General features: G+C 53.0%; 219 protein-coding genes, 8 tRNA genes, 1 rRNA gene, 9 pseudogenes and 2 riboswitches (2 of these 239 cut by a window edge). Of the genes and pseudogenes, 73 read left to right on the top strand and 164 right to left on the bottom strand.

Translation table 11 applies throughout. The annotated features are described in order from the left end of the window. The 13 genes from CWI35_RS01830 to CWI35_RS01765 form a co-directional block, all read left to right on the top strand. On the top strand, nt 1–351 hold the 3' end of the coding sequence (locus tag CWI35_RS01830; protein ID WP_013523725.1) for an acyl-CoA dehydrogenase family protein. 828 nt of this gene lie to the left of the window's left edge; the window shows 351 of its 1,179 coding nt (coding positions 829–1,179); its start codon lies off the left edge, out of view; the stop codon is at nt 349–351. A gap of 36 nt (nt 352–387) precedes the next feature. Further along, nucleotides 388–1,152: a beta-ketoacyl-ACP reductase gene (locus CWI35_RS01825; protein WP_013523726.1), complete on the top strand. Its 765-nt coding sequence runs from the start codon at nt 388–390 to the stop codon at nt 1,150–1,152. 18 nt (nt 1,153–1,170) lie between these two features. Then, nucleotides 1,171–1,620: a MaoC family dehydratase N-terminal domain-containing protein gene (locus CWI35_RS01820; RefSeq protein ID WP_021321365.1), complete on the top strand. Its 450-nt coding sequence runs from the start codon at nt 1,171–1,173 to the stop codon at nt 1,618–1,620. Beyond that, on the top strand, nt 1,617–2,021 hold the full coding sequence (locus tag CWI35_RS01815; protein ID WP_079936478.1) for a MaoC family dehydratase: 405 nt from the start codon (nt 1,617–1,619) through the stop codon (nt 2,019–2,021). The genes CWI35_RS01820 and CWI35_RS01815 overlap by 4 nt, the downstream gene beginning before the upstream one ends. 80 nt (nt 2,022–2,101) lie before the next feature. Then, complete coding sequence (locus CWI35_RS01810) at nt 2,102–3,271, top strand: thiolase family protein (protein ID WP_119877432.1); 1,170 nt, start codon at nt 2,102–2,104, stop codon at nt 3,269–3,271. A 20-nt stretch (nt 3,272–3,291) separates the two neighbouring features. After that, nucleotides 3,292–3,918, top strand: a complete 627-nt coding sequence (locus tag CWI35_RS01805; RefSeq protein WP_119877431.1) for a TetR/AcrR family transcriptional regulator — start codon at nt 3,292–3,294, stop codon at nt 3,916–3,918. A 60-nt stretch (nt 3,919–3,978) separates the two neighbouring features. After that, a complete protein-coding gene (locus CWI35_RS01800; RefSeq protein ID WP_020279658.1) occupies nt 3,979–4,842 on the top strand; it encodes a branched-chain amino acid ABC transporter permease in 864 nt (287 codons plus the stop codon). After that, nucleotides 4,842–5,861, top strand: a complete 1,020-nt coding sequence (locus tag CWI35_RS01795) for a branched-chain amino acid ABC transporter permease (protein WP_014195767.1) — start codon at nt 4,842–4,844, stop codon at nt 5,859–5,861. Before CWI35_RS01800 ends, CWI35_RS01795 begins: the two co-directional genes overlap by 1 nt. A 15-nt stretch (nt 5,862–5,876) precedes the next feature. Further along, on the top strand, nt 5,877–6,641 hold the full coding sequence (locus tag CWI35_RS01790) for an ABC transporter ATP-binding protein (protein ID WP_011231157.1): 765 nt from the start codon (nt 5,877–5,879) through the stop codon (nt 6,639–6,641). Continuing rightward, entirely contained in the window at nt 6,634–7,341 is a 708-nt protein-coding gene (locus tag CWI35_RS01785; RefSeq protein ID WP_014195768.1) for an ABC transporter ATP-binding protein, read from the top strand. The genes CWI35_RS01790 and CWI35_RS01785 overlap by 8 nt, the downstream gene beginning before the upstream one ends. Nucleotides 7,342–7,472: 131 nt before the next feature. Next, nucleotides 7,473–8,672, top strand: a complete 1,200-nt coding sequence (locus tag CWI35_RS01780) for an ABC transporter substrate-binding protein (protein ID WP_014195769.1) — start codon at nt 7,473–7,475, stop codon at nt 8,670–8,672. Nucleotides 8,673–9,144: 472 nt separating this feature from the next. After that, complete coding sequence (locus CWI35_RS01770) at nt 9,145–10,146, top strand: DMT family transporter (RefSeq protein WP_014195771.1); 1,002 nt, start codon at nt 9,145–9,147, stop codon at nt 10,144–10,146. Beyond that, complete coding sequence (locus CWI35_RS01765; protein ID WP_014195772.1) at nt 10,143–10,400, top strand: hypothetical protein; 258 nt, start codon at nt 10,143–10,145, stop codon at nt 10,398–10,400. Before CWI35_RS01770 ends, CWI35_RS01765 begins: the two co-directional genes overlap by 4 nt. Before the next feature lie 112 nt (nt 10,401–10,512). On the opposite strand, the gene CWI35_RS01760 is transcribed toward CWI35_RS01765, so the two are convergent. Further along, nucleotides 10,513–11,016 (bottom strand): QueT transporter family protein, encoded by a 504-nt coding sequence (locus CWI35_RS01760; protein ID WP_014195773.1) that lies wholly within the window; start codon nt 11,014–11,016, stop codon nt 10,513–10,515. 72 nt (nt 11,017–11,088) lie between these two features. Between CWI35_RS01760 and chrA the strand changes: the two genes are divergently transcribed. The 5 genes from chrA (at nt 11,089) to CWI35_RS01730 (ending at nt 15,806) form a co-directional block, all read left to right on the top strand. Beyond that, nucleotides 11,089–12,297 (top strand): chromate efflux transporter, encoded by a 1,209-nt coding sequence (gene chrA, locus CWI35_RS01755; RefSeq protein ID WP_014195774.1) that lies wholly within the window; start codon nt 11,089–11,091, stop codon nt 12,295–12,297. A 442-nt stretch (nt 12,298–12,739) separates the two neighbouring features. Next, nucleotides 12,740–13,174 (top strand): DMT family transporter, encoded by a 435-nt coding sequence (locus tag CWI35_RS01745; RefSeq protein ID WP_014195776.1) that lies wholly within the window; start codon nt 12,740–12,742, stop codon nt 13,172–13,174. Nucleotides 13,175–13,310: 136 nt separating this feature from the next. Beyond that, nucleotides 13,311–13,589 (top strand): hypothetical protein, encoded by a 279-nt coding sequence (locus CWI35_RS01740; RefSeq protein WP_014195778.1) that lies wholly within the window; start codon nt 13,311–13,313, stop codon nt 13,587–13,589. A 358-nt stretch (nt 13,590–13,947) separates the two neighbouring features. Beyond that, entirely contained in the window at nt 13,948–15,027 is a 1,080-nt protein-coding gene (locus tag CWI35_RS01735) for a nitric oxide synthase oxygenase (RefSeq protein WP_276121548.1), read from the top strand. After that, a complete protein-coding gene (locus CWI35_RS01730; RefSeq protein WP_011231172.1) occupies nt 15,024–15,806 on the top strand; it encodes an ABC transporter ATP-binding protein in 783 nt (260 codons plus the stop codon). The genes CWI35_RS01735 and CWI35_RS01730 overlap by 4 nt, the downstream gene beginning before the upstream one ends. A 35-nt stretch (nt 15,807–15,841) precedes the next feature. Here CWI35_RS01730 and CWI35_RS01725 read toward each other — a convergent pair. Next, a pseudogene (locus tag CWI35_RS01725) lies at nt 15,842–17,106 on the bottom strand (trehalase family glycosidase). Between the two features lie 139 nt (nt 17,107–17,245). Then, nucleotides 17,246–17,452: a hypothetical protein gene (locus CWI35_RS01720; RefSeq protein ID WP_011231175.1), complete on the bottom strand. Its 207-nt coding sequence runs from the start codon at nt 17,450–17,452 to the stop codon at nt 17,246–17,248. Between the two features lie 153 nt (nt 17,453–17,605). Between CWI35_RS01720 and CWI35_RS01715 the strand changes: the two genes are divergently transcribed. From CWI35_RS01715 to CWI35_RS01695, 5 genes are all read left to right on the top strand, one after another. Next, the gene (locus CWI35_RS01715) at nt 17,606–17,872 is read left to right on the top strand and encodes a hypothetical protein (protein WP_011231176.1); all 267 of its coding nucleotides are present in this window, start codon (nt 17,606–17,608) and stop codon (nt 17,870–17,872) included. A gap of 30 nt (nt 17,873–17,902) precedes the next feature. Beyond that, a complete protein-coding gene (locus CWI35_RS01710) occupies nt 17,903–18,166 on the top strand; it encodes a hypothetical protein (RefSeq protein WP_011231177.1) in 264 nt (87 codons plus the stop codon). A 307-nt stretch (nt 18,167–18,473) separates the two neighbouring features. Continuing rightward, nucleotides 18,474–19,226, top strand: coding sequence for an SDR family NAD(P)-dependent oxidoreductase (locus CWI35_RS01705; protein ID WP_119877428.1), 753 nt, complete (start codon nt 18,474–18,476; stop codon nt 19,224–19,226). 69 nt (nt 19,227–19,295) lie between these two features. After that, on the top strand, nt 19,296–20,066 hold the full coding sequence (locus tag CWI35_RS01700; RefSeq protein ID WP_014195784.1) for an SDR family NAD(P)-dependent oxidoreductase: 771 nt from the start codon (nt 19,296–19,298) through the stop codon (nt 20,064–20,066). 39 nt (nt 20,067–20,105) lie between these two features. Next, entirely contained in the window at nt 20,106–20,885 is a 780-nt protein-coding gene (locus tag CWI35_RS01695) for an enoyl-CoA hydratase/isomerase family protein (RefSeq protein ID WP_011231180.1), read from the top strand. Between the two features lie 149 nt (nt 20,886–21,034). Here CWI35_RS01695 and CWI35_RS01690 read toward each other — a convergent pair whose 3' ends face one another. The 3 genes from CWI35_RS01690 to CWI35_RS01680 form a co-directional block, all read right to left on the bottom strand. Next, the gene (locus CWI35_RS01690) at nt 21,035–21,862 is read right to left on the bottom strand and encodes a serine/threonine protein kinase (protein ID WP_014195786.1); all 828 of its coding nucleotides are present in this window, start codon (nt 21,860–21,862) and stop codon (nt 21,035–21,037) included. Then, a complete protein-coding gene (locus tag CWI35_RS01685) occupies nt 21,862–22,059 on the bottom strand; it encodes a hypothetical protein (protein WP_014195787.1) in 198 nt (65 codons plus the stop codon). The genes CWI35_RS01690 and CWI35_RS01685 overlap by 1 nt, the downstream gene beginning before the upstream one ends. A gap of 121 nt (nt 22,060–22,180) precedes the next feature. Then, the gene (locus CWI35_RS01680; protein WP_119877427.1) at nt 22,181–24,274 is read right to left on the bottom strand and encodes a DNA topoisomerase III; all 2,094 of its coding nucleotides are present in this window, start codon (nt 24,272–24,274) and stop codon (nt 22,181–22,183) included. 216 nt (nt 24,275–24,490) lie between these two features. Here CWI35_RS01680 and CWI35_RS01675 point away from each other — a divergent pair, with 216 nt between their 5' ends. From CWI35_RS01675 to CWI35_RS01655, 5 genes are all read left to right on the top strand, one after another. Continuing rightward, complete coding sequence (locus tag CWI35_RS01675; RefSeq protein ID WP_063211951.1) at nt 24,491–25,864, top strand: sensor histidine kinase; 1,374 nt, start codon at nt 24,491–24,493, stop codon at nt 25,862–25,864. A gap of 2 nt (nt 25,865–25,866) precedes the next feature. Further along, the gene (locus CWI35_RS01670; RefSeq protein WP_095860215.1) at nt 25,867–26,547 is read left to right on the top strand and encodes a response regulator transcription factor; all 681 of its coding nucleotides are present in this window, start codon (nt 25,867–25,869) and stop codon (nt 26,545–26,547) included. Between the two features lie 31 nt (nt 26,548–26,578). Continuing rightward, a complete protein-coding gene (locus CWI35_RS01665; RefSeq protein ID WP_015374808.1) occupies nt 26,579–27,136 on the top strand; it encodes a TVP38/TMEM64 family protein in 558 nt (185 codons plus the stop codon). Between the two features lie 126 nt (nt 27,137–27,262). Further along, a complete protein-coding gene (locus tag CWI35_RS01660; RefSeq protein ID WP_011231187.1) occupies nt 27,263–27,829 on the top strand; it encodes a YdhK family protein in 567 nt (188 codons plus the stop codon). A gap of 240 nt (nt 27,830–28,069) precedes the next feature. Then, on the top strand, nt 28,070–28,246 hold the full coding sequence (locus tag CWI35_RS01655) for a hypothetical protein (RefSeq protein WP_014195791.1): 177 nt from the start codon (nt 28,070–28,072) through the stop codon (nt 28,244–28,246). A 51-nt stretch (nt 28,247–28,297) separates the two neighbouring features. Here CWI35_RS01655 and CWI35_RS01650 read toward each other — a convergent pair whose 3' ends face one another. Next, entirely contained in the window at nt 28,298–29,662 is a 1,365-nt protein-coding gene (locus tag CWI35_RS01650; protein ID WP_042381153.1) for an amino acid permease, read from the bottom strand. 205 nt (nt 29,663–29,867) lie between these two features. Between CWI35_RS01650 and CWI35_RS01645 the strand changes: the two genes are divergently transcribed. The 7 genes from CWI35_RS01645 to CWI35_RS01615 all read left to right on the top strand — a co-directional run bounded on the left by CWI35_RS01645 (nt 29,868) and on the right by CWI35_RS01615 (nt 34,733). Next, nucleotides 29,868–30,350 carry a PH domain-containing protein gene (locus CWI35_RS01645; RefSeq protein WP_069304236.1) on the top strand — a complete coding sequence of 161 codons (483 nt, stop codon included), beginning with the start codon at nt 29,868–29,870 and terminating at the stop codon, nt 30,348–30,350. After that, nucleotides 30,340–31,788 (top strand): PH domain-containing protein, encoded by a 1,449-nt coding sequence (locus CWI35_RS01640; protein ID WP_069304237.1) that lies wholly within the window; start codon nt 30,340–30,342, stop codon nt 31,786–31,788. Before CWI35_RS01645 ends, CWI35_RS01640 begins: the two co-directional genes overlap by 11 nt. After that, the gene (locus CWI35_RS01635) at nt 31,785–32,147 is read left to right on the top strand and encodes a LysE/ArgO family amino acid transporter (RefSeq protein ID WP_014195795.1); all 363 of its coding nucleotides are present in this window, start codon (nt 31,785–31,787) and stop codon (nt 32,145–32,147) included. The genes CWI35_RS01640 and CWI35_RS01635 overlap by 4 nt, the downstream gene beginning before the upstream one ends. Nucleotides 32,148–32,212: 65 nt before the next feature. Then, the gene (locus CWI35_RS01630) at nt 32,213–33,442 is read left to right on the top strand and encodes a DNA polymerase IV (RefSeq protein ID WP_119877426.1); all 1,230 of its coding nucleotides are present in this window, start codon (nt 32,213–32,215) and stop codon (nt 33,440–33,442) included. Further along, nucleotides 33,439–33,627: a hypothetical protein gene (locus CWI35_RS01625; protein WP_023634321.1), complete on the top strand. Its 189-nt coding sequence runs from the start codon at nt 33,439–33,441 to the stop codon at nt 33,625–33,627. The genes CWI35_RS01630 and CWI35_RS01625 overlap by 4 nt, the downstream gene beginning before the upstream one ends. 311 nt (nt 33,628–33,938) lie before the next feature. Further along, nucleotides 33,939–34,439 carry a hypothetical protein gene (locus CWI35_RS01620; RefSeq protein ID WP_021321394.1) on the top strand — a complete coding sequence of 167 codons (501 nt, stop codon included), beginning with the start codon at nt 33,939–33,941 and terminating at the stop codon, nt 34,437–34,439. A gap of 24 nt (nt 34,440–34,463) precedes the next feature. Further along, nucleotides 34,464–34,733: a hypothetical protein gene (locus CWI35_RS01615; protein ID WP_014195798.1), complete on the top strand. Its 270-nt coding sequence runs from the start codon at nt 34,464–34,466 to the stop codon at nt 34,731–34,733. Nucleotides 34,734–34,936: 203 nt separating this feature from the next. Here CWI35_RS01615 and CWI35_RS01610 read toward each other — a convergent pair whose 3' ends face one another. Further along, on the bottom strand, nt 34,937–35,068 hold the full coding sequence (locus CWI35_RS01610; protein ID WP_023634322.1) for an iron-containing alcohol dehydrogenase: 132 nt from the start codon (nt 35,066–35,068) through the stop codon (nt 34,937–34,939). A gap of 315 nt (nt 35,069–35,383) precedes the next feature. Here CWI35_RS01610 and katG point away from each other — a divergent pair, with 315 nt between their 5' ends. Then, nucleotides 35,384–37,594, top strand: a complete 2,211-nt coding sequence (gene katG, locus CWI35_RS01605; protein ID WP_119877425.1) for a catalase/peroxidase HPI — start codon at nt 35,384–35,386, stop codon at nt 37,592–37,594. Between the two features lie 535 nt (nt 37,595–38,129). On the opposite strand, the gene CWI35_RS01595 is transcribed toward katG, so the two are convergent. The 7 genes from CWI35_RS01595 to hmpA form a co-directional block, all read right to left on the bottom strand. Beyond that, entirely contained in the window at nt 38,130–38,324 is a 195-nt protein-coding gene (locus CWI35_RS01595; protein WP_021321620.1) for a hypothetical protein, read from the bottom strand. Nucleotides 38,325–38,582: 258 nt separating this feature from the next. Next, complete coding sequence (locus CWI35_RS01590) at nt 38,583–39,824, bottom strand: DHH family phosphoesterase (RefSeq protein ID WP_020279471.1); 1,242 nt, start codon at nt 39,822–39,824, stop codon at nt 38,583–38,585. Between the two features lie 17 nt (nt 39,825–39,841). Next, nucleotides 39,842–41,746, bottom strand: coding sequence for a nitric oxide reductase activation protein NorD (locus tag CWI35_RS01585; protein WP_119877424.1), 1,905 nt, complete (start codon nt 41,744–41,746; stop codon nt 39,842–39,844). Between the two features lie 10 nt (nt 41,747–41,756). Then, nucleotides 41,757–42,599 (bottom strand): ATP-binding protein, encoded by an 843-nt coding sequence (locus tag CWI35_RS01580; protein WP_371878434.1) that lies wholly within the window; start codon nt 42,597–42,599, stop codon nt 41,757–41,759. Nucleotides 42,600–42,758: 159 nt separating this feature from the next. Then, nucleotides 42,759–43,133 carry a replication termination protein gene (locus CWI35_RS01575; RefSeq protein ID WP_011231227.1) on the bottom strand — a complete coding sequence of 125 codons (375 nt, stop codon included), beginning with the start codon at nt 43,131–43,133 and terminating at the stop codon, nt 42,759–42,761. A gap of 109 nt (nt 43,134–43,242) precedes the next feature. Continuing rightward, a complete protein-coding gene (gene purU, locus CWI35_RS01570) occupies nt 43,243–44,145 on the bottom strand; it encodes a formyltetrahydrofolate deformylase (protein ID WP_023634514.1) in 903 nt (300 codons plus the stop codon). Nucleotides 44,146–44,368: 223 nt separating this feature from the next. Then, nucleotides 44,369–45,604: an NO-inducible flavohemoprotein gene (gene hmpA, locus CWI35_RS01565; protein ID WP_011231229.1), complete on the bottom strand. Its 1,236-nt coding sequence runs from the start codon at nt 45,602–45,604 to the stop codon at nt 44,369–44,371. Between the two features lie 171 nt (nt 45,605–45,775). Between hmpA and nsrR the strand changes: the two genes are divergently transcribed. Both nsrR and speE read left to right on the top strand, forming a co-directional pair. After that, the gene (nsrR, locus tag CWI35_RS01560) at nt 45,776–46,219 is read left to right on the top strand and encodes a nitric oxide-sensing transcriptional repressor NsrR (RefSeq protein WP_011231230.1); all 444 of its coding nucleotides are present in this window, start codon (nt 45,776–45,778) and stop codon (nt 46,217–46,219) included. 296 nt (nt 46,220–46,515) lie between these two features. Beyond that, nucleotides 46,516–47,391: a polyamine aminopropyltransferase gene (gene speE, locus CWI35_RS01555; RefSeq protein WP_011231232.1), complete on the top strand. Its 876-nt coding sequence runs from the start codon at nt 46,516–46,518 to the stop codon at nt 47,389–47,391. A gap of 97 nt (nt 47,392–47,488) precedes the next feature. On the opposite strand, the gene CWI35_RS01550 is transcribed toward speE, so the two are convergent. The 7 genes from CWI35_RS01550 to treP form a co-directional block, all read right to left on the bottom strand. Then, nucleotides 47,489–48,667 (bottom strand): acyl-CoA dehydrogenase family protein, encoded by a 1,179-nt coding sequence (locus CWI35_RS01550; RefSeq protein ID WP_011231233.1) that lies wholly within the window; start codon nt 48,665–48,667, stop codon nt 47,489–47,491. Between the two features lie 104 nt (nt 48,668–48,771). After that, nucleotides 48,772–50,271: an aminotransferase class V-fold PLP-dependent enzyme gene (locus tag CWI35_RS01545; RefSeq protein WP_014195845.1), complete on the bottom strand. Its 1,500-nt coding sequence runs from the start codon at nt 50,269–50,271 to the stop codon at nt 48,772–48,774. A gap of 130 nt (nt 50,272–50,401) precedes the next feature. After that, a complete protein-coding gene (locus CWI35_RS01540; protein ID WP_011231235.1) occupies nt 50,402–50,851 on the bottom strand; it encodes an acyl-CoA thioesterase in 450 nt (149 codons plus the stop codon). Nucleotides 50,852–51,259: 408 nt separating this feature from the next. Beyond that, the gene (locus CWI35_RS01535; RefSeq protein ID WP_069304243.1) at nt 51,260–52,672 is read right to left on the bottom strand and encodes a Na+/H+ antiporter NhaC family protein; all 1,413 of its coding nucleotides are present in this window, start codon (nt 52,670–52,672) and stop codon (nt 51,260–51,262) included. Between the two features lie 215 nt (nt 52,673–52,887). Beyond that, nucleotides 52,888–53,601 carry a trehalose operon repressor gene (gene treR / locus CWI35_RS01530; protein ID WP_119877423.1) on the bottom strand — a complete coding sequence of 238 codons (714 nt, stop codon included), beginning with the start codon at nt 53,599–53,601 and terminating at the stop codon, nt 52,888–52,890. A gap of 22 nt (nt 53,602–53,623) precedes the next feature. After that, a complete protein-coding gene (gene treC / locus CWI35_RS01525; protein ID WP_011231238.1) occupies nt 53,624–55,315 on the bottom strand; it encodes an alpha,alpha-phosphotrehalase in 1,692 nt (563 codons plus the stop codon). 114 nt (nt 55,316–55,429) lie between these two features. After that, the gene (treP, locus tag CWI35_RS01520) at nt 55,430–56,848 is read right to left on the bottom strand and encodes a PTS system trehalose-specific EIIBC component (RefSeq protein WP_011231239.1); all 1,419 of its coding nucleotides are present in this window, start codon (nt 56,846–56,848) and stop codon (nt 55,430–55,432) included. A 296-nt stretch (nt 56,849–57,144) separates the two neighbouring features. Between treP and CWI35_RS01515 the strand changes: the two genes are divergently transcribed. Beyond that, nucleotides 57,145–57,876 carry a MerR family transcriptional regulator gene (locus CWI35_RS01515; RefSeq protein ID WP_011231240.1) on the top strand — a complete coding sequence of 244 codons (732 nt, stop codon included), beginning with the start codon at nt 57,145–57,147 and terminating at the stop codon, nt 57,874–57,876. A gap of 259 nt (nt 57,877–58,135) precedes the next feature. On the opposite strand, the gene CWI35_RS18655 is transcribed toward CWI35_RS01515, so the two are convergent. The 7 genes from CWI35_RS18655 to CWI35_RS01480 all read right to left on the bottom strand — a co-directional run bounded on the left by CWI35_RS18655 (nt 58,136) and on the right by CWI35_RS01480 (nt 67,060). Further along, nucleotides 58,136–58,324: a PilZ domain-containing protein gene (locus CWI35_RS18655; RefSeq protein ID WP_276121537.1), complete on the bottom strand. Its 189-nt coding sequence runs from the start codon at nt 58,322–58,324 to the stop codon at nt 58,136–58,138. Beyond that, a complete protein-coding gene (gene parC, locus CWI35_RS01505; protein WP_023634528.1) occupies nt 58,321–60,765 on the bottom strand; it encodes a DNA topoisomerase IV subunit A in 2,445 nt (814 codons plus the stop codon). Before parC ends, CWI35_RS18655 begins: the two co-directional genes overlap by 4 nt. 59 nt (nt 60,766–60,824) lie before the next feature. Then, entirely contained in the window at nt 60,825–62,762 is a 1,938-nt protein-coding gene (gene parE, locus CWI35_RS01500) for a DNA topoisomerase IV subunit B (protein WP_011231243.1), read from the bottom strand. Nucleotides 62,763–62,922: 160 nt separating this feature from the next. After that, entirely contained in the window at nt 62,923–63,342 is a 420-nt protein-coding gene (locus tag CWI35_RS01495; protein WP_011231244.1) for a CoA-binding protein, read from the bottom strand. A 756-nt stretch (nt 63,343–64,098) separates the two neighbouring features. Then, on the bottom strand, nt 64,099–64,689 hold the full coding sequence (locus CWI35_RS01490; protein WP_033012734.1) for a CBO0543 family protein: 591 nt from the start codon (nt 64,687–64,689) through the stop codon (nt 64,099–64,101). 343 nt (nt 64,690–65,032) lie between these two features. Next, nucleotides 65,033–66,709, bottom strand: coding sequence for an ABC1 kinase family protein (locus CWI35_RS01485; RefSeq protein ID WP_119877422.1), 1,677 nt, complete (start codon nt 66,707–66,709; stop codon nt 65,033–65,035). Between the two features lie 51 nt (nt 66,710–66,760). Then, complete coding sequence (locus CWI35_RS01480) at nt 66,761–67,060, bottom strand: phasin family protein (RefSeq protein WP_011231247.1); 300 nt, start codon at nt 67,058–67,060, stop codon at nt 66,761–66,763. Nucleotides 67,061–67,206: 146 nt separating this feature from the next. Here CWI35_RS01480 and CWI35_RS01475 point away from each other — a divergent pair, with 146 nt between their 5' ends. After that, on the top strand, nt 67,207–68,055 hold the full coding sequence (locus tag CWI35_RS01475) for an MBL fold metallo-hydrolase (protein ID WP_042381124.1): 849 nt from the start codon (nt 67,207–67,209) through the stop codon (nt 68,053–68,055). Nucleotides 68,056–68,284: 229 nt separating this feature from the next. Here the strand turns inward: CWI35_RS01475 and CWI35_RS01470 are convergent. The 9 genes from CWI35_RS01470 to CWI35_RS18470 form a co-directional block, all read right to left on the bottom strand. Further along, nucleotides 68,285–68,358 (bottom strand) — tRNA-Ile (locus CWI35_RS01470). 18 nt (nt 68,359–68,376) lie between these two features. After that, nucleotides 68,377–68,458 (bottom strand) — tRNA-Tyr (locus CWI35_RS01465). A 10-nt stretch (nt 68,459–68,468) separates the two neighbouring features. After that, nucleotides 68,469–68,541, bottom strand: a tRNA-Thr gene (locus CWI35_RS01460). Nucleotides 68,542–68,839: 298 nt separating this feature from the next. Then, nucleotides 68,840–68,932, bottom strand: a tRNA-Ser gene (locus CWI35_RS01455). A gap of 17 nt (nt 68,933–68,949) precedes the next feature. Next, a tRNA-Leu gene (locus CWI35_RS01450) sits at nt 68,950–69,032 on the bottom strand. 6 nt (nt 69,033–69,038) lie between these two features. Further along, a tRNA-Ala gene (locus CWI35_RS01445) sits at nt 69,039–69,110 on the bottom strand. Nucleotides 69,111–69,114: 4 nt separating this feature from the next. Further along, nucleotides 69,115–69,189: transfer RNA gene (locus CWI35_RS01440), tRNA-Val, on the bottom strand. A 9-nt stretch (nt 69,190–69,198) separates the two neighbouring features. Next, nucleotides 69,199–69,315: ribosomal RNA gene (gene rrf / locus CWI35_RS01435) — 5S ribosomal RNA — on the bottom strand. Nucleotides 69,316–69,657: 342 nt separating this feature from the next. Then, a complete protein-coding gene (locus CWI35_RS18470; protein ID WP_021322622.1) occupies nt 69,658–69,747 on the bottom strand; it encodes a putative holin-like toxin in 90 nt (29 codons plus the stop codon). A 310-nt stretch (nt 69,748–70,057) separates the two neighbouring features. Here CWI35_RS18470 and CWI35_RS01430 point away from each other — a divergent pair, with 310 nt between their 5' ends. Then, on the top strand, nt 70,058–70,690 hold the full coding sequence (locus CWI35_RS01430; RefSeq protein WP_042381123.1) for a DUF2238 domain-containing protein: 633 nt from the start codon (nt 70,058–70,060) through the stop codon (nt 70,688–70,690). A 44-nt stretch (nt 70,691–70,734) separates the two neighbouring features. Here the strand turns inward: CWI35_RS01430 and CWI35_RS01425 are convergent, their stop codons facing one another. After that, a complete protein-coding gene (locus CWI35_RS01425; RefSeq protein ID WP_119877997.1) occupies nt 70,735–72,405 on the bottom strand; it encodes a DUF6044 family protein in 1,671 nt (556 codons plus the stop codon). Between the two features lie 315 nt (nt 72,406–72,720). Here CWI35_RS01425 and CWI35_RS01420 point away from each other — a divergent pair, with 315 nt between their 5' ends. Both CWI35_RS01420 and CWI35_RS01410 read left to right on the top strand, forming a co-directional pair. Beyond that, a complete protein-coding gene (locus tag CWI35_RS01420) occupies nt 72,721–74,085 on the top strand; it encodes an ISLre2 family transposase (RefSeq protein ID WP_119877350.1) in 1,365 nt (454 codons plus the stop codon). Nucleotides 74,086–74,319: 234 nt separating this feature from the next. After that, a complete protein-coding gene (locus tag CWI35_RS01410) occupies nt 74,320–74,934 on the top strand; it encodes a sulfite oxidase-like oxidoreductase (protein ID WP_119877420.1) in 615 nt (204 codons plus the stop codon). A 42-nt stretch (nt 74,935–74,976) separates the two neighbouring features. On the opposite strand, the gene CWI35_RS01405 is transcribed toward CWI35_RS01410, so the two are convergent. Together CWI35_RS01405 and CWI35_RS01400 are read right to left on the bottom strand one after the other, a co-directional pair. Next, entirely contained in the window at nt 74,977–75,561 is a 585-nt protein-coding gene (locus CWI35_RS01405; protein WP_011231252.1) for an ECF transporter S component, read from the bottom strand. A gap of 156 nt (nt 75,562–75,717) precedes the next feature. Beyond that, nucleotides 75,718–75,850: riboswitch (FMN riboswitch) on the bottom strand. A 109-nt stretch (nt 75,851–75,959) separates the two neighbouring features. Beyond that, entirely contained in the window at nt 75,960–77,177 is a 1,218-nt protein-coding gene (locus tag CWI35_RS01400; protein ID WP_119877418.1) for a threonine synthase, read from the bottom strand. 304 nt (nt 77,178–77,481) lie between these two features. Between CWI35_RS01400 and pepT the strand changes: the two genes are divergently transcribed. Then, the gene (gene pepT / locus CWI35_RS01390; protein WP_119877416.1) at nt 77,482–78,717 is read left to right on the top strand and encodes a peptidase T; all 1,236 of its coding nucleotides are present in this window, start codon (nt 77,482–77,484) and stop codon (nt 78,715–78,717) included. 169 nt (nt 78,718–78,886) lie between these two features. Here pepT and CWI35_RS01385 read toward each other — a convergent pair whose 3' ends face one another. After that, a complete protein-coding gene (locus CWI35_RS01385; protein ID WP_011231255.1) occupies nt 78,887–80,509 on the bottom strand; it encodes a bifunctional metallophosphatase/5'-nucleotidase in 1,623 nt (540 codons plus the stop codon). A gap of 275 nt (nt 80,510–80,784) precedes the next feature. Next, nucleotides 80,785–81,093 (bottom strand): ammonium transporter, encoded by a 309-nt coding sequence (locus CWI35_RS01380; RefSeq protein WP_020279617.1) that lies wholly within the window; start codon nt 81,091–81,093, stop codon nt 80,785–80,787. A gap of 306 nt (nt 81,094–81,399) precedes the next feature. On the opposite strand from CWI35_RS01380, the gene CWI35_RS01370 reads away from it, so the two are divergent. After that, entirely contained in the window at nt 81,400–83,058 is a 1,659-nt protein-coding gene (locus CWI35_RS01370) for an IS1634 family transposase (RefSeq protein ID WP_011229657.1), read from the top strand. Between the two features lie 238 nt (nt 83,059–83,296). Here the strand turns inward: CWI35_RS01370 and CWI35_RS01360 are convergent, their stop codons facing one another. Then, nucleotides 83,297–83,722 (bottom strand): OsmC family protein, encoded by a 426-nt coding sequence (locus CWI35_RS01360; RefSeq protein WP_011231257.1) that lies wholly within the window; start codon nt 83,720–83,722, stop codon nt 83,297–83,299. A 175-nt stretch (nt 83,723–83,897) separates the two neighbouring features. Here CWI35_RS01360 and plsY point away from each other — a divergent pair, with 175 nt between their 5' ends. Further along, a complete protein-coding gene (plsY, locus tag CWI35_RS01355; RefSeq protein ID WP_011231258.1) occupies nt 83,898–84,491 on the top strand; it encodes a glycerol-3-phosphate 1-O-acyltransferase PlsY in 594 nt (197 codons plus the stop codon). 28 nt (nt 84,492–84,519) lie between these two features. Beyond that, nucleotides 84,520–85,884 (top strand): RsmF rRNA methyltransferase first C-terminal domain-containing protein, encoded by a 1,365-nt coding sequence (locus CWI35_RS01350; protein ID WP_119877414.1) that lies wholly within the window; start codon nt 84,520–84,522, stop codon nt 85,882–85,884. 88 nt (nt 85,885–85,972) lie between these two features. On the opposite strand, the gene CWI35_RS01345 is transcribed toward CWI35_RS01350, so the two are convergent. The 14 genes from CWI35_RS01345 to CWI35_RS01280 all read right to left on the bottom strand — a co-directional run bounded on the left by CWI35_RS01345 (nt 85,973) and on the right by CWI35_RS01280 (nt 96,408). After that, nucleotides 85,973–86,548: a YpmS family protein gene (locus CWI35_RS01345; protein ID WP_011231260.1), complete on the bottom strand. Its 576-nt coding sequence runs from the start codon at nt 86,546–86,548 to the stop codon at nt 85,973–85,975. Then, nucleotides 86,545–87,327, bottom strand: coding sequence for an SGNH/GDSL hydrolase family protein (locus CWI35_RS01340; protein ID WP_119877413.1), 783 nt, complete (start codon nt 87,325–87,327; stop codon nt 86,545–86,547). The genes CWI35_RS01345 and CWI35_RS01340 overlap by 4 nt, the downstream gene beginning before the upstream one ends. A 74-nt stretch (nt 87,328–87,401) precedes the next feature. Beyond that, complete coding sequence (locus CWI35_RS01335) at nt 87,402–87,974, bottom strand: SCO family protein (RefSeq protein WP_011231262.1); 573 nt, start codon at nt 87,972–87,974, stop codon at nt 87,402–87,404. Nucleotides 87,975–88,027: 53 nt separating this feature from the next. After that, nucleotides 88,028–88,888: a DegV family protein gene (locus CWI35_RS01330; protein ID WP_094238712.1), complete on the bottom strand. Its 861-nt coding sequence runs from the start codon at nt 88,886–88,888 to the stop codon at nt 88,028–88,030. A gap of 106 nt (nt 88,889–88,994) precedes the next feature. Continuing rightward, nucleotides 88,995–89,246, bottom strand: coding sequence for a YpmP family protein (locus tag CWI35_RS01325; protein WP_015374891.1), 252 nt, complete (start codon nt 89,244–89,246; stop codon nt 88,995–88,997). Nucleotides 89,247–89,342: 96 nt separating this feature from the next. Continuing rightward, nucleotides 89,343–90,614: a threonine ammonia-lyase IlvA gene (ilvA, locus tag CWI35_RS01320; protein WP_068896152.1), complete on the bottom strand. Its 1,272-nt coding sequence runs from the start codon at nt 90,612–90,614 to the stop codon at nt 89,343–89,345. Nucleotides 90,615–90,929: 315 nt separating this feature from the next. Further along, a complete protein-coding gene (locus tag CWI35_RS01315) occupies nt 90,930–91,373 on the bottom strand; it encodes a YndM family protein (protein ID WP_011231266.1) in 444 nt (147 codons plus the stop codon). A gap of 179 nt (nt 91,374–91,552) precedes the next feature. Beyond that, nucleotides 91,553–92,047 (bottom strand): dihydrofolate reductase, encoded by a 495-nt coding sequence (locus CWI35_RS01310; protein ID WP_062898623.1) that lies wholly within the window; start codon nt 92,045–92,047, stop codon nt 91,553–91,555. Nucleotides 92,048–92,060: 13 nt separating this feature from the next. Continuing rightward, the gene (thyA, locus tag CWI35_RS01305; RefSeq protein WP_062898624.1) at nt 92,061–92,855 is read right to left on the bottom strand and encodes a thymidylate synthase; all 795 of its coding nucleotides are present in this window, start codon (nt 92,853–92,855) and stop codon (nt 92,061–92,063) included. A 74-nt stretch (nt 92,856–92,929) separates the two neighbouring features. Further along, nucleotides 92,930–93,634, bottom strand: a complete 705-nt coding sequence (locus CWI35_RS01300; protein ID WP_062898625.1) for an anthrax toxin lethal factor-related metalloendopeptidase — start codon at nt 93,632–93,634, stop codon at nt 92,930–92,932. 91 nt (nt 93,635–93,725) lie between these two features. Further along, a complete protein-coding gene (locus CWI35_RS01295; RefSeq protein WP_171698259.1) occupies nt 93,726–94,310 on the bottom strand; it encodes a YpjP family protein in 585 nt (194 codons plus the stop codon). 21 nt (nt 94,311–94,331) lie between these two features. After that, nucleotides 94,332–95,516: an LL-diaminopimelate aminotransferase gene (locus tag CWI35_RS01290; protein WP_047818420.1), complete on the bottom strand. Its 1,185-nt coding sequence runs from the start codon at nt 95,514–95,516 to the stop codon at nt 94,332–94,334. A 251-nt stretch (nt 95,517–95,767) separates the two neighbouring features. Further along, nucleotides 95,768–95,899: a YuzL family protein gene (locus CWI35_RS01285; protein ID WP_080729592.1), complete on the bottom strand. Its 132-nt coding sequence runs from the start codon at nt 95,897–95,899 to the stop codon at nt 95,768–95,770. Between the two features lie 71 nt (nt 95,900–95,970). Further along, the gene (locus CWI35_RS01280) at nt 95,971–96,408 is read right to left on the bottom strand and encodes a BrxA/BrxB family bacilliredoxin (protein ID WP_062898627.1); all 438 of its coding nucleotides are present in this window, start codon (nt 96,406–96,408) and stop codon (nt 95,971–95,973) included. Nucleotides 96,409–96,658: 250 nt separating this feature from the next. Here CWI35_RS01280 and CWI35_RS01275 point away from each other — a divergent pair, with 250 nt between their 5' ends. Next, the gene (locus CWI35_RS01275; protein ID WP_011231274.1) at nt 96,659–97,105 is read left to right on the top strand and encodes an NUDIX hydrolase; all 447 of its coding nucleotides are present in this window, start codon (nt 96,659–96,661) and stop codon (nt 97,103–97,105) included. A 93-nt stretch (nt 97,106–97,198) separates the two neighbouring features. Here the strand turns inward: CWI35_RS01275 and CWI35_RS01270 are convergent, their stop codons facing one another. After that, nucleotides 97,199–97,438, bottom strand: coding sequence for a DUF4183 domain-containing protein (locus CWI35_RS01270; protein ID WP_240432129.1), 240 nt, complete (start codon nt 97,436–97,438; stop codon nt 97,199–97,201). Nucleotides 97,439–97,601: 163 nt separating this feature from the next. Between CWI35_RS01270 and CWI35_RS01265 the strand changes: the two genes are divergently transcribed. Both CWI35_RS01265 and CWI35_RS01255 read left to right on the top strand, forming a co-directional pair. Then, a complete protein-coding gene (locus CWI35_RS01265; RefSeq protein WP_015374689.1) occupies nt 97,602–98,969 on the top strand; it encodes an ISLre2-like element ISGsp3 family transposase in 1,368 nt (455 codons plus the stop codon). Nucleotides 98,970–99,742: 773 nt separating this feature from the next. Further along, complete coding sequence (locus CWI35_RS01255) at nt 99,743–100,126, top strand: DUF4183 domain-containing protein (RefSeq protein ID WP_011231275.1); 384 nt, start codon at nt 99,743–99,745, stop codon at nt 100,124–100,126. Between the two features lie 53 nt (nt 100,127–100,179). Here the strand turns inward: CWI35_RS01255 and CWI35_RS01250 are convergent, their stop codons facing one another. From CWI35_RS01250 to CWI35_RS01240, 3 genes are read right to left on the bottom strand one after another with little or no spacing between them, the layout of a single operon-like run. Then, nucleotides 100,180–101,325, bottom strand: a complete 1,146-nt coding sequence (locus CWI35_RS01250) for a conserved virulence factor C family protein (protein ID WP_015374895.1) — start codon at nt 101,323–101,325, stop codon at nt 100,180–100,182. Nucleotides 101,326–101,343: 18 nt separating this feature from the next. Next, a complete protein-coding gene (locus CWI35_RS01245) occupies nt 101,344–101,820 on the bottom strand; it encodes a glutathione peroxidase (protein ID WP_014195888.1) in 477 nt (158 codons plus the stop codon). A 60-nt stretch (nt 101,821–101,880) separates the two neighbouring features. Then, nucleotides 101,881–102,396: a hypothetical protein gene (locus CWI35_RS01240; protein WP_014195889.1), complete on the bottom strand. Its 516-nt coding sequence runs from the start codon at nt 102,394–102,396 to the stop codon at nt 101,881–101,883. 119 nt (nt 102,397–102,515) lie between these two features. Between CWI35_RS01240 and metA the strand changes: the two genes are divergently transcribed. From metA to CWI35_RS18175, 3 genes are all read left to right on the top strand, one after another. Next, nucleotides 102,516–103,424 carry a homoserine O-acetyltransferase MetA gene (gene metA / locus CWI35_RS01235; RefSeq protein ID WP_014195890.1) on the top strand — a complete coding sequence of 303 codons (909 nt, stop codon included), beginning with the start codon at nt 102,516–102,518 and terminating at the stop codon, nt 103,422–103,424. A 172-nt stretch (nt 103,425–103,596) separates the two neighbouring features. After that, complete coding sequence (locus CWI35_RS01230; RefSeq protein ID WP_011231280.1) at nt 103,597–103,695, top strand: YjcZ family sporulation protein; 99 nt, start codon at nt 103,597–103,599, stop codon at nt 103,693–103,695. A 185-nt stretch (nt 103,696–103,880) separates the two neighbouring features. After that, the gene (locus tag CWI35_RS18175; RefSeq protein ID WP_011231282.1) at nt 103,881–104,030 is read left to right on the top strand and encodes a hypothetical protein; all 150 of its coding nucleotides are present in this window, start codon (nt 103,881–103,883) and stop codon (nt 104,028–104,030) included. Nucleotides 104,031–104,070: 40 nt separating this feature from the next. Here the strand turns inward: CWI35_RS18175 and cobO are convergent, their stop codons facing one another. The 21 genes and pseudogenes from cobO to CWI35_RS01125 all read right to left on the bottom strand — a co-directional run bounded on the left by cobO (nt 104,071) and on the right by CWI35_RS01125 (nt 122,062). Next, on the bottom strand, nt 104,071–104,616 hold the full coding sequence (gene cobO / locus CWI35_RS01225) for a cob(I)yrinic acid a,c-diamide adenosyltransferase (protein ID WP_044731379.1): 546 nt from the start codon (nt 104,614–104,616) through the stop codon (nt 104,071–104,073). Then, nucleotides 104,597–105,367: a uroporphyrinogen-III C-methyltransferase gene (gene cobA / locus CWI35_RS01220; protein WP_013523805.1), complete on the bottom strand. Its 771-nt coding sequence runs from the start codon at nt 105,365–105,367 to the stop codon at nt 104,597–104,599. The genes cobO and cobA overlap by 20 nt, the downstream gene beginning before the upstream one ends. Further along, nucleotides 105,364–106,422 (bottom strand): nicotinate-nucleotide--dimethylbenzimidazole phosphoribosyltransferase, encoded by a 1,059-nt coding sequence (cobT, locus tag CWI35_RS01215; protein ID WP_081823184.1) that lies wholly within the window; start codon nt 106,420–106,422, stop codon nt 105,364–105,366. The genes cobA and cobT overlap by 4 nt, the downstream gene beginning before the upstream one ends. A gap of 367 nt (nt 106,423–106,789) precedes the next feature. Beyond that, nucleotides 106,790–108,301 carry a cobyric acid synthase gene (locus CWI35_RS01210; RefSeq protein ID WP_020278836.1) on the bottom strand — a complete coding sequence of 504 codons (1,512 nt, stop codon included), beginning with the start codon at nt 108,299–108,301 and terminating at the stop codon, nt 106,790–106,792. Then, nucleotides 108,294–109,658 carry a cobyrinic acid a,c-diamide synthase CobB gene (locus CWI35_RS01205; protein ID WP_062898628.1) on the bottom strand — a complete coding sequence of 455 codons (1,365 nt, stop codon included), beginning with the start codon at nt 109,656–109,658 and terminating at the stop codon, nt 108,294–108,296. The genes CWI35_RS01210 and CWI35_RS01205 overlap by 8 nt, the downstream gene beginning before the upstream one ends. Beyond that, on the bottom strand, nt 109,604–110,803 hold the full coding sequence (locus CWI35_RS01200) for a cobalt-precorrin 5A hydrolase (RefSeq protein ID WP_008880161.1): 1,200 nt from the start codon (nt 110,801–110,803) through the stop codon (nt 109,604–109,606). Before CWI35_RS01200 ends, CWI35_RS01205 begins: the two co-directional genes overlap by 55 nt. Nucleotide 110,804: 1 nt before the next feature. After that, nucleotides 110,805–111,578 carry a precorrin-4 C(11)-methyltransferase gene (gene cobM, locus CWI35_RS01195; protein WP_011231288.1) on the bottom strand — a complete coding sequence of 258 codons (774 nt, stop codon included), beginning with the start codon at nt 111,576–111,578 and terminating at the stop codon, nt 110,805–110,807. Then, the gene (gene cobI, locus CWI35_RS01190; RefSeq protein ID WP_008880159.1) at nt 111,575–112,276 is read right to left on the bottom strand and encodes a precorrin-2 C(20)-methyltransferase; all 702 of its coding nucleotides are present in this window, start codon (nt 112,274–112,276) and stop codon (nt 111,575–111,577) included. Before cobI ends, cobM begins: the two co-directional genes overlap by 4 nt. Next, a complete protein-coding gene (locus tag CWI35_RS01185; RefSeq protein WP_031206571.1) occupies nt 112,273–113,478 on the bottom strand; it encodes a bifunctional cobalt-precorrin-7 (C(5))-methyltransferase/cobalt-precorrin-6B (C(15))-methyltransferase in 1,206 nt (401 codons plus the stop codon). Before CWI35_RS01185 ends, cobI begins: the two co-directional genes overlap by 4 nt. Beyond that, nucleotides 113,444–114,562 (bottom strand): cobalt-precorrin-5B (C(1))-methyltransferase, encoded by a 1,119-nt coding sequence (locus CWI35_RS01180; RefSeq protein WP_014195897.1) that lies wholly within the window; start codon nt 114,560–114,562, stop codon nt 113,444–113,446. Before CWI35_RS01180 ends, CWI35_RS01185 begins: the two co-directional genes overlap by 35 nt. 6 nt (nt 114,563–114,568) lie before the next feature. Next, nucleotides 114,569–115,216: a precorrin-8X methylmutase gene (locus tag CWI35_RS01175; RefSeq protein WP_014195898.1), complete on the bottom strand. Its 648-nt coding sequence runs from the start codon at nt 115,214–115,216 to the stop codon at nt 114,569–114,571. Between the two features lie 58 nt (nt 115,217–115,274). After that, entirely contained in the window at nt 115,275–116,051 is a 777-nt protein-coding gene (cobK, locus tag CWI35_RS01170; RefSeq protein WP_008880155.1) for a precorrin-6A reductase, read from the bottom strand. Nucleotides 116,052–116,066: 15 nt separating this feature from the next. After that, nucleotides 116,067–116,894 carry a sirohydrochlorin chelatase gene (locus tag CWI35_RS01165; RefSeq protein WP_008880154.1) on the bottom strand — a complete coding sequence of 276 codons (828 nt, stop codon included), beginning with the start codon at nt 116,892–116,894 and terminating at the stop codon, nt 116,067–116,069. 212 nt (nt 116,895–117,106) lie between these two features. After that, on the bottom strand, nt 117,107–118,894 hold the full coding sequence (gene cobJ / locus CWI35_RS01160) for a precorrin-3B C(17)-methyltransferase (protein WP_119877412.1): 1,788 nt from the start codon (nt 118,892–118,894) through the stop codon (nt 117,107–117,109). 1 nt (nt 118,895) lies between these two features. Continuing rightward, complete coding sequence (locus CWI35_RS01155; RefSeq protein WP_236612559.1) at nt 118,896–119,603, bottom strand: HoxN/HupN/NixA family nickel/cobalt transporter; 708 nt, start codon at nt 119,601–119,603, stop codon at nt 118,896–118,898. Nucleotides 119,604–119,605: 2 nt separating this feature from the next. Continuing rightward, nucleotides 119,606–119,980, bottom strand: a complete 375-nt coding sequence (locus CWI35_RS01150; RefSeq protein WP_025039121.1) for a (2Fe-2S) ferredoxin domain-containing protein — start codon at nt 119,978–119,980, stop codon at nt 119,606–119,608. A 181-nt stretch (nt 119,981–120,161) separates the two neighbouring features. Next, nucleotides 120,162–120,353: riboswitch (cobalamin riboswitch) on the bottom strand. A 60-nt stretch (nt 120,354–120,413) separates the two neighbouring features. Next, nucleotides 120,414–120,554 (bottom strand): annotated as a pseudogene (locus CWI35_RS18785) (S-adenosylmethionine--2-demethylmenaquinone methyltransferase); the annotation flags it as partial. Nucleotides 120,555–120,571: 17 nt separating this feature from the next. Then, nucleotides 120,572–120,952 (bottom strand): retropepsin-like aspartic protease, encoded by a 381-nt coding sequence (locus CWI35_RS01140; RefSeq protein WP_008880146.1) that lies wholly within the window; start codon nt 120,950–120,952, stop codon nt 120,572–120,574. After that, a complete protein-coding gene (locus CWI35_RS01135; RefSeq protein WP_008880145.1) occupies nt 120,942–121,196 on the bottom strand; it encodes a hypothetical protein in 255 nt (84 codons plus the stop codon). Before CWI35_RS01135 ends, CWI35_RS01140 begins: the two co-directional genes overlap by 11 nt. Before the next feature lie 51 nt (nt 121,197–121,247). Further along, entirely contained in the window at nt 121,248–121,733 is a 486-nt protein-coding gene (gene rraA, locus CWI35_RS01130; protein ID WP_008880144.1) for a ribonuclease E activity regulator RraA, read from the bottom strand. A gap of 257 nt (nt 121,734–121,990) precedes the next feature. Then, nucleotides 121,991–122,062: transfer RNA gene (locus CWI35_RS01125), tRNA-Gln, on the bottom strand. Nucleotides 122,063–122,239: 177 nt separating this feature from the next. Between CWI35_RS01125 and CWI35_RS01120 the strand changes: the two genes are divergently transcribed. Further along, on the top strand, nt 122,240–123,121 hold the full coding sequence (locus tag CWI35_RS01120; protein ID WP_162924019.1) for a glycerophosphodiester phosphodiesterase family protein: 882 nt from the start codon (nt 122,240–122,242) through the stop codon (nt 123,119–123,121). A gap of 122 nt (nt 123,122–123,243) precedes the next feature. After that, complete coding sequence (locus tag CWI35_RS01115; protein ID WP_014195907.1) at nt 123,244–123,687, top strand: GNAT family N-acetyltransferase; 444 nt, start codon at nt 123,244–123,246, stop codon at nt 123,685–123,687. Between the two features lie 76 nt (nt 123,688–123,763). On the opposite strand, the gene CWI35_RS01110 is transcribed toward CWI35_RS01115, so the two are convergent. Together CWI35_RS01110 and CWI35_RS01105 are read right to left on the bottom strand one after the other, a co-directional pair. Beyond that, complete coding sequence (locus CWI35_RS01110; RefSeq protein WP_119877411.1) at nt 123,764–125,920, bottom strand: DNA topoisomerase III; 2,157 nt, start codon at nt 125,918–125,920, stop codon at nt 123,764–123,766. A gap of 12 nt (nt 125,921–125,932) precedes the next feature. After that, the gene (locus CWI35_RS01105) at nt 125,933–126,823 is read right to left on the bottom strand and encodes an aldo/keto reductase (protein WP_023634583.1); all 891 of its coding nucleotides are present in this window, start codon (nt 126,821–126,823) and stop codon (nt 125,933–125,935) included. A gap of 93 nt (nt 126,824–126,916) precedes the next feature. On the opposite strand from CWI35_RS01105, the gene pepF reads away from it, so the two are divergent. Then, nucleotides 126,917–128,773, top strand: a complete 1,857-nt coding sequence (gene pepF, locus CWI35_RS01100) for an oligoendopeptidase F (protein ID WP_119877410.1) — start codon at nt 126,917–126,919, stop codon at nt 128,771–128,773. Nucleotides 128,774–128,916: 143 nt separating this feature from the next. On the opposite strand, the gene CWI35_RS01095 is transcribed toward pepF, so the two are convergent. Beyond that, the gene (locus CWI35_RS01095; RefSeq protein ID WP_014195911.1) at nt 128,917–130,386 is read right to left on the bottom strand and encodes a nicotinate phosphoribosyltransferase; all 1,470 of its coding nucleotides are present in this window, start codon (nt 130,384–130,386) and stop codon (nt 128,917–128,919) included. An 86-nt stretch (nt 130,387–130,472) separates the two neighbouring features. Further along, nucleotides 130,473–131,024: a cysteine hydrolase family protein gene (locus CWI35_RS01090; RefSeq protein ID WP_119877409.1), complete on the bottom strand. Its 552-nt coding sequence runs from the start codon at nt 131,022–131,024 to the stop codon at nt 130,473–130,475. A 226-nt stretch (nt 131,025–131,250) separates the two neighbouring features. Between CWI35_RS01090 and CWI35_RS18465 the strand changes: the two genes are divergently transcribed. Continuing rightward, complete coding sequence (locus tag CWI35_RS18465; protein ID WP_236620464.1) at nt 131,251–131,433, top strand: hypothetical protein; 183 nt, start codon at nt 131,251–131,253, stop codon at nt 131,431–131,433. A gap of 57 nt (nt 131,434–131,490) precedes the next feature. On the opposite strand, the gene yidC is transcribed toward CWI35_RS18465, so the two are convergent. From yidC to CWI35_RS01060, 5 genes are all read right to left on the bottom strand, one after another. Beyond that, nucleotides 131,491–132,240: a membrane protein insertase YidC gene (yidC, locus tag CWI35_RS01080; RefSeq protein WP_014195914.1), complete on the bottom strand. Its 750-nt coding sequence runs from the start codon at nt 132,238–132,240 to the stop codon at nt 131,491–131,493. Nucleotides 132,241–132,284: 44 nt separating this feature from the next. Continuing rightward, entirely contained in the window at nt 132,285–132,551 is a 267-nt protein-coding gene (locus CWI35_RS01075) for a hypothetical protein (RefSeq protein ID WP_011231313.1), read from the bottom strand. An 85-nt stretch (nt 132,552–132,636) separates the two neighbouring features. Beyond that, nucleotides 132,637–136,797 (bottom strand): bacteriocin-processing peptidase family protein, encoded by a 4,161-nt coding sequence (locus CWI35_RS01070; RefSeq protein ID WP_119877408.1) that lies wholly within the window; start codon nt 136,795–136,797, stop codon nt 132,637–132,639. Nucleotides 136,798–136,942: 145 nt separating this feature from the next. After that, nucleotides 136,943–137,695, bottom strand: a complete 753-nt coding sequence (locus tag CWI35_RS01065) for an alpha/beta hydrolase (protein WP_119877407.1) — start codon at nt 137,693–137,695, stop codon at nt 136,943–136,945. A gap of 86 nt (nt 137,696–137,781) precedes the next feature. After that, complete coding sequence (locus CWI35_RS01060; protein WP_011231316.1) at nt 137,782–138,285, bottom strand: metal-dependent hydrolase; 504 nt, start codon at nt 138,283–138,285, stop codon at nt 137,782–137,784. 171 nt (nt 138,286–138,456) lie between these two features. Between CWI35_RS01060 and CWI35_RS01055 the strand changes: the two are divergent. From CWI35_RS01055 to narI, 4 genes and pseudogenes are all read left to right on the top strand, one after another. After that, a pseudogene (locus CWI35_RS01055) lies at nt 138,457–142,140 on the top strand (nitrate reductase subunit alpha); the annotation flags it as partial. Next, nucleotides 142,133–143,602 (top strand): nitrate reductase subunit beta, encoded by a 1,470-nt coding sequence (gene narH / locus CWI35_RS01050; RefSeq protein ID WP_119877405.1) that lies wholly within the window; start codon nt 142,133–142,135, stop codon nt 143,600–143,602. The pseudogene CWI35_RS01055 and the gene narH, both read left to right, overlap by 8 nt. A gap of 54 nt (nt 143,603–143,656) precedes the next feature. After that, on the top strand, nt 143,657–144,232 hold the full coding sequence (gene narJ, locus CWI35_RS01045; protein WP_014195921.1) for a nitrate reductase molybdenum cofactor assembly chaperone: 576 nt from the start codon (nt 143,657–143,659) through the stop codon (nt 144,230–144,232). Continuing rightward, a complete protein-coding gene (gene narI / locus CWI35_RS01040; protein WP_119877404.1) occupies nt 144,208–144,912 on the top strand; it encodes a respiratory nitrate reductase subunit gamma in 705 nt (234 codons plus the stop codon). The genes narJ and narI overlap by 25 nt, the downstream gene beginning before the upstream one ends. A gap of 231 nt (nt 144,913–145,143) precedes the next feature. Here narI and CWI35_RS01035 read toward each other — a convergent pair whose 3' ends face one another. From CWI35_RS01035 to CWI35_RS01020, 4 genes are all read right to left on the bottom strand, one after another. Further along, nucleotides 145,144–146,391, bottom strand: coding sequence for an RNA-guided endonuclease InsQ/TnpB family protein (locus tag CWI35_RS01035; protein ID WP_119877403.1), 1,248 nt, complete (start codon nt 146,389–146,391; stop codon nt 145,144–145,146). 161 nt (nt 146,392–146,552) lie between these two features. Next, nucleotides 146,553–147,347 carry a uroporphyrinogen-III synthase gene (locus CWI35_RS01030; protein WP_033010902.1) on the bottom strand — a complete coding sequence of 265 codons (795 nt, stop codon included), beginning with the start codon at nt 147,345–147,347 and terminating at the stop codon, nt 146,553–146,555. 213 nt (nt 147,348–147,560) lie between these two features. Further along, on the bottom strand, nt 147,561–147,806 hold the full coding sequence (locus CWI35_RS01025) for a hypothetical protein (protein WP_119877402.1): 246 nt from the start codon (nt 147,804–147,806) through the stop codon (nt 147,561–147,563). 384 nt (nt 147,807–148,190) lie between these two features. After that, nucleotides 148,191–150,557 (bottom strand): immune inhibitor A domain-containing protein, encoded by a 2,367-nt coding sequence (locus tag CWI35_RS01020; RefSeq protein WP_162924018.1) that lies wholly within the window; start codon nt 150,555–150,557, stop codon nt 148,191–148,193. Between the two features lie 269 nt (nt 150,558–150,826). Here CWI35_RS01020 and CWI35_RS01015 point away from each other — a divergent pair, with 269 nt between their 5' ends. Next, on the top strand, nt 150,827–152,131 hold the full coding sequence (locus CWI35_RS01015; RefSeq protein ID WP_119877995.1) for an ATP-binding protein: 1,305 nt from the start codon (nt 150,827–150,829) through the stop codon (nt 152,129–152,131). Between the two features lie 254 nt (nt 152,132–152,385). After that, a complete protein-coding gene (map, locus tag CWI35_RS01010; RefSeq protein ID WP_119877401.1) occupies nt 152,386–153,135 on the top strand; it encodes a type I methionyl aminopeptidase in 750 nt (249 codons plus the stop codon). 180 nt (nt 153,136–153,315) lie between these two features. Here the strand turns inward: map and CWI35_RS01005 are convergent, their stop codons facing one another. Next, entirely contained in the window at nt 153,316–153,717 is a 402-nt protein-coding gene (locus CWI35_RS01005) for a secondary thiamine-phosphate synthase enzyme YjbQ (RefSeq protein WP_074044673.1), read from the bottom strand. A gap of 90 nt (nt 153,718–153,807) precedes the next feature. On the opposite strand from CWI35_RS01005, the gene CWI35_RS01000 reads away from it, so the two are divergent. Further along, complete coding sequence (locus tag CWI35_RS01000; RefSeq protein WP_240432128.1) at nt 153,808–154,791, top strand: MBL fold metallo-hydrolase; 984 nt, start codon at nt 153,808–153,810, stop codon at nt 154,789–154,791. Between the two features lie 66 nt (nt 154,792–154,857). On the opposite strand, the gene CWI35_RS00995 is transcribed toward CWI35_RS01000, so the two are convergent. The 8 genes from CWI35_RS00995 to CWI35_RS00960 all read right to left on the bottom strand — a co-directional run bounded on the left by CWI35_RS00995 (nt 154,858) and on the right by CWI35_RS00960 (nt 165,001). Further along, nucleotides 154,858–155,706, bottom strand: a complete 849-nt coding sequence (locus CWI35_RS00995; protein ID WP_119877400.1) for a TIGR03943 family putative permease subunit — start codon at nt 155,704–155,706, stop codon at nt 154,858–154,860. A gap of 15 nt (nt 155,707–155,721) precedes the next feature. Continuing rightward, nucleotides 155,722–156,588 (bottom strand): permease, encoded by an 867-nt coding sequence (locus CWI35_RS00990; protein WP_119877399.1) that lies wholly within the window; start codon nt 156,586–156,588, stop codon nt 155,722–155,724. Between the two features lie 108 nt (nt 156,589–156,696). Next, nucleotides 156,697–158,568: a PTS fructose transporter subunit IIABC gene (locus CWI35_RS00985; RefSeq protein ID WP_011231328.1), complete on the bottom strand. Its 1,872-nt coding sequence runs from the start codon at nt 158,566–158,568 to the stop codon at nt 156,697–156,699. A gap of 24 nt (nt 158,569–158,592) precedes the next feature. Further along, the gene (gene pfkB / locus CWI35_RS00980) at nt 158,593–159,504 is read right to left on the bottom strand and encodes a 1-phosphofructokinase (protein WP_011231329.1); all 912 of its coding nucleotides are present in this window, start codon (nt 159,502–159,504) and stop codon (nt 158,593–158,595) included. Next, nucleotides 159,501–160,253, bottom strand: a complete 753-nt coding sequence (locus CWI35_RS00975; RefSeq protein WP_011231330.1) for a DeoR/GlpR family DNA-binding transcription regulator — start codon at nt 160,251–160,253, stop codon at nt 159,501–159,503. The genes pfkB and CWI35_RS00975 overlap by 4 nt, the downstream gene beginning before the upstream one ends. Nucleotides 160,254–160,378: 125 nt before the next feature. After that, nucleotides 160,379–162,046 carry an IS1634 family transposase gene (locus tag CWI35_RS00970; RefSeq protein WP_042382804.1) on the bottom strand — a complete coding sequence of 556 codons (1,668 nt, stop codon included), beginning with the start codon at nt 162,044–162,046 and terminating at the stop codon, nt 160,379–160,381. Between the two features lie 318 nt (nt 162,047–162,364). Then, a complete protein-coding gene (locus tag CWI35_RS00965; protein WP_119877398.1) occupies nt 162,365–164,191 on the bottom strand; it encodes a diguanylate cyclase in 1,827 nt (608 codons plus the stop codon). Nucleotides 164,192–164,404: 213 nt separating this feature from the next. After that, nucleotides 164,405–165,001, bottom strand: a complete 597-nt coding sequence (locus tag CWI35_RS00960; protein WP_015374932.1) for a DUF5317 domain-containing protein — start codon at nt 164,999–165,001, stop codon at nt 164,405–164,407. Nucleotides 165,002–165,409: 408 nt separating this feature from the next. Between CWI35_RS00960 and CWI35_RS00950 the strand changes: the two genes are divergently transcribed. Beyond that, on the top strand, nt 165,410–165,691 hold the full coding sequence (locus CWI35_RS00950) for an AbrB/MazE/SpoVT family DNA-binding domain-containing protein (protein WP_014195946.1): 282 nt from the start codon (nt 165,410–165,412) through the stop codon (nt 165,689–165,691). Between the two features lie 20 nt (nt 165,692–165,711). After that, nucleotides 165,712–166,134, top strand: coding sequence for a type II toxin-antitoxin system death-on-curing family toxin (locus tag CWI35_RS00945; RefSeq protein WP_014195947.1), 423 nt, complete (start codon nt 165,712–165,714; stop codon nt 166,132–166,134). Nucleotides 166,135–166,623: 489 nt separating this feature from the next. Here CWI35_RS00945 and CWI35_RS00940 read toward each other — a convergent pair whose 3' ends face one another. The 3 genes and pseudogenes from CWI35_RS00940 to CWI35_RS00930 all read right to left on the bottom strand — a co-directional run bounded on the left by CWI35_RS00940 (nt 166,624) and on the right by CWI35_RS00930 (nt 169,002). Further along, a complete protein-coding gene (locus tag CWI35_RS00940) occupies nt 166,624–166,770 on the bottom strand; it encodes a FeoB-associated Cys-rich membrane protein (protein ID WP_075261408.1) in 147 nt (48 codons plus the stop codon). Between the two features lie 14 nt (nt 166,771–166,784). Further along, nucleotides 166,785–168,778: pseudogene (gene feoB, locus CWI35_RS00935) on the bottom strand (ferrous iron transport protein B). A 2-nt stretch (nt 168,779–168,780) separates the two neighbouring features. After that, the gene (locus CWI35_RS00930; RefSeq protein ID WP_020279326.1) at nt 168,781–169,002 is read right to left on the bottom strand and encodes a FeoA family protein; all 222 of its coding nucleotides are present in this window, start codon (nt 169,000–169,002) and stop codon (nt 168,781–168,783) included. Between the two features lie 226 nt (nt 169,003–169,228). Here CWI35_RS00930 and CWI35_RS00925 point away from each other — a divergent pair, with 226 nt between their 5' ends. Beyond that, nucleotides 169,229–170,185 (top strand): bile acid:sodium symporter family protein, encoded by a 957-nt coding sequence (locus tag CWI35_RS00925; protein WP_025038914.1) that lies wholly within the window; start codon nt 169,229–169,231, stop codon nt 170,183–170,185. 160 nt (nt 170,186–170,345) lie between these two features. Here CWI35_RS00925 and CWI35_RS00920 read toward each other — a convergent pair whose 3' ends face one another. The 10 genes from CWI35_RS00920 to CWI35_RS00870 all read right to left on the bottom strand — a co-directional run bounded on the left by CWI35_RS00920 (nt 170,346) and on the right by CWI35_RS00870 (nt 179,800). Beyond that, nucleotides 170,346–171,272, bottom strand: coding sequence for an endonuclease I family protein (locus CWI35_RS00920; RefSeq protein WP_015374940.1), 927 nt, complete (start codon nt 171,270–171,272; stop codon nt 170,346–170,348). Nucleotides 171,273–171,335: 63 nt separating this feature from the next. Beyond that, the gene (locus CWI35_RS00915; protein WP_119877396.1) at nt 171,336–172,841 is read right to left on the bottom strand and encodes a Na+/H+ antiporter NhaC family protein; all 1,506 of its coding nucleotides are present in this window, start codon (nt 172,839–172,841) and stop codon (nt 171,336–171,338) included. A gap of 132 nt (nt 172,842–172,973) precedes the next feature. After that, on the bottom strand, nt 172,974–173,822 hold the full coding sequence (locus CWI35_RS00910) for a metallophosphoesterase (protein ID WP_119877395.1): 849 nt from the start codon (nt 173,820–173,822) through the stop codon (nt 172,974–172,976). Between the two features lie 60 nt (nt 173,823–173,882). Next, nucleotides 173,883–174,458, bottom strand: coding sequence for a YkoP family protein (locus CWI35_RS00905; protein WP_020279320.1), 576 nt, complete (start codon nt 174,456–174,458; stop codon nt 173,883–173,885). 445 nt (nt 174,459–174,903) lie between these two features. Further along, nucleotides 174,904–175,617: a GntR family transcriptional regulator gene (locus tag CWI35_RS00895; protein ID WP_023634484.1), complete on the bottom strand. Its 714-nt coding sequence runs from the start codon at nt 175,615–175,617 to the stop codon at nt 174,904–174,906. 158 nt (nt 175,618–175,775) lie between these two features. Beyond that, nucleotides 175,776–177,188: a glycoside hydrolase family 1 protein gene (locus CWI35_RS00890; protein WP_020279319.1), complete on the bottom strand. Its 1,413-nt coding sequence runs from the start codon at nt 177,186–177,188 to the stop codon at nt 175,776–175,778. Between the two features lie 26 nt (nt 177,189–177,214). After that, the gene (celB, locus tag CWI35_RS00885) at nt 177,215–178,534 is read right to left on the bottom strand and encodes a PTS cellobiose transporter subunit IIC (RefSeq protein WP_021321473.1); all 1,320 of its coding nucleotides are present in this window, start codon (nt 178,532–178,534) and stop codon (nt 177,215–177,217) included. A 15-nt stretch (nt 178,535–178,549) separates the two neighbouring features. After that, complete coding sequence (locus tag CWI35_RS00880) at nt 178,550–178,882, bottom strand: PTS sugar transporter subunit IIA (RefSeq protein ID WP_020279317.1); 333 nt, start codon at nt 178,880–178,882, stop codon at nt 178,550–178,552. Nucleotide 178,883: 1 nt separating this feature from the next. Further along, nucleotides 178,884–179,195: a PTS sugar transporter subunit IIB gene (locus CWI35_RS00875; protein WP_011231349.1), complete on the bottom strand. Its 312-nt coding sequence runs from the start codon at nt 179,193–179,195 to the stop codon at nt 178,884–178,886. Nucleotides 179,196–179,494: 299 nt separating this feature from the next. Next, a complete protein-coding gene (locus CWI35_RS00870) occupies nt 179,495–179,800 on the bottom strand; it encodes a MerR family transcriptional regulator (protein WP_011231350.1) in 306 nt (101 codons plus the stop codon). 180 nt (nt 179,801–179,980) lie between these two features. On the opposite strand from CWI35_RS00870, the gene CWI35_RS00865 reads away from it, so the two are divergent. Both CWI35_RS00865 and CWI35_RS18170 read left to right on the top strand, forming a co-directional pair. Next, nucleotides 179,981–180,196, top strand: a complete 216-nt coding sequence (locus CWI35_RS00865; RefSeq protein WP_014195964.1) for a Fur-regulated basic protein FbpA — start codon at nt 179,981–179,983, stop codon at nt 180,194–180,196. After that, entirely contained in the window at nt 180,156–180,293 is a 138-nt protein-coding gene (locus CWI35_RS18170; protein WP_011231352.1) for a hypothetical protein, read from the top strand. Before CWI35_RS00865 ends, CWI35_RS18170 begins: the two co-directional genes overlap by 41 nt. 81 nt (nt 180,294–180,374) lie before the next feature. Here CWI35_RS18170 and CWI35_RS00860 read toward each other — a convergent pair whose 3' ends face one another. The 9 genes from CWI35_RS00860 to ahlS all read right to left on the bottom strand — a co-directional run bounded on the left by CWI35_RS00860 (nt 180,375) and on the right by ahlS (nt 191,163). Further along, nucleotides 180,375–180,881 carry a MarR family winged helix-turn-helix transcriptional regulator gene (locus CWI35_RS00860; protein ID WP_014195965.1) on the bottom strand — a complete coding sequence of 169 codons (507 nt, stop codon included), beginning with the start codon at nt 180,879–180,881 and terminating at the stop codon, nt 180,375–180,377. Nucleotides 180,882–181,157: 276 nt separating this feature from the next. Further along, nucleotides 181,158–182,360 carry a nitrate/nitrite transporter gene (locus CWI35_RS00855; protein WP_011231355.1) on the bottom strand — a complete coding sequence of 401 codons (1,203 nt, stop codon included), beginning with the start codon at nt 182,358–182,360 and terminating at the stop codon, nt 181,158–181,160. 235 nt (nt 182,361–182,595) lie between these two features. After that, complete coding sequence (gene nasC, locus CWI35_RS00850; protein ID WP_119877394.1) at nt 182,596–184,743, bottom strand: assimilatory nitrate reductase catalytic subunit NasC; 2,148 nt, start codon at nt 184,741–184,743, stop codon at nt 182,596–182,598. 11 nt (nt 184,744–184,754) lie between these two features. After that, nucleotides 184,755–185,057, bottom strand: a complete 303-nt coding sequence (nirD, locus tag CWI35_RS00845) for a nitrite reductase small subunit NirD (protein WP_033008815.1) — start codon at nt 185,055–185,057, stop codon at nt 184,755–184,757. 221 nt (nt 185,058–185,278) lie between these two features. Beyond that, nucleotides 185,279–187,705 carry a nitrite reductase large subunit NirB gene (gene nirB / locus CWI35_RS00840; RefSeq protein WP_119877393.1) on the bottom strand — a complete coding sequence of 809 codons (2,427 nt, stop codon included), beginning with the start codon at nt 187,703–187,705 and terminating at the stop codon, nt 185,279–185,281. 357 nt (nt 187,706–188,062) lie between these two features. Then, nucleotides 188,063–188,467 (bottom strand): DnaA N-terminal domain-containing protein, encoded by a 405-nt coding sequence (locus CWI35_RS00835; RefSeq protein ID WP_119877392.1) that lies wholly within the window; start codon nt 188,465–188,467, stop codon nt 188,063–188,065. An 18-nt stretch (nt 188,468–188,485) separates the two neighbouring features. Continuing rightward, the gene (locus CWI35_RS00830) at nt 188,486–188,887 is read right to left on the bottom strand and encodes an acyl-CoA thioesterase (RefSeq protein WP_047753060.1); all 402 of its coding nucleotides are present in this window, start codon (nt 188,885–188,887) and stop codon (nt 188,486–188,488) included. A 221-nt stretch (nt 188,888–189,108) separates the two neighbouring features. Beyond that, nucleotides 189,109–190,296 carry an iron-containing alcohol dehydrogenase gene (locus CWI35_RS00825; RefSeq protein ID WP_069304272.1) on the bottom strand — a complete coding sequence of 396 codons (1,188 nt, stop codon included), beginning with the start codon at nt 190,294–190,296 and terminating at the stop codon, nt 189,109–189,111. An 18-nt stretch (nt 190,297–190,314) separates the two neighbouring features. Then, nucleotides 190,315–191,163, bottom strand: coding sequence for an AhlS family quorum-quenching N-acyl homoserine lactonase (gene ahlS / locus CWI35_RS00820; RefSeq protein WP_033025506.1), 849 nt, complete (start codon nt 191,161–191,163; stop codon nt 190,315–190,317). A gap of 394 nt (nt 191,164–191,557) precedes the next feature. Here ahlS and CWI35_RS00815 point away from each other — a divergent pair, with 394 nt between their 5' ends. Continuing rightward, complete coding sequence (locus tag CWI35_RS00815) at nt 191,558–193,258, top strand: sigma-54 interaction domain-containing protein (protein WP_081823183.1); 1,701 nt, start codon at nt 191,558–191,560, stop codon at nt 193,256–193,258. Nucleotides 193,259–193,280: 22 nt separating this feature from the next. Here the strand turns inward: CWI35_RS00815 and CWI35_RS00810 are convergent, their stop codons facing one another. The 16 genes and pseudogenes from CWI35_RS00810 to CWI35_RS18165 all read right to left on the bottom strand — a co-directional run bounded on the left by CWI35_RS00810 (nt 193,281) and on the right by CWI35_RS18165 (nt 207,337). Next, entirely contained in the window at nt 193,281–194,315 is a 1,035-nt protein-coding gene (locus tag CWI35_RS00810; RefSeq protein ID WP_069304273.1) for an NAD(P)H-dependent flavin oxidoreductase, read from the bottom strand. 305 nt (nt 194,316–194,620) lie between these two features. Beyond that, a complete protein-coding gene (locus CWI35_RS00805) occupies nt 194,621–194,923 on the bottom strand; it encodes a hypothetical protein (protein ID WP_069304274.1) in 303 nt (100 codons plus the stop codon). A 115-nt stretch (nt 194,924–195,038) separates the two neighbouring features. Further along, nucleotides 195,039–196,538, bottom strand: a complete 1,500-nt coding sequence (xylB, locus tag CWI35_RS00800; RefSeq protein WP_119877391.1) for a xylulokinase — start codon at nt 196,536–196,538, stop codon at nt 195,039–195,041. 13 nt (nt 196,539–196,551) lie between these two features. Beyond that, a pseudogene (xylA, locus tag CWI35_RS00795) lies at nt 196,552–197,888 on the bottom strand (xylose isomerase). A gap of 260 nt (nt 197,889–198,148) precedes the next feature. Next, complete coding sequence (locus CWI35_RS00790; protein ID WP_119877390.1) at nt 198,149–199,195, bottom strand: aldose epimerase family protein; 1,047 nt, start codon at nt 199,193–199,195, stop codon at nt 198,149–198,151. Between the two features lie 16 nt (nt 199,196–199,211). Then, nucleotides 199,212–199,901 (bottom strand): annotated as a pseudogene (locus tag CWI35_RS00785) (Gfo/Idh/MocA family protein); the annotation flags it as partial. Between the two features lie 70 nt (nt 199,902–199,971). Further along, nucleotides 199,972–200,169: pseudogene (locus CWI35_RS18780) on the bottom strand (hypothetical protein); the annotation flags it as partial. A 65-nt stretch (nt 200,170–200,234) separates the two neighbouring features. Then, nucleotides 200,235–201,423 (bottom strand): annotated as a pseudogene (locus tag CWI35_RS00775) (IS701 family transposase). A gap of 113 nt (nt 201,424–201,536) precedes the next feature. Then, nucleotides 201,537–201,857 carry a hypothetical protein gene (locus tag CWI35_RS00770; RefSeq protein ID WP_119877389.1) on the bottom strand — a complete coding sequence of 107 codons (321 nt, stop codon included), beginning with the start codon at nt 201,855–201,857 and terminating at the stop codon, nt 201,537–201,539. Further along, nucleotides 201,854–202,174 (bottom strand): zinc-ribbon domain-containing protein, encoded by a 321-nt coding sequence (locus CWI35_RS00765; RefSeq protein ID WP_119877388.1) that lies wholly within the window; start codon nt 202,172–202,174, stop codon nt 201,854–201,856. Before CWI35_RS00765 ends, CWI35_RS00770 begins: the two co-directional genes overlap by 4 nt. A gap of 283 nt (nt 202,175–202,457) precedes the next feature. Then, a complete protein-coding gene (gene dhaM / locus CWI35_RS00760; protein ID WP_119877387.1) occupies nt 202,458–202,850 on the bottom strand; it encodes a dihydroxyacetone kinase phosphoryl donor subunit DhaM in 393 nt (130 codons plus the stop codon). Between the two features lie 15 nt (nt 202,851–202,865). Further along, nucleotides 202,866–203,480 (bottom strand): dihydroxyacetone kinase subunit DhaL, encoded by a 615-nt coding sequence (dhaL, locus tag CWI35_RS00755; protein WP_119877386.1) that lies wholly within the window; start codon nt 203,478–203,480, stop codon nt 202,866–202,868. A 19-nt stretch (nt 203,481–203,499) separates the two neighbouring features. Beyond that, nucleotides 203,500–204,495, bottom strand: coding sequence for a dihydroxyacetone kinase subunit DhaK (dhaK, locus tag CWI35_RS00750; RefSeq protein WP_119877385.1), 996 nt, complete (start codon nt 204,493–204,495; stop codon nt 203,500–203,502). Nucleotides 204,496–204,713: 218 nt separating this feature from the next. Next, entirely contained in the window at nt 204,714–205,478 is a 765-nt protein-coding gene (locus CWI35_RS00745; RefSeq protein WP_119877384.1) for an enoyl-CoA hydratase, read from the bottom strand. A gap of 132 nt (nt 205,479–205,610) precedes the next feature. Next, nucleotides 205,611–207,047 (bottom strand): aldehyde dehydrogenase family protein, encoded by a 1,437-nt coding sequence (locus CWI35_RS00740; protein ID WP_119877383.1) that lies wholly within the window; start codon nt 207,045–207,047, stop codon nt 205,611–205,613. Nucleotides 207,048–207,178: 131 nt separating this feature from the next. After that, complete coding sequence (locus CWI35_RS18165) at nt 207,179–207,337, bottom strand: hypothetical protein (RefSeq protein WP_160315817.1); 159 nt, start codon at nt 207,335–207,337, stop codon at nt 207,179–207,181. Nucleotides 207,338–207,692: 355 nt separating this feature from the next. Here CWI35_RS18165 and CWI35_RS00735 point away from each other — a divergent pair, with 355 nt between their 5' ends. Continuing rightward, nucleotides 207,693–208,343: a cyclase family protein gene (locus tag CWI35_RS00735; protein WP_119877994.1), complete on the top strand. Its 651-nt coding sequence runs from the start codon at nt 207,693–207,695 to the stop codon at nt 208,341–208,343. Between the two features lie 114 nt (nt 208,344–208,457). Here CWI35_RS00735 and CWI35_RS00730 read toward each other — a convergent pair. Together CWI35_RS00730 and CWI35_RS00725 are read right to left on the bottom strand one after the other, a co-directional pair. Beyond that, nucleotides 208,458–208,565: pseudogene (locus CWI35_RS00730) on the bottom strand (maltose acetyltransferase domain-containing protein); the annotation flags it as partial. A gap of 51 nt (nt 208,566–208,616) precedes the next feature. After that, nucleotides 208,617–209,996, bottom strand: coding sequence for a D-serine ammonia-lyase (locus tag CWI35_RS00725; protein ID WP_119877382.1), 1,380 nt, complete (start codon nt 209,994–209,996; stop codon nt 208,617–208,619). Between the two features lie 269 nt (nt 209,997–210,265). Between CWI35_RS00725 and CWI35_RS00720 the strand changes: the two genes are divergently transcribed. Together CWI35_RS00720 and CWI35_RS00710 are read left to right on the top strand one after the other, a co-directional pair. Beyond that, nucleotides 210,266–211,435, top strand: coding sequence for an MFS transporter (locus CWI35_RS00720; RefSeq protein WP_119877993.1), 1,170 nt, complete (start codon nt 210,266–210,268; stop codon nt 211,433–211,435). A gap of 329 nt (nt 211,436–211,764) precedes the next feature. Next, entirely contained in the window at nt 211,765–212,244 is a 480-nt protein-coding gene (locus CWI35_RS00710; RefSeq protein ID WP_011231410.1) for a GNAT family N-acetyltransferase, read from the top strand. Nucleotides 212,245–212,354: 110 nt separating this feature from the next. Here CWI35_RS00710 and CWI35_RS00705 read toward each other — a convergent pair whose 3' ends face one another. From CWI35_RS00705 to CWI35_RS00615, 19 genes are all read right to left on the bottom strand, one after another. After that, the gene (locus tag CWI35_RS00705; RefSeq protein ID WP_015375014.1) at nt 212,355–212,978 is read right to left on the bottom strand and encodes an urease accessory protein; all 624 of its coding nucleotides are present in this window, start codon (nt 212,976–212,978) and stop codon (nt 212,355–212,357) included. A 20-nt stretch (nt 212,979–212,998) separates the two neighbouring features. Beyond that, the gene (locus CWI35_RS00700; RefSeq protein WP_011231412.1) at nt 212,999–213,814 is read right to left on the bottom strand and encodes an urease accessory protein UreD; all 816 of its coding nucleotides are present in this window, start codon (nt 213,812–213,814) and stop codon (nt 212,999–213,001) included. Next, nucleotides 213,811–214,425 (bottom strand): urease accessory protein UreG, encoded by a 615-nt coding sequence (gene ureG / locus CWI35_RS00695; RefSeq protein WP_033011718.1) that lies wholly within the window; start codon nt 214,423–214,425, stop codon nt 213,811–213,813. The genes CWI35_RS00700 and ureG overlap by 4 nt, the downstream gene beginning before the upstream one ends. A gap of 49 nt (nt 214,426–214,474) precedes the next feature. Next, nucleotides 214,475–215,152 (bottom strand): urease accessory protein UreF, encoded by a 678-nt coding sequence (locus tag CWI35_RS00690; RefSeq protein ID WP_033025553.1) that lies wholly within the window; start codon nt 215,150–215,152, stop codon nt 214,475–214,477. Then, nucleotides 215,145–215,591 carry an urease accessory protein UreE gene (ureE, locus tag CWI35_RS00685; RefSeq protein ID WP_020960052.1) on the bottom strand — a complete coding sequence of 149 codons (447 nt, stop codon included), beginning with the start codon at nt 215,589–215,591 and terminating at the stop codon, nt 215,145–215,147. Before ureE ends, CWI35_RS00690 begins: the two co-directional genes overlap by 8 nt. 10 nt (nt 215,592–215,601) lie before the next feature. Then, on the bottom strand, nt 215,602–217,311 hold the full coding sequence (gene ureC / locus CWI35_RS00680; RefSeq protein ID WP_119877381.1) for an urease subunit alpha: 1,710 nt from the start codon (nt 217,309–217,311) through the stop codon (nt 215,602–215,604). Continuing rightward, complete coding sequence (locus CWI35_RS00675) at nt 217,308–217,643, bottom strand: urease subunit beta (RefSeq protein WP_096225138.1); 336 nt, start codon at nt 217,641–217,643, stop codon at nt 217,308–217,310. The genes ureC and CWI35_RS00675 overlap by 4 nt, the downstream gene beginning before the upstream one ends. 44 nt (nt 217,644–217,687) lie before the next feature. Next, nucleotides 217,688–217,993, bottom strand: coding sequence for an urease subunit gamma (gene ureA / locus CWI35_RS00670; RefSeq protein WP_020755308.1), 306 nt, complete (start codon nt 217,991–217,993; stop codon nt 217,688–217,690). Between the two features lie 80 nt (nt 217,994–218,073). After that, nucleotides 218,074–218,775 carry an urea ABC transporter ATP-binding subunit UrtE gene (gene urtE, locus CWI35_RS00665; RefSeq protein ID WP_011231419.1) on the bottom strand — a complete coding sequence of 234 codons (702 nt, stop codon included), beginning with the start codon at nt 218,773–218,775 and terminating at the stop codon, nt 218,074–218,076. Continuing rightward, nucleotides 218,754–219,518 carry an urea ABC transporter ATP-binding protein UrtD gene (urtD, locus tag CWI35_RS00660; protein WP_119877380.1) on the bottom strand — a complete coding sequence of 255 codons (765 nt, stop codon included), beginning with the start codon at nt 219,516–219,518 and terminating at the stop codon, nt 218,754–218,756. Before urtD ends, urtE begins: the two co-directional genes overlap by 22 nt. Continuing rightward, nucleotides 219,493–220,551, bottom strand: coding sequence for an urea ABC transporter permease subunit UrtC (urtC, locus tag CWI35_RS00655; protein ID WP_033011724.1), 1,059 nt, complete (start codon nt 220,549–220,551; stop codon nt 219,493–219,495). Before urtC ends, urtD begins: the two co-directional genes overlap by 26 nt. A gap of 11 nt (nt 220,552–220,562) precedes the next feature. Continuing rightward, nucleotides 220,563–221,456, bottom strand: a complete 894-nt coding sequence (urtB, locus tag CWI35_RS00650; protein WP_119877379.1) for an urea ABC transporter permease subunit UrtB — start codon at nt 221,454–221,456, stop codon at nt 220,563–220,565. A 61-nt stretch (nt 221,457–221,517) separates the two neighbouring features. Further along, nucleotides 221,518–222,774 carry an urea ABC transporter substrate-binding protein gene (gene urtA, locus CWI35_RS00645; RefSeq protein ID WP_119877378.1) on the bottom strand — a complete coding sequence of 419 codons (1,257 nt, stop codon included), beginning with the start codon at nt 222,772–222,774 and terminating at the stop codon, nt 221,518–221,520. 289 nt (nt 222,775–223,063) lie between these two features. Beyond that, complete coding sequence (locus tag CWI35_RS00640) at nt 223,064–224,461, bottom strand: methyl-accepting chemotaxis protein (protein ID WP_119877377.1); 1,398 nt, start codon at nt 224,459–224,461, stop codon at nt 223,064–223,066. A 117-nt stretch (nt 224,462–224,578) separates the two neighbouring features. Further along, entirely contained in the window at nt 224,579–225,928 is a 1,350-nt protein-coding gene (locus CWI35_RS00635; protein WP_020960061.1) for a GntP family permease, read from the bottom strand. A gap of 119 nt (nt 225,929–226,047) precedes the next feature. Next, nucleotides 226,048–227,607, bottom strand: a complete 1,560-nt coding sequence (gene gntK, locus CWI35_RS00630) for a gluconokinase (protein ID WP_119877376.1) — start codon at nt 227,605–227,607, stop codon at nt 226,048–226,050. Nucleotides 227,608–227,624: 17 nt separating this feature from the next. Further along, nucleotides 227,625–228,641, bottom strand: coding sequence for a LacI family DNA-binding transcriptional regulator (locus CWI35_RS00625; RefSeq protein WP_068895731.1), 1,017 nt, complete (start codon nt 228,639–228,641; stop codon nt 227,625–227,627). A 518-nt stretch (nt 228,642–229,159) separates the two neighbouring features. Further along, a complete protein-coding gene (locus CWI35_RS00620) occupies nt 229,160–230,095 on the bottom strand; it encodes an AEC family transporter (RefSeq protein ID WP_014196016.1) in 936 nt (311 codons plus the stop codon). Between the two features lie 61 nt (nt 230,096–230,156). After that, nucleotides 230,157–230,686, bottom strand: partial view of a response regulator gene (locus CWI35_RS00615; protein ID WP_014196017.1) — the 3' portion only. The gene runs 157 nt beyond the window's last position; the window shows 530 of its 687 coding nt (coding positions 158–687); its start codon lies off the right edge, out of view; it ends in the stop codon at nt 230,157–230,159.

The raw sequence follows: 230,686 nt of genomic DNA, 5'->3' as shown, positions 1-230,686 counted from the left end.
AAACCGATCGCCGAGCGGCAGGCGATCCAATGGATGATTGCCGATTCGGCGGTAGAAATCGAAGCGGCGAAATGGCTTGTGTTAAACGCGGCCTTTACGCTTGACCAAGGGGAGGACAACCGCCATTTAGCCTCGATGGCGAAGCTGTTTGGCGCGAACATGGGCAACCGCGTCGTCGACCGCGTCATGCAAATCCACGGCGGCATGGGCTACACGAAAGAAATGCCGATCGAGCGCTGGTATCGTGAAGCGAGATTGTGGCGCATTTACGACGGCACGGATGAAATTCAGCGCCTCATTATCGCCCGCAATTTGATCAAAGGGCACGTCAAGCTTGGACAGTTCATCTAAAAAAATGAAAGCGTTATCGAAAGGGAGGAGAACACGATGAGCCAACGGTTTGCAGGAAGAGTGGCGTTTGTGACCGGAGGAAGCCGCGGCATTGGCAAGGCGATTGTCACCCGCTTCGCGGAAGAAGGAGCGAAAGTGGCGTTCATTGATTTAAACGCAGAAGCCCTTGAAGCGACGGCTGCGGAGCTGCGGGAAAAAGGGTATGACGTTTACGCCAAGGTGGCGAGCGTCACCGACCGCGAACAAGTAGAAGCGACGATCCAAGAAGTGGTCGATCGGTTCGGTTCGCTCGATATTCTCGTCAACAACGCCGGCGTCATCCGCGACAATTTGCTGTTTAAAATGACCGATGACGACTGGCAAACGGTGATGGACGTCCATTTAAAAGGCGCGTTTTACTGCGCCCGCGCCGCGCAAAAATATATGGTCGAAAAAGGGTACGGGCGCATCATCAACATTTCGTCGACATCCGCGCTCGGCAACCGCGGCCAGGCGAACTATTCGGCGGCGAAAGCCGGCATCCAAGGATTTACGAAAACGCTGGCGATTGAGCTTGGCAAATTCGGCATCACGACGAATGCCGTCGCCCCTGGGTTTATTGAAACCGATATGACGAAAGCGACGGCCGAGCGGCTTGGCATTTCGTTTGAGCAGCTCATCCAAGCGAGCGTCGCCAACATCCCGGTCGGGCGCAGCGGCCGTCCGGAAGACATCGCTCATGCGGTCGCCTTTTTCGCCGATGAGCGGTCGTCGTTTGTCAACGGCCAAGTGCTGTATGTCGCCGGCGGTCCGAAATGCTGAAAACGAGGAGGACGGGGCATGTACCAACATGACATCGGGAAACGGTCAGCGAAAGTGAAAAATGTCGTTGAGCGCGGAGCGGTGAAAAAGTTTGCGGAGGCGATCGGCGATCCAAACCCGATTTATTGGGACGAAGAGACGGGGAAACGGTCGCGCTACGGGCGCAACATTGCCCCGCCGACGTTTCCGCGCGTGTTTGACTACGGCGTCATTGAAGGGCTGAAATTGCCGTCCAAAGGGCTCATCCATGGCGAACAGCACTTCCATTATGAGCGCCCGTTGTTTGTCGGTGAAGAGCTGTATTGCTATGCGGAAGTGAAAGATTATTACGAAAAACAAAGCAGCATGGGCCTGCTCGGTTTTTTGGTCATCGCCAACAACGGCGAGGACGCTGACGGAAATCTCATTTTCACTTCCACCTCGACGATCATGATCAACGAGGCGGTTAGAAAGGCGATGAGCGTATGACGAGCATCCGCAAATGGCAAGTCGGAGAGTCGCTTCCCGAAGTAACGCTCGCACCGGTGTCCCGGCTCGATTTAATCAAATACGCCGGCGCATCAGGCGACTACAACCCGATTCATACGATCGATGAAGAGGCGAAAAAAGCCGGCCTGCCGGGCATTATCGCCCACGGCATGTGGACGATGGGCAATCTCGCAAAGCTGTTTACGCCGTACTACGAAGAAGGATTTGTCCAAGACTATTTCGTCCGCTTCCAGTCGATGGTGTTTTTGAACGATGTCATCACCTTAAAAGCAACGGTGAAGGAAAAAGACGAGAAAGCGATCCGCTTTGCCGTCGCCGCCGTCAACCAGCATGGAAAAGAAGTCATTAAGGGCGAAGCCGTGTTTTCTCTGTATGAATGAAGCAAGGCAGCGAGCCCGGTAACATCGAGAACGCCCAGTTGCCGGGTTTCGTACTACAAAGGGGATGAGGAGGAGTCAGGATGAGACGAGATGCCGTCATTGTGTCGGCCGTACGAACAGCCATCGCCCGCCAAGGAGGCGCTTTGGCGACGATGCCGGCGCATATTTACGGCGCGGAAGTGATCAAAGAAGCGATGCGGCGGGCGAATATCGGCCCGGAGTATGTCGATGATGTCATTATGGGCAACGTCCTAAGCGGCGGCGGCAACATCGCCCGACTGACGGCGCTGCAAACCGGCTTATCTCTAGAGTTGACAGGTTTGACCGTTGACCGCCAATGCGGTTCGGGCATTAACGCTGTGGCGTTGGCGGCGCAGGCCATTTGGGCCGGCGACGGGGACGTCTATATCGCCGGCGGTGTGGAAAGCATGAGCCGCGCACCGTATTTGATGGACCGCCCGGAAAAACCGTACAGCTCAACACCGCCCAGCTTCCGCAAGTCGCAGCTGTCGCCAAAAGAGATTGGCGACCCGCCGATGGGCATTACGGCGGAGAATTTGGCGAAAAAGTACGGCATCAGCCGTGAAGAACAAGACGCGTTTGCCTTGCGCAGCCAGCAGCGCATGGCGCGCGCCATGCAGGAAGGGCGATTTGACGAGCAAATCGTGCCCATTGCCGTGCCGGTGAAAAAAGGGGAGCCGTTCATCTTCGATACGGACGAACATCCGCGGCCAAACACAACCATGGAAGCGCTCGCAAAACTGCCGCCGGCGTTTTTGGAAGGCGGCACGGTGACGGCCGGGAACAGTTCTGGATTGAACGACGGAGCGTCGGCGCTCGTCATCATGTCGCGGGAAAAAGCAGAGGAGCTTGGCTTAAAGCCGCTTGCCGTCATCCGCGCCCATGCGGTCGCCGGAGTGGATCCGAACATCATGGGCATCGGCCCGGTGCCGGCGACAAGAAAAGTGCTTGAAAAGGCGGGGCTGACGCTTGATGAGATGGACATCATTGAAATCAATGAAGCGTTTGCCGCGCAAGTGATCGCCTGCGACCGTGAGCTTGAGATGGATCCCGAAAAAGTGAACATAAACGGCGGCGCCATCGCCCATGGCCATCCGCTCGGCGCGACGGGAGCGATTTTGATCACAAAAGCGGTGTATGAACTGAAGCGCTGCGGGGGGAAATACGCGCTCATTACCGCGTGCATCGGAGGCGGCCAAGGCATCGCGACGATTATTGAGAGAGAATGACGCATTGGAGACCGTGGAGGATGAAAGAAAGATTAAGGGAAGTTGCCATAGAGTTGTTCGAACGCAAAGGATTCAAAGAAACGTCGGTGCAGGAAATCGTCGAAGCGATCGGGGCAACGAAGGGGGCCTTTTACTACTATTACAAAAGCAAAGAGGAGTTGCTATGTGATATTTGCGTTTCCTATCTAGATGATTTGCTTCGGCAGCAAGCCTGCATTGTCCAAGATTCCGAGAAAAGCTGCACGGAGAAATTGCGGGCCATCGTCCATATGGTCATCTGCAATATCCGCACACGGAAGAAAAGCGCCCGCATTTTCTTCCGTGAAATGCGGCATTTGGCGGATGACCATTTGACGGAAATCCGCGCCAAGCGGCGGTTGTTTCGCAAGCGGTATGAACAGCTGGTTCGAGAAGGGATCGCCCGCGGGGAATTCAAGCCGTCGCTTCATGCAGAAATGATTACGTTTGGCCTGCTTGGCATCACCAACTGGAGCTATTATTGGTTCCGGCCTGACGGAGGCATCTCTGAAGAAGAACTGACGGACATTTTCGTTGATTTCATTTTGCACGGCATAAAGGCGCCAAGAGCTGGAGAAAGCGGTCGAAATGAGGCGGAGCCAGGCAATTCGGGCGGCCAGACCGAATGAAAGATCGGCCGCGCTGCTTTGATGGTTTGGCCAAACGGCAAACAAAAAGGGGGGATCGGGATGGAGCTATTCATCCAGCAGCTGTTAAACGGGCTGACAGTTGGAAGCGTTTACAGCCTTGTCGCGTTAGGTTTGACGCTTGTTTATGGCATTTTGCACATTCCAAACTTTGCCCACGGCGCGTTATATATGATGGGCGGTTATGTCACGCTCACTGCGATGACGAAAGCCGGGCTGCCGTACGGGTTGGCCGTTGTCGTGTCGATGGCCGCGGTCGGGATGCTCGGTGTATTGATGGAACGGCTTGTGTTTTATCCGCTTCGCGACGCACCGCCGCTCCATGACAAAATTGCGGCGATTGGCATTTTGTTGTTTTTGGAGGCATTCGCCCAGTTCGTCTGGGGGGCGGACTACCAGACGATGCCAACCCCATACGGCGACGTTGTCAGCATTTTCGGCTTGACCTTGACGGTTCAACGCATCCTCATCATCGCATCCGCTGTCATCATCATGATCTTGCTTTACCTCTTCTTGAAAAAGACGTTCATCGGGGCTTCCATCATCGCGATGGCGCAAAACCGCGAAGGGGCGAATTTGGTCGGCATTAACACGAATAAAGTCGCCATGCTGACGTTTTTCCTTTCCGGCAGTTTGGCAGCGCTCGCCGCGTCGCTCGCTTCGCCGATCAACCTCGTGTTTCCCGGCATGGGCCATCTTGTCATCTTGAAAGCGTTTGTCATCATCATTCTCGGCGGCATGGGAAGCATTCCAGGCGCCATTGTCGGCGGCTATATTTTGGGATTCAGCGAAAGCTTGGGAGCGACGTATGTGTCGAACGACTACAAAGACATTATCGCTTTTGCCATCCTCGTCATCATTTTAACGGTCAAACCGAACGGACTGTTTGCCAAGGAGGGACATTGATGGCTGTATTCGCCAACCGGCGCTTATGGATCGCCGTTCTTGCGGCGCTGGCGCTTGCCTTTCCGTTGCTTGTCACCAACAGCTATTACTTGCACATGATGACGATCTCCTTCATTTGGATGATCGCTGTTTACGGGCTGAATTTATTTGCTGGCTATACTGGTTATTTGTCGCTTGCCCACGCCGGGTTTTTTGCGATTGGCGCGTATGCGCTTGGCATTTTGACGGTGAAAGCCGGCGTGCCGTTTTGGTTGGCTTTCGTGCTTGCTTGTTTGTTCACCACGTTGCTTGGGGCCGTCATCGGGCTTGTTGCGCTGCGGACGAAAGAGCACTTTTTCGCCATTTATACGCTTTGTGTCGGCTATATTATCTATTTGATCATTGACAAATGGGACAGTTTAACCGGCGGAGTGCGCGGGTTTATCGGCATCCCGGCGCCGGCTGACATCGGTCCGCTCTCGTTTCAAACGCCCGTCGCCCAATATTATTTGGTGTTATGCTTCTTGGTTGCGGTCATCTTCACCATGTACCGCCTTGTCTATTCGTTGACCGGACGGACGTACATCGCCATTCGCAACAGTGAGGAGCTCGCGTTGACGCTTGGCATCTCGACGATGAAAAACAAACTCGCCTCGTTTGTTCTCTCGGTCTTTTTTACATCGCTTGCCGGAGCGCTGTACGCATCGTTCATCCGCTTTCTTGGCCCGGACATTGCGTACGTCAGCGTCATGTTTGACTTTTTAACGTATTTGCTTGTCGGCGGGATCGGCACGCTCGCCGGACCGGTCGTCGGCACGCTCTTGGTTACATTTTTGTCCCAGCAGCTGCAGTTTTTGCAAGATTATCGGATGTTGATTTTCGGACCTGTCTTGACGCTGCTCATCATTTTTTACCCTCATGGCATTGCTGGGGGGATCATCCGTTTGAAAGCGAAGCGCGCCGTCTTCAGCTGGAAGCAACACAAGCGTCCGCGGAACTGGCCGCCGCCTCCCGCCAAGAGCGGAGCGAACGATATGTAAAGGAGGGATGAGAAGATGCTTTTACACGTCGAACGGTTGACGAAGCGGTTTGGCGGGCTTCTGGCGGTCAACGATGTCACCTTTTCCGTCGAGCAAGGGAAGATCAACGCCATCATCGGCCCAAACGGAGCCGGCAAATCGACGTTTTTCAATTTAATCAGCGGCTTGTACCGGCCGACGTCAGGGACGATTACGTTCAAAGGGCGCGATATTACCCGCCTGCCGGCAAACGAACGGGCGAAGCTCGGCATCGCCCGCACGTTTCAAACGACTCACTTGTTTGAACAGGCGACGGTGATCGACAACGTCATCATCGGCCATCGTCTCCGCACGTCATCCAACTTATTTGATGCCATTTTGCGCACGAAACGGCACCGCCGCGAGGAACAGGCATGCAAAGAAAAAGCGATGGAAGTGCTCGACTTTGTCGGTCTAACCCATGTGGCGGATCGGATGGTGGCCAACTTGTCGCAGGAGCAGAAAAAGCGGGCGGCGTTCGCGCTTGCCTTGGCGACCGATCCGGAGCTCGTGCTGCTTGATGAACCGGCAGCCGGCATCAACCCGGATGAAACGGAAGGGCTTGAGGAGTTGATCGTCAAAATGATAGAAGGCGGCCTGACTGTTTGCCTGATTGAGCACAAAATGTCGATGATCATGAAAATTGCCGACCGCATTATGGTGTTAAACTACGGAGAAAAAATCGCTGAAGGAACGCCCGAGGAAGTGCGAAACAACGAGGCGGTCATTCAAGCGTATTTAGGAGGGAGCGCCATTGCTTGAAGTTGCGAACGTATCCGTCCGCTACGGGAGTTTTACGGCCATTCGCGATGTGACGTTTTCCGTCAAGCGAGGGGAGATCGCCGTTTTGCTTGGCGCCAACGGGGCCGGGAAAAGCACATTGTTTCGCACGATCAGCGGGCTGCACAAACCAGTGCGGGGGGAAATCCGCCTCGATGGCGAGCGCATTGATTCGCTGCCTCCTGACCGCATCGTCGGGCGCGGCGTCGTGCAATGCGCGGAAGGGCGCAAACTGTTTCCGCGCATGAGTGTATACGAAAACTTGCTGATGGGCGCTTACGTCCATCGGAAGGACAAAGAAGGCATCCGCCGCTCGATTGAACATGTATACGAACTGTTTCCGATTTTGCGCGACAAGCAAAACGCGCCAGCCGGGTCGTTAAGCGGCGGCCAGCAGCAAATGCTCGCCATCGGACGCGCCTTAATGTCACGTCCTGCGGTGCTCTTGCTTGATGAGCCGTCAATCGGACTCGCCCCGTTGATTGTCGAGCAAATGTTTGCGACGATTAAGCAAATCAATGAGGGAGGAACAACGATTTTGTTGGCGGAACAAAACGCTCATGCGGCGTTGTCGATCGCCCATCGAGGCTATGTGTTTGAAAATGGAACGATCGTTGCCTCGGGAACGGCGGAGGAGCTGCTCGCCAACGACGATGTCCGCAAAGCGTACATTGGAACATGACAAGCGATTGCCGCGAATGGCGTATTTCGCGGGCGAAAGCAAGCGATGCGCCTGCATTGAAAGGAGGTGAACCACGGTCGCGGCACTTATTCATCCAAATATATTTTAGAATAAAAATAGGGGGGAGCGGAATGAAAAAAAGAAAATGGCCGATCGCGGCCATGATGACGGCCGTCATGGCGTTGATGCTTGCGGCATGCAACAGCCCGACAACAAACAATAATGCCAAAAGCGGTAATGGAGGTGGAGGCGACAACGTCGTCAATATCGGTTACAGCGGACCGCTAAGCGGTCCGGCCGCCTACTACGGGGAACGGACGTTAAACGGCGTGAAGATGGCGGCGGACGAAATCAATAAAAACGGCGGGTTTGAAGTCAATGGAAAGACCTATCAAATCAATGTTGTGTCGTTAGATGATAAATATTTGCCAAATGAAACAGCCGCCAATGCGAAACGGCTTGTCCAAGAACATCATACGCCGATCATTTTCACTCCGCACAGCGGTGGGGTCATGGCGTTGCAAGTGTTCAACCAAACGGACAATTTCCTTATCGCGGCCTATACGAGTGAGCCGAAAATCACGCAGGCGGGAAACAAGCTGACAATCCGCATCCCGCCGCGTTATGATGGCTACATTCCGACATTTACCGATTATGTGATGAAGCGGTTTGGCAAAAAGCTGGCTGCCTTGCCGACGGCGACGCAATACGGGAAAGACTGGACGGAAAAACTGTTGCCATATTGGGAAAAGCAAGGCGGAGAAGTTGTCTATAACACATCGATTGATTTCACTAAAGACACCGATTTCTTCACGATCATCACGAACGCGTTAAAAGAAAAGCCGGATGTCTTGTTTATCGGCGGACCGTCGGAGCCGACGGCGAAAGTGGCGAAACAGGCGCGCGAACTCGGCTTTAAAGGCGGCTTTATTGTCATGGACCAGGCGAAGTTGGATGAAATGAAGCGGGTCGTCGGCTCTTACGAGATGCTTGAGGGCGCGATCGGCGTCATGCCGCTCGTCGAGTCCAAAGAGCCGGGAGCCCCGCAGTTTGTGGAAAACTATCGGGCGAAGTACAATGCCGAAGCGAGCTCGGAGTCTGCCTATAACTACTTGGCTCTTTACGCCTTTGTCGAAGCGATGAAGGCAGCCGGAACGGTTGATGATCCGGCCGCCATTCGCGAACATATGAATGAAGGGTTGAAAAACATCCCGAAAGACAAGCAAGTGTATGTCGTTCCGAAGGTTGGTGAGGACGGCGGCTTTGAATCAAAAATTATCGTTGCAGCAGTGGAAAATGGCAAAGTTGTGCCGATCGAGCTAAAGAAATAAGTCGATCTATTTACTGGCATTTCCGTCAGGACGCCGCACGGACGAAGTGCGACTATCAGCTGGCGCTCCTTGTTTCGAAAATGACACGGTATGCGCTGGCCAAACCGCAAAAAAAAATCCGAGCGGCGGCAGCGATAAAGACTGGTTTGTCCTGCGCTTCAAACGGCCGGGATTTACGATCGGAGTTGCGCCGTATGTCGGTGAGCGTCCGGTGCCGCTCAAATACTTCCCGGCGATTTGGAGCTAAAATGACGGCGTCCCGCTGGTGTTTGCCAACAAACTATAATCAACGCGCGCCCACTTTCTTGCGTGGGCGCCTTTTTTATGGCTTGCTGCTGAGAAAAATGAGCAAAATAACCGTTATTCTATTAAATAAAACTATGTTCTAAATAATCAATAAAACAAATAGAAAAATTTCGAATAATAAGATACAATAGAACTGTTCTGTGACATTGGAAAGGGGATGGGAATTATGAGGGAAATGGCCCTCGGCCTTGCCGCCTCATTCTTCTTTGCTGTTACATTCATATTGAACCGCTCAATGGAGCTGGCGGGTGGAAGCTGGGCGTGGAGTTCGTCGCTTCGTTTTTTCTTTATGGTTCCGCTGTTGTTTGCCATTCTTTTGGCACGCCGCAACCTCGGTCCGGTTTGGCATGACATGAAATGCCATCCGTGGACATGGATCACCTGGGGGACGGTCGGGTTCGGCTTGTTTTACGCGCCGCTCACCTACGCGGCCGCCTACGGACCCGGATGGCTGGTGGCCGGGACATGGCAGTGCACGATTGTGGCCGGCGTTCTGCTTAGCCCGCTCTTTACAGAACGAAGAGAAACGAAAAACGGAACGGTATTGGTGCGCCGTCCGATTGAAAAGCGGGCGCTCTTGATTTCCATGTTGATTTTGTCCGGCGTCGTGCTTATCCAGTTCCAGCAAGCAAGCCACCTCACTTGGAAAGAAATCGGGTTGGGGATCTTTCCCGTGCTGATGGCCGCGTTTGCGTACCCGCTTGGCAACCGGAAAATGATCGAACATTGCGCCGGGCGCCTTGATGCGTTTCAACGCGTATGGGGAATGACGATGGCCAGCCTGCCGTTTTGGCTGATTGTCGCGTTGATTGGCTGGCTGACAGCAGGTGCGCCGTCCGCGGGGCAAATGATGCAGTCGTTCATCGTGGCCATTAGTTCCGGGGTCATCGCAACGACGTTGTTTTTTATCGCGACCGATCGGGCAAAAGGGAACGAACGGAAACTCGCCGCTGTGGAAGCGACGCAATCCGGGGAAGTGATTTTTGCCGTTATCGGCGAAGTGCTGTTCTTGTCCGCTCCGCTTCCGAACGGATGGGCATTCGTTGGCTTGGCCGTCATCATCATCGGGATTTGCTGGCATAGCTTCGAATCGACAAGAACAGTGAAACACTCATCGCTGCCCATTTCCACAGATCGGCGCCTCAAACGCATAGGGGGGGAACGATGAGAATCATCGTGTGCATCCTGCTTGCCTGCCAGACGTTCGTCATCTACTATTGGATCAGCGATTGGCGTCAGCTTGTCACCCCGGTGGGTCTTTGCATGTGGGTGGGCGGAATCGCAGTCGGCCTTGTTGTTCTTCGGACGGGGCGGTACCTATCGCCAAGATGGCGGAGGGCGCTGAAGATGACGACGGCGGGAGTCATCTTGCTTGCTGTGATGTCGCTGATCATTGAATGGGCGGTTTGTTCGATGCCGTAGTCAAAATAGATGTTGAAAGCCCGTACGATTGATCAAGAACTTCCCGTGTGGGCGTACGGGGAATGCGCCTTTAGAATGAAGCGAACCCCTTGCCTAAGGCGAAAGAGGGCTGCTAACGGCTTCGATGGGCGGAATCGAACATCTTCGGCGCCAAGCGGCGGCCAACCGCATACATGATCGGTGCGCCGATCGCCATGACAACAAACTCGCCAATGGCCGTCGTCAGCCATGTGAGCCAAAACGGAAAGCCGAGCGCGAGCTTTAGTTCAAAGGCGATGATGGCCATGGTCACGGTAAACGACAACGTATTGATCGCCATACGCGCCCAAATGTTCTCGACATAACGCATGGAAACAATCGTGATGAGAAGCGCCAGCACCGACTGGCCGACGCCGAATACAAGATCATACGCGACAATCGGCGAGAAAAACAAATTGGCCAAAAAGACGCCGAGCACGATGCCCACGGCGTATGTTCGGCGGAATACGACTAGGTGGTTTAACATTTCTGAGACGCGAAACTGAATGTTCGTAAAGCCAAACGGCTGGATGAACGCCGTCACGGCGATATACACGGCGGCGATCAAACCGTTTGTCGCCATCGTTCGAACGTTCATGGTATTCTCTCCTCTCGTGCATGATGATATGATTGTAGCATGACACTCTCGTGAACGAAAGGAGCGGGATCCATGGCTGCAAAGAAACAAGCAGCAGACCGATATGGTTCCGTCTGGGAGGTCGCAATTACGGCGCTTCGCCTCGGCTTGACGTCATTTGGCGGACCGGTGGCCCATCTTGGCTATTTTTACGAAGAATACGTCAAACGAAAGAAATGGATTGACGAGAAAACGTATGCCGATTTGGTCGCTTTATGCCAATTTCTCCCTGGTCCGGCAAGCAGCCAGGTCGGCATCGGCATCGGACTGATGCGCGCCGGCGTCTGGGGGGCGTTGGTAGCGTGGCTTGGGTTTACGTTGCCGTCGGCGGTCGCCCTCAGCCTGGTTGCTGTTTGGCTGCAACACCATTCTTGGGGTGACGCCGGCTGGATGCACGGCTTGCTGTTGGCGGCCGTGGCGGTCGTAGCCCAAGCCGTATGGGAGATGGCGCGCAAATCCGCTGTTGGCCGCCTTGAGGCGACAATTGCGATCATAGCAGCCGTCGCCGTGCTTCTTGTGCCGGGCGCGTGGAGCCAAGTCGCCGTCATCGCCGCAGCAGGGGGCATTGGCGCTTTTGGATTGCGAAGAAAAAACGTCGCCCTTTCCTCATCTGTGGCAGGCATTCCGCCTTTTATTCGCCGTTCCACTGGTGTAACGCTGCTTTTGCTGTTTGCTGTGCTGCTTGTTGCGCTGCCGCTTGTTCGCGCTTGGGTTTCTTCACCACTTTGGGCGCTGTTTGACAGCTTTTACCGCGCCGGGGCGCTCGTGTTTGGCGGCGGGCATGTCGTGCTGCCGCTTTTGGAAGCGGAAGTGGTGCCGCAAGGATGGATCACCGCCAGCCAGTTTTTAGCCGGCTACAGCGCCGCGCAAGCTGTTCCGGGGCCGCTGTTTACTTTTGCCGCGTACATCGGAATGGCTGCGTTCGGTTGGAAAGGGGTGCTCGTGGCTGCGGCAGCAATTTTTCTCCCGTCTTTTTTGCTTGTGCTCGGCTCGTTTCCGTTTTGGCACTGGCTTCGCCATCAGCCGCGCTTCCAAGCGGCGCTTGCCGGCATGAACGCCGCTGTCGTCGGGATTTTGCTCGCGGCTCTGTACGATCCGATTTGGACGCAAGCGGTGAAAGGACCGGTTGATCTAGCATTTGTCCTCGGCGCTTTTCTTCTCCTTGCCATTTGGAAGTGGCCGGCGTGGGCGGTTGTTCTTGTTTCGTTTGTCGGCGGAGGGCTGCGCGCTTGGCTCGGCTGATCGCGCCAAACACCATTCGTTACCGTCCAATGGACAACGGCGCTTTCTGCTTTGCCCCTGCAATGGACGGCAAATGCAAATAGACGTACAGTTCGATCAGCAGCAGCGCCAGCCAAGAAAAATGCTATGAGAAAATGGATGGTTACAATAGCAGGCGGGAGGTCAAACCAGAAAACAAGGGTGTCGAGTGCGATCTGCGCCGCAAGCCAGCCGCCGCCAACCGTCGTGGCGAGCACGATGGCGTCGATCGTCAACCTCGTTTCCTTACTGGCCGGTGTCAGTGTATTAGTGATGAGTTTGATCAAATGGTTTTCGTTTGCATGGACGCAATACCGAGGCGGCAGAAACAAAAGAGCGCCGGCAGGGCGTAGGGCTGTGCGCTGAAAGGAAAGCTCACCGCCTGATCCGCAGGTGTATATAGGCAAAAAGGAGGGGAAATCGGATGAAGTGGGTATGGATGCTGCTCGCTCTAACGGCCGGAATGGCTGTCTCCGTACAGGCAGGAGTGAACGGCGGCCTCGGCAAGCGGGTTGGTGTGTTGGAAGGGGCGTTCGTGTCATTTTTAATCGGAACGATCGTCTTATTTTTAGTGCAGTTGTTTTTCGGAAAAGGCGAGCTGCTGGCTATGTTTTCCGTGCCAAAATGGCAGCTGATCGGCGGCATTCTCGGCGCCTTTTATGTGTTTGTTATGGTGCTGATCGTTCCGAAAGTCGGCGTTGCCAATTCATTGGCGGCGGTGATCGCCGGCCAGCTCGTCATGAGCTCGATCATTGATCACTTCGGATTATTTGGGGGACAGCGCATTCCGTTTGACATGACGCGCCTCGCTGCTATAGCCTGTTTGTTTTTGGCGCTTTGGCTTTTTTTTCGCAAATGAACTACAGGACCGGCCAAGTTGGTTTAGTTTTCCGTGAACCGCTCATACTAACAACAGCATGATCGACTTGAAAGGAAGCGGATCAAAGTGAAACAGCTTTGCGACGATTGTCATCCCAGCCGATTTCTCAGCCAAATTGGCTACTGTAATCGAGGAACGTCCCAAAAGGGCAGTTATTTACTATTATGAAAACGATAAACGAAAATTAAACCCTTGGCTGCCGTTTACCTACGCCATTGACATCATGCGCGAGGTGGTCGGCGGGATCGTATGGGAACGTGTTGAGCATGACGTCAAGCGGCTTCTCTTGTTTGCCGTTGCCGCCCTTTTGGCCGGGCTTGTGTTGAAAGGCCCGTTAAGCCCGTGGATGCGCGTGCTGAAAGAGAAAGCCGCTCTAAGCGGGTTGTTTCATTGAAACATTTTCTCTATTTTCTTTTGGAAGCATCTGCTACAATAGGGACGAGAGCGTTGCTTCCTGTTCAATGACCCCGTAGGATGCATGCTTCTCGTTTTGCGAGATGAGAGAACCAATGGCGGGGAAAAGGGGAGAGAATTGTGTCGATCCGTCGACTGCTTGGTGTTGCGTTCCTTTTTTTGGCGATTTCGATGTTTATCGAGCAAATGTGGTGGGTCGGGGGAATTTGTTTCTTGATTGGAATTGGAATGACTGCGAAGAGTCCAATCGATCGAAAGTGGAGGAAAAAGAAGCATATATGGTAAACATCGAGAGTGATATGAATCAAACAAGGGTCAGACAGCATGATGTGCAGTTGATGAAAAAAGCAGAACAGTTTATCATGGCAAGCTATCGGGAGCTTGGAAAAAGTGAGCAAGAAATGAAGCGGCGGTTGAACGAAATCCGTTGGGAAGTAGAACAAACCGGAACATACCGCCATACGTACGAAGAGATCAGCTACGGGGCTAAGATGGCTTGGCGCCACAGCAACCGTTGCATCGGCCGCTTGTTTTGGCAATCGCTCTATGTCATTGATGCGAGAGAGGCGGTTACCGTAGACGAGGTTTTTTCTTATCTATTCCATCATATTGAGTTTGCGACCAATGGCGGGAAAATCCGGCCGACGATCACGATCTTCCGTCCAAATGGGGAAGTGCGCATTTGGAATCATCAACTGATTCGTTATGCCGGTTATGAAACCGAAGAAGGGATCATCGGCGACTCATCCTCCCTCACTTTCACCCGCGCCTGTGAACAGCTTGGGTGGAAGGGGGAAAAAACGCCTTTTGACGTGTTGCCCTTGGTGATCCAGGTAGGCAGCCAGAAGCCTGTTTGGACACCGATCCCTAAAGAATTGGTGCTTGAGGTGCCAATTGAACATCCGGAGTTTCCGTGGTTTCGCGATCTGCAGTTAAAATGGTACGCGGTCCCGATTATTTCAGATATGTGTCTAGAAATTGGCGGCATTCGCTATATGGCAGCACCGTTTAACGGGTGGTACATGGGTACGGAGATTGGAGCCCGCAATTTTGCCGATGATTATCGCTACAACATGCTTCCGAAAGTGGCCTCTTGCATGGGGCTTGACACCAACTCCAACGCATCATTATGGAAAGACAAGGCGTTGGTCGAATTGAATATCGCTGTTTTGTATTCCTACAAAAAGGCGGGCGTCAGCATCGTTGACCATCATACCGCCGCGCGCCAATTTCAGTTGTTTGAACAGCAAGAGAAAGCAGCCGGCCGCCATGTCACCGGCGATTGGACATGGCTGATTCCGCCTCTTTCTCCGGCGACAACGCACATTTTTCACCGAACGTATGACAACACGACCATGTTGCCCAACTTTTTCTATCAGGACCGTCCATACGAACAACAAAGGGGAGAGGAACAATGACCGTCATCATCCGCATGCGCGATGTGTCATGGGCAAGAGGAGGGCGCATGATTTTGCGTGATATCAACTGGGAGGTGAAAGAAGGCGAGCAATGGGCGATTCTTGGCCTAAACGGCTCCGGGAAAACATCGCTTCTCAATATCGTCACCGGCTATCAGTACCCGACGCGCGGGGATGTTGAAGTATTGGGCTATCGGTTTGGACAGGCGAGCTTGTGGGAATTGCGCCGGCATATCGGGTTTGTGAGCAGCTCGCTTGATCAGTTTTATGATACCTTGCAAGCCGAAACAGTCGAAGATATTGTCATCAGCGGCAAGTTTGCAACGATTGGCCTGTACGATGCCGTCACTGAGGACGATCGGTCCAAAGCGCAATCGTTAATCGAGTCTTTCCGCCTCGAAGCTGTCCAAGAAAAGCGGTACGCAACGTTGTCGCAAGGAGAAAAGCGAAAAACATTGATCGCCCGAGCGTTGATGGCGAATCCGAAGCTGCTCATTTTGGACGAGCCGACGGTCGGCCTTGATTTATTGGCCCGCGAAGAAATTTTAGCATTGATCGGACAGATCGTCACTCAGCCGTGCCATCTCTTATACGTCACCCATTATATCGAAGAAATCGTCGACTCCATTACCCATGTCTTGCTTTTGCAAGACGGGCGCATCCTTGCGGCTGGCCAAAAAGAGGAAGTGTTAACCGACGAGCGGCTTTCAGAAGCGTTTCGCCTTCCGATCCGCGTTCATTGGGAAGACGGCCGGCCGTGGGTGTCCGTCCATCGGTAGGGCGGCCGTTGGCAGCCGTTCCTAGGCCGACTGCCTCAACATACCGTGCACCCAAGAAGGTCAACCGCTATTTTTTGATAGACCGCATTGGTCCAGCCGAACCCTTTTTGCGAAGGGTAGCGGCCGATGGTGCGGATGCTCATGTCGACCACATTATATTTTTCGTACATGTTGCCAGTTTCCAAATACACTTTGGTGCAAAGCCGAATCCATCGCCGGGCGATCTCTTGCGCTTCAAGGTCATAGCCGTAGTTTTGCAACCCTTTGATGACAATCCAGTGAAGCGGGGCCCAGCCGTTCGGAAAATCCCATTGAAATCCGGTTTGGACATTGGAGGCAGCCAATCCGCCGGGTTGAAGGAACAAAGGTAAATGCCGGACGACTTTCGCTGCTTGCTGTTTAGAGGCCGCCCGAGCCCATAACGGATAAAAAGCAGCCAACGAATAATAGCAGTGCTGCCGCCCGTTGAGGAAATGAAAATCAAAATACATGCCAAACGACTCGTTCCATAAATATTGATTCATCAAGTCTTTTCGCCGCTTAGCCGCCTGCTCCCATTGTTCCGCTTCGCCGTTTAAAGCTAAAAGGCGGGCAAACGCCGCTAAATCGGTTTCGTACTATAAAGCAAAGCGTTGAGATCCACCGGAATGAAATAGCCGCATTGCCGGTGAAAACGGCCTGTATAGTCCCAACCGGACTCCGCCTCGACCCTTTCATGCCAAAACGCAGGTGGGATATACATTTCGTCAAAATGGAGATACGCCTCCCCCTTTACCCGCAGCATCGACTCAAGCCGATCGTAATATTTATTGAGGCCGATCTGGGGATGATAGTGAGTGGTTTCGTCCATCCAGACTTCTTTGTATTCGATTTTGGCCCATTCGTAAGCGGAGCGGAGCCACTCTTTGTCTCCGCGCCATACCTCCTCGATCATCGACGTCAATAACGGAGGCTGGGAACGGCTTAAGTGGGCCAGTTCGGAACTGTTTGGAATGATTCCAAACGTTTTCAACTCGTAAAAGAAGTTGTTGACGATGTTGCGGGCGAGTTCGTGCAGCCTTGAAATGTTCAGTCCCAATATAATGAAATAGCTGTCCCAGTAAAAGAGCTGCTGGTACACCCCGCCGGGAACGACGTATGGAAACGGAAGGGAAAACAGTTCTCCTTTGGAGTAAGGCGAGCTTGTTTTGACCAATTGTTCCCACCGTTGGTGAATGGAAGAAAACACATGCTCTACGGCTGGATCCGGGCAAATGACCGTGATGTCCGGAAGCTCAATCGGCAACGGCTGTCCCTCCATGGGAATGGTCTATATGGCTATGTATATGGCCAAAACGACCCGGTCATGCCGCCAATCGAGTGCACGGCGATGGCAGAGGAAGAAAACGGAAGCCGAGCAACAAGGGCCACCGAACAAGGACGCCCTTGTTGCCACTTTTTCAAAACGCGCGGTCAACCGGCGGAAAATCAATATCATCCGCCGTTTGGCGGCTGTCAGCTGGCGTGACTTCCATGACCGGCGGCCGACCGTTTTCAAAACCGCGGGCGATGTCGCGAATCGGGCTCATTTCATCGGGAACGCCAATTCCCGGGGTATAGCGCGGCAGGCTGGAAGTGGCGCCGCGTTCTTCCCAAGGCTCTCTCATGAATCAACACCTCCATATTCTCAGTATGGCCATTGATGGAGGCCGTATAAATGGAAATCAAATCCTTTCCCGCCAATTTCTTTTGTGGAGCCCTGTCATCTGTTGTAGGCATACTATGGATGACAATATGGGCAACAGGAGGGAAGGAACTCAATGCAGTTCGGGAAAGATGCGATCGAAGCGATTTGGCGCCGCCAGTGCGGAGCGTGGGAGCGGAGCGATGCGGCATGTGTCCAATCATTTTTGGTGGAATGTTTACAACATGACCTTGATCCGCAAGACGGGCTCAATTGGATCATTGAGCACCGCACCCAGCTTTCTGACGCCGATGCAGTGGTGGACGCGGCACTCCGTTGGGTGAATGAACATACGTCCACTGGCTCCCCGGTGTCAGGAATCGGAGCGGAACAACAAGAGTGAGGCGGCGAACAGGAAAGGGCGGAACGAAGGATGGTATGGGTCATCAAAACAAAACACGAAAATGACCAAGGGGAGACGGTGGGGCTGGAGCTTGAGAGCGAAGATGGCTGGCTTGACGCCAACGTCCGCTGGGACGGATGCATGGAAATTCACTTGTACTTGGTGACGGAGGAAGGCCGCGAACTGAGCGATACGCTCCATACGTGCGATTTGCAGGGGCTGATCGAGCGGTTGCAGTCATTGGATTCCGTGTGTCGATCGTTCTTTTTCCAAATTTCAGGACAGGGGAGCTGATGAAGGCCGAACCGCCGGCAGCGCCGCTGACCTCATCGATGAATGAACGAGGAGCCAAAACCGAGGCTCCTCTTTTTTCCTGAACGGCATGGTGTTCATTGAAGGAAGGAGACGCGTTAGGAGGGGAAGCAGGCTCGATTGCCGTTGGCTTCGTCTTTGTTTGGAAGTGCAGGCTTTTCCGATTAGGGGTATAAAAATGTTTAAAATATTCTAAATGTGATGTATAATAAAAGAAACAACATACTAACCGGTTGGTATATCGTCTGTTGAAAACGGATTCAGAAGCGGATCGAAAGGTGGGAAGATCATGAGGCTAAAAGGAAAAGCGGCGATTGTCACCGGCGGCGCGAGCGGCATCGGCCGGGCGACGGCGATTCGCTTTGCGGAAGAAGGCGCCAAAGTGGCGGTGAGCGACATCAATGAGGAAGGAGGGGAAGAAACGGTCCGCCTGATTCAGGAAAAAGGAGGGGAGGCGATTTTTGTCCAGACGGATGTCGCCGATTCCAAGCAAGTGAGCCGCCTTGTCCAAACGGCGGTTGATGCTTTTGGCGGCCTACATATTCTCTTTAACAATGCCGGCATCGGCCATTCGGAAGTGCGGAGCACCGACTTGTCTGAAGAAGAGTGGGACCGGGTCATCAACGTTAATTTGAAAGGAGTGTTCCTTGGCATCAAATACGCGGTGCCCGTGATGAAGCAATGCGGTGGCGGGGCCATTGTCAACACATCGAGCCTGCTTGGAATCAAAGGGAAAAAGTACGAATCGGCCTACAACGCCTCGAAGGCCGGGGTGATTTTGCTGACGAAAAATGCGGCATTGGAATATGGGAAGTTTAACATTCGCGTCAATGCCATTGCACCGGGGGTCATTGATACGAACATCATCACGCCGTGGAAACAAGATGAGCGCAAATGGCCGATCATTTCGAAAGCGAACGCCCTCGGCCGCATCGGGACGCCAGAGGAAGTGGCGAACGCGGTGTTGTTTTTGGCGTCCGATGAAGCGTCGTTTATCACCGGCGCGACATTGTCGGTCGACGGCGGCGGGCTGACGTTTTAGACGTCGGACGGCTGATACGGGGCAACGGATGAAAACAAAGGTCGCACAAACGAGAGGGGAGAGGAAACGATGCGTTTTGCCAATACCGTCGCTGTGATTACTGGAGGGGGAAGCGGCATTGGCCGGGCGACGGCCGTCCGCCTGGCTCAGGAAGGGGCGACTGTCGTGCTTGTCGGCCGCACAGCCGTCAAACTGGAAGAAACGGTGCAAGACATCACGCGTCTTGGGGTGCCAGGGGTGGCCGATCGGTTTGCGGCCGATGTCACGGACCGCGAACAAGTGCGCGCCTTGGCCGCATACGTCCAAAATCGGTACGGCGACTTGCATGTGCTCGTCAACAATGCCGGCATTTCGACCCATACGAAATGGCTCGAGCTCACCGAACAAGAGTGGGATGATGTGCAGCGCGTCAATATGAAAAGCGTCTTTCTTGTCTCGCAAACGCTCGCTCCGCTGATGATCGAAGGGGCAAAACGCGAGCGCGCCAATCGGGCGATTGTGAACGTAGCGTCATTGTCCGGCCATCAGGCCGGGGCGGAAATTCCGCACTACAGCGCGGCGAAAGCAGGGGTCATCAACTTGACCAAATCGCTCGCTTTGGAGCTGGCGCCGTATGGCATCCGCGTCAATTCCGTCTCGCCCGGTTTTGTCGAGACGCCGCTTACCGAGCGCGGACTGCAAAACGAGCGGTTTGTGAAAGCCATCGAGCGCAACACCGCCTTAGGCCGGGTGGGAGCGCCGGAAGAGATCGCCAACGTCATTGCGTTTCTTGCCTCTTCGGAAGCGTCGTACATGACCGGCTCTGATGTGTTGGTCGATGGCGGATGGCTCATCAAATGAAACTGAAAAGTCCAAAATGGAAAAGGAGAGGAAAGGAATATGGAAACCTCGCATTTGCTTGTGGAACAATCCGGTTCTGTATTATGGTTGACGCTGAATCGCCCGGAGCGGCTCAATGCCTTCAGCCCGGAGATGATTGCCGGACTGACGGATGAAATCGAACGCGCCGCGGCGGATGATGCCGTCCGCGTCATCGTCTTATCCGGCGCTGGGCGGGCGTTTTGCGCCGGCGGGGATGTGAAAACGATGGGTCAGTCGAGCGCCCCGCAGGCGTATGAGCATATCGGCCGACTCAACCGGCTCATTTTGGCGATGAAATCATGCGAGAAACCGATCATGGCCGCCGTGCACGGCGTGGCGGCCGGAGCTGGGTTCAATTTGGCGCTGGCTTGCGATGTGATCCTCGCGGCCGAAGACAGTCAATTCATTTTGAGCTTTGCGAAAGTTGGCCTTGTCTCGGACGGCGGCGGGTCGTATTGGCTGCCGCGGCTTGTCGGTCCGCATTTGGCGAAACAGTTTTTCTTCACCGCCGATCCGATTTCAGCCCGTCGCCTGTATGAATTGGGCGTCCTAAGCGAGGTCGTCCCAGCTGAGAAACTGCGCGAGGCGACAGAATCGCTCGCCTCGAAGCTGGCGGGTGGGCCCACGAAAGCCATCGGAAAACAAAAACGGCTGATTGAACACGCGCTGACCGCGACACTCGAGGAGATTCTCGAAGAAGAGCGTCTCGTTCAAGGGTTGATGGTGGAAACCGAAGACCATCGCGAAGGGGTGACGGCGTTTAAAGAGAAACGGAGCCCGGTGTTCCAAGGAAAATAAGCGAGTGGCAGTGCCGAAAGAGCGTTGCACCCTGTTTCTCCATCAGCGGGAGACAGGGCGTATTTTGTTTTCACTTCGCCTCAAATGAAACAGCCCCCTTTCCAAATGGGGAAAAGGGGTGGCTGGTCGGGGAACGGTGCGATCAAACGTCAAAGCGCCCCTGCTTGATTCCGGATGGGTTCTGCGAGCAACTGATCCACGTCGTCGATCAACTCGTCAACATGGTCATACGGCGCATCCAGCTGCAGCATTTTCCGCAAGATCCTGCGGGCGTTCGAGGATAAGTCAAGTTCTTCTTCCCAGCTTTTTTCCTCGTCACTTATCGGTTCATAGGCAGAATACAATAAAAACAAGGTGAAGTGTCCAAGGGCATAGAAATCGCTTCGTGGATGCGGTTTGCGCCGCAGCCGCTTTTCCAGCGGGTCGTCATCGCGGAAATCCACCGGTTCGCCGATGCGGCAGGCCAAGCCGAAATCGATGATCGCCACCGTTCCATCGCGCCAAATGATGTTCGGGATGCGCAAATCGCGATGGACGATGCCGAAAGCATGGACGTGCCGGACGACCTCAAGCACCTCCTTTAACAATCGAAACGCCTCTTGTTCCGTGTACTTGGCTTCCAGCTTGAAAATCCGGTCTTCCACCGTTTCTCCGTCGATATACTCCATCACGAGATGCGGCTGTCCGCGCTCCACAAACCGATCATACAGCCTCGGAATTTGCGGGTGGCGCAGGCGGGCGAGCACGTCAGCTTCGCGCCGAAGCAAGCGGCGGCCGTCTTCTCCTTTTGTCCGCCGCGCTTGTTTGATGACGACAAGACGGCCTGTCAGGTGATCGCACCCTTTGTAGGCGATGCCGTAGCTTCCCATCCCGAGCTCTTCGATGACTTCATAGCGGCCATGAAGTATAGTTCCGTTCCGATGCGGCCGGTCAAACCAGCGGGCGATGAGCGGATGGCGTTCGAACAAACGTTTCATCAGCTGCCGAAGAAGCTCGAGAAGAAACTGCCGCTGTGATGTTTCTTTTTGTAGTGATGGTGTCCGTACTGGGACGGGTGATGGTGCGAGTGATACGTCGGGTTGTAATAATGGTGGTCGCTGCTGCTGTAATGTTTATGGTAGTGCGACGGATGATGGGGATGGTCGAAAAGTGCTTTTAGCCATTTTTTCAACATCGCGATCGCTCCTTTGCGATAGATTTACCTATATATACGAGGCAATGAGAAGGAAGTTTCAGACTTCAAAGATGAAAAAGAAACCGCCAGGGGCATTAGCCCCTAGCGCGGTGTGGCAACCTCATTCCTTTTTTTCGTTCAACGCCTGCTTGAGCAGCTCCCCTAAACTCGTGCCAAACGATTCGTTGGCCGGGCTGTATTTTTTGAGAAGCGCCCGTTCGCTGCCTTTTGCGGCGATGCGTTTGGTCTCGTCCGCTTTTTCGACAATATTGCACGGGCGGCATTGGAAATACATCCCTGCTTTTCCTTCATGCATTTCCATGCGCCGGTGGCATTGCGGACAGCGGCGGTTCGACAGTTTCGGGTCGCGCCGGCGGCGGTAGCGGCACGCTAAGTTCGAGCAGACAAGCATCCGTCCGTCTTTCGTTTTCCGCTCTTTTAAAAGCGCGCCGCATTCTGGGCATGTGAGATTTGTGAGGTTTGGCGCTTTGTATACCTGCTCGCTCTGCTTGATTTCGGCGACAAGCGTTTCGGTTTGCCGGCGGATGTTGGCCAAAAATTGTTGTGGATTTCCTTTCCCGCGGGCGATCGCCTCCAGCTCCCGCTCCCAGCGGGCGGTCAATTCCGGCGATTTCAGCTCTTCATTGACGAGCTCAATCAGCTGTTTCCCTTTTTTCGTCGGATAAAACCGTCCGTCTTTTCGCTCGACTACTTCGGTTTCAACCAGCCGTTCGATGATGTCCGCTCTTGTCGCCGGCGTGCCGAGCCCGTATTTCTCCATTTGCGCGAGCAAATCAGCTTCCGAATAACGGGCGGGCGGTTCGGTGAACGATTGTTCCCTCTCAAGCTGCACCGATGGGAGCGTCTGACCTTCTGCGAGGTGTGACAACGTCGGTTTGGCATCCGTTTCTTCTTTGCCGAGAACCGCTTTAAATCCGAAGTTCACAACCGCCGTCTCCTTGGCGACAAACATTTCGCCGCCGATGTCAAAGACAGCTGTCGTCGTTTCGGATTCATACGGCGGGAAAAACAGCGCCAAAAAGCGACGGGCGATGAGATCATACAGCTTGCGCTCATCAGTCGACAGCCTGCTAAGGTTGAGCCGCTCATCCGTTGGAACGATGGCGTGATGATCGGTCACTTTGTCATCGTTAAATACCCGCTTGGCTGCTTTGGCTTTGCCTTTGGCAAGGAGCGGAGCGATGACGTCCTCATAACCGGATTTCATCGCCAACAACCGCTCGGTCATCGTCGCTTCCATATCGCTTGGCAAATAACGCGAATCGGTGCGCGGGTACGTGACGAGTTTGTGTTGTTCATACAGCCGCTGCAACACCGAGAGCGTCTTTTTCGCCGAAAAGCCAAACCGCTTGTTCGCATCCCGCTGCAGCTCGGTTAAATCATACGGCAGCGGGGCGGGCTCGCTTTTTCGTTTCCGCTTGACTGACACGACGCGCGCCGGCTGACCGTCAAGGCGGGCGATCAGCTGCTTCGCTTCGTCTTGGTCAAACAGACGATGTCCGCCATGCCGCTCCCATACGGCTGTGATGGACCCGATCTTGGCCCGAATTGTCCAATATGGCACGGGAACGAACGATTGGATCTCGCGTTCGCGCTCGATGATCATCGCAAGCGTCGGCGTCTGCACCCGCCCGGCTGAGAGCGGATCGTTGTATTTGGTCGTCAAGGCGCGTGAGACGTTTAACCCAATCAGCCAGTCGGCTTCCGCGCGGCAGACGGCCGATTGATACAGGCGTTCAAACTGCACCCCGGGCTTGAGTTGGCGGAAGCCGTCGCGGATGGCGCGGTCGGTTTGCGACGAAATCCATAGCCGCCAAATCGGCTTCGTCCAACCGATCATCTCTAAAATCCAGCGCGCCACCAGTTCCCCCTCGCGGCCCGCGTCGGTCGCGATGATGACATCTTTCACATCCGGTCGTTTCGCCAACCGTTCAATGGCGCGAAACTGGTGGCTTGTTTGCCGAATGACTTTCAAGCCCATTTTCTTTGGGATGATCGGCAAGTCCTCCAGCCGCCATGTTTCGTATTTTCGGTCGTAGTCTTCCGGCATCTTCAGCTCCACTAAATGGCCGAGCGCCCAGGTGACAATGTGCTGCTTTCCTTCAAAATAATGTTTATGCGCTTGCTTGCAGCCGAGCACGCGGGCGATGTCGCGGGCGACGCTCGGCTTTTCCGCTAACACGAGCGATTTCATCGATAAACCCCTTTCTGTCGTCTCTACATGAGCACAGTCTGCTTCTTAAGTATAAAGGAAGAAGGAAAAAGACGCATCCGTCAAGGTTTGTCTCCTTGGCGGGACAAGACGCCTTGGCGTGGCGCAAAGCTGCATCTCCACACTTTCTGCACATTTGCCAAATAAAATAGTAAAATTGAAATGACACTCGGGCTTGATGGATGAGGAGAGGAATCCGTGCGAAAACTGTCATGGAAACTCGGCATGCTGTTTTTTGCCTTTGTCTTGGCCATTGAAATGGTGCTGTTCGTTTCCCTCTACGCTACGCTCGTCCATGCGCGCATCGAGGAAGAATTCGCGCAGCTTTTGGCGCGCGGAAACAGCCACCGCAATGTATTGGAAAAAAATTACGATCGAACGACGTTGGCGCATGTCGTGATGATGGAATCAGAGGCGGAAACCGATGTCGCCATCACGGACGCCCGGCGCCGAATTGTATCGGCATCTAGCGGCATTGTTCCGTTTGCCAAGCGCATCATTCCTTTAACGAACGGCCGTCATATTCCCCGCCGGGGAATGATGGTCGAAACCGACTGGAAGCGGGCGTCGCATATCGCTGCCGTCAGCCCGATTCAAATCGGGGGGGAAACAAGGGGATATGTGTATATGTTTCAAGACACCCGCTCGATCCGGACGATGGTGTATAAACTGAAGCATCATTTTATTGTCGTTGGCGTGCTGTCGGTGGCGATCACCGTGTTGACCATCGCCTTTTTCTCCCGCGCCATTACGATGCCGCTCCTTCGCATGAAGCGAGCGACCGAAGCGCTCAGCCGGGGGGATTTTTCCGTCCGCCTCGAGATGAAAGGCAACGACGAGCTGGCGCAACTCGGGAGAGCGATTCAAACGCTGGCCAACGATTTGGCGTATTTGAAACAAGAGCGGAGCGAATTTTTAGCGAGCATCTCTCACGAATTGCGCACGCCGCTGACGTATGTGAAAGGATACGCCGACATTGCTAGGCGTCCGCATCTGTCTGAGGAACAACGGGCGAACTATATGGCGATCATTTACGAAGAAGCGGAAAAGATCGAAAAGATGGTCAAAGATTTGTTTGAATTAGCCAAACTGGAGCAACACTCGTTCCAGATTGAAAAGCAACCGACAAATCTTTGTTCGTTTTTGACAAAATTGTGTGAAAAACTGCGCCCCGCGTTTCAGGAAAAATCGTTGTCGCTTGTGTGCCAGTGCCCCGGTTCGGTCATGGCTGCGATTGATCGGCAGCGGTTCGAGCAAGTGATGATCAATGTGCTTGACAATGCACGAAAGTACGCGTTTTCTGGCACGACGGTGGCCGTCGCCGTTCACCTTCAAAAGCAAGGAATCGTCATTGCCGTATCCGATGAAGGAACCGGCATTCCGCCGGAAGATGTGCCCCGGATTTTCGAGCGGTTTTATCGGGTTGACAAATCGCGGTCGCGGACAAGCGGCGGGACCGGACTCGGTTTGGCGATTGCCAAAGAAATCGTCGAGGCGCACGGGGGAACGATCGCTGCTCGAAGCGAACAAGGAAAAGGAACGACCATCCTCATTACGCTGCCGGAGGGATAACGATGTATACCTTGCTGTTGGTTGATGATGAAGAGCGGATGCTCGATTTATTGGAATTGTATTTAGCGCCGAACGGCTACCGTTGCGTGAAACGGCGTTCAGGGGCGGAAGCCATTGACTATTTGCGGCGCCATCACGCCGATTTGGTGCTGCTTGATGTCATGATGCCAGAACTAGACGGATGGGAAACGTGCCGCCGCATTCGATCGTTTTCGAATGTGCCGATCATGATGGTCACCGCTCGCGATGAGACGGCGGATATTGTCCAAGGATTGAAAATCGGAGCGGACGATTATGTGACGAAACCGTTTGACGAGGCGGAACTGCTTGCTCGCATTGAAGCGGTGCTGCGCCGTACAGCTGGCGGTCGTTCCGCCATTCGCGCGGCCGGGCTTGTATGGGACGAAGAGGAACATACGGTCCGCTACGAAGATAAGCCGATTGCGTTGACGCCGAAAGAATTTGCCATTTTGGGGCTGCTGTTAAAGCACCCGAATCAGGTGTTCAGCCGCGGGCAAATCATCGCATCGCTATGGGGCTATCTCGCTGATACGGAAGAGAGGACCGTTGACTCCCACATGAAAAACATCCGCGAAAAATTGCGGAAAGCGGGGTTCCCAGTGGACGACTATTTGCAGACGGTCTGGGGCGTCGGCTACAAATGGGAAGGGCGCAAGTCATAACCATTTTCGGAAAGAGAGGCGTTTGGGTCAAATGGAAGAACGGATGATTGAGTTCCTTCAAGCATACGGCGGAGCGGCGTACTTCTTGAGTCTAGCCTGCAATGTGGTGATCAGCGTGCTCGGAGTCGTCCCAAGCGCCTTTTTAACTGCCGCCAATTTGACCGTTTTCGGATTTTGGCCCGGCTTTTGGGTGTCGTTTGCCGGCGAGGCGATCGGAGCGGTCGTCTCGTTTGTCTTGTATCGAAAAGGACTTCGCCGATGGAGCGAGACGACATGGCTTTCCCATCCCAAGGTGAAGCCGTTGCTTCATGCAAGTGGCAAGGAGGCGTTTGGGCTTATTTTCGCGCTTCGACTGTTGCCGTTTGTGCCATCCGGGGCGGTGACGTTCGTTGCTGCCATCGGCCGCACGTCTCTTTCTGTGTTTGCAACGGCTAGCTCGCTCGGCAAGCTCCCGGCTTTATGGATGGAAGCGTATGCCGTCCATCAATTCCTCGAGGCCGCCTGGGCGGGCAAACTGATGCTCGCTGTTGCATCGATCGTTCTTTTGTGGTTCGTCTGGCGAAAGATAGGGCAAAAAGCAGCGGGGTGAAACAGCCCCCGCCCAAAAGGACAGTCAGCCTAGGCGCCATACGGCCTTTAGCGGCAAATCCAAGGCCATCTCCACAAAATCTGCACAAATGTCCGGTATGCTAACAAGGCAAGGAGGGTGAAAACGATGAAAAACTGGAAAATGTTATTAGGAACAACTTCAGTTATGGCAGCGCTCTTGTTATCGGCCTGCACCGGTGCCAACGACAACAAAGCGCCAAAGGAACATACAGCTTCTCACACCGGGCATGAAGGAATGAATCACTCGGGCTCCAAAGAGGTGCCGGCCGGATTGAAGGAGGCGAAACAACCAAAGTATCCGGTTGGAAGCCAAGTCATCATCCATGCCGACCATATGCCGGGAATGGATGGAGCCAAGGCGACTGTCACCGGTGCCTTTGACACGATCGTCTATACGGTCACATACACCCCAACTACAGGCGGGGACCCAGTGAAAAACCATAAATGGGTCATTCACGAAGAAATCGAAAACGCCGGAGACAAACCGTTCCAGCCGGGCGATGAAGTCGTCTTGAATGCCGATCACATGGAAGGGATGAAAGGGGCCAAAGCAGTCATTGATTCGGCGAAACAAACGACGGTGTATATGGTCGATTACATCGATACGGAAACTGGTCAAAAAGTGACCAACCACAAATGGGTGACCGAAGACGAGCTGTCGCCGGCCAACTAACGAATCATCATCGGTGTTTCCGCAAAACGCGCAGCCATTTCCCTTGGAGCATAGGGGAATGGCTTGTTTTTTTCGGCTCATTTGTGAAAATTGTGGTATAATTATACGAAAATCCCCTATTTTTTCAAAAAATAGACAATATAGGCGGCTTCGCCTGAGTCTTACGGAGCGATCGGGAAAACGGGAGAAAGAAAGGGAGAAACGATGCGGAGATTTTGGTTGGGAGTTATGTGGTTTTCAGTGGTTTGGGTGCTTTACGGCATCGGAGCGGCAGGGCATCACTTATGGACGGAACACCGGATGGACGGACAGGCGCTGATTCTCGCGCTCGGCATGGCGACCATGGCCTGGCGGGCATGGGACGAATATCGTGGGAACGGTTGGACACGAAAAAAGGAAGACGGGCGCCGTCTATGATGAAAGGACGCCCGTCTCTAGCTGTCGCCCGAGCGAAAAGAGGCGGTTTGGTTACGCCGTTCGCCCGGGCGCTTTTGTTGCTTGATGCTGCTTTTCTTTGACAGTGGAATAGATGAATAAGAGAACCAAGACGGCCACGCAGAGAAGCGAACCGATTCGATGCTCTCTTTGAAGCAAAAAGCCAAGCCAAATCGCCCCGAGCGCCCCGACCGCCGCCATCGTTGTGTACGGAAACCCTTTCGTTCGGAAAAACGGCTTCGTTTTGTAGTGCGGCCGCAGCTTCAGCTGAGCGGCGCCGATCATCATCCAAACGATGAGCACGGTAAACCCAGGAATCGTCATCAATTCCCCGATGATCCGCCCGGGCGCCAAGTAGGCGCCGATCACGCCAGCGGCGATGCAGATGGCGACCATGCCCATCCCGTACAGCGGAACCCCGTGTTTCGTCGTCCGCTGCAAGCGGCGGCTTGCTTCTCCTTGTTCAGCCATGGTGTACAGCAACCGAGAAGTCGCATAGACGCCTGTATTGGCCGCCGATAAGACGGCAATGAGCAACACCGCGTTCATGACATGGGCCGCGCCGGGCAACCCGATCGCTTCCAACACTTGGACAAAGGGGCTGTTCGTTTCCGAAACGGTGTTCCATGGCATAATGCCGCAAATGATGGCCATTGGCAAAAGATAAAAGCCGACAACCCGCCAGATTGTGGTGCGAATGACGCGCGGCAGCACCTGCTCGGCGTCTTTCATCTCCGTCACCGCCACCCCGATCAGCTCCGCTCCGCCATAGGAAAACATCACGATAAGCAAGGCGCTGAGCGTTCCGGCAAACCCGTGCGGAAACCATCCGCCGTCGCCGGCAGACGGAAACGAGCCGCTTATGCCGCTTGGGATCACGCCAGCCCATACGCACGCCCCGAGCACGATAAACACCACTAGCGCCGCCACTTTCAGGCCAGCCAGCCAAAATTCCGCTTCCCCGTAATACTTCACAGGGAAAAGATTCAACCCCATGATCAGACACGCGCACAGGAGGGCAAGCAGCCATAACGGCGCAGACGGAACCCAATAGTTCAGAAAGCTGCCGGCAGCCAGCAGTTCGACAACAGTGACCAACGTCCAATTGATCCAATACAGCCAGCCGACGATCCATGACAGGCGAAAGCCAAACGCCCGGCGGATCAAATGTTGAACGTTCGAACCCGGATACGCGATCGCCATCTCGGCCAGTGCAGCCATAATCCAAAACAACAGCACGCCGCCGATCAAGTACGTGAGCACGACGCTTGGTCCGGCGATATGAATGGCCTCGGCGCTTCCTTTAAAAATGCCGGTGCCGATCATCCCTCCTAACGCGATCAGCTGAACGTGGCGGGGCAGCAGCCCTTTTTGCAATGAGGGGCGGGAATGTTCCATACAGCAACAACCTTTCTCACACGAAGTTCATTTCATGATGTGCTTTTTTGCTTTTATGCTTTTATGCAATTAAGCAAAAAAGATAGTTTTAGAATATAATCGTTTTGTTTTTCTGTCAATGTTTCGCAAAAAACATGTCGTTAATGTGGAAATGTTTTGTTATACTGGAAACAGATTTTGAACTCGCCAAAAGGAGATTGGTAGGATGCTTCGCAACAGCGGTAAACCGATTTCGGAAAAAGCCATCACCGTGTGGCGTTGGACCGGAGCGTTGGGGACATTGGTTTCTGGCGCCGTCATTGGCGGAATGGCGTGGGTGCTGGCGCGCTTTCATGTCCCGAAATGGTGTTTGGGGATGTTAGCCGGCATCTGGTTGATTGAAGTGGTTCTATGGGTGGGATGGGTGCCTGTGCTTCGCCAGCGCCGTTGGCGTTACGCTATTCGCGAAGAAGAAATCGACATTCAGCGCGGGGTCTGGTCCACGAAGCGAACGCTCATTCCGATGACCCGCGTTCAGTATGTCGATGTGCGGCAAGGCCCGCTCCTTAAGCGGTATGGATTGGCTTCCATCGCGGTGTTCACGGCGGCGGCCGCTCATGAAATTCCCGCTCTTCCGATGGAAGAAGCAGAACGGCTTTGCTGCTTGATTACGGAGTGGGCGAAGGTGGCGGATGACAATGACGCGTAAAGCAAGACGCCGCCTCCATCCGATTGCCATTATGGCCGGGCTAGGAAAAGAATTAAAAAATATGGTCGTTCCTCTTCTAGTCATCATGGCAGCCGGCAGTCGCCATGGGTTTTCATGGACCGATATTCTTGTGCCGTTGGCCGCCCTCATTTACACGCTGGTCATGGGCGTTCTTTCTTGGCTTCGTTTTACATATGAGTGGGATGACACTTGCTTGGTCGTTGAAGAAGGGGTGTTTGTTCGCAAAAAACGTTCCATTCCGTTGGAGCGCATTCATGGGATTTCGGTGACAGAGGGAATCTGGCAGCGGATGGCGGGGGTCGTCCAAGTGCATATTGAGACGGCGGGCGATGCCCTCGGTGAAGCAGAAGTGACGCTTCGGGCCATATCAAGGGAAGAAGCCCGCCGCCTGCAACGATGCGTGGAACAGGCGAAACACAAGGCGGAAAACGCTTCCCATCCGGAGCCACTCGCGAACCGCCCACATCCTGCTCTGTTTACCTTATCGATGAAAGAAGTATGGGCCGCTTCGTTGACAAGCGGTGGGGCGCTTGGCGTGGTCGCCGCTTTATGTGCGTTTTTGTCGCAATTTAGCGACTTCATTCCGTATGAGGCGCTTGTCCGTGATATTCAGTCGACATGGAACGGACATGGACGATGGTATATTGCTCTATTGATCTTGTCGATTCTCTTGGCCGCCTATGGAGTGGCCATCGTGCAAAATATGATCCGGTACGCTTCGTTTGTCGTGCGGAAACAAGAAGACACGATTGTGATTGCTCGCGGATGGTTGGAACGAAAAGCGGTGTCCGTCCCTGTTGACCGCGTCCAAGGCGTCGTTATTCATGAGAATTGGCTGCGCCGTTTTTTCGGATACGCCTCTGTATCCATTATTCATGCCGGCGGAGCGCTCGATGGCGGACCGTCAGGGGAAGTCGTTCTTTGCCCGCTGGTCAAAAAGCATCGCATCGTCCCCATTGTTCAGGCTTGTTTGCCCGAGTATCGCCTCGATGTGCCATTTTGTCCGCTTCCTCAGCGTGCAAAAAGTCGATATATGCTTCGCCCGCTTTATTGGTTGACGATTCCGGTTGGAGTTGCCGCGTATATGGAGCGTCCATGGGGAGCAGGGCTTTTGTTTGTGTTGCCGCTTGCTCTGTGGATCGGGGCGCGGCGCTATCAAGCGGCCGGCTGGGCGCTTTCCTCGAAGCAGCTGTCGCTCCGCAACGGCTGGTTTCGGCGAACGACCGCGCATTTGTTAAAGCGTCACGTCCAATCGTTGGAAATCGCAACGACATGGTGGCAAAGAAAAAAACAGTTGGTGACGATCTCGGCTTCCGTCATGCCGGTCGGCACCCGCTCCCGTGTCGTGGATGTGGATGAAGAAGATGCCGCTTCGATCTATCGCTGGCTGCAAGGGGAAAAGGGGGACCAAACATGATGAAGGCCTTTCTTCACGGGCTTATCCTTGCGTTTGGACTCATTTTGCCATTGGGGATGCAAAACGTGTTCATTTTGACCCAAGGAGCAGTCCAGCGGCGTTGGCGGCATGCCTTGCCGGCGGTGCTGACGGCGTCGTTGTGTGATACGTTGTTGATTTTCCTCGCCATTTTGGGCGTCTCGCTCGTTTGGCTTGGTTCCGCTTGGCTGAGAACAGCCGTGATGGGGGCTGGCATTCTTTTTTGGCTGTATATGGGCTGGAGTACATGGAAGAGCGAGCCTGCAACAGGCGAAAGCGAAGCGGCGGAACGGTTTCCGCCCCGCAAACAAATCGCTTTTGCCGCCTTGAAAGCGACCTGAGTTGTTCCCAACGAACAAATGATCTGCTAAAATAGGAAACAACGAAAGAAAAGAAGGGAAGAAAGATGCAAACGGAGCGCGAATCGCATGGGCGGATCATTTTTCATGTAGACGCCAATTCGTTTTTCGCTAGCTGTGAGATCGTCCGTGATCCATCGCTTCAGAAAAAACCGGTCGTTGTGGCAGGAGACCCGAAAGAGCGGAAAGGAATTGTGCTGGCGGCCAGCTATGTAGCGAAACAACAGTTTGGCATCTATACGACGATGCCGCTTTGGGAAGCGAAAAAACGCTGTCCATCGCTCGTCGTGCGGCCGCCGGATTTCGCGTTATACCGCGAAGTAAGCCGTCGCTTGTTTCAATGCTTACAGCGTTTCTCGCCCGTATTGGAGCGCGCCTCCATTGATGAAGGCTATTTGGACATGACCGGGCGGACGCCAACGGTTCACCCGCTCGCTTTGGCGCACCATATCCAACAAGAACTGCTTGAGCGGTTGTCGATTCCGGTGAGTATTGGCATCGCCCCGAATAAGTTTTTGACGAAAATGGCAAGCGACATGAAAAAGCCGCTTGGCATCACCGTGCTGCGCAAACGCGATGTCCCGCGCGTGCTATGGCCGCTTCCGGTCGAACACATGCATGGCGTTGGTGACAAAATGGCGAAAAAGCTGCATGCGCTTGGCCTCCATACGATCGGCGATCTTGCCAAAGCTGACCGCGAGCGTCTTCGTCAGACGTTTGGCATCTATGGTTTGCGCCTTCAAGAGAAAGCGAACGGCATCGACCCGCGTCCGGTTGATCCAGTGGCGGCGGAAAAGAGAAAATCGATCGGACACTCAACAACGTTGCCGTACGATATGGATGAGGAACAGAACTTGCTCGTTGTCTTGCGCCAGTTGGCTGAGTCTGTCAGTGCGAGGATGAACGAAAAGCGGGTTGTCTCGCGGACCGTTCAACTGACCATTCGCTACTACGATTTTCAAACCATCACTCGTAGCCAAACCGGAATGGATCCGTTATGGGATGCGGAAGACATCTTTTCCTATGCTGTACGGTTGTTCCAAAAGCATTGGGATGGTCGTCCAGTGCGGCTTCTTGGCGTCGCTGCGCTTCATGTGTTTGATGAGCGGGAAGAAGGAAAGCAGCTCGATTTGTTTCATTATGAAAAGGAGGTGAAAATGGAACCGCTTTGGAAAACGGTTGAACAGCTGCAGGCGAAGTTTGGCGCCCGTGCCTTGCAGATAGGTGTTGAGCCGCTTTCATCCGACAGGCAAACGAAAGAGGGGGAAGAACGTTGACGATCTCAATGATTGCCGCGGCTGTCGTGATGCTTGCAGGCCTCATCGGCACGCTCGCGCTGTCGGGGCGGGGGGACGAACAGTACACATCAGCAACCAAAGGCAATCTCACCCGCCTAGTGTTGATTTATGCCGGGTTGGCCCTTGTGCTAGCGGCGGGAATCGGGGTATATCTAGTGTTATAACAAGCGAAAGACGATGCCCGCCGTCGAGTTTAGATGCCGCGGCACCATTTAGAGACAAACGGTTATGGACAATCGAGCCCTGGTGACAAAGTAGCCATCGGTTCATCTCAGGCAGAGCGTCGCTCTCTTCGACATGGGATGAACCGATTGGCTTTGGTTGAGTGAAAAAGTCGGCCTACGGCTTTCCGTCAATGAGGGGAAGCACCTAGGTATTGGAAGTGCCCCTGCGTTTGTGGTGTGATGATCCTCACTCCGACGGGATGGTTTTTTGGGGTAAAATGGATGGTAAACGGAACAACCATGGAGGATGTATGGCCCACTATGTTTGGATGATCATTAATGCGCTGTTGGTGATCGGCACGGCGGTTTATATCTGGCTGTTTCGCCCGAACGACTCAGCTGCGGTGCTGGCAGGAAAATGGCTGGCACAAGTGGCGGTGCTGCTGTTTTTGGTCAATGTCAATATGTATTTTATCTTCCTTGTCATCCGCAAAACAAAAATCCGGAAGGTCAAAGTCACGTTAGCGCGGATAGCAAGAAGCATGATGAAAGCCCACATCCCGCTCGCGGTTGCCGGAACGAGCTTGATTGTCTTTCACGGAGTGGTGATGGCATGGAAACTCGGAGCGGTGATCGGTTTTGGCCATGGGAAACTGGTGACCGGTTATGCAAGCCTCGCGATGTTGGCCATCACCTTGTTTGCAGGTGTCCTTCGGCGGCAAAAAGCGTCAGGGTGGAGAAGAACGTTTCATCTTGTCTCTGCCTTGCTGTTTGCCGGTTTGTTTCTCCTTCATCTATTTTGGCCGATCTAATCACGTGTAAGGGAGAGAGAAAACGTGGGTGACTTGCTTTCTTTGCTGACGGAATACCGCCATCGCCAAGTTGTCGTCAACTTCTATGAAGAAGACGAGCTGGTGGCGCGTGACGGGTTTTTCTTTGATGGCATCGAACGATCAGACGGTCTGCTATCTTTCATCAAAGATGGGCGCATTCGCTGGTCCATTCGGTTGGATGACTACCCAAGCTATGAGATCGTACACGATTTCCCGAGGCGTTATCGGTTTTATGGCCAGCATCGGGCTGTAGAGCTCTATTTCCCTTCTTAACGGTGTCCGCTTTAGGAGAAACCGGTCAGAATCCCCCTCATTTTCATGAGGAGATGAATGACCGGTTTTTGACTATATATCATGTAAGTGGTTGAAATGTTTTTATACTTATTACGATTATACCAGGGCATCGTATATTCTTTCCGGCAGGCAGTGGTTGTCCGTTGAGCGGTACTTTCATAAGAAAATAGCGTATGATCAAGCTATTTCTGACGCAAGGCATCCACCCCCGTTGCTGCAGTCACTGGCTTCCGCATCGTAAACGTCAGCTCCGGATCAAGCACGGCTAACGCCGGGCGGAGAGCGGCATCTTTTAGCGTCAATTGAATCGTCAACGATGTTCTTAGTGCTGCGTTTGCCTTTTTCAGCTAGCGGCGTTTTTCATGAAACAAGCCATCGTCTTTTATATATTAAAAAATAACTGAATTCTAAATCAATTGAAACATAAATTAATAGTGGCATACCTTGGACTGGTATAGCAACACAAATAAAAATAATAAAAGGTATCTTTTATTATTTACTATCAAATATAAATTTAGTATAATTCTAATGTACAAATCATTATCATTTTTGACTGGCAACAAAACAGTTAGAAATGGTAATGATGGAATTTCTATTTTTTGTTAATTAAGGGAAAGGAGAACAGGAGAATGGAAAATCAAAATCGTCAGAATGCAGCCCAATGTCCGTTTCACGGAAGCGTAACGAATCAGTCTTCGAATCGAACGACGAACAAAGACTGGTGGCCGAACCAGCTGAACTTAAGCATTCTCCATCAACATGACCGAAAAACGAATCCTCATGATGAAGAGTTCAACTATGCTGAGGAGTTTCAAAAACTAGACTATTGGGCGCTCAAAGAAGATTTGCGCAAACTGATGACGGAAAGCCAAGACTGGTGGCCGGCCGACTATGGCCATTACGGGCCGTTGTTTATCCGCATGGCCTGGCATTCAGCTGGCACGTACCGCATCGGCGACGGCCGTGGCGGCGCTTCGACCGGCACGCAGCGCTTTGCCCCGTTAAACAGCTGGCCGGACAACGCCAACTTGGATAAAGCGCGGCGGTTGTTATGGCCGATCAAAAAGAAATACGGGAACAAAATCTCTTGGGCCGATTTGTTCATTTTGGCGGGCAATGTCGCTATTGAATCGATGGGTGGAAAAACGATTGGATTCGGCGGCGGCCGCGTTGACGTCTGGCATCCGGAAGAAGACGTTTATTGGGGATCGGAAAAAGAGTGGCTCGCCTCTGAACGCTATTCCGGTGATCGCGAGCTCGAAAACCCGCTCGCCGCGGTGCAAATGGGGTTAATCTACGTCAACCCAGAAGGGCCGGACGGCAAGCCGGATCCAAAAGCAGCGGCGCGCGATATTCGCGAGACGTTCCGCCGCATGGGGATGAACGATGAAGAAACGGTCGCCTTGATCGCCGGCGGTCATACGTTCGGAAAAGCGCACGGCGCCGGCCCTGCCACGCACGTCGGTCCCGAGCCGGAAGCCGCCCCGATTGAAGCGCAAGGGCTGGGATGGATCAGCTCTTACGGAAAAGGGAAAGGGAGCGATACGATCACAAGCGGCATTGAAGGCGCTTGGACGCCGACGCCAACCCAGTGGGATACGTCGTACTTTGACATGCTGTTTGGCTATGACTGGTGGCTGACGAAAAGCCCAGCCGGGGCATGGCAATGGATGGCGGTCGACCCGGATGAAAAAGACTTGGCTCCGGATGCCGAGGATCCGTCGAAAAAAGTTCCGACGATGATGATGACGACCGATTTGGCGCTTCGGTTTGACCCGGAATACGAAAAAATCGCCCGCCGATTCCATCAAAATCCAGAAGAATTTGCGGAGGCGTTTGCCCGGGCATGGTTCAAGCTTACCCATAGGGATATGGGACCGAAAACGAGATATCTCGGTCCGGAAGTTCCGAAAGAAGATTTCATCTGGCAAGATCCGATTCCAGAAGTCGGTTACGAATTGACAGAAGCGGAAATTGAAGAAATCAAAGCCAAAATTTTGAACTCCGGACTGACGGTCAGTGAACTTGTGAAAACAGCTTGGGCCTCGGCCAGCACGTTCCGCAACTCGGATAAGCGCGGCGGAGCCAACGGCGCCCGCATTCGTCTCGCGCCGCAAAAAGACTGGGAAGTGAACGAACCGGAGCGGCTCGCCAAAGTGCTGTCCGTCTACGAGGACATCCAGCGCGAACTGCCGAAAAAAGTAAGCATCGCCGACTTGATCGTCCTTGGCGGCAGCGCTGCGGTGGAAAAGGCAGCCCGCGACGCCGGCTTTGATGTCAAAGTGCCATTTTTCCCTGGCCGCGGCGATGCGACACAAGAGCAAACCGATGTCGAAAGCTTTGCCGTGTTGGAACCGTTCGCAGATGGCTTCCGCAACTATCAAAAGAAAGAGTACAGCGTCGGTCCGGAAGAGCTGCTCATCGACAAAGCGCAGCTTCTAGGGTTGACCGCACCTGAGATGACCGTGCTCATCGGCGGTCTGAGGGTATTGGGCGCGAACTATCGCGATCTGCCGCACGGCGTCTTCACCGACCGCATCGGGGTGCTGACGAACGACTTCTTTGTCAACTTAGTCGACATGAACTATGAATGGGTGCCGACAGACAGCGGCATTTATGAAATCCGCGACCGGAAAACGGGCGAAGTGCGGTGGACGGCCACCCGGGTTGACCTTATTTTCGGAGCCAACTCGATCCTTCGTTCGTACGCCGAATTTTACGCCCAAGACGACAACCGCGAAAAATTCGTCCGCGACTTTATCAACGCATGGGTGAAAGTGATGAACGCCGACCGCTTTGACATTCATTTGAAACAAGCCAAAGAGTCGGTCACGGTTTGATCAGTGAGGCAAAAAGAAGCAGCTTGCCGCTGAATTGGCAAGCTGCTTTTGTATGTCTAGAAATCTCTTTCATTAGCCGGGAAATTTATTATCAAATCATGATCCAATCCGATACCGCATTGTCTACCGAACAAATGACAAAGAACGAAAAAGACACACTGAAAGGACTCAAATGGTGGAGCAAAGACGAATTGCAAAAAATCAACGACTTTGCGCCGCGTGAAATATTGAATTACATATAATTCTATCTGTCGCGGCGAGTCGTAGGGGGAGTAGAGGGAATCGTGACGTTCCTTTCTCTCTTTTTCCCATCTTAAGTTAACATAATATAAATTATAAGAAGTTACGAAAGAGTCTGTTTCGATAACAAGTAGTCTCATAATAGTGAGACAAAACAAAAAAACGCCCGTCGACACGCCCACCTAAAATAAAATAAAAACGCGCAGCCTCTTGATTCTCATTCAAGAAGCTGCACGTTACCCACTGCGCGTCGGCAGCTGCAGGGACCGCATGATCTCATCCTTTCTCCTTTCGTTTAGGCAATATCCGTTTGACGATAGCGGACGCCTTTATACCGAACGCGAACTGGCACGCCTTTTTCTTGCTTATGTTTCACCAGAAGCCGTTGGGCTTTTGAAAAGGCTTCCATCATCCCAGATGCCGAAATGGCCTCTTCCCACACAATCGTTTTCCCTTGGACTGTGTAGAAGGAAAAGACATACTGTTTCACCGTCTTCACCTCCCTATTATTATTATAATCAAAGACTGTTTTTCCTAAACACAAAAACTGTTACAATTATGTTAACATTTTCTCTTCGGCGTTTCCGCAACAAATAAAGGTGTCCCAATCCTTCCTAAAAGAGATCGGAACACCTTTTTCTTTTTGCGCATATGTGGCTGTTGGACCTTGCGGGTTGTGATGACCTTGCCGGTTAGCGCCGCAATCCGATTTAGCACAGTTCAGTTTCTTAGAAAAAGAAAACCGGCATCATGATTCAATGCCGGTTTGTTGCTTGTATTGTTTGACGGCCGCTTTATAGTCGGCTTGAATGGCATCTTTGTCTCGTCCGAGCCGAACGCTTAAAAAGTCGAGCACGGCTGCATCATGGGCAAGGCCAGCGGCAAACTGCCGCTTCAGCCAGCGTTCGCCGGCGATTTCCTCTGGGAACGTATGGGTCTCTCCCCCATCGGCATACACGTTCCAACCTTGAGCGGTTTTACGACTCAGCCACCATTGGCCATGGTGATTTGTCCAAAACACTCCTTCGGCCTCGTCTTTTTTGTTCAATTGGTTTTGTTCCGCATCACCGTATACCGGCAGAAGCGGGAACGTCTCGACGACAAACAGCGGAAATGTTGTATCATCGATCAAACAGCCGGACGCCTTGGGATGGCCGCCGCCACCGAATTGCAGGGCAAACTCAGCGACGTTGACGTCATCATGAATGGTGCGAAAGCCAATATGTTTCGTCCCCATGTTGACTAAAGCGATCAAGTCAAGATGAGGATAACGCTTGGATAACGCATTGCCCAATTCCGACAAATGGCGCTCGGCAAAGACGACGCCGATGCAATAGTCACCAAGCCAGCGCTGAACAAGCTGTTTTTGCTTTTGCCGAATGTAACGCTGAATTTTCTTCTCTTCCATATCGAGAAGCAGCTCTTCCGTCTCGGTCAAGGAGAACGGTTCTCTGGAGGCGAGCCGCTCGCTCATCGTCTCCCAAAAGCCGTCAAGCCCGAAAATCGTCAACAAATCATTCAGCCGCTTCGCTTGCAAATTCCCATTCTCTTCCCATTCCCACGTGTCGTATTGGCGGACGAGCTCGACGAACCCATCTAGCGTTTCATTAGGTGCGAGTTTTCCCTCGCGGACGAGATAGTCGTAAAAGAGCGAGGTGGCGCACGTCTTTTTGCCATCATCCCTCACCGGCACCACCTGTCCCCACGGGTAGTCATTGAAATGAAGCGCCGTCACGTGGTGGTCGATCACTTGCACATGGCCGCCGCGCGCCGCCCGTTCGGCGAGTTGCTGTTCCACTTCCTTGCCGACGGCCAAGTCGGTGATAAACAACATGGCGCCGTTGGCCTCGTCGCTTTGCAAGAATTGGACGACCCGTTCATCCAAATTGCGATAGGAACAAAACGAAATGTTCACCTCGGCAAACGCCAGCTTCGCGAGCAATCCGCAACCGATGCCGTCTAGATCGCTGTCAGTGAATAATTTGATCATGGGGTCCCACCTTTTTGTCACAAACTTTTTTGCAACCACGTTTTCAAGAGCGGCAACAGCCGATCCGGCAACTCGCTCACATGCGGAACAAAGACGCGGAAGCGACCATAGATGTTTTCAATCGTCCGCCGCGTTGACTCATCGTCGGCCCCGTGGCCTAAAAAGAGATTGACGACCTCAATGCAGCGGCGGCGCGCTTCGGCGACTGCTTCGTGCGTATCGATGATGCCGTTTTGTTCATATCCGTACGCGGCGGGTTCGCCGTCAGAGAAGACGAGCAGCACTTTTTGTGCTTCCGGGCGCTTGAGGAGCTGTTCGGTCATCCAGCGAATCGCCAATCCATCGCGATTATCTTCATGCGGCTCGAGCTGCAGGATCGCCGGGCCGCTCGACGGCTCAAGCGAGCGATGGAATGAGACCGCCATCTGCAAATAGTTCGGCTGACGCGAAGCGGCTGCTTCGTTCGCATCTTCCCAAAATCCGACAATTTGGTGCGGCACGCGCAACGTTTTCAGCACCTCATGGCAAAGAACGAGCCCGGTTTTCGTCTCTTCCATTTTGTCATGCATCGAAGCCGAGCAATCGACAAGCAGGCCGAAGACTGCATCAAACCGCCGCGTCGGCTCGCCTTTTTTGTAAAACAAGCGCGGCCGCTCATCAGTGAAAAACGACACCAATTGTTTGCGCAGCCGACCGACGGGCAAGTTCGTGCGCCAAGCGGAGCGCTTGTGTTCAAGCCATTGTTCCATGATGCGCACAAGCCGTTTTCGGTACGGCGCCACCGCCGCCTGTTTGGCGCGGTATTGCTCAAGATGCGCGAGGTTTGGCGACGAAGGAAGAAGCACAAGATCGGCTTGGCGGTTGGCCTCGCCATACGGCGCACTGTTTCCAGCCGGCGGCTGTTCGCTGAAGGATGCTTGCGCTTCCAGGCCATACTCGTTTCGCGCCGTCGGCCGAGACGTTCCTTTCACGACGGCCAGCGCCTGATCACCGTCTTCACCCGGCCTCGCCTCATCGCTGATGATCTCGGTGCGGCTGCCTCGTTCGAGCTCAAAGCGGAGAAAGCTTCCACCCGCCCGGCTCGTTTCCCGATGCCACGTTGGCAGCAATTGCCGCTTGGCCTCTCCATCCGCCTCTTGAAGGGCATCGCGGTTTTCCAATGGGTTGGTCCGTTTGAGATCTTGAAGCGTCATCGTGTTCTCGTCCGCATCATCCTCAACGATTGGCAACGATGTATAGGCATTGACCATATCATGAGGCAGCACGTCCTTCATCAGTTCCACAACGGCGAACGCCCAGTCCGCCACCTCGGCTGTCGAGGAAGCATCAAAAAATTGCGGCCATAACGTTTCAAGGCGCGCCTGCACCGCTTCATCCGCCATCGGAGCCAGCGGCGCATCATCAAGCGGCGAATTGGCCGTGAGCCGCAAATACATCCCCGCCAAAAACTGATCAGCCCAAGCGCCGCGCGTCCTGTTTGCTTGCCATTGCTGAGTGAAGTAGCGGCGGTACAAGCGGCGGCGCGTGCGGAACCATCGCTTCATCCCGGGACGTTCCCGCTCGCAGACGGCTTCCAAGCGAAGATCTTCAGCGAACGTAAACAGCTGTTTGGAAAGCTTGGAGAGCGGTCGGGATTCCACCGCATGTCGGAAGGCGCGAACCGCCAATCGGTCGGTGTGCCGATACGTGCCGATGATGCGCAAGCCGACGTCGCTTTTCATTGCCGTTTCCCGCTCCAATGGTGGATACCCATCCCAAAAATGGCTGACGTAAACGACCGGCTTGACACAATGCACGCCGGAATGGGCGGCGAACTGGATGGCAACGTCGCGGCGGCGCATGAGCGTTTGGGCGAGGTCAGAAAGCTGCATGACCAAACTCGAGTCGACCGTTCGGTCATTGAACATCATAAACCGCTCCATGCCGAGCCTCCTATTCGTCAAACCACGTTTCAGCGATGTTGCGCACTGCGGCCCGTTCCCGTTCATCGTCGAGCTTATCGACGATGCTTCGTTCAATGGCCCGCAATGGCGGCATGTACGCCGCCAAATCGCACGCATCCAACAAAGCGCGCACCGAAGCCGCTTCCTCGGCGATTTGTCCGTTTCGCACCTGCACAAGCAGATCAGCCGACAGGGCGACGAAACGATCGATCAACGTTTCATCCGTTAATGTAGTTTGCGCCAACAATACCGATTTTAATGTTTCTCCTTGCACATACGGCACATTGATGACGACAAACCGGTTTTTGAGCGCCTCATTGAGCGGTACGGTGCCAATATAGCCTTCATTGATCGCGGCGATGACGCCAAATGTCGGTTTCGCCTGCACGAGATCGCCGGTGAGCGGATTCGTGAGCCGCCGCCGGTAGTCAAGGACGCTGTTTAAAATCGGCAGCGTCTCTGGTTTCGCCATATTAATTTCGTCAATATATAGCAAATGCCCTTTTGTCATCGCCTGGATGACGGGTCCGGGCACGTACTCGATCACCGCCTGGCTGTTTTTGTGCACGATCGTCTTAAAACCGAGCAATGCTTCGGCGTCTAAGTCCACGGAACAGTTGATGCTGTGCATCGGTTGACCAAACAAAGCGGACAACGTTTCAGCAAGCCGCGTTTTTCCCGATCCGGTCGGGCCTTTTAAGAGCACGTTTTTCCCAAGCGCGAGCGCAAGGGCGGCATCGTGCACGATCGCCTCATCTGCCGCCTTGTACCCGCCCGCTCCAATCAACGCGCGATCCGGATCGCGGCGGAACAGTTCTTTTCGCTTTTCCATTTCTTTCGTGACCGTCAACGGCCATGTTCCCATCTTCTGACTCCCTCTCTGTGGCGATCTTCCCCTCTCATTCTACTAGATCGCCCGGCGGGACGCAAAACAAAAGAACTAGACCATAAATATATTATGTAAATATAACAAAGAAAAAACGAGGCGCTCTCAACCGAAGTTGTCCTCAATCGCCTTGCGAATGAGCGCCGCGCACCGATCAAGCTCCGCTTTGAGCTGGCGTTTGTACAGCTTCGCCTTTTCCTGTCCGCCCTCGGCGAACCGATAGTAAACGACTTCTTGGTACTTCATTCCCTCTTTTTTCTGTTTCACTTGTTTTAAAATGCCGTCTTCGATCAAATCGTGCAGCGCCTTATACACTTCGGAGTGGTTCGGCCGGTAGCCGAACGGCTTGAACTCTTGGCGCAATACATCAAGCAGCTTCAGCCCGTAGAGCCGCTCCTGTTCGGTGAGCGTAATCAAATACAATTTTAAAAACGCACGTTGTTTTAACAGAAAACCGCTGGGCGTCCGTTTTTCTCCCATAGGCTTTTTCCCTCCTTCCCTACGGATGAAATTTCGCTCTTTGGGCGGCCAAATCCTGCTTGTCTTCATTATACCATGCGGGAAAGGAAAAATCCTCTCCCGCTTGGGTTCAATAAAACACGATCGTTTTGTTTCCGTGGATGATGACCCGGTCTTCCAAATGCCACCGAAGCGCCCGGGCGAGCACCGTTTTTTCGATCAGTCGGCCGATCCGCTTTAAGTCGTCCGGATGGTGGCGGTGGTCCACGCGGGCGACGTCCTGCTCAATGATCGGCCCTTCATCCAAATCGTCGGTGACGTAGTGCGATGTGGCGCCGATCAATTTGACGCCGCGCTCATACGCCCGCTCATACGGACGCGCGCCAATAAAGGCGGGCAAAAATGAGTGGTGGATGTTGATGATCCGTCCCGGGAATTCAGCGACAAACGCCGGCGACAAAATTTGCATGTAGCGGGCAAGCACGATGGTGTCGATCTGATAGTCGCGAAGCAGACGGATTTGTTCGGCTTCGGCGTCCGCTTTCGTTTCTTTCGTCACCGGAATATGCACATAAGGGATGCCAAATGACTCGACCGTCTCGCGCAAGTCGGGGTGGTTGCTGATGACAAGGGCGATGTCGGCGATCAGCTCTCCCGCCTGCCATTGCCAAAGAAGTTCAAGCAGACAATGCTCGGCTTTGGAGACAAAAATCGCGATTCGCCGAATGTCGTTGTGCAGCCGAAGCTGCCAACGCATCTCAAATTCAGCAGCGATCGGGGCAAACACCGCTTCGATCTCTTCTTTTCGCTCGGCGATGTTTGGACAGTCGAACTCCAAGCGGAGAAAAAACGTCCCTCCCTCAGGATCGGTCGAATATTGGCTCGATTCAACGATATTCGCCCCTTGTTCGTACAGAAACGACGTCACTGCCGCGACGATGCCCGGGCGATCTGGGCAGGAGATAAGGATTCGAGCGCGCTGCTCGTAACCTTGCAAAAATGATTGCCAGCGATGTTGGCGAAATGTCGTCATGCGTTGTCTCTCCCTTTTCTTGCTTTTCTTGCAATTCATCATACAAAAAATTCATGAACTTGCCAACAGGGAAGATAACAAAAGAGGGTGTCCCAAAAGGATCGGGACACCCTTTCTTATTACCGTATATAGGTTTGAAACAATCATTAAGAAACAATATGTTGTGTTTTGTTAAGAAAAATGACCCTTTTGGGTCATCCCCCTGGCAAGCGAAAAACCTCTCTCAGTCTTTCGTCAAATCGCCGGCCGGGCCGAAAAATTCGTAATGGATGTGCTCCTCTGGCACACTCCATTGTTTTAGGGCACGATAGACGGTTTTCATAAACGGCATCGGGCCGCAGAAATAAAAGTCTGCGTCTTTCGTCGGGATCACGGATTGCATCCATGCGAGGTCGATCCGCCCTTCTTTGCCAAAATGTGGATGGCGGCGATCCTCGTCGGATGGCGACTCGTAACAAATACGGTAAGAAAATGACGGGCGTTCCGCCAACATCCGAAGCTCCTTATCAAACGCGTGCACGCGGCCATTCAAAGCAGCATGCAAAAACGCCGCTGGGCGGGTCGGTTGGCGGATGGCCAACGTATGCGCCATGCTCAAAAGCGGAGTGATGCCGACGCCGCCGCTGATGAACACAACCGGCGTCGTTTTGGACAAATCAAGCGTAAAATCGCCGGCTGGAGCGCTAAGCTCGAGCACGTCGCCCTCTTGGACATGATCATGCAAATAGTTGGAAACAATGCCGGCCGGCTTGTCCGCTGTAGCTGCTTCCCGTTTGACGCTGATGCGGTAATACCCTTTTCCAGGTGCATCCGATAAGCTGTATTGGCGAATATGCGTATACGTCTCGCCCGGAATCGACAGTTTGACGCTCACGTATTGACCCGGCAAATAATCACTGATGGCCTTGCCGTCTTCCGGCTCCAAATAAAACGAAGTAATGACGCCGCTTTCTTTCACCTTTTTCACGACGACAAATCGGCGAAAGTCACGCCAGCCTCCGTGTTTGGCCGCTGCCTCATCGTAGAGCTCTTTTTCCACTTGAATGAAAACGGACGCAATGGCTTCATATGCTTCCGCCCAAGCCGTGATCACTTCGTCGGTGGCGGCGTCGCCGAGCACGTCTTTGATCGCCAGCAACAAATGCTTTCCGACGATCGGGTATTGTTCTGGTTTGATTCCTAAGCTGCGGTGTTTATGGCCGATTTGCCGCACAACCGGCAAAATAGCATCAAGCTGGTCGATATAGCGCGCTGCCGCATACACGGCTGCGGCCAAGGCGCGTTGCTGCCGCCCTTGCTTTTGGTTGGCGTGGTTGAAAATATGGAGCAGTTCCGGATGATTGGAAAACATGAGTTCATAAAACCGCTTCGTAATTTGTTCGCCATGTGTTTCCAAGACAGGCACCGTTGATTTCACAATTTCAATCGTTTTTGGATGCAATTTCGTTGTCGTTGTCATGATTTCATCCCCTTGTAAAACATGTATTTTTAATACATCTTTTATTCAACCATGATCACTGCGAAAAAACAATATTTCAAATACATCTTTAATAAATTGTTCACAATTCTCCGTTCGAATCAGGTGTGGTACAATGGGATCAAGAATGTCGCTTAAAGGTTGTGAATCACGATGCAGTTGACGAACTATACGGAATACGCCTTGCGCGTCCTCTTGTTTTTAGGCGCGCTTGATGAAGAAGAAAAAACAAACATCAAAGACATTGCCGCTGCCTTTTCCATTTCAGAGCATCATTTAAGCAAAATCGTCTATGAGCTTGGCAAACTCGGCTACATTGAAACGATCCGTGGGCGCAACGGTGGAATCCGCCTTGCGAAACGCCCCGCGGAGATTGTCATCGGCGCGGTTGTTCGCGAAACGGAGGAAAACTTGTCGCTTGTCGAGTGTTTTGCCGCCCACGGCAATGAGTGCGTCTTAACGCCGGTATGTCGGCTTCGCTTCGCACTTCACGAGGCGTTAGAGGCGTTTTTGCGTGTGCTGGATGCGTATACGCTCGCCGATTTGCTTGAAGACCGAGCGTCGCTTCGTTCTTTATTGAAAGAGCGGCGCGGTTGAGAAAACTTTCTGGCTATAAGCTGGAGAGTTTTTTGGCGTTTGGCAGGCACACGATCACTAAGCATCGCTCTACGGAAGGAAGACGCGGGATGATGCGAAACCGATGGCGGCCTTTGCGCGGGATGTGGCGGCAAGAACGATCATCAGTTGGAAAAACGAAACCAGTCGTCAAACATGGGCGGCGGGATGAATACGTCCGGCACCGGCCGATCACATCCCCTTTGTTTGCCACAAGACGAAGAATATATTAAGATTAGAAAGGTGTGAAAACATCTGCATGACTAAAGGAGGTCACAATGAAACACGAAGGAAGCGCTTTGCCACCTTACTTGCATATGGACAATGGAGAGCTTTGGCTCACCGAAGATGATCGCGACAACTTAAAAATCAGCTATCGAATCAAAGAGGTGATTTTTGCCGAGCCGTCCGAGTACCAGCATGTGATGATTTTGGATTCGTACGATTTTGGCCGCATGCTCGTACTCGATGGCGTCGTGCAAACGACCTCGATTGACGGCCATATTTATAACGAAATGATTTCGCACGTGCCGCTGCAGTTTCATCCGGAAGCGAAGCGGGTGCTCATCATCGGCGGCGGCGACTGCGGCGCAGCTCGTGAGACGGCGAAATACGCTCATCTTGAAGCCATCGATATGGTGGAAATCGACGAAAAAGTCGTCCGGGCGTGCAAAGAGCATTTGCCAGCCGTCTCCGGCAACTTATCGGATCCGCGCGTGCGGTTTGTTTATGATGATGGCGTCGTGTTTGTGCAAGAGAAAGAAAACGTCTACGACGTCATTATGATCGACTCGTCTGACCCAGTCGGCCCGGCGGAAGCCTTGTTTTCACCGGAGTTTTACGCCAACGTCCATCGCGCGTTGAAAGCAGACGGGCTGATGGTCTGCCAAAGCCAGTCGCCGATTTTCCACTTGGATATCTTGAAACGGACGTACCGCAATATTCGCGAACTGTTCCCGCATGTGCTTGTGTACACCGCGGTGGTGCCGACGTATCCAGGCGGACTGTGGAGCTTTACGATCGGCTCGAAACGGCCGCTCGATTTTCCGGCGCAGACAACCATTCCAAACGACACGAAATACGTCAATGATGCGGTCTTTCGTCAATGTTTCGCCTTGCCCGAGTTTTTGCGCTCGGCGCTTGAGGTGGAATAACGGCTTGGCATGGAAAAAGCTGTCCCTGCTTTGTGAGGGGACAGCTTTTTTTGTGTCATTTGAGTGATCTTTCTATTATTCCACCCGCTTTCTTGTTTCATTGCGCCGGTGGGTTGTGGGTCAGTGCCCGCTTAGCAAGCCATTGAAACGTCAAGTCATCCGCCGGCGGGTTGTGCAATCCAGCACGGACGTCACGGTAATGCCGCTGAAGCGGATTGTCAGCAAACAAGCTTTGTCCGCCGACAATGCGCATCGCCCAATCGACGACTTCAAGCGCGGTATTGGTGGCGACCAATTTGGCTGTTGCCAACTCCTCTTTCATCGCCATCCGTTTTTCCGGATAGCGATCCCATAAGTCGGCGACCGCGTACAGGAAATGGCGCGCATGGGTGAGGCGCCATTCCATTTCAGCGATTTTCCGCTGCACTTCGGGTGTTAGGGCGATTGGGTGAGGCAGGGTATTAGGCTGGTACGTCTTGGCAAAGCGAAGCGCCTCATTGCGCGCCGCAATGGCGATGCCTAAGTAACAAGCCGGCACGTGCAACAGCCATCCTTGCGCCGGAGCGGCTTCGTTCGCTTCTCCAAGCGTCTCTACGAGCGCCTCTTGGTCGACTTCGACTTCTTCAAGAACAAGATCATCGCTGCGCGTCGCCCGCATGCCAAGCGTGTTCCACGTCGGCTCGATGCGGATGCCTGAAGCAGACATCGGCACGAGAAATTCACCGACCCGACCGTCTTCCATCGTGGCGGAAATCAATACGTAATCGAGCGCAGGGGCTAACGATGCAAATGTCTTTCGCCCCCGAAGCACCCAGCGGCCATGGCGAAAGACGGCCGTCGTTTCCGGTTTACCGCCGCGCGCCGGGCTGCCAGTTGTCCGTTCAGAGTGGGCGCTGTTGATGAGCGCGTGGCGGCAAACGACTTCATTCGCCAAACGGGCGAGAACGGGCTCCGGCCAGCGGCGGAGCAAAAATAAACGCATGAGAATGCTGGCGTGCCAACCAAACGACAATGCCGTTGCCCCAGAGCCTTGGGCGATCGTTTCTTGCACGAGCACAAGCTCATAAAGCGATGCCCCTTGGCCGCCGTATTCAGTCGGGACGGTCAAGGAAAGGAATCCAGCCTCTTTTAAATCGGCAAAATCGGCAAATGGAAACGTTGCCTGTTCGTCATCATGCGCTGCCCGTTGGACAAATCGTTCCGCAAGGCGGCGCGCTTGGTTGTACAATTGTTGCTCCCGATCGGTCCGCACAAGCAAATGGTACAATTCGTTCATCGGTTCTCCCCTTCTTTTGGTCAAGATGCCTTTATTGTACCGAGTTCTGGCTAGGACTGAAAACAAAAACGCACGGGAAAATGACCGTCCTTGCTCTCGGAAGCTTAAAAGAGAAAGAAATGCCGAATGTACCGATCATCGTCACGGTGGACGAACTCATTTTTCCCAGCATCGTACTCGTATTCCTCCTGCCAGCGGCGGCCATAGCGGGCGATTTGACGGACGGCGCGGATGATCGCATACACTTCTTCGTTCGTCATCGTAGGATGGAGCGACAGACGCACCCATCCTGGTTTGGCAAGAGGATTGCCGTTTTTGACTTCTTGAAGCAGCGCAGCGGATTGTTCCTTGTCGATCCCAAGCAAATAGTGGCCGTATGGTCCGGCGCAGGAACAGCCGCCGCGCGCTTGAATGCCGAAGCGATCATTCAGCAGTTTGACAACAAGGTTGTAATGCAATCCATCTATGACAAATGAGATGATGCCAAGACGGTCGTCCCGATGTCCTTCAAGCACGCGGACGCCGGGAGTGCTTTTTAGCGCCGGCAAAAGAAGGGAAACAAGTTCCTTTTCGCGGGCGCGCATCTGTTTTACGTTCATTTGTTCTTTCAGCTGGATGGCCAACGCTGCCTTGATGGTTTGCCAAAACGGCGGTGTTCCGCCATCTTCGCGTTCCTCAATGGCTTGGATGTATTCATAGTTCCCCCACGGGTCAGTCCAGTACACCGTCCCGCCGCCGGGGTGATCCGGAGCGTGCTGATGATAAAGCCGGCTGTCAAAGATGAGCACGCCGGCGCTTCCCGGCCCCCCGAGAAACTTATGGGGAGAGAAATAAATGGCATCAAGCTGCTCCATTGGGTCGTCCGGATGCATATCGATGCGGACGTACGGAGCGGAAGCAGCAAAATCAACAAAGCAAAGGCCGCCATGCTCGTGCATGATTTTCGCCAGCTTATGATATGGGGTTTCCAACCCCGTGACGTTCGAGCAAGCAGTAAATGCACCGATTTTTTGCGGCCGATCTCGGTAGCGCTCCAGCAGCTCGCGCAAATGGTCAAGATCGACATCCCCGTTCTCTGTCGGCCGGACCGCCACGACTTCCGCGATGGTTTCCACCCATGGCAATAAATTTGAATGGTGCTCCATATGGGTGACAAAAACGACTGGCCGCTCCTCATCATGAAGGGACAAGCGGCGCTTCCACCGTTCCGGTACGCGCAAGCCAAGCAGACGCTGCAGCTTGTTGACGGCGCTTGTGGTCCCGGCGCCTTGCATGATCAAGACGTCGTTTTTCCCGGCATGAACGTGCTGTTTGATGATTTCTTTTGCATAGCGATAGGCAAGCGTCGTTTTCGTTCCGGTCACATTCGATTCCGTATGCGTGTTGCCGACAAATGGACCGAGCTCATGCGTCAGCTTCTCTTCAATCGGCCGGTACAGCCGCCCGCTTGCCGTCCAGTCGGCGTAAATAAGCCGCTGTTTGCCAAACGGCGTAGAAAACGGATGAAAGCGGCCGATCGTTCCATCGCGAAACGGCTGAAAATACGTCTCAAGCTCTCCGCGGCATGTATACACCGCATTGCCGATCACAGCGTGAATGGCCATGTTGATTCCCCCTTTCCGCCATTTCGTCTATTTACAAAGTATGTCGCCTTCGGTGGTTCGGTCCAAAAAACGTGGGAAAGTTGAAAATGAAAAATCCGCCGTACAGGCGGATGATATTCCACTCCCTTTTTTACTCCTTTTTTTTGCACGATAACGGCGAAATCGTTTCCCCCACGGACGGCGCAAGGTATTCGGCAAGCATGGTCCGCAAGTCATCGGGCAATGGTTCGCTCGTTTGGGTTTGGAAATTAAAATGGACGACCGCTGCCTCTCCGATGGCGATCAGTCTTCCTGTTTCCTCTTCCATGATGCGATGAATGCATTGAAAGCTTTTATTGCCGATCCGGGAGACATTGGTTTCCACGCGCAATCGTCGTCCGAAGAATCCTTGGTTGATAAAATCGCACTTGGTGGAAGCTAAAATAAAATGCCAGTCGTCCGTTCGCCCGCCGTAACGCAATTCATCAAACAGGCGGGTGCGCGCTTCTTCTAAATAAATAAAATAGCTAATGTTGCTTAAATGTCCGAGCGCATCAGTTTCACAAAAGCGTGGGTTGACGGTAATGATGTGCGTCTTCATTTCTCCCTCTTCCTTTCTTGCTTTTTTTTGCCCCTTTCGCCCACAATATTCGTTTGGGTGAGCATGGGGCGGGAGCAAGTTTGATTTGCAGCTACCAACTAGTCAGTATGTTGTTTTTATCATACTCCGATTGATTGGGATATGCAATTGTTTTTTTGGGTTATTGATTATTTAGAACATTGTTTGTGACATGAAATATTGTCGCGAATCCAGTACGTTGCACGAAAGGATGAAAATCTCTTTCAATTAAGTTGAATTTTTGGTTTACACTTCGCCGATTGCCTGACACATTAGATTGCATCCGCATGTATCGAAGTGCAAATGGTAACGAACAATTGGAACCTATATAGTTTTGACATTTTCAGGGTAGATAAAAAAGCCCGGCGAGGGCAGACGGGGCGTCTGCGGTCAACCGGCCCAAAGCGGCAAAAGAACGTATCCTGCAAGCGACACGCCGGCGCAAAGGAGAGAGATGCGCAATTTGTATTTCGCATAGCTCATCAAGTCCATATCCATAATGGCTGCCGTTGTAATCGTCGTATCGCCAAGCGGCGAAGCAAAGGCGCCAAACGTCCCGCTCGCAAACACGGCGCCGACTGTCACCTCGAGCGGCGCCCCGGTCGCATGGGAAAGCGTGACGCCAAGCGGCATCAAAATGCCCCACGTTCCCCATGAAGAACCGATAAAGTATGATAAAAACGATCCGACCAAAAACACGGCCGCTGGCACGAATGCCCCCGGCAGCCATGTGCCGAACGTCGACGACACGTACTCCGCAAATCCGAGTTCCCCCGCCACCGCCGAGACCGCCCATACGAGAACGAGCATGCCGATCGGCGCCATCAGCTCGTTTCCTCCGGCAAAAAAGTGGTACGTCAACTCTGAGAGCGATTGTCGGCGCCACAAATAAAACATCATCGACAAAAGGATGGTCACAAACAGCGCCAACAGCATCGCCCATGTCGCATCGGCCGCGGAAAACGCCTCCCACCAATTCTCTGCCCCGCGTTTCCTCCCGTCGTACACGAAAAAGGCAAACGTCAGCGCGATTAACAGCGCCAGCGGGACAAACAAGTGCAACGGCTCCCCGTTGATCAGCGCCAGCTCCTTGCGCAATCCGAGCCCGTGCAGTGTATTCGTTTCCCCTTCTCCTTTTTTCGCCCGCGGTTTGCCGATCCGGATGTTCAACATCGTCGTCAACACCCCGACGGCCAGAGCGACAATCGCAAACAAGTTGTACGGCAGGCTGCGCAAAAACACGTCATACGGCGATTCGTGAATGTCGTTTTGCTCAAGCGCCGCGGCGACAACAGAAGTCATAAAGCCGACGAACGCTGTCGCCGCTGGCAAAAGCACGATGATCGGCTCGGTCGAGACGTCGATCATGTACGCCATGCGGCGGCGGTCGATGCGAAACTGGCGAAGGACCGCTTTCATCACTGGTCCAAGGAGCATAATGCGAAACATCGGCATAAAAAACGTCACCGGCACCGTCAGCCAAACGAACAACAAAATCCCCCGCTTCGAGCGGATGCGGCCGGAGAGTCTCTCGACAAACCCTTTGATCCCGCCGGTAATTTGCATCATGCCGACAAGCGAACCGAACAAATACAAAAACGCGGCCACCTTCATATGCTCCGGATCGGTCAGGGCGTGAAGAACAGCGGAAACAGCGCGCTCAATCGCGCCGACAGCCGACCACTCAAGGCAAAACGCTCCGACGAGCAATCCGGCCACGAGGCCGGGCAAAATTTCTTTCAGCCATACCGCCAACGGAATGATGAGCAGAAAAGGCAACAGCGACCACCATGTTCCTTCCACGTCGGCGCCTCCTTTGCGATGATGTTGTTACCAAGAAGGATAGCCATAATGCAGTTTTTTTATGATTTTCATTGAAGATTTAGAACATAGTTTTATTTATAAAATTTATGTTGCCCACGCAAACAAAAAAAAGCCGCGCTGCAGTTTGCAGCGTGGCCCACACTTCCATCCGCCCCGGGCTGACTCCCAAACAACCTGGGGCACAGAAGGCGTTGTCATTTCCGGCGCGCAAAATCGATAAATCGGAACTTGTCGAGCCGGTGACGCGATTCCGTATATTGAAACAATGCAGCATTGCTTAAATACACATAGTTTTTGACGACAACGACGCGGTCATCGCCATGCAAATCCAAATAGCGCCGGTCTTCGTCCGTCGCTTCGTCGACCGATATTTCTTTTTTCGCAAAGCTGATCGGCAAATACAGCTTCGTTTCCAAATATTCATAAATCGAGTCTTCGCAAATCTCTTTGGTCAATAGCGGCACATGCTTTTTCAGAAAAAAGTCTTTATCCAAAATAATCCGCTCTCCGCCGATTTCCCGGACGCGCACGACTTTCCACACTTCGTCTTTGCTTGAGGCGCGCAGATGCTGCCTGAGCTCGCGATCCGGCTTGATGATCGCCAGTTCATGCACGATCGTCCGCACCGGCTGCTTCATCGTCTGCGCCAGTTCTTTAAAGCTGACCAATCCGGATACGGGAAAGTCATATTTGCCGACGTCAAGGACGATAGATCCTTTTCCTTTCATTTTTTGGATATAGCCGTGCTCGGACAACAAATGGAGCGCTTTGCGAATCGTCTCGCGCGATGTCTCATATCGGGCGGCCAGCTCGTGTTCCGATGGCAGCTTGTCGTACGCCTTCCATTCTCCGCGGCGGATGCGGGAAATGAGGTCATGGTAAATGGTTAAATATTTGTTTTCATGCATAAGAATCACCGCTTGTATTGTATCACGGCCGGCGCAAAAGATAAACAACCGATTCGTATGGGCGCAGCTGCATGCGGCGAAAATCGGCCGGCGCGTCCGAATAATTGGCAAGCAGCAGTTCTCCCGTATAGCCATCGGCTCCTGCTTCTTTCGGCAGCGTGAACGTCGTTTCGATTGGATAAAAATTGTTGACAACAAGCAGCTTTTCTCCATCGCCATGACGCATATAGGCGAAAATATGCGGATCGTCCGCAAGCAGCAGCTCATAGCGCCCGGTCGTAATGAGATCATACTGTTTGCGCAGCTCAATGAGCCGCTTATAGTGGTAGAAAATCGAGTCGCGGTCGGCGAGCGCCTGTTTCACGTTAATGCGTCGGTAGTTGTCGGCGACGCGAATCCACGGCGTCCCGGACGTGAAACCAGCATGCGGGCTGTCGTCCCATTGCATCGGCGTGCGTGAGTTGTCGCGCGATTTTCGCTGCAAAATTTCCATCACTTCTTGCTCGCTTTTGCCTTGTTCTCGCAAAATCCGGTACATGTTGAGCGACTCAACGTCGCGGTAGTCGCGAATATCGGTGAATTTCGGATCGGTCATGCCGATTTCTTCGCCTTGGTAAATATAGGGCGTCCCTTGCATCAAATGGATCGTCGTCGCCAGCATTTTCGCTGACTCTTTCCAATACGTCCCGTCATCGCCATAGCGCGACACGATGCGCGGCTGATCGTGGTTGCACCAAAAGAGCGCATTCCAGCCGCCGCCTTCATACATCCGGACTTGCCATTCGGACAAAATGCGTTTTAAGGCAAGGAAATCAAATGGGGCGACTGCCCATTTTTCTCCGTTCGGGTAATCGACCTTCAAGTGGTGAAAGTTAAACGTCATATTGAGCTCGTGGTTTTCCGGGTTCGTGTAGCGGATGCAATGATCGATCGTCGTCGACGACATTTCCCCGACCGTCATGACGTCATATTTCGAAAACACTTCGCGGTTCATCTCTTGCAAAAACTCATGAATGCGCGGTCCGTCCGTATAAAAGCGGCGCCCGTCCCCCGGCGGCACCGAACCGTCATCATCCGGGAAGCGCTGGTCTTTTGACAACAAGTTGATGACGTCAAGCCGAAAGCCGTCCACTCCTTTTTTAAGCCAAAAATGCATCATGTCATAAATGCGGCGGCGCAGCTCTTCGTTTTCCCAGTTCAAGTCCGCTTGTGTCACATCGAACAAATGCAAGTAATATTGGCCGGTTTGTTCGTCGTATTCCCACGCCGAGCCGCCGAATTTCGATTGCCAGTTGTTCGGCGCTCCGCCGTCCGGCTTCGGGTCGCGCCAAATGTAAAACGAGCGGTATGGGTTCGTTTTCGAGGAGCGCGCCTGCTGAAACCATTCATGGTCGGTTGAGGTATGGTTGACGACCATGTCCATCACCAGCTTCATGCCGCGCGCATGCACTTCGTGAAGCAGACGGTCAAAATCGTCCATCGTTCCGTATTCGTGATGGATGCGGAAATAATCGCTGATGTCATAACCGTTGTCGCGCTGCGGCGACGCGTAGATCGGCGTCAGCCAAATGACATCGACACCCAATTTTTGTAAATAATCAAGCTTCTCGATCACGCCCGGCAAATCGCCAATGCCGTCTCCATTCGTATCGTAGAAGCTTTTCGGATAAATTTGATAAACGACCGCTTTTTTCCACCAAGGGGTTGTTGACATCTCTCTTCACCTCGTTCGTCGGGATAAAAAACATACCATTGGCATCGGCGGCCAATGGTACGGGCGGGAAATAAATGATTTCGCACATCGTTCTCTTGCTTCCACACACGGCAATCATGAGCGGGCGGCTTTACGCACTTTCCCAAAGACAAACGTCAGCGCAAACGGCACCGCAATCGCGATCGCCATGCCGATAAAGAACGGCGTCCACTTTTGCGGCACGATCGACAAGAAACCCGGCAGGCCGCCGACGCCGATCGACGGGGCCATCACTTTATTGATCGTGATGAACATGCCAGCGATTGCCGCCCCTGTCATCGCTGCGATAAACGGGAAGCGAAAGCGCAAGTTGACCCCGAACATCGCCGGTTCCGTGATGCCTAAATACGCGGAAACAGCCGACGTAAACGACAAACCGCGCAGCTTTTCCTCCTTCGCGACAAACATCATCGCCAACGCTGCCGAACCTTGGGCGATGTTTGACATGACCAAAATCGGCCAAAGGAACGTGCCACCGGTATTGGCAATCAGCTGCAAGTCAACCGGCAAGAACGTATGGTGCATCCCGGTGACGACAAGCGGCGCATACAACGCTCCATACAACAATCCTCCAAGAGCCGGAACCGTGTCAAAAATCGTGACAAACAAGTGGGTAATGGCATTGCCGATCGCAAATGTGATCGGCCCAATGGCGATGAACGCCAAAAAGCCCGTAATGAGCAACGCAAGCGGCGCGACAAGCAACAGCTGAAACGCATCCGGAATGCGCTTGCGCAAAAACAGCTCCAGCTTCGCCAGCACGTAGGAAGCCACCAGCACCGGCAGCACTTGTCCTTGGTAGCCGACTTTTTGCACTTCAAAGCCGAACAAGTTCCAAACTGGAATCTCTCCTTTTTCTTTCGCCGCTCCCCAGCCCCAAGCGTTGAGCAAATCTGGGTGGACGAGCATCAAACCAAGGACAATCCCTAAGAGCGGGCTGCCGCCGAATTTCGTCACCGCCGACCAGCCGATCAAACCGGGCAGGAAGACGAACGCCGTATTGGCGATCAAGTTGATCATGTTCGCCAAATCGGCCCATTCTTTGTGCACCTCGACAAACGATTTCCCTTCGTAAAAAATGCCTGGGCCTGTCAAGACGTTGTTAATCCCCATTAACAAACCGGCCGTCACGATTGCCGGCAAGATGGGAATGAAAATATCAGCCAGCGTCTTAATCGCGCGTTGCAGCGGATTGAGCTTCGCTTCCGCAGCGTCTTTAATCTCCTGCTTTGTCGCCCGGCCGATGCCCGTCAGCTCGATGAGGTCGTCATACACTTTATCGACAAGCCCTTGGCCGATGACGACTTGAAACTGGCCGTTTGCCGAAAACGACCCTTTGACGACATCGATGCGCTCAAGCGCTTCCTTATTGACTTTTCCTTCCTCTTTGAGCGCAAACCGAAGCCGCGTCACACAATGCGTGGCGGCGACGATGTTTTCTTTGCCGCCGATGGCTTCAACGATTTGCGCGGCTGCTTGTTGGTATGCCCCCATGATGAACGCCTCCCTTTTCTTTCCTTAACAACGACCGCTATAGCGTTAAATCGCTTTCAGCAACCGGTTGCAAACAAACTTGTATATACAACCTGAATTCATTTTATCTTGTATATACAAGTTTGTCAACATCTTTCGATGACCTTCTTCATTTTTCGACAATAGTTGTTGTTTTTTTACTAACTTCCACTTCTTTTGTTATGTTTTGTCAAGCGGCAGGAAAATCAACGACCGAGTAGGAAAATAAAACATAACGCAAATCAATGCCAAAAGACGAGAAAGGATGAGGAAATGCGATGAAAACCTATACACTCCGCGAAGCAGCGAAAAAAATCGGGGTCACCGCCCGCGATTTGAAACAATGGGAAAAGCAGTTCGCCGGATCGATTGCCGTCCCACGCACAACCGAGGGGGCACGCATGTACACCGACGAGCTGATCGACCGGTTTCGCCATATCCGCACTTGGCTTGAGGACGGCCGCCATCCGCGCGAAGTGGCTGAAATGATCAGGCAAATGGACGGACAACCGGCAGAGCGAGCCAACGAGACAGCCGCTCAAGTGGAAACAGCCGTCATGGAAGGGGAAATCATCGATGTGCCCCGCCTGCTGCATCAAGGGATGCCATACATAGCCGAGCAGTTGGCGGCCCGCTTAAAAGACGATATCGTCGACGCCTTGAAACAGGAAACGACAGCCACGGTCCGGCAAGCGATGGATGAGGTGAAAGGCCGCCTTGACTACATCGAGGAGCAAACGACGGCAGCTGCCGAAACGGTGCGCCGTTCACTCCGCGATTACGAGGACGCATGGCAGCAAAAAACGGAACAGCTGCATGAACATTTGGAAACGGTCGTCGCGTTCTGTCAAGAGGAAAAAGTAAGACAGGAAGAGGAGCGAAAACAGCTCGAACTGCGCATTTTAGAACGGGAAAAAGCGTTTCGCGAGCTCGTGTTGTCGTTTCGGCAAACCGCTGCCAGCACCAGCGCTGCTCGAACACGGGCAAATAAATGGTGGAAGTTTTGGTGAAGACAATTTTGGCATCAATGTGACAAGGGCACCCGTTTTGGATGCGCCATACCTCCGTCAAAAATCAAAAAAGGGCCCCGCCAAAACGCGGGCCCCTTTTTGCGTCATATTCGGCGGCTCTCGGCCGCATGTCGTTTGATGGCTTCGATCAAGTGCGCTTCTTCTTGTTTGGTGACATGGAGGCGGACGCCATAATAGTAGGCGTGGACAAACGGTCTTTCCCAGACAAGCTGCCCCCGCAGCGTAAAGGGGGCAGCGTTTAGCCAAAACGAGATGTCAACCAGCGTTCCCCCTGTTGAAAAGGAAGGCGGCCTTCCGTTTCGATTTTCATCCCGTGCGGACTTAGATCGTGAATGTAGACGCTGCGCTCGCCATCGGCTGTGCGCAGTTCGGCCGGGAGCGGCCGGCCAAACTGATGCCGGAACGGTTCTTGACGCTTAAACCTCATCCTTCTTCCCCTTTTCCAAGCAGCTTCGCCGGCTCTTTCCAGACGTCCACCACCGGCCCGGCTTCGTCAGTGTCAACGACAAACGAACCCGTGCTGTAGCGGTCGGAGAGACGAAGGGAAGCGGCTTCGATCGTCTCGACCACCCCTTTTTCCGTCCGCAATCCGACCATTTCCTCATCGCTGCTGACAAAGACGGCGCCGACAACTCGGTGCGGGTTGGATTTCACTTCGCGCACAATCACAACGCCGCGCTTCGCCCGTGATGACGGCTCAAACTCGCTCATCGCCACTTTTTTCACCGCTCCGCGCTGCGTCACGACGACGAACGAGCCCCCCTCTTCTAGGCGAACGGGACACGCAGCGGCGACAAAGTCCCCTTCCTTCAATTGAATCCCTTTCACGCCAGCCGCGCGCACGCCAACAAGGCTGATCTCCTCCTCGGCAAACAAGAGCGCATGTCCATCATGCGTCGCAAGCCAAAGATGGCCGCATCCATCCGTCGCGTAGACGGCGATGACGTCATCATCCTCTTTCACATTAACGGCCACAAGCGGGCGGGTGTAGCGCTGCACTTGGTATTGAGCGAGCTCCGTTCGCTTTACGAGCCCTTGTTTCGTCACAAAGATGAGCTGCTCCCCGGTGTTAAAGGAAGAGACTGGAACAGCGGCGACGAGTTCATCGTCGCGTTCAAGCGGAATGAGATGGGAAATGTGGTGGCCGACCTCTTTCCAACGGATATCAGGGAGCGTATGCACCGGGCAGTATAAATAGTAGCCGCGGCGGGTGAAAAGCAAGAGCACATCGGTCGTATTCATCTCGAGCTGGGCGAGCAGCCGATCCGTTTCCTTCATGCCCATGTCTTGACCGTTTGAGGCGCTGTATGAACGATAGCTCGTCCGCTTCACATATCCTTCTTTTGTCACGGTGACGATCACGTCTTCCGCCGGAATGAGCGCCTCCACCTTCACTTTCAGCTCTTCAATCTCCTCTTCAATCACCGTCCGCCGCTCATCGGCATATTGCTTTTTCATCGTCTTCAGCTCTTTTTTGATGACGCCAAGCAGCTTCTTTTCATCTGCGAGAATCCCCGTAAGTTCCGCAATTGCTTGATCCAGTTCTTCCGCTTCTTGACGCAGCGCCGTGATGTCGGTGTTCGTCAACCGATACAGCTGGAGCGTCACGATCGCCTCGGCCTGCGCTTCGGTGAATCCGTAATGAGCCATCAGCCGTTCTTTGGCGTCGCGCTTGTCGCTTGAAGCCCGAATTGTCGCAATCACCTCATCCAAAATGGAAAGCGCCCGAATCAAGCCGTCGACGATGTGCTTCCGCTCATTCGCTTTTTTCAGCTCAAAATGCGAGCGGTTGGTGACGACCTCTTTCCGGTGGGCGATGTAGGCATCCAACAGCTCCGGCAAACTCATCAGCTTCGGCCGGCGCTCATGGATCGCCACCATGTTGAAGCTGTACGGCACTTGCAAATCCGTATTTTTGTACAAGTAGTTGAGAATCGCTTCCGCATCGGCGTCTTTTTTCAATTCGATGACGATCGACAGCCCGTTCCGGTCCGTTTCATCGCGCACATCGGCGATGCCGTCGAGCTTTTTGTCGAGGCGAAGCTCGTCAATTTTTTTCACTAAATTCGCTTTGTTCACTTCATACGGCAGTTCCGTGATGACAATGTGCTTTTTCCCGCCTTTTCCCTGCTCGATGGCGGCTTTGGCGCGGATGATGATTTTCCCGCGGCCGGTCTCATACGCCTTGCGGATGCCGTCTTTCCCTTGGATGATGCCGCCGGTCGGAAAATCGGGGCCAGGAAGAACCGTCATCAGCTCGTCAACAGTGCAATCCGGCCGGTCGATCCGCATCAAGACGGCGTCGATCACCTCGCCAAGCGCATGCGGCGGAATGTCGGTCGCATAGCCGGCCGAAATCCCGGTCGAGCCGTTCACCAACAAATTCGGAAACATCGCCGGCAGGACGGTCGGCTCATCGGTCGTATCGTCAAAGTTCGGCACAAACGGAACAGTTTCTTTGTCAATATCGCGAAGCAATTCGGCGGCAATCGCCGACAGGCGCGCTTCCGTGTAGCGCATCGCCGCCGGCGGGTCGCCGTCGATGCTGCCGTTGTTGCCGTGCATCTCCACCAGCACGTTGCGCAGCTTCCACTCTTGGCTCATCCGCACCATCGCTTCATACACCGATGAGTCGCCGTGCGGATGAAAGTTGCCGATCACGTTTCCAACCGTTTTCGCCGCCTTGCGAAACGGTTTATCAGCCGTGTTGCCATCGATGTACATCGCATATAAAATACGGCGCTGCACGGGCTTCAACCCGTCGCGCGCATCTGGGAGCGCCCGGTCTTGGATAATGTATTTGCTGTAGCGGCCAAAGCGGTCGCCAAGCACGTCCTCTAACGGCATTTCCAGCAATCGTTCTGCCATCGTCATTCTCCTTTCCTAACACATCAGCACCAAAAAGGCGGCGCCTTTTCACGCCGCCATCAGCCGATCCATCCCGGTTCCTCTTCGAGCCCGAAGGCGACGTGCGTTTCGATCCATTTGCGGCGCGGCTCGACTTTGTCGCCCATGAGCGTCGTCACCCTCCGTTCGGCGCGGGCCGCATCTTCAATGCGCACGCGGATGAGCGTACGCGTCTGTGGGTTCATCGTCGTTTCCCATAATTGATCGGCGTTCATTTCGCCGAGCCCTTTATAGCGCTGAATCGTATAGCCGCGGCCCATTTTTTTCGTAATTTCTTTCAGCTGCTCGTCCGTCCACGCATATTCGACGATTTCGTTTTTGCCGCTTTTTTTGCTGATTTTGTAAAGCGGCGGCAAGGCGATGTACACTTTTCCCGCTTCAATCAGCGGACGCATGTAGCGGTAAAAAAACGTCAAAAGCAGCACTTGAATATGGGCGCCGTCCGTGTCGGCATCGGTCATAATGATCACTTTGTCGTAGTTGACATCATCGAGCGAAAAGTCAGCCCCGACGCCGCCGCCGATGGCGTGGATGATCGTATTGATTTCCTCGTTTTTCAAAATATCGCCAAGTTTCGCCTTTTCCGTGTTGATGACTTTTCCGCGCAGCGGAAGCACCGCCTGGAATCGACGGTCGCGCCCTTGTTTCGCCGAACCGCCCGCCGAATCGCCTTCAACGAGATAGAGCTCATTTTTTTGCGGATTGCGCCCTTGCGCCGGCGTCAGCTTGCCGCTTAAGAGCGCCTCTTTCCCTTTCCGCTTTTTGCCGCTTCTCGCCTCTTCGCGCGCTTTGCGGGCCGCTTCACGCGCCTGATAGGCCCGGATCGCTTTCTTAATGAGCATCGCGCTTACGTCCGGGTTTTCTTGCAGAAAGTACATCAGCTGCTCGGACACCACCGCATCGACGGCCGAACGCGCTTCGCTCGTTCCGAGCTTTCCTTTCGTCTGCCCTTCAAACTGCAGCAAGTGCTCTGGGATGCGCACCGAAACGACCGCGGACAACCCTTCGCGAATATCGGTTCCTTCCAAATTTTTATCTTTTTCCTTGAGCAAACCGACACGGCGGGCGTATTCGTTAAAAACGCGCGTCATCGCCGTTTTCGCACCCGCCTCATGCGTGCCGCCGTCTTTTGTGCGCACGTTGTTGACAAACGACAGCACGTTTTCCGAATAACCGTCATGAAACTGGAACGCAAACTCGACTTCAATGCCGTTTTGCTCGCCAGCAAAATAAACGACCGGGTGGAGCACATCTTTCTCCTCATTCAAATAGGCGACAAACGCTTCAATTCCGTTTTCGTAGTGGAACACCTCGCGCATGCCGGTCCGTTCGTCAACGAGTTCGATTTTCAGCCCTTTTAACAAAAACGCCGATTCGCGCAGCCGTTCACTCAATGTTTCATAATCGAAGACTGTCGTGCTGAAAATCGTTGGGTCCGGCTTAAATTGAATGATGGTTCCGGTTTTGTTCGTTGTGCCGATTTTCTCTAGCGTCGTCACCGGTTTGCCTCCATGCTCAAACCGCTGCCGGTAAATGAAGCCGTCGCGATGAATCGTGACGACCAGCCATTCTGATAAGGCGTTGACAACCGACGCCCCGACTCCGTGCAGGCCGCCGCTCGTTTTATAGCCGCCTTGGCCGAATTTGCCGCCGGCATGAAGCACGGTCAAAATGACTTCCGGCGTCGGCTTGCCGAGCTTATGCATCCCGACCGGCATGCCGCGCCCCTCATCCAAAACCGTGATGCTGTTGTCTTTATGTATTTGCACGAAAATGTAGTTTCCGTATCCAGCCAACGCCTCATCGACCGAATTGTCAACAATTTCATAGACAAGATGATGCAAGCCGCGGCTGTCGGTGCTGCCAATGTACATCCCCGGCCGCTTCCTGACTGCCTCGAGCCCTTCCAACACTTGAATGGCATCTTCGTTATATTCGTATGTCGCATGCTTTGCCACAAGGCCACCCCTTCCTACAAAAACAAGAACACCTGTTTCTATTGTACCACAAACTTCCCGACTGTCCATTGCCTTTTGACATCCCCCGACAAATTCGGACAAGTGCGACAAAAAAACGAAAGGACCATCTCGAACAAGATGGCCGTTTCATGGATTAAGATTAAGCACGCTTGGTGAGCGCATGTTCCACTTTAATGCAGCGGTCCATAATGACCGTGTAGCCTTTTTCTTTCAAAAAGCGATACGCCTCCTCATTGACGACGCCAAGCTGCGCCCAAAACACGTCGGCATCGATTTGCACAAACTCGCGGGCCAGCTCGGGCAAATGCTCAGAGCGGCGGAACACATCGACGATGTCGACATGGCCTTCGATATCGGTTAGTTGATCAACCGCCGGAATGCCTTCCCACTCATCGATCATCGGATTGACCGGAATGATTTCGTATCCAGCGTCTTTCATCGCTTTCGCCACCATATACGACTCGCGCTCCGGATTGTTGGACAACCCAACGACGGCAATCCGTTTCGCCTTGCGCAAAATTTCACCGATTTCTTCCCGGCTTGGGTTGACAATGGACATCGAGGTCTCTCCCTCCTTTATTCTCCTTTTTGCTGTACTATATAGATGCAATTTAAAGCTTTAACATTTTTCGTTTTTACCGATCATTTCATCCGACTGTCGAGTGACCGAACAACACCGCTTAAAGACCCATGAATGGGTCTTTAAGCGAGTCGTTGTTCGGTCTTCCGTCACGCCTTAGCGTGACGGAGGCAAGCCTATGGCTTGCCTTCGACAGTCAAAAATGGATGAGCCACTTTTCCGTCAAGGATATGTGAAACGATTTCGTTGCATCTATATAGTTTCGCTCCAGCCAGATCAAAATCCTGCCCAGCCAATAGAAAAAGGAAAAAATCATCGATCTTTTTTGCACAGCGCCCACACACCCTAGGCCGGCCACAACAGACGCAAACTTGAACATCATATTCATCGCCTACGCATCGATCCGCTTTCTCGTCCGCATCCAGACATTCTGTTTGCTGGCTGTCCGAACATGGATGGCCTGCTGCTGTTTTTTGCAAGAAAAAAGTGCAGAGTATTGCAGTATATAAATTCGTTTATACCGCATAAAAATTCAATCTGAATTCTCGCTATTAAGGGCTTGACATGGAGCCTCTGCAGCCATGATTCTTTTGCCAAGCGGCCAGCTGTAACAGATTTGGCAAACCCAAACAGGTTATCATGGCTACCCCTCCATGTAAAGCCCCTCTGCATAACCATTTGCATAGAAATTTTGCACATCTCTGCACTTTAATTTTGCAATAAACATGCTGCCAGTTATTTTATGTTCCACCCGGCGTACACCCCAGCTAAAAAAACGGTAGTCATGGCAATCGCATGGACGATCATCCATCCCCACCGGCCGTAGCGGAAAGAGGAAGCCGCAAGCGGGGAGCGCGCTTTTTGGGGGACGATTTTTCCGCCCATCCACTCAAAGAAAAGCAAATACAGCCACCAGGCGGTGTATGAATCCCACACATCCCACTGTTCCTTATAATCAATCAGAGGGTGCGGCGATACAAGAGCAACCAACTCGAACAACATAATCAACTGCACCATCGCAAAGTAAAACGGCAACTTCCATGCCCAGCTTTCCGGACTGTACTTGACTCCAAACAAAACGAAAAACGGAATGACGGTTGCCATTTCAACGAGCGGAATCGGTGTATAAGGAACGAGCTTAACAGGGAAGGAGTAAAAGCCTGCATAGACAAACGCAAGGCAAAGAACGATGCCTGTCACCGCACTGAATGCATACAAAACCGCATATCTCCGTATATGCCGTTTGGCGATCCAAAAACTTCCCGCTATACTCAACATGACCGCTGCCAGTTCCACCATCCAAACAACAGGAAGAGAAACCGTCATCATCGATCCTCCCTAACCCATTTCCCACTCCCTAAACGCAGTCTCAGACAGCACTGTTAGTATAATCCAAAGTGTGGAATTTATTCCGGCGCCCCCACCGGCTTTCCACCCCATCAAGCTGTCTAGCATGGCTTAACAAACGTGCTTCGTGCAAATTTATTATTATTGATGAAAAAAGGGGGTGTCCCAAAAGGACTGGGACACCCTCTCTCATCGCTATATATAAGCACCAGCCGCTTCTCTGTCACACTATATATCGCCTTTTGGGTCAGCCCCTTTCATGGATCGGACTGCATCAAACTTTCAAGAATCTCCGAAAAAAGAAATCATTGCGCAACAAACGCTAAAATTTTCCCGAACGAAAAATCGAGTAAAGCAGCCAACCGAACAGAAAAGCGGACGCGCCTAATCCGATTTCAACAGCAGGAATCTTCCACAGCAGCGTCGACGGCCGCCCGAGCGAGGAAGCGATCATCAGCCCGGCAAGGACGATGCTCAGCGAAAGAAGAACGATGCTAAACGACAGCCGGTTCGTAATCTGATCGAGCTTCTTTAGCAGCGTTTCCAAATCAGGCGCCGTGATTTCCAATCGAAGCTTGCCGTGCCGCATCATTTTCGTCCATTCCTTTACGCTGTCCGGCAAGCGAAGCAGCCATTCACCGTAGTCGAAAATCCGTTTCCACGCCGTTTCCGCTACACGGTCAGGCCGAAGACGCTCTTTCATTAGCTTTCTCCCAAACGGTTCGGCCACATCCATGATGCGAAACTGCGGATCGAGCATCTCCACGACCCCTTCGACCGTCAACAGCGCTTTCCCTAACAGCGTCAAATCGCTTGGGATGCGAATGCCATGGCGAAATGCCACCGAAAGCAAATCCTCGACGGCTTCCCCAAGACTGATCTCACCGAGCGGGACGCGGTAGTATTTCTCCCGCAACTCGTCAATATCATCGCGCAATTTTCCTTCATCGACTCCGTCAGGAACAATTCCTAAACCGTAAATCGCACCCAACACCCCATCCGTGTTTTGCCGCATTAAGGCGATGATGAGTGAAGAAAGATGATGTTTGACATGAGGTCGAAGGCGGCCCATCAAGCCAAAGTCAATGAAGGAAAGCGTTCCATCGTCAAGAACAAATACATTGCCAGGATGAGGGTCGCCATGAAAAAATCCATGCTCAAACATTTGTTGAAAGGTTGCTTCAGCCAAACGCTCGGCGATCGTTTTTAAGGAGTGGCCGTTCGCTTTCAACCGCTCGATCTCCCCGAGTTTGATCCCTTCGACATATTCCATCGTGAGCACTGTTTTCGTCGTATAATCCCAAAACACCTTCGGGACATACACCGACGAATCGCCGGCAAACTGCCGTGCAAACCGTTCCGCATGGCGCGCCTCGACTGTATAATCCAGCTCCTGCCGTAATGAACGCGCCAGTTCATCGACAATCTCAGACAATTGGTAGGTTGCCGCCCAATCGAGACGGCGTTCCGCCAGCACGGCCAAATCTTGCAAAATTTCCAGATCCGTCTCCACCCGCGCAGCGATGTGCGGGCGCTGCACTTTCACCGCCACGGCCTGTCCGGAAGGAAGAACCGCCCGGTGCACTTGTCCAAGCGAAGCGGCAGCGAGCGGCATTTCCTCAAATGAACGAAAGAGTGTTTCCAGCGAACTTCCAAACTCCGCTTCGACAATCCGGCGGACATCGGCAAACGGAAACGGCGGAACTTGGTCTTGCAGCTTTTCGAGCTCACTGATGATCGGAGCGGGAATCAAATCCGGCCGTGTGCTGGCAATTTGCCCGAGCTTCACGAACGTCGGGCCGAGCTCCTCAAGCACAAGGCGGAGCCGCTCCCCAACCGTTTTTCCTTCCTTTTTCCCTTGCTCCGCTTTCCATCGCGGCGGCAACGAAAGAAACGACGAAAAGCCGAGTTCATCGACGATCATCCCGAATCCGTGCCGAAGCAAGGAGGCGGCGATTTCGTGATACCTTCCGATATGGCGCATCCGTTTTCCGATCATCGAGACATCTCTCCTAAGGCGGCAAAAAGCGAGCGGACAGGCCGCATCGGTTTACTGCCCGCTTTGTTCCTTTTCTTCAAGACGGCGGATTCGCTCCTCGAGCTGCCGCACGTCTTCTTTCGTCGCCAAGTCGAGTTTATCGATCACCTGCTTGATTTGCTCGCGTACAAGCCGCTGCACTTCCGTTTTCCGCGCTTCGGTCTGCTGTTTCCATTGATCGATCACTTCCTTCGATTCGTCAAGCGACAATTCCCCTTTTTTGACTAACTCGTCAATGATTTTTTCCACTTGTTCTTTGCTGGCAATCGCCAATCCCAGCCCGAATGCCAATCCTTTTTTCAAAATGCTCATTCGTTTGTAGCCTCCTTGTGCCATTGTGTTTTCCTTATTGTACCATTCTTTGGCGATCCATGTCGAGCTAGACGGCAGCTCTTTTGTATAGGAGACAGGTCGATGCGGCATGCTATCGTTGGACAACGATTCAAAGGAGGGGTTTGATGGCCGACGAACCATTGCATTACGGAGAAGACTATCATTTTATTCACGCGACGTCTGTGGCAAGCGGTGTCGGCGTCAGCGTGCTGCCCGATTTGTACTGCCATACGATCCAAATCGTGAACATTTGTCTTGTCGGCCGCCCGGACGACCACGCGTTTGTATTGGTCGACGCTGGCATGCCGGGATCGGCTGATGACATTATTTCCGTTGTGGAACAACGGTTTGGAGAGGGCAGCCGCCCGCAAGCCATTGTTTTAACCCACGGCCATTTTGACCACGTTGGAGCGATTGTTGAGCTTGTCAAGCATTGGAATGTCCCGGTGTATGCCCATCCGGCTGAACTGCCGTATTTGACTGGAAAGGCGAGCTATCCTGAACCTGACGCTTCCGTCGAGGGCGGCTTCATCGCCAAAATCTCGCCGTTTTTTCCGAACGAGCCGATTCAATTAGGCAACCGCGTCCAGCCGCTCCCTGCGGACGGCACCGTTCCGCACTTGCCGGAATTTCGCTGGATCCACACACCGGGGCACACGCCAGGCCACATTTCGTTATTTCGGCCGCGCGACGCCGCTTTAATCGCCGGCGACGCGTTCGTCACCGTCCGCCAAGATTCACTGTATAAAGTGTTGACCCAACAAATCGAAATCAGCGGCCCGCCGCGCTATTATACCATCGATTGGCGCGCCGCCCGCGAGTCGGTGCGCAAGTTAGCCGCACTCTTTCCGTCAGTCGCCATCACCGGACACGGTGCTCCTGTCGCCGGCAAAGAGCTGCGTGAAGGGTTGACAAAACTCGCCCGTGATTTTGACCGTATCGCTACCCCTGATTATGGGAAGTACGTCCATTAGGCAAACGGACTATCGTTCCGTGAACGGCTTCTAGTTTTGTTTGAAGCGGAAGTTTCTCTGCTAAAACCACTTTCAAGTAAAAACCAAGGGAGGGTGTCTGAACGGGGGCACCCTTCCGTTGACATGTGAAAGTCAGAGGATTCTCCATGGAGATGGTAGAGCACATTATGCCTTTAGCGACAACGCAAAAAAGACGACAAGAATCATTCTTGTCGTCCATCATAAGTGATGGGCCTAAGTGGACTTGAACCACCGACCTCACGCTTATCAGGCGTGCGCTCTAACCAGCTGAGCTATAGGCCCGCTTATAAGAAATAAAAATGGAGGGGGACGGATTCGAACCGCCGAACCCAAAGGGAGCGGATTTACAGTCCGCCGCGTTTAGCCACTTCGCTACCCCTCCGTAATCGTGATGCCGACTGCAGGACTCGAACCCGCAACCTACTGATTACGATTCAGTTGCTCTACCAATTGAGCTAAGTCGGCATAAAATAAATGCAAGAAGGTGGCTCATTGTTCATTTGTTGTGTCCCTTTCTCTACCAGCCAATTCGAAGAAGCTGGGTGCGTCGGGACAACTCGAAGCAAATTCGACGATGCAGATGCTCGTCTCTACCAATTGAGCTAAGTCGGCATAAAATAAATGCAAGAAGGTGGCTCATTGTTGTGCTCTGTGCCTCTTCCTCTACAAGCTGTTTCGAGGAAGCAGGATGCGTCGAGGCAACTCGAAGCCGACTCGACGAAGCAGGTGCTCGTCTCTACCAATTGAGCTAAGTCAATATTTATGGCGGAGGAGGAGGGATTCGAACCCCCGCGGGCTGTGACACCCCTATCGGTTTTCGAAACCGACCCCTTCAGCCAGACTTGGGTACTCCTCCATAGCTGTTTGGAGCGATGCGGTCGAGAGGACTTGAACCTCCACGGGGTTGCCCCCACTAGGCCCTCAACCTAGCGCGTCTGCCATTCCGCCACGACCGCATACAATGGAGCGTAGGGGATTTGAACCCCTGACCTCTTCGCTGCCAGCGAAGCGTTCTCCCCCTGAACTAACGCCCCATGATGGTGGAGTATACTGGGATCGAACCAGTGACCCCCACGCTGTCAACGTGGTGCTCTCCCGCTGAGCTAATACTCCACGTTGTTTGCCTAGCAACGACCTACTCTTGCAGGGGCGCTGGCCCCAACTACCATCGGCGCTGGAGGGCTTAACTTCCGTGTTCGGGATGGGAACGGGTGTTTCCCCTCCGCTATCACCACTAGGCAATGGCGACGATTTCTATTATAAAGCAATCCAAAAGTTTGTCAAGTTTTTTTGTATCTTTATATTTCAGTTCCTTCAGAATCGGAACGACAATGTAAAATTTACTATAAAAAAATGAAAGAGTCAACCCTCTTTTTCATTTTTTTTGATCTTCACTGTCCCTTTCTCTAAAGTTCTTGTCATCCCCTTCTTTATACGCGTATAATAAAGAAGAAGGAACGTACAATAAAGCAGGGCATTGGCGGCCACCAATGCCCTGTCCATACACAGCCGCTGCAAGAAGCGCAGTGGCCCAAGCCTCGGGCATCGTAACCTACCCTCGCCTCGGCCTAGCAGGGTGGGTTACTTTTTGTCTTTGGATACGGCGATCACCGCGACGATGAGTGACGCAAACGCAATCATGAGCGTCAGCGCGTCGGCAATCGACATCATCAGCACCACCCCCTTTCGTTCAGGGAGTGGCCACTGCCCACCCTGCATATGGCTGTGCATGTTTCATTATACCATCAAATCAAACAAATGCGAATATACATTCGCGTCCTCGTTGAAAATTAGGAATGTTTCCCTACCCGAGGTATCCCCCCCCCACCTTGCCTGTTACTTCGCGCCGCATCTTCACGGCCCCTTCCTCTCTGGTTCTTATAGCCCGCTGAAACTCCGACGTTTTCATCAAGCGCATAAAATCCGCGTTTTTCCGAATAATGATCATAGACGAATCTCGCTGTTCCAAGGAGGAAAAAAGGTGGAACAAGCAAGGCAAACCCGCATTCATGGGCTGTTGTTGCTGATCGTCGCTGCTGTGTTCGTTTGGTCGGCCATTCGTCCAACCAGCTATGCGGTGTGGGCGCTTGAGGTCGCCCCAGCGCTTGTGGGGCTTGTGATCGTGATGGCCCTGTATCAACGCTTCCGGCTGACAACGATGTCGTATGTCATCATCGCCATGCTGGCGGTCCTCATGTTGATCGGCGGCCATTATATTTACTCCAAAGTTCCTTTTTTTAACTGGATCAAAGATGCGTTCCATTTCGAACGCAACCATTACGACCGGTTTGGCCATTTCCTCAAAGGGACGTTCGCCATCGTCCTAAGGGAGATTGTACTGCGGAAAACGCCGCTGTCGCGCGGCCCTTGGCTTTTCACGATCGTCACAAGCATGTCGCTCGCCATCGCCGCCCTGTATGAAATCATCGAATGGCTCGTCTCCATCATCTCCAAAGGAGGAAAGGCATCGAAAGACTTTTTGGGCACACAAGGCGATATTTGGGACACCCAATGGGATATGGTATGCACATTGATTGGGACACTGATTGCCCTATGGCTGCTCTCAAGGTGGCACGACCGGCAACTTGCGCGGTTGGATCAGCCCCGTAGCTAGGCTCGTAAAACAGCGGCTTCTCTTTTCAAGAGAAGCCGCTGTTTTCAATTCACCTTATACAAATAAATCGTCCACGCCGACTCATCGGACGTGAATACACGGTCCAACACGAGTCCATTTTCCGCCGCATTGTCAATCGGAACCGCCGAGAAAATATAGCGGCCGCCCATTTTTTTCAACTGTTCTGTATTCAGCAGCAAGTTCTTCAGCCGTTTTTTCGACTGTTTTGTAAACATATACCGTTTTCCAAGTTCTGCTGTAAAAATATAGCAACGCCCGCCCCATTCGTCAAAATATGTGCGGATCGTTTTGCTTTTTTCCAGTTCACGTTCAATGATTTTGCGGAACTCGTATTTGTATGACAGCGGATAAAAGTTGTTGTACGTATCGAGCGTGTAAAACCCGTTGTATTGGGCGATGGCGGGGTGAATGCCGATGCTGACGACGCGGTAGTCGGACACCGGGAGCCCGATGTATTGCTTGATTTCTTGGAACTGTTTTTCCGCGTAAAATTGCTTCACCGTCGGCTCGTAGCGGAAGACGATTTCTTCGTTAATCAAAAACACCAAGATCACTTGGGCCGCTAGCAGCCGCTTCGCCCACTTTTCTCCTTTTTCGCTGTATTGCCATACGATTTTCAGCGCCAGCGCAAACTGCACATAAATGACAAGCGGGCGCAAAAAATGAAAGCGGGCAAAGTTAAACGTGTCCAAAAAATGAAACCGCTCGGTAAGCGGCAGCCACCCTTTATAAAACCAAAAGGCGTACCACGCCGACAGGGCGAAATTCAGTCCGAATAGGAAAAGAAATAACCGTTCTTGCTTCCATCGTTTTTTCATGAAAACGAGATACAAGGCCATCAACCAGGCCGGCAAAATAAAAAAGGTATGCTCGGTCATGACGTGATGGTGGCCGAGGATAAAGTTTTTCCACGTCAAGCGGACGCAATGCCAAAACGACAACCGGGCATGGAAGTACTCATCCCGGCTTGTCGGCTCGTCTTCCCATAAAAACGAGTACACAAGCCGGTACTCGACAAGCAAATACAACAGCGTCATGTAAGCGATGGAAGTCAAAAAGCGGATGTTCCACCCCTTCCCGCGCAGCACATCCAAAAGCCAAAGAGTGCCCATGGCGGCAAGAAAGAAAAAGAACCCGAGCACAAAGCTGGAATAAAACGGGAGAAGCGTGAGCGCGACGTAATGTTTCCACTCCCCCTCGCCTTTCCGGATGCTCAAAAACGCCCAGAGCGCAAGCGGCATGCCGAGCGTGCTTAACATCCCCGACGGCCAAAACAGCGTCAGCGCAAATGCGAGCGCCACGCCGATGCGAACAGCCATCCAACGCGGCTCGGGCAGGAAATGCGTTTTCAACAACAAATACATGCCCAAAAATGCCACCACCCTTGTGATCGTTTGGCTGAGCGCATAAGCAGTCATCGTGGGAAATAACGCGTGCAGCCAGACGATGCCGGTCAACTCCGAACCGAGGGCATTTCTTGACAACTTGCCGTTGGCGATTTGCGGAATCTTCGCGTCAAGCGGCCCGGTGATTTTTCCGCTTTCGGAGAGCACCTTATACCAAGCGATATTGGAATCCAAATTATCGTGGACGCGAATATGGGCGTTTTCGCCAAGGAGAAAGAGCGGGGACACGTAAAGGGCGATGAGGCAAAGTGCCAAAAGGAAAAGCCATCGTTCTCTTTGTTCGGCCATCGGCATCACGCTCCCGCCATAGCTGTTCTTGGCCATGAAATCCCTATTGAATACGATGTGCAATAAGAAGAAAATTATTCCATTCTTACATGACTGTCCTCAATATTGTGATGCGTTAAAACCATGTGTGAGTAAAATATTTGTGGGTGACATTCCGAAATGATCCCCGACGAGGGTTGCGAACTTTTGTTCGCGACGCTCGTCGGGGCCACCAAGCGAAGCGCGGTAGAAAAAGCAAATGTCGTGAAAAAAGGACTCTCTCCCTGCTATGATGGTGATTGTCAACATCAACCGAAAACAGGAGGGAGAGAGTCCATGAAACATCTTACCACAGAATGGCCTTTATTAAAAGAGCTGGAGGAACAATTAGTCAGAACTCTTCAAAAGGTGTTCGCTGTCTTGTTGGCGGCCCTTTTGGAGGAGATTGATCAACAACTGGCGGAAGCGCGGGACAAGCGCCGGTATCAGCTGAAAGACAAACGGCCGACCACGATCCAAACGCTGTTTGGAGAAGTGACGTTTCGACGGAACTACTACTATGATCGGCAGGCGGGGGCGTATACCTTCTTGCTGGATGCCGAACTGGGCTTTGATGGAGCGCAGTCGATCAGCCCTTGCCTCGAGGAAACGGCGGTCGAGTTGGCCGTAGAGTGCTCTTCCTACCGCAAAGCAGCCCGTACGTTGGAGTCGATCGTGGGGTATGCGGTCCTAAGCCACGAGGCGATTCGCCAACTGGTGCTGGAGGCCCCTGTCTCGCTGCACCACCCTGTTTCCCAACGGCACGGCCGAGTGCTATTTGTGGAGGCGGATGGGCTGTTTATTTCCCGCCAGGGGAAAGGGAAACGGGCGAAAGAAGAGAAAATCCTGGCGGTTCACGAGGGATGGAAACGAAACGGTTCGCAGCTCGAGCTCGTGAACCGGCGCCACTACCTCCATGAAGGGGAGGGAGACGTGTGGGAACGGTTTGAAGAGTGGCTGATGAACGAATATGCCTATGACCCGTGCCGGGACCTTTTGATCATCAACGGCGACGCGGCGTCGTGGATCACAGCCTGCCGGGAGTATTTTGGAAAGCGGGCCTGCTTTCAGCTGGATCGATTTCATGTGGCGCGGGAGCTGCGTCAGTGTCTGTCCGGCCATCCGCGTTGGCGGGAGGTGCGGAAGAAGCTGGCGAAACAAGACGAAGAAGGACTTTTGGTCGAGCTGAACAGCGCGGTCGGCACGTTGGAGGACGAAGCGAAAGAGAAGCAGATGGCTGCCATGATCCGCCGGATCGAGTCGATGCCGGGATGCATCCGGGACTATCGGGAGTGGCTGTCGGAGCAAGGGGTGGAGACGACCGGCATGCGTCCGATGGGCCACGCCGAGAGCGTGATGAGCCGGTTTGCGCATCGGGTGAAATCCCGCCGCAGCTGGAAAGACCAAGGGCTTCGGGCGTTTCTGAGGGCGATGGCAGCCCGAATCGACGGGATCGGGTGGAGAAAGGGACGGTGGGAGGAGCAAGAGCCCCAGTCGGCCGTCTCGGCCTCAACAAAGTCCAAGCGGATCGAACAGGCCAAACGGAAGGCCGGACGGTTATGGGCAGATGTGGTGCGTCAGAATCTACCGTGTCTGCAGCGGTCATCCGGGACGCCGATCCATCAAGCGTTGTCGGCGCTCCGGGATGGTGGTTGGGTGTAAAAAAATGGAATACAATATCATCACCTCAAGATGAGGGATGAGAGTCCGAAAGCGCTTACGATATTAATTCCTGAAAATGGTTCGCTAACTAGTGATTGACAACGCCCGTAGTGAACCGAAAAAATGTTCTCCACAAAGTCTTGACTGACTCTAAAACCATAGCCAAGTTGCACACGCTTTATTTTCCCCTTATCATGGTATACATAAACGAATACATAGAAAGGGGAGCACACCATGCCGAAACAACTCCCTCCCGGCCAATTCGAAACGGAAAAATGGCCGATTTTGCATGAAGGCGATGTGTACCAGTTTGATGAAGCAGCGTGGAATTTCCGATTGTTCGGCGATGTGAAAGAGGAAGTGACGCTGTCGTATCAGGAAGTGATGCGGCTGCCGAAGACGATTTCGACCGTGGATATGCACTGCGTGACGACGTGGTCGAAATTTGACACGACGTTTGAAGGCATCGCTTTCCGCGAGTTTTTGCGCTTCGTCGATCTCGATCCCGATGTGAAATATGTGAAAATTTACGGCTACTTAAACGGCGACCGGTTCGGCTATTCGGCAAACTTGCCGCTTGACGCGCTGATGGGCGACGATGCCTTGTTTGTTTATCGGTGGAAAGACAAGCATCACGACTGGCAGGACATCTCGCCGAAGCACGGCTATCCGCTCCGGTTCATCCCGCCGGCGACATTTTATTTATGGAAAGGGGCGAAATGGGCGTCCGGCATCCGCTTTATGAAAGAAGATGAGCCGGGCTATTGGGAGGAGCGCGGCTATTCGATGACCGCCAATCCGTTTAAAGAAGAGCGGTTTGCCGAGTGGGTGCCGCGGATTCGCTTTTGACAAACGCAAAAAAGCGAGGGAAAAACCCTCGCTTTTTGTTCATCAAGCGGCTTGGCGGGATGCCGCTTGTTTCTCAAGCCAAGCACGAAGACGCCAAAAGAGAAGCTGAAATACGATGGCCGCCATCGCTCCTTTGACGGCGTTAAACGGCAAAATCGCCGATACCACCAACGCCTTCGCTTCCGGTGCGCTCATCTGCGGAGCGCCAAGGAAAAGGGTGTACGCCGGCATAAAGACGTAGTAGTTGAGCACGCTCATGACGAGCGCCATTGTCACTGTTCCCGCCGCCAACCCCAGCAGCAAGCCTTTTTTCGATGCGGCTTTCCCATAAATATAGGAAACCGGCAAAATAAACGCCGCCCCAGCGGTAAAGTTGGCGATTTGGCCGATCGGAACGCCGGTCGCACTGCCGACAAAAACGTAGTTCAACACGTTTTTCAAGAGTTCGACCGCCACGCCGGCGAGCGGGCCGTACAACAGCGCGGCGACAAGCGCCGGGATGTCGCTGAAGTCGACAAGCAAAAAGTTCGGAAACGGCGGCAGCGGAAAGTTGAGCATCATGAGCACATGCGCCATGGCGCCCAACACTCCGATGCCGACAAAGGCGCGGATGGAAATGCGTTTCATGCTTGTTCTCCTCCCCTTCTCGTGATTCATCCTCACAAGAAGAAGGCTGCCGCCGCGAACGCCAACAAAAACTCCCTTAAACCGAACGAGGCTTAAGGGAGAAAAAGGGTGTGCGCAACTAGACGTTCGCATGCGCCAAAACGAACGCCGGCAAACCTTCATCTTCTCCCATCCAGACTATACTGTCGGCTCCGGACTCGCACCGGATCCTGCCTTGCGGCTCGCGGGCTGAGAGGCCAAGCGCCTCATCACCGCCGGTCGGGAATTTCACCCTGCCCCGAAGATGAATCGCTTATACATTTTTATTATTCCGATGAATTTAGTATACAATACCTCTTTTCGTTTGTCTATCATTTTTTCCCATATGTTTTATGTTTGGCGCCTACTCCGCCAACTTGTCAATTCTCCTTTGGAAGCATATCCCCCGGCTCGAGCACCGGCGGATGGACGTCCACCGTATCGGCGTATTTCAGCCCGGTTCCGGTATTTAATACGACGACCGTCTCCCCGTCGCGAATCCAACCGCTCTCGCGCAACGTTCGTGCCGCCGCAAACGCCGCCGCTCCTTCCGGGCAAATGAACGCCCCTTCGAGTTCGGCTGCCGTCCGCTGTTCAGCCAAAATCGCTTCATCGCCAATGGCAACCGCGCAACCGTCCGTCTCATACACCGCCTCAAGAACAAGAAAGTCGCCAAGCGCTTTCGGCACATTGATGCCAAACGCCACTGTATGGGCGTTCGGCCAAAACTCCGATTCACGTTTTTTCTCCTTCCACGCCTTGACGATCGGCGCGCAATGCTCGGCCTGCACAGCGACAAGCCGCGGCATGCGGCCGTCCACCCAGCCGAGCGCCTGCAGTTCTTTGATCGCCTTGTAAATGCCGATCAACCCGACGCCGCCGCCGGTCGGATACAAAATGACATCCGGGAGCTGCCACGAGAACTGTTCGGCGATCTCCAGTCCCATCGTTTTCTTCCCTTCAATCCGGTACGGTTCTTTCAACGTCGACGCATCGTACCATCCGTATTCGCGGATCGCTTTGGCGACGATTTGCCCGGCATCGCTAATGAGGCCGTTGACGAAATACAATTCCGCCCCAGCGATGGCGCATTCCTTTCGCGTCAGTTCCGGTGCATCAACCGGCATGACGACTGTCGCCTGAATGCCCGCCCGCGCCGCGTATAGCGACCATGCCGCGCCGGCGTTGCCGTTTGTCGGCATGGCGAGTCGTTTGACGCCCAATTCCTTTGCTTTCGAAATCCCAACCGCCGCGCCGCGGGCTTTAAACGTCCCGGTCGGAATGACGCCTTCGTCTTTCATATAGAGTGAGTCAATGCCGATATTCCGGCCAAGGCGCGGCATTCGCACAAGCGGAGTCATTCCTTCCCCTAAAGAGACAATATGTTCAGGATGTTTCACCGGCAATAGCTCATGATACCGCCATAAACTCGGTTCTCGCTCCGCAAGTGCCTCCCGCTTCACTTCTTGGCGCATCAACTCCAAATCGTACGCGACCAGAAGCGGCGAACCGCATTCGCAAAGTTGATGGATTTGGTCGACATCGTATGTACGTTCACACTTCGGACAATACAGATGAGACACGTAGCTGAATGACATGGTTTGGCTTCTCCTTTCCATTTGTTTCATCCGCACGAGGCAGGAAGCACCTACTTTCGCGTTTTGGACGAGACACTGGCCTTTTCATTATACCATAACCGTCCTCTGCCACCGGCGCCTGTAATGGCAGCGTCCGTACGCCAACTTTGGGGCATCATAGCGCCAAGTAGGAAATGGTCCCCCCTCTTTTTTACCGTTTGAAGCCGCATATGGTAAAATAAAACGGAAACCGCCTCTTTTTTCTCACTGCATCGGCGGAATGATTCGTTGATCCAGAAAAACTTATACATAAGGAGATGAACCAATGAAACAGGAACTCATCGAACGCTTCATCTGCTACGCGAAAGTCAACACTCAATCCGACCCAAACAGCCATACGTGCCCATCGACTTCGGGACAGTGGGAGCTGGCGAGAATGCTCGTCGAAGAGCTGAAGTCGATCGGGATGGAAGATGTGACGATCGATGACAACGGCTACGTGATGGCGACGTTGCCGGCCAATACGGACAAAAACGTGCCAGTGATTGGCTTTTTGGCTCATATGGACACCGCTCCGGAGTTTACGGGAGCCAACGTCAACCCGCAAATCATCGAACAGTACGACGGCGGGGACATCGTGTTAAACAAAGAACAAGGCATCATCTTGTCGCCAAACGATTTCCCGGAGCTCGCTCACTACCAAGGGCATACGCTCATCACGACCGATGGGACGACGCTGCTTGGCGCCGATGATAAAGCCGGAATCGCCGAAATTATGACCGCGATGAACTATCTCATTCAACACCCGGAAATCAAGCACGGCAAAGTGCGCGTCGCCTTTACGCCGGATGAGGAAATTGGCCGCGGGCCGCATAAATTTGACGTTGCCAAATTCGGCGCCCAATTTGCCTACACGGTCGACGGCGGGCCGCTGGGCGAATTGGAGTATGAAAGCTTTAACGCTGCCGAAGCGAAAATCACGATCAAAGGAAAAAACGTCCATCCGGGCACAGCGAAAGGAAAAATGATCAACTCGATCAAAATCGCCATGGAGTTCGAGCAGCAGTTGCCAGCCGATGAGGCGCCTGAGCATACGGAAGGATATGAAGGGTTTTACCATTTGCTTTCGTTCCAAGGCAGTGTAGAGGAAACGAAGCTTCATTACATCATCCGCGACTTTGACCGCGAACAGTTCGAGGCTCGCAAAGCGAAAATGAAAGAGATCGCGGCTTCGCTTGCGCAAAAATATGGAAACGACCGAATCACTCTCGAAATCAACGACCAATATTACAACATGCGCGAAAAAATCGAGCCGGTGCGCCACATTGTGGACATCGCCCACGAAGCGATGACGAACTTGGGCATTGAACCAAAGGTGAAACCGATCCGCGGCGGTACAGACGGGTCGCAGCTCTCCTACATGGGGCTGCCGACGCCGAACCTTTTCGCCGGCGGCGAAAACTTCCACGGCCGCTACGAATACATTTCCGCCGACAATATGGTGAAAGCGGCCGAAGTGATCGTGGAGATCATCAAGCTGTTCGAGCAAAAAGCATCTTGATCTGCGGAAAAACTCTCTTGAACGATCTTTTTTCGATCGTCCAAGCACAAGCGGCTGCAAGCCCGCCCATTAGGAGTAAAGAAAAGGTGTCCCGAGTCTTTTGGGGACACCTTCTTCATTAGATAAGCGACCGTTCGCCCTTCCATCCTTTTTCCTCGGTCAACACCTGTTACGGAAGCCGGTTGATCCGCCCCTCGATCCGTGCTGAGAACGGTTGCTCAAGACCGCGAATATACGAGACAAGGGCATCCAAATCGACCGGGCCGACCTCGCGGTTTGTCCCATGCGTCAACACCGTGAACCCATCGCCGCCGTCGGCGAGGAAGCTGTTGACTGTCACCGTGTACTCGGCGTCCGGTTTTAGCGGTGTGCCGTCAGGAAGCTGAATGTCAATGACTTTTTCTCCGACCGGCTTGCTGGCGCTCCATGTATAGCGGAGGCCGGAGATTTGCAGCATGCGCGTTTGGGTTGGCTGCCATTGTTGATTCAAAAGCTGGCGGATTTGCGCGCCGGTGAGCGTCATTTTCACGAGCTGGTTGTTGAACGGCTGAACGTTGTACAATTCGCCCCACGTCACTTCGCCTTGTTCAATATCGGCACGAATGCCGCCCGGGTTCATAAAGGCAAAATCGGTTTTCATCGCCGCCCGCTGGGCATCGGCGATCAAATTGCCCAAGGCGGACTCGCCGCTTTCGTTTTGTTCATCGGTGATCGTTTCGGCTGCTGTGCCGACGACTTGATTGACAAGCGGCGCCACTTTCGCTTCATATTTTTCGACGAGGGCACGGATTTCCGGGTCCGGAGTGATGCCGTCATGATAGGTCGTCACGATCTCCGCTTTTTTGGCGACGACGTCTTTCGTACGCGGGTCGATTTTCAAATCGACATCAGAAAACGCCGTGCCGTACGAATACGACTGAACGAGCAGCTTGCCGTCCACAACCGCATTTAAATAGGCATGGTTATGACCGGCGAAAATCACATCGACTTCATCATCGACATTTTTGGCGATATCGACAATTTCCCCGCTTGCGTTTGTCCCATCCGGATTGGATACGCCTGGGTTATGGGCGAGAACGACGATCGTTTGCACCCCTTTTTTCTTCAGTTCCCGGACCGCTTTGTTAATCGCTGTTGCTTCATCGATGAACTTGACTCCCGCGACGCCGCTTGGCGTCACAATCGTTGGTGTTTCCGTGAGCGTGACGCCGATCAATCCGATCGGCATGCCGTTGACCCGCTTAATCACATATGGCGGGAGAATCGGCTTTCCCGTTTGCGCATCAACGACGTTGGCGCTCACGTACGGAAAATCTGCTCCGGCGAAATCGCCGGTCGCCGGGTGATATCCGCCATGGATCAAGCGGAGCATTTCCGCTACTCCTTCATCAAACTCATGGTTGCCAAGGGTGCCGACGTCAAAGCCGAGCTTATTGAGCACTTCGATCGTCGGCTCGTCCTCTAGCAGCGCCGATACCGGCGGGCTGGCGCCAACCGCATCGCCGGCATGGACGAGCAGCGTATTTTTGTTTTCCGCCTCCCGCTGTTTCAAATAAGCGGCTAAATAATCAGCCCGTCCAACTTCCCGCCCGCCGACTTTTCTCGTCACATTCAACTGGCCGTGGAAGTCGTTAATGCCTAACAGCTGCACCTCAATATAACGGTGCGAAGAAGCAGGCGGCTTCCCCTTGCTTTTCCCGTTCCCTGCCGCCCCAACTGGAGCCGCGGCCAGCACCGCTGCAGCAGCCAATGCGGATAGCACCCGTCTTCCCCATCGTTTGGAATTCTTCATTCCCGGTTCCCCTTTCTCTCGCCTTCTCGTTCACTCCCATTATATCCTTGCGAGTCAGTACAATGATAGAGCAGAAAGGATGATTTCTCGTAAATATTTTGTAAATTCACAACTGACTGTTGAGAACAACAGAAACAAAAAAGACCGCCCGATAGAGTCTGTTGAACGTATCTCTTCGGACAGCCTTTCTTTTTTAGCTCGATGGACAGCCTGCCGTGGGGCGGGTGTTCCCAAGAATCTCCCACCTCGAAGCACAAGCGTAGGTGGGAGAGCGTTCAACCGACCGCGTTTTTCTTGTTTAACGGAGCAACGCGAATGCCGGTCGTCTCCTCAAAATCGTACAACCCGCCCGGGAGATCGGCAAACCGCTCGAGTTCATTGTAAGCCGGAATGCCGTGGTACGCCATATCGAGACCTTCTTCTTCCTCACGCTCTGTCGCCCGGAGCCCGACCGTGCTGTCGCACACATTCGCGATGAGCGCACCGCTGACGAAGCCCCAAACGATGACTGTCAACGCGCCAAGCAGTTGGGTGATGAACAACGACGCATGACCGGTCGTTTTCCGGCCGGATGATCGCTTCAATTTTTTTCATGTTTCCCGCCGCCCCCCTCAACCGTTTCTTGTGTAATAAAATATAACGTATTTATGTTAAAAATTATAACAATTAAAAGAGATGTGTCAAGTATGAGGACAAAGTTTTTTTGCGCGCCGCCTATCGGGCATAACTCGAAGGAAAGCGGATCGGCAGGGTGTCCATCCAAACGACTGATCGCCGTTATCCGTTCTAACTCACATTTCGCACCCTCCCAACGAAAATCGGGAGGATTTTTTCGTTCCGATGTCGAATGAATCCTTGACACACAAGGAAAGTGAAGGAGTTTTTCTCTCATGAACGTTCAAGTCAAAAAGGTCTATCGTAATGATTATTTGAATATAATAAGTGCCCTATTCAAGAAACTGGGCCTGCCCCAATTGATTGACCATCTCGTTCCCGTTGATCCACAGTGCCAGACTCGAGTCAGCGATGCCGTTCAGGCCATCATCTACAATCTGTTTGACGGCCGGCAAGCCCTCGTTCACGTGGAACGATGGGCTCAGGAGATCGATCTAGAGAAACTCATCCGTCCCGGTCTCCATCCTTCCTGGTTGAACGACGATGCCTTGGCTCGTCATCTCGACCGCTTGTATGAGGCCGACATTCACAAGGTGATCAGCACTTGCTTGATTCACATTTATCGCAAAGAAGGCCTTTCCCTCCGAGCCTTTCACGCCGATACGACGGACAAGACGGTTTACGGCGCGTATGAATCGGCCTCATTAGAGGCTTTGCAGATCACACATGGCTATAACCGCCATCATCGTTGGCAAAAACAGATCGGCTTCGGACTGGTCGGCAACGAGGACGGCATCCCGTTTTACGGCGATGTGCACGACGGCAACCTGCCTGACAAAACGTGGAATCCGGAGGTGCTGTCCCGTGTCCACGAACAGCTCAAACAAGCCAAGATGGAAGACGAATGGATTTACGTGGCCGATTCCGCCGCGATGACAAAAGACACTCTGGCGCAAACCAAAGCGGCCAACGCCTTTTTGATCACCCGAGGCCCTTCGTCGCTTCGGATCGTGAAACGGGCATTAGCGGAGGCCGATTCGCCTCACATCCCGTGGAGCGAACCCTTTACCCTGGCGGAGAGAAACGGCGCCACGTACCGGGTATGGGAAACATCCTCCACCTATGAAGGCCACCCCGTTCGGCTGATCGTCGTCGAATCGAGTGCGCTCGACCAGCGAAAAGGAAAGACGCTCGAAAAAGAACGAACCAAAGAAGCGGAGCTTCTTCGCGAGGAACAAGCCCATTGGGAGCGCCACCCTTTCTCCTGCCGGGAAGATGCCGAACAAGCCTTGGCGTCCCTCAAGGCGTCCCTTCGCCCCCGGTTTCATCGGGTTGAGGCCGCGGTCGAAGAGATCGTACGCCCGAAAAAACGGCGCGGACGGCCGAAAAAAGGGGCGGAACCCGAGGTGGAGACGCTGTATTTCTTGCACCTTGACGTCGAATTCGACCAAGACGCGTGGGAACAGGCGAGACGGAAAGCGTCCCGGTTTGTCCTTGTCACGACCGTTCCGAAGGAATGGAAGGGCCAACCCATGGATGCCCAAGAGATCTTGAAGCTGTATAAAGGGCAGATCTCGGTGGAAATGAACTTCGCTTTTTTGAAAGATCCGTTTTTCACGGATGAGATTTACGTCAAAAAACCAGAACGGGTCGCAGTATTAGGCTATTTGTTTCTGTTGGCCTTGGCTATTTACCGCGTTTTTCAGCGCCGAGTGCGTCAGTTTATTACTCCAGAACACCCGTTGAAGGGTCCTGGAGGCCGCAAGCTGACCCGGCCGACGGGACAGGCGATTTTTCAGCTGTTTCAATATGTGAACGTCGTCCTGTTCAAGCTGCCGGATGGGCGCATCCAACGCTCACTGGATCGCTCCCTTACCCCTGATCAGCGAAGGATTCTGCAGGGGTTGGGGCTGGATGAGAGCATTTACGTGTAACGTCATACGGAACGACCAGCGATGGTAAAAAAAGGATTGCCATCGCTCGTTGTGTTGGTCAAAAAGTTATTCTGAAAAACTAAATAAAAAATCCTTTGTTTTGACCTTGTTAGGGTGCGAAATGTGAGTTCTAACACAAAAAAGGTGTTCCGCAAACGATCGGAACACCTTTTTCATCGTATTGTCATTCGACGCTATGCCACGCGAAACGGCCATGAACGTCAAGCCCTTCTCCTTGTTAGATCGTCTCCTTCCCGCGCACGCCGTTGATCGAATAGCTCGCTGTAATGGCGGCATTTAACGAATGGGAAACGGAACAATATTTTTCTTTTGACAACCGAATGGCGCGGACGACCTTGTCTTCCGGCAAATCGCCTTCGAGCGCGTAATGAATATGAATCTCTGTAAACCGCTTTGGGTGGTCATCGGCGCGCGTTCCTTCGACTTCCATCGAAAACGCGCGGACATCAAGCCGCATTTTCCGCAAGATCAAAACGATGTCAATGCCGGTGCAGCCGGCTAAGGCGTGAAGCAAAAGCTCCATCGGCCGAGCGCCTGAATCGTTGCCGCCGACGTCTTTCGCGGCGTCGATCGGAATCACCACACCGGAAGCGCTTTGGCCGCTGAATGACATGTTTCCGTTCCATACAACCGTCGTTTTCATCATGGTCGCTCCTTTCTCATCTGTCCGGGGTCGGACGGACTTTCCGACAGCCCGTTTCTTCTTTTCAGTTTAGCGGCTATGTCCTTGAAATGCAAAATTCCTGTCTACCGTTTTCGCTCATGCATGTTAAAATAGAAACATGCACAAACTTGTTGAGTAAAGGGTGTTTGATTCGATGACCGCACTCATTTTGCTTCTTGCTTATCTTCTCGGCTCGATTCCGTTTGGCCTTCTTGTCGGGAAAATCGGCTACGGGATCGACATCCGCGAACACGGGAGCGGCAATCTTGGGGGAACAAACACGTTCCGCGTGCTTGGGGCGAAAGCGGGAACGATCGTCATTGTCGGCGATATGCTAAAAGGGACGCTGGCGGCGAGCTTGCCGATGCTTTTTTCCGTCCCCGTGCATCCGCTTTTGGCCGGGGCGATCGCCGTAGTCGGCCATATGTATCCGGTGTTCGCCAAATTCCGCGGCGGCAAGGCGGTGGCGACATCGGGCGGGGTGATGCTGTTTTATTCGCCGTTGTTCTTTTTGTCGCTCATCGCCGTGTTTCTTGTCGTCTTGGCTGTTTCACGCTACGTCTCCCTGTCATCGATGGCCGCGGCGCTGTATGCGGTCGTGTACACCGTCTTTTTCACGGACGACATTCCATTGACGGTGGCGGTGTTGTTGCTGGCTTCGTTTATCTTTTATCGTCATCGCGCCAACATTCAACGCATCTTGAACAAAACGGAGCCAAAAGTGAAATGGCCAGGCAAACGCTCATGACGACGGACGGAGAAAGGAGTTTGCTGCGTTGAGATTGCCGGAAGCATTTGTCGCGAAAATGAAGAAGCTGCTTGATGAAGAAGCAGACGAGTTTTTCGCTGTTTATGAAAACGAAAAAATCAACGGCTTGCGCGTCAATCCGTTGAAAACCGACCCGGGCGCATGGGCAAAAACGGCGCCCTTTTCCCTTTCCCCGGTGCCGTTTTGCCCGACCGGGTTTTATTATGAGCCGGACCAACAGCCGGGAAAGCATCCGTACCATGCGGCCGGCCTGTATTACATTCAAGAACCGAGCGCGATGGCGGTCGCCGAAGCGCTGCGTCCCGCCCCTGGGGAGAGGGTGCTTGACTTGTGCGCCGCCCCTGGCGGGAAAACGACCCAGCTTGGAGCGATGATGGAAAACAAAGGGCTGCTTGTCGCCAACGAAATCCACCCGAAACGGGTCAAAGCGCTCGCAGAGAACGTCGAACGGTTCGGCTTGACGAACACCGTTGTCGTCAATGAAACTCCCGAGGCGCTTGCCGAGCAGTTTCCGGGCTTTTTTGACAAAATTTTAGTCGACGCCCCCTGTTCCGGCGAAGGCATGTTTCGCAAGGATGAAGAGGCCGCTTCGTTTTGGAGCCCGGCTTATGTGGAAGAATGTGCGGCCAGACAGCGGCGCATTTTGGAAAGCGCCTATGCGATGCTGAAAGAAGGCGGCATTCTCGTCTATTCCACGTGCACGTTCTCTCCGGAGGAAAACGAACAAACGATTGAATGGCTGCTTGAGACGTACGAGGATTTGCAGTTGTTGCCCATTGCGAAAATCGGCGGCATCGAGCCAGGGCGGCCGGAGTGGACGAAAACCAATCGATCCGATCTCGTACACACCGCCCGCCTTTGGCCGCACCGTCTGAAAGGGGAAGGGCATTTTGTCGCCAAACTGCAAAAACAGCGGCCCACCTCACCTTGGCGAGGGCGGTGGGCGAAATCGAGCGCGCCAAAAGCCGCGATCCGCCTGTATCGCCAGTTTGAACAAGAGGCATTGCGGACAGAGCGAGACGGCACGTTCGTGTCATTTGGCGCCCATTTGACTGTGTTGCCCGAGCGTTGCCCGGATTTGTCCGGTTTGAAAATCGTCCGCGCCGGGTTGCACTTAGGGGATGTGAAAAAAGAGCGGTTTGAGCCGAACCATGCCCTTGCCTTGGCGTTGCGGACAGAGGAAGCGAAACATGTGCTTGACCTATCGAGCGCGAGCCGCGAAATCGTCCAATATTGGCGCGGCGAGACGCTTTCCACCGGCGGCGACCGCGGTTGGCTGCTTGTGGCCGTGGATGGATTTCCGTTCGCCTGGGGGAAAGAAGTGAAAGGAACGGTGAAAAACTTTTATCCAAAAGGGCTGCGCCTCGTCTAAAACGTCGGAAAAGCAGATGGCAAAGGAGCTCCCAATCGCAAAAAAGGGGCTGACCCAAAACGCGGGTGCGTTTTAGGTCAGCCCTTTTTTACTGGTGCTGCTTCGTCGGAATTGTTAAGGTAAACACGATCTCATCGGCGGCCAAATCGATTTTTTTTGCCGCCACTTGATAGCCGTTGCCAAAGCGAATGTCCGTGAGCGCGACGTAGACGCGGGTGTGCTCCGGGTCAATCGCCACTTCATCCGGCAGCGGGGCGTGCTTTTGCAAGTAGCGAAGCACATACGTCACTGGCAGCTTCCAGTCGCCGAGCGAAATCGTCGGCTCCGTGAGCTCGACATTCCCTCCTTTGATTACTTTGGGCACAAACGAGACGACAAGTTCGACCGAGCGGCCTAAAATGGGGATTTCGCTTGAAACATAGACGCGATCGGCGAGCCAAACGCGGTATTGCAGCGGATGGCCTTTCGTTTTTTCTGCCAAATAGTCGTTCATGACGGCGTTCAAATGCTCCTTCTTCGAGTATACTGTAAACGAAGCTCCCTCCACATTTGGGCGCGCCGGCCGCTTCACCGGTGAAGTGGGTTCGAACAGCCAGGCGACAGTCCAAACAAGAACCGCGGCGTTGACAGCCGCCAACATCCAAAACGCTCGTTTCCAATTCATTGCAGCAATCTCCCTATCCACCATTCTTTTCGTTCCTTTAACGCTTCATACACCCGTATGGCCATCTGTTCGTATCCTGCGGCATTCGGATGAAACTCATCGCGGTAGAGCAAATCATCGCGGTCAGCAAAAATGTCTTGGATATCGACAAAAATCGTTCGCTCATACCGTGAAAGCACTGCCAGGCTGGCGCTGTTCCACTCAGCGATGACATCATCGATTTCCGGAATGTTCGGCAACGTGCTCGAAAACGGGTTGTATAAGCCGACGAGCACAACGACGGCATCGGGGTTCACCGTGCGCAATGATAGAATGAGATGGTCCAATCGAGAGGCAAATGCCTTTGCCTCTTTCACAAACCGTTCGTGCGACAAATCAAAAAAATGTGAACGGACGACATTCATCACATCATTGCCGCCGATCGTGACAAGGACGAGATCCGCTTGGCTGATTTCCCTTTCATGCGCCTTGATGACTGGCTTGAGCTCCACAATGCGCCGGCCGCGTTTCCCGAAATTCGCTACGGTGACTGTCCGCACCCCGTCTTCTGCCGAAAGGAGCGGGACAAGGCGGCCGACATACCCGCCTTTCCTTTCGCCGTCCCCCACTCCTTCCGTCAACGAATCGCCTAAAGCGACCAAATGTATATCTTTCGGAAGCGGCTTTGCTTCCGTCTGCTTGACGGCGGCTTCATGCGGGCGCTCCGGCTTTCCGCCCGCCGAAAGCGACACGCATCCGGCGAGCAGCCAGCAGCACAACAACCATCCCCACCGTCTCATTGTTTGACACCTGCCTTTTGCCGCAACAAGGGGAAAGACGAAAAGAAGGCAAAAAGGCGGTAGCCGTTTTTGCCTCATTGCGACGACTGCACGATTTTGATATGCTCTAAAATCGTTTCGTACGGCACATCTTGCACGCCGCTGTACGTCTGAACCACTTTTCCGTCTGGCCCGACCAAATAAAAACTGGTGCCATGCACGACTTGGTCGTCATTGGCCGGCTTTTGCACGATCGTTTTAAAGCTTTTTTGCGCCAACTCGCTGATCTCGGCCGGGCTGTATCCAGTCAGCAAATGCCAGTTTGCTAGATCATCTGTAAATTGCTTCGCATACGCCGCCAGTTTTTCCGGCGTGTCGACTTCCGGGTCGACGCTGAAGGAGACAAACTCGACATCCAGTCCTTCTTTCTTTGCCATTTGTTTTAATTTCGCCATATGGGCCGTCATCGGCGGACAAACCGTTTCGCAATTTGTAAAAATAAAATCGGCGACCCACACTTTTCCTTTCAAGTCGCGAAGTCCAAACGGCTGACCAGACTGATCGACAAACGTAAAGTCCTCAACCGGCCAGTTTTTGGCGTCCGGAATCGTTTTTCCGCACGCCGCCAGCAAAAGAACAACGAGAAAAAGTGCGATTCGTTTCCACATCGATAGGTCCTTCCTTTTCGACCAAAATATGTTGATGCCGCCAATAACGGCGTTTATTCATCAAGCGGCGCTTCCTCGGCGTAGTACATGAGCGCCAGCGCCCCGGGACCGGTGTGAATGGAAATGACTGGCGTTGTTTCAACGATGTCAATCGGCGAATAGCCGATGATGTCTGTCACCGCTTCCTTGAGCCGCTCCGCCCACCGAGGAGCATCGGCATGGGCGATGGCGATTTTCTCTACCCGTTTGGCCCCTTGTTCCTCGACAAGACGGCCTGCCAAATGGGACACCGCTTGCGAAAAGCTGCGAACCTGGGCAACCGGCGTATACAGCCCGTCAACCAGAGCGGCGATCGGCTTAATACGCAAAAGCGAACCGATGAGCGCTTTGCCGCGGCCTATGCGGCCGCCTTTCATCAAATGCTCAAGCGTATCAAGCACAACATACAGCCGCGTGCAACGGCGTATTTCGTCAAGCCGCCGGATGATATCGGCGACGCTTCTGCCCGCCTTGGCCAAACGTGCTGCTTCGAGCACTTGAAACCCCAACGCACAGGAAATAAATTGTGAATCCACGACGGTGACCGCTGCCTCTGTCAAAGCGGCCGCATGCTCAGCCGAACGGACCGTGCCGCTCAGCTCGCCGGCCATATGGATCGATATGATCTCGCTTCCGTCCGCCCCGAGCCGGTCATAGACAGCTAGAAACTCACCGACCGACGGTTGCGAGCTTTTCGGCAGTTCACGCGCTGCCTTCATCTTCGCCATAAACTGCCCTGGTGTGATCGTCACCCGGTCGATAAACGCCTCCCCATCCACTGTCAAATGAAGCGGAACGACTTCAACGCCGTGCTCGGCAAGCACCGCCGCCGGCACATCGACCGTTGAGTCGGTTACAATTTTGATTGATTTCATTCGTTCACTCCTAATACTGATGATCTCGTTTCCATTATATAATGAAACCGGCGAAAATCCCACCAAAAAAAAAGTTGTTTTGCCGCCAAGGGCAAAACAACAACAGTCATGCATTATGCTTTAACGCCGTTTCTTTAAAGATCTGTTCATATACAGGCCATTTCAGCACTTTCTTCAAATGTTCGCGGAACGAATACACAGAACGGCTCGTTCTCGATCGGTACACCTTTGCAATAAACGCCTCCAAGCGCAGTTGGATCATGAATCGGTATGTGTTCTCTTCCTCCAATACAGGAATTTCGATAATCTTGACCTTCTGTCCATATGCGTTTTTGAACTCGAGGCTTTTGAATAGCAAAATATCAATCCTCTTTTTCACCGATTTACTTTTATTATACACCAATCCGGTGAAAAAGTATGTCGGAATGCGGCGAATTTGTTCCGACTTTTTTCGTCAAATCAATAGATGGAACAAGTTCGGGTCTTTGTTGACCTCTTGGAACGGGAAGCCTTTTTTCTTCATCCGCTCGATGAGCGGCGCGTAGTCTTCGCGCCGTTTCAGCTCGATGCCCACAAGCGCCGGTCCGCTTTCTTTGTTGTTTTTCTTCGTGTATTCAAACCGGGTGATGTCATCCGTCGGCCCAAGCACTTCATCCAAAAACTCACGCAACGCCCCAGCCCGCTGCGGGAAGTTGACGATGAAATAGTGCTGCAGTCCTTCGTAAATCATCGAGCGCTCTTTGATTTCCTGCATCCGGTCGATGTCGTTGTTGCCGCCGCTCACCACGCAAACGACCGTCTTGCCGCGGATTTGTTCCTTGTAAAAATCAAGCGCAGCGATCGGCAGCGCCCCTGCCGGTTCAGCGACAATGGCGTTTTCGTTGTACAGCTCCAAAATCGTCGTGCATACTTTTCCTTCTGGAACGACGACGATGTCATCAAGCACCCCGCGGCATAAGGCGAATGTCTTTTCCCCGACCGTCTTGACGGCAGCGCCGTCAACGAACTTGTCGATTTCATCGAGCGTCACCACATGTCCGCGCTCGAGCGCCGCTTTCATCGATGGGGCGCCAGCCGGCTCGACCCCGATGACTTTGGTGGACGGAGAAATGCTTTTCACATACGTCCCTAGTCCGGCCATCAATCCCCCGCCGCCGATGCTGGCGAACAAAAAGTCGATCGGTTCATCACAGTCGTTTAACACCTCGACGCCAATCGTCCCCTGTCCGGCAATGACGTATTCATCATCAAACGGATGGATGAACGTCCGCCCTTCCGCCTCGGCGCACTTCACCGCTTCGTTGTATGAATCGTCAAACGTGTCGCCGACAAGCACGATCTCGACCATGTCTTTGCCAAACAGCTGCACTTGCGACACTTTTTGCCGAGGCGTCGTCGCCGGCATATAAATTTTCCCGTGCACGCCAAGCGCCCGGCATGAATAGGCCACCCCTTGGGCATGGTTGCCGGCGCTGGCGCATACCACCCCGTTTCTCCGCTCCTCATCGGTTAAATGCTTCATCCGGTTGTACGCCCCGCGCAACTTAAACGAACGCACGACTTGCAAATCCTCGCGCTTTAAGTAGACATTGCACTCGTAGCGCTCGGATAACAGCGGATTTTTTTGCAGCGGCGTATGGAAAACAACATCCTTCAGCGTATGATACGCGATCAAAATGTCCTCGACGTATACCGCCCCTTGCTTCCGTTTCAGCTGTTGTTCCATGCTCTCGTTCCCTTTCTTTTCTAAGTTGTCTTTGATTTGTAGATTATATCACAAATCCGCAAAAAGAAAAGGGAATTTTCGAAAAGTTTTTGAGTGAAGATGGGCTGGCTCGCGATCATCGCGATTATCCCGCTTTACCGGACGCTTCCGCCGACCGGATTCACGCTTTTGGACTGACGCCATCCGATGAGCGCCGTCCTTCCTGCTCGAAACCTCTCTCTAGCCGTCCTGCCAGACGGCAACGCGGCGAATTGTGCAGCATATGTACAGCGAACTACTTCTTCATGCGCAAGCGGACAGAAAAAACGACCGGCGCTATGCCCGGTCGTCCTCTTTTTTGAACTCTTCTTCCTCGGCAAATTCCGTCGCCCATCTTCCTTCATCATACCAGCGGTGCGCTTCTTCCCGTCTTGCTTCTTCGTGCACATGGTTTTCCATATACAAATGGAAAAACGCTTCAACCGCCCCGATCGCCAAGGCGCTGAAAAACGCGCCGTATGCCATGTTGACGGACGGGGCAATGAGGGCAAAGCTGACCGGCCAAATAAGCAAAAAGGAAAGCGGCACGTCAAGAGCGGCAGCGACAAAATGGCCGACGCGCGGCAACACGAACAGATCGCCGATCATATAAGAAACAAGCGCCGTCACGATCGTCATGAGTGAAATCAAGGAAAGCGGGGCATCGAAGATCGTAAACATCGAAAACAAGACGACGCTCCAAGCAGCGAGCTTGACGACAAACGGAACGATATGTTTCATCGTCTTCCTCCATTTCCATTGTGGTTCTATTGATTATCGTTCCTTTTTCGCCCCGCTTCTATGCAGAAACACGTTTTCAAAATGTTCCGATCTCAAACAAAAAGACGCCCCGTTTTTGGGGGCGTCTCGCAAACGTTTCGTACGCCAACGACAAACGCATATCCATGCCCGTGTCCCATCTATTTCGCCTTTTTCCGCTCATAAATGATAAAGGCGTGTTCATACGGATTCTTTTCATCTTTCCCTCCTGGCGTATAGGAAACGATTTCCCATTCATCGTCAGAAATGGGCGGATAAAACGTATCGCCGGGGAAGGAAGCAAAAATTTTTGTCACATACAGCCGGTCGACAATCGGCATCGTCGCCCGAAACAGTTCGGCCCCGCCGATGATAAACACTTCATCAGCGCGCGATGCGATCCATTGCTTGACTTCCTCGAGCGAATGAAGCACAAGGCAGCCTTCCGGGCGAAACGAACGGTTGCGCGTGACGACGATGTTTTCCCGGCCGGGAAGCGGCCGGCCGATCGCTTCAAACGTCTTGCGCCCCATCACGATGGCATGGCCCATTGTCACCCGTTTAAAATACGCCAAATCGGCCGGCAAATGCCAAGGCAAGCGGTTGTCTTTGCCGATCACCCGGTTTTCATCCATTGCCACAATGTGCGAAATCATCGCGTCCTCTCCTTTACACAGCCACCGGTGCTTTAATCGTCGGATGCGGGTTGTAGCCGACAATTTCAAAATCGTCGTATTCGTAATCGAAAATGGACGGCGGCTTCCGTTTGATCACGAGCTTCGGCAGCGGGCGCGGCTCGCGCGTCAGCTGCAGTTTCGCCTGTTCGAGATGGTTTTTGTACAAATGGACATCACCGCCGGTGAAAATGAGTTCGCCGACATCGAGATCGCATTGCTGGGCGATCATATGCGTCAACAGCGCGTAGCTGGCAATGTTAAACGGCAGCCCTAAAAACGTATCAACGGAGCGCTGCTGCCACATGCACGACAACCGACCGTTCGCGACATAAAACTGAAAGGCATAATGGCACGGCGGCAGCTTCATCTCGTCCAATTCCGCTACATTCCAAGCGCTCACCAGCAGCCGGCGTGAATGCGGATTTCGTTTGATCTCTTCGACAACCCATGCGATCTGGTCGATGGTTTTCCCGTCTGCTCCCTTCCACGAGCGCCATTGCGCGCCGTAAATCGGGCCGAGATCGCCGTTTTCGTCCGCCCACTCGTCCCAAATCGTCACGCCATTCTCCTGCAAATAGCGGACGTTCGTATCGCCTTTTAAAAACCAAAGCAGTTCATAAATGATGGAGCGGATATGCAATTTTTTCGTTGTCACGAGCGGAAATCCATCTTGTAAGTTGAAGCGGAGCTGGCGGCCGAACACCGACAGCGTGCCGACGCCCGTTCGGTCTTCTTTTTCGACGCCGTTTTCCAAAATATCCTCCAAAAGCTGTAAATATTGCCGCAATGTCCTCACCTCACGCTCTATCATACCATAAAGCAACACATGGTGAACCATTTGTCCATAAAAAAACGAGCCTTTTACGAGGCCCGCTCCGCCAATCCACGGATGAATGCGTATGTGTTCGGCGCTGCCGCCCGCAGCGTGTGCCGCGTCTTGTCGCTTGCATAATAATAGGCAAACGACTCGGCAAAATACTCTTCTGGATAGGTCAAAAAATAAGATTCGCCAGGAAAAAGCCGCGGCGCCTCCTCCCGCCAAATCGCTTGAAATTCGTCCGTTTCATGAATGCGGTCAAATACGATGTAATCGAGCGAATGAGCAAACTCATGCAGCTCCAAATTGACCGAGCCGTGTCCTTTCCCTTTTTCGCTATGGCCGAGACGGACGAGCACCAAATGCGACCCGCCGATGCCCGGCACGTCATCCCATGTTTTGGATCCCGGCGCATAGCCGCGCGGGGTTTTCCCACGCAAGTGGCGAGCTGTCGGTTCATTCGTAATAGGGCCTGTCAACAGCTGAATGTAAATATGATGAGCAGCCGCCTGCTCTAAAATGCTGCGATCCATGCGGGCAAGCGTCTGAATGGTCTTGTTCGCCTCCGCAGCGGGAAACGCTGTCTCGGGCACGATCACAATGCGGCCGAGCACGTCACGGGACGGAATGTCCCGAAGATCAAGGCCGCTTTCTTGAAGCAGCACGCCGTGGGCGGCCGGGTACGGCGAAAGCGATAGAAGCGGAATCGCGAACAGCGCTGCCAACAAACTAGTCCACAATCGTTTCATGGTGTTCCCCCGCTTCTTTTATTCTATGAAAATGATATCATAGAACGAAGCAGGGAAAAACGCGCAAAATCAGGAAAGAACCGCAAGCGGTTTATGTGCGCCAATTCGGCGGCGTATTTTTGGACCAGTAGATTTTCCCGAGTTCATAGTGAGCTTGAAAGCCATCATCGCAAGTATGATAGTGAAATTGAAACCAGTACCCGTCCTGCGGCGGGTGTTCGCGGCGGACGTGAAAGCGGACGAGATCTTCTCCTGTGTCCATGCGATACAAATGGAAAATGCGTTCCCCTTGCCCGCCGGACGGATTTTCCGATACGGCCAAATAACGGAGCTCTTCTTCCGGACAGCGTTCAGCCAGCCCGGCAATCACCTCTTCGATGCGCGGCAAGATGACGGTGCGAAATTCATCTTCAATAACCGGGGCGATTTTGCGGCCGAACTTTTCGTACGACTGCGCCACTGCCTTTTCCATCGTCTCTTCGATAAACTGTTCACGAGTTAACGAAACAGAAACAGCTTCCGCCGCATGGTCTGCTTGGGAATGCTTCCAATCGGGAGACGGGGCGTCATCTGACGGCGGCTCTTTGGCCGCGAGCAGCGAAGCGGGCGGTGTGACGAGTCCAAACGTGCAGACGGTAATGGCGGCAACAAGCGTTTTTCGAAGCCAAGACGGCAGCTTCATCGCCTTCACCTCCCACTACCGCCGATCAGCGGCTAAAGACGCAAACAAGCCGGTCGCTTTTAATTTGGCGACCGCCCGGCGCAACACCGCCTCCGGCTGGACGAGGGCGATGCGCACATAGCCCTCGCCGCTTGGCCCAAACGCGTGCCCGGGCGTGACGACGACGCCCGCTTGGTCGATGAGCGCCTTCGCAAACGAAAGCGATGTAAAGCCGTCCGGAATTTTCGCCCACACGAACATACCGGCTTGCGGACGGTCAACCGCCCAGCCGATGTCGGCCAACCCGTCAACGAGCGCATCGCGGCGCGATTGATATATCGCGCGGCTTTCGGCGCAAAAGTCGGCCCCATGACGCAGCACTTCGGCCGCCGCTTTTTGAATCGGCCAAAAGACGCCATAATCCAAATTCGACTTAAACTCGGCGAACGTGCGAATCACCTCGGCATTTCCGCACAAATAGCCGACCCGGCAGCCGGCCATGTTGTAGCTTTTGGACAACGAATTGATCTCCACGCCAACGTCCTTTGCGCCTGGAACAGAAAGAAAACTCACCGGTTTGTTTCCGTCATAATACAGCTCGCCGTAAGCAAAATCGGACACAACGAGAATATCGTACCGCTTCGCAAACTCGACCACTTCGCGATAAAACGATTCTGTCGCTATAGCTGGAACTGGATTTCCAGGGAAGTTGATAAACATGATTGTCGCCCGTTTGGCAATGTCCTCCGGGATCGCACGCAAATCCGGCAAAAAGCGGTTTTCCTCCCTCAGCGGCAGAAAATACGGCTCCGCTTCCGCCATTGCCACCCCCGCCGCATACGCCGGATACCCGGGATCCGGCAATAAAATGACATCCCCCGGGTCGGCGAACACCATCGGCAAATGCACGAGCCCGTCCTGTGATCCGATGACGTACGTTACTTCCGTCTCCGGATCGAGCACGACGCCATGCGCCGTGCGATAATAGTCGGCGACCGCTTCATGAAACTCGCGAATGCCCCTTAATGTGTAGCCGTACGCATTCGGCTCGTTGGCGTAGCGGGCGATCGCCTCACGCACAAACGGCGCCGGGGGCAAATCCGGGCTGCCGACGCTTAAATCGATCCACTCGTCATGAAGATGGCGCCGCTGTTGGCGATACGCCGCCAATTCGGCAAAAATCGATGCAGAAAATGCGTTCATTCGTTTCGCCCTTTTCATCGTCTTTCCTCTCCCTTGCCAAAACAAAAACCGCTTTTCCTTTTCACTTTTGTTGGTATATACTATGATTACATGAATAGTGTATCATATGTTCAAGGGGAAAACATAGACAGAAAGGCGGGAAAACAGCGATGACAACCATCTTTTTTGCGGCCAGCCTCATTACGTTGTTGTATTTCATTTACAGCTGCATCGCCAATGCCTGACGGCGGCAGCGAAAACGGAGCTCCGCACAGGAGCTCCGTTTTCTTTCAGTCGATTTTCGTTTTTTTGCGCGCAGAATCAAGCTCGTAGGCGCCTGTTTCCGTTTGCGTCGTGCCTTGTCCCCTCACCTCCGGGGCGCTGACGCCCGTTTTCGAACGGTCTTTTTTCCGCTTCGGCACGCCGATCACCTCCGCCCTTATCGTTCCCCGGCGCCGGCAGCGGTATGCAAGGCCTGGGAAGGCATAAGGCATCAGTTACAATATTTGTCAAACGCAGCCAAAATGTTTTCCATCACGTCCTCCATCGAGTGAAACTCGATGTCTTCGCGCGGGATAAAATGAACAACTTCCTTTCCTTTTAAGAGCGCCATCGACGGCGAGGACGGCGCATAGCCGACAAAGTACTCGCGCATTTTCGCCGTCGCCTCTTTGTCTTGGCCGGCGAATACCGTCACAAGATGATCCGGCTTTTTCTCGCTCCTAAGCACCGCCTGCGTCGCCGCGGGGCGCGCCAATCCAGCGGCGCAGCCGCACACTGAGTTGACAAAAACAAACGTCGTTCCTTCCACTTGTTTCATAAACTGCTCGACTTCTTCGCTTGTGCGCAATTCGCGGAAACCGGCGCGGACAAGTTCATCGCGCATCGGCTGCACGAGTTGGCGCATATAGTCTTCGTAAGCCATTGACATTGCCCTCATCCCTCCACATTCATCATCGCTGCGCTATCAGCATACTATATTTTCGTTTGAAAAATCAATGAAGAGAACCGTCCACGGCCGCATGTCTCTAAACGGCATCATTCAGAACAAACGGGGCTAAACGCACCCGTTTGGCCGCCATCAAACGAGCGATTTCGTTTCGCTTTCTATCAACCGCCGCGGCCATTGTCAGCGACCAAACATATACTATGCCATCGATGGCCATGAAAGGAGCGTGCACATGGGATACATTGAAGAACTGCGAAAAATCATTGGAACCCGGCCGATCATCTTGGCGGGAGCCGGGGTCGCTGTCACCGATGAATGCGGGCGGATTTTATTGCAGAAACGCCGCGACGGCTTATGGGGACTGCCCGGCGGTTTGTTGGAGTTGGGGGAGTCCGCAGAAGAAGCAGCCCGGCGGGAAGTGTGGGAAGAAACAGGGCTGGAAATCGGCAAACTGGAACTAGTCGATGTGTTTTCTGGAAAAAAATATTTTGTTCGGCTGCCTAATGGAGATCAATATTACCCAGTCACTGTTGTTTATCTCACCCGTGATATCCGCGGTGGAGAACTGAAAGAAGACGGGGAAGAATCGCTGGAAGTGAAATTCTTCCCTTTTCATGAATTGCCAAACGAACTCTCTCCTCTTGTTAAAGATTTTATCGAACAATATTTCAGGGGATGACGAGCCAAGCCTTGGAGCTCTCTCCAAGGCTTCACCATTGTTGAAAACACTCTTTTCTAAGAACCAAATCCGCAGCTGGAGGGGCAAAAAAATTTAGAAGCCCATTTTAATGGTAATAAATTGAAGAATAATCGGCGCACCTTTTGGCGGCGGCTCGGCTGTTTTCAACGTCAGTTTCCCCTTTTCCACCTCATACAGTTTTTCCGGTTGCAGCACCCCATTAATAAACAAGTTGATCCATGATACATGTTTCGGATCTAAAATACCGCGGTCGCCGTACTCTCTCAGTTCATCGCCGTCTGTATGTGTGAGTAAAATATTTGTGGGTGACATTCCGAAATGATCCCCGACGAGGGTTGCGAACTTTTGTTCGCGACGCTCGTCGGGGCCACCAAGCGAAGCGCGGTAGAAAAAAGCAAATGTCATGCAAAAAGGACTCTCTCCCTGCTATGATGGTGATTGTCAACATCAACCGAAAACAGGAGGGAGAGAGTCCATGAAACATCTTACCACAGAATGGCCTTTATTAAAAGAGCTGGAGGAACAATTAGTCAGAACTCTTCAAAAGGTGTTCGCTGTCTTGTTGGCGGCCCTTTTGGAGGAGATTGATCAACAACTGGCGGAAGCGCGGGACAAGCGCCGGTATCAGCTGAAAGACAAACGGCCGACTACGATCCAAACGCTGTTTGGAGAAGTGACGTTTCGACGGAACTACTACTATGACCGGCAAACGGGGAACTATACCTTCTTGCTGGATGCCGAATTAGGCTTTGATGGGGCCCGATCGATCAGTCCTTGCCTCGAGGAAACGGCGGTCGAGTTGGCCGTAGAGTGCTCTTCCTACCGCAAAGCGGCCCGTACGTTGGAGTCGATCGTGGGGTATGCGGTCATGAGCCACGAGGCGATTCGCCAACTGGTGCTGGAGGCCCCTGTCTCGCTGCACCGCCCTGTTTCCCAACGGCACGGCCGGGTGCTGTTTGTGGAGGCGGATGGACTGTTTATTTCCCGCCAGGGGAAAGGGAAACGGGCGAAAGAAGAGAAAATCCTGGCGGTTCACGAGGGATGGAAACGAAACGGTTCGCAGCTCGAGCTCGTGAACCGGCGCCACTACCTCCATGAAGGGGAGGGAGACGTGTGGGAACGGTTCGAAGAGTGGCTGATGAACGAATATGCCTATGATCCGTGCCGGGACCTGTTGATCATCAACGGCGACGCGGCGTCGTGGATCACGGCCTGCCGGGAGTATTTTGGGAAGCGGGCGTGCTTTCAGCTGGATCGATTTCATGTGGCGCGGGAGCTGCGTCAGTGTCTGTCCGGCCATCCGCGTTGGCGGGAGGTGCGGAAGAAGCTGGCGAAACAAGACGAAGAGGGGCTTCTCGTGGAGCTGAACAGCGCGGTCGGCACGTTGGAGGACGAAGCGAAAGAGAAGCAGATGGCTGCCATGATCCGCCGGATCGAGTCGATGCCGGGATGCATCCGGGACTATCGGGAGTGGCTGTCGGAGCAAGGGGTGGAGACGACCGGCATGCGTCCGATGGGCCACGCCGAGAGCGTGATGAGCCGGTTTGCGCATCGGGTGAAATCCCGCCGCAGCTGGAAAGACCAAGGGCTTCGGGCGTTTCTGAGGGCGATGGCGGCCCGAATCGACGGGATTTGGCGGAGAAATGGGCAGTTGGTGGAGGAAGAAGAGACCCGAACGGCGGCCTCGGCCTCAACAAAGTCCAAGCGGATCGAACAGGCCAAACGGAAGGCCGGACGGTTATGGGCAGATGTGGTGCGTCAGAATCTACCGTGTCTGCAGCGGTCATCCGGGACACCGATCCATCAAGCGTTGTCGGCGCTCCGGGATGGTGGTTGGGTGTAAAAAAATGGAATATCGTATCATCGCCTCAAGATGAGGGATGAGAGTCCGAAAGCGCTTACGATATTAATTCCTGAAAATGGTTCGCTAACTAGTGATTGACAACGCCCGTAGTGAACCGAAAAAATGTTCTCCACAAAGTCTTGACTGACTCCGTCTGTATAGACGGTTTTCACTCCGTCTGATATGGTGTTATACTGGTACGTTTCCGCCTGCAAGACACGCGGAGGGAAGTGGAGCGCCACACGGAGGGGAATGGTCAGTACAGCATGGGTCCAATCGTATACTTTGGAAGCAGCAATCACATGTTTTGCTGTTGAAGATGTCCGTTTCATTCGTTTGCTCACCCAAACACACCATATTGTTTCGTGATCATTTCACTCCGCAAGATATTTTGCATTAGTATATTCACCTCCCATCTTCAAAGTGAATAGCAAACAAAATGGCAGGTTAATGAACGGTAGTAAAAAATCACTATATTCCACTTAATTCCGTCTATTATAACAGGATCATAAAACGACCAAATTCGTTTAAAATGTTTGTTTCATAATTCAAATTCACTGGTAAAACAGGCTGGTATAGCAGGGCAAAAACATCATTTTTCTCCCATTACGGCAATCGCCGAGCCATCCTCTGTAATTAATCCATACAATAAAATGAACCTATGGCACCGGCTGATTGCCAACAGAGTTCCAGATACTAAAAAGAACGGATGATAATTGGCTCAGCTTCGGGGCCACAGCATGTTAAACACAAAATGGAGAAGGGGAGATTGTATGGCTTTGCAATTAATTAAATTGTTTGTCGCCGCTACTACCACGACAGAGGTTGCACCAGACGTCGCAAGATTTTTTTACATCACAACAGCTGAAACAGCAGAAGGAGCAACCTTAACGATCGACGCAGCCAGCTTTTTGCAAGACGACGGCAGCCAAGCGACACAGCTGCCAGCATTGGCAACTAACAATAGCTACTTTAACGTGTACATTAACGGCGTTTTGCAAATGGAAGGGATATCGACGTACACCCCAGGAGCTACCGGCGTCGGGTCACTGTCCATTACCGTCCCGACCGGAAGCGGCTCGATTCCAGCTAACACCCCGGTTGTGCTCGAAATTGTCCAATTCGCTCCAAGCTCCAACACTACTGTGACGACGTAACAGCCGTACTCTTTTCGATCATAAAAACAGGCGCACCGATGGGCGCGCCTGGTTTACTGTTCTGTTTCGTTTTCTTTCTTCCGGCTCTCCGTCATTTGCTTCCACACAGACCCTTTCGCTTCTTCGCCGCCTTCGATCCGTTCAATGGCCATTTTCACTTGCAAGCTCACTTCAAACTCCGGATCGTTTTCCGCCGCTTTCAACGCTGGCAGCGCCGATTCGTCGCCGACTTCGTACAAAAACATGGCCGCGCGCCAACGGACGAGCTTGCTTTCGTCCTTTAGCGCTTCGATCATGGCCGGAATGGCCTCCGGATCGCCGATGTCGGACAAACAGTCGCCGGCGGTGCGGCGGACAGCGACAGCAGGATCTTTTAACGCTTCATACAAATACGGAAGCACCTTTTTGCCGCCGATCATGCCGAGATACGCCGTCGCCAGGCGGCGAATCGCCATTTTTTCATCCTTGAGCGCCTTGGCCAACACCGGGATATCGTCCTCGGTCGGCTCGGCCATCTGTTCGAGCGCGGCATACCGTTTGCGCCAATCCGGGTCATCGAGCATCTCGCTCGTCACTTTGAGGCTTGGACGCTTTTGCACCGTTTTTTCCTGCTCGCCGCGGCGGAACATGTTGACGATCCGCTCCAGCCGCTCGGGCGGATAGGCTGCCGACAGCTCATCGACTATTTCGCGGCCGATTTCCTCAAACGTGCCGTAGCGCACTCCTTTTTCGACCCATTTGCGCTCAAGCACAACATTTCCTGCGTATTTTTGCGCCTCAATGACCGCGTCCATAAACGGTTTCGGCAGCCCGACGCGGTGTTCGCGCTCCCCATCGACAAGCTTCACTTGCATCGGCAGACCGTACAGCATTTGCACGAACACTTTCACTTCGCCGAAATGTTCGTTTCCTTTCGGCTTTGTCTCGGCGCCGTCATCCACTTTCTCGCCGAACACTTCGCGCACTTTCGCCAAAATGTCGCGCCAGTCGTATTTCGGATGGCGTTCAATAGCCAAAAAATCAGCGACATGGTAAATGCCTTTCACTCCGTCAATGCGCATCAATGCTTGAATAAGCGGCGGCGCTTCGCTGATGTTGTCCGGTTTGTAGTTATGGCGCGTGCCGGAAGGCAATTCTTCATCAAGCAATATTTTCATCGTGTTCGGGCTTGGCGTCGGCTCAATCGCTTGAATGCGCAAGCGTTACCCCTCCTTGCCTTACAGCAGCTTTTCAATTTCCTTTCTCAGCTCGCTTGGCTTTGTTTGCGGTGCGAAACGAGCTACAACCTTGCCGTTGCGGTCGACCAAAAACTTCGTGAAATTCCATTTGATCGCCTTTGTTCCCAATGCCCCCGGCGCCTCTTCTTTCAAATATTGAAACAGCGGATGGGCGTGATCGCCATTCACATCCACTTTCGCAAACAGCGGGAACGTCACACCATAATTCAACTGGCAAAATTGCTCGATTTCCTCTTCCGTCCCCGGCTCTTGGCCGCCGAACTGGTTGCACGGAAAGCCGAGCACAACAAACCCGCGATCGCGATATTCGTCATACAGCTCCTGCAGTTCTTTATACTGCGGGGTGAAGCCGCAACGGCTCGCCGTGTTGACAATCAACAGCACGTTGCCTCGATAGACGGAAAGCGGTTGTTCCTCTCCGCGAATGGTTTTGGCGCTGAATTCATATACACTCATGATTTTTCACCTCATCTCCATCATAGCGGATTTCATGGTTTGTTTCTACTTTTTGCATCGTTACTGCCCGGCGAACAGCTGCAATTGTTCAAGTGATGAAACCATATACGGCACCATCTCCGGCAAATCGGCGGCGTTTTCCTCATAAATGAGGCGTGCAAATTCGACCACGGCTTCATTTTCATACGGGCCGCGTTCATGTGGAAATGGAAAGCGGAGCGTTTGCCGGATGATTCGCTCCTCCCCCCAAATCGTCCGCAGCGTTCCTTCAATGAGCGCACAAACGGACGAGCGGCGAACCGGAAGGGTAAACAGAAGAGCGAGCCGACAGCCGGCCCGGCCGTGATAGAGCCGCTCATTGACCAGCTCAGCAAAATCAAGCGAAAGCCGCGCGGTGCAGACGACGAGCGGATCGGGCGCATCATTCAGCCGAAATGAAATGGCGTACTCCCGAAACAAACGGGCCAAATCGACAAGGTCGCGGCGCTCGACCACGGCAATGCGCCCTTGCAAATCCGCGTCATATACCGCCCCTTCCAACACCGTTTTTAAATTGTCAAAGGCTGTCGGATCCAATCGGAATTCCCCCTTTTTGTTCACCAGCTGTTTAAGGTCAAAAAAATCAATTGAAGAATGTTGACAAAGTTTTTATAATTAAGGTATTTAGTAACGAGACAGAAACGGAGGGGACACCATTGCCAATCAACATTCCAAAAGACTTGCCGGCGAAAGAAATACTCGAACAGGAAAACATTTTCGTGATGGACGAAGAACGGGCTTACTCCCAAGACATCCGGCCGCTCAACATCATCATTTTAAACTTGATGCCCGAAAAAGAAAAAGCAGAGACACAGTTGCTGCGGCTGCTTGGCAACTCGCCGCTGCAAGTGAACGTCACCTTTTTGCGCCCGGCGACCCATGAGCCGAAAACGACAAGCAAACATCATTTAGAACAATTTTACACGATTTTCCCGCACATCCGCCATCGCAAGTTCGACGGAATGATCATCACCGGAGCCCCGGTCGAGCAATTGCCGTTCGAAGAAGTTACGTATTGGGATGAGCTGACCGATATCATGGAATGGACGAAAACGAACGTCACGTCAACGTTGCACATTTGTTGGGGAGCACAAGCTGGCTTATACTATCACTACGGCATTCCGAAATACCCATTGCCGGAAAAATGCTTCGGTGTGTTCAACCATACGGTGGAAGCGAAAAACGTGAAACTATTGCGCGGTTTTGACGATGTGTTCCGCATGCCGCACTCCCGCCATACCGACGTCAAGCGCGAAGACATCGAAAAAGTGCCAGATCTCACAATTTTGTCCATGTCCGACAAAGCCGGCGTTTGCCTCGTTGCATCGAACGACGGGCGCCGCATTTTCTTAACGGGTCATCCAGAATATGATGCGACAACGCTCAAAGAAGAATATGAACGCGACTTGGCGAAAGGGCTGCCGATTCACATCCCAGAATCATACTTTCCCAATGATGACCCAAGCCAGCCGCCGCTGAACACATGGCGCTCGCATGCCAATTTACTGTTTGTCAACTGGCTGAACTATTACGTGTATCAAGAAACGCCTTATGAATGGGAATGAAATCAATATATGCAATCATTTCACTTGAACCATCCCGAAAAAACGCCTTGCTGAAACATATGCAAGGCGTTTTTCTCATTTTGGCCGATTGTTTTCGTGTTTCGACAATCGCCCTGTTCTTTTAGTTTTTTTTGACATACAATACGATAGATTCCACCAGGAGGTGAACATGATGGGCGCTTGGCATGGAAACAGCTTTGCGTTGATTGTCGTTCTGTTTATTTTGTTGATTATTGTTGGATGTGCCTGCTTGGGCGGATATGCCTACTAACCGAAATCACTGATTGCCTTCATCCGGCCGCCGTGTTTGCCAGCATCCGGCCGGCTTGCAGCGGGAAAGCGGGAACACGAACGCTTCCCGCTTTTTTTATGCTGGGCTGTAGACAACCATGCATAGGAATGAAGGCATCGTCCATGCTAAACGTATGACAACGGCAGCCAAAGGAGGTGGAGCTCATGACGAAACGCCCAAACAACGGCAGCCGCAATCAAAACGCGCCAACGCAAGATCCGATGGCCTTGCTTCGCGGCCCGGTTTCCGGCGATAACAGCAAAGGACGTCGGCAAAACAAAATCCAAAATGACAAAACCGATGAAAATGCCTAACCTGCAAAAAAGCGGCCGTTTTTTAGCCGCTTTTTTGCTTCTAAAATTCAATCCCTTTCATCGCGGTCCTTCCTTGTTCATAGTCATGCTTGATGAGCTTCATTTCCGTAACGATATCGGCAGCCGCCATCAGCTCAGGGCGCGCCGCGCGCCCCGTGATGACAAGATGGAGCGACGGCGGGCGCGTGCGGATCAGCTCGAGCACCTCGCTGACTGATACGATATCTTCAACGGGAAAGCGGTCAATGACCAACACATTGTTCAGTTCATCGAGCACAATCATATCATACCGTCCGGAATACACATATTCTTTGGCCACCGCCCAGGCACGCTTCAATGCTTCCCGGTGGATGTCCGGCGTTTTCGTCCATGTGAAGCCGGCGCCGAGCTGACGGACGTCGACGCCAAGGCGCTCTAGGGCCAACTGCTCGCCGTATGTTCGTTCCGGCGATTTCAAAAACTGCAAAACCGCGACGTTCATTCCCCGGCCGACGGCACGCAGGGCAAGCCCCAATGCGGCCGTCGTTTTTCCTTTTCCGTCGCCCGTATAAACGATGACACGCCCGCTACGACGAGGCGTCGGCATCGACCACGCCCCCTTGCCGCTCCGGAAACCATTGGAGCGTCTCACGCAGACGAACGACATCGCCGATGATGATGATGGCCGGATGGGAAATGCCCGCCTGTTCCGCCTCGTCTGACAGCGTCGAAAGCGTCGCCGCCACCGTGCGCTGCCGCTCGGTCGTCCCCCATTCAATGATGGCCGCCGGCGTATCCGACGGCTTTCCGGCCGCCATCAAACGGCCGCAAATATCCGGCAAATTGGCCGCTCCCATGTAGACAATGATCGTATCGCATCCTCGAGTCAGCGCCTCCCAATCGATCCGCTCGCTCCGATGCCCGCTGACCATCGCCACCGAGGCGGCGTAATCACGGTGGGTGACCGGAATGCCGGCGTACGCCGGCACAGCGATGCCGGATGTCACCCCTGGAACGATTTCAAACGGAATTCCGGCTTTCACCAACACTTCCGCCTCTTCACCAACGCGGCCAAAAATGCACGGATCGCCGCCTTTTAAGCGGACGACCGTTTTTCCTTGTTGCGCATGCCAAACGAGCAGCTCATGAATTTGTTCTTGAACCGTGTCATGTTTTCCCGGCTCTTTGCCGCAGTAAAGAAGCTCAGCGTCCGGCTTCGCGTAGCGCAGCAGCTTACGGTTGATGAGTCGGTCGTAAATAATGACATCCGCCCGTTCTAGGCATTCGCGGCCGTAAACCGTGATGAGCTTTTCATCCCCCGGCCCAGCGCCGACTAAATACACTTTGCCGACGGTCATCGCCCCTTCTCCCCTTTCGCATTGGCCGTGGAAATGCCCGCCGAGGCGAACGTCGCCATTTCGTTCACCATCGCCATTGCTGAAATCAAGAGCGGAAACGCTACCGCCGCGCCGCTTCCTTCGCCAAGGCGCATGCCGAGATCCAAAAGCGGCTCCTTCTCTAGCAAACGAAGGGCTATACTGTGCCCCGGCTCTTGCGAACGATGGCCGGCAATCATATAGTCTGTGACGTTCACGGCAAACTGGCGGGCCACAAGGGCAGCCACTGTGCAAATAAAACCGTCAAGCAAAATCGGGATGCGCCGTTCGGCGGCTGCCAGCATCGCCCCGGCCATAGCAGCGATCTCCAACCCGCCGATTTTCGAAAGCCATTCAAGCGGCTTCGCCGGATCCGGCCGATGAAGCAAGAGCGCCCGTCGGATCACGTCCTGTTTATGGGCAAGCATTTCCTCCTTAATGCCGCTTCCTTTGCCAACGATGCGCTCAAGCGGCTCATCGGTCAACGTGGCCAATAAGGCGCTCGCGGCGGTCGTATTGCCGATGCCCATTTCGCCGACAATGAGCGTGCGGACGCCTTGTTCAATGATGGACGCCGCCTGTTCGTAACCGACATGAAGCGCCTGTTCGGCCTCGGACGGCGTCATCGCTTCCGTTTCCGCGAAATTGTTCGTTCCCGGGCGCACCTTTTTCTGAATGACGCGCTCATCAGCAATCGGCACGGCGACACCGACATCAATCACCTGAAGCAACGCGCCGATTTGCCGGCTGAAGGCGTTGATCGCCGCTCCGCCGTTGGCAAAGTTGTACACCATTTGCGCCGTCACTTCGGCCGGATAGGCAGACACCCCTTCTTCCGTGACGCCATGATCGGCCGCAAACACGAGCACTCCGGGCGGAGTGACGCGTGGAAGCAGCTCCCCGGTCATGCCGGCAAGCGTTGCCGCCACTTCTTCAAGACGGCCGAGGCTGCCGGGCGGTTTGGTCAATTGATCGATATAGGCACGCGCTTGTTCAACCATTTCACGGTGGATCGGTGGGATGGAAACATTCATCATGGGCGCACAATATCCCCCATCAAGCGGGAATATGCGCTTCCTCCTTTCTCGTCTATGATTGAGGGAACGCGTCAACTTTTCCATCCGAATCATGCCAACACCGTTGGCGAGGGCAAAACGGACGATTTGACGGCTGATTTTATGGTTTATATCCTTCATCCAGCAGGACTCTTTACGGCCGATTGTGCGAATCATATGGAGCTTCTTCGCTTTGCCCAACGTTCGCCGCAAAGCCGCATATCGTCGGCGAATGAAAGCGCATTGGCTGTCCTTGAAAAACAACGATTTCGTTCCAATGCTGGCAACGGCGATATAACGAAGTCCCAAATCAACGCCCATTGCCTTGGTGTCTTCCCGTTGTTGGACTTCAACTGTGATCGCGACAGCCAAATTGACGCATCATCTGTTCGATCCGCTCGACCGCCACGTGCTGGCGGACATGAGCGGCAAGCCGGTCGAACGCCTTTTCTTTGAGCGAGCGAAAGAGTCGGACGCCAGAAGGAGCGATTCCTTTTTGGCGGCGAATGTTGTTGAAAAACGCGGTGCGGAACGCATCGTTATGAAACAAATCGTGCATGTACGTGCCCAGCACCCGCTCATCACTGTGCTTCGCCCCTTCATGGCGGCCGTCCGCCTCAATAAGCGGCGCATAGCCAGGAAGCGGCGCCGAGCGGCCCATATGAATCTCGTATCCTTGCACCGAAAACCGCTCGCCCGCCCACGTAAGCATCCCTTCCGTACGGATCGTGATTTTCGTCCGCTCAAGCGTCGTTTCAATCGGCAGCAAACCAAGTCCTTTTACTTCGGGGAGCGGCGTCTCGACTCCATACGGATCGCGGATGACAGCGCCAAGCATTTGGTAGCCGCCGCATAAGCCGACGACTCTCGCTTTTCCTTCATTGACAAGCGACACAATGCGGGAAGCGAGTCCTCTTTTCTTCATATAAATCAAGTCTTCGATCGTGTTTTTGCTGCCGGGAAGCACGATCACATCCGGCGCTCCAAGCTCGTCGACGTGCGTCACCAACCGGACGCGGCAGTCCGGTTCTGCCAGCAGCGGGTCGATGTCGGTGAAATTGGCGATTTTCGGACAGCGGATGACAGCGACATCAATCGCTTCCTCTCCCCCGACAGATGAAGCAAACCGCTCAAGCGACAGCGAATCTTCAGCATCGATCGCCAAATCAGGCAAATATGGAACGACGCCAAGCACCGGCACGCCGGTGTGTTGCTCAAACCAATCGAGCCCAGGCTTAAGCAGCGCCATATCGCCGCGAAACTTGTTAATGATGACCCCAATGACCCGCTTTCGGTCCTCAGGCTCAAGCAGCGACAGCGTTCCAACGAGGCTCGCGAACACCCCGCCCCGCTCAATATCGCCGATCAACACGACCGGGGCGTTGGCGAGACGGGCGATGCGCATGTTGACCAACTCGCGGTCGTTTAAGTTTACTTCCGCCGGGCTTCCCGCTCCTTCAATGACAATCCGGTCATACTCGTTCATCAACGTTTCGAGCGACTGACGGATGACGGCCAGCCCTTGGTGGAAAAACTCGTTCCGGTAAGCGAACGCCTGCATATTGCCGTACGGTTTGCCAAGCACAACGATTTGCGATTCATGCTCGCGGCTTGGCTTAATCAAAATCGGATTCATCTCAGCGCGCGCCGCCACTCCGGCCGCTTCGGCCTGAATTCCTTGCGCCCGTCCGATTTCGTTTCCGTCCGGCGTCACGTAGGAGTTTAACGACATGTTTTGCGACTTGAACGGCGCCGTCTTCCAGCCGTCTTGGGCGAACATGCGGCAAAACGCGGTGGCGATGACGCTTTTGCCGGCATCAGAATGGGTGCCTTGAAACATAATCGGCAGCGCCTTAGCCATTGATGGTCACCTTCTCGCATTCGGCGAGCCACCGCTCAACCATCGCCGGGGCGGACGCGAAATGAAAATGGACATAGCCGGCGACAAGCCGGTGCGCCAAATAACCGTCAGGCTTCGTTCCTTTCCGGCCGCTCGTTTCGTAGGCAAACGGCGTCTCGCCCCGCGGTTCGTACACGGAATAGTGAAATTCATGCCCGCGCGCTGTTTCTCCTTCCGGCAATAGAAAATTTCCATTTCGACCGCGCACTTCGCGGTAGCCAAGCGCCGCGAGCTTCGTCTTCATCACGACCTTCCCCGGGATGACGCCCGCCATCTCATAGGCCGCACCGTCCGTCGCAACAAGCTGTTCGGTGAGAAACATAAACCCGCCGCATTCGGCCAACGTCGGCAACCCGTGTTCGATGGCGGCGCGGATCGACTGTTTGACCGCGGCTTGCCTGGCGAGCTCGGCGGCAAACTCTTCCGGAAACCCGCCGCCGATATACAATCCGTTCACCCCATCCGGAAGCGGCTCGCCGGCGAGCGGAGAAAAGTAGACAAGCTCCGCGCCGCAGGCAGAAAGCATCTCCAGATTCTCCGGATAGTAAAAATGAAAGGCGGCATCTTTGGCAACCGCCACGCGCACGCGATACGGCCGCGAAGGGCGAATGAGCGGCGCCGGAGAACAAAGGGCTGGCGCTTCTGCAATCGAAAGGAGCGTCTCCCAATCGATCGTGCGCGCCACCTTTCTCCCCAGTTCGGCAAAAAACGAATCCAGTTCGCCGCGCTCCACCGACGGCACGAGCCCTAAATGGCGCTCTGGCAGCGCCAACGCTTCGTCTTGCGTGAGAAACCCGACGACCGGCACCCCGCACGTTTGCTCGACCGCCGCTTTGACGAGCCGAAAATGCCCTTCGCTGCCGACGCGGTTGGCAAATACGCCGGCGAGGCGCACATCGGGGCGAAACGTTTGAAACCCATGGACGATGGCGGCGGCGCTGCGGGCCATGCCGGAACAATCGACGACAAGCAGCACCGGGCTTTCGGTCAACACGGCGATTTCAGCCGTCGACCCCTCGTCAGAAAGCGGCTGTTTCCCGTCAAACAGCCCCATCACCCCCTCGATGATGGCGATATCAGCCCCTTGACAACCGTTGGCGAGCACCGTTTTGACCGCTTCGCTTCCCATCATCCAACTGTCCAAGTTGCGCGCCGGCCGGCCGGTCACAGCCGTATGGTAAGTCGGATCGATGTAGTCCGGGCCGCATTTAAACCCTTGCACCGTATATCCTTGCTGCCTCATGGCCGCCATCAATCCAAGCGTCACGGTCGTTTTGCCGGCGCCGCTTCCCGGTGCGGCGATGACAAGCCGTCGCATGCCTCTTTCCCCTTTCCCTGCATGGTCGCTTTCTTTTGATGATCGATGAGCGCCACGGAAATCGTCACATTGCCGGACTTCTTTTTCACCAGCGCCAGCCGATCGGCCCCGCTGTACAATTTCGCCGCCGGCTCGCTCACCCCATACGCGCCGGTGTAGCGGTACACCGTTTCCGACGGCGCTTCGATCGACACCGTGTTCAGCTCTTCTGGCGTATACGCAACCAATTCCCATCTATATTTGTTGACTACCTCCAAAAGTCCTTGTTCATCCTTTTTCAAATCAATGGTGCACACCGCTTTGACGCTTTTCATCGAAAAGCGCAGCTCATTGAGCGTCTCATGGATGACCGCTTCGATTTCGTCAGCCGATGTGCCGCGGTTGCAGCCGATGCCAAGCGCGATTACTTTCGGGCGATACAAAACGCCGTTTTGCAAAATGGCCTCTTCTTCCGGCGCAAGCAGGCGATGAGTGACCACAAGCGCGGCCGCCGGGCGGGCAGCGAGCGCTTCCGCGATCGAGCCGTACACGGCAATGTTTTTGGGCAATGGCCGCCCTTCCGGCCACCAGCCGGTTTCCCCCGACTCTTGCACGATCGCGACAGGCTCTTCATTCACGACCGCGGCGCTCACCGGCGTCAGCTTGTCAGCTGATTCCCATTCCCAGCCGAACTGGCGACCGAACAGATCGACGGCGATTGTCTGCTGCACGTCAGAAGCGGTCGTAATAACCGGGCGGGCGCTTAAAATGGCAGCAACGCGCCGCGTCAGTTCGTTCGCTCCGCCCAAATGGCCGGAAAGAACACTGATCACATGTTCAGCCTTATCATCGATCACCACGACCGCAGGATCGGTCTTTTTGTCTTTTAACAGCGGAGCGATCATCCGTACGACAGCGCCGAGCGAAATGATGCAAATGAGTCCGTCATAGCGGGCGAACAACTCCGGCAACAAGGCCCTGACGTTGCCGGAAAACAAGCGGATCCCGTGCTTGGCTTCATCGCCGCGGGCGAATTTATCCGTATAATAAACGTCCGCTCCCGCAAGAGCGCCTCCAAGGCGTCGGGCGATCTCGACCCCGTGTTTCGTAATGGCCACGACAGCATAGGCGCCGTGTCTTTTGTTGTTCGCGGCAGCAACTCCCACCTTACTTCTCCCCCTTTCGATATCCGTGCGTAAACGTGCGGTCGTACAGCTTCGAACGGTAGCCGCGCTCATGAATATGGGGATCGAGCGCCCAACCGGCCAACATGATCGCGTGTTTCGTCACACCATGGCGCCGCATATCGTCAGCCATTGTGGCAACGGTGGAACGAATCACGACTTCATCCGGCCATGTCGCCTTATAGACGATCGCGACAGGCGTATCACCGCTCCAGCCCGCTTCAAGGAGCGCCGCGCTTACTTTTTTGGCAAGCGTCGCGCTTAAAAAAAGAACGAGCGTGCAATGATGCTGCGCCAGCTCCTGCAATTTCTCACGCGGCGGCATCGGCGTCCGCCCCTCGGCGCGGGTGAAAATGACCGTCTGCGTCAATTCCGGAACGGTGAGCTCCGCCTGCACGGCGGCCGCGGCGGCAAACGCCGAACTGACGCCGGGGACGATTTCCACTTCAATTCCTTCTTCTTTCAACAAGGCGATTTGCTCAAGCGTCGCCCCGTAAATCGATGGATCACCGGTATGGACGCGCACGACAAGCCGTCCTTGTTTCACTTGCTCCGCCATTGCCGCGACCATTTCTTCTAAATGCATGCCGGCGGTATGGAAAACGTCAGCATCCGGCTTCCGGTAGCGCTCGATCAATTCCGCGCTCACTAGCGAGTCGGTGTAAAAAATGGCGTCGGCAGCAGCGAGAAGCTCGGCGCCGCGAACCGTGATCAAATCCGGCGCTCCCGGCCCCGCCCCTACGATATACAGCTTCACTTTCTCACCACCATCAATGTCAAATATTCGAGTTCCGCTCCGTCGAGCTCCTCGACCTTCCACACGACTTCCTCGCCGGACGTCACTTTCGTCACAACAGCGGCGCGATGAAGCAAATCGAGTTCCCGCAACAGACGAACCAGCAAATCGATCACTTTCGCCACTTTAAAAAAGACAACGCAATCGTGCTCAAGAAGCACTGCTTTCATCGCCTCAACATCGTCGCGGGCGGGCACGATCGCCACGGTTTCATCACCATCCGCCAGCGGCAGACGAAGCCTAGCGGCAGCAGCGTTGGCCGAACTGACGCCGGGGACGACTTCAATCGGCGCTTCCGGATAGCGGCGCTCCATTACGTGCATCAAATGGATGAACGTGCTGTACAACAGCGGATCGCCTTCGGTCACAAACGCGACATCGCGCCCGGCCGACAGCTCCGCCCAAATGGCGTCCGCCGCCTCGTTCCACTTCGGCTCAAGCAAGGCTCGGTCTTTTGTCATCGGAAAATGCAGGCCGAGCCGCCGTTTTTCCTCTGGCGCAAAATACGCATCAATAATTTGTTCCGCATAGCTTTTGCTTTGCCGCCCTTTTTTTGGATAGGCGATGACATCCGCTTCTTTTAGGCGGCGGTATGCTTTCACCGTCATGAGCTCTGGATCGCCCGGGCCAACACCGATGCCGTACAACGTGCCGGTCATTCGTCTCCCTCCCGCTTGGCTGTCATGATATACACCGGATTGAGCGCCTCAAAGCGCGTCAACTCTAAAATGGGCTTGCTTCGCGACACTTGCGCGAGCGTGATGTCAACATGAAATCCACGGCTGCGCAGCTCGCAGCCCGCTTCAGCAAGCGTCTCAACCGTTGCCGCGTTGATCACGATGCGTCCATTTTTCTTCAGCCGTTTCGCACAGACGTCCAACAACGGCGACATCGCGCCTGACGTGCCGCCGATAAAGATGGCATCCGGGTCGGCAAACTCATCGAGCCGATCGGGCGCCCTGCCGTGCACAAGCGTGATGTCAACGCGGAATTTGCGCAAGTTTTGCCGGCAAATCTCGAGGTCGTATTCATTTTTTTCAATCGCAAACACCGCCCCGTCGCGGGCGATTTTCGCCGCTTCAATCGCGACCGAACCGGTGCACGTCCCAATGTCCCAGACGACGCTGTCCGGGCGCAAGCGCAAGGCGCTTACACTTAAGACGCGAATTTCTTTCTTTGTAATCAGCCCTTTGTCCGGCTTGCGTTGGAAAAATTCATCATCGTCAATGCCGAGCGGCCAAATCGGACCAGGAGCGGTTTGCCGCAAAATGACTATATTTAATGGAAGAAACTCGGTTTCTGCCATTTCTTCTAGCTTGAAAAACCGGCATCGCTCATTCGGCCCGCCGAGCTCCTCGCCGACAAACGCCTCATATTCCGTCATGCCGTACTCGAGCAAATAGCGGGCGATGGCGGCCGGCGAGTTCGTCTCATCGGTTAAGATGGCGACTTTGCGCCGCCCGTCGACCCGCTGAGCCAAACCGGTGAGCGGCCGGCCATGGACGCTGACAAACGCCGCGTCTTGCCAAGACTCGCCCATTTTCGCAAACGCCCATTGCACTGAGCTGACGGCCGGATACACGTCGATCGGCAATTTGCCGGCCAAATAGCTGCCGATGCCGTAAAAGAGCGGATCGCCGGAAGCAAGCACGACCGTGTTGCGCGTCTCATGGCGGAGCCGCTCCACCAGCTCCGCCAGTCCGCGGCGGATGATGATCGTTTCTCCTTTGTATTCAGGAAACATCGCCAGCTGCCGTTCGCCGCCGACAAGCAGCTCGCTTTCATCAATCCAGCGTCGATACAGCTCAGGAAGACTTGCTTGCCCATCAGCACCCACACCGATCAACTTCATCGTCCCCATCGGTCTGCACCGCCTTTCCTAATTGTTGTCCGTTCATTGTGTAAATGGACGTCGCCACCGTCAGACCGCCTCCCACTTCGTGAAGCGCCGCCTGGCAGCACGCTTCGCACAAAAGCTCGAAAAACTTCATGCAACCGGCCTCTTGCATCATGTCGCCGACTTGCGCCGCCGTATTCGCGCCGCGCACCGCAGCCACCAGTTCTGGGCCAGCACCTGCCTGCTCGGCGATGGCAGCCAAAAAGCCAAAGTCGACCGGGGCGCTTTTCGAGTGCACCATCATCACTCCTTGAGCGACTTTCGAAAATTTCCCCATCATCCCGACCATCGACACCATCTTGATGCCAAGCCGTTTGCATTGTTTCAGCGTAAAGCCGACAAAATCGCCCATTTCGATAAACGCTTCTTCCGGCAAATGTGGATATTCTTGCATGGCGTATTTCTCACTCCGCCCCCCGGTCGTGATGACAACATGGCGGCAGCCGTTCGCTTTCGCCACTTGAAGCGCCTGCACGATGCTCGCCCGGTAGGCGGCGGTGGAGAACGGAACGACGATGCCGCGCGTCCCCAAAATCGAAATGCCGCCAATGATGCCTAGTCTCGGGTTCAACGTTTTTTTGGCGATTTCCTCGCCGCCGGGCACAGAAATGACGACCTTCACCCCGCGATGTAGACCGTATTGCGCCAGCACTTCATTGACGGCTTCGCGGATCATTTGCCGCGGCACTGGATTGATCGCCGCTTCCCCGACCGGCACCGGCAAGCCGGGTTTGGTGACGCGTCCGACCCCTTCACCGCCGTCGATATGAACGCCCGGCGACGAGGCCCACGAGACAGTGGAAACGATGAGCGCGCCGTGCGTCGCATCTGGGTCATCGCCGCCATCCTTCACGACCGAGGCCGTCGCCGTTTCGCCATCGAACGAACAAGAGGCGAGCGAAAAGGTCACCACCCGCCCGATCGGAATCCGAATCGTCGCCTCCGCCTGCACTTGGCCAGTGATGAGCGCCGTGAGCGCGGCTTTCGTTGCCGCTGTCGCGCACGATCCGGTCGTATACCCTTCACGCAGCGTTTTTTTCGTTTCCATCGTTCGTCACGCTCGCTCGGCGAGCAGCGATAAAGCATTCAAGGCAGCGACGGTCACGGTGCTTCCTCCTTTGCGGCCGCGGTTGGTGATGAACGGCACATCGAGCTTCGCCAATTCTTCTTTCGATTCCGCCGCCGAGACGAATCCGACCGGCAAGCCGATCACCAATCCCGGCCGCGCCTCTCCTTCTTTGATGAGGCGAATGAGCTCCAATAACGCTGTCGGAGCGTTGCCGATGGCAAAAATGCCGCCTTCCGCTTCTTTCACCGCTTTGCGCATAGCCACAATCGCCCTCGTCGTATTCAACCGTTTCGCTTCAGCGATCACGTCTTCATCAGAAATATAGACGCGCACCGCGCTGCCGAACTTCGCAAGCCGCGCTTGATTGACGCCGGCTTGCACCATTTGCACATCGGCGACGACGAGCTTGCCGCTGCGAATGGCATCAATGCCTGAGCGGATCGCATCCGGGTGGAAAATGAGGCTTTTGCCCAGCTCAAAATCAGCCGATGCATGGATGACGCGCTGAACGATTCGGTATTGTTCTTCTGTAAATGAATGCTCGCCGATCTCTTCATCAATGATTTGAAAGCTGCGCGCTTCAATTTGTTCCGGCTGCACCGTCGCCGGACGAAATGTTGTATGGAAGTCCATGACAATTCTCTCCTTTCTTCATGATCGCTTGCATGAGCGGCCGCTAGAATCCCATTCTTTACACGGCCGGAAGCGGCGCATGCTGCTTCAACGCCTCGAGCACGCCGGCAAAATCGTGATGCACGATGCCGTATGACAACCGTGGGCGGCGGATGACGATGACATCAATGCCGAGCTCCTCGGCGGCAGCGATTTTCTCATCGACAAACCCGACTTTGCCGCTTTCTTTCGTGACGACGACCGTGACGCCAAAATGGCGGTATAGCGCCCGATCGAGCTCTTTCGTAAACGGCCCTTGCATCATGACGATCTGCTCTTGGGAAAACCCGAGCCGCTCGCATTTGTCGAGATTGTCTTTCCGCGGCAGCATCCGCGCAATCACCTTGACGTCCGGGCGACCGATGAGCCTCGCGGCGAAAATGTCGAGCGTTTTGCTGCCGGTCGTCAGCATCACGACGCCGCCTTTTTCCGCCGCCAAGTCAGCCGCTTCTTCATAGCTGTCGACAAATGTCACCTTCTCGGATGAAAACGAAGACGCCTGCCGCTCGTAGCGAATGTAGGGCAACCCGGCGTCTGCTGCCGCTTGCATGGCGTTTTTTGACGCCTCTTCAGCAAATGGATGGCTCGCGTCCACAATCGCTTTGGCCCCCTCGGCTTTGGCCAGATCGGCAAGCTGGGACGCATCCAAGCGGCCGACATAGGCGCGAATGCCGGCCGATCGGAGCTGTTCGGCCGCGTGATCGGTGACGACCGTCGCGGTTACGTTATAGCCGGCTTGTTGGATCATCACCGCCAATTCGCGGGCATCGCTTGTTCCAGCTAACAATAAAATCATCGGACGCTTCCTCCTTCAATGATGGTGATGATGATGGTGATGATGGGCGGCGTGCAGCCGATATTGACAGATGTCGCAATTCATCGCCACCGTTTGGCCGAGCACCTCGTTGAGGCGGTCAAGCACGATCTCCTCAAGCTTCGGATGAAATCCAAAATAGCCGGCAAGCGCAAACGAGATATGCGAGTGCTCAGCTTGGTATTGCGCCATTTGCTGCTCAAGCCGCTTAATCAGGATGCCGGTGAATAAAAAATACGGAAGAACAACGATCCGCCTAGCTCCGAGCATGAGACAGCGGCGGACAGCATCATCAAGCGACGGCGTCGTCACGCCCATAAACGCCGGCTCGATGAGCGCATAGCCGGTCTGTTCCCAAAAGAGGCGGGCGATTTTATACAAGTCGCTGTTCGCATCCGGATCGCTCCCGCCGCGGCCAAGCAAAATGACCGCTGTTCCGTCATCCGGCTGCTCCGGCCGCTCGCCGATTTCTTGCAATCGTTCGCGCAAAATAGCAAATGTCTGCTCATGGACGCCGATGGGGCGGCCGTAGCGGAACACCATATGCGGATAGCGCGCTTTGGCCTCATCGATTTCCGCCGGGATATGCAGCTTCGAATGCCCGGCCGGCAATAAAATGAGCGGAATGACCGCCACTTCCATTGCCCCGGCTTCGGCGCAGCGTTCGATTCCTTCGCCGATCGACGGACGGCCAAATTCTAAAAAACTTGTTTCAATATGAAACGAATCGCGCAAACGCGGCCGCAGGCGGTCGACAAACTGCCGCACTTGCTCGTTCCCTTCCGGGTCGCGGCTGCCATGGCCGACAAATAAAATGGCTCTCATCCTTGTTTTCCCCCTTTTGTTAGCGGACGTCTTCCGCCGTTCCCTATAAGCGCAATGACTCGATGGGCGCTTCATCCAAATGCGAGGCGCCCATCTATGCTCTTTTATGGAACCAGCCGGTTATTCGATCGACTGTCGGAAAAAGATGCGTCGCTTCGACACCAACGACATCTGCAGACGTTCAAGCTGCACTTATATAACGCATGCTTCCGTCACTCACCGCAAGCCGGCATTTCGATGGACGCGGCCGGTTTTGCCTCTTCGTGTGAAAAACGTCCGACTTGCTTCACGCGGCGGAAAAACTTATGAAACCGTTCATTTGGATGTGCTTGTTCTTGATACTGTTCGATGATTTCTGCCATAACCGCCACAATTTCTTCCGGCGGAATGCCTTCCGCGACGAGCTGGCCGGGATGGGCGTTGCGGCCGACCGTTTTCCCGCCCAAAAACAAATCAAATTTCCCTTTCCGGTACACAAGCCCGATGTCTTCGTGCACCGCGCCGTAGCACGCCATCCCGCAGCCGTTGATGCCAAGCTTCAACTCTTTCGGCAGCGCCATGCCGCCAAACCGGCGCGCCAATTCCTCCGCGTATGGAATGGCGTCTTTTTTCTCTCCATCGCAAAAATCACATGCCTTCACCGTCAGCACATCACCGACCGGCATCACGATCAGTCCGGCGTCAACGAGACGGGCCACAAGCCCATCTGGGTCCTCTGTCAACCGTTCGATTTTCATATAATGATCCGGTGTGTAGGTCATTTTTCCATCCATCCCTACCACTTCCGCAAGCACGATGAGCTGTTCCGGGGTGAACTGTTTATTGGCCACGCCCGGGCTCACCGCCGCTTCCAACAACACGGCCGCCGTCTTTCTTGTTTTCCGTCTCTCTAAAGCGGCGAGCGCGTCTTCGGCTGTTTCTTTCACCCGTTTTGGCGCGGCGGTCGGCTGCCGTTTGGCTGTTTTTGCCAGCGGTGCAGCAAGCGGCGGCAAAACGGCAGCCAGCGGCGTTGGCTCGGCCTCCTTCGTGGCCGCGGCAACAGACGGCGGTCGAACCGCGGTGGCCAAGGCGGTGAAAGCACGATCCTTCTGGTTGTCCCCGGCGAGGACAGCCGCTTCGGACGGTCCTGATGCCCCCGTGCTTCCTTCGTCCTCATCTTCCAGCGGTTTCGTCTGGTCAAGCGCCCACGGCTCCGCTTCTTTGCGCAGCCGTTCATGCGGTTTGAGCGGCTGGACGGCGGCTGCTAGTTGATACTTGCGCTGGTAGCCGCGCGGCGTGATCATCACGCCGTCATGGACGAATGTCGTTGAGTTGCCGATAATCACCGTCGTCAACATGCCGATCTCATGGTCAAGCATATGCGCCAAGTCGGTGAGGACGATATGCTGCCGCTCGCGGTACGCGCTTTTCACCAGACCGACCGGGGTTTCCGGAGACCGATGGCGGAGCAGGATGCGCTGTGCTTCCACAATCTGTCTAGTGCGCCGTCCGCTTTTCGGGTTGTAAAGCGCGATGACAAAATCGGCCGCGGCGGCGGCGTCAATCCGCTTTTCAATCAGCTCCCACGGCGTCAAATGGTCGCTCAAGCTGATCGTGCACGCATCGTGCATAATCGGTGCGCCAAGCAGCGCGGCGCACGAATGGATCGCGGAAATGCCGGGGATGACTTCGACTTCAATCGAGCTGTCTTTCGTCCACCCTTTTTCGATCAGCACTTCATACACGAGCCCGGCCATGCCGTACAACCCGGCGTCACCGCTTGAAATGACGGCGACCGTTTTGCCGCGCTCCGCCCATTTCACCGCCGCTTGGGCGCGGCTCACCTCTTCCGTCATGCCCGTGCTGATGATTTCCTTTCCGACAATCAGATCGCGCACAAGTTCGATGTACGTTTTGTAGCCAATGATGACGTCGCTTTCTTCAATCGCTTCCCGAGCCCGTTTCGTCATATGGTCGACGCTTCCCGGGCCAAAGCCGACAATGAGCAATTTGCCGCCCACTTTACAGCCCCCCTCTCCATATCTCGATTATCATCGACATCCCTAACCATATGCTGTAAATCCCTGTGACCGCACCAAGGACATAAAACAGTCGTTCCCGCTGCTTTGCTTTCCAAAATCCCCACGATAATCCAGCCGCTGTAGCAATCGTCGCAATGAGCAAGCCGGCGACAAACAGCACAAGCTGAAGGACAGCGGCGCTCACACGCACTTTTCCGACCGCGTGGGTGATAATGGCTAGCTGGGTCGGGCTTTCGACGCCAATGCCATGAATGATGCCGATGATCAAGGCGCCAGCCCAACCAACATGCGAAAAAGAACGGCAACTGTCCATTTCCCGCCTTCCCCGCAGCCATCGAGTAACCGTATGGCCGAACTCATAAAGGAGCTGAAACCGGCTTTTCACCTCACCCCGCCGAAAAAGAGAAAAAAGCATCATCCCGCCAAGAAGCACAAGCGTAACGCCAACTAAGAGCTCAATGGCGGCGGCTGACGACTCGGGAAGCCGGGCGCCGACCATGAGCGCCGCCACCCCCATGACAAACACGATTGCTCCGTGTCCAATAGCGTACATGATTCCGAGCGCCAACTGCTGTCTTCGCCGCGACTCGCTTCCGACCATATCCGCAATGGCCGCGACATGGTCGCTGTCCATCCCATGACGCATGCCGAGAAATATCGCTAACATTACATAACTGGCCCATTCCATCATTACGTCCTCCTCTTTCGAACGCCAATAACCGACTCCGTCCCACCAAGACGGGTCAACCCGTCTTCACGGTATTCATACGTCGCCCACGCGCGAAGCGGCTCGCCGTTTTGCAAATGGCGATGGACGACCTCTTTTGCCTTCTCCGGTGTCATCAACCGGTACCAGACGCCATCCGGGTAGACGATCATCACACACGCATCTTGACAGCGTCCGTTGCAGCGCGTCCTTGTTGTATGGACAGCGTCGTCAAGCCCAAGGCGGGCGATTTCCTCGCGCACCGCGGTTGTCACGTCATCTCCGCCATGGCGGAGGCACGTCCCTCCGTTGCAAATGAGCACATGATGCTTCATTCCCCGCAAATCCCACGTCGCCACCAAATCCCCCCTTTTGCTAGAATGGTAGAATGAAATGCGGCAGACGGACGGTTTTTCGACAAAAGAAAAAGCACCTCTACAGCAGAGGTGCAGAAAAATGTATACGAAAGCCGTAAACGGCCCAAACAGGGCCCCTAAAGCCGTCATTCTCCCGCACGTCTGCCTATAGTCCCGTAGGCATCCGTCCGATCCAAACAAGGCAGGTCTCCTGACTTAGGATCATCGCTTGGCGGCGTCTTCCCGAAGCATCCTTCAGTGACTTGTTGCCGCAAAGCTCCCCATCACAGTGGCGGGCACCGTGCCGGATTTTCACCGAGCTTCCCTTTTCACCCAAGCCCTAAGCGGGCTAGGCACCTTGTTTGTCTTACCGCCATATATGCGCTGTCATGGAACAAGCATCCGTTTTCATCGTAGTACAACCAATGCGTTGCCGTCAACCGTTTTTTGCCGACAAATCTTTGTTGGCGACGACAACGCCGTCCGCATCAGCGTACACGTACGCCCCTGGCTCCCAGCGGACGCCGCCAAACTCGAGCGCAACGTCGCGGGCGCCTTTTCCTTCTTTTTGGCATTTCGAGCGGGCGTTCCATTTCAACCAGAACGATACATCTCCAACTTGTCCAGGTCTAAGACAAATCCAGCGCCCAGCAATATATCCAATCCTAACAAACCGTTAATCCCCTCATAGTCCATCCCGCTAAAATCAATTTCATACTCTCTTAGCTGGAAAGAATCTAGCTGAATACAGTCTAATTTTTTTGTAAACGCGTACTCTTTCCCACCGATTCCGTAATAAGCCACAATACGATCGCCCGGCTCTACCCGCAAATGAATATCTTCTACTGCATTTTGAGAAATCACTGTTTTCGCCGCACCAGTATCAATCACCATATTATGAATCAACTTAGACCTTCCTTGATAAACGATTTCGATCGATGCAAACAGCAAGCCTTCACGATATTCAATCTGCATAATGAAATTTCCCTCTCAGGCCAATCGCTCCCCGAACTTTTAAAACAATCTCCTTGTGGCTAGTATGATAAACAAGCTGATTCCCTTTCGATTGCAGCAACTCACGAGTTGCATCCTTGTCCGAAACCGTTCCGATAACAGCCACCTCTTCAATGATTTCTTGATCTCCCTCTAAATGGGACTTTAATACTTGTAATTTCACAAATTGATTTGGATACAATGAACGCACTTCCTGCCATTCCATCTCCATCGCCTCAACCTGTTCGTTGTATTGAACGAGACTCGACCGCAGCCGTCAACCATTTTTCGCCAACAAATCTTTGTTGGCGACGACAACGCCGTCCGCATCAGCGTACACGTACGCCCCTGGCTCCCAGCGGACGCCGCCAAACTCGAGCGCAACGTCGCGTGAGCCTTTTCCCTCTTTTTTGCTTTTCACCGGGCATGTGCCGATCGCCATCACGCCAATCGGCATGGCGCCAATTTCCGCTGAATCGCGGATGCAGCCGTGGATGATGACGCCAGCAAGCCCCCTCTCGCAAGCGATTTGCGCCAGCCGGTCGCCTAATAGCGCGACGCGGCGCGAGCCTTTTCCATCGACCACGAGCACCGTCCCCGGCGGCACCGTCTCCAGCGCTTCTCGGACAAGGACGTTGTCTTCAAACACATCGACCGTCGCAATCGGCCCGGAAAACGCCCGCTTTCCGCCGTACGATTGGAACGGCAACTCGCATACTTGCAACTCGTCTAAAAATTGATCGCATAAATCGGCTGTTTTCATTGTCGCTCTCCCCTTTCATGTTTTGCATTCGCCGTCATTCGCCAAAATCCTTCTGCCTCAGCAGTTTTTTGTCGACGATCTTTCATTCGAACGACTGACACGAACGCGGCGATGTGAACCAAACCATTGTGTGGCCGTCAATCGCTTCGATGTATTCCACCGATCGCATTGAAACCATAAAAAACGGCCCCGCGCCGATATATAGCGGAGACCGTTTTCACCGGCTCAAAGCCCCTCCGGTTTGACCAGACGTTCAGCTGGGCTAGCTGGATTCGAACCAGCGCATCACGGAGTCAAAGTCCGTTGCCTTACCGCTTGGCTATAGCCCAACGTTTTGTTGTCGTTTACAGTATGCGGCATGATAACGCACTTTATGCATCAAACTGAATATCCCTTTGCTTGATGTGCGAAACTATCGGTACAAGCATCCTTTTCCCACTATATCACCTCGTTTTTCCCTCGCACTTGTTTTCCCGATATGATATACTGAAAGGGGAGAGATGTATATGCGCCGGATCACGGTTTTTCGCTTCTATCTTTGCACATTGTTTTTGTTATCGTTGCCGATCGTCTTAGCGGCCGCGGCTGCCTGGCAGCCATCCAGCCAGCCGAAAACCGCCGTCATCGCCCACCGCGGCGCGTCCGGATACGCGCCGGAGCATACGCTCTCATCCTACCGCCTTGCCGCCCGCATGCAGGCGGACTATATCGAAGTCGATGTGCGCGCAGCCAAAGACGGGAAGCTCGTTGCTCTGCATGATGCGACGCTCGCCCGGACGACAAATGCCGAAACGGTCTATCCGCGCCGTGCTCCGTGGCGGGTAAATGATTTTTCGTTCGCTGAACTGAGGCGGCTGGATGCCGGGTCGTGGTTTCATCCACGCTTTGCCGGCGAGCGCATCCCGACGCTTGATGAGGTGATTCAGATGCTGAAAGCGGAGCGTGTGGAAGCCCCGTTGTACATCGAAACGAAACAGCCCGGCATCGAAGAGGCGGTCGTCCATCTATTGAAAAAACACGGTTTCCTGCAACAGCGCCGCGTCATGTTTCAATCGTTCCACCCGGAAAGCTTGCAAGCGCTCCGGCCGCTCATCCCGCACGGCATTCGGCTCATTCAATTGGTCGACGAGAAGGAAGCGCACAGCGGCCGCGACGAGCTGCTGCAACAAATCGCCGTCTATGCCGATGGCATCGGCTTGCCGCTTTCGGCCGTCACCGAAGAGTGGGTGCGCGCCGCCCATGGCCGCGGGCTCATTGTTCACGTCTATACCGTCAATGAACCACACGATCTCGCTCGCCTATGCGCCATGGGCGTTGACGGCCTGTTCACCGATTATCCAGACCGCCCTGGCCGCATTGCCGCCTGCCGTCGTCTGCCCCGCCATTGACCGGCCTTCAGGGAGCCAGGGGGAGCTTATTGTTTACATAATGTTATTATGGTTAATAAAAACGAAAATCGTTCCCATTTGACCCGATTCGGTGTATCATTTGAGAAAAAGGAGGCCAGATCATGTGGACGATCATCGATTACGAAAACGGCCCATTTACCGTGACGACGGACCGCCGCCGCGTCCAGCTTGAGCGCGTGTTTGACTTCCTTGCCCGCTCGTATTGGGCGAATGAGCGCAGCCGCGAAACGATCCTCAAATCGCTTGACCATTCGCTCTGCTTTTCCCTTTTTCACGGCGACAGGCAAATTGGCATGGCGCGCGTCATCACCGACCGGGCGACGTTCGCCTATCTGTGCGACGTGTTCATCGATGAAGCATACCGTGGGCAAGGTCTCGGGAAATGGCTGTTATCATGCGTGCTCGCCCATCCTGATGTCGCCGCTGTCCGCAAGGTGATGCTCGCGACCAAAGACGCGCACGGGCTGTACAGGCAGTTCGGCTTTGCCGCGCCGAGCGAGCCGGAGCGGTTGATGGAGCGGATTCAAGAGCCGCGAACGGAGTAAAGGGCAAAAAAAAGGCGGGCCGCCATCGGTCCGCCTTTTCGCCAAACCTCCCATCCCCCAACGCCTGTTGCCTTCGTCACCGCTTCGGAAACTGAAACGACAATTTCTTCTCGTTTTCATCCCAAACGAGTATGGCGTCAAACGTTTTCCCGCCTTTTTTAAACCCTTTTATGACATTTGTTTTCCCTTGCGCCAGCAGCTTTTTCACATTCGCCGCCGAAATCGATTTGCCGAGAATGCGTTTGGAGATCGTAAACGAGCATTTTGTTTTCGCGTACTGGTCGCAACCGTACAACGTTCCTTTGTCGATGACGGTCCCGCCGCAAAGCGGGCACGGCCCAAGCTTCTCGCCCATCGTTTTTTTCTTCCTTGTCCGCTGGATTGAGGCGGTGTCAACCCCTCTGAAATTCCAATTCGGCGCGGCGGCGATGGCGTCAGCGACCACTTTTTGCGCCAACTTTTTCACCTGTTCCATAAAGGCGGCGGGCGAGGCGCTCCCTTCGCCGATTTCGCTTAAGCGCTGCTCCCATTTCGCCATCATTTCCGGCGAGGCGAGGATCGTGCCGCCAAGCGCCTCGATCAACACTTTCGCCTTGTCGGTCGCATATACGAGGTTGTTTTTCACTTCAATATACTTCCGCTCTTTCAGCATGGTAATGATCGCCGCCCTTGTTGCTTCCGTGCCGAGCCCTTCCGTTTTGGCGAGCACTTTTTCCAGTTCCTCATCGTCCAAAAATTTTCCCGCCGTTTTCATCAAGGTGATGAGTTCGCCTTCTGTATACCGTTTCGGCGGCTCGGTCTTCCCTTCTTTCACCTTTACAGCGGCCGCTTTCCCCGCCTCCCCTCGCTCAAGGAGAGGCAGCGCAGCATCTTTCTCCTCCTCATGCGGACGGATGACGGCGCGCCATCCTTCCTCGACGACTTGTCTTCCTTTCGAAACAAAGCGGGCCCGGCCGTCAACGAGCGTCGTGACGGTCGTATAATCGATGACCGCCGCCTGATGGTGGGCGGCAATTAGGCGGCGGACGACCAAATCGTACACCTTCCGTTCGTCGGCTGACAGCTTCTCGGGATCCACCACTTGCTCGGTCGGGATAATGGCGTAATGGTCCGTCACCTTTTTCTCGTTTACATAACGTTTATTCTGTAAAATCGACGGCTGCGGCAGCGGAAAATACGAAGCGTACGCCGGAAACGAGGACAGCTTTTGCAAAATGGCGGGAAACGTTTCCGCTTCCCCTTTCGTCACATGCATCGAATCGGAACGAGGATACGAAACGATCCCTTTTTGGTAGAGCGATTGCAGCACATCAAGCGTCTTTTTCGGCGAGAAGCGGTACAACTTGTTCGCTGTCGCTTGCAGCGTCGATAAGTTGAACAACAGCGGCGGCTGATACGTTTTCCGCTCCGTGTGGACGTCGGCGACTTCCGCCCGTTTTCCTTGGCAAAAGGCAGCGATCTTTTTCGCCATCTCCTCGTCCCCAAGACGCGTTTGGCCGTTTTTATCCGTCCATTTTCCTTCATAACGCTTGTCGCCAATGACAAACGAGGCGACGACTTCCCAAAACGGTTCAGGGCGGAACTGCTCAATTTCCCGTTCACGCCGGACGATCAGCGCCAATGTCGGCGTCTGCACGCGCCCGACGGAAAACACATCGTTCATCCCGCGCTCCTTCAGCAAGAGGCTGTACACGCGCGAGGCGTTCATGCCGACGAGCCAATCCGCGCAGGCGCGAGCGTACGCTTCCTCATAGAGCGGGCGCGTCGTCCGTTCATCAAGCAGGCGGCGGAACCCTTCCTCGATCGCCTTCGGGGTCAAGGACGACAGCCAAAGCCGCTTCATCGGCTTGTTCACGCCGCTCATGCGGATGATGTTGCGCACAATGAGCTCCCCTTCGCGCCCCGCGTCGCCGGCATGGATGATTTCCGTCACTTCCGGCTTTCGCAACAGTTCCTTGACCACTTGAAACTGTTTCGCCTTCGCTTTTTCGATCTCATACTCGAACCGTTCCGGGATGATCGGCAACGTGTTGAGCGTCCACCGTTTCCACTCGGGGCGGTACCGCTCAGGAGCTGCGAGTTGGAACAAATGCCCGATCGCCCATGTCATATACGCCCCATCGGGAAACAAGTCATTCGGCAAAATTTCGATATAGCCTTGCCGTTTTTTCGTCCGAAAAATCGAGGCGAGCGTCGCCCCTTGGTCCGGCTTTTCCGCAATAATGACTTTCATCGTCCTTTCCCCTTACGGCACATCATGCCCCATGGAGCTTTGCAAAATGGCGAACCATTGCTCGCGGGAAAGCGACAAAGACAGCGCCCGCACCGCCCGCTCGATGCGTTCTTGTTTCCCCGAGCCGACAATCGGCATCATCCGCGCTGGATGAACGAGGAGCCACGCGTACAGCACTTCGTCGATCGTCTCAGCGCCCACCTCACCCCGCACTTGTTCAAGCGTCCCGCGCAGCCGCACCGCCCGGTCATCGTCAGCGGAAAAAATCGCTCCACCGGCGAGCGGCGACCATACCATTGGCGGAACGCGCTTCTCAAGGCAAAGGTCAACTGTGCCGTCTTCAAGATTTTCCAACCGATACGCCGATACTTCGATTTGGTTGGTCACGAGCGGAAACGGCAAATACGACTGAAGCATTTCCCACTGCGAACGTTTAAAGTTCGAGACGCCGAAATAGCGCACTTTTCCGTCCTGTTTCAGCTGGCAAAACGCCTCGGCCACCTCTTCTGGATTCATGAACGGATCCGGACGGTGAATGAGCAAGACATCGATATAATCCGTGCGGAAATTGGCGAGCGACTGCTCGACCGAGGCGATGATATGGGTTTTGCTTGTATCATATAATTTCATCCCGTATTTTGGCGGCCGCTTGATGCCGCATTTCGTCACAATCTCGATCTGACCGCGCAAGCTTGGCTTTAACGCCAGCGCTTCGCCAAAGCGCGATTCACACGTGTAGTCGCCGTAAATATCAGCATGGTCAAACGTCGTAATGCCGCGCTCAAGACAAAATTCAATGAGCCCGAGCAGCTGCTCGCGCGAATAGCCCCAGTCCGCAAGCCGACAACAGCCGTGAATGAGGCGGGAAAAAGTCAAATCGTCCGCTAAACGGATTCGTTCCATTGATCGTCTCCCTTTCTTTTTTTGGTTTTGGCTAAAATCGTTCCGCTTGCGCATACTACCAACAAGAGGAAAAAACGGAAAGGACGTGATGATATGAAGCGCTGGCTTCTTGGGCTCGCCGCCGTGCTTCTTTTGGCCTCCCCATGGCCGACATCAGCCGCCGAAACTGCATACGAATGGAATGTGGCCGACATTTACCCATCCGAACACGAATGGATGCGCGACTACAAGACGGTGAAAAACGCCTTGCCGAAACTGGCGGCGTTTGAAGGGAAGCTTGACGATGCGAAGACGATCGCCAAACTGTTCGCCCTAAACGAACAAACGGCCCGCAAGCTCGAAAAACTGTCGCTTTACGCCCATTTAAAACGCGATATCAACATTGAAGATGAAACGGCGGCCCGGCTCGGGGCAAAAGTGGAAGCGCTCGCCGCCCAATATGCGGCGAAAACAGCGTTTATCGAGCCGGAACTGCTCGCCCTCCCAGAGCGGACGCTCAGGAAGCTCCAAAAAAGCAAACCGCTGAAAGCGTACCGCTATTACTTCCATGAGTTGCGTGAGCAAAAGCCGCATACGCTCACGAAACGCGAAGAACAGCTGCTCGCGAAACTATCGCCGGCGCTCGGCGAAGCGGAGAACATTTATGACCACGCCGCCCGCGGCGATTACGAGCCGCCATCTGTCAAGATGCCGAACGGAAAGACAGTGACATTGACCGACGACCAATACGCCGCCATGCTCGAGCACCCGGACCGCCGCTATCGAAAGGCGGCGTTTGAAGCGAAAGCCAAAAGTTATGAAGCCATGGAACAAACCGCAGCCGCGACGCTGTATGCCTCGGTCAAAGCGGATGAATTGTATGCGAACGTGCGCCGCTATCCATCCGGCCTTGCCGCCGCGCTGGCCGCCGATGACGTACCAAAGGAAGTGTTCGATCACTTGATCGCCGCCACTCGCCGCCACTTGCCGGCGCTTCACCGCTATGTCGAACTGCGGCGGCGCGCGCTCGGGCTTGACCGCGTCCATAGCTATGACTTGTACGTGCCGCTCGTCGGCGAAACAATGAAACCGATTCCGGTCGAAACGGCGAAGACGCTCATAGTGGAAGGACTCAAGCCGCTCGGCGCCGACTATATCAAACAGGTGCACCGAGCGTTTCAAGAACGATGGCTTGATGTCTTCCCGCGCCCGAAAAAATATACCGGCGGCTACAACACGGGAGCGTATGACACCCATCCGTTCATCTTGCTCAATTACAACGGTTCGCTCGACAGCGTATTGACGATGGCTCACGAGCTTGGGCACGCCATGCATTCCGTATACACGAACCGCGCGCAGCCGTACCATTATTCCGGTCATTCGATTTTCACCGCCGAAGTCGCCTCGACCGCGAACGAATGGCTCATGCTCGATTATTTGTACAAACAGGCGAAAACAAAAGAAGAAAAACTCCGCCTGCTCATCGAACAAATCGAGCAAATCCGCGGCACGTTGTACACGCAAGTGATGTATTCCGAATTTGAACGGATGATTCATGACAAAGTGCGCCAAGGCGGCAGTCTGACAGCGGACGAACTGAACCATCTTTGGCTTGGCCTGCTGAAAACGTATTACGGCCCGGCGTACGCCGCCGATCCCGGCGCCGCGCACGGCTGGCTGCGCATCCCGCATTTTTATGACGCCTTTTATGTATACAAATATGCCACTTCGCTCGCGGCGTCGTACACCATTGTGAGCGACATCCAAACCGATACAAGCGGCAAGGCGGTGAAGCGGTACAAACAATTTTTGCGCTCCGGCGCATCCGATGATCCGATCCGTCTGCTCAAGCGAGCCGGAGTGGATATGACAAGCCCCGAACCGATCGAGCGGGTCTTAGGTCATTTCGCCGAACTCGTTGACGAACTCGATCGACAGCTGCCAAGCCAAAACCGTCAGCGGTCTACATGAAAGAGGTGTCCCGCGCCGTTCGGGACACCTTTGTTATTGCGGCGGAAAAAAGAATATCGCTTTGCGCTGCAACGCGCCGGACCGGTTAAGGCGGTCGATCGCGCGCAAAGCGACACCATGCGCTTGCCCCGCAGCCAAGGCGGTTATTCACTTAAAGATGCGCCTGCAATTTTTTCTTTCACCTTGCGGATGTTTTCCATCTTATTGTCCCAGCACGCTTGGCTCAAATCGACGGGATATTGCTCGGGATTGAGCGTCCGTTTGTACTCCTCCCAAAACAAGCGCAAGCTTTCTTTCGCATACGCTTGAATGTCCGGAAGCGGGGGCGACGTATACACGAGCCGGCCGTTGTCGAAGATCGTCACATGCAAATCACGCGCTTCGAAATTGGTGACGAATTTGCTGATGAACGTGTACACCGGATGGAACATTTTCAGCCGCTCTTCTTGCTGCGGGTTTTCGCTCTCTAAGGCGATGTAGTCGCCTTCCGCTTTATGGTTGATTTTGTTGACGATGCGGTACACCCGCTTCAGCCCCGGCGTCGTCACTTTCTCTGGATTGCCGCTGATTTTGATTGTATCGACCATCTCACCGCGTTCGTTTTCAATCGCCACCATTTTGTACACGGCGCCGAGCGCTGGCTGATCGTACGCCGTAATGAGCTTTGTGCCGATCCCCCACACATCGATTTTCGCCCCTTGCGACTTCAAGTTTAAAATCGTATCTTCATCCAAATCGTTCGAGGCGAAAATTTTCGCGTTCGGAAATCCGGCTTCATCGAGCATTTTCCGCGCTTCCTTCGACAAATAGGCGAGATCGCCGCTGTCGATGCGGATGCCGATAAAGTTGATTTGGTCGCCCAGCTCCTTCGCGACGCGAATGGCGTTTGGCACCCCGGACTTCAACGTATCGTACGTATCGACGAGAAATACGCAGTCTTTATGACGGCGTGCATACTTCAAAAAGGCGGTGTATTCATCCTGATACGCTTGAATCATCGAATGGGCGTGCGTTCCGGCGACCGGAATGCCAAACAGCTTCCCGGCGCGCACGTTCGATGTCGCCTCAATCCCGCCGATATACGCTGCGCGCGCCCCCCAAAGCGCCGCATCCATCTCCTGCGCCCGCCGGCTGCCGAACTCCAAAGCCGGTTCGTTCCCGAGAATATGCTTAATGCGCGACGCTTTCGTGGCGATGAGCGTCTGGAAATTGATAATGTTTAAAATAGCCGTTTCGATGAGCTGCGCCTCGGCGAGCGGCGCCTCGATGCGCATAATCGGTTCATTGGCAAACACCACTTCCCCTTCGCGCATCGAACGGACCGTGCCGGTGAAGCGAAGCGTCCGCAAATAGTCTAAAAAGTCGTCGCGGTAACCAAGTTCTTGGCGCAAATAGTCGATGTCGCTGTCAGAAAATCGGAACTGTTGCAAAAACTGAATGACACGCTCCAACCCAGCGAACACCGCATAGCCGTTGCCAAACGGCAGCTTGCGGAAAAACACTTCAAACACAGCGCGGCGCTCATGCATACGATCTTCCCAATACGTCTCGACCATGTTGATTTGATATAAGTCCGTATGAAGCATCAAACTGTCATCGGCATATTTTTTCATGAATGTGCAACCTCCAACATACGAATGACTGCGCCGCCGAATGGAGAAAAAGAACGTTCATCGTCTATTCTATCATGTTTTCTCCATTATTCCACTATTTCTGCGCCTAGCGTATGGCGAAAATGGCGGAGCGCCCATTCGTGTCCCGCCGCGTCGAAGCTCGCGACCGCCCGCCGGTGGACGACGATGCGAAAGCCTTTATTGTATGCATCGACCGCCGTATGGAGGACGCAAATATCGGTGTAGCAGCCGACCAAATGCACTTCCGTGATGCCTCTCTCGCGCAATTTCAGCTCCAAATCGGTCCCGGCGAACGCGCTGTAGCGCGTTTTGTCCATCCAGTAGACGTTGTCTTTATGCTTATTTGCTTGATACACCTCTTCGAGCTCCCCGTACAGCTTTCGGCCCTCCGTCCCTTCAATGTTATGCGGCGGAAACAGCTTCGTTTCCGGATGGTAGTGATCTCCCGCCACATGTTTGTCAATGGCGAAGACAACAAAATCTCCACGATCGATAAACTGTTTCGTCACCCGTACAAGTTCTTCTTCAATCGCCTGCCCCGGCTTCCCGCATGTGAGCGCGCCATGATCGGCGATAAAATCGACGGTGTAGTCGATGTTAATGAGTGCTCTCTTCATGAAAATCCCTCCTGCGTGTTTGTCTAACAAACGGGTCTTGCTGTACATTGCCGCTGCTATACTTTTACTCTACTCCAGCATGCAAAATCTGGGCAAGCAGAAGATTGCATAAGAAAGCGAGCCGATGATGCAAAACTCGCCTTCCATCGCTCAGCGGAAAAGTGATTCCTTTCTGACGAATGGTTTTTACGAATATTTACAAAAACAGAAAGTAGGATATGCCGATATGATCCCCCTTTTTTTCAATATCGTTTTTTTGCTCGTGCTTCTTGCCGTCGGTTTATCCGTCGTCTTCCTGAATAAATTTGCGTCAAACCGGATTCGCATGATCAGCTACACTGAGCCTCTCCGTTGGGTGCCGTTCAACAATTATCAGCTGAATCAAATCAACAAAGCGGCGCAACCATAAGCGCAAAGCGAAAATCCCGCGCCTGCTTCAAGCAGGCGCGGGATTTTCACTGATCCGTCAGCTATTTTCCGCCGCTTTCGCCGCTTTTAGCTGACTGCGCAAAATGAGCGACTGGATGATCGAGAAGCAACCGCCGACAACCCAATAGAGCGACAGCGCCGATGGGACGGAGCTGGCGCCGATAAAGATCATGACCGGCATGATGTACGACATCATCGCCATTTGCGGCATTTGTTCTTCGGCCATCGACGGCGAGAGGCGGAGCGAGATGAACGTCGTCAACGCCGCCAAAACGGGCAAAATGAAATACGGATCGCGGTGGCCAAGCTCGACCCATAGGAACGAGTGGGTTTTAATTTCTTGCGTCCGCGAAATCGCGTAATAAAGCGCCATAAAAATCGGCATTTGAATTAACACCGGCAGGCAGCCGCTCGCCGGATTGACGCCGTGCTTTTGGTACAGCTGCATCATTTCTTGCTGGAGCTTGCGCTGCGTTTCCGGGTCTTTGCTTTTATATTTTTCTTGCAGCTTCAACAATTCCGGACGCAGCTTTTGCATGGCGAGTGATGCGCGGAACTGCTTCAAAATGAGCGGCAGCAAGCAAAAACGAACGATGAGCGTCAGCACGATAATGGCGATGCCGTAGTTGTCGCCAAACCAGTGCCCAAGCGTCAAAAGGAGCTTCGACATCGGGTAGACAAAATAATGGTTCCAAATGCCTTGGCTATGTTCATTGATCGGTTCGTTGCGGTTGCAGCCGGAAAGAAGCAAGACTGCACCAAGCAGCACCAATACCCATTTTTTCATGAAAAGCCCTCCTTACTATCATGTTGCAAAATCATGCCGTTTCATCATAAAGGAAAGGGCCTTCCATCCTCATCCGTTCGGCTTGTCCGTTCCCGAACGGGAATTTTCCGCCGCTGCGGCAAAAACAGCGGGCGCCATGGAAGCGCCGCTCGTTCGGCGCCTCCTCCCGCCTCCCGCTCGCGAACCGAGGCCAACGCCGGCTCGTAAAACAATGATTTCGCTGTCCGATGTGCGCCCATATACCCTTTCATGATGATCCATAACGCGCCGACAAGCGACATATACACAAGCAAATCAATAGGCGCTTCCATGCGTCCCGTCCACCCCCTTTTGCCCCGTCCATCTTCTCTTCTCATACAATAGCAAACTTTCCATCAAAAGAAAAGCAACAATTGATCACATCCGCTCCAAGCGGTGAAATGCCGGCTCGTCAGCCGCCAACATGGCGAGCTCTCCGCTTTCATCAGCCGAAAATGCCGCCTCAAGCTCTTGCTTCGCCTCATCGAAGCGTCCAAGCAGCGCGAGACAGCGGGCTCGTTCGTAGCGAAGTCGAGCATCTTTGGCCATATGGACGCACCGTTCAATGGCGGCCAACGCCCGCTCAATGTGCCCTGCCGCTTCATAAGCAGCCGCGAGCTGCATATTCAGCTCTTCATCCTCAGGATACCAATCGGCGTAGCGCTCCCAAAGCGCCGCCGCTTCCTGATAGCGGCCCGTTTCCATATACTGTTCGCCAAGCAACATGAGCGCCTCACGGGCGAGCGGTTCTTCCGCCACGATCGCCTCCAGCTGCCGCTCGGCTTTCTCGTGCTGCCCTTCTTGAAGCCAAACGACCGCCTGCAACACGCGCAGTTCGACATCGTCCGGGTCATCAGCCACTAGCCGTTCAAGCCACCGCTTGGCTTCTTGGCGCTTCTTCTCATCGTCGGCCTTCAACAAGTGTTCGACGAATTCACGCGCCAATGAAGGATCCCAAACGCGGGCGAGCGCTCGGCGCCACGTTTTGATGGCATCGTCCTCCAGCTCGATCGCCGCATAGAGGCGGGCGAGCTGCCCATAGGCTTCCGCATCGCTGCGATTGAGGCGAATCGCCTCCTCATACAAATCAATGACGATCGAAAACAAGGAAAACCTGCCCATCCATTCTTTCGCTTTTGTCCACCACCGCACCGGCTCGTCGCTTTCGTTCTGTTCCTCTTCCAAATACGGAAGGAGAGCGGCGGCCGCATTCCGATAAACAACGCTTTTCGCCTCACGGCCGATCTTCAGCCGCTCCAGCCGGTGGCGCAGCTTCCCTAAGCCGCGCATCGTTTTCGGGAATAAGGCGACATATGCCGAATACAACGATTCATCGTCGGGATGGCGCACCATCAACCGCTCGAGCAGCTTGATTGCCTCTTTCGTGCGTCCTTCCCGGCTAAGCACATTCGCGTAATGACGAAGCACTTCACTGTGATCCGGGTCAAGAGCAAGCGCCCTCTCGACGGCCGCCTTTTCTTGATCGCGCCGTCCGAGCGCTCCATAAACATATCCAAGGCTGTCGTAATACCACGCCTCCCCTGCATGCGGACGGGCGTCAGCCAGCGCGCGGAGAAGCGCGGAAGGCTCCGCGATCGCGGCAAGCTGCTCCATATCGATGCGCTTCGGGGCCAAGCGCACCGCCTGAAGCAAATGCGCGTGCTGCCGCTCTTCGTTTTCTTCCGCCTCATAGAGTGAAGCTAAGCGAAAATGGCAAAGGACAAACGATGGATCGGCTTTGAGACAAGCCTCATACTGTTGTTTCGCCTCTTCGTGGCGTCCAAGCGAGGCGCACAGCTCCGCCAGCCGGAAGAGTGAAAGCCAATGGCCCATGGCGGCGGCTTCTCGGTAAAACGCCATGGCCTTGGACGGCCGGCCTTGCCGCTCATAAAGGACGCCGAGAGCGGAATGGGCCGAAGCGAGTTTCGGGCGAGCCGAGACAAGCTGTTTCAAAAACGCCCGGCCGCGCTCTCGAAGAGTTGGCGTTGTCAGCTGGTCGATGTAAAACTCGTACGCTTCTTCGGCATCAAACTCGGCGAGGCGCAGCCCTTCCTCCAACCACGACAGCGCCGTCTCGCGTCCTTCCTCCTCATCGGCGAAACCGTGGGCGATGAGCCATTTGCCTGCATTGAGCCAATATTCGCTGTTGTTGGCAAAACGAGTGCGCTGCTTGATTACATACCGGCGCGCCGCTTCCACATCCCCGCGCTCCGCGAGGGCGGCCGCCAAGCCTAGATGGGCAAACACGTCATCGCTGTCATGGCGGATCGCCTCTTCGTAGCACGAAACCGCTTGTTCCGCCTCTCCTTCCTCCATATAGAGATCGCCAAGGCGGACGTAAAGCGGCGCCAAACGCCAAGCAACAGCCAGTCCCTCTTCCAGCGCCGCTTTCGCTTTTTCCCGATCACCGTCGTCATCATACAAGTCAGCCAACATCAAATACGGGTACGGTTCCTGCGGGTCGAGCGCTTTGGCGACGCAAAAGCCGCGTTCCGCCTTGCGCCGGCGGCCGAGCTCCCGATCGCAGCGGGCCCGCTCATACCAAAGCTGGGCATCCCGCCGTTCGCGGCGCACAAGACGATCAAACCAGGCGCGCGCTTCGGCAAACCGCTTCGCGTGGAACAACAGCACACCATGGTTCGTTTCGATAAACAAATCGCCCGGATATAAGCTGACCGCTACGCGCGAAGAGATGAGCCCTTTTTCGATATGACCGGCGTACGCCGAGGCGAGTCCGAAATAGCTCCACACTTCCGGCTGATCTGGGTCCAACTGGAGCGAGGTGCGAAAATAGCGAGCCGCCTCTTCGTAGCGGCTGGCAAAAAAGGCGATTCGGCCGCGCAAATAATGGTAGAGCGGGCTTTGCGCCTTTCCTTTCACCCGTTTGAGCACGTCTTCAGCCTTCTCCATTTCTTGCGTGTAGACATACGCTTTCGCCGCCATCAGCAGCAAGTCGTTATGTTCGGGATACTCGCTCAAGACGCGCCTGGTGTAATCAAACACAAGCGGCTTCGCCTCATCGCTGCTAAAATGCTTCATGACATACAGCCATGTGTACGGGATGTGCTCATGCTTGCGCAAAAAGGCGACAAACGCGTCGAAATGCGCCTGCTCGTCCTCATCCATCTTTTCGGCCAACGCATGCAATTCGCGGAAATAGCGGTCTTCCTCTTCGGGGAGCTCGGCGGCGAGCGCCGCTTTTTCCCGGGGAAGCGCCACAATCGACAAATAATGCGTCCCTGCATACCATTTGGCAAGCTCGTCCTCGGAAACAACAAACGGATCAAATAGATTCGGGTCTTGCACGTACAACGCCCCAAGCCGCTCGTCATAGCCAAACAACACCTGCACGTGCGATGACTGTTCATAATCGACGCTTAACAGCACCGGAACGCCCTCATCAATCAGCCGCTTCCAACGAAGCGGCGAGCCGACGAAAAAGCGGCAAACAAAGCCAAGCTCTTCCAAATAATGAACCGTCGTCGACAATTTCGATCCGCGCACATCAAAAATATGTTGGGCCACTTCATCCTGCGTACGGGGGGAGCCAAGCAATCGAAGCATCATTTCCAAACTTGCCGGCACGCAATAGTTATGCTTTTGCACGACCGGCACAAGCGGCAGCACCACCGACCGTTTCCTTTGCCGCCCAAGCGCTCGGGCGTACGGCGTTTTTTCAAGCTGCGGCTCCGCTTTCACAAGCGATTCAAGCTTCTCCCATTCGTCAAGCTGGTAATACAGTTCGGCGCGCAAATGGGCGAAATAACGGCGATGCATATGAAGCGGATTCAGGCGGTCAAGTTCATCCATCGCCGCGAGCGCCTCACGGTAGGCGCGCACATCGCGCAAGCGGCGCACGCGCTCAGCGTAAAACGCCAGCACTTGCGGAAAGCGCCGCCCTCCTTCCTCCAAAACGGCAAGCGCCTCGTGGTGGCGGCCGTCAAGAGCGTACAAATCCGAAAGCAGCAAATAGCACATGTCGCCGCGCTCCGGGTCATCGAGACCGGCGCGAATCACCTGTTCGGCGCGCTTCCGGTCGCCGGTCTCGATATAAAAATAGCCCCACTTGTCATGCATCGGCACCGTCTCATAGCGGGCAACCACATCCATCCATTCGTGCGCCTCATCGATCCGCTGCATATCCAATAAAGCGCGCACCAACGCAAACGCCGCCCGGGCGATCGATTCCCTCGGCTCCTCCACCCGGCCTTCGAGCGCTTCTGTAAGACGCGGGGTGAGCGCCTCTTCCACATCGAGCGGCCGGCGGTTCTCGAGCCACTCATCACACACCCAAGCGAGCGTCTGCAACGTGTTGAACTTCCGGTGGGCGTACCGCGCGACAAGCCCGCTATGCCGGTACATGAGCGCATAATCAAACAGCCGGATGAGCGCCCGAAACGGCTCGATGCTGTCCCATGACGCCATGAGCGGCCGCCATTGAAACAATCCCATGTTTTCTAAATGCGGCCGCACCTGGGCAAGGGCATCCACGATTCGTTTTTCTTCAACGAGCAATGCGATCGGTTTGATATGATTCATACAAAGAAAACTCCCTTATTCTTTTTCCAGCTATTTATAAGTGTAGAACAAGCCCGGCAAAACAGCCACATATTTTTTCACAAAAATACCGACAAACAAAAAATGGCCTCTCCTTTGAACAGGATCAGCCATATACCGATTCGTTTTATCCGGCGTGCTTGGCGAAAAATTCGAGAGACCGTTCAATAATCATCAGTTGATCGTAATCGAGCGTCGCCACATGGTAGCTGTTTCGGAGGCGGACGATCTCTTTCTCCGTCGATGAAATGCCTTGAAAGATGATGTCGGCGTTTCCCGGCGGCACGACGTGATCTTCGTCGGAGACAAAAATCAACGCCGGACAGACGATGCGATCGAGTTTCGCTTTTGTCTGTGCCATCAGCCTAGCCAGCTGAAGAAGCGAAGCGGTCGGCGTTTTCTCGTATGCCAGCTCTTTCACATCCGGATTTTTCAAGTCCGAACCGATCGAATCCAGATACCTCGGCAGCTCGCCCCCGCCCGTCATCCCGGCGGCGATGGCCGGGATGTCGACAGCGGCGTTAATCGGCACGATGCCGCAGATGTCTGGGTGATGTTCCGCCAAATAAAGCGTGAGCGTCCCGCCCATCGACAGCCCGGTGACAAAAATGGTTTGGCATCGTTGTTTCAGCCATCCATATCCTTCTTCGACCGAGGCGACCCAATCGTGGAATGTCGTCCGTTCCATGTCTTCGTAATGCGTTCCGTGCCCTTTTAAGCGCGGCAGGCAAACGGTATAGCCGGCTTTCGCATACGCTTCAGCGAGCGGGCGCATGCTGTGGGGCGTGCCGGTGAATCCGTGCACGAGCAGCACCCCGACCGGCCCGTTTTCGGCGTAAAACGGCTCGGCGCCCGAGAGCACCGGATATTGTTCGCTCATCTTCCTCTCCCCCTTATCTAGTCAAATCCGTTCCTCTCACTATATTCGCCGCCGCACCTCTTTTTTCCTTTTTTGATCGGACGCCGTTACCACATCGACAACCATGACCGCCACCATTCGTGAAACAAGCCGTTGACGCCAAAATAGACGAATGCGATCCAAGCGATGCCAACCAATGCTTTCTCCATCCCTTTTCCCGTCCGATAGAGCGGCACTTTCCACCGCTTGGACGAAAACGGCCAAAACAGCGGCACCCCTTGAACAGAAAAAAAGTCTTCCACAATATGAAACAAGTAGCCGAGCACGAGCCCAGCGGTAAACGGCGACGCCGAGTCGCGCCAGACGAGGGCGGCAAGCACCCCCCAGACGATGAGCGAATGCGTCATGCCGCGATGGCCGAACGCTTCTTTTACTTTCCCCGCGACGCCGAACGAACGGCGGCCGACGTATGACGACGGCTCGTCAATGTCAGGAAGAAGGCTGCCGATGACAAGCCCCGCCGTATAGGCGGCGGTAAACGGCAGCTTTGTATGCGCGGCCGCCGCCGCGCCGAGGCATAATGTGGCAATGACATGGCTGGAGTATCGCAACGAAATCCCCTCAAACTTTTATCGTTTTCCCCATTATACCACAGAAAAGAATATTTGTTCGTTTCTTTGACGGATTTGTGACAATGATGCCAAGTGTGACAAAGTTAACATCGCGTTATTGACATCATGGCTATAGTTAAAAGTACACAACGCTAATAAGGAGTGAAGCAAATGAAACGAAAACGATCTCCGCTCACCAACCGTTTCAAATATATTCGGCCGATCGAGCGCCAAGCCGACGGCCATAGCGAAACAACCTACGGCGACCGCGCCTGGGAAGATGCGTACCGTCGCCGCTGGCAGCACGACAAAGTCGTCCGCTCGACCCATGGCGTCAACTGCACGGGGTCGTGCAGCTGGAACATTTACGTCAAAAACGGCATCGTCACCTGGGAAGGACAGCAGCTCAACTATCCGTCGACCGGGCCGGATATGCCGGACTTTGAACCGCGCGGCTGCCCGCGCGGCGCGAGCTTCTCATGGTATATGTACAGCCCGCTGCGCGTCAAATACCCGTATGTCCGCGGCATCTTGCTTGACATGTGGCGCGAGGCGCTCTCCCATCATCCAAACAACCCGCTTGAGGCGTGGAAAAGCATCGTTGAAGACCGCGAAAAAGCGAAGCGCTACAAACAGGCGCGCGGGAAGGGCGGATTCGTGCGCGTCAGCTGGGATGAAGCATTGACGCTTGTCGCCGCTTCTTTATTGTATACGGTCGTCAAATACGGCCCGGACCGCAACGTCGGCTTCTCCCCGATTCCAGCCATGTCGATGGTCAGCCATGCCGCCGGATCGCGCTTCATGCAGCTGATGGGCGGGCCGATGTTAAGCTTCTATGATTGGTACGCCGACTTGCCGCCGGCGTCGCCGCAAATTTGGGGCGACCAAACGGACGTGCCGGAGTCAAGCGACTGGTACAACGCCGGCTACATCATCACCTGGGGCTCGAACGTCCCGCTCACCCGGACTCCGGACGCTCACTTTTTAGCCGAAGTGCGCTACCGCGGCACGAAAGTCGTCTCCGTCAGCCCAGATTACGCCGAGTCGACAAAATTCGCCGACGACTGGCTGTCGGTGAAGCAAGGGACGGACGGCGCCTTGGCGATGGCGATGGGACATGTTATTTTAAACGAATATTACGTCAAACGGACCGTTCCATATTTTGAACGATATGCCAAAACGTACACCGATTTTCCGTTTGTCGTCACCTTAAAACAAAACGGCGGCGCATGGACGGCCGGCCGCTTCTTGTTGGCGAAAGACCTTGGCAAACAAACGAACAATGCCGAATGGAAGCCGGTCATCTATGATGAAAACACCGACTCGTTTGTCGTGCCGAATGGAACGATCGGCGCTCGCTGGGAAGACAAAGGAAAATGGAACTTGCGTCTTGTTGATGAGGAAACAGAACAGCCGCTTGAGCCACGCCTGTCGTTTTTAGGGAGCGAAGATGAAGTCATCTCGATCCAGCTTCCATATTTCACCGCTGAGGGCGGAAAAACGATCGAACGCGCGGTTCCAGTGAAAAAAGTGCAAACCGTAACAGGAGACGTTTACGTCACGACCGTCTATGATTTGATTTTGGCCAACTACGGCATTGACCGCGGCATCGGCGGCACAGTCGCCCGCTCGTACGATGACGAGGTGCCATTCACGCCAGCATGGCAAGAAGCGATCACCGGCGTCGACCGCGAACTCGTCGTGAAAATCGCCCGTGAGTTTGCCGACAACGCGATCGACACAAACGGCCGGTCGATGATCATCGTCGGCGCCGGGATCAACCATTGGTTCAACTCCGATACGATTTACCGCGCCGTCTTGAACCTTGTCTTGTTCGTCGGCGCCCAAGGGGTGAATGGCGGCGGTTGGGCCCATTACGTCGGGCAGGAAAAGCTGCGGCCGGTGGAAGGATGGCAGACAATCGCCACCGCCCGCGACTGGGTCGGACCAGCGAAATTGCAAAACGGCACGTCATTCTTTTACTTTGCGACCGACCAATGGCGCTATGAAGAGCGGCCGGTCGATGAGCTCATCTCACCGCTGGCCAAAAAAGCGCGCTATTCACACCCTGGCGATTACAACGTCTTGGCCGCGCGGCTTGGCTGGCTGCCGTCGTACCCGACGTTTAACAAAAACGGCATCGAGCTGTATAACGAAGCAGTAAGCCATGGAGCCCGCACGCCGGAAGAGATCGGCGCCTACGTCGCGAAACAGCTGAAAAAGAAAGAATTGCAGTTTGCGATCGAAGATCCGGACAACGAGGCGAATTTTCCGCGCAACTTGATCGTCTGGCGCGCCAACTTAATCTCAAGCTCCGGCAAAGGGCACGAATACTTCTTAAAACATTTGCTTGGCACGACGAACGGCTTGTTAAACGATGACCGCGACAGCCTGCGCCCGGAAGAAATCCGCTGGCGCGATGAAGCGCCGGAAGGCAAGCTCGATCTGCTTGTCAACTTGGACTTCCGCATGGCCGGCACAGCGCTCTACTCCGATGTCGTCCTGCCGGCAGCGACATGGTATGAAAAACATGACTTAAGCAGCACGGATATGCATCCGTTCGTCCATCCGTTCAATCCAGCCGTGCCTCCGCTCTGGGAAGCGCGCTCGGACTGGGATATTTTCAAATCACTTGCGAAAGCCGTATCTGATGTCGCCAAACAAGCCGGCTTAAAGCCGATGAAAGAAGTCGTCGCCACTCCGCTGTTGCACGATACGGCGCAAGAGCTGGCGCAGCCGTTCGGTGAAGTGAAAGACTGGAGCAAAGGCGAAACCGAACCGATTCCGGGCAAAACGATGCCGAACATTCACGTCATTGAACGCGACTATACCCTTCTTTACGACCAAATGACCGCCTTAGGTCCAAATGTCGCCCGCCAGCCGATCGGCACAAAAGGGATTGCCTGGTCAGCGAAAGACGAGTATGAACAGTTGAAACGCCGGCTTGGCACTGTCCGGCGCGCTTCCATCGCCGACGGCTGCCCGGATATCAGCGAAGCGAAAAAAGCGGCTGAAGCGATTTTGACGCTGTCATCAACTACAAACGGCAAAATGGCGGTGAAAGCGTGGGAGGCGCTTGAGAAAAAGACGGATTTGAAATTGGCCGATTTAGCGAAAGAACGCGAGGAAGAATGCTTTACGTTTGAACAAATCACCGCCCAGCCGAAAACGGTCATCACCTCGCCGGCGTTCAGCGGCTCGGAAAAAGGCGGGCGGCGCTACTCGCCGTTTACGACGAACGTCGAACGGCTCATCCCGTGGCGGACGTTGACCGGCCGGCAGTCGTTTTACATCGATCATGAACTGATGCACGAGTTCGGCGAAACGATGGCGACGTTCAAGCCGGTGTTGCCGCACCGTCCGTTTTCAAACAAACGCCCGAAAGAAAACGGAAAGGAAGTCATCTTGAACTATTTGACGCCGCATAACAAATGGTCGATCCACAGCATGTATTTCGACTCCTTGCCGATGTTGACGCTTTTCCGCGGCGGGCCGACCGTGTGGATGAACAAAGATGATGCGGCCGAAGCCGGCATCAACGACAACGACTGGATCGAATGTTTCAACGAAAACGGCGTCGTCGTCGCCCGCGCCGTCGTCTCCCACCGGCTGCCGCGCGGCATGGCGTTTATGCACCACGCGCAAGACCGCCATATTAACGTGCCGGGCACGAAGCTGACAAACAACCGCGGCGGCACACACAACAGCCCGACGCGCATCCACGTAAAGCCGACGCATATGATCGGCGGATATGCACAGTTAAGCTACGGATTCAACTATTACGGACCGACGGGCAACCAACGCGACCTGTACGTCGTCATCCGCAAACTCGAGGAGGTTGATTGGCTTGAAGATGAAAGCGCAAGTCGGCATGGTGATGAATTTGGACAAATGCATCGGCTGCCATACGTGCAGCGTCACGTGCAAAAACACATGGACGAACCGCCCCGGCGCTGAATACATGTACTTTAACAACGTTGAAACGAAACCCGGAATCGGCTATCCGAAACAATGGGAAAACCAAGAGAAGTATAGAGGCGGCTGGGAGTTGAAAAACGGCGAACTGCGGCTCAAATCCGGCTCGAAAGCGATGCGGCTCGTCAACTTGTTCTACAATCCGTACCAGCCTACGATCGACGATTACTACGAACCGTGGAATTACGACTATGAAACGTTGACGAACAGCCCGTCAAAACAATACCAGCCAGTGGCGCGGCCGAAATCCAGCATCACCGGCGAATGGATGGAGCTGTCATGGGGGCCGAACTGGGAAGACGACCTGGCCGGCGCCCACGTCACAGGGTTGCGCGACCCGAACGTCGTCAAAATGGAGCAGTCCATTCAGGCAGAATTCGAGAACGTCTTTATGATGTACTTGCCGCGCATTTGCGAGCATTGCCTCAATCCGTCATGCGTATCGAGCTGCCCGTCAGGCGCCATGTACAAACGCGACGAGGACGGCATCGTCCTCGTCGACCAAAACGCCTGCCGCGCTTGGCGGTATTGCGTCACAAGCTGCCCGTACAAAAAAGTGTATTTCAACTGGCAAACGAACAAAGCGGAAAAATGCACGCTCTGTTTCCCGCGCATCGAAGCCGGCATGCCGACGATTTGTTCGGAAACGTGCGTCGGCCGCATTCGCTACATCGGCGTCATGCTGTATGATGCGGATCAAGTGAAAGAAGCGGCGAGCGTCGCCGATGAGAAACAGCTATATCACGCTCAACTGGACATTTTCCTTGATCCGAACGATCCGACTGTCATCGCCGAAGCGAAAGAAGCGGGCATCCCGGACGAATGGATCGCCGCCGCACAGCGCTCGCCGATTTACAAAATGATCGTCGATTGGAAAATCGCTTTGCCGCTGCATCCGGAATACCGGACGCTGCCAATGGTATGGTACATTCCGCCGCTGAGCCCGATCATGAATACGATCGAAGGAAAAGGAAGCCAAGCGAGCGCCGATGACATCTTCCCGGCCATTGATGAAATGCGCATTCCGATCGAATATTTGGCGAATTTGCTGACGGCGGGCGATACGGCGCACATCCGCACGACATTGAAAAAAATGGCGGCCATGCGCTCATACATGCGGGCGAAACAAACGAACAAACAGCCGGACATCCGCCTCATTGAATCGCTCGGCTTAAGCCGTGAAGACATTGAAGAGATGTACCGTTTGCTCGCGATTGCCAAATACGAAGACCGCTTCGTCATTCCAGCATCGCACCGCGAAGAAGTCGCTGACTTGTACGCGGAACAAGGCAGCTGCGGGCTGGCGTTCGCCGGCGGCCCGGGCGCTTGCGGCACGCTGTAAAAGGAGAAAGAAGGCGAGCCCCGCCCCCTTCAATAATGAAATGGAGGATTTACGATGAACAGCGAACAACAACAAACGGTCTTTCTATGTGTATCGTATTTGTTGTCTTACCCGGACGAACAGTGGGCCGAATCGCTTCCTGACTGCCTAGACGCCATCCGCTCGCTTGACGATGAAACCGTCCGCGCGCCGCTTTTGGCAGTGGCCGAACAGCTCGCGGTCACCCCGGCTCGAGAGCGGATGGAGCAATATGTCGAAACATTTGATTTCGGCAAAAAAACGAATTTGTACTTGACGTATATGACAAACGGCGAGCAGCGGGAGCGCGGAATCGAACTCGTCGCCTTAAAAGCGCGCTACGAGGCGGCCGGATTCGCCGTCTCCGATCACGAGCTGCCCGACTACTTGCCGCTCATGCTTGAATGGATGGCCTATGCAGATCAAGAGCATACGACCGCCTTGCTCGCCGATTATGCCGGCCATATCCGCGAAATCGGCGACCGGCTGGCAGCGGCAGGCAGCCCGTATGCACAGCTGTTTGACGCGCTCAATCACACATTCACTCAACTCGGCGTGACGCCGCTCCCGAAAGGAGGTGCAACGGCATGGCCAGCCAATTTCTCTGGGTGATTGTTCCGTATTTGGCGCTTGTCCTATTTGTCGCCGGCCATATTTGGCGCTACCAGCGCGACCAGTTTGGCTGGACATCCAAATCAAGCGAACTGCTCGAAAAACGGCAGTTGCGCCTTGGAAGCCTTCTCTTTCACTGGGGCATTTTGTTCGTGTTTGTCGGCCACGTGATGGGCATTCTCATTCCCGAGCCGTTTTACGAGGCGCTTGGCGTGACAGAAGAGATGTACCACGCCCTCGCCTTGGCAGGCGGCATTCCGGCCGGCTTGGCGGCCTTCGTTGGTTTCGTGATCCTTTTTCGCCGCCGCTTGACGGTCAAGCGCGTGCGGGCGACAAGCAGCACCGGCGATTGGGTTGCGCTCGGATTTTTGCTTGTCGTGATCGCCAGCGGGCTGTCATCAACGTTTCTGAACATCGATTCGCACGGGTTTGATTACCGGACGACGATCGGCCCGTGGTTTCGCGGCCTTCTTACATTCCGTCCGAACCCAGCTTATATGGAAACGGTGCCGCTTTGGTTTCAAATTCATATTCTCGCTGCATTCGGTTTGTTCGCCGTCTGGCCGTTCACCCGTCTCGTTCACGTATTCAGCTTCCCGCTCCGCTACTTGCAGCGCAGCTACGTCGTCTATCGAAAGCGAATGCCAAAACAAGCAGAGCCGGTCAACCGCGCCAAATAAGCGAGCGGCGGGCGTCACATCAGGAACCCTAAACTGAACAGGCGGGGGCAAACCGATTGCCTAACAGCCGGCCTGTCAACTTTAACGGCGGCGGAAACGAAACAACGTGCGCTTCCGCATATCCTAACGATCGCATAACAACCTGCCAACAAATGAACCAATAGTGAACTACCCCCACTTAATTTTCTAGCGAAAATTTGAAGTGGGGGCTTCCAAAGAAGTTTGACTGCTTCAAGCAATCCTTATTCTTTGAGGCGTGTCCACTTCGCCGCTAGAGCATAAGACACTCAGGTCTACAGCTTTACTTTTCTTTAAGATGTTTAATGCGCCATTGACATCAGCATTAATTAGTTTGCCAGACTTTGTTCGATACAAGCCGCGCTTAATACGTTTGCCGCTGAACTTATATTCTTTTGGATTGTCGGCATTATATTCAGGAATCTCATCGCCGTCAAAAAAGCTGGCTTGAGACGTATAGGATTCTTCCTGTTTCAAGAATTCAATGCCGTAAAATTTACAAAGATATTCTAGTTTTTCTTTTATGTTACCGAGAGGAATATTGACAAAGTTTTGATTTGTCTTTTTTCCTAGATTAATATTGCGTTTCCATGTTTCCGCATAGCCAATGACAAGTTTGCCAATTTGATTTTCAATACAATAGTTAATGATGTAACGGCAAGTCTTGTTGATATAATCATTCACTTTATTATTGCGATTCATAGCAAGCAAAGCCTGTTTACGAGTGGTGCCTTTGATTTTTTGCTTATCTTTTATGCTTTGAAGTCTGGCATTTTCTTTGTTAAACCATTGATTTATACTTTTTAATCTCCGCCCATCAATGATGAATGATCTGCCGTCTGATGTGACACAAGTGGCAAGATTGTTTAATCCTAAATCAATTGCCAGTGCTTTTTGGTCGTTTAATTCTCTTTGATCTTCAGGCATTTCATATTTATACTGAATCTCAAAGAACCTGGCATGATGCTTAGGAATGATTTCAATCTGCTTAATCTTTTTGTCCAGTAACACAGGCGGAATCGTTATCGTGATAGGCTTGTGAGTCTTTTTAAATAGGCGAGAATACGGTATTGTGAATTTGTTGCCGTCTATACGAATCTGGCCAATGATCAGTGAATGAAAGCCATCTTTTTTAAGATATTTTGGAATACTGATAGCCTTGTGGTCATATTTTCCTTGTTTGGCAAGACTGATCAAACCAAAGAAAGATTTAAAGGCTTCATTGACCTTTTTTAAAATTTGCTGTGCCATGTTGCTGTTTAACAGCTTATAGTTTTCGTTAGTTTTTGCAAGATGATAGTTTTTCTCATAATTAAGAAATTCCTTGTGTTCAAAATAGTATTGTCTGACATTGTACAATCCGACGTTGTACATGTTCTTGGCAATATGGCACAGTTCTCGAAGAGTCAAGTATTCTTCTTTGGTCAAACCATTTAGCTGTTGTTTGATACAAAAATACATGTTTTCACCTCCCATCTAACTATATTATACCATATTTTACTGAATCTATCCTATTTTCAGCAAAATATAGTTAAGGCGATTCATCTCCCACTTACTCCGCTTCGCTTCGTTGAAGTGGGAGTCTTCTCGCCTAATTAAGATAAAACAACCCTCAACAGGGCTTATTGTTGAAAATAACGGGCAAGCGTCACAATCATCGCTCCCATCCGCTCATGTTCCGGGGCGATGACGCGGCTGACTCCTTCTTCCTCGAGCGCTTCTTGCGTCACTTTACCGACAGCGCAAGCGACGACATCGGTGCGGAACGCCTCAAGCAGCGGGGTGATGTCTTGTTTCTCGCGGGCAAACGAAAAGAAAAAACGGACTTGCATCGCCGATGTAAAACAGACGGCGTCGACCTCACGCCCGATGATTTCTCTGTATAGCGTCTCGAGCGTCTCCCGATCCGGGGCGACATGCCGATACGGGAACAGTTGTGTATACGATGCGCCGCGCGCAAGGAAAAATTGCTTTAAGGCCGGCGCGGTATCGCCGTACAGCTGTACAACAACGTTTTTTTCCGCAAAGTCGTGCCCATAAAGAGCAGCAATCAACCCTTTCGTCGTCCCGTCCTCGCTTGCGGCCACCGGGGTGACGCCAATTTGTTTCAACGCCGTCACCGTTTTATAGCCGCGGGCAGCCACGTTCGCTTCCTTGATCGTTCGATGCCATTGAGCAGCCATTCCCTCCCGGTCGGCCGCTTCCAACAGCGCCTCAAAGCCGATTCCCGTCGTAAATACGATCCAGTCCGGCCGCATGGCGATGACGGTTCGCATTTCCTCTCCCAGTTCGCTTCCCTTTGAAAAGACGGTCCCTTGCGCCGGACGAATGATGGCCGTTCCTCCTTGCTTTTCAATAAGCGTTGTCATTTCGTCCAGTTTGCGTGAGGCGCACAAGGCAATCCGTTTGCCATGCATGTCCCTTCCCCCTTATGGTCAGTCGTTCGTCCTTTCCATTCTAAAAGATGGTCTTTGCCTATGCAACAAAAACCATTCCGCTCCCTGGCACATCGCAACGCGAATGCCGCCTTCATTGGGTATAGTATAGAGCCCAGCGCAACAGAACAGACCGCAGGCAGAAACAGCCGACCACCATCAAAAAACACGCGCCCAAAGACGCGTGCCCTCCGTTCAACGAGTATGTACCATGGCCTCTTCTCCCCGACGGTCAAAGGAACCGATGATGCGCGTCGGCTCGACGGAAATGATCCGATCGAGCGGGATGTTCATCAGCCGCATTTGCCGATTGTAAACGAACAGTTTGCGTGCTTCTTGATACAGCTTGACCGGCAGCACGACCGCCTCCCCCTGCTCCGTTTGCACGCGCACCGGCTGCTTCTCGGCAATCCACGCCGACAGCTGTTCATACCATTCCATTCTGATTGTTCCCCCTTCTCATCCGATCCTACTTATGATTATAAACGGAAAAGATCCATGGGCAACGTTTTGCCCTCCACCCGGGGATGAAAATGATCGCTGAAGGCGCATGTATTTTCACGGAAAAGATCCATGGGCAGCGCGCTTTGCCCTCCACCCGGCATGAAAATGACTGCTCAAGGCGCTGCATTTTCACGGAAAAGATCCATGGGCAGCGCGCTTTGCCCTCCACCCGGGGATGAAAATCTCGCGTCAGTCCTGCATTTTCACGGAAAAAGCGGAAAAAAAGGGGGAAAGAAAAATCAACAAATTCGACGAAGGGATGACAAACCGTGTCGATAAATGTTCAGCGCACGGAAATGTTCCGTGCGCCTTTGGAGGTGGTCAGCGGTGGATCAACACACGCGCTGCCGTGCGGTCAGCGCTTTCACCGATGACGCGGATTTTTAGGCCATAGTTGGGCACGTTCCGGCCGGCGTCGACGGCCCCTTTATTGTCATACGACCGGCTGTCGTCAAACACCGGCGTCGGCGATGTATCGTTGTCGATCAGCTGTGAGCCATTGATTGCCACGCGGAATGGGGCTCCTTTTTGCAGGCTGAACGCCGCATCGTGCACTTGATAGCGAGTCGACGCTGTCGTATTGCCCGACCATTTTAACGTATGCTGGTCGGCATCCACAACGCCAAGAAACCCTTCGCCCGGATGGACGCCCGTCCAGTTGTTGTCATAGCCTTCATCCACATACCAGACGACAAGCCCTGGATCGTACGAAAGAAGCCGGTCGCCGCGCAAAATATGGGCGAGCCCTTCATCGACGCCGCGGTGGTTGCGCCATTCAAGCAAATAATAATGCTTCGAGCGCGCGATGCCGTCGCTTTTCGCAAAACCGTCCAACGCGAAAGCGCTGTCGCCCTCTGCGTCGTCTGTGAGCGCGATTGTTCCATCTGCCGTCACTTGAATGTTGTCAACATACCAGCCAGCTTCCGACACCGCTACATCAGTGATATAATGGAAGCGAAGGTCAATCGTTTGTCCTGCATAGGCCGACAAGTCAAATTCCGCCTTCACCCAGCCGTTTGACGTACCGGTAATGCCGTTGCCCGGGTTTTGCCCGTACGGATTGTTGGTCGTCGTAATGTTTCCTTGAATTGTTGTCCATTCGTTGCTGCCATGCGGTTTTACTTCTACCGCCCCATAATCCCAGTCTTTCTCAATCGCATACCATGTATCAAATGCCAGCGTCGCCTTGGACGCTCTCGTCAAATCGATCGTCGTTGACATCGTATGATCTAAGTTGTTTCCACTGCCGGAGAAATAGGCATACGCACCGCTTGGCGGGGTCGTGATGACCGTTTCTTTGTCCGGCAAGTTGATGCGCACGGCATCGTTGTTCGTCCCTTTCGTGTTCGCTTCATCGAGCACGACTTCGACACCGTTTGGCGTTACTTCGTTCCACTCAACGGTCGTTCCGCTCAGCCAGTTGCTGCCGGGCATGGTCGACTGCAAAAACTGTTTCGCCCAGGCGCTGAAGCCGGTCGGCTCGGTGCCCGGAATGCGTCCCGCCCAACTTCCGCTTGACATAATCGACCAATAGGCAACTGGCTCGCCCAGACCGGAGTAAATCGTATCGTATTCATCCGGCAGCCCTAAATCGTGGCCGTATTCGTGAGCAAACACTCCTGCCGCCCCGTCAGCCGGCTCAATCGTATAATCGTAAGCCGCCAGTTGGCCGCGCCAATACGGCACATCCGTCGTCGTATTCGGAATGCGGTACACCGATCCTAAATTCCAGCGGTGCGACCAAATGGCATCGCCGCCGAGCGAACCGCCGCCCGATTCTTCTCCGACGCTGGAGTGAATGATCATTAAATGGTCAATCAAACCGTCCGGTTCGCGATAATTGCCGTCGCCGTCTAAATCGTAGCGATCCTCTTGGTCAAACTCACGCAAATCAATGGTCGGATCCTGGGCGGCTGCCGCCAGCGCTTCGCGCACAAGCGCCCGTGGATTGGCGTCATTGCCATCCGGCGCCGGTACATTTCCGCCATAGTATTTAGCCGGATACTTCGCCTGATACCAGCCTGCCACTTTTCCTTCAATGGAATAGCTGCCGCCTGATTGCTCTTCATAATATTTTTTTACTGAGATAAGCTTCTCGCCATTCGGTCCATCGTAATAGCCGTCATCGCCGCCGAAAATCATATCTTCATAATGTTCGCGTGTATAATCTTTATAATACATATCCGTTTCAGTTGGCTGAATGTTGTTATGCGGAAAGTCCGGATACTCGATGAGCAAAACGAGTACACGGTCGACCCGCTTGCCGCCGTTCCATGGCTCCGGCTTGACGGATGGCACGGAAGCCGTTTTCGATTGTCCGAGCTTTTTCCCTTTCCCGTTCAGCACGCCATTTGTCTGCTGTCCGTCCTGCATCGCCTCGGCGCGCTTTGCCTCTTTATCGTATAATTCTCCTTTTCCCCGCGGCATATGAATCGCCTTTTGCCGCAAATAGTCGCGCACTGCTTGTTCCACCTCAGCAGGAGTCGCATCAGCGCGAAGCTTTCCGCTCCGTTTCAACATTTCCGCCAGCTTTTCCTCATTGGCAATCGCAAAATCGACCGGTCCCCCTTGCTTCACAGCTGGAATGCCGGGGGCGTTAGCCGCTTTCGGCGCTTCCGCCGGAGATGCCCACAGCCCGATGCCGAGCGACAGCGCCGCAACAAGTGATGGAATCGACCGTTTTTTCAAAAATATCCCTCCATATCAAATAAAAGGTTGATAGAAAATATATACAATTAAAATATTATAGAATAATATAAAAAAATAAAGGGTATTTTTTATCAAGAACAAAATAGTTCTTTTTACCTATATTTGTCGAAAAAACGAGATTTATAGCAAAAAAAGGCTATCGATTTCACCTTAACATCCAGACAGTTTTCCAGTTACAATGTAATATATTCGCAGTTTTTGTAGAAATTCTGGTTATGCAGCTTGACGATGGGAAAGAAGGTGCCGCGATGCTGAATATTTTCAAAGACTTTTTGCTCAACTTGTTTTTCATCCTTCTGCCGGTGTTCCTCGTTCCCCTCTGTACGGAGCAGGAGAAGAGGCCAAAACGATTCCGCCTTTATTTGCCGACCATTTGTTACGCCGTCGTGATCATGTTATGCATCACCCTCCCGGTCGGAACAGAGAGCGATTTCATCTTCGACTTGCGGCAAATTCCTCTGTGGCTTGGCGGTTTGTACGGCGGAGCGGGGGCGGCGACGGTTTTAGCGTTTACGGCGATCGCCTACCGCTCGCTGTTCGGCGGAGCTGGCGTCTTCGTCACCGTCGTCGTTTCCATCGCCATCGCTGCAACAAGCAGTTTATTGACAAAACGGTTTGTCGAGCTGCCAACCAAACAGCGCACGCTGTTCGCTGCATCGCTCAGCTTCGGCTCTGGCCTATTGACCGTCGCCATAGCGGAGTGGATGGCTGCTGCGGTTTCTCCTCCGCCTTCCGTTGCGCTCATTTTTTTGCTTGTGCAGCCTATCAGCATGCTCGTCGTTTGTTCGTTTTGGGAGATGATGCATCATAGCATCGCGCTGCGCAAACGAGTGATTCGCGCCGAGAAAATGGAAGCCGTCACCCATTTAGCAGCTTCCATCTCCCATGAAATTCGCAATCCACTCACCGCGGCGCGTGGGTTTATCCAACTGATCGAAGAGCAGCCGCTCGCCGCCGACAAACGCCGCCAGTATGCGCGCATCGCCATTGAGGAGCTTGATCGGGCGGAAGCGATCATCACCGATTACTTGACGTTCGCCAAGCCGGCGCCGGAGACGCCGGAAAAGCTGAACGTGAAGCTCGAGATTGAGCGTGTCATTGACATCCTCCGCCCGCTCGCCAATATGAGCTGCGTCGACATTCAAGCGACGCTTGCCCCATTTTCCGTCATCGGTGAGCGCGAAAAATTCCGTCAATGTTTGCTCAACGTAATGAAAAACGCCATCGAAGCGATGCCTAACGGCGGGACGCTGCAAGTGTCCGTCTCCATTGACAGCGGCCGCGTGCTCATCCGCATCGCTGACACCGGCGTCGGCATGACGAAAGAACAGCTCGAACGTTTGGGCGAGCCGTATTTTACGACGAAAGGAGTGAAAGGCACAGGGCTCGGGATGATGGTCGTCTACCGCATCGTCGAATCGATGAACGGAACGATCCGCATCGAAAGCGAAGTACATAAAGGGACAACGGTGTCCATTTATTTGCCGCTCGCACCGTCTCCCTCTTCCTCCGCGATTTCCGATAAAGAAAAACAGCTGTTTGCCGCCTTGTGACATAGCAGGGACCAGCCGTAAAAGCTCTTGCAGGCAAGGACCAACATATCGAAGTTCTGTATGCCCCCATCAAAGGGCCTTTTCTTTTTTTCGGGCATCTTTTTTTCCTTTCGTCCCCCCTTTCGCGTCCTATTTTGGGGTGAAATTCTGGAATAGCTCCTCAGTTCAGAACGGATCGCCGCGGTTTCACATCACAGTTCTTTTTGCTACAATACTATCGAAGCGAAACACATCGAGGAAAAGGAGACAGTTGCATGATTCACGTCAAAACGGAACGGGAAATTCAATTGATGCGCGAGGCGGGGAAGTTACTCGCCGCCTGTCACCAAGAGATCGCCAAGCGCATCAGACCAGGCGTCACAACGATGGAAATCGACCGGTTCGTCGAAATGTTTTTGGCCAAATACGGCGCCAAACCGGAACAAAAAGGATACCGCGGCTATCCGTATGCGACATGCGCTTCCATTAACGATGAAATTTGCCACGGGTTTCCGCGCAACGAGCCGCTGAAAGAAGGCGATATCGTCACGATCGACTTTGTCGTCAATTTGCGCGGAGCGCTCGCCGATTCGGCCTGGACGTACGCCGTCGGCGACGTCGGCAAAGACGTGGAAAAGCTGCTTGACGTCACCGAGCAGTCGCTCTATAAAGGAATCGAGCAAGCGGTTCTTGGCAATCGAATCGGCGACATCGGCCACGCCATTCAAACGTACGTCGAAGCGCACGGCTTTTCTGTCGTCCGTGATTTCACCGGACACGGCATCGGCCCGACGATCCACGAAGAGCCGTATGTTCCCCACTTCGGCGAAAAAGGAAAAGGCATGCGTTTAAAGGAGGGGTTGGTCATCACGATCGAACCGATGGTCAACATGGGGGCATGGCAAAGCAAAATGGATCCGAACGGCTGGACGGCGCGGACGATCGACGGCTCGTATTCAGCGCAATATGAACATACGATCGCCATTACGAAAAACGGACCGCTCATTTTGACGACGCCGGCGTAAGGATGCGAATGCTTCTTGTTCTCAACAGCTGGATTTTTCGACATTTGAAATGAAAAAACCCGGGTAAACGTTTACCCGGGTTTTTTCGTTCTCTTCTCCCTATTTACATCAAACCGTTGCATCCGCTATTCTGGCATCATCTTCTCCCGTCCCTTTGTTTACATAATATAATTATAGTTTCTAACCTTCGAGCACTTTCACGTAAAACGTGCGCTGGCGCGGTCCGTCGTACTCGCAAAAATAGACGCCTTGCCACCGCCCAAGGAGCAGACGGCCTTCATGAATAATGACGTGCTGCGAAGCCCCAACCGTGCTCGCTTTCATATGGGCGGCCGTGTTCCCTTCCATATGGCGGTCAAGCGGATGCTCCCACGGATATGTTTCATCAAAGCGGCGCATCATGTCGCGCTTGACATCCGGATCCGCGTTTTCGTTAATGGTGATGCCAGCCGTTGTATGCGGACAATAAACGACAGCGATCCCTTCCGTCACGTTAGCCTGGCGCACCGTCTCCTCGACGAATGAAGTAATGTCGATCATTTCATCCCGCTTTGCCGTGCGGATTGTAAAAGAACGAAGCATAGATTCCACCACCTGGGCAAACATTTTGTACTTCGCAAAAAAGGTTTGCTACTCTAAATAATATAATACAAAAAATGGAGTGAGAAATCATTGGCCAAGCGCTATGAAAACTTAGACGGCGTCTCGACGCACAAAACATGGGCCGATTTCCGCCGCTGGCAGCGGGAGCGGAAACAAAAACAAAAAGATTTGTCCTACGTCGTGCCGCATGTTTCACCGCCTCAATACGAGCGGCTTCAGAAGCCGAACGGACGGCCGCAGCTCTGCTGGGTCGGCCATTCGACCTTTGTCGTTCAACTTCATGGCATCACCATCGTCACCGATCCCGTCTGGGCGAATTGGATGGGCGCGGCCAAACGCTTGACGGCTCCTGGTGTTCCGCTTGACAAGATGCCGCCCGTGGACGTTGTGCTCATTTCCCACGGCCACTATGACCATTTGCATTTCGGCAGCCTCCGCCGTTTGCACGGTGACCCGCACATATTCGTGCCCGAGGGGCTCGGCCGCTTGTTCCGCCGCCGCGGCTATCGCCGTGTCACCGAACTGTCATGGTGGGAAACGGCCTCCTTTCACGGCGTATCGCTCACATTTGTTCCCGCCCAACATTGGACGCGGCGAACGCTTTGGGATACGAATACGTCGCACTGGGGCGGGTGGGTCATTGAAGCGGACGACGCACCGACGGTTTATTTTGCTGGCGACAGCGGCTACTTCCGCGGCTTTCGCGACATCGGCGAACGCTTTTCCATCGACTATGCGCTCTTGCCGATCGGCGCGTACGAACCGGAATGGTTCATGGGGCCGCAGCACACCACACCGGAAGAAGCGGTGCAGGCGTTTTTGGACTGCCGCGCCCGGCTGTTTGTGCCGATGCATTACGGGGCGTTCCGCCTCGCGGACGATACGCCGAAAGAAGCGCTCGACCGTCTATGGACCGAGTGGCGGCGGCGCGGGTTGGAAGAGGAGCGCTTGCTTTGCTTGAAGCTCGGCGAGGTGATCGATGCCGCCCAAGCGTTGACGGCCCTTTCCCATTCGACAATTCGTTCAGCCAAACAAGCGCAATCACCATGGTGAAACAAGCGCGGCAAAAGGAATGAGCGCAACTTTATCCAAAAGAGCAAGCCAGTCCGCGGCTCGCTCTTATTCATTGAATTGGCGGTATACGTACGGCTCCTTCGGTTTGGCCACCCTCTCCCATGACGTCACTTTTACATACGGAAGCGTCATATGAAACAGCTGGTAATACATGGTGGATAGCGTACCTTTCACATGAATCCATTCATCATTTTGAAGCGGCACCGTCTTTGGAAACTGAAGGAGCAGCCCGTACACCCCTGAATCCGCAACACAATGAATGATTCCAAAGCGAAGGAGAAACGCCTCATTGGCGCGCGTCGTTTCCTCACGGTAAACAAACCCGGTGAATTCAATGTCGCGGGCGGCGAATGCACCGGGAAACTGATAAATCGTTTCCATGGCATTTAAATAGTTTTGATCATTCAACTCCAAGCGAGCAAGACGACCGTATTTTTTCAGCTCTTTTTCCATGGCATTTTGATAATCGTCCCGCCCATAATACATGCTCGTATCCGGACGCAAAAACTGCCGCTGGGCAAACGGATCGCTGCCGTCAGCCGCCATCCCAGGAACATGAATCCCTTTCGCCTTTACGACTTCAGAATCCAGCGTCGCAACGGGAAACAAGAAGGCGGAAGCCAGCGGAAAAACAAAAATAAGGTAATTTACCACCCGCTTCCAGCGCGCAGACGGCTCATGATGATGATGGCCGCAGCACTCCTCCCCATGATCGTGCGGTTCCTCGTTGCGGCTTGCCAGCACAAATTGCACGATCGTTAAAAAAGCAAACACAAACATCGCACTAAACGAAATATACGAATAGCGCATATTAATGTATTTGCTCAACTCTCCAGTAATATATAAATGGAAAAACAAAAACGCAAACCCAAGCAAAATATACATGCGAACCATGCCGCCACCTCCTTGCTAGATCAATAGCGATCCGGCAAACACAAACACCGTGATATAGGCAATCAGTTTCCACACAAACCGGGCGCGGAATGACTGAAACAACATGAGCGTATTTTTCACATCGAGCATCGGCCCGTAAACAAGAAACGCTGCCAGCGCGTGAAACGGAAATGTGCTTTGAAACGACGAGGCGATAAATGCGTCCGCCTCGGAACAGAGCGACAGTACGAAGGCGAGCGCCATCATGACCAAAGAGGCCGCCACTTTCCCATTGCCGATCGAAACAAGCGCCGACGTTTTCACATACGTTTGCATCGCCGAAGCAATGAACGCCCCAATGATCAAATACTTTCCGGTCGCAAAAAATTCATCGATCGTATGGTGCAGGGTGCCGACGATTTTCTCTTTCCACGTACGGGGCATCATCGGCATCTCGCGCCGTTCATGGCGCAACTCGCTGCCTTCATGCCGAATCGCCATCACGGCGCCGACAGCGACGGCGACGGCGCAAGCGAACAGCGCCCGGCACAATACCATCGTCCAACTGCTTCCGAAGGCGATATATGTCGAAAACAGCACAACCGGATTGATGACGGGAGCCGTTAACATAAACGGCACGGCCGCGTAAAGCGGCACCCCCTTGGCGACGAGACGGCGGGTGATCGGCACGATGCTGCATTCGCACGAAGGAAACAAAACCCCGACCAATGCCGCATAAACAATCGCCAAGCCGCGGTTTTTCGGCACCCATCGTTGCACGGTCTCTTCACTGACAAACATTTGAATGACTCCGGAAACAAACACCCCAAGCACGACGAACGGCAACGATTCAATCAATATGCTGATAAAAATCGTATTCAGCTGCAAAAACGTGTTCATCATGAGTTCTCCTCTCATTTACAACCGTTCATTGTATCACTGACAAGACCCCCTGTCATGAAAATTTGATGAGAAAAAAGGCGCTCCGCCTTTGGCGAAACGCCTCTTCTATTATTCTTCCACTTCTTTTTTCCATAGCCCGACCATCAGCGCCGTGACGACCGAGCCGATCAAAATAGCCAACATATAAAGCCATGCGCTGCCTTTGACGATCGGGATGACGAAAATCCCGCCGTGCGGCGCCGGCAAACCGATATGGAACCACATCGTCAACGCTCCCGCAACGGCCGAGCCGACGATAATCGATGGAATGACCCGCACCGGATCAGCCGCGGCAAACGGAATCGCCCCTTCGGTAATGAACGAAGCGCCCATGATATAGCACGTTTTTCCAGCTTCACGCTCGGCTTTCGTAAACTTTTTCTTAAAGAACGTTGTCGCCAGCGCCAATCCGAGCGGCGGCACCATCCCGCCAGCCATAATCGCCGCATGCGGCGCAAAGTTGCCGGCTTCAATCATCGCCAGCCCAAACGTATACGCCGCTTTGTTGATCGGTCCGCCCATATCGACCGCCATCATGCCGCCCAACACCGCACCAAGCAGCACTAAGTTTGCGGTGCCCATGCCGGAAAGCCAATGTTTCATCCCTTCATTCAACGCCTTGACTGGATCGATGACCACATACATCATAATGATGCCGGTGAGGAAAATACCGAATACCGGATAGAGCAGCACCGGTTTAATCCCCTCAAGCGACTGCGGCAAGCGGCTGAACAGTTTCCGGAGCCCGACGACCAAATACCCGGCCAAAAAGCCGGCGATCAACCCACCCAAAAAGCCGGCCCCGCCGTTCGCCGCCAAAAAGCCGCCGACCATCCCCGGCGCAAATCCCGGCCGGTCGGCAATGCTCATGGCGATGAATGCGGCCAGCACAGGGACCATTAAAGCGAACGCATTGCCGCCGCCAATGTCCATTAACAGTTTGGCAAACGGATGATACGACGGATCTTTCGGATCAAACGCCTTAATGCCGAACGTGAAGGAAAGCGCAATCAAAATCCCGCCGCCGACGACAAACGGCAACATATTCGATACGCCGTTCATCAAATGCTTGTAAAAACCGGTTCGCGGTTTCGCCGCTCCCGCGCTGCCTCGCGCCGCACCGCTTGCCCGATAAATCGGCGCGTCTTGGCGCAGCGCCTGCTCGATGAGCTTCTCTGGCTCACGGATCGCCTGGGAGACCGGCACTTGAATGACATGTTTGCCGTCAAAACGGTCCATTTCCACTTGTTTATCGGCCGCCACAATGATCGCCGTTGCTTCTTCAATCTCCTGCGCCGTCAGAGCGTTTTTCACCCCATCGGAGCCGTTTGTCTCGACTTTGATGGATACGCCCATTTCCGCTGCTTTCGCCTTCAGCGCATCAGCGGCCATATACGTATGGGCAATCCCAGTCGGGCAGGCGGTAACGGCGAGCACTTTCCGTCCGCCGCCAGATGGCGCGCCTTGCAGAGACGGTTCTTCCTCTTTGTTCTCTTTCTCTTTGAACAAACGGAGGATCTCCTCTTCATCCGAAGCATTTTCCAACCGGGCGCGGAACGAGGCATCCATCAACAGCGACGATAGTTTCGCCAACGCCTGCAAATGCGTCTGTTCCCCGCCTTCCGGGGCCGCGATCATGAAAAACAAATGGCTTGGCTGGCCGTCCAGCGACTCGTAATCAATGCCGGCAGCCGAACGGCCAAACGCCACCGCCGGGCGCTTGACCGCCGCCGTTTTGGCGTGCGGAATGGCGACGCCATCCCCAACGCCGGTCGTGCTTTGTTTTTCGCGCGCCCAAATCGCCCGTTTGAACGCCTCCATATCGCTGACCGCTCCCGCCTCGGCGAGTTTCGCGGCCAACTCTTCAATCACTTCCTCTTTTGTCTTTGCCCGAAGTTCAAGAATCATCGTTTCCTTTGTTAACAAATCCGTGACATTCATCTGTACGCCCCCCTTTATTTCCTCCTATAAACGTGCGACGCGGACGCGGTCGACGAGCGCTTCGACTTCCTCTTTCGTGCATAAATCTTCCGAAAACGCGGTCGCGCTTCCGGCGGCGACACTGTAAGCGAACGCTTCCTCAATGGATGTTCCGCTCGCCCAGGCGGCCAAAAATCCAGCGACCATCGAATCGCCCGCCCCGACCGAATTTTTCACCGTTCCTTGTGGCGCTTCGGCAAACAGCGTTGCTTCCCGGCCGAAGTAAAACGCCCCCGCGCCGCCCATCGAGACGATGAGATGCTCCACTCCTCTTTCAACCAACCGGCGGCCATAGGGGATGATTTCTTCTTTCGTCAGCACAGCAGCGCCAAACAGTTCGGCCAGCTCATGGTGATTCGGCTTGGCAAGAAACGGCCGGTAGGCGAGCAGCGCCTCGAGCGCCGGACCGCTCGTATCGACGACAAGACGAACACGCCGTTTCACCGCTCGAGCCGCCAGTTGCTCGTACACGTCCACCGACAGCGACATCGGCGCGCTTCCGGCGAGCACAAGCACATCACCGGCCGAAAGCGCTCCGATTTTCGCTATCAATTGCGTTGCATCGTCATCGGCAATCATCGGGCCTTCACCGTTAATTTCCGTCTCCCGCCCAGCTTTCAGTTTGACGTTAATGCGCGTTTGCCCTGGGACATGAACAAAATCGCAGGCAATGCCTTCTTTCCGAAGCTCGCTTTCAATGAACCCGCCGGTAAACCCGCCGACGAATCCAAGCGCCGTGCTGTCAACACCCAAACGCTTCAACACGCGCGATACGTTGATCCCTTTCCCGCCCGGAAATGTGAACGTTTTCACTGAACGATTCAGTTCGCCAACATGCAGCTCATCGAGGTGAACGATATAATCAACAGATGGATTCAACGTGCATGTGTAAATCACGGAGCCACAACCTCTACTGTTGTTTTTGTTCGATACAAATCTTTCCACTCTTCATCCAATTCATCGGTGATCAACACCGCTTCATGCAAATCAGCAATTTTCGCAAACGCGCTTTCATTCAACTTCGAATGGTCAGCGAGCACATACGCGCGTTGCGCCAGCTGCATCGCCGTATATTTCACCAGCGCTTCTTCCGGATCCGGCGTCGTATAACCGTAGTCGTAATGAACGCCGTTGGCGCCGATGAAGCATTGGTCAAAGCGGTACTGCCGCAGCGACTCGATGGCACCGCGCCCGATCAACGCCTTCGTTTTCGGCTTGATCATGCCGCCGATCAAATACGTCGCCACATTGTGCTCAAGCAACCGCTCGACATGCATCACGCCGTTCGTGACAACGATGACCTCTTTGTCAGCCAAATACGGAATCATTTCCCACGTTGTCGTCCCCGCGTCCAAATAGATGCAGTTTCCTTTTTGCACCAAACTGGCCGCATAGGCAGCGATCCGCCGCTTTTCTTCGATATATTTCAGCGATTTTTCCGATACGCTTAACTCTTCGCGCTTCTGCTGCAACAAGGCCGCCCCGCCGTGCACACGGCGCAGTTTCTTTTCGGTTTCAAGCTGCGTCAAATCGCGGCGAATCGTCGACTCCGACGCCCCGGTCGCGTCAACGAGCTCTTGCAGCTTGATGACTCCTTTTTGCGCCAACAGGTCCAAAATGAGGCGGTGGCGTTCTTCCGTCAGCACATTCCCACCTCCGATCATCGGCGATATCGCTTACCCGAGTTCGACAGCGACTAGGCAAACAAAATCCCTCTGATCCTTTGATACAAAAGGGATCAGAGGGATTTGGGCATACTTTAGGCGTGTATCTAGGGGCGAGGATGGATGCCTAGAATCTTCGGAGGAGGCTCCATCCCTAGAGCCGCAAAGAGTTGAGCCTGTTTGGCCGTCAGTTCGGTTCGTTGATAAAGGTCGCCGTTTTTTGAAGAAAAATGTCCAAGCATGAGACGCTCGCATTCGTCTCTTACTTTCGGCCACGATTCATGAGTTCGGATCTCCACGATCCGAACCAGCAAGAGAGCCAGCCAACTGAGCAGCACATGCGCCCGGATACGGTCTTCCAAGCGATGATACATGGGGCGCAGCTCGAGTGTTGATTTCAACGTCCGAAAGGCCTGCTCGATATCCACCAGTTGCTTATACCCGAGCGCGACATCCTCGGCAGACAAGGTGTCATCGGAGGTTCGGATGAGATATTTGCCATCGTACTTTTCCGCTTCACGAACCGCTTGCTTGTCGATGCGAAGCGTTCCATCCTTCAATTGACGCAAGTATTTTCCGTAGGACGGATGGGAACGCAGCCGGCAGGTGGCCTTATGATGGGCTTCGTTGGGGAGTTGTCGAAGCCCTTCCAACTCTTCTTTCAGCGATTCGAGCAGCGTTTCCCGCTCCTTGCGTTGGCGTTCGGCTTCGCTGGGATTGTACACGAGAACATAGCGCTGACGCGCTTCTCCGTCGCCCACGATGATTTCTTTGATATGCAAGTTCTCGCGAACTTGTTGGTAGCGCCCGCGACGGTTTAGGGCCTCTTCGACGGCGGCTTTGCCGGACCGCATTTTTTCGCCGACAATGTAGTGTCCCCCGGCCTGTTGCAAGATTCGCAAATTCTCTTCAGACGAAAATCCGCGGTCCATCACGCTGATCACACGCCCAAGCTTCCAGCCAATCAAGTCTTGTTTCACCTGTTTGATGACCGTCATATCCATCGTATTGCCAGGCCATACCCAAGCGCGAATGGGGACTCCTTCCCGGGTAACGGCCAGTCCAATGACGATTTGGACCAAATCGGGACGCTTATCTTTGGAAAACCCCTGCTTTCGAAGCGATTCTCCTTCTGGTGTTTCGGATGGATCCACTTCGAAGTACGACGAAGTCGTATCAAAGTAAATCAAATCGACTTCCAGGTTCAATAAATCGGCCACGGCATGGAACACTTGGCGTTCCAATTCCGGCTGCACGGCCAGCAGCTCATCCATCGCCCGGTACAACTGGTGGCTGGCGACTTGGGGAAGATGAGGGATATGCACGTCTTTCTCCACCCACTCCTCCATCGCCAACTTGCTTGACGGATGAAGGGCACGATTCGCCACCATGGCAAAAATCAGCCGTTCCAACGGAATCTGATGATGTCGGGAGGCAAACAAGGAGTGGAGAATCTCTCCCAATCCCAGTTGTCTCCAGAGCTGATCCAAAAGCCAAGCGCCACCAAGGCGTTTGCTTGATTGAAACTGAAAGTCATCCGACACTTCTCCTGTCAACGTCTCGATTTCCCAAGCCTGCTCAGGAGAAAGGAATCGCGAAATGCTTTTGGCCAGACGCTCCAAGACAGCGCGATCCACCTCGTCTTCGCGCCCAAACGAATAAATCACCTTCGCTTTCGCATATTTGGCCTTCGGATCCCATTCGTTGTGAGCAAGCTGGAGATACGCCACGGTCGTTCCATCTTTGTTTTTGCGTGTTACTCGCCGTATGTACATGCCTATATTATAAACGATATTGGGCTTTTTTAAAAGGATAAATTGTCAAGTCGTGTGCCTATGAAATTAAGCGTTTTTTTCTAGGATCCGTATCGCGAAATCCTTGATATAACAGCATTTTGGCCATTTTCATTTGCCTAAAATGGCCTCAAAACTGTCGAACTCGGGGCTTACAACTCTATCATAAGCCAAAACAGAGAAAAAATCAATCAAAATCATTCATTTTAGATCAATAACATTCAATAAAAAAACAAAACAACCAAAAACAATCAAAATAAAAATAAAAAACACTTGCCATCGGCAAGTGCCTTCTTTCGCTTAATTCAGTTGCTGCATCTCGGCAAGCGGCAAATAGTGCTCTCGCACAAACGCGATAAACTTCGCCGCATAGACCGGATCAAACTGCGTTCCTGCGCAACGTTCGATTTCTTCAAGCGCCTCTTCAAACGTTTTCGTCGGCTGGTACGGCCGCTCGGTTGTCATAGCGTCAAACGAGTCGATAATACACAAAATGCGGGCCAGTTTCGGGATTTCTTCCCCTTTCAGCCCGTACGGATACCCTTTCCCATCATATCGTTCGTGGTGCAGCTCGACAAGCGGAAGCAAATCATCAAACCGCTTCTCCGCCGCCACAATCTCGCGCCCCCACGTTACGTGCTTTTTGATGATTTCCCATTCATGCTTCTCCAACTTTCCGCGCTTATTTAAAATATCGCGGGGCACTTCGATTTTGCCAATGTCATGGATGAGCGCTCCTAAAATGAGCGTCTGCCGTTCATGGTCGGTCAACTCATCAAGACGGCTGCCAAACTCCAACGCATATTTAAACACCCGTTTGCTATGGCGGTATGTATAGACATCTTTGGAAAGAAAAAATTTCACTTGCTGCTCGAGCGCTTCCAAATCTTGCTTAAACTTAATCTCATCCAAGCACATATTGTGCTTATCATACAGCTGCACGTTGTTTTTCCCTTGCGCCTTCGCGTAATACAGCGCCTGATCGGCCCGATGGATCAATTCCTCGCTTTCGTACATATCTTTTTCCATCTCGGCGATGCCGCACGAAAACGACAGGCAACGATACGGAATATGCTCGACGCCTTCAAAATATGTATCGTTCACTTCTTTGCGCAACCGATTTAAAAACGCGTACGCGTCTTCTTTCGTCGTGTTGGGCATTAAAATGGCAAACTCTTCTCCGCCATAGCGAGCGACCGTAAAGTTCGTCCCTCCCACCGCTTTTTGCAGCAGTTTCCCGAAAAAAGTCAACAAACGGTCGCCTTGCAAATGGCCATTCCGGTCATTGTATTTTTTAAAATCGTCCAGATCAAGGAACGCCAATGTCAACGGCTGTTTAAGCAGTTTGCAGTCGGAAAACTGCTCCTTGAGCGCTTCCTTGAAAAAACCATGGTTGTAAAGACCGGTGAGGTGGTCTTTGTTGGCGCGGTTGGAAACTAACTCGTATAAAACTATAAATTTCCTAAATACTACTGATAGAATGATTACTAAAACAGTAAATAGAAATAGCCCAAAATACCGTTCTTTATCTAATAAAATAGCTAAAACAAGAGACAGTATTAAAGTAACACAGTAACTAACCATTGCTTCAAACAAGACACCAAAATTAAAAGCACCTTTATATACACGCTCTAAAAAAACAAAAAACATAAATATTAAACTAATATTGATAAGAAAGTACACCAACAAACTAACCATATAAGGAAACAAATAGTCAGTTTTAATTTCTCCAATCTGCCCGCCAAAATACAAAAAGGAATAAAATGCCCCTGCAATCATTAAAGAGTACATTGAAAGATTGAATAAGTGTTTCCACCATGCCATTTTTCTTTTATATAAAAACTCTACTAAAATGCTAATCAGTAGAACCTTCAACGCAAGAGAAATGCCGTATAAAAACATAACTGCTAGGTAAATAGCCGAATCCATCGAAAAAGAGTTGTCCTTAGGAGGAAGATGGACAGAAAAATAGCTCAATAAAAGAACAGCAGCAACTAAAAAATAAACAAAAACCCAATCTTTAAGAGATGGAATAGAAAATCCATCTCCTACAACAAAAGTTATCAAACTAATAAAAAAAATAAGAAATAAATATACTTTTCCTTGCCATTTTAATATTGGAGTCATCTTGATAACCACTCTCATTATCCAAAAATTCAGCCCATAGATCTGAGATGTGTTTAACTTAACGGTTGGAGAATTGTAGAGCACACAAACAAATTTCAGCTTCCAATTCTAAACCCCGACGTCAACGCTACAATCACCGAACCGAGGATGAACAAATTGATCAATACTTGTTTTACTTTGAATTTCATGTCCTTTTCCCCCTTAAAAATTAGTTTATTGATTCGCAGGAGCGGCCGTTGTTTCTTTCTCAGCATCGTCTGCCCCATGGCGCGGTGCGCTGAGCATCAGATGCTGGATGAACAAGAACGCCCCTACGTTCATCACAACGTCGCCGATGCTGATGACTTGTTGGCGCGGGTACGGCGGAGACAGCGGAATGATGTCGCCGAGAAACGGCAGAAGTGTATCCGATGTGATCGCCTGGTGCTTGCCGTACAGACCGGCTTTTAACGCTTCGATATATTCGCGGCCGAGAAATTGGGCGGCTTCGATCGATACCGGCATCCGTCCGCCGTTTACGGCCATGACGATAAAGTTAAGCAAGACGCCGGCGAAGATGACCGGAAACCCCGGCTGATGGCGGTTGAGCCACAGAAATGCGAGTCCTGTGATATAGACGAGAAGAAAAATAACGTTGCTCATTTTGGCGATCCACTCGATGCGTTCTTGAAGGAAAAAGACGATAAACTGCACCGCCAACAAGAGCGGAAACAACCAACCGCCGCGCAATTTCATGTTGGCCAACCCTTTCAGGCTTCCGCCGCGAAACCAGCCGATCAACAACGACAAAATGATTCCATCGTAAACCATAATGCTGTCCCCTTGATAAACAGAATTTTCTCTTTTTTCTAAACTGCTATCCTCGCTTCTATTTTTACCGTTTTTTTCATTCCATGTAAATAGTCCGTTCGTCCTAACTACAAACAAATTTTGATGAATATCGTTTCCTTCTTTTCGTTTTCGTCATTCTTTGAAACAAGAAACGACAAAAACAGCGTCATGTATATCCATTGAATAGTGAAAAAGAACCTACCCTCAATGGAATGATCCCCCGACTGCAAATGCGGCATGCGTTTTTCTCATTGAAAGACAAAAAGCCCTTTTTTATTATTCCGTATTGCTTTTTGGAAGATTATTGTTATAATTGTTTATACAGTAATAATTTTATGGATAAAAACGTCCTTTTTGCCCATTATATGGAAAGGAGATGAAAAAGAAATGGACGCGGAAATGTTGGGAAGCAAGAATGACAAAACGTATACACGTCGGATTAGCCAAGTCGGGAATAGTTTGTCCGTTAGCATCCCGAAAGATTTAGCCACGATGCTAAACCTAAATAAAGGCGATGAAATCGAAATATATTACGACAAGGAACGAGGGGAAATCGTGATGAAACGCGCAAACCGAATTCCAAAAGAAGTCCGTCCTGAAGTCGTGATGGCGATGAACCGCGCGATCTCCAAATATGACGAAGCGCTGCGCAACTTGAAATATAGATAAAGGAGCAACCGGAGGAAAACATGGTTTATTATTTGACAGCGGAAGAAATCATATTTATCCATTACACGGTCATGGAAATGTACGACGACGCAGAACAAGCGGGGATCCAATTCCCCGATAAATTCGCGTGGATGTTGGAAAGACCGAAAACGAAATTGTTCGGGGAGGAACAGTTCCCTTCGATTATTGAAAAGGCTTGCTGCTATTACCATTCCATCGCGACAGGTCATATTTTCCACAACGGCAATAAGCGGACGGCTTTAACCGTATTCGTCACGTTCCTTGATTTGAATGGATATGAGTTCACTATGACCAATAAAGAAGCGGAAGATTTCACGGTGTACCTTGTCGAGGATGCCAAGTTCCGGGGAAATGATTGCATCCAGCATCTTGCCCACGAATTAGAGAGTTACATCCGTCCCATCCAAAAACGAAAAGAATGAGGAAAAGAGTGAGGAAAAGAGCGGGCCAAAGCCGGGTCAAGTTCAATTATTGCGTAAAATTCCATCGCCAACCCAGTAAACTTGGATGACAGGACAACAACATCGTTTTTTGCTGCTTTGTTTTTACACAACTGTGCGAACCTTGATCCAAAGCCGCCTTTTCGCTATCCTCAATTTTTAGGTATTGTCAAAAGTTTATCCTCCACACTCACGGTCTTCCCTTGAGTTTCAACGGTTGAACGAAAAAAGCTTTCTACCCCCGGTGTTTCGGCCATCATTGAGGCAACAACACCCAACAGCCAAAACAAAGGGCGGCCTGATCTTTTGTCCTCCAGATCCCGTTGAAACGGATGGTCCGTTGAAGCAGCTTACCCATTGTATCCCCGCTTATTTTTTGGCTATCCTACAACATGGAAGCGAAAGTCTTTCGTCGGAAAATGAGAAAAACGGATTCCGATCATCGTCAGGAATCCGTTCGTCTTGAACGGGTTACCTCTCCGTCCCGCAGCTGCCTCGGCAATGGTCAGCCGCATGGCATGACGCGCACGCCCCTTTGGCGCTTTTTTTCACGTGGCGAACCAGCGTCCAGCCGGCGTAGGCAAAAATCGCTCCGCCAATGATGATATTCGCCATCATCATATTCTCTCCTTTCATGGAAAACCTACTATCTTTCCAGCTTGGTAGACAAGAAGTGAAATCATATAAGCAACCGTTAAGGCGATGCCAATCGACAACAGCGTCCATTTCCGCGACCCGGTTTCTTTGCGAATCGCCGCCACCGTCGCTAGACACGGCGTATAAAGCAGGACGAACACCATAAAGCTGAACGCCGACAGCGGCGTGAAATGTGAAGCGATCACCTGCTTCAGCCCGTTCGTCTCATGAACGTGGTAAATAATATTCATCGTGGACACGACAACTTCTTTCGCCAAAAAGCCGGTGATCAAAGCCGCGCCCGCCTGCCAGGCGCCAAAGCCAAGCGGGGCGAGCAACGGAGCGATGAGGCCGCCGATGGCGGCGAGAAAACTGTCATCCATGGCAACGCCGACCCCATGCGGCCCGATATACGTCAACAGCCAAATGGCGACCGAACCGCCAAAAATAAACGTGCCGGCTTTGCGAACGAACCCTTTTCCTTTCTCCCATGTGCTCCGCCATAACGTGAGCGCCTGCGGCACGCGGTATGGCGGCAGTTCAATGACAAACAGCGAACTTTCGTTTTTCAAGAGCGTCGATGAGAACAACTTGGCGAGCCCCAAAGCCACTACAATGCCAAGCACGTAAAGTGAAAACACGACAAGCGCCTGCTCGCGGACGAAAAACGTGCCGGCAAACAAGGCGTACACCGGCAAGCGGGCGGAACACGACATAAACGGCAGCGCCAAGATCGTCAACAGCCGTTCTTTCGGCTGCTCGATGGTGCGCGCCGCCATCACCCCGGGAACGTTGCAGCCAAAGCCGATGATCATCGGGATAAACGCCTTGCCGTTTAACCCGATCGCTTCCATCATCCGGTCCATCACCATCGCCACGCGCGCCATGTACCCGGAGTCTTCGAGAAGCGAGATGAAAAAAACAAAATGAAAATTTGCGGAACAAACACCAGAACCCCGCCGACCCCAGCGACAATCCCGTCCAAAACGAGTGCCTTGATAAACGGCGACGCCCCCGCCCAGTCGAGAAGACGGGACAGCCAATCAGTGAGCGGCCCTGAGAAGAAAGCGTCAAGCTGATCGGCAAGCGGCGTCCCAAGCCAGTTAAACGTGAGCATAAACACGAGATACATCAGCGCCAAAAAAATCGGCAGCCCGACATAACGGTTTGTCACAACCACATCGATTTTTTCCGTCCATGTCAACGGTTTGTTCTCAAGCGCGATCGCCGCAACAGCGATCGCCTCACCGATCCAGCGGTCACGCGTCTCATAAATCTGTTCGGCGACCGAAGATCCGAGCTTCTGTTCCGCCTCTGCGCGGGCTTCCAGAAGCGGAGAAAGATCCAACCGCCCGCGCAAATAGGCGGCGATGCGCTCATTCCCCTCCAAAAACTGCAACGCCACCCATCGTTTGTTTCCAGGCACATCGTCCGGCAGCTGCTCGGCAATGCGACAGATCGCGCGTTCCACCTCAACGCCGTAATCAATAAAAATGCGGGAATGGTGTCCGTCTTTTGCCGACAAAATGGTGCGGGATAACTCCTTTGTCCCCTTTCCCGTCCGGGCGATGACCGGAACAACTGGGACGCCGAGATGGCGCGACAGCTTGGCGGCATCGATTTTGACGCCGCGTTTTTCAGCGACATCCACCATATTCAAAGCGATGATGAGCGGGCGGCCAAATTCCAATAGCTGAACCGTCAAATGCAAGTTGCGCTTGAGTTGCGACGCATCAACGATATTGACGATTGCCGAGCATGGCTCGGTCAATAAGAAATCAGTCGCCACTCCTTCATCACGGGACAGCGGCTGGAGCGAGTAAATGCCGGGCAAATCGACGACCGGCACACCGTGTTGGCGGAGCACTCCTACTTTCTTCTCAACCGTTACCCCGCTCCAGTTGCCAACATATTCATAAGAGCCGGTTAAACAATTAAACAATGACGTTTTTCCAGTGTTCGGATTGCCAAACAGCGCTACGTACGACATATTTATTTCACCTCAATGGATGACGCCTCTTTGCGCCGTAAGCCGATGGCCTGCCCATCAACTTCGATCATCACCGGTCCGCCAAACGGCATCGCAGCTTTCAACCGCACCATTTTTCCTTCTTTGACCCCTAGATGAAGGAGGCGCTGTTTCAGTGCCTCCTGCTCGACGGCCAAATGGACGACGACCGCTGCTTCTCCTTTATGCAAATCGGTCAGCACCATGATCATTTCCCCCTGTTTTTCTATCCGCTCTCCTGTGGTTCAATAATGATTCTTCTTCTCAATTTCAATCATACCATAAGCTAAGAAAAAAGGAGTGACATTTTTCACAATCATTCCTCATTGTCACCATTTCTTCAAAATTCGCCACCTCATCAGTTGAATTTTTCTGAAAAGTATATATAATTTTTTGTATATCTTTCCCATCTTTGCTCAAGGAGGAAGCTCAATGAACACACTAGGAAAAATCAGCAACTTTGTCGGCAACACCTTTGCCATCTGGGTGCTTCTGTTTGGAGCGCTCGCCTTTTTCGCTCCCGGCGCGTTTACGTGGATCGCCCCGTATATTGTGCCGCTTTTAGGCATCGTGATGTTTGGCATGGGATTGACGCTTTCAGCAGATGATTTCAAAGAAGTATTCAAACGTCCGCTTGATGTGTTGATCGGCGTCGTTGCCCAATTTCTGATCATGCCGCTTATCGCGTTTTTGCTCGCTTACTTTCTGCCGGTTTCGCGCGAAGTGGCGCTCGGCATTATTTTAGTCGGCTGCTGTCCGGGCGGAACGGCGTCCAACGTCATGACGTATTTGGCGAAAGGAGATACGGCTCTGTCGGTCGCCGTCACGTCTGTTTCGACGATTTTAGCGCCGATTTTGACGCCTTCGCTCATCTTGCTTTTAGCGGGAAAATGGCTGTCCGTATCGGCCGCAGCTTTGTTTTGGTCGATCGTCAAAGTCGTCCTGATTCCGATCCTTTTAGGACTCATCGCCCAGGCTCTGTTCCAAAAGCAAGTCAAAGCGTGCATCCCGGCGCTGCCGCTCGTTTCGGTCATCGCCATCGTGGCCATTGTCGCCGCCGTCGTCGGACAAAACCAAGCGGCCATTGCCAAAAGCGGACTGCTTATTTTTCTTATTGTCGTTGTTCATAACGGATTGGGCTTGCTGCTTGGGTATTGGTTTGCCAAACTGTTTCGCCTGTCACCGCCAAAACAAAAGGCGATTTCCATCGAAGTTGGCATGCAAAACTCCGGGCTTGGTGCGGCCTTAGCGACCGCCCATTTTTCGCCGCTCGCCGCTGTTCCGAGCGCCATTTTCAGCGTCTGGCACAATATTTCCGGTCCGATGGTCGCAACATACTTCCGCAAACAAGCAGATCGCCAGGCGGATGAACAAACGATTTCCGCTTAACCCCTCTCACGCTTTGCCTAGCAACAAAAAAGCTGTCTTCCGAAATGAATGATCGTTTTTCGGAGACAGCTTTTCTGCCTATTATCACGCTGTTTTTCCGCTCTCGGACGATTAGGCGCTCTTTGGAAACAAAAAGCGGACATCCGCCCTCAATCTCATTTCACAGCGCCCCCTCAAACGGAAACACCATCCTTCCCGCTAGTTCCGGGAAATCAATGAACGGATTGCGGTTGCCTTGGATGAAGAAAATCGCGCTGTTGCGATGATGCTCATACACCGTTGGCGGAAATTGTTCGTGCCAACGGACAAGGAGCGGAATATCGATTTTGCGCCGGAATGATTTCGCGATCGCCTTCGGGTAGCGAAGCAGAAAGTAAAGCATCGCCCTTGCCGCCGTCCCTTTGCCGTATTCCGGCTCGAAATAGCCGTTATGGACGACGCCGCAGCGGTTTTGGATTTGCTCGTCGGGATCTTCCGGATTGTAAAACGGGAAATCCGCGTACGGAAAATTCGACCGCATCGTATTGCACTCCGGCTGGCAAACGAATAAATGATGCAAATCGCCTTTCATCGGTTCGCGGGCGCCAAACCACGACTGCGGGACAACATGTTCCGCATTGAATTTCCATTGCTGCTCGATCGTGTTCACCCGCTCGTGCACATCGCCCCATCCATTTTTCGTCCTTCTCAACAGTTGACGAAACTCTTCATAACGCCGCTTCATCGTTTCCACATCTTGAACGATCAGTGTTCGTGGATCTTTCCGCTCGCCGGAATACAAGCTGCGCACCGTTCCGTCCGGGTGCAAGTCGACCCATGTGTACAAATACTCATCCTTGCTGAAAAAATACGGCAGCCGCCGCTTATGGGTGTGCGCCGCCAGTTCATGATAGCGGACAAACAACATCAATCCGTCCCCTTCAAGCGGCAGATGGCGGTAATACCGTTCGCGCGCCCTCTCATCTTCTGCGGCCCGATAATACGCATCCTCCACCGCGAGCCGCTCATTCAGCTGCTCGAGCCGTTCTTTCGGATCTTCCTCCCGCCATTGGCCGAGCTCCTCAAGCCGCCGTTCCGCCTCTCCCATCAGCGTTCCCCTTTCTTTTTTCTTTTAGTGTATCACGGAAGGCGAAAGAGGGCGATAACGGCGTTAATGCAAAAGAAACGATGTCGCGCCGAACAAAACGGCGGCGATGCCGGCGGCGATCAACGACGGAATCAGCTTCGTTCGCGCGTATTCCATCACCGGCAAATCCAAAATGGTGCAAAGCGTCACCGTATTGTCGCTAAGCGGCGACGCAAACGCCCCGAACGTCCCGCTCGCAAACACCGCGCCGATGACCGGCAAAATGTTCGTTCCCGACTGGCTCGCTAGCGTCACACCAAGCGGCATCAACATCCCCCACGTCCCCCACGACGAGCCGATGAAATAGGAAATGACAGCGCCAAGCAAAAACAAAATCGGGGCGACGAAAAACGGCGGAATCCATTCTTTGACATGGCCCGTAATGTATTGCGAAAACCCTAAATCCTCCGCCACAGCCGACAGCGCCCAAATGAGCGCCAGCATTAAAATGACGGAAATCAGCTCATTGCCGCCTTTGACAAAATGCGTCAACAAATCGTTCAATTTAAATCGCTGCCAAAGGAAGAAAGCAACTGTAATGATGACGGTAAACAACAGCGCCTCCAACATCGCGCCGAGCGCATCGCTTTGCAAAAACGCCTGCCAAAACGTTCTTGCCCCCCGGCGGCCGTCCCACCAGCTTAAAAACAACGTCAAGACAAGCACGATCGAAAGCGGAACGATCAAATTCCACGGCTTGACCGGCGTTTCTTTTTGGTAGGCGCGCGGGCACGTCTGCATCGCGTCTCCTTCTTCCCCTTGCGCTTCATTGGGTTCATGGTCAGCCGGCCGCTGTTCTTCCGCCATTTCGAGCGCCAACCGCTCGTTCCAGCTCCGAATCGGCGCCTCTTTCCGCTTTTCGCTTACTGCTGCTTGTTTTTGGCGCGAATAGACAAAAAAACTGTAGTAGAGCCCGACGGCAATAATGGCATACGAGAAAAAGTTAAACGGAATGCTTCGGACGTACACGATGTACGGCTCCGCGCCGATGCCGGCCGTATCAAGCGCCTTATCGATGACCGACACCATATAGCCGACAAACGCGGTGGCAATTGGGATGAGCGCGACAACCGGGTTGGATGTCACCTCAATGGCAAAGCCGATTTGCTGGGACGACAGCCCGATCCGTTTGCGCAGCGCCTTCATGATCGGCGCGACGGTGACGATGCGAAAATCGGGGTCGCTGAATGTCACCATCGTCGATATCCACGTCAAGAACATGGCGGTTTTCGCCGACTTCACTTTTTTGCTGACGAGATGGACGAACCCTTTGATTCCGCCGGTGTATTTGATCATGCTGACAAGACCAGCGAACACATACAAGAACATGATAATGCGGATGTTGTTCGTCTGCATTAAGTTGTCAACAACGTAATGAAGCATCGTCCGCAGCCCGCCAAGCAAGGACGGGGTCATCAAATAACTGCCAACCAACAGCCCGACAAACAGCCCCGGGATGACTTGCTTCGTCCAAATCGAAATCGGGATGACGACGAAAAATGGCAAGAGAGCTTTCCACGACGGTTCCATTGGCCATTCACTCCTTTCTTTAAAAAGTATGGCGATGGTTTCCTCTGTCTATGCAATCCGCTGCGAAAAAAGTGCAAGAGGACATACATGAATGAAACCGCTTTCCTGCTCCAAAAATAAAAAAGCTGCCTATTAGACAGCTTTCACTGCTTCTTTTTGGGACGAGAGCGCCAACAAGTGGAGCGTCACTTCCGGCTTCGAGCCGATTCGGATGTTCACTCCCGTTTGCCCAAGCCCTTCGTTGATATAAAACGGTTTTCCTTCCCATTCATGATAACCTTTGATCATGTTCCGCTCGGTGAGCGTTTTGCTCATTTTCGCCAAATGGTACGGCTTTGGCCAATGAATTTGCCCGCCGTGGAAATGGCCGGACAACAAGTAGTCAAAATGATAGTCTTTCATATGCGGCACGATGTCCGGATCGTGCGTCAACACGAGGTTGATGCCGTCTTTCACGCCGGCGTATGCCTTTTTGATGTCGCTGCGCCCCGTGTAAAAGTCATCGATGCCGATGATATTGACGGTTTGACCGTTGACGGTGATCGTTTTCGTCTCGTTTTGCAAGACGACGCAGCCGTGCGCCTCAAGCGTCGCTTTCAAGCGCGCAAACGGTTCGCCTTGAAGCACGTAATCGTGGTTGCCAAACACCGCATACATGCCGTACGTCGGTTTCAATGCATTCAGCGCGCCCAAATACGGACTGAGCTTGGCGATGCTTTCCTCACGGTCCAAAAAGTCGCCCGTCAACGCGATCAAATCGATCGCTTCCTCTTTCAGCTTTTCGTATAAATCGTCCGGGGTGATCGACAGTTTTTCAAGATGCAAATCCGATAGCTGCAAAATCCGAAGGGCTCCGTCTCCATCCTCTGAACGGCCGACTTGGACTTTATGCAAAACCGCTTCATACGTGTTGCGGTGGGCTTTGCGAATGGCCAAAGCAAGCAATAACAAGATTGCAAGAAAAACAAAAAAGAATGTCATCGTCTTCTCTCCTCCCTCGATACCCATTATAGTGAAACGGAGGAGAGAAGAAAGAGGGAGTTAGTGGATGAGATGGCAGCCGTACAACGAAAACAATTTTTCCTTTGACATCACCAAATATTTCGGCGGGCGGACAAGCGGCATGAGACGGTGTTGGGCCACTGTCATCATCGGCCAATGGGATGCCATTTTAAACCAACGATAAAATGAATTGCCAATGTCAATGGCATCAAATCCGAGTCTCTCACAACCTTTATTTAACATCGTCACGCCGATGATCCCTTTTATGCGGGAGGACTGTTTGTGATGGTAAAGATGATGGGCAACATACGGCAAACCGGCTTTCACTTGTTCGAAAATATAACGTCCTTTTTGAATATCGCTTCGATACTGCATCAGTTCGCGAAGCAGACGAACATTATGAAGGTGAATTTTCAACAGCCAGTCATTGGCCGCAATCGTCGTTCCGTCCGAAAGGTGAATGGTTTCACCCTTGTATCGAAGCAAACGGACGCGGAAAATGGAACGACAGCCGTTCTCTTTCCCACCAACATATTCGAGGCGGGAACATGCATAATAGAGCGGATCCATCAGTCCCCATACAGACAACAGCCACTGCGTCGCTTTGCTTCTCATTGGCGGCATCCTTCCCTGCTCGTTCTATCCATTTACATTATGGAATCGATCGAGCGCCATTATAAATGGAGAAAAAAGGAGAAAAAATCGCTGCATAACCAGTCGGGAGACGCGCGTACTGAGGTCCAGTTCCATTTCACCCCCTGCCCCAGGCTGTATCCCACCCGAACACAAGCGGAGCTGATCAACCAAACGATCGGGTTTTTGCAGGAAGGGCTTCGTTTGCTGTCGTTGTAGGGCAGTCGAACCGTGGGACGCACGGGGATGGCTTGGTTCATAGCCTGCCGTTGGGCGGGTGTTCCCAAGAATCTCCCACCTCTAAGCGTTAGCGTAGGTGGGAGAGCGTTCAATAAACCACCAACTCTCTAGAAGAAAGACGGAAAGAACAACCCTGAACGGCAAACAAAACGCGCCTGCCTTCCCGGATCGCGAAAGCAGGCGCCGTTTAGCGGCGGGTGCTGACGGTGACGAATACGAATTTGTCGTACCGATGACGGGAAAAGGAGTATTCAAAGGGCTCTCCATTGTTCAAAAAACCAACCTGTTCCAATTCCAACACCGGATCGTCGGGTGCGCACTGCAAGTACTGGCGATCAAGCTCATTCGGCTTATCCGCGCGGATCTTTCGGTGCGACCCTGCAATCGTTAAGCCGAGTTCGTGAGTGATGTAACGATAAATCGAGCCATGAAGCACCGTTTCGTTGAGCCCCGGGATCAAATGGACGGGCATATACGTCCGTTCAATGACGTACGGTTCGCCATCCACATTGCGCAGCCGGATTAAGTGGTACACCGGTGTGTTCGCGTCGATGCACAAATGAGCAGCCACCTCATCAGATGGAAACAGCACTTCAAACGTGATAATATGGCTTGTCACCTTTCGACCTTTCAATAAACTCGTCAAGCCGAGCGTTTCGTTGCTGACGACGTTCACCAATCCATCAAGCATGGCGGATTTTACAATAAACGTGCCATGGCCGCGCTTTCGATACAACAGCCCTTCGGACACAAGCAGATCAAGCGCCCGTTTCACGGTCATCCGGCTGCAGCCAAACTCCTCAGCGAGCGAGATTTCATCAGGAATCGGCTCGTCTAGGGAATACACTCCCTCTTTAATTCGTCTGCGTATTTCGTTAGAAATTTGCTCATATTTTGGCATCGTTTTCATCCCTCGTCATTGTCCTATTTTCATTGTACGAACAATCATCTGTTTGCACAATAGCCAATGCGGCTTTCTCCTTCACTGCTTTTGCGTTGCCGCTCCGTCCTCCCAACCGACAAAAAGCGCCCCGCTGCCCGGGACGCCTTGCTTTCCGTTTAAAATCCGTTGTTTTCTGCCAACGATTTAAACCAATAACCACTTTTTTTAATGGTTCGTTTCAAACCGTTCTCCAAGTCGACTGCCACGAGCCCATACCGATTTTTATAGGCATTGGTCCACGACCAATTGTCCATAAACGTCCAAATATGGTAACCTTTAACATTTGCTCCTTCTTCAATCGCGCGATGCACCCATTTTAAATGCTCTTGAATGAATTCAATCCGGTAGTCATCGTGAATCATGCCGCTTTCATCACGGAACCGTTCTTCTCCTTCAACACCCATCCCGTTTTCAGAAATAAAGCACTCAATGTTTCCATATTTTTCTTTTATATTAATTAAAATATCATAAATACCTTTTTCATAAATTTCCCAACCGCGATACGGATTCATTTTCCGCCCCGGCATGGCATAGTAATCGAAAAACCGTTCAGGCAAAAACGGGGCGTCCGGATTTGGCATATTTTCTTTTGCCTTGACGCGGCGCGGTTGATAGTAGTTGATGCCGAGCAAATCAATCGTGTTTTCTTTGATCAGCTCGCGATCACCGGCTTCCGTTACAGGCAAAAATCCATGTTCATCCAACAGTTCAATCAAATCTTGCGGGTATTCTCCTTTCACCGCAGGATCTAGGAAGCTCCTGTTAAACAACAAATCGGCAATATGCGCCGCTTTCACATCAGCAGGGTGCTGGCTGCGCGGATAAGACGGCGTTAAATTCAAAATAATGCCGATCTTTCCATCCGGTATCGCCGCCCTGCGGAAGGCGGCAACCGCTTTGGCATGAGCAATCATCGTATGGTAAGCCACTTGTACAGCGCGGCGGAAGTCTACGATGTTGGGGTAATGAAAATCATATAAATACCCGCCTTCCACCGGAACGATCGGTTCATTGTGGGTAAACCATTTTTTTACCCGATCCCCGAACAAATCAAAACAAATGCTGGCGTAGCGGGTATATGCATCCACGACTTCGCGGCTTTCCCAACCTCCGATATTTTGCATTGCTAACGGCATATCAAAATGATACAAATTCACAAATGGCTCGATCCCACTCGCCAATAGTTCATCAATGACTGCATTGTAAAACCGCACGGCTTCCGGATTGACCTCACCGACTCCATCTGGAATCAAGCGTGACCACGAAATCGAAAACCGGAATGAATTATGCCCGATCTCCTTCATCAAAGCAATATCCTCTTTGTAGCGGTGATAAAAATCTGATGTGGTTGACGGACCGACACCGTTAAAAAAGCGATGTGGCTCCTTCTCATACCAATGATCCCAAATGTTCTTCCCTTTCCCCCCTTCGTTTGCCGCTCCTTCGATTTGCGTCGCTGATGTCGCACTTCCCCACCAAAATCCGGCAGGAAAGCGATACGTGATTGGTTGCTTTGATCGTTGTTCCATCGTGATTCACCTCATTTGCTGTATCGTTATGATGCACTTTTCGCAGCGTCTTGCCCCTCTTCCCGCTCTTTTTGCAAGTTCATCCGGTCAATGAACTTTAAGAATGGAAACCAAATGACAAGCACAATCAGGAAATTGACCACTTGCAGCAATCCGCCGGCCAGCGAGTTCGTCGCCATAATGCCGTTGATGAAAATCGGCACCGTCCACGGCACCGCTACGCCGTTAGGCGGCGGTACAAGGCCTGAGGACATCGCCAAATAGGTCACCAACGTGACGACCATCGGTGCCAAAATCCACGGGACGATGACGAGCGGATTCATCACGACCGGCAAACCGAAAATAATCGGTTCATTGACGTTAAAGATTCCGGGTCCGAGCCCGAGCTTAGCCACCTGCTTCATTTGCTTGCTCTTCATAAAGAGCAAGATGGCGAAAATGACAGCGAGCGTCATTCCCGTTCCGCCCATGCCGACCGTGTAAATTTCAATAAACTGTTTGCTGACGACATGCGGAACTTCCCCCGTTTTTGTATACGCATTTAAGTTTTCGAGCGACAGTGTGTTCCAAATCGGATCCATCACCGAGTTAATGATGATTTGCCCATGCAATCCGAAAAACCACAAAATTTGCGTGACAAAAATCGCGATCAGCGTTGGAATAATGCCGCTTCCCAGCCCGACAAGCGGTGCTTGCACTGCATTGTAAATGACATCATGCATGTTTGTCTTAAAAATTTGTGTTACAATGATATTAACGACGAGGAAGAAGGTCAGGGTGACCACCGCCGGAATCAACGCCGCAAACGACTTCGCAACCGCCGGCGGCACCCCGGCCGGCATTTTGATTGTAATATTTTTTTGCACAACCTTCCGGTAAATTTCACCAGCAGTAAATGCGGTAATCATGCCAAGAAACATCCCTTTCGCTCCTAGGCGGTCGAGCGGGATGACTCCTTGCACAGCCTCTTTCCCCTCAACCTGCAAAACGAATGGCGTCAACAAGAGAAAAGAAGCTAACGCGATCGCACCGCCAAAAACCCCTTCGACTTCATAACTTTTCGATAAATAGTAACCAATGCCGAATACAACAAAAATCGTCATCACGCCCATCGTTGCATTTGGAGCAACGCCGAGCATCCCCTTGAATGTATTGAGGCTGTTTTCACTCATCACCTTGTCCAAAAACGGCAAGTTGGCGATGACGACCGCGATCGAACCGAAAATCGTCAGCGGAAATGCTAACATAAACGCATCGCGCAACACTTGCAAATAACGGCTATTGTTCAACTTTCCTGCGATCGGAACGAGAACTTTGCTTAGTTTTTCGAATAATGCTTGGTTCATGTCGCCATCCTCCCTTTACACGTTTCGTTCCTTCAACAGCGCAAGCATTTCTTTTACAATTTCTTTCATTGCCAGCGTTGACATGACATGGTCTTCCGCATGCATAAGAAGCAACGTAAGATTTGTTTCTTCTCCACCCGCTTCTTTTTGAATGAGCTGAAAATGAACATCATGGGCGATGCTTAAGTCTTGCTCTGCTTCTTGAATCAGCCGCTCCGCTTCTCCGACCTGTCCGTTCCGGTATTCACGGATGGCTTGGACGATTTTGCTGCGGGCATTGCCGCTATGCAAAATCAACTGGAAAGCGACTTGTTCATTGGTGAGTTGATTGACATCGATTTTTTCCATCTTACTTGTCCCCCATCAATTTCAATGCCTGCTCATACACTTTTTTGCCATCCGCCATCCCATAAGCCACCATGTCAATGACATCGACTGGAATGCCGTATTTTTGCGCTTCTTTTTGCAATTCCTCTTTCAAAAAGCTCATTTGTGGGCCAATAAGAATGACATCGGCTTGGGCCATCTCTTTTTTCGCCTGATCTTGGCCGACCGCCCAAATCTCTGCCTCCTCACCGACGGATTTTGCATACTCCTGCATTTTCGTCACTAGCAAGCTTGTCGACATGCCAGAACTGCACGCCAATAAAATCCGTTTCATGATTCATTCCTCCTCTTTTCATTGAGTAAAATAAATGATATCGTTTTCAATTTAAATTATATACATTTATTTTTATTTGTCTAGTCATTTAATAAAAAAGATTAATATTTTTAAAATCAACCTTTTAATCCTGCAAACAAAAAAGCACGCACGAATCTCTGTGCGCGCCAAACAACTATGCTCTTACGATTGGACAAACGCCGCTGTGTTTACATCCTGTTGGCACACGGCCAGGCGGTTTTCTGCATGCTTTGCTTCCAAGCAGGGGATGCATCCAAAATTCGAATCTGCCCGCGCCCCTAGGAACGCCGCCGAAAATGCGCATTCATTTGCCCTTTCAACATCCGCTCGCGCAGCTCTTTCGTCATCTCTTGACGGATTTCCCACGTCGATACCCCTTCCTCGCGCTGATTGGCGATTTTCATCAACTGCTCCACATCGGCGAACGAATATTTGCGGATGCCTTTCGAACGGTCAGGGAACACCAGCTTCCGTTCCTCGTAATAACGAATTTGCCGTTGCGACAGCCCGGTCAGTTCGCTGACAACCCCGATCGAAATGACTTTTTTGTATTTGTAGTGATCTTCTTGCGGATGAGCTGTCATACTCCTCACCTCAATACGTTATATTTTCTAACGTAATTATACAAAAAATGATGTTAGCTCGCTAACTTTTGTAAATAAAATTAACATATTTTTTAAATTTCCTGTAAATGAGCTTAACACATTTGCTGTACACTGAAGAAAAAGATAGTATGGTAAAGGTAAAAACAGGGAGGGAATCGAATGGGGACATGGATGAGAAGCGCCGTGCGGAAGAAAAAGCAATTTTATATTGAACAGCTCGTACGGTTCGGCTTAGCCGCTGACCGTGATCGGCTTGAAGAATGGACAATGGCCGAACTGCGACGCGAATACGAACGATTCCACCCCGCCCAGACGATCGAAGGAGGACGCCGCCATGGACAAACAAGCGCTCGAACTGGCCAAGCGCATCATTGAGCTCGATCTGGAGCGCGATGCGATGTTTGAGCAACTGATCGCGCTCATCGGCAACCGAGCAGATGAACTGCTTCGATTTTTGCAAAATCGATTGTAAAACGATCGCAAATGAGAAAGTGCCCTGAATTTCTTCACGGGCACCTTTTCTCATCATCATTCTTCAATAGACAGGGTTACATCAATATTGCCGCGGACAGCTTTGGAGTACGGGCACATTTGACCAAGAAGAATGTTGTTCATCATTCAGCCGCACAAGCAACGACCGCAGCAACATCAACAATTCGCTCCACTCTTGATTGGAAAGCCCTACTCGTTTGACAATTTCTTCTGGTATGCATTGTGCCTTTTGTTTGATTTTCTCGCCCTGTTCTGTTAAAACAATGCGCACAACCCGTTCGTCTTCTGGCGATCTCAACCGTTGAACGAGACCATTCTCCTCCATTCTTTTCAACATTGGCGTCAGTGTGCCAGAATCCAAATACAATCGTTTTCCAAGCTCTTTCATCGTTGTCTCCCCTTGTTCCCACAACACGAGCAAAACGAGATATTGCGGATATGTAATCCCTATTTCTTCAAGAAAAGGACGATATAACTTCGTCAATTCACGAGAACAAGCATAAATGGCAAAACAAAGCTGATGGTCTAAACGCAGCGCATGATCGTTTGACACGATTTCTTCCTCCATTTCTTTTCAAGGTTGGACACCTGCCTCCTTCTCCCTATTATATCGATCTCCCTCTTCGTCTGAAACCCGTTGGAGGCTTTCTGAAGGAAGATGATGAAGAAGGCTCCGCCTGTTTCCTTACAGAGGCGAGAGCCTTCCGAAATCAGTGATAAGGGTGGACGTCGCAAAACCGCCCCCTCTTTGTCAACCTAAAGAAAGGACTGTTTTCCACCAGTTTTTTCGTTCAATCAAACGATTTCCTTTGAAAGTTTGCAGCGCCTCTTTGGGTTGCCCCATTCATTCTGCTGCTTTTTGAGAGAAATGTTCGATCGTAACCGTCGTCCCTTGAAGGCGACGAGCAGCCATCACCGCGATCGCGAAAACGAAAGCAAGCATCCAAAACCCATACGCCGAAGAGCCGGTCCACTGCTTCATCACCCCGAGCACGTTCGGCAGCAAAAACCCTCCCAGTCCGCCAGCGGCGCCGATGATGCCCGTCAACAAACCGACTTCTTTCGGAAACCAGGTTGGAACGACTTGGAACAAAGCACCGTTTGCCGCACCAAAGCAAAGAAAAAGAACGACCATCAATCCGAACACGATGAGAAGGGGCGGCAATGCGCCGATGAACGCAAGCAAAACCGCACCAACGGCAAACAACAAGGAAAGAAGCCGCATTCCGCCGATCCGGTCAGCGAGATAACCGCCAATCGGGCGGATGAAACTGCCCGCAAACACGACGGCGGTGACGAAATCGCCGGCCGTGACTTTACTGACGCCGTATTCATCAAAGAAGAAAATGCCTAAGTATCCCGTCAGCCCGACAAATCCGCCGAATGACAAGCTGTAGAAGAAACAAAACAGCCATGCTTCTTTTCGACGGAGAACGGCTCCGTATTCACGCAACGAAACGGGTTTCACCGCTGTTGGACATTCACGCGCCAGCCAAGCGAATAGAAAAAAGACAACAACTAGCGGGACGAGCGCCAATCCGAACACCGCGTTCCACCCATACGCCTCCGCCAGCCGCGGGCCAAACAGCGTTGCCAGCACCGTCCCGCTGTTTCCGGCCCCAGCGATCCCCATGGCCAGCCCTTGATATTCTTTCGGATACCAGCGGCTCGCAAGCGGCAACGCAACGGCAAAGCTGGCTCCGCCCACCCCTAATAAAAATCCGAGCGCATACACATCCGACATCCGGTCAGCGAACTGCCACCCCCACACAAGCGGCACAGCTGTCACCGCCATGCCAAGCAGACCAGCCCGCTTCCCGCCCCAGCGGTCGGCGAGCATCCCCATCGGAATGCGAAGCAGCGCCCCGCCCAACACGGGAATGGCGACCATCATCCCTTTTTCCGCCGGCGTGAGCGCAAACGACTCAGCGACAAATACACCAAGCGCGCCAAGCAAGTTCCAAATCATAAAGCTGATATCAAAATACAAAAACGACGATAAAAGCGTCGGCGCATGCCCGACGCGCCAAAACGATTTCCTCGCCATCTTCCCCCGACTCCCCCTTGGCACAGAGTGTTTGTTATGTTAAAATGGAAATGAAAGCGATTTCTCCACCTACTTCCCGCCGTATTGCTGGGAAGTTTTTTTTCTGCATTCGTGATTCATTGAAAAATTCGGCGATTGACTAGACCCATCACCATAGCGTTCCCCGCTCGCGAACCTTGATGAGTGCGGTTTCCAACTGCTGATGAGAGGCAGAACGATGTTTGAATCTTGATGGCTAATTTCTCCCTAAATCGACCACCGGCCGCACCCGAGCTGCGCACCGCTTAAACGCCGGCATCCGGCAATGCGGATCGAGCTCATCGGACGTAACGTTGTTGATTTGCCCAAGGCCGCTCCAGTGGAACGGGACAAAAATGGTATCCTCGCGAATTTGATCATTGTAACGGCTGCGGACGACCGCCGCACCGCGGCGCGTTTCAATGTGCACAAGCATCCCTGGGCCGATCCCGTATCGTTTGGCCGTCCTCGGGTGGATTTCCACGACCGCCTCCGGCTGCCGCGCCGAAAGCGCCGGGCTCCGCCGCGTTTGCGTTCCGCTCAAATAATGAGCAAGCACCCGTCCGGTCGTTAAATAAAACGGATACCATTCATCCGTCTCCTCTTTCTCCGGCCGAAACGGCAAAACCGCAAACCGAGCCTTGCCGTCCGGATGAGCAAACCGTTCCGTAAACAACCGAGGAGTCCCAGGATGATGCGCATCGGGGCAAGGCCAGTAGACACGTTCGCGCCGAAGCCGCTCATACGTCACACCGTAATAATCCGCTTTGCCGCCGCGGCTCGCCAACCGCAGTTCATTGAAAATCTCTTCGGCTGACGTGAACGGGAAGAAGCGGCCCTTGCCAAGCTTGTGCGCAATCGCGCATAAAATTTCCCAATCATGTTTCACCTCCCCAGGACGCTTCCGAGCCGCCGGCCGAAAGCACACCCGCCCTTCGACGTTCGTCACCGTGCCTTCGTCTTCCAAATACGACGAAACAGGCAGCACGAGATCGGCCAGCTCGGCTGTTTCGGACAAAAACATATCCGCAACGACAAGAAACTTCAGTTTTTGCATCGCTTTGGCCACAAACGCCGCATTCGGGCTCGAGACGACGGGGTTCGACCCCATGACCAACAGCCCGGTAATCTCGCCCGCACCGATTTTTTGCATCATTTCATACGCTGACACCCCCTTTCGCGGCAGCTCATCCGGCGCAACGCCCCATACGCTTGCGATATACCGCCGGTGTTGCGGATGCTCAATGCTTCGGTAGCCCGGCAGCTGATCGGCTTTTTGTCCATGCTCGCGCCCGCCCTGCCCGTTCCCTTGTCCGGTGATCGAGCCAAACCCAGAGCCAGGACGGCCGATGTTTCCGGTTGCCAGCACGACGTTGATCCACTGTCTGACCGCCGCATAGCCGTCCGTCTGCTGCTCCAAGCCGCGCGCCGTGAGCACGATCGCATCGGCCGCCTCCCCGTACTTTCGCGCCGCCAAGCGAATCTTCTCTTCCGGCACGTCAGTCAGCCGGACGATCTCATCCATCTCCACTGCTTCTATGTGCTGTTTCCATTCGGCAAACCCAACCGTCCGCTCGCGCACAAACGCTTCATCGATATATCCTTCGTCAAGCAGCACTTTCCCGATGCCGACGGCCAGCGCCGCATCCGTTCCGGGCTTGAGCGGCAGGTGCAGATCCGCCAACGCCGCCGTTTTCGTTTCCCGCGGATCCACCACGATGATAAAAGCGCCGTTCTTCTTCGCTTCATAAAAATACGGCATCAACGTCGGCTGGCATTCGGCGACATTGGTCCCAGCCAAAATGATCGTCTGGGCGAGTGGAATGTCGGAGAGCGGATTCGTCAACCCGCGGTCAAGACCAAACGCGTCGTTCATCGCGGCCGCGGCCGCCGACATGCAAAAACGGCCGTTGTAGTCGATGTGCCGCGTCTTGAGCGCCACGCGGGCAAATTTCCCGAGCAAATACGCCTCCTCGTTCGTCAAGGATCCGCCGCCGTAAACAGCAAACGCATCGACTCCATCTTCCTTCTGAATGGAGATGATTCGTTCCGCGATTAGCGAAAGCGCCTCCTCCCAACCGACCCGCACAAACCGGCCGTCCACTTTCGCAAGCGGAACCAACAGCCGCTCGGGATGCAAAGCGTGCTGGTGGGCGTTCATCCCCTTTAAACAAAGGCGGCCGTTGGACGTCGGGTTGTCGGTTGGGACCGCCTTGTAGCGGCGCCGCTCTACAATCCGCTCCTCCACCAGCTGAAGCGTGCACTGGACGCTGCAAAACGGACATTGCGTCGCGGCGGCCGTTTCCGACGCCCGTTCTTTTTCCTTGGCGCGAAAGTAGCGCAGCAATTCGTTCGTCATCGCCATTCCCCCGCTTCCTACAGCTCGACATATACCAAGCCGTCTTTCACCGCCGCGCGGTACGTTTTGACACACCCTTCATCCGGCGCCTGCACCCGGCCGTCTTTCAGGCAAATTTTCCAATCATGGAGCGGACAAAACACAAACTCGCCGCTCACAATACCTTGTGACAAATCGCCTCCTCGATGCGGACAGCGGTTTTCAACGGCAAATACTTGATCGTCACCCGTCCGGAACAACGCCAGCTCACGATTCCCGACCCGCACGCATTTTCCGAGCCGCTTCGGCAGCTGTTCCAATGTTCCCACTTCCACCTTCATCCTCTCTTCGTCCTCCTCCTGCATCGATGTCTGATCCTGTTTGGCCATTCCTTTACAAACTTTCATGAACAACAACGTAAAATCGTCGTTTCGCAAACGAAAACCTCGTTTCCGGCTGGACGATGGCCATCATTTCCCTCTCTTCGTTCCAGCATTGATCCTAACCCATGATCAATCCAGGCGGCGGAACATCAACTTTTTCCGCCCGCCGTCATCCCCCTTCATTCCACCGGCACCGGCTCTTTGTCGCCGATATCGCGGAACAATGTTTGTTGCAGTTCATCGTTTTCGACGATTTCCCGCCACGGATCTTTTGTCGCCGAAAGAGCTTTATGAAGCCGCTCAAGCAGCGCGCGGCGCGTTTCCACATCGAACAACACTTCGCGGATATGCTCGAGCCCAACGCGCTCGACCCATTTGGACGTCCGTTCCAAATAATGCGCGGACTCGCGGTAATATTGCAAAAAAGCACCGGTCATCTCGATCACTTCGTCTTCCGTCTTGACCGTGCAAAGCAAGTCAGCTGCACGCAAATGGGTGCCGCCGTTGCCGCCGACATAAATCTCCCATCCGCCCTCGACGCCGACGACGCCGACATCTTTAATGCCCGATTCCGCACAGTTGCGCGGGCAGGCGGAGACGGCCATTTTCACTTTATGCGGCGTTTTCAGCCGCTCAAATGTTTGTTCCATCCGAATGCCAAGCCCGGTCGAATCTTGCGTCCCAAAGCGGCAAAACTGCTTGCCGACGCACGTTTTCACCGTCCGAAGCGCCTTGGCGTAGGCGTAGCCTGACGGCATGCCGAGATCGGCCCAAATGCGCGGCAAATCTTCTTTTTTCACCCCAAGCAAGTCAATGCGCTGCCCGCCGGTGATCTTAATCATCGGCACGTTGTATTTTTCCGCGACATCGGCGATGTTCCGCAGCTGTTCGGCTGTCGTCACCCCGCCATATATGCGCGGCACAACGGAGTACGTGCCATCGGCCTGGATGTTGGCGTGCAGCCGTTCATTGACAAACAAAGATTCCGCTTCTTCATCGTACTCACCCGGATAAAGCATGCCCAGGTAATAATTGAGCGCCGGACGGCATTTGGAACAGCCTTCCTCGTTTTTCCATCCCAATACACTCATCACTTCTTTGACCGTCATCAACCGTCTTTGTTCGATGGCCTCGAGCACTTCCTCGCGGCTTAGGTCCGTGCAGCCGCAGATCGTTTCTTTCACCGCATACCGGTTCGCTTCTTCACCAAGCATATGCTCAAGCAGCTCGGCGACAAGCCCTTTGCATCCGCCGCACGAGCGAGACGCGTTCGTATAGTCGCGCACCTCGGCGACCGTCTTAAGCCCGTGTTCGGCAATCGCCTGACAAATCGCGCCTTTTGTCACCCCGTTGCAGCCGCAAACAACATCGGTGTCGGCCATCGCCGCCGCAAGGCTTCCCTTCCCGCCTAAAGCGGCTGGGGCAAACAGCGACAGCGAGAGCGCCTCAACCGAATCGCCGCGCTGGATCATATCGAACAGCTTTCGACCTTCGCTCGTATCGCCAAACAGCACCGCCCCAACGATTTTCCCTTGGCGAACGACGACTTTCTTGTACACCGAGCGCGCTTCGTCGTACAACTTGATCGATTCCGTGCCCTCAACGTCCATAAACTCGCCGGCTGAGAACACATCGACGCCTGACACTTTCAGTTGGGTCGAGACGACGGATCCTTCGTACGGCTTTCCTTTTCGGCCGCAAATCGCTTGTGCCAGCACTTTCCCCTGTTCATAAAGCGGAGCGACGAGCCCATACACAACACCGCGATGTTCCGCGCATTCACCGACCGCGTAAATGTGCGGCACGCTCGTTTCCAAGTAGTCATTGACAACGATCCCTCGATTCACTTCAATGCCGCTTCTCCGCGCTAAATCAACATTCGGACGAATACCGACCGCCATCACCACCAAGTCGGCGGCAATGGACGTACCGTCCTTAAACCGCACTCCCTCCACACGGCCGTTGCCGAACAATTCGGCCGTCTCCTTGCGAAGCAAAACGTTCATCCCTTGTTTCTCCAGCTCCCGCTGCAACAGCTTCGAAGCGGTCGGATCAAGCTGACGCTCCATTAAATAATCGAAGATATGGATGACATCGACGTCCATCCCTAAGTTAAGCAGGCCGCGCGCGGCCTCTAAACCAAGCAACCCCCCGCCGATGACCGCCGCTTTTTTGTACGTCTTCGCATATTCGATCATCCGCTCGCAATCTTGGATATCGCGAAACGCCGTCACCCCAGGCAAATCCGCTCCCGGCACCGGCAAGATAAACGGGTTCGAGCCCGTGGCTAAAATCAATTCATCGTATTCGACTACCCGCCCGCGGTCGGTCCGGACGAGCTGCTCTTCGTGATCAATGTCCGTCACCGTTTCGCCAGCAAACAGTCGAATGCCGTTTTGTTCGTACCATTCCCAACTGTTCAAGGTAATCTCATCAATGGACGTATCCCCTTGCAACACCTTGGACAACAAAATCCGGTTATAGTTCGGATGCGGTTCGCTGCCAAAAATCGTGATCTCAAACGCCTCGCGGTCAAGTTTTAAAATCTCCTCGATGCAGCGAACCCCCGCCATGCCGTTGCCGATTAACACGAGTTTTCGTTTCACGTCGCCATCCCTCCATACTTCATACGTTGTTCCACTTTCTTATTGTCATCGATGCAGCCAAAGCCGGATCGTCATCACCAGCAACTCCCATAATCCGATTGTTCTTGTTCGCATCACCCTCACATTCCCCCTTTGCCTTGGTTGTGCCCATCATATCACGTCAAACATGAAGCATGTATTTTTTATGTAAGTTTATATAACACACTTTTAACAAAAAACATGAATAATCGCATGAAAAATTAGAGTAATATACGTATTTGTTGGAACCATGTAACTTTTTATCACATAAAGAAGCGACCTTCCGCTTGATGGAGCGGAGGCCGCTTCTTGTTGGAGGTTTGCTCGTTAAGGGGATCATCAGTGAATCGGACGGGATTCCAGCAGTTCATCGATGATGCGCGCGTAGTGGTCAATGCGCCGCTCCAGCTCCTCCATCTGCCGCTCAAGGCGGGTGACGTATTGACGGAAGGTCATCGGAGCGCCGAATCGCTGTTCGAGCCGCTCTTCGATTTTCTGCCGCTCGCCGTGGACAGAGACGAAGATGCGCATCTCGCGGCCGAACACTTCGCGGACGGTTTCACTGATGAGTTCGCCGTATCTTGTTTGCAGCCATTCACATTGAATGTCGTTGAGGCATTCAATGATGAGCCAATCCTCATCCACCGTCGCCGACGTCGAGGCAAACCACGTGTCAAACGACGGGCCGGGCAGCTTTTGCGCAAGCTTCGTTTTCACTTGCTCCCAAAGATGATGCTCCTTCACACTGTCACCTCCTTTCATCTACTCTCTTGGCTGCCATACATGTTCGCGCAATTTCGCCCGAATGTCATCCGGAATCGGCTCGGGCCGCCCGGTGTCAAAATTGAAATTGACATACACCGCCCGTCCTTTGGCGCACACCACCCCGTTTTGGTGGATTTCTTCATAAATCGTGAGGCTTGTGTTGCCGATGCGTTCAATGCCGGTATACACGGTCACATCTTGCCCATAATACATTTGGTTGACATAATCGACTTCCATGCGGATGATCACCATTCGCCAACGTTTGAATGACAAATCAGGCGTAAACAGCTTGAAAATTTCATGCCGCCCCGCTTCAAACCAAACGGGCACGGTCGTATTGTTAATATGGCCGACGCCGTCCGTCTCCGACACGCGCGGCGTAATGACAGTCGTAAACATGAACGCTCCTCCTCCACAAGAACTGGAATCGTCTTTTGTCGAATTTCGGCGGCTGATGTATATGGGTTCGCCCCAACGTGTGGAAATTCCTGCTTCTCCATCAAGAAAACGTGAAAAACGTCGCCCCTTGAGCGGAAGGGGATCCAACCTGAGGAGCGAGACCCTATTTCCAACAGCCAAAGAAAAAACAGGAGCCTGAAGCAGCCCCTGTTTTTGTGTTCTCACTGGTTGTTCGGTTCCACGATCGCCCCGGCAAACGCCGCTTGGTAAATCGCGCGGATGTCGGCTTCCAAAAGCGGCATCGGACTGCGGGCGAGCAGCCGTTTTTGCTGGACGGCGTCCTTCGTCAGACTTTCTAATGCGCTTTCCGGAATGCCAAAACCGCCGAGCGTCTTCGGAATGCCGACATCGGCGACGAGGCGCTCGAGCTCCTCGACGCAGCGGCGCGACGCCTCCTCCTCTGATAAAAAGCTTGAGTTGCCGCCAAGGGCGTTTAACATGTCCGCCATTCGTTTCGTGCAGCTTTGGCGGATGTAGCCCATCACATACGGCAAGAGCACGGCGTTCGATTCGCCATGGGCGATATGAAACTGCCCGCCAAGCGGATACGCGAGCGCATGCACGCCCGCCACCCCGGCGTTGAAAAACGCCAACCCAGCCAGGTAGCTGCCGTTCGCCATATCGATGCGCGCCTGTTTGTCCGCTCCATTTTCCACCGCCTTGCGCAATGAGCGGGAAATGAGACGCATCGCCTGAAGCGCCAAGCCGTCCGATGTCGGGCTCGCGTTGACCGACACGTACGCTTCAACCGCATGGGTGAGCGCATCAATGCCCGTCGCCGCCGTCACCCGCGGCGGAACAGAAACAGTGAGTTGCGGGTCGACGATCGCCACATCCGCCAACAAATAGTCATGCGTCACGACGTCTTTCGTCGTTTCTAAGGACAATACGGAGATGTTCGTCACCTCCGACCCGGTGCCTGATGTCGTCGGAATCAATATTTTCGGCAATCCTTTTTTCTCAAGCGTTCTCGTTCCCGTCAAGTTTAAATACTCGGCGACCGATCCTTCGTGGACAGCCAGCACCGCCGCCAGTTTCGCCAAATCCATCGCGCTGCCGCCGCCGACCCCGATGACGAGATCAAACTCTCCGCCGCGGGCAAACGCCACCGCCTTTTCCCCCGTTTCAAGCGGCGGCTCCGGCACAACATCCGTATATACATGCACGCTGCACCCTGCTTGCCGGAGCGGAGATGCCACTTGCTCGACGAGACCGAGTTTTTCAAGCGCTGGATCGGTGATCACCAACACGTGTTTTGCCCCAAGCCTTTTTACTTCTGGAACTAACTGGCCAAGCGCCCCCCAGCCGACATAGCTGAGCGGCGGAAAGACGATGCGGGATGCGGTCATCAATACTGCCCCTTTCTTTCATTCGTAGTATCCTTCTGTGGATTTGCGAAATTGGCTAAATTGTTCTGCATCATGACCAAACCAAATTTCAGAATTAGTTTCTTGAGCAATGCGGCGAATTCGTTCGACGGTATTCACATAGCCGAGCGAATCGTAAATAATACCGGGCGGCTTAACAGGAGGACCATAATTTTCCGCTGTGTAAATCGCGTCGGAGGCAAGGATTATTTTCCCCGTTTCCGCCAGTTCAACATGAAGGCCCAACATTCCCCAAGCATGACCACTTCCAAAGTTTAACACTCTTACCCCTTCTGCCAGCAAAATCTGATCCTCATGCCGTTTTACTGTCCGCCACTGCAAGTTGTTTTTAATCCATGCATCGATATCAGCCCAAATATAAGCTCCTTCTTTTTGGTTTCTCGCATAACATTGCAATGCACCGTTAAACTCGTCTTCATGGACAACAATCGTCGCATTCGTAAACATTTCCAAACATCCAGCATGGTCTAAATGCAAATGAGAAGCAACAACATAACGAATATCCTCTGGACGGACTCTTAACTGTTCTAACCGATTGTGCAAATAACATTCTTCACTGGCATTCCATGGGAACATTTGCTGGGTCGCTTCCGCCCATCTACCTTGAGGACCCATAGAATTCGGGTTACAGGCTGTATCGAACAAAATTTTTCCTTCCGGATGATCAATAAGAACCGTATAAATAGGAAACTCCACAAACTCCGTCTGTGCATTCGGATTGTGAATCGTCGCCGGATTGTGCATCGCAATCATCCAGTTCTTGTCCATCCTCATTCGTCCATTATCCATGACATACAACTTTGGGCGAGGTTTAACTATGTTTGTCATCATCTTTTCCTCCTCTATCATTATTTGATTAGGGGGTCTTGTCACCTTCCCCTGTTTTTTCATTTACGCAAGCAGTATGCCAACCCCCATAGCTGACGACATACACAAGTTATAACAATCCTTCTCTCTCCCTCCACAGGACTGGTGGAACGCGGACACCATCGGCCATTTGGCAGTCTTTCATCCGAAAAACGAGCTAAGGCATGTCTAATAAAAAGAACATAACCAAAAAGCAGTCGACTCAAATGTTTTATGACACTACATTCATATTTCAACGAAAAAAATCACCATTGCAGAGAAGGAAAAGATGACAACTCTGTTGAAATAAGCATATTGTTACCGTTTTCACCAGTCGGTGATTATTTTCACCAATCGAAAAAAAGGGGGATTCTTATTGAATACCACGATGAATCAGGAATGGATGCAATCTCTTCTTTCCTCGTTTCATAACGGCGTCATCGTCATTGATCGATATAACCAGATTGTCTTTCTCAATGACGCAGCAAAACAACTGCTTCACCTCGAAGGAGAAGAGTGGAAAGGCAAAGACATCTTTGCCCTGTTGCCCGAAACAAAGCTCCCACATGTAGCCAAAACAGGGGAACGAATGATCGGGACAGAAGCGATCATTCACGGACGCACCTTTCTTGTCAATCGCACTCCTTTTTATGAAAACGGTGAATTAGCCGGTGCAGTTGCTGTTTTGCAAGATTTCAATGAAATCGAACATTACCGTCAACTTTCCAAACAAATGGAAACAATTATCGAATTCTCAACAGATGGCATCTATGTCGTTGACGGCAACGGCATAACGCTTATGGTCAACTCCGCTTATGAACAAATCACTGGATTTCGGCGTGAGGAGCTGATTGGCCGGCATATGGAGGAACTCGTTCGTGAAGGCTATTTCGATCAATCCGTATCTTTGCTCGTTTTAAAGCAAAAGCAACGTATTTCCATGTTGCAGACCATTGGCGGAAAAAAAGATGTCATCGTCACTGGAAATCCAGTATTCAACGAACAAGGAGACATCGAGATGGTGGTCACGAGCGTCCGCGACATCTCGGAACTGAACAAGCTGAAGCTTGAGTTGGAAAAAGCCAAAAGTTTTTCACAGCTCAACCAGCATCGTTATACGTTCTCCGTCGACAACCGTGAGGAGGCCATGATTTGCCGCAGCCCGGCCATGAAAACACTCATCGACAAAGTAATGCAAATCGCAGCCTACCCAACAACGGTGTTATTGACCGGCCCGTCCGGCGTCGGCAAAGAAGTGATCGCTAATTTGATCCATTATCTCAGCCCACGCAAAGACGCTCCCTTCATTAAAGTCAACTGCGCGGCGATTCCTGAATCGTTGCTTGAGTCAGAGCTGTTCGGCTATGAAAAAGGGGCGTTCACCGGCGCCCAAGCCGGCGGCAAAATCGGTTTGTTTGAACTTGCCGATGGCGGCACGATTTTGCTTGATGAAATTGGAGAAATGCCGCTTTCCTTGCAAGTGAAGCTGTTGCGCGTTCTTCAGGAAAAAAGAATACAGCGCATCGGCGGCCGTAAAGCGAAAGCGCTCGATGTCCGCGTCATTGCCGCCACCAACCAAGACCTTCAAAAGCAAATGGAAGCCGGCCTGTTTCGCGCCGACTTGTACTACCGGCTTCACGTCGTTGAACTGTACGTTCCACCGCTGTCCGAGCGCCCGCAGGACATCGAGCCGCTCCTTGACCATTATTTCAGCTTTTTCTGCGAACAATACCGCATTCCAAAGAAGCTGTCGCCAGCAGCCAAAGCGGTACTGGAGCGATACCATTGGCCCGGCAATGTCCGCGAATTAAAAAACCTAATGGAAAATTTAGTCGTCTCCGTTCCGTCCCGATGCATCGAACCCGATGACTTGCCGTCCCACATCCGCCGTCAAATGGAGTCACCGTCAGCATCGACGCTGAAAGAAAAAGTGGAACAGTACGAAAAACAGCTCGTGTTCGAAACGCTCGAAGCTGCCCCATCGCTCCGCAAAGCGGCTGAACAGCTCGGCATCGATCATTCGACATTAGTGAAAAAATTGCAGCGTTGGGGAATAGCGAAACGTCCACGGCCGTAACCGACAAGCGCGGACGTTTCACTCATTTCCGCCAAGCTTCCTCCAGCTCCCGCTTCAGCTCTTCGACAAGCTCCGCGGCCGGAAGCTCCCGCGCCAGCCGGTATCCTGTCCCGGCCCAAAGCGACATTCCCTCCGGGTCGCCCGCCTTGGCGGATGCGGCGCGCAGCGGCTTCGTCATATGGTGCACATGCGGATATGCCGCCGGCGCCATGGCGCGATACTCCGCCATAAACCGGTTCACAAGCCCGCGCGCCGGCCGGCCGGTAAACGCCCTCGTCACGGCCGTTTCGGCAAACCGCGGATCGGCAAGCGCCTGCTTATGGAGCGGATGCGCCCCGCTTTCCGGGCAGCGCAAAAACGCCGTCCCGAGCTGCACCACGCTCGCCCCGGCTTTGAGCGCCGCCGCGATGCCGCGCCCATCCATGATCCCGCCCGCCGCCACAAGCGGAATCCGAACCGCCGTCCGCACTTGGGCCAGCAGCGGAAACAACTCGAGCGCCCCATCCTTTTTCGGATCGTTGCCAAACGAAGCCCGATGCCCTCCCGCTTCCTCCCCTTGCACACAAAGCGCATTCGCCCCGGCTTCAGCAGCCATGCAGGCTTCTTCCCTTGATGTCACCGTCACCATGACAAACGACCCGGCCTTTTGCAAGGCGGCGATCACTTCCTTGTCCGGGCAGCCGAACGTAAAGCTGACGACCGGCACCCGCTCCTCAAGAAGCACATCAAACTTCGCCTCCCAGTCGTCGTCATCCCATTTCGGCTCGCCGACTGACGCCCCAAGCCGCTCCGCCTCGGATTCGAGCACGGCGCGGTAGCGTTCGAGCGCCTTTTCATCCACTGTTTTATCCCCCGGCACAAACACATTCACCCCAAACGGCCGGTCCGTCAACGTCCGCAGCTTGTGAATTTCCTTCCTCATGGCCTCCGCTGTCTTGTACCCGCCGGCCAAAAAACCAAGCCCTCCGGCGTTCGACACCGCCGCCGCCAGTTTAGGCGTCGACACTCCGCCAGCCATCGGGGCTTGGATGATCGGGATGGGAAGTGTAGAGAACATACGTATCTCCCTTCTTTCGGCTAAAACCGTTTTGCCCCTCTCCTATTTTTTCGCGCTTCGTGCTCGGATTTCCTCCCCCCTTTGTCGAATCAATCTTTACGCCGACTATGTCTTTTGCACGCTCCATGAACGACAGCTGTCCGGCCAACGCGGCGCGTTTTCAACATCTCACATACATATGGTAAGAACAGGTGTTATCCGTTGTTCAATCAATCGATCGAAACATAAAGCGAACAATACGATCCATGCCTAATCGCTGTCACCTGACGTCCAATAAACAGGCTGTTTGTTCATGATTTGTCCCTTTACTCAATATCCTTTAACAAACGGCTGGCCACTTTGATAAACGTTTTGCCATCCTCAAACGAAAAATAGCGCATGCTGTTTTCATGGACAAGTTCTTCGATTTTTGCCCATGTCTCCGTATCGCGGCGATGATGGATGCGTTCGAGTTTCTCTACTTCCAGCTTCAAGGCACGAACCACCCATTTCGGCTCATCCGCTAGAAATCGCAAAAACTGTTCTTCTAATTGAGCATTATAAAACGTCTGATTGTAATACGAGTCAAAGAAATATTGAAGATGTTCGAATTCTTTTCGAATGTCCATGTTTCATCTCCACCTTTCAAGTTCTCCTTTCGACAAACGTGGCGGGTCATCCTGCCTTATTGCTTGATCAAACAAAAAACTCCCCAAACCATCCACTGGTTTAGGGAGTTTATCGTCACGGCCGAAACACCTTTAACCGTTTCGCCAGTTCTTTCGTACGCGGATATACATCGCGATAAATCGCAAACAGCTCTTTGTATTTCGCCGCCGCATCCGGCCGCGGTTCGACGACGGATTCGACTTGTTTGAACGCATCCGCGCATTGCTTGAGCGAATCGAACCAGCCGACGCCGCACGCGGCGATCATCGCAGCGCCGAGCCCCGGCCCTTGTTCGTTCTTCAGCTTTTCCACCGGGAGATCGAAAATATCGGCTTGGATTTGCAGCCACTCAGCGCTTTTCGCCCCGCCGCCGATCGAGACGACCGAATCGATCGTTTTGCCGCTCGCTTTGATAATTTCGACCGATTCGTTTAGCGAAAACGTAATGCCTTCGATGACCGCGCGGGCAAAATCCCATTTCGTCTGCCGCGAATCGACGCCGACAAACGACCCGCGAATATCGGCGTCCGCATAAGGCGTCCGCTCGCCGACCAAATACGGCGTAAACAACAACCCGTTCGCACCGATCGGCGACTCGGCAGCGCGCTGGACGATCTCGGCAAACGGCACGTCTTCCGCAAACGTCCGCTTCCACCAGTCAAAGCTGTAGCCCGCCGCCAGCGTCACGCCCATGATATAGTAAGCATTTGACTCAGCATGGTTGAAATAATGCACTCGTCCAGCGAAGTCTTTTTCCCCGCTTTGTTCATAGGCAAGCACAACGCCCGATGTGCCGATGCTCGACATCATGCGGCCTTCTGCCAAAATGCCCGCACCCACCGCGCCGCAAGCGTTGTCCGCTCCGCCGGCGAACACGTTCACCGATGCCGGCAGCCCGGTCTGTTCGGCCACCTCCGGACGCAGCGTCCCGACCCATGCCGTCGCCTCGACAAGCGGCGGACAAAGCGAAAGATCGACGCCGACCGCCCGGGCGATCGCCTCGCTCCACGTTTTCGTTTTGATATCCAACAGCAACGTCCCCGCCGCATCCGATACATCCATCGCGATGTGCCCGGTCAAGCGGAAGCGGACGTAATCTTTCGGCAACAAAAACACCCGCGCCCGCTCGTACAGCTCGGGTTCGTGTTGTTTCACCCAAAGGAGCTTCGGCAAGGTGAATCCTTCAAGCGCCTGGTTTTTGGCGATTGCCAGCAGCGCGTCTTGGCCGACCTTTTCTTCAATGTCCCGACACTGTGCTGTCGTTCTCGTATCATTCCACAAAATCGCATTGCGCACCACATTCCCATCGTCATCAAGCAGCACCAGCCCATGCATCTGTCCGGAAAAACTAATCCCCGCGATCGACTCGGGGGAAACGCCCGCCGTCTCCCAGACGCGGCGCAGTGCGACGATCGTTTTTTCCACCCAATCGTCGGGGCGCTGCTCGCTATAGCCGGAATGCGGCTGGTAGAGAGGATAGGACTCGGTCCATTCCCCTCTTACCTGCCCGTTTCGATCGACAAGCAATACTTTGACTGCACTCGTTCCTAAATCGACGCCAATGACGTATTCCAAAGTCATCCCTCTTTCACGAACGGGATACGCTCGGCACGCTGACTTCCAACAAATATTGGTTGAGCAGCGTTTTCAGCCGCTCTAAGCGGCCGGACGTATTGCGAATTTCGCCGAGCTGCAAGGCATACTCCTCGAGTTTTTTGAAATCGGCCGTTCCTTCGACAATTTCGCGGCCAATGCCTTCCGTATAGCTTTTGTACCGCTCTTCGATGAACTGTTCAAACACGCGGTCTTCCAACAATCGATGCGCGACTTTTAAGCCGATCGCAAAGCTGTCCATCCCGGCGATATGAGCGTAGAACAAATCTTCCGGTTCGAATGAGCCTCTCCGCACTTTCGCGTCAAAGTTCAAGCCGCCGCGCCCAAGGCCGCCGTTTTGCAAAATTTCATACATCGCCAACGTCGTCGTATACAAATCGGTCGGGAATTCGTCCGTATCCCAGCCAAGCAGCATATCGCCTTGGTTCGCATCGACCGAACCAAGCATGCCGTGGATGCGGGCGACGCGCAGCTCATGTTCAAACGTATGGCCCGCCAACGTCGCATGATTCGCTTCGATGTTGAATTTGAAGTAATCCTTGAGCCCGTACGTTTGCAAGAATGCCAACGCTGTCGCGACATCAAAATCGTATTGATGCTTCGTCGGCTCTTTCGGCTTCGGCTCGATCAAAAACTGGCCGTCAAAACCGATCTCTTTCGCATAGTCGACCGCCATGTGCAAGAAGCGAGCCAAATTGTCAAGCTCCAACTTCATGTCCGTGTTCAGCAGCGTCTCATAACCTTCCCGACCGCCCCAAAACACGTAGTTTTCCGCTCCGAGCCGCTTCGCGATCTCCAGCCCTTTTTTCACTTTCGCCGCCGCATAGGCGAATACATCAGCATTGCACGACGTCGCCGCCCCGTGAACGAAGCGTGGATGGCTGAACAAGTTCGCTGTATTCCACAGCAGTTTCGTTTTGCTTGTTTTCATGTATTCTTCAATCATATCGACAATTTCATCCAAGTTTTTGTACGTCTCGCTGAGCGTTTCCCCTTCCGGCGCGATGTCGACGTCATGGAAGCAGAAAAACGGAACGTTTAACTTTTCAAACAGCTCAAACGCCGCCTCCACGCGCGCCTTCGCCAGATCCATGCCGCTGTACTTATTCCATGGACGAATCATATTGCCGACGCCAAACGGATCCGACCCATCCCCCGTAAACGTATGCCAATAGGCCACTGAAAAGCGCAAATGCTCCTCCATTGTTTTGTCGCCGACTTTTTCTTCTGGATTATAAAACTTAAACGCCAACGGATGCGCGACTCTGGTCCTTCATATGGAATGGTGCCGATATTCGGGAAATACGCCATGTCCAAGTCCTCCTTAAATAAGCGAGAATGATTTGTTTCAGTTTTATTATAACGCTTTCATATTTGTTTGTATATCATATAAACAAAGTATTCTCACCTGTAAAACCACAACTATGTTGGTTGAAGTTTTACAGGGGGGATGAGCATACGATCCCCCACACTCTGATGTTACCGTTTTTTATTACGTAATGCTTTACATCCCGACACTTGTTATGATGACTTTCTGTTTCCACAACTGCTTTCAGATTTTAAAATTCAACTTAGTCAACACTAAATCGATACCTTGTCATCGACACCTGCTCCTTGTCAGCCGGCAATACGATCGACGGAAACTGCGGATGGTGAATGGCATCCGGAAGCCCTTGCGTTTCTAAGCAAATGCCGAGATATTTCCGCGACGGCACGCCGCCCAAATCCAACCCTTCCGGCAACTGGTTCGACGTGTACACGACGACGCCGACTTCATCCGTCTCGACGGTCAATATCCGCCCACTCTCTGGATCGGAAAGCACAATCTCTTTGTCATGATGCCGGTCGAGCCAAAACGGATGGTCATAGCCTCCGCCAACGAGTTCGATTTGCGGATGCCCGGATTCGACCGCCTCCCGTATCGTCTTTCCTTGCCGCAAATCAAACGGCGTGCCGGCGACATCCAAGACGCGGCCTGTCGGAATCAACTCCTCATTCAGCTCCAACACACGGGAGCTTTGGATGGTCAGCGTGTGATCCAAAATATCACGCTTGCCGTTGCCGCTTAAGTTAAAATACGTATGGTTCGTCAAATTGACAAGCGTCGTTTTGTTCGAACGGGCCCGGTACGTGACGGTCCATTCGTTGTTATTATTGAGCCAATACGCTACTTGAACATGAACCGTTCCCGGATATCCCTCCTCCCCGTCCGGGCTTGTGTACGAAAAGACGATCCCAACCGCATCATCGCGCTGAACCGGTTCCGCCTGCCAAAGCACGCGATGGAATCCGTTCGGGCCGCCGTGCAAGTGGTTGTTGTTCTCATTTTTCGCCAACCGGTACGTGACGCCATCAAGCTCAAAACTCGCCCCTTGAATGCGCCCCGCCACCCGGCCGATCACCGCGCCAAAGTAAGGGGCGTTGGTCAAATACGGTTCAAACCGGCCAAACCCGAGCACGACATTTTCGATCTTGCCGTTCCGGTCGGGAACGCGGATGTCCGTCACGATGCATCCGTAGTTTGTCGTCGACAGTTCCATGCCGCGATCATTGACCAAGGTGAACAACAGAATATCGTTTCCATTAAGTTCGGACCACTTTTCGTATGTAATGTTCATCTCAATTCTCCTTCCTTTATAATTGTACGATCTCTTCCGTTTTCATCGATGTGCGGCAAGCATCAAGCGTCCGTGCTTGTTGGATCATGCGCTCCAGGGAATACAACAGCGGCGTTCCTTCGAGAATGGAGCGCGAAAAGTGCTCGATTTGCAGCGCGTATTGGTCGCCTGCCACCGTTTCCTCGCGCTCGCTGCCATCAGCCGTTACGATCGTAATCCGTCCCTCTCCATCATCCACATCCGGCCGATACGCCCGCGAGACAACGATTTTCCCCTTCGTGCCAATAACTTCGTATTCGTTCTGAAAGAGCATGTCAAAACTGCACGTGAACTGCACAAGAACACCGTTTTCCATCCTCATCCAACCATTCGTCGTTAAATCGACCGAACGGTGCGGATCAAAATGGGATTGAACAAATAATTCGATTGGTTCGGCGTCAAGGATGTGTCTCGTCGAATGCACACAATAGCAACCGACATCGAATAGGCTTCCCCCGCCAAGCTTAGGGTTCATGCGGATATTCGTTTCCCGGTCTTGCAAGTAAAAGGAGAAATGGGTGCGCATGTACTTGATGTCACCGATCGCCCCATCGGCTAAAAGCTGCTTCACCCGTTCATGCTGCGGATGAAACTGGTACATGAACGCTTCCATGAATAAAACACCGTTTTCCTCGCACGCCTCAATCATGCGCCGGACATCTTCTGCGCGTGAACTACCCCCACTTAATTTTCTAGCGAAAATTTGAAGTGGGGGCTTCCAAAGAAGTTTGACTGCTTCAAGCAATCCTTATTCTTTGAGGCGTGTCCACTTCGCCGCTAGAGCATAAGACACTCAGGTCTACAGCTTTACTTTTCTTTAAGATGTTTAATGCGCCATTGACATCCTGTTTACGAGTGGTGCCTTTGATTTTTTGCTTATCTTTCATGCTTTGAAGTCTGGCATTTTCTTTGTTAAACCATTGATTTATACTTCTGTACTGTAGATGAGTATTTTTCATTACAGTAATTTCCATTCCCTAAGAGACAAACAGGAGACCCCTTAGGCGACATGGAGCTGTTTTTTGATCACATCAATGGGAATATCTTGCTTTGCGGCGTCATAGATGAACTCGACGACGCTGTGCCCTTTCCGAGACCGAAGAAGCTCCAGGCCGGAAGAGATGTCTTGTTGAGATTCCGCGATGCTGTATACGCAGGCGAACAGCACCACGACCCAATACCGTTTCACCGCCCGAACGTGGCGAACACGGTACCCATCGAGCTTCAGCTGGTCTTTTGCCTGCCGGAAAAAGCATTCGATCGTCCAGCGCTGGGCATAGTAACGCAAGATGTCTTCGTCACTCAGCTCCCGGTCGGTGCTCAATATGACATGGAGATGATCCGGCGTCATCGGTTGATCCGCCTTCCAAGCCAGCAGCACCACCGCGTCATCAAGACCGTTGAGCGCGCCTTCGTAGCGGTAGACACGATAGCGCTCGTTCCCCACCGTGACGAGGCGGGTGTCATTTGGCTCGATATAGCGGGCAAACTCCTTCGCTTGGATGGCGATACCTTTCGGGTAGAGAATCCGGTTCGTCTTGAGCATGGCGATGACATGGAATCCTTGTTTCAGACAGGCTTCGATGAGCGCTTGGGACGGATACCATGAATCCACGAGCACATACACCGGCTGAGCCCGCTTCCCCTTGAGCGAGGAAAGCATCTCGATCGCCAGGTCGATTTTGCTTCTTCCCGATGTCTTGTCATACAGACGAAAGGCGAGCGCAAACGCTTGCGTGAAGGTGTGCACCATCAGCCAAACAAGCGAATGCCCCCCAGACCAATTGATGATCGCTGTGAGAGAAATGCCAGTCACACCCTTGAATGGCGTGCGTTGCCCGTGACGAAGGCTTCGTTTTTTGGCAAATGGTATCATCAATCGAAAGGAACAGGGGTTGATTCGTCCGTTTGGCCAGGCGTTCGATCTGGCGAAGAACCCACTCCTGAAGCTTCTCAAGCAGTTTTTCCTCGTTCCAAGGGCTTTTCGTGAAAAAGTGGCTGAGCGTGGTTCGATGATTCGGATGAAAACTCCAGTACCGGACATCCGTCAATGTCCCCGAAAATCCCTTGGTCGTCAAGGCGTCGACAAGATGAACGAGATGCTTGATGACCGGCTTCGAGAAATAAAGCGCCAATCCCAGCGTCATGAAAAACTTGTGGATTCCTTGATGATGTGCTAATCTATTCATGAGACATGAACCTCCTTGTGGGTAGTTGGTAGCACATCTATTCTAACCAAGGAATCGGGTTCATGTCTCCTTTTTTGTTTAGTTTGTAAATTTATGTTAGCAAATTTGCTCATCTACAGAATTGTAGTTAATTCGTCTAACTCCTGTTTGATTTTCCCCACCGTTATCGTAATATCTCTTCTCGTAATTTCTTTCTGAAATGGGTTAAACAAAGGGCCTTTTCTCTTTTCATATTCCTTTTTCACATTTTCTAATTGTTCGGCAGCTTCATCATATTGTTTTTGTTTTATCTTTTGTTCTACTTCTTGCAGCCCTTTCGCAAGCGCTTCCGCTTGTCGAATAACATGTATATCTTTAGATAACACCGTATAATTCGGACGAAGATTTAACGCTTTATTTAATTCTTTTTCCGCCCTTTCATATTCTCCTTTCAAAGCAAGCTCCTCCGCCTTTTTTGCAACGCTACCACTTGCGCGTTTACCTTTTGCTCATAACCGTAAAAACCAGCAATGCTAGAAGCTACAATAATCAAACTCGCAACAGGAATGGCAATTGGCAATAACCGTCGGACTTTGCTGTATTTAGCTGCTTGTTCGCTTTTAGAAAGCGAATTCGATTCCTCATCCGCTGCGCTCACAACACTATCTAAATGATGATCTGTCTCCTGTTCCCCCTCCCGCAACGGCACACCGCATTGTGGGCAAAACCGAGCTTGATCAGATACTTTTTCACCGCATTGATGACAAAACACTCAAAAACTCCCCCTTTAATGATTCTATCTAAACCATATATGAATCCGATGAAGAATGTTGTCGAATTTTGTTTCAAAAAACAATTTTTTGTAAAAAAATGAACCCAGAAATCATAATGATTTCTGAGTACCAATGCTTGGTCAAATCCCCGCTTTGACATCAGTTGTTTTGATGTTTGTATTCGATCATCTCGAATTCTTCAAAAATCGACCGCTTTTCAATCTGTAATGACAATGTATTCATCTATATCCATAATTTATGATAAATCTACACCGTAAATTCTTAATGTTCCACCTTCACCATTTGCTTCGCTTGTTCACACGCTCGGACGACTTCATCGAGCGATTTGCCCAACCCTGCTTCCACAGCGGCGATATACGCTCCTTCCACCAATGGGGCATCGGCGATGGCGATATGACCCGTTTTCTCCAGCATTTCGATTGCCAATTCCGCATTCATCAAAGCACTTCCAAGGTCAAACAGAATAACAACCCCTTTTTCCGAATAAACGGACTCAATCGCTTCCTTGATGCGGAAAGCGTTTGTTCCAATCTCTCCATCATTTCCCCCGGCAATTGCGATCGGAACATCAGGCTGAACTTGATTCAATAGTTTTTTTAAACCGCTTACAATTTCCTCACTGTGCGAAATTAATACAAGGCTGACATACTTCATGAATTGATCTCCCCTTTATCCTTCCAGCGCTTCCGCTAAAGCGGCAAACAAAAAATACGAAGAAGCCGAACCTGGATCGATGTGGCCAACCGATCGCTTTCCTAAGTAAGCGGCGCGCCCTTTTTTCGCCTCAAGTTCTTTTGTGTGTTCCATTTTTTCTTTTGCGAGAAGCGCCGCTTCTTTCGCTTGCATGCTTCCCTTTTCCCGCAACAACTCTATGACCGGCTCCCACACATCAACCATCGTTTTTTCGCCAACGCTTGCTTTTCCGCGCGCTTTGATTCCGCTTAACGCCGCTTCTAACGCTGCGACCAGCTCTTTATCATCCGCTTCCTTTTTCCCGTTTAGCGCCAATGACATTTTCAAAAATGCAGTGCCGTATAGCGGCCCTGAAGCTCCGCCTACTTTCGCGATTAACGTCATGCTTACGTCTTTGAAAAGCGAACCGAGATCTTCGTAATTGACAGAAGCAATTTTTTCGACTACTTCTTGAAATCCCCGCGCCGTATTTAGCCCATGGTCGCCATCGCCGATTGCTTGATCGAGCTCCGTTAAATATTGTTTTTGTTGCTGAATTTTATCGTTTGCGATGTTCATCCATCGTTTTGCCTGTTCCACGCCAAACGCCATGATGATTTCTCCTCTCCCTTTATTTTTTCAACGCAATTGTATCGGCAGGCGCATCTAACAATTCGATTAAGGAATCATCCAATTTCAATAGCGATATCGAGCATCCCGCCATTTCCAGAGAGGTCATATATTCTCCGACAAACGTTTCATGAACATGAATTTGCTTTTCCTTTAAGATTTCCGACACTTTTTTATTCACAATATACAGCTCCATTAACGGTGTCGCGCCAAGCCCGTTAATCATCACTGCGACGCGATCGCCTTTTTCTAATTTCATGTCAGCGAAAATTTTGTTCAACAACGTTTCCGTGATTTCGTCCGCTGTTTTAAGCGTTGTTTTTTCAATTCCCGGTTCGCCGTGAATGCCGATGCCAACTTCGATTTCATTTTCGCCAAGTTCAAAGCCTGGTTTCCCCGCTGCCGGCACGGTGCACGGAGTAAGTGCCATTCCCATGGAACGGACGTTTTGCACCACCTTCTTCGCTACCGCTTCTACTTCTTCAAGCGATGCGCCGCGCTCCGCCAGCGCCCCTGCGATTTTATGAACGAACACCGTTCCCGCGATGCCGCGCCGCCCTGTCGTAAACGTGCTGTCTTCCACCGCAACATCGTCATTCACAATGACTTTCGCGACACGAATCCCCTCTGCTTCGGCCAACTCCGCGGCCATTTCAAAATTCATGACATCTCCCGTATAATTTTTGATAATAAGGAATACACCTTTCCCGCTATCGACCGCTTTGATCGCCTCAAGCACCTGGTCAGGTGTCGGTGAGGTAAACACTTCCCCGCATATCGCCGCATCTAACATTCCTTTGCCGACATAGCCCGCATGCGCCGGCTCATGTCCGCTGCCGCCGCCGCTCACGATTCCGACTTTTCCTTTTACTGGAGCGTCGTTTCTCACAATCACATTCGTACCCGGCAGCCTTCTCAACCGATCACGATAAGCGGCAACCATTCCTTCCAACATATCATTGACAACTTGATTTGGGTCGTTAATTAGTTTTTTCATCATTCTCTCCCCCTGTTGTATGATTGGATAATTTCTATCTTCTTACATTCTACCATAAATACTGACTATTATTTTTAAATTTTGTATGTCAAAATCGCACAATGAAATCGATGTTTTATTTCCTGTTTGGAACGTTCATAAAACTCAACGAACAAAGGAGACTCCTGCCAAGATGCACACAAGCGCAGTCAGGCAGGAGTTTGTTGTCTCAATCCCTCTTACCTCCCCCCAAACACCGGCTTCCGCTTTTCTAAAAAGGCGCGGACGCCTTCGCGGTGGTCTTCGGTTTGCCGCATGCGCTGTTGGGCGTCGGTTTCGAGTTCGAGCACGCGAAGCAAATCTTCTTTTGTTTGTTCGACGTACAACATTTTCGTGGCGATCATGGCTTGAAGCGGTTTTTCTTGCAAGGAAGCGATTGCTTGTTCCGCCTGTTGTTCATCTTCGACGATGAAGTCAATCAGCCCGAGCTGCTGCGCTTCGTCCGCGCTCATCGGTTTTCCTTCCCAAATGATCTGTTTGGCTTTCGCCGTGCCGACCCGCTGGGCCAAGAAGAAATGCCCGCCGCCGTCTGGGATGAGGCCGATGCCGATGAAATTCATCGCCAAGCGCGCTTCTTTCGTGGCGATGAGGTAATCGCTCGCCAAGGCAAAGCTGAATCCAAGGCCGGCCGCTGGGCCATGGATGAGCGAAACAGTGATTTTCGGCATCGTATACAAGAGCATGATCATCTCCTGAATCGTTTTCATCACGGTTTGAAATTGGCTCGGGTCATCAACCGCCAGCATTGTCTTAATGTCGCCACCCGCAGAAAATCCTCTCCCTTTGCCGCGGATGACGACAACGGAAGCGTCACTTTCCTTGATTTTCCGCAGCGCGTCGACGAGTTCCGTTAGCATTTTCACATCCATGGCATTTAACGCCTGCGGGCGGTTCAGTTCCAATATCGCTTTGTTTTGGTCAAATGTCAGTACGATCGTTTCCATCGCTCTCCCCCTCTGAATGATGATTCATTTATTTATTTCCTTCCAAAGAGGAAAACTCCTGTTTCCGCACGAAAAAATGGACGCTCTTTTTCGCCAAGAACGTCCTCTGTCGAAATTCAATTTCTCGTTGCTTCAATTTTCGTTGAAAATAATCAACTTCAACTCGGTCATTTCTTCGATCGCATAGCGGATCCCTTCGCGGCCGAACCCGCTTTCTTTCACGCCGCCGTATGGCATATGGTCGACGCGGAACGTCGGGATGTCATTAATCAACACGCCGCCGACGTGCAACTGCTTCGCCGCTTTCCACGCGGTATGGACGTTATCGGTATAGATGCCCGCCTGCAAACCGTAGCGCGAGTCGTTGACAAGCGCAATCGCTTCGTCGATCGAGCGGACGCGGTTGATCAAGACGATCGGGGCGAACACTTCTTGGCAAGACACTTTCATCGTCGGTTCGGCGTCCACAATGACCGTCGGAAGCAAAATGTTGCCGTCGCGCTCGCCGCCAAGGACGACATTCGCGCCGCCTTGTTTCGCCTCTTCAATCCAAGCAAGCGCGCGGTCGACATCGTTTGGCGTGATTAACGCCGACACATCGGTGGCTGGATCGAGCGGGTCGCCTGTTTTCAACCGTCTCGCGGCAGCGACGAATTTTTCAACGAACTCGTCATAGCGTTTTTCATGGACATAGACGCGCTGGAGCGAAATGCACACTTGCCCTTGGAACGTGAACGCGCCAAATACGCAACGCGGGATGATGCGATCAAGATCGACCTGTTCATCGACGATCACGGCCGAGTTGGAGCCAAGCTCCAACGTCACCCGCTTTAAGCCTGCTTTATTGCGGATCGCGATGCCGACTTCCGGGCTGCCGGTGAAGGTGATCATGCTGATGCGGGGATCGGTGACGATTTTGTCGCCGACCGTGCGGCCGCTTCCCGTGACGACGTTGAGCGCCCCTTTCGGCAAGCCCGCTTTCTCAAATAGCTCGGCGATAAAGTAGGCCGACAGCGGCGTTTGGCTGGCTGGCTTTAACACAACGGTATTGCCTGAAGCGATGGCCGGGCCAAGTTTATGGGCGACCAAGTTCATCGGGAAGTTAAACGGCGTAATCGCCCCGATGACGCCGATCGGCTCGCGGACCGTCAAGGCGATGCGATTTTCCCCGCCCGGCGCGGCATCGAGCGGCAGTGTTTCCCCGTGAATGCGCTTCGCTTCTTCGGCGGCGAATTTGTACGTTTGGATCGTGCGGGCGACTTCCACTTTCGCCGTGGTGATCGGTTTGGCTGCTTCCAGTGCGATCAACCTTGCCGCTTCTTCCTGCCGCTCTTTCAGCTGCTCGACGACCCGCTCTAAAATGGCGGCTCGTTCATGCGCTGGCATGGCCGCCATCGTTTGCCGCGCGGCGTATGCCGCCGCGATCGCTTCGTCGACTTCTTGTTCGGTGGCCACAGGGATTTCGGCAATCGTCTCGCGTGAGTATGGCGATTTCAGCTCAGTGTACGACTTGGCTTCCCGCCATTCGCCGTTGATGTATAATTTCTGTTTCTGTACCGCTGTTTCCATCTATTTCACCCTTTCCTTATTTTGGGCATACAGCTTTAGCCAACGCATCCCCCTTTGTTATATATCCCACACGCCCTGCTTATTTGTTTCATTCGCCATCATGCCCAAAAATCCTTCTTTTTCCTCTTATTTCAATAGATGATGATTGAGCCTGCTGTTACATCTTTAAGCATTTTTTGTGCCATCATGGCAAGCGCAAACGGCAGTCTCATTCTAAAGTCTGTAAGGCTCACTTTACCGCAAAATGCTTGCTGATGGTGATGTATTTCCTCGCTTGTGACAATGTTCAAACAAGAAGAGGCTACACCTGGTCAAGAACAATGGCTTGTAGACAGCACAACTAAGTAGGCCATTGGTCGACAAAAACAGTGAATAGGTTCACCAAACCGGTTCTACTGTTCACCGGATGAGCTCCCAATGTTGCAACACAGGGCAATTATTTTTTCTTCCGCCCGGCATCAACCAATTCTCTATCCTGAAAATACCCGAACTCCAAAATGCGTAAAGTGGCAGCGTTCAACATAGGGATATTTTCATTCCTCCGATGGTGACGAAATTTTTGGTCATGGGAGTCTATCTTTCTTTCCCATATGTTTTCGTTATATGATGGATGCAGCCAATATTTTCTTGAAAGGATACCGGGAAATGATCATCAAAAAAATCATCGACCTCACCATGCCGATCACGGCCCAAACTCCGGTGTACCCGGGGGATCCGAAGCCGAAAATCGAACCGGCGGCGACATTCGCCCAAGACGGCTACCATGTCAGCCGCCTTGTGCTCGGTTCGCACAGCGGCACGCACATCGATGCGCCGTTCCATTTTTGCGAGCATGGCTGGCGGTTGGATGACGTGCCGCTCACGTATTTTCTTGGCCGCGGCATCGTGATCGATGCCACCGGGAAAGCGGAAGGCGAAGCGGTAACGATGGCCGATGCCGCTCCGTATATCCCGAAGCTGTCGCCGGGAACCATTGTGTTGTTTCATACCGGCTGGTCGCAATACGCCGGAACAAAGCGGTATTTCCATCATCCGTACGTCGCGCCGGATGTGATTGAAGCGATGCTGGAGCGGGGCGTGCGGACGTTTTTCATCGACGCGCTCAACATCGACCCGCCCGACGGCTCTTCGTTCCGCGCTCACGAGCTCATTCTTGGCGCCAACGGGGTGATCGGGGAAAATTTCGCGAACTTCGATCAGATCGATTTTGATGACCCGTATATTATTGCCCTCCCCCTTTCCTTGCCTGGCTGCGACGGTTCGCCCGTTCGGGCGGTGGCAGTGCAGTGGGCGTAACAAAGAAGGATGATGCAACCAAACGCCCCGCACATGCTTTGCGCGGGGCGCGGCCTTGGGCTATTTGAGCCATTTGATCACTTTCGCCGGGTTCCCGCCGACGACCGCGTTGGCGGTTTCATTATACAAACGAACGAGCCGCCGCTCCCGCTCCTTGACGAGCTCCGGGTCGGCGGGGTTGTACCATTGCCCCGCCAACATCTTTTCTTTTTCGGTTTTCATCGAATCCGTCCAACACTTTATGCATTCGTTTCAAAACTCCATGGAATGATCTTATCGTCCTTCAGAAAAACCGTTCCCTGTCATCGTTTCGATGCGCACGCCTTCCCGATAATAGGCCTCCATCACATCCTTTGGCACCATGCTTCCGCCTGTCGCCCAGCCAATATGGATGGCGTTTTTCATCTTTTCTTTCAAACCGTTTGCCTCTACGTACGTTTGCCCCGCCAAATCACGAAACAGCCGAACAGGCCCCGCCACCCCCGCCAAGGCGGACGGCTCTAAATAGATTTCCTCCGTTTCCACCATCGCCGCGAGCAAGCGGTAAAGCGTCGAATCGTCCACCGTATAGACGCCGCTGATGACGTTCTCAAGCATGTTCCCCACCAGCCGCGACGGCCGCCCCACTGCCAGCCCGTCCGCTTCGGTCTTATTGTCGAGGCCAAAATCTTGCACCGACACGCGGTCGTGCTCTCCTGTCATCAACCCAAGCAGCATGCAAGGCGAATGCGTCGGTTCAGCGAAAAAGCAATGCACATGATCGCCGTACACGAGCTTCAGGCCAAACGTCACCCCACCCGGACCGCCGCCGACGCCGCAAGGAAGATATACAAAGAGCGGGTGGTTTTCATCAACCGTGATGTTCATGTCCTCTAATTGCTTTTTCAGCCGAAACGCCGCCACCGCATAGCCTAAAAACAGATGGATCGAGTTCTCATCATCGATAAAATACGACGTTGGATCCTCGGCGGACTGTCTTCGCGCCTCTTCCACCACTTTGTTGTAGTCGGTGAGATGTTCGATGACCGCAACCCCTTTGCTTCGCAACAAGTCTTTTTTCCATTGTTTCGCATCGGCTGACATATGAACGGTAACGCGGAACCCAAGCTTCGCCCCGATGATGCCGATGCTCAAGCCTAAATTCCCTGTCGATCCAACGACCAGAGAATAGCGGGAAAAGAATTGCCGGAATTCTTCGCTGTCCATGACCGCATAGTCGTCTCCTATGGTGATCATCCCGTTGGCGAGCGCGAGTTCTTCCGCATGTTTCAGAACCTCGTAGATTCCCCCTCTCGCCTTGATCGATCCGGAGATGGGAAGATGGCTGTCGCATTTTAGCAACAGCTCCCCTTCAATGTTGGTCTGAAACATCTTTTCCAAACGCTGTTTCATGTTCGGAATCCGGACTAAAGGGGATTCGATGATGCCGTGAGCCGTTCGCGTCTCGGGAAACACTTTTGCGATATAAGGGGCAAAGCGGCGCAATCGCTCTTCGGCCTCCTTAACATCGCGCTCGCGTAAAGGAATCGTTTGAATGGCTTGCGCAAACGCGTGATATTTTGGATTGCGCCAAAACACCTCTTCGGCCGCCATGATCATTTCAAGCAGCGGGAATTCCTTTCCCCACTTTTGGATTTCGTTTTTGGTCATCATGCACCATCCTCTCCCATGCGTGTTTGTCGTTTCGCACCCTTGGCGGATGCCGGTCCAAAGTCCGCTTCATTGTTTGTCGAACCGTTTACCTCCAGTCTCGCGAAAACCGCTTCCATTGTCAATGGGGAGGAAGGAAAATGGGTTGTGGATGACATTCGGGAGTGATCCCAGCCTCGTCGGAACGGCCAAGCAAGGTGCGATCTGCTTTGAAAAATGCCTGTCTTTCCATTATGATGAAAGAGGCAAACCATATCGTGGAGATGATGATCATGAGCAATCGTCGCGATTTATCGCTTTTGTTTCTCGTGATGTTTTTGGTCATGGCCGGGTTTGGCATCATTATCCCTGTCCTTCCATTTTACGCAGAAAAAATCGGCGCGACGCCAACGCAGCTCGGCTGGTTGATGGCCGTTTATTCGCTCATGCAATTTTTATTTGCGCCGATGTGGGGGAATTTATCGGACCGCTATGGACGAAAGCCGATGCTGCTTGTCGGCATTTTCGGTTTGGCCCTTTCGTTTTTCTTGCTCGCCGTCGCGACAAAACTTTGGATGTTGTTTGCCGCTCGCATCATCGGCGGATGTCTATCGGCGGCCACGATGCCGGCCGCTATGGCGTACGTCGCAGATGTGACAACGGAAGAAGACCGGGGCAAAGGAATGGGGATGATCGGAGCGGCCGTTGGACTTGGATTTATTTTCGGACCGGGGATCGGCGGCATATTTTCAAAAACGAGCTTGACCGCTCCGTTTTGGATGGCAGGCAGCTTGGCGCTCTTGACCGCTCTATTCGTTTTCGTTTTCTTGCATGAGTCGCTTCCGAGAGAAAAACGAATGAATATACGAACAAAGCGGCCATCGCTTGCGGCCGCCCTCCAAGGGCCTGTAGCGCGCCTATACTTACTGCAGCTGATCACAACGTTTTCCCTCGCCGGACTTGAAGCGACGTTCGCCTATTTTGCCGCTGAACGAGCGGGGCTTTCGTCGACGGAACTTGGCTACATCTTTATGATCATGGGGCTTGCAGGGGCCATCGTCCAAGGAGGGTTGCTTGGAAAACTGATCCGCTCATTCGGGGAAGGCGCTGTCATTCGTTTCGGGCTGTTCCTGTCAGCAGTTGGCTTTTTTCTCATTTTATTCGTTCACAGCTTTTGGACAGCCGCGCTCTATTTAACGATTTTCGGCATTGGCAACGGCGTCATCCGCCCGTGCGTCTCCGCCTTGTTAACGAAGCATACAGCGGATGGCCAAGGAAGCGCAACAGGCGTCTTATCATCGTTCGATTCGCTCGGCCGCATTGGCGGCCCGGCGATCGCCGGCTGGTTGTTCACCTTAAAGTCCAGTTTGCCATATATGTCAGGGATTGTGCTAACATTCATTTCCTTCGCTGTTTTTCAATCGTTTCAACGAGCCATGATGCAAAAAGACTCGGCCCTTTGACACAAGAGGAGGACGGATGTGGACATCCCCTGTTACAGATCAGCGAGCGAGAAAGCCCACTCCTTGAGGGGTGGGATGAAAGCGAGCCCCGTCTAACCTAGCGCACTGGTCACAGGTGCGCCGCCCATTGGGGTACATCCTAACCCGATGGGACGGGGTGATGACACACCCCTGAATTTGGGCGTTGTCCGAACCAGAAATGGATGAGGACGCAAACGACCCAAGAATCCCACGCCTTTAGGCGTGCGGAGTGTCAAACTCACGCACGGAAGTGAACGTCTTATGCATTGGGGTGAAAATCATCATCTGCACAAAGGAGGAGGAGCGCCTTGAACATCGTTCCAACCAAACAGTTGGACCGCGCCATCGTCAACCAATTTTTCAACGACCATTGGGGAAGTCCGCAAATGGTTGTTTCAACCGGCATCTATACCTGCAGCGAGCTGGATGGATTTGCGGCTGTTGAGAACGGTCAGCGGATCATCGGACTGATTACATTCATCATCCGTGGCAGCGAATGCGAGATCATCTCGCTAGACAGCATAATGGAAAACCGCGGCATCGGCAGCGCCCTTTTGCATGAGGCAGAGGCATGGGCGAGACAACAAAGGTGCACGGCTGTTCAACTGATCACTACCAACGACAACTTGCATGCCCTTCGTTTCTATCAAAAGCGCGGCTATCAAATTGTGAACGTCTTTCCCAACGCTGTCGACAAGGCGCGACAAATCAAGCCAAACATTCCGAAAACAAGTCCTGACGGCATTCCTATTCGAGATGAGTTGTTGCTGGTCAAACCACTGGTGTGACACGAGGTGATGATGACGCCGCATCGAAAAAGAAGCACCGGCCTTCTCCCAAGACCGGTGCTTCTTTGTTTTGAACAACCCTCCACCTATGACGCCAGCCGCGAGGAGCGTCAAATTTCGGCGGCGATATGATACATGTAATAGACCCCATAGGCGATGCTGATGAGGGAGACGGTTTTCACGATCCATTGATTCATGACTTGCTGTTTCGCTTTCATCCAAACAAACGGAATCCCGAGAAACGTCGTGAACAGCATCATGCCGATGACCGTTCCTAGGCCAAAAATCAAAATAAAAGCAAGCGCCATCCAAGTTCCTTTGACCGTCGTCATCGTCAACAACACCATTCCGGCGCTGCCGGCTAAACCGTGGACGATGCCAATCAATGTCGATTTCACATGTAAATGATGAATATCGCCCTGGTGATGATGATCCAGCCTCATTGTCGAACGGAAACTAGCAATTCCTAGAATAACGATCATGATGCCGACGCCCATTTCGAGATAAGAAGCAATCTGTTCAGGAATTTGCCGCTCAAAGGCGATCATCGCCATCCCAACAACGAGCAGCGTCAACGTATGGCCAATTCCCCAAAACATGCCGGCCAGCGATGAAAGGGACAGTTTTTTCGTCCGGCTGGCAATGGTCGAAACGGCAATGACATGATCCGGTTCCGTCGCATGTTTCATTCCAAGCAGCAATCCAAACAAGAGCACAGGCCATATCGTTCCCATTGTCTTCTTCCTTTCCCTTGTCAATATTTCCTCCAACAGACTGGCGCTTTCTCACCGCATTGTTGGCGAATGAACTGTTGGACGCGTTGGAATATCGCTTCGATGACCGATGTTTCATACGCCAATATACGTACAGAAAAGCCTGGAACGGCCGCCGCTGAAAAACCGCAGCGAACCTCTTGCGGCATCTCTTCCATGAATTGGTTGAACTGTTCTAACACTTCCTTTGTGATAAACGGAGAAAGAGCCACGAATGATCCGACATGCGTGTAGCCGCCGAGCTGCAGCATGCTCGTTAAGTGCTGCCGCGAGTCCAAGTACAGATGATCAAACAGAACGAGCGCCTCGTCTTGATACACCTTCAGTTTCGAGCGAATCCAATCATAGCGGAACAGCTCGCCGCTTTCCGACCATCCAGGCGTGATGATTTCGCCATAAACAAACGTGGAGCTTGGCGTGATGTACACCGTCGTTTCTTGATAAAAGCGCGCATGCTCATAGGCGATCGTCGGGTCGGGGAAATATTCAAGTACGCTTTGCTCCCCAAGTGACAATCGTGTATACTGCCTTACAGGCGTTGAAGGAGTTTTGTAGATTTTCGCCGCCGACTGGGTCGTCACCATCAACCGGGCGCTGGGCTCGAGGAAGATTTCCATATCATATGAATCCCCATCGACATACCCGCCGCCCACGTGGACAAGATATAACGTCGGATGAGCCGGGTCGAGGTAAACAGGACGCATCAGTTTCAGCGCCCCTTCACTATAGTTGTCCAAAATGACGGTGCGGCCGTTTTTCACGACCGCTGTACATCGCAAACGCCCCGTCCAGCTCATTCTTCCAGCCCTGCCAGCAGCACCTGTTTTTCGATCCAATCCACAACGTCAAAAAGACCAATCTCTTCTTTTAAATTCGTAAAAATGACCGGCTTCGCCCCTCGCGCTGCTTTGGCGTCCCGTTCCATCACTTCCAGACTGGCGCCGACGTAAGGGGCAAGGTCGATTTTGTTGATCACGAGCAAATCCGACTTCATCATCCCTTGTCCGCCTTTGCGCGGAATTTTCTCCCCTTGGGCGACGTCGATGACATAAATGGAGAAATCGACCAACTCCGGGCTGAAGGTCGCCGCCAAGTTATCGCCGCCGCTCTCGATCAAAATGAGTTCCACATCTGGATGGCGCCGTTTCAGTTCATCAATGGCCGCAAAATTCATTGATGCGTCTTCGCGAATGGCCGTATGCGGGCACCCGCCCGTTTCGACGCCGATAATCCGATCTTCCGGCAAGACGCTATGTTTGATTAAAAATTGGGCATCTTCTTTTGTATAAATATCATTCGTAATGACCGCGATGCTAAAGCGGCGATGCATCGCCCGCGTCAGCTTCTCGACAAGCATCGTTTTGCCGGCGCCGACCGGGCCGCCGATGCCGATTCGTACCGGTTCCATTCTGGATTCTCCCTTCTCTGTCCTTCTTTCGTTCCACGTCAAACAAGATTTACGACATAAACAATCGAACAGGAAGACGTTCATGCTGCATTTGCGCGATTTCCAAGCCGACGGCTGCCGCCCCGAGCTCCTCTTCGTCGAGTGTCTCGATGATGCTCGCGGCATGAATCAAATATGGCTGCGCCATGACGAGCAGCTTTTGCCCGTCCGTCTGGCCGAGGGGGATGCCGCGGACCGCGTTTTGCACCATCGTTTGTACGGAAGCAAACAAATACGTCAGCACCGTCGTTTGTTTGGCTGCTCCGATTTTGCGGCCAACCGCCGCAAACACAATGGCCGGATGAATGGACCGCGTCGTTTGCACGATCTCATCCAATTCATCGACTCCGTAAATGTCGCGGCACAGTTTCCATAAGCGCCCCCCAATCATTCTCGTTCCTTCTCGCGTTTCCTTCGCCAAGCAGAGAGCAAACAGCGTGTCGTTCAGCCGCCGCAGTCCTTCCATACGGTCGACTTCCAACTGCTCATAGGCGATCCGGCACGCCAATCCATCCGTATACGTCAGCTGGGTCTGAATATAAGCGACAAGCACATCGCCAAACGTTTTGGCATCGCAAATTTGTTCATTGTACATGTATGTTTCAAACCCAAAGGAATGGGAAAATGCTCCAGACGGAAAATTCGAATCGGAGAGCTGCAGCAGCCACAACAACTGTTGGTCAGTCATGGCGGTGGCCGATATGGCGGAACGCTTGTTTTACTTTCCGTTTTTCCCTCTTGTACGGGATGCCGAGTTGCTGGAGCAGCTCTTCGACTAAATAGTCGTATTGGACGAGCATTTCCCCTTCCTCGAATTGGGCGGGCAAGTGGCGGTTGCCGAGCTGATGAGCAATCTCCCCCATTTGTTTCATGGAAACAGGCTGGATGACAAGCAAATCATCGGGAAGAACGGATACGACAATGGCATTATGCTCATCCATCCATAACACATCTCCGTCTACCAATTCTTTCGCTTCTTTCAAGCGAATGCCAATCTCCCTCCCATGGTCGGTCACCACCCGCTGAATTCGTTTTACTAAATCATCGCTTGGCATGTACACCCGTTCGATGTGCGGGGGGAGAGAAGAAAGAGCTCGAATGTTGCCGATAACCGTTTCTACAATCATCATCATCACCTCAAAACAGAAAATATCGTTGCGCCATGGCCACAACTTCAGCCGGTTCGCACGTGATGAGCCGCCCATCGACCTTCACTTCATACGTTTGCGGATCGACATCGATTTGAGGCATGGCGTTGTTGAACACCATATCGTGTTTCGTTAACGAACGAATGTTTCCAACCGGTTTGACGATTTTGTGCAATCGCAGTTTGTCAGGGACGCCGCGTTCGAACGCCGCTTTGGACAAAAACGTAATGGACGTTTTCGCGACGGCGGCGCCATAGTTGGCGAACATCGGGCGGTACAGAGCGGGCTGCGGCGTCGGAATGCTGGCGTTCGGGTCGCCCATCACGCTGTAGGCGATCATCCCGCCTTTGATGACGAGCTCAGGCTTGACCCCGAAAAAAGCGGGATGCCAAACGACCAAATCTGCGAATTTTCCGACTTCGACTGACCCGACATACTCCGCGATGCCATGAGTGATAGCCGGGTTGATCGTATATTTGGCTACGTACCGTTTGACGCGGACATTATCGCCTCGCCCCGTTTCCTCCGGCAAGCGGCCAAACTGTTTTTTCATTTTGTCGGCCGTTTGCCACGTACGTAAAATGACTTCACCGACGCGCCCCATCGCTTGCGAGTCGGAACTGATCATGCTGAAGGCGCCGATGTCGTGCAAAATATCTTCAGCAGCAATCGTTTCTTTGCGGATGCGCGAATCGGCAAAGGCAATGTCTTCCGGAACGGACGGATCTAAATGATGGCACACCATTAACATATCTAAATGCTCATCAAGCGTGTTTTTCGTATACGGCCGCGTCGGATTCGTGGAAGAAGGCAAAATGTTCGGGAAGCTGGCGACTTTCATAATATCGGGCGCATGCCCCCCTCCGGCTCCTTCCGTATGGTATGTATGAATGACGCGCCCGTTAATGGCCTTCAGTGTATGCTCGACAAACCCGCCTTCATTCAATGTATCGGTATGAATGGCGACTTGCACATCGTACTCATCCGCCACTCGCAAGCACGCATCAATCGCCGCCGCCGTCGTTCCCCAGTCTTCATGAAGTTTGAGTCCAATCGCTCCGGCGCGGACTTGCTCAGCGATCGGCTCTTTCGCCGATGCGTTGCCTTTTCCTAAAAAACCGATATTCATTGGGAACGCTTCGGCGGCTTCAAGCATCCGGTAAATATTCCACTCTCCCGGCGTGCACGTCGTGGCATTCGTTCCGGTCGCCGGCCCGGTCCCGCCGCCGATCATCGTCGTAATGCCGGATGACAGGGCGGTTTCGATTTGCTGCGGGCAAATGAAATGGATATGGGCATCCACTCCTCCAGCGGTCACGATTTTTCCTTCCGCCGCGATCACTTCCGTTGAGGCGCCGATGACAATATTGACGCCATCCATTAACAGCGGATTCCCAGCCTTGCCGATGGCGGCGATGTTTCCATCTTTGATCCCGATATCGGCTTTGTAAATGCCGGTGTAATCAACGATGACGGCATTCGTCAGCACTAAATCGACCGCTTCGTCGCGGACAGCGAGCGGATGTTGCCCCATCCCGTCGCGAATCACCTTCCCACCGCCGAATTTCACTTCATCGCCGTAAACGGTATAGTCATGCTCAATTTCAACCCATAAGTCCGTATCCGCCAACCGGATGCAGTCCCCAGTCGTCGGCCCAAACATATCCGCGTATTGCCGTCTTGACATGGAAAAACTCATTCTCTTGCTCCCTCCTTCCCGTTGTCATCAAGCGGACCGTTGACCATATTGTTTAATCCGTACACCCGGCGCTTGCCGGAGAACGGGACAAGCTCCACTTGCTTCGCATCTCCGGGCTCAAAACGAACCGCTGTCCCGGCTGGGATGTTCAAATGTTTTCCGTATGCGGCCTGTCGGTCAAATTCGAGAAACGAATTGACTTCAAAAAAGTGAAAATGGGAACCAACCTGCACCGGGCGGTCGCCGCGGTTTACAACCGTCAGCTTCGTAACCGGCTTTTGCCGGTTGCACACAATCGGTTCGTCGCGCAATCGGTATTCTCCTGGGATCATAAGATCACTCCTTTATCCACCTTCATCGGAATCGGCCGGCGCTATTACGACCGGATCGGCTGGTGGACCGTGACGAGTTTCGTGCCGTCCGGAAACGTCGCCTCGACTTGAATCTCGTCGATCATGTCAGCGACGCCTTCCATCACATCATCGCGTGTCAAAATCGTCGCGCCGTATTGCATCAACTCCGCCACCGTCCGCCCGTCGCGGGCTCCTTCCATCAGTTCATACGTAATGAGCGCCACCGCTTCCGGATAATTTAGCTTCAAGCCCCGCTCTTTCCGGCGGCGCGCCAAATCGGCGGCCACGACGATCAACAGCTTTTCCTGTTCGCGCGGAGTCAGTTTCACTCATCTCTCCCCCTCTTGAATGCTCCCACCTATACTCGCAGGTTCAAGAAATCTCTCATCGCTAACCCGCGGCCTGTGGCTTAAACAGCAAGAAATGATTGAATATAAGTCAAATCAGCCCCATCGACATCCCCCTTCGCCACGACAGTGCCGCGATCCAAAATATAGAAACGATCGGCACAAGAAAACGCCAGCTCCACGTTATGTTCGACCAATACGATGCCAACCTGTTTTTCTTCGGCGATTTTCATAATCACATCATGAATCAACTCAACGATCGATGGCTGAATGCCTTCCATCGGTTCATCAAGCAAGAGCAGTTTCGGCCGGCCGGCCAACGCGCGGGCAATGGCCAGCTGTTGCTGCTGTCCGCCGCTTAAATCCCCTCCTTTTCGCTGGCGCATCTCTTTTAGGACTGGAAATAATGCATACATTTCCTCAAGGATCGGCTGAGGACGGACGTTCTCGGCCTGTGCTTCCAACCCGAGAAGGATATTTTCTTCCACTGTCAGCGCGGAGAAAATTTCCCTCCCTTGCGGCACATAGCCGATCCCTGCCCGCGCCCGACGCTCCGGCGGCCATCGCGTGATATCTTCTCCTTCCCATTCGATCACGCCTGACATCGGGCGAATCAACCCGATGATCGTTTTCATCAACGTCGTTTTGCCGACTCCGTTTCTGCCCAACACCGCCGTCACCCGGCTGAGAGGAATGTCCATGCGAACTTGATCGAGCACAACGCTTTCGTCATAGCCAGCGGTTACATTCCGGAGGCATAACACGCGTTTTTCCTCCTTCCAAGATACACATCGATGACTTGTTCGTTTTGCTGCACCTCATCAATCGAGCCTTCGCACAATACTTTTCCTTCATGCATGACCGTCACTTGCTTCGAATAACGGCGGACAAAGTCCATATCATGCTCCACAATGATCACCGCACAATGTTTGGCGATTTCGTGCAGCCATTCCCCCGTGCGCTCCCGTTCCGCCGCGCTCATGCCGGCAATCGGCTCATCCAATAAGAGAAGTTGCGGGCGCTGAATGAGCTGCATGCCGATTTCCAACCACTGCTTTTGGCCATGAGACAGGGTGCCCGCTAAGCGATGACGTTCATCGAGCAATCCAATTTTCTCTAGCTGTGCTGCCATCATTTCTTTCTCTTCTCCAGTCAACTTCGCCCGCAAAACGGAACGCAGACGCCGATCTTGTCGCATGGCCAACTCCATATTTTCCCATACCGTCAAAAACGGAAAAATGGAAGGGCTTTGAAACTTCCGGGCGATGCCTATTTGCACGATCTCATATTCCGGCCGTTGCGTGATGTCATGGAAAAAAAACAGCACCCGCCCGTCCGTCGCTCTCGTCCGTCCGCAAATGACATCGAGCAGCGTCGTTTTCCCCGCTCCGTTCGGGCCGATCAAAAACCGCACTTCATGAGGGTAAACCGCGAGATCAACACCTTGCAAAGCACGAAATCCATCGAAGTCAACGACGACGTCACGACACATCAACACGGGCTTCACGTTCATGCCCCCTTTTTGCTTTGATGCGAACGGCAGCGAGCGATTCATAAATGCCCGCCAATCCCTTCGGAACAAACAGCACAACAACGACAAACAAGGCGCCTAACAAAAGCAGCCATAGATCTGGATAATTTTCGCTTAAAAAGCTTTTCGCCGTGTTCATGACGATCGCGCCCATAATCGCGCCCATGAGCGAGTGGCGTCCGCCGACAGCAGCCCACAGCACCATTTCGATTGAAGGAATAATCCCCATCATCTCCGGGGAAATGAGCCCGACTTGCAGGACAAACAATGCGCCTGCCACTCCGGCAAAGGCGGCTGACAAACTATACACAAACACTTTATAGACGGTCGGATTGAATCCTAAAAAACGAACCCGGTTTTCCGCGTCGCGAATGGCAATGAGCACTTTTCCTAGCCGACCAGTCGTTAGACGGCGCGTCATAACGAAAATGAGGGCAAGAACAGCTGCTGTCAGCCAATACAACACAATTTGCGTAAGCGGCGATGATAACGAAAAGCCGAACACGGTCGAAAAATTGGTCAAGCCGTTCGTTCCACCCGTCCATTCTTGCTTGCCGATAAACAGCGTAACAAACACGACAACAACCGCCTGGGAAAGGAGAGAAAAATAGACACCTTTAATCCGATTTTTAAACGTTAAATAGCTTAATAGGGCAGCCAGCAATGTAGGCAAGACGATCGCTGCTATGACGGCCACGACAGGATGCGCAAACGGCTTCCAAAACCACGGCAGTTCGCGCACGCCGCTCCATTCCATAAAATCAGGCAAATGCCCTCGCGAAGCTTCGAGCTTCAAATACATCGCCATGCAATAAGCGCCTAACCCGAAGTACACCCCATGGCCGAGGCTCAAAATGCCGGTATATCCCCAAATGAGAGAAATGCCGACCGCCACGATGGCAAAGCAAAGAAATTTGCCAAGCAAAGACAGGCGAAACTCCGTTAAATAAAATGGCGCCAAAAACAAAGCAACGAAAAACAGCCAGTATCCCCAACGTTTGTTCACGATGCTTCCTCCCCTCAATCGAGCGACCGCGTCCTCAAGCTAAGAAGACCGGACGGTTTCCATTGCAAGAACGCAATAATGAGAACGAACACAATGACTTTGGCGATGGTGGCGCTTGTGGAATATTCGACAAAGGTGGAGATTAAGCCGAGGCCAAACGCTCCTAGCAGCGTCCCAGCCAGTTTTCCCACTCCTCCTAAAATGACGACCATAAATGCATCAACAATATAGTACGTGCCGATCGTCGGCCCAATCGGCCCAAGCAAGGTCAACGCACATCCCGCCACCCCCGCCAATCCTGAACCGATCGCAAACGAGTATGCATCAACTTTCTGCGTGGCAATGCCGAGACAGGCCGCCATCGGCCGGTTCATGGTGACAGCCTGAATGCGTCGGCCAGCTCGTGTTTTCGTTAAATACATATAAAGAAAGAACACGATCGCCAATACAAGACAGAGAATAAACAACCGTTTATACGGAAACACCGCCCCAAACAAGCGGATTCCGCCATCCAGCCAGCTTGGCGGCACAACCGCCACGTTGGGCGCCCCAAAGATGAGACGGGCCGTCTGTTGCAAAATCAAACTGATCCCCCATGTCGCCAACAAACTGTCCAGCGGGCGGTGGTACAAATGGCGGATCAAACTTTTTTCCAGCCCCCATCCAAGCAGAGCGGCGGCCAAAAATGACAATGGAATGGCGGCGACAAAATACAGCCCTGCCGAGTGCGGCATATGGCTAGTGAACCATTGCTGGATGACATAGGTCGTATACGCTCCGACCATCATCAGTTCACCGTGCGCCATATTGATGACACCCATCAGCCCGAACGTGATCGCCAACCCAATGGCGATCAAAAGCAAAATCGAACCGACGCTCAGCCCGTTGAATAATTGGTCAATAAACATCGCCGTCCCCCTTTCATGTCCGCCGGGCAAGAAGGAAGGACATGCCTTCCTCCCCATGCAACTATTCACTTAATCCTTTCGCCCATGGGTAGCTCTTTAAATACGGATCCGGCTTCACCGGCTGACCGGAATTCCATAACTCTTTGAATTGTCCGTCCGCTTGGATTTCACCAATGCGCACCGTTTTCCATAAATGCTGCGTTTCCCCGTCAATTTTCACCGTTCCTTCCGGCGCCTTGTATTCAAGGCCGGCCGCCGCTTTTTTCACTTGATCCACATCAAAGGAGCCGGCTTTTTTCACTGCTTCGGCCCATAAATGAACGGCTGTATACGCCGCTTCAATCGGGTCATCGGTCACGCGGTCTTGCCCGTACTTTTCTTTATACTTTTGAACAAATGCCTTATTCTCCGGTGTATCGGTCGTCTGAAAATAGTTCCACACAGCCAAATGACCGGCCAACACATCCGGCCCGATCCCGCGTATTTCTTCTTCCGCGATACTGACGGACACCACCGTCACGTCTTTCGGTGTGATGCCAGCGTCTTTCAACTGTTTGAAAAAGGCGACATTGCTATCGCCGTTGAGCGTATTGAAGACGACAGCCGGTTTCACTTGTTTGATTTTGCTGATAATGGTGCTATAATCGGTATGGCCGAGCGGCGTATATTCTTCCCCGACCACTTGCCCACCTTCGGCCTTCAACTGGGCCTTGATGATTTTGTTCGCTGTCCGCGGAAAGACGTAATCCGATCCAAGCAAGAAAAACGTCTTGCCGCGGTTTTTCAAGAGCCAGCTGACCGCTGGAACGATTTGTTGATTCGTCGTCGCCCCAGTGTAAAAGATGTTCGGAGACGACTCCATCCCTTCATATTGCACCGGATACCAAAGCAGCCCGTTGTTTTGCTCCACAACCGGAAGCATCGCCTTGCGGCTCGCCGATGTCCAACCGCCGAAAATGGCGGCCACTTGATCTTTTTGCAGCAATTTTTTCGCCTTTTCGGCAAATGTCGGCCAGTCGGACGCTCCATCTTCCACAATCGGTTCAATCTTCTTGCCGAGCAGCCCGCCCGATGCATTGATTTCCTCAATGGCCATTAACTCGGCATCGCGCAACGATACTTCACTGATGGCCATCGTTCCGCTTAACGAGTGAAGGATTCCTACTTTGACCACATCCCCTTCTTTGCCAGCCGAAGATGAATCATTTTGATTCTCGTTTTTGGCTTGATCCACTGCTGATGACGCCGCACATCCCCCAAGAGCAAAAACACTGACGCATAAAAACAGCCATAATTTCCACATGAATGCTGGTTTCATTCGCACACCCTTCCCCCTATTCATTTGAAACATCGATGAATTCCTGCCCCTCGTTCATCTAAAAGAGCGCATCCCTCCCTTGTTCCTCAAAAGCGATGCATGTTCTCCACGTTGAGGATTTGTTCTTGATTAGCAGTATAAGGCCCACGTTTCACGGACTCAACATATTTGTCATATTTTATTACATATTTTTGTTATATTTATTATCAATCATCTTCCGACCAATCAGCCAGGTCGAAAAACAAAACATGCCCCAAAAAGGCACACATGCACCTTTTTGGGGCAGCGTTCATTTCACAAGCGACAAATCCACTCCAATGACCCCGACAATTTGACCGTTATGATCCCTAATGGGAGCGGACACCGTGACGCAAAGATGTTTCGTCAATGCCGATACATACGGATCGGAAACATACACTGTTCCTCTACAAACTTCCTGAAACCACGACCGGACTTTGGCGTTGACCAAGCCCGCCGGCGGATTCGAATAGACAAACGCCCCATCAAGACGATTCGACCAGACAGCCTCAATCTCTCCATTCTCAGATAAAAATCGATCCAGCACGCGTTGATGCATGGCCTCATCCATTTGTTCCAACGGAGCTGACTGAAGCAAAGCCGATAGTTTCTGAATCGTGTTTTTCACGACCGCATCATCGACAGAAATCGTTTCTCTCATCCAATCACGTCCGACCGTTTGCTGCAGCTCCTCCGCTGTCTTTTGCAGCGCTTCATTAATGCGCAAAATCTGTTCGACGCTTTCATGCTGTTCGTTCATATCCGCCGTCACTCGCTCGACAAACCGTTGATTTTCCCGGCTCAATTGCACGATTTCTTCTAGGAGAACGGCGATTTCTTTCACGCTGTCCGACTGCCCAGACGCTGACCGGACAGAAGAGGAGACGAGGTCCGTCATATCATTCAGCTGTCGCTGCAGCAAATGAAGGAACGACATAATCGCTTCCATTTCTTTCTCTTCGACATCGATTTGCTTTGTTTCTTCGCGAACGATATCGGTTGTCGCTGCGATTTCGCGTTGAATAAGGGACAAAATATCCTGTGTTTGCTGGACAGCTTCCGACGTTTGATTCGCCAACATGCCGATTTCCCGCGCGACGACCGCAAACCCGCGCCCATGTTCTCCCGCACGAGCCGCCTCAATATTGGCATTGAGCGACAAAATTTTCGTTTTCTGCGAAATCTCGCCGATCGCTGATATAATTTCATTGATGCGTCGCGAATGATGAACGAGATGGTCCATTTGTTCCAATAACGTTTCATGGTGGGAGCGCAGTGTTCGAATTTCTTTTTGCAACGTCTCCAATGAATTCCATGAATGCAGCCAATGTTCGGAAAACTGCTGGCTGCTCGCATACATATCACGCGAAGATGCAGCGATTTCCCTAGCCGCCTCCTCGATTGTTCGCATTTTGTTCGCCACTTTTTCCGTATACTCCACCGTTTTCTCGCTATGGTCCATCAGCTCTGCCGCACTATTCCGGCTTGAATCGGAAATGTCATTCAGCGAAAGTGCCGCCATCTTCATCTGTTCCATCGCTGCTTTGAGCTGATCAACCGCCACAACAATTTGCCTTGCAATTTGTTGCGGTCCTCCCTGCGTTTCCTCACGTCGAGGCTGATCCAGTTCGCGCTTTATTTTTCGTTCCGCACGTCTCGCAAAAATCAACAGGCGTCACTCCTTATGTCATTTTTTATTACATAATTATAATATAAAATATAACAAAAGGACATATAAAAATAAGACGCCCGTTCTTCTAAAAACGAGCGTCTTGCCTGGAAAAGGCTAGAGAACCATATTCAATAACAAAATGAAGACAAACGCCACCACCGAAATAATCGTTTCCATGACTGTCCATGTCATGAGCGTTTCTTTCACCGTCATGCCGAAATATTCTTTGATCATCCAGAAGCCGGAGTCATTGACGTGCGACAAGATCAACGAACCCGCGCCGGTCGCCAAGACAAGCAGTTCCATATTCGTTCCCGGCATGGTAGCCGCGATGGGGGCAACGATGCCGGCAGCGGTCATCATCGAGACGGTCGCCGATCCCGTCGCTACGCGAATGAGCGCCGCAATGCCCCAGCCTAACAGGAGCGGAGAGAAGTGCGAGTGTTTCGCCACTTCCGCGATTTGTTCGCCGATGCCGGAATCAAGCAGCACTTTGTTGAATGCGCCGCCCGCCCCGATGACAAGCAGGATGTTCGCGACCGGGCCGAGGCAGTCGTTGGCAAATTTCAAGACAGCGTCGCGGTTGAAGCCGCGGGCGTAGCCTAAGCTGAAGAACGAATAAACCGTCGCGATCAAGAGCGCAACAATCGGGTCGCCGATAAAGCGCAACACTTTCGCCGCTTCTGACTTTTGATCAAGCGTCACGTTTGCCACAGAGGCAATCAACATCAAAATGACCGGAAGCAAAATCGTAAACAACGTATTTCCAAACCCCGGGAGTTCCCGCGCTTCTTTATGCTGCACAAGCTGTTCGGCAATCTCCGCCGGCACTGTTTTGTGCAGGCGCGAACCGATCCATTTGCCATACAGCGGACCGGCAATAATGGCGGTCGGCAAGCCGACGATGATCGAGTAAAGAATCGTTTTTCCGACATCCGCCTTAAAAATGCCGACTGCCGCCATCGCGGCTGGGTGCGGCGGGACAAGCCCATGCACGACAGACAAACCAGCGACAAGCGGAATGCCGATCGTCACAAGTGAAATGCCCGTTTCCATCGCGATCGTAAAGACGAGCGGAATAAGCAAGACAAACCCGACTTGGAAAAAGACCGGAATGCCGACTAAAAAGGCGACGACCATCATCGCCCAATGGACGCGTTTTTGGCCAAAGCGGTCGATCAACGTTTTCGCAATGCGCTCGGCGCCGCCTGATTCGGCCATCATTTTGCCGAGCATCGTCCCGAGCGCCAAGACGATCGCCAAAAAGCCGAGCGTGTTGCCAAGCCCCGCCTTGATCGAGTCAATGATGCCCGGCGTTTCCGGAGACGGCGCGATAAGCGGCATGCCCATCGCCAGTCCGACGCCGACGGACACTAAAATGAGTGCGACAAACGGATGCATTTTCGCCATAGTAATGAGCAATAATAACACGATAATAGCAGCAACAACAATGGCGATTTCCATCACAAGCTCCCCCTTTATCTTTGAGATAAATCGATTTAGTGAACAAAGCAAACGTTTTCAGATCTTTGAAGGAAAGGGCTAAATCGATTTAGCGCCCGATCATAGCCAGCTAAATCGATTTAGTCTTCCTCCCTTTCCCCACTCCGCCGCTGGAACGCAGCGATGATGTCAAATTCCTCTTTCAATCGCTCATACAAGCGGGCATACAAATCAAACAGTTCAGCGTAAATGAGCGTATGTTCTTCCTTCGGCTCATGGCGGGCTGTTGTGTCGATCCATGTTTTCACCGTTTCGAGCGACGGCAGCTCGCCTAAGGCATATAGCGCCACCGCGGCCGCCCCTAACGCCGACGCCTCATGCGTTTGCGGCACGATGAGCGGTTTGCCGAGCATATCGGCCAGCATTTGCCGCCAAAACGGCGACTTGGCGAATCCGCCCGAGACGCGGATTTCCGACATCGGCCCCGTGACATCGCGAATGGCTAAAGCGACCGAGAGAATGCTGAAGCAGACGCCTTCCATGACAGCGCGGATGAAATGCTCGCGCTTATGATGAAGGCCAAGGCCAAAAAACGTCCCACGCGCGTTCGCGTTCCAGTACGGCGCCCGCTCGCCCGACAAAAACGGCAAAAACACCAGCCCCTCGGATCCAGGCGGGACGCGTTCCGCGTATTTCGTCAACAACTCATACGGATCGATGCCGAGCTTTTTCGCCACTTCCCGCTCGTGGGCGCCGAACTCGTCGCGCAGCCAGCGAAGCAAGATGCCGCCGTTGTTCGTCGGCCCGCCGACGACCCAATAGCCAGGCGTCAACGCATAACAAAACGTCCGCCCTTTTTCGTCGGTTGTCGGTTTTGTCGCGATCGTCCGCACCGCCCCGCTCGTTCCGATCGTGATGGCCGCTTCACCTGGGAGCACCGCCCCGACGCCGACGTTGGCGAGCACGCCGTCGCTCGCCCCAATGACAACAGGCACATCCGGAGCGACTCCCATTTTTTCCGCCCATTCTCTTTTCATGCCAGTCATGATATGCGTGGCGGGAACGAGCCGCGGCAGCTGGTCGCGGCGGATGCCGACAAGGGCGAGCGCCTCCTCGTCCCAATCGAGCGTGTCCAATCGGAATAAACCCGTCGCCGATGCCATGGAATGGTCAGCGACATAGTCGCCATACAGACGGTGCAACACGTAATCTTTCACCGACACAAACCGCCGTGCTTGCTGAAATACGTCCGGCTGCTCTTCCTTGAGCCAAAGCAATTTCGATAGCGGCGACATCGGATGGATCGGCGTCCCCGTCCGCCGATAAATATCAAGTCCGTTCTGTTCTTTCAACAGCCGCTCCGTTTGAGCCACGCTTCGGTTGTCCGCCCAGATGAGAAGGCGGGTGAGCGGCCGGCCCGACTCGTCAAGCGCCATAATCGAGTGCATCGCCGCACTCAAACCCATCGCTTTCACCTGTTCTGGGCGGATGCCGTGGCGAATCGTCACCGCCCCCACTGCCTGAACGACCGCCGCGAACAGTTCATCGGGATCCTGCTCGGCAAACCCCGGATGCGGCTGGATGATCGGATAGTCGACAGCGTGAGAAGCCAGCACCTTCCCTCTCCTGTCAAACACCACCGCTTTCGTGCTTGTCGTTCCAATATCAATTCCAATGACGACGTCCTCATGAATCGCCATCGTTTCTCCTCCCTTCTTCATTCCTTCCCCCGCCTGATCGATGTCCGTTCCATCAATGTCGGGGAGAAACGAAATACGCGCGGACCGTCGGCTTTTTTCGCTTTCATTTGTTCAAACACGCGCTCAGCTGCTTTTTTCCCCATCGCAAACGTCGGCTGGGCGATGGTTGTCAGCGCCGGCGTGTAAATATCGGCAAACGGCACATCATCGATGTTGATGATCGCCACCTCATCCGGCACACGAACCCCTGCGTCTTTCACAAACCGCAAAACCCCCATCAGCGTCAAGTCGTTGATCGCAAACAAGGCATTAGGCCGCTTCGGTTCGGCAAACCGTTGTTTCAACACTTCCGGCAGCGCGTCCGGATCAGCGGCGATGATGTTCCCATCTTCAACGTCCAGTCCTCTTTTGCGCATAGCCGCCCGAAACCCTTCCAACCGCTCCATCCGCGGCACGTTGTAAGAGACAAGCGGCGGGGTGACAATCGCAATCCGATCGCGGCCCTGGGAAGCGAAATACTGAACCGCCATTTCCGCTGCACCTGCATTATCAAGCAGCACGCTGTCTGCCTCCACTCCCGGCACCATCCGGTCGACAAACACAAGTGGAAACCGTTCCTCGACAAGACGGCGATAGACGTCCTCGTTCTTCCCTGTTGGAAACACGATCAACCCGTCCACTTGCTTCGCCAGCAGCGTATCAACATATGTTTTTTCCTTATCCGGATCATCGCCGGAATTGCAGACAATGACTTGAAACCCGCGCTTTTGGCATTCCTCTTCAATGGCGTGCAGCACTTGCGTTGTCATCATATGAAGCATATTAAAAACAATCACGCCAATGGTCGCTGTCGTCTTTTGCTTCAAACTGCGGGCGATGATGTTCGGCTGATACCCAAGCTCTTCAATCGCCTCGGCGATGCGTTTTCTCGTCTCCTCGCTCATATATTCATAGCGCTTATTTAAGTATTGCGACACGGTGCTTTTCGAAACGTTGGCCAATTTCGCGACATCGGCCATCGTTACTTTTTTCAAAAGGGATCCCTCTCTCGTACTAAATCGATTTAGTTCAAAGCGTTTTCATAAACCGGTTTAGCTTTATTATAAACCAAGTGAAAGCGGTTTACAATAGTTTTGGATTGAAATCCTAAAGCGTCAGAGAAAGTTCGAAAATCCAATGTTCTTCTTCGTTTTCGCACCTTTTGAATCAAAACGTCTGGTCAATCGATGAGTTCTTTGATAAACGGAGAATACATGCGAATGTTCCTCCAATGGGTTGGTTTGGTCACCTTTACCATACAGGAACATTCGCATTTTTTGCACCCTCTATTTTTCCTATGCATACCTATCTTAAAATCTCAAGTACAACTTGTGGTGAAGAGCCGATATTGGTTCATCACCAAAAGATGTACTTGCACCTGCCATTAAAGTATGGTAGCTGTTTCTAACTGAACCTGCAATGTAAGCTGTAGGGTTTTGACACGAAAGCACATTGTCGTCGATCCCCCATGATTTTTGCATGATTGGGAGTCGACGACAGCTTGCCCTCGTTTTCATCCAGCGATCGGAAACAACAGCCGGGCCGCATACACAACGCCTGTAACGGTAATGGCGCTCAACAAAGTCGACACCAACACCGCCTGGGCGGCGTAATCTGGGTGGCAGTCATACTCGAGTGCATACAGCGCCGTATTGCGCGAGCACGGATAGGAACTAGCAATGAGCAACGCCTGAGCCGTCACTCCATCAATTCCTAATAGAAAGATCAAAGACGCAGCCAACAGCGGCGACAAAACGAGACGCCCAAACACACTTGCATACACAAGCGGCGGCAAGGCGTTAAAACGGGCGTAGGCGATTTGCGCTCCCAACGTAAAGAGGGCGATGGCTAAAAACGCGTCGGCAACCCGCCGAAGCGGCGTCCATAAAAATGATGGGATTGGGACGTGAAGCCATCGGCAGACCACACCGAACAACAGCGCGTGAAGAACGGGATTTTTCCATATCTCAGCGGCCCATTTCCCACTTTTCCCGTTTCCTGACACGAACTGATACACTCCATATGTATTGGTCAAGAAGTTTTGAAAAATGGTCACGATGATTTGAATCGTCGCCCCGAGCGGATGTTGGTGAAACACAAGCTGGCTGACAGGAATGCCGAAGTTGCCAGAATTGTTCAGCACAACCGTATTTTGAAACACCGCTGCCATACTTCGCTCCAGTTTGAATAGTTTCGCCATGATCCTACTCAAAACCATCAGCCCGCCGTTTTGCAACAGAAGAAACCCTAAGATAGCCGCTAACACCTTTCCATTCAACTCACTGTCGTACACGTTGATGAATGCGACTGCCGGCAGCAGGACATACATGTTCAATTTGGATAATGTATTGAGGTCAAGACGAAAGAAACGGTGAAGCCCTGCTCCCAAGCCGACGATCAGCAACATCGGAATCATGACTTGAAGCAAGATACTCACAAAAATGTACAAGATGTTTTCCCCCGCTTTCTTTATGCATACGGAAGCCGCTATTCTCTGAAACGGATCTCGCTCATCCTCTTTTCTTATAGATCCGCTCCGGACGTCCGACCGATCCATAGACAATATCGGCTAGCACTTGTCCCGTGGAGACAAGGTATTCTAAATATCGACGGGCGGTCGTCCGGCTTGTGCCAATTTGCCGTCCCACTTCTTCCGCCGTCACACCATCTTGACACCGTTTCACAACCATCAGCACTTTTTCAAGGGTTAGCGGTTGGATGCCTTTTGGAAGCATAGGCTGATCCCTAACCGGGGCCTCCCGCCCGATCAGTTTGTCGACATCCTCTTGATCGATCCACTCTTTTTCTTTCATCCACTGCTGCATTTTATCATAATATTCTTTATATCGATGCAAGGTTTCGGCAAATCGATCAAACATAATCGGCTTGATAATATAATCAAACACCCCGCCATGCAGCGCTTGTTTCAAGGCATCCACTTCTCGTGCTGCTGTGATCATAATAATATCGATATTGGAAAAGCGTTCCCGAACCCATTTTAAAAAAGAGAGGCCGTTCATATCCGGAAAATAGACATCAA

Source organism: [Bacillus] caldolyticus (genome assembly GCF_003595605.1).
GTDB classification, from domain to species: domain Bacteria; phylum Bacillota; class Bacilli; order Bacillales; family Anoxybacillaceae; genus Geobacillus; species Geobacillus thermoleovorans.
The sequence above is the reverse complement of the archived record's forward strand: the minus strand, read 5'-3'. Positions and strand labels throughout refer to the sequence as shown.

Excerpts from the sequence above, each read along its gene's own strand:
- CWI35_RS01825 (WP_013523726.1), top strand. The coding sequence starts at position 388 with ATGAGCCAACGGTTTGCAGGAAGAGTGGCGTTTGTGACCGGAGGAAGC.
- CWI35_RS01820 (WP_021321365.1), top strand. The coding sequence starts at position 1,171 with ATGTACCAACATGACATCGGGAAACGGTCAGCGAAAGTGAAAAATGTC.
- CWI35_RS01815 (WP_079936478.1), top strand. The coding sequence starts at position 1,617 with ATGACGAGCATCCGCAAATGGCAAGTCGGAGAGTCGCTTCCCGAAGTA.
- CWI35_RS01810 (WP_119877432.1), top strand. The coding sequence starts at position 2,102 with ATGAGACGAGATGCCGTCATTGTGTCGGCCGTACGAACAGCCATCGCC.
- CWI35_RS01805 (WP_119877431.1), top strand. The coding sequence starts at position 3,292 with ATGAAAGAAAGATTAAGGGAAGTTGCCATAGAGTTGTTCGAACGCAAA.
- CWI35_RS01800 (WP_020279658.1), top strand. The coding sequence starts at position 3,979 with ATGGAGCTATTCATCCAGCAGCTGTTAAACGGGCTGACAGTTGGAAGC.
- CWI35_RS01795 (WP_014195767.1), top strand. The coding sequence starts at position 4,842 with ATGGCTGTATTCGCCAACCGGCGCTTATGGATCGCCGTTCTTGCGGCG.
- CWI35_RS01790 (WP_011231157.1), top strand. The coding sequence starts at position 5,877 with ATGCTTTTACACGTCGAACGGTTGACGAAGCGGTTTGGCGGGCTTCTG.
- CWI35_RS01780 (WP_014195769.1), top strand. The coding sequence starts at position 7,473 with ATGAAAAAAAGAAAATGGCCGATCGCGGCCATGATGACGGCCGTCATG.
- CWI35_RS01770 (WP_014195771.1), top strand. The coding sequence starts at position 9,145 with ATGAGGGAAATGGCCCTCGGCCTTGCCGCCTCATTCTTCTTTGCTGTT.
- CWI35_RS01765 (WP_014195772.1), top strand. The coding sequence starts at position 10,143 with ATGAGAATCATCGTGTGCATCCTGCTTGCCTGCCAGACGTTCGTCATC.
- CWI35_RS01760 (WP_014195773.1), bottom strand. The coding sequence starts at position 11,016 with ATGAACGTTCGAACGATGGCGACAAACGGTTTGATCGCCGCCGTGTAT.
- chrA (WP_014195774.1), top strand. The coding sequence starts at position 11,089 with ATGGCTGCAAAGAAACAAGCAGCAGACCGATATGGTTCCGTCTGGGAG.
- CWI35_RS01745 (WP_014195776.1), top strand. The coding sequence starts at position 12,740 with ATGAAGTGGGTATGGATGCTGCTCGCTCTAACGGCCGGAATGGCTGTC.
- CWI35_RS01735 (WP_276121548.1), top strand. The coding sequence starts at position 13,948 with ATGAAAAAAGCAGAACAGTTTATCATGGCAAGCTATCGGGAGCTTGGA.
- CWI35_RS01730 (WP_011231172.1), top strand. The coding sequence starts at position 15,024 with ATGACCGTCATCATCCGCATGCGCGATGTGTCATGGGCAAGAGGAGGG.
- CWI35_RS01720 (WP_011231175.1), bottom strand. The coding sequence starts at position 17,452 with ATGAGAGAGCCTTGGGAAGAACGCGGCGCCACTTCCAGCCTGCCGCGC.
- CWI35_RS01715 (WP_011231176.1), top strand. The coding sequence starts at position 17,606 with ATGCAGTTCGGGAAAGATGCGATCGAAGCGATTTGGCGCCGCCAGTGC.
- CWI35_RS01710 (WP_011231177.1), top strand. The coding sequence starts at position 17,903 with ATGGTATGGGTCATCAAAACAAAACACGAAAATGACCAAGGGGAGACG.
- CWI35_RS01705 (WP_119877428.1), top strand. The coding sequence starts at position 18,474 with ATGAGGCTAAAAGGAAAAGCGGCGATTGTCACCGGCGGCGCGAGCGGC.
- CWI35_RS01700 (WP_014195784.1), top strand. The coding sequence starts at position 19,296 with ATGCGTTTTGCCAATACCGTCGCTGTGATTACTGGAGGGGGAAGCGGC.
- CWI35_RS01695 (WP_011231180.1), top strand. The coding sequence starts at position 20,106 with ATGGAAACCTCGCATTTGCTTGTGGAACAATCCGGTTCTGTATTATGG.
- CWI35_RS01690 (WP_014195786.1), bottom strand. The coding sequence starts at position 21,862 with ATGAAACGTTTGTTCGAACGCCATCCGCTCATCGCCCGCTGGTTTGAC.
- CWI35_RS01685 (WP_014195787.1), bottom strand. The coding sequence starts at position 22,059 with ATGTTGAAAAAATGGCTAAAAGCACTTTTCGACCATCCCCATCATCCG.
- CWI35_RS01680 (WP_119877427.1), bottom strand. The coding sequence starts at position 24,274 with ATGAAATCGCTCGTGTTAGCGGAAAAGCCGAGCGTCGCCCGCGACATC.
- CWI35_RS01670 (WP_095860215.1), top strand. The coding sequence starts at position 25,867 with ATGTATACCTTGCTGTTGGTTGATGATGAAGAGCGGATGCTCGATTTA.
- CWI35_RS01665 (WP_015374808.1), top strand. The coding sequence starts at position 26,579 with ATGGAAGAACGGATGATTGAGTTCCTTCAAGCATACGGCGGAGCGGCG.
- CWI35_RS01660 (WP_011231187.1), top strand. The coding sequence starts at position 27,263 with ATGAAAAACTGGAAAATGTTATTAGGAACAACTTCAGTTATGGCAGCG.
- CWI35_RS01650 (WP_042381153.1), bottom strand. The coding sequence starts at position 29,662 with ATGGAACATTCCCGCCCCTCATTGCAAAAAGGGCTGCTGCCCCGCCAC.
- CWI35_RS01645 (WP_069304236.1), top strand. The coding sequence starts at position 29,868 with ATGCTTCGCAACAGCGGTAAACCGATTTCGGAAAAAGCCATCACCGTG.
- CWI35_RS01640 (WP_069304237.1), top strand. The coding sequence starts at position 30,340 with ATGACGCGTAAAGCAAGACGCCGCCTCCATCCGATTGCCATTATGGCC.
- CWI35_RS01635 (WP_014195795.1), top strand. The coding sequence starts at position 31,785 with ATGATGAAGGCCTTTCTTCACGGGCTTATCCTTGCGTTTGGACTCATT.
- CWI35_RS01630 (WP_119877426.1), top strand. The coding sequence starts at position 32,213 with ATGCAAACGGAGCGCGAATCGCATGGGCGGATCATTTTTCATGTAGAC.
- CWI35_RS01620 (WP_021321394.1), top strand. The coding sequence starts at position 33,939 with ATGGCCCACTATGTTTGGATGATCATTAATGCGCTGTTGGTGATCGGC.
- katG (WP_119877425.1), top strand. The coding sequence starts at position 35,384 with ATGGAAAATCAAAATCGTCAGAATGCAGCCCAATGTCCGTTTCACGGA.
- CWI35_RS01590 (WP_020279471.1), bottom strand. The coding sequence starts at position 39,824 with ATGATCAAATTATTCACTGACAGCGATCTAGACGGCATCGGTTGCGGA.
- CWI35_RS01585 (WP_119877424.1), bottom strand. The coding sequence starts at position 41,746 with ATGGAGCGGTTTATGATGTTCAATGACCGAACGGTCGACTCGAGTTTG.
- CWI35_RS01580 (WP_371878434.1), bottom strand. The coding sequence starts at position 42,599 with ATGGAAAAGCGAAAAGAACTGTTCCGCCGCGATCCGGATCGCGCGTTG.
- CWI35_RS01575 (WP_011231227.1), bottom strand. The coding sequence starts at position 43,133 with ATGGGAGAAAAACGGACGCCCAGCGGTTTTCTGTTAAAACAACGTGCG.
- purU (WP_023634514.1), bottom strand. The coding sequence starts at position 44,145 with ATGACGACATTTCGCCAACATCGCTGGCAATCATTTTTGCAAGGTTAC.
- hmpA (WP_011231229.1), bottom strand. The coding sequence starts at position 45,604 with ATGACAACGACAACGAAATTGCATCCAAAAACGATTGAAATTGTGAAA.
- nsrR (WP_011231230.1), top strand. The coding sequence starts at position 45,776 with ATGCAGTTGACGAACTATACGGAATACGCCTTGCGCGTCCTCTTGTTT.
- speE (WP_011231232.1), top strand. The coding sequence starts at position 46,516 with ATGAAACACGAAGGAAGCGCTTTGCCACCTTACTTGCATATGGACAAT.
- CWI35_RS01550 (WP_011231233.1), bottom strand. The coding sequence starts at position 48,667 with ATGAACGAATTGTACCATTTGCTTGTGCGGACCGATCGGGAGCAACAA.
- CWI35_RS01545 (WP_014195845.1), bottom strand. The coding sequence starts at position 50,271 with ATGGCCATTCACGCTGTGATCGGCAATGCGGTGTATACATGCCGCGGA.
- CWI35_RS01540 (WP_011231235.1), bottom strand. The coding sequence starts at position 50,851 with ATGAAGACGCACATCATTACCGTCAACCCACGCTTTTGTGAAACTGAT.
- treR (WP_119877423.1), bottom strand. The coding sequence starts at position 53,601 with ATGCATGAAAACAAATATTTAACCATTTACCATGACCTCATTTCCCGC.
- treC (WP_011231238.1), bottom strand. The coding sequence starts at position 55,315 with ATGTCAACAACCCCTTGGTGGAAAAAAGCGGTCGTTTATCAAATTTAT.
- treP (WP_011231239.1), bottom strand. The coding sequence starts at position 56,848 with ATGGGGGCATACCAACAAGCAGCCGCGCAAATCGTTGAAGCCATCGGC.
- CWI35_RS01515 (WP_011231240.1), top strand. The coding sequence starts at position 57,145 with ATGAAAACCTATACACTCCGCGAAGCAGCGAAAAAAATCGGGGTCACC.
- CWI35_RS18655 (WP_276121537.1), bottom strand. The coding sequence starts at position 58,324 with ATGAGGTTTAAGCGTCAAGAACCGTTCCGGCATCAGTTTGGCCGGCCG.
- parC (WP_023634528.1), bottom strand. The coding sequence starts at position 60,765 with ATGGCAGAACGATTGCTGGAAATGCCGTTAGAGGACGTGCTTGGCGAC.
- CWI35_RS01495 (WP_011231244.1), bottom strand. The coding sequence starts at position 63,342 with ATGTCCATTGTCAACCCAAGCCGGGAAGAAATCGGTGAAATTTTGCGC.
- CWI35_RS01490 (WP_033012734.1), bottom strand. The coding sequence starts at position 64,689 with ATGACGGTTTCTCTTCCTGTTGTTTGGATGGTGGAACTGGCAGCGGTC.
- CWI35_RS01485 (WP_119877422.1), bottom strand. The coding sequence starts at position 66,709 with ATGATCGGAAAACGGATGCGCCATATCGGAAGGTATCACGAAATCGCC.
- CWI35_RS01480 (WP_011231247.1), bottom strand. The coding sequence starts at position 67,060 with ATGAGCATTTTGAAAAAAGGATTGGCATTCGGGCTGGGATTGGCGATT.
- CWI35_RS01475 (WP_042381124.1), top strand. The coding sequence starts at position 67,207 with ATGGCCGACGAACCATTGCATTACGGAGAAGACTATCATTTTATTCAC.
- CWI35_RS18470 (WP_021322622.1), bottom strand. The coding sequence starts at position 69,747 with ATGATGTCGATTGCCGACGCGCTGACGCTCATGATTGCGTTTGCGTCA.
- CWI35_RS01425 (WP_119877997.1), bottom strand. The coding sequence starts at position 72,405 with ATGGCCGAACAAAGAGAACGATGGCTTTTCCTTTTGGCACTTTGCCTC.
- CWI35_RS01420 (WP_119877350.1), top strand. The coding sequence starts at position 72,721 with ATGAAACATCTTACCACAGAATGGCCTTTATTAAAAGAGCTGGAGGAA.
- CWI35_RS01410 (WP_119877420.1), top strand. The coding sequence starts at position 74,320 with ATGCCGAAACAACTCCCTCCCGGCCAATTCGAAACGGAAAAATGGCCG.
- CWI35_RS01405 (WP_011231252.1), bottom strand. The coding sequence starts at position 75,561 with ATGAAACGCATTTCCATCCGCGCCTTTGTCGGCATCGGAGTGTTGGGC.
- CWI35_RS01400 (WP_119877418.1), bottom strand. The coding sequence starts at position 77,177 with ATGTCATTCAGCTACGTGTCTCATCTGTATTGTCCGAAGTGTGAACGT.
- pepT (WP_119877416.1), top strand. The coding sequence starts at position 77,482 with ATGAAACAGGAACTCATCGAACGCTTCATCTGCTACGCGAAAGTCAAC.
- CWI35_RS01385 (WP_011231255.1), bottom strand. The coding sequence starts at position 80,509 with ATGAAGAATTCCAAACGATGGGGAAGACGGGTGCTATCCGCATTGGCT.
- CWI35_RS01370 (WP_011229657.1), top strand. The coding sequence starts at position 81,400 with ATGAACGTTCAAGTCAAAAAGGTCTATCGTAATGATTATTTGAATATA.
- CWI35_RS01360 (WP_011231257.1), bottom strand. The coding sequence starts at position 83,722 with ATGAAAACGACGGTTGTATGGAACGGAAACATGTCATTCAGCGGCCAA.
- plsY (WP_011231258.1), top strand. The coding sequence starts at position 83,898 with ATGACCGCACTCATTTTGCTTCTTGCTTATCTTCTCGGCTCGATTCCG.
- CWI35_RS01345 (WP_011231260.1), bottom strand. The coding sequence starts at position 86,548 with ATGAATTGGAAACGAGCGTTTTGGATGTTGGCGGCTGTCAACGCCGCG.
- CWI35_RS01340 (WP_119877413.1), bottom strand. The coding sequence starts at position 87,327 with ATGAGACGGTGGGGATGGTTGTTGTGCTGCTGGCTGCTCGCCGGATGC.
- CWI35_RS01335 (WP_011231262.1), bottom strand. The coding sequence starts at position 87,974 with ATGTGGAAACGAATCGCACTTTTTCTCGTTGTTCTTTTGCTGGCGGCG.
- CWI35_RS01330 (WP_094238712.1), bottom strand. The coding sequence starts at position 88,888 with ATGAAATCAATCAAAATTGTAACCGACTCAACGGTCGATGTGCCGGCG.
- ilvA (WP_068896152.1), bottom strand. The coding sequence starts at position 90,614 with ATGGAACAACAGCTGAAACGGAAGCAAGGGGCGGTATACGTCGAGGAC.
- CWI35_RS01315 (WP_011231266.1), bottom strand. The coding sequence starts at position 91,373 with ATGAAACATATCGTTCCGTTTGTCGTCAAGCTCGCTGCTTGGAGCGTC.
- CWI35_RS01310 (WP_062898623.1), bottom strand. The coding sequence starts at position 92,047 with ATGATTTCGCACATTGTGGCAATGGATGAAAACCGGGTGATCGGCAAA.
- CWI35_RS01300 (WP_062898625.1), bottom strand. The coding sequence starts at position 93,634 with ATGAAACGATTGTGGACTAGTTTGTTGGCAGCGCTGTTCGCGATTCCG.
- CWI35_RS01290 (WP_047818420.1), bottom strand. The coding sequence starts at position 95,516 with ATGAAAAGGGCGAAACGAATGAACGCATTTTCTGCATCGATTTTTGCC.
- CWI35_RS01280 (WP_062898627.1), bottom strand. The coding sequence starts at position 96,408 with ATGTCAATGGCTTACGAAGACTATATGCGCCAACTCGTGCAGCCGATG.
- CWI35_RS01275 (WP_011231274.1), top strand. The coding sequence starts at position 96,659 with ATGGGATACATTGAAGAACTGCGAAAAATCATTGGAACCCGGCCGATC.
- CWI35_RS01270 (WP_240432129.1), bottom strand. The coding sequence starts at position 97,438 with ATGTCACCCACAAATATTTTACTCACACATACAGACGGCGATGAACTG.
- CWI35_RS01265 (WP_015374689.1), top strand. The coding sequence starts at position 97,602 with ATGAAACATCTTACCACAGAATGGCCTTTATTAAAAGAGCTGGAGGAA.
- CWI35_RS01255 (WP_011231275.1), top strand. The coding sequence starts at position 99,743 with ATGGCTTTGCAATTAATTAAATTGTTTGTCGCCGCTACTACCACGACA.
- CWI35_RS01245 (WP_014195888.1), bottom strand. The coding sequence starts at position 101,820 with ATGAGTGTATATGAATTCAGCGCCAAAACCATTCGCGGAGAGGAACAA.
- CWI35_RS01230 (WP_011231280.1), top strand. The coding sequence starts at position 103,597 with ATGGGCGCTTGGCATGGAAACAGCTTTGCGTTGATTGTCGTTCTGTTT.
- CWI35_RS18175 (WP_011231282.1), top strand. The coding sequence starts at position 103,881 with ATGACGAAACGCCCAAACAACGGCAGCCGCAATCAAAACGCGCCAACG.
- cobO (WP_044731379.1), bottom strand. The coding sequence starts at position 104,616 with ATGCCGACGCCTCGTCGTAGCGGGCGTGTCATCGTTTATACGGGCGAC.
- cobA (WP_013523805.1), bottom strand. The coding sequence starts at position 105,367 with ATGACCGTCGGCAAAGTGTATTTAGTCGGCGCTGGGCCGGGGGATGAA.
- cobT (WP_081823184.1), bottom strand. The coding sequence starts at position 106,422 with ATGATGAATGTTTCCATCCCACCGATCCACCGTGAAATGGTTGAACAA.
- CWI35_RS01210 (WP_020278836.1), bottom strand. The coding sequence starts at position 108,301 with ATGGCTAAGGCGCTGCCGATTATGTTTCAAGGCACCCATTCTGATGCC.
- CWI35_RS01205 (WP_062898628.1), bottom strand. The coding sequence starts at position 109,658 with ATGCGACGGCTTGTCATCGCCGCACCGGGAAGCGGCGCCGGCAAAACG.
- cobI (WP_008880159.1), bottom strand. The coding sequence starts at position 112,276 with ATGACCGGCACGTTGTACGGCATCGGTGTTGGCCCGGGCGATCCAGAG.
- CWI35_RS01185 (WP_031206571.1), bottom strand. The coding sequence starts at position 113,478 with ATGGGGACGATGAAGTTGATCGGTGTGGGTGCTGATGGGCAAGCAAGT.
- CWI35_RS01180 (WP_014195897.1), bottom strand. The coding sequence starts at position 114,562 with ATGGAAACGAAAAAAACGCTGCGTGAAGGGTATACGACCGGATCGTGC.
- CWI35_RS01175 (WP_014195898.1), bottom strand. The coding sequence starts at position 115,216 with ATGGACTTCCATACAACATTTCGTCCGGCGACGGTGCAGCCGGAACAA.
- cobK (WP_008880155.1), bottom strand. The coding sequence starts at position 116,051 with ATGATTTTATTGTTAGCTGGAACAAGCGATGCCCGCGAATTGGCGGTG.
- CWI35_RS01165 (WP_008880154.1), bottom strand. The coding sequence starts at position 116,894 with ATGAGAGCCATTTTATTTGTCGGCCATGGCAGCCGCGACCCGGAAGGG.
- CWI35_RS01155 (WP_236612559.1), bottom strand. The coding sequence starts at position 119,603 with ATGGAATGGGCCAGTTATGTAATGTTAGCGATATTTCTCGGCATGCGT.
- CWI35_RS01140 (WP_008880146.1), bottom strand. The coding sequence starts at position 120,952 with ATGCAGATTGAATATCGTGAAGGCTTGCTGTTTGCATCGATCGAAATC.
- CWI35_RS01135 (WP_008880145.1), bottom strand. The coding sequence starts at position 121,196 with ATGGAATGGCAGGAAGTGCGTTCATTGTATCCAAATCAATTTGTGAAA.
- rraA (WP_008880144.1), bottom strand. The coding sequence starts at position 121,733 with ATGAAAACAGCCGATTTATGCGATCAATTTTTAGACGAGTTGCAAGTA.
- CWI35_RS01120 (WP_162924019.1), top strand. The coding sequence starts at position 122,240 with ATGCGCCGGATCACGGTTTTTCGCTTCTATCTTTGCACATTGTTTTTG.
- CWI35_RS01115 (WP_014195907.1), top strand. The coding sequence starts at position 123,244 with ATGTGGACGATCATCGATTACGAAAACGGCCCATTTACCGTGACGACG.
- CWI35_RS01110 (WP_119877411.1), bottom strand. The coding sequence starts at position 125,920 with ATGAAAGTCATTATTGCGGAAAAGCCGGACCAAGGGGCGACGCTCGCC.
- CWI35_RS01105 (WP_023634583.1), bottom strand. The coding sequence starts at position 126,823 with ATGGAACGAATCCGTTTAGCGGACGATTTGACTTTTTCCCGCCTCATT.
- pepF (WP_119877410.1), top strand. The coding sequence starts at position 126,917 with ATGAAGCGCTGGCTTCTTGGGCTCGCCGCCGTGCTTCTTTTGGCCTCC.
- CWI35_RS01095 (WP_014195911.1), bottom strand. The coding sequence starts at position 130,386 with ATGAAAAAATATGCCGATGACAGTTTGATGCTTCATACGGACTTATAT.
- CWI35_RS01090 (WP_119877409.1), bottom strand. The coding sequence starts at position 131,024 with ATGAAGAGAGCACTCATTAACATCGACTACACCGTCGATTTTATCGCC.
- CWI35_RS18465 (WP_236620464.1), top strand. The coding sequence starts at position 131,251 with ATGATCCCCCTTTTTTTCAATATCGTTTTTTTGCTCGTGCTTCTTGCC.
- yidC (WP_014195914.1), bottom strand. The coding sequence starts at position 132,240 with ATGAAAAAATGGGTATTGGTGCTGCTTGGTGCAGTCTTGCTTCTTTCC.
- CWI35_RS01075 (WP_011231313.1), bottom strand. The coding sequence starts at position 132,551 with ATGGAAGCGCCTATTGATTTGCTTGTGTATATGTCGCTTGTCGGCGCG.
- CWI35_RS01070 (WP_119877408.1), bottom strand. The coding sequence starts at position 136,797 with ATGAATCATATCAAACCGATCGCATTGCTCGTTGAAGAAAAACGAATC.
- CWI35_RS01065 (WP_119877407.1), bottom strand. The coding sequence starts at position 137,695 with ATGAGCGAACAATATCCGGTGCTCTCGGGCGCCGAGCCGTTTTACGCC.
- narJ (WP_014195921.1), top strand. The coding sequence starts at position 143,657 with ATGAACAGCGAACAACAACAAACGGTCTTTCTATGTGTATCGTATTTG.
- narI (WP_119877404.1), top strand. The coding sequence starts at position 144,208 with ATGGCCAGCCAATTTCTCTGGGTGATTGTTCCGTATTTGGCGCTTGTC.
- CWI35_RS01035 (WP_119877403.1), bottom strand. The coding sequence starts at position 146,391 with ATGTATTTTTGTATCAAACAACAGCTAAATGGTTTGACCAAAGAAGAA.
- CWI35_RS01030 (WP_033010902.1), bottom strand. The coding sequence starts at position 147,347 with ATGCATGGCAAACGGATTGCCTTGTGCGCCTCACGCAAACTGGACGAA.
- CWI35_RS01025 (WP_119877402.1), bottom strand. The coding sequence starts at position 147,806 with ATGGAATGGTATGAACAGCTGTCGGCGTGGATTGCCGAGAAGCAGCCG.
- CWI35_RS01015 (WP_119877995.1), top strand. The coding sequence starts at position 150,827 with ATGCTGAATATTTTCAAAGACTTTTTGCTCAACTTGTTTTTCATCCTT.
- map (WP_119877401.1), top strand. The coding sequence starts at position 152,386 with ATGATTCACGTCAAAACGGAACGGGAAATTCAATTGATGCGCGAGGCG.
- CWI35_RS01005 (WP_074044673.1), bottom strand. The coding sequence starts at position 153,717 with ATGCTTCGTTCTTTTACAATCCGCACGGCAAAGCGGGATGAAATGATC.
- CWI35_RS00995 (WP_119877400.1), bottom strand. The coding sequence starts at position 155,706 with ATGGTTCGCATGTATATTTTGCTTGGGTTTGCGTTTTTGTTTTTCCAT.
- CWI35_RS00990 (WP_119877399.1), bottom strand. The coding sequence starts at position 156,588 with ATGATGAACACGTTTTTGCAGCTGAATACGATTTTTATCAGCATATTG.
- CWI35_RS00985 (WP_011231328.1), bottom strand. The coding sequence starts at position 158,568 with ATGAATGTCACGGATTTGTTAACAAAGGAAACGATGATTCTTGAACTT.
- CWI35_RS00970 (WP_042382804.1), bottom strand. The coding sequence starts at position 162,046 with ATGTACATACGGCGAGTAACACGCAAAAACAAAGATGGAACGACCGTG.
- CWI35_RS00965 (WP_119877398.1), bottom strand. The coding sequence starts at position 164,191 with ATGACTCCAATATTAAAATGGCAAGGAAAAGTATATTTATTTCTTATT.
- CWI35_RS00960 (WP_015374932.1), bottom strand. The coding sequence starts at position 165,001 with ATGGTTTACGATGGAATCATTTTGTCGTTGTTGATCGGCTGGTTTCGC.
- CWI35_RS00950 (WP_014195946.1), top strand. The coding sequence starts at position 165,410 with ATGGACGCGGAAATGTTGGGAAGCAAGAATGACAAAACGTATACACGT.
- CWI35_RS00945 (WP_014195947.1), top strand. The coding sequence starts at position 165,712 with ATGGTTTATTATTTGACAGCGGAAGAAATCATATTTATCCATTACACG.
- CWI35_RS00940 (WP_075261408.1), bottom strand. The coding sequence starts at position 166,770 with ATGATGGCGAATATCATCATTGGCGGAGCGATTTTTGCCTACGCCGGC.
- CWI35_RS00930 (WP_020279326.1), bottom strand. The coding sequence starts at position 169,002 with ATGGTGCTGACCGATTTGCATAAAGGAGAAGCAGCGGTCGTCGTCCAT.
- CWI35_RS00925 (WP_025038914.1), top strand. The coding sequence starts at position 169,229 with ATGAACACACTAGGAAAAATCAGCAACTTTGTCGGCAACACCTTTGCC.
- CWI35_RS00920 (WP_015374940.1), bottom strand. The coding sequence starts at position 171,272 with ATGGGAGAGGCGGAACGGCGGCTTGAGGAGCTCGGCCAATGGCGGGAG.
- CWI35_RS00915 (WP_119877396.1), bottom strand. The coding sequence starts at position 172,841 with ATGGAACCGTCGTGGAAAGCTCTCTTGCCATTTTTCGTCGTCATCCCG.
- CWI35_RS00910 (WP_119877395.1), bottom strand. The coding sequence starts at position 173,822 with ATGACATTCTTTTTTGTTTTTCTTGCAATCTTGTTATTGCTTGCTTTG.
- CWI35_RS00905 (WP_020279320.1), bottom strand. The coding sequence starts at position 174,458 with ATGAGAAGCAAAGCGACGCAGTGGCTGTTGTCTGTATGGGGACTGATG.
- CWI35_RS00895 (WP_023634484.1), bottom strand. The coding sequence starts at position 175,617 with ATGCCAAAATATGAGCAAATTTCTAACGAAATACGCAGACGAATTAAA.
- CWI35_RS00890 (WP_020279319.1), bottom strand. The coding sequence starts at position 177,188 with ATGGAACAACGATCAAAGCAACCAATCACGTATCGCTTTCCTGCCGGA.
- celB (WP_021321473.1), bottom strand. The coding sequence starts at position 178,534 with ATGAACCAAGCATTATTCGAAAAACTAAGCAAAGTTCTCGTTCCGATC.
- CWI35_RS00880 (WP_020279317.1), bottom strand. The coding sequence starts at position 178,882 with ATGGAAAAAATCGATGTCAATCAACTCACCAATGAACAAGTCGCTTTC.
- CWI35_RS00875 (WP_011231349.1), bottom strand. The coding sequence starts at position 179,195 with ATGAAACGGATTTTATTGGCGTGCAGTTCTGGCATGTCGACAAGCTTG.
- CWI35_RS00870 (WP_011231350.1), bottom strand. The coding sequence starts at position 179,800 with ATGACAGCTCATCCGCAAGAAGATCACTACAAATACAAAAAAGTCATT.
- CWI35_RS00865 (WP_014195964.1), top strand. The coding sequence starts at position 179,981 with ATGGGGACATGGATGAGAAGCGCCGTGCGGAAGAAAAAGCAATTTTAT.
- CWI35_RS18170 (WP_011231352.1), top strand. The coding sequence starts at position 180,156 with ATGGACAAACAAGCGCTCGAACTGGCCAAGCGCATCATTGAGCTCGAT.
- CWI35_RS00860 (WP_014195965.1), bottom strand. The coding sequence starts at position 180,881 with ATGGAGGAAGAAATCGTGTCAAACGATCATGCGCTGCGTTTAGACCAT.
- CWI35_RS00855 (WP_011231355.1), bottom strand. The coding sequence starts at position 182,360 with ATGGCGAGGAAATCGTTTTGGCGCGTCGGGCATGCGCCGACGCTTTTA.
- nasC (WP_119877394.1), bottom strand. The coding sequence starts at position 184,743 with ATGGCGATGACGAACGAATTGCTGCGCTACTTTCGCGCCAAGGAAAAA.
- nirD (WP_033008815.1), bottom strand. The coding sequence starts at position 185,057 with ATGAAGGTGGAAGTGGGAACATTGGAACAGCTGCCGAAGCGGCTCGGA.
- CWI35_RS00830 (WP_047753060.1), bottom strand. The coding sequence starts at position 188,887 with ATGTTTACGACTGTCATTACGCCGCGCGTGTCGGAGACGGACGGCGTC.
- CWI35_RS00825 (WP_069304272.1), bottom strand. The coding sequence starts at position 190,296 with ATGACCGCATCCCGCATCGTCTTTCCGCCGCTCAGCTATGTCGGCTGG.
- ahlS (WP_033025506.1), bottom strand. The coding sequence starts at position 191,163 with ATGACAAACATAGTTAAACCTCGCCCAAAGTTGTATGTCATGGATAAT.
- CWI35_RS00810 (WP_069304273.1), bottom strand. The coding sequence starts at position 194,315 with ATGTTCTCTACACTTCCCATCCCGATCATCCAAGCCCCGATGGCTGGC.
- CWI35_RS00805 (WP_069304274.1), bottom strand. The coding sequence starts at position 194,923 with ATGGACATTCGAAAAGAATTCGAACATCTTCAATATTTCTTTGACTCG.
- CWI35_RS00790 (WP_119877390.1), bottom strand. The coding sequence starts at position 199,195 with ATGAACATTACATACGAAAAGTGGTCCGAACTTAATGGAAACGATATT.
- dhaM (WP_119877387.1), bottom strand. The coding sequence starts at position 202,850 with ATGAAGTATGTCAGCCTTGTATTAATTTCGCACAGTGAGGAAATTGTA.
- dhaL (WP_119877386.1), bottom strand. The coding sequence starts at position 203,480 with ATGGCGTTTGGCGTGGAACAGGCAAAACGATGGATGAACATCGCAAAC.
- dhaK (WP_119877385.1), bottom strand. The coding sequence starts at position 204,495 with ATGAAAAAACTAATTAACGACCCAAATCAAGTTGTCAATGATATGTTG.
- CWI35_RS00745 (WP_119877384.1), bottom strand. The coding sequence starts at position 205,478 with ATGGAAACGATCGTACTGACATTTGACCAAAACAAAGCGATATTGGAA.
- CWI35_RS00740 (WP_119877383.1), bottom strand. The coding sequence starts at position 207,047 with ATGGAAACAGCGGTACAGAAACAGAAATTATACATCAACGGCGAATGG.
- CWI35_RS00735 (WP_119877994.1), top strand. The coding sequence starts at position 207,693 with ATGATCATCAAAAAAATCATCGACCTCACCATGCCGATCACGGCCCAA.
- CWI35_RS00725 (WP_119877382.1), bottom strand. The coding sequence starts at position 209,996 with ATGATGACCAAAAACGAAATCCAAAAGTGGGGAAAGGAATTCCCGCTG.
- CWI35_RS00720 (WP_119877993.1), top strand. The coding sequence starts at position 210,266 with ATGAGCAATCGTCGCGATTTATCGCTTTTGTTTCTCGTGATGTTTTTG.
- CWI35_RS00705 (WP_015375014.1), bottom strand. The coding sequence starts at position 212,978 with ATGGGAACGATATGGCCTGTGCTCTTGTTTGGATTGCTGCTTGGAATG.
- CWI35_RS00700 (WP_011231412.1), bottom strand. The coding sequence starts at position 213,814 with ATGAGCTGGACGGGGCGTTTGCGATGTACAGCGGTCGTGAAAAACGGC.
- ureG (WP_033011718.1), bottom strand. The coding sequence starts at position 214,425 with ATGGAACCGGTACGAATCGGCATCGGCGGCCCGGTCGGCGCCGGCAAA.
- CWI35_RS00690 (WP_033025553.1), bottom strand. The coding sequence starts at position 215,152 with ATGACTGACCAACAGTTGTTGTGGCTGCTGCAGCTCTCCGATTCGAAT.
- ureE (WP_020960052.1), bottom strand. The coding sequence starts at position 215,591 with ATGATTGTAGAAACGGTTATCGGCAACATTCGAGCTCTTTCTTCTCTC.
- ureC (WP_119877381.1), bottom strand. The coding sequence starts at position 217,311 with ATGAGTTTTTCCATGTCAAGACGGCAATACGCGGATATGTTTGGGCCG.
- CWI35_RS00675 (WP_096225138.1), bottom strand. The coding sequence starts at position 217,643 with ATGATCCCAGGAGAATACCGATTGCGCGACGAACCGATTGTGTGCAAC.
- urtB (WP_119877379.1), bottom strand. The coding sequence starts at position 221,456 with ATGTTTATTGACCAATTATTCAACGGGCTGAGCGTCGGTTCGATTTTG.
- urtA (WP_119877378.1), bottom strand. The coding sequence starts at position 222,774 with ATGAAACCAGCATTCATGTGGAAATTATGGCTGTTTTTATGCGTCAGT.
- CWI35_RS00635 (WP_020960061.1), bottom strand. The coding sequence starts at position 225,928 with ATGGAAATCGCCATTGTTGTTGCTGCTATTATCGTGTTATTATTGCTC.
- gntK (WP_119877376.1), bottom strand. The coding sequence starts at position 227,607 with ATGGCGATTCATGAGGACGTCGTCATTGGAATTGATATTGGAACGACA.